General features: G+C 38.1%; 217 protein-coding genes, 1 tRNA gene, 3 pseudogenes, 3 riboswitches and 2 other annotated features (2 of these 226 running past the window's edge). Of the genes and pseudogenes, 188 read left to right on the top strand and 33 right to left on the bottom strand.

Features of this window, described 5'->3' with window-relative positions:
• The 11 genes from DOK79_RS02490 to DOK79_RS02440 all read left to right on the top strand — a co-directional run.
• A protein-coding gene (locus DOK79_RS02490; RefSeq protein ID WP_242543243.1) for a BppU family phage baseplate upper protein crosses the window boundary here: on the top strand, positions 1 to 1,080 show its final stretch. It extends 1,089 nt beyond the left edge of the window; only the last 1,080 of its 2,169 coding nucleotides appear in the window; its start codon lies beyond the left edge, outside the window; its stop codon occupies positions 1,078 to 1,080.
• A gap of 12 nt (positions 1,081 to 1,092) precedes the next feature.
• A complete protein-coding gene (locus DOK79_RS02485) occupies positions 1,093 to 1,542 on the top strand; it encodes a hypothetical protein (protein ID WP_206854995.1) in 450 nt (149 codons plus the stop codon).
• On the top strand, positions 1,535 to 1,663 hold the full coding sequence (locus DOK79_RS02480; protein WP_206854993.1) for an XkdX family protein: 129 nt from the start codon (positions 1,535 to 1,537) through the stop codon (positions 1,661 to 1,663). The genes DOK79_RS02485 and DOK79_RS02480 overlap by 8 nt, the downstream gene beginning before the upstream one ends.
• A 61-nt stretch (positions 1,664 to 1,724) precedes the next feature.
• The gene (locus DOK79_RS02475) at positions 1,725 to 2,123 is read left to right on the top strand and encodes a phage holin family protein (protein ID WP_206854991.1); all 399 of its coding nucleotides are present in this window, start codon (positions 1,725 to 1,727) and stop codon (positions 2,121 to 2,123) included.
• Positions 2,113 to 2,367 (top strand): hypothetical protein, encoded by a 255-nt coding sequence (locus tag DOK79_RS02470; protein ID WP_206854989.1) that lies wholly within the window; start codon positions 2,113 to 2,115, stop codon positions 2,365 to 2,367. Before DOK79_RS02475 ends, DOK79_RS02470 begins: the two co-directional genes overlap by 11 nt.
• Complete coding sequence (locus DOK79_RS02465; protein WP_206854988.1) at positions 2,367 to 3,359, top strand: N-acetylmuramoyl-L-alanine amidase; 993 nt, start codon at positions 2,367 to 2,369, stop codon at positions 3,357 to 3,359. The genes DOK79_RS02470 and DOK79_RS02465 overlap by 1 nt, the downstream gene beginning before the upstream one ends.
• 219 nt (positions 3,360 to 3,578) lie before the next feature.
• Positions 3,579 to 4,376 carry a HipA family kinase gene (locus tag DOK79_RS02460; protein WP_206854986.1) on the top strand — a complete coding sequence of 266 codons (798 nt, stop codon included), beginning with the start codon at positions 3,579 to 3,581 and terminating at the stop codon, positions 4,374 to 4,376.
• 5 nt (positions 4,377 to 4,381) lie between these two features.
• A complete protein-coding gene (locus tag DOK79_RS02455; RefSeq protein WP_071866055.1) occupies positions 4,382 to 5,200 on the top strand; it encodes a DUF3037 domain-containing protein in 819 nt (272 codons plus the stop codon).
• 245 nt (positions 5,201 to 5,445) lie between these two features.
• Complete coding sequence (locus DOK79_RS02450; RefSeq protein WP_071866056.1) at positions 5,446 to 6,027, top strand: hypothetical protein; 582 nt, start codon at positions 5,446 to 5,448, stop codon at positions 6,025 to 6,027.
• A gap of 352 nt (positions 6,028 to 6,379) precedes the next feature.
• Positions 6,380 to 6,526, top strand: a complete 147-nt coding sequence (locus DOK79_RS02445) for a hypothetical protein (RefSeq protein ID WP_023520189.1) — start codon at positions 6,380 to 6,382, stop codon at positions 6,524 to 6,526.
• A 1,259-nt stretch (positions 6,527 to 7,785) separates the two neighbouring features.
• Positions 7,786 to 8,118 (top strand): hypothetical protein, encoded by a 333-nt coding sequence (locus DOK79_RS02440; protein ID WP_023520188.1) that lies wholly within the window; start codon positions 7,786 to 7,788, stop codon positions 8,116 to 8,118.
• Positions 8,119 to 8,245: 127 nt separating this feature from the next.
• Here DOK79_RS02440 and DOK79_RS02435 read toward each other — a convergent pair whose 3' ends face one another.
• From DOK79_RS02435 to DOK79_RS02425, 3 genes are all read right to left on the bottom strand, one after another.
• On the bottom strand, positions 8,246 to 9,538 hold the full coding sequence (locus DOK79_RS02435) for a D-serine ammonia-lyase (protein WP_206854983.1): 1,293 nt from the start codon (positions 9,536 to 9,538) through the stop codon (positions 8,246 to 8,248).
• Between the two features lie 47 nt (positions 9,539 to 9,585).
• Positions 9,586 to 9,960, bottom strand: a complete 375-nt coding sequence (locus DOK79_RS02430; protein ID WP_339092817.1) for a hypothetical protein — start codon at positions 9,958 to 9,960, stop codon at positions 9,586 to 9,588.
• 467 nt (positions 9,961 to 10,427) lie between these two features.
• Entirely contained in the window at positions 10,428 to 10,733 is a 306-nt protein-coding gene (locus tag DOK79_RS02425) for a DUF5960 family protein (protein ID WP_206855178.1), read from the bottom strand.
• A 1,096-nt stretch (positions 10,734 to 11,829) separates the two neighbouring features.
• Between DOK79_RS02425 and DOK79_RS02420 the strand changes: the two genes are divergently transcribed.
• The 6 genes from DOK79_RS02420 (at position 11,830) to DOK79_RS02395 (ending at position 18,692) form a co-directional block, all read left to right on the top strand.
• Positions 11,830 to 12,798, top strand: coding sequence for an Abi family protein (locus DOK79_RS02420; RefSeq protein ID WP_206855176.1), 969 nt, complete (start codon positions 11,830 to 11,832; stop codon positions 12,796 to 12,798).
• A gap of 318 nt (positions 12,799 to 13,116) precedes the next feature.
• On the top strand, positions 13,117 to 13,827 hold the full coding sequence (locus DOK79_RS02415; RefSeq protein WP_206855174.1) for a glucosamine-6-phosphate deaminase: 711 nt from the start codon (positions 13,117 to 13,119) through the stop codon (positions 13,825 to 13,827).
• Positions 13,828 to 13,986: 159 nt separating this feature from the next.
• Positions 13,987 to 14,778, top strand: coding sequence for a MurR/RpiR family transcriptional regulator (locus DOK79_RS02410; protein WP_206855170.1), 792 nt, complete (start codon positions 13,987 to 13,989; stop codon positions 14,776 to 14,778).
• Between the two features lie 91 nt (positions 14,779 to 14,869).
• Positions 14,870 to 16,438, top strand: coding sequence for a maltose/glucose-specific PTS transporter subunit IIBC (gene malX, locus DOK79_RS02405; protein ID WP_206855167.1), 1,569 nt, complete (start codon positions 14,870 to 14,872; stop codon positions 16,436 to 16,438).
• A gap of 19 nt (positions 16,439 to 16,457) precedes the next feature.
• Entirely contained in the window at positions 16,458 to 17,618 is a 1,161-nt protein-coding gene (locus tag DOK79_RS02400) for a MalY/PatB family protein (RefSeq protein WP_206855164.1), read from the top strand.
• Positions 17,619 to 18,149: 531 nt separating this feature from the next.
• Positions 18,150 to 18,692, top strand: coding sequence for a hypothetical protein (locus DOK79_RS02395; protein ID WP_206855161.1), 543 nt, complete (start codon positions 18,150 to 18,152; stop codon positions 18,690 to 18,692).
• A gap of 163 nt (positions 18,693 to 18,855) precedes the next feature.
• Here DOK79_RS02395 and DOK79_RS02390 read toward each other — a convergent pair whose 3' ends face one another.
• Positions 18,856 to 19,809, bottom strand: coding sequence for a glycosyltransferase family 2 protein (locus DOK79_RS02390; protein WP_206855159.1), 954 nt, complete (start codon positions 19,807 to 19,809; stop codon positions 18,856 to 18,858).
• 218 nt (positions 19,810 to 20,027) lie between these two features.
• On the opposite strand from DOK79_RS02390, the gene DOK79_RS02385 reads away from it, so the two are divergent.
• Positions 20,028 to 20,492 carry a methylated-DNA--[protein]-cysteine S-methyltransferase gene (locus DOK79_RS02385; RefSeq protein ID WP_206855157.1) on the top strand — a complete coding sequence of 155 codons (465 nt, stop codon included), beginning with the start codon at positions 20,028 to 20,030 and terminating at the stop codon, positions 20,490 to 20,492.
• Between the two features lie 77 nt (positions 20,493 to 20,569).
• Here the strand turns inward: DOK79_RS02385 and DOK79_RS02380 are convergent, their stop codons facing one another.
• Complete coding sequence (locus DOK79_RS02380) at positions 20,570 to 21,613, bottom strand: YeiH family protein (RefSeq protein ID WP_206855155.1); 1,044 nt, start codon at positions 21,611 to 21,613, stop codon at positions 20,570 to 20,572.
• A 121-nt stretch (positions 21,614 to 21,734) separates the two neighbouring features.
• Positions 21,735 to 22,703 (bottom strand): TDT family transporter, encoded by a 969-nt coding sequence (locus DOK79_RS02375; protein WP_206855153.1) that lies wholly within the window; start codon positions 22,701 to 22,703, stop codon positions 21,735 to 21,737.
• 291 nt (positions 22,704 to 22,994) lie between these two features.
• On the opposite strand from DOK79_RS02375, the gene DOK79_RS02370 reads away from it, so the two are divergent.
• The 12 genes from DOK79_RS02370 to sufB all read left to right on the top strand — a co-directional run bounded on the left by DOK79_RS02370 (position 22,995) and on the right by sufB (position 34,227).
• Positions 22,995 to 23,822, top strand: coding sequence for a LysR family transcriptional regulator (locus DOK79_RS02370; RefSeq protein WP_206855151.1), 828 nt, complete (start codon positions 22,995 to 22,997; stop codon positions 23,820 to 23,822).
• A 169-nt stretch (positions 23,823 to 23,991) separates the two neighbouring features.
• A complete protein-coding gene (locus DOK79_RS02365; RefSeq protein WP_206855148.1) occupies positions 23,992 to 25,179 on the top strand; it encodes an FtsW/RodA/SpoVE family cell cycle protein in 1,188 nt (395 codons plus the stop codon).
• Between the two features lie 6 nt (positions 25,180 to 25,185).
• Positions 25,186 to 25,542 carry an arsenate reductase family protein gene (locus DOK79_RS02360; RefSeq protein ID WP_206855145.1) on the top strand — a complete coding sequence of 119 codons (357 nt, stop codon included), beginning with the start codon at positions 25,186 to 25,188 and terminating at the stop codon, positions 25,540 to 25,542.
• A 1-nt stretch (position 25,543) separates the two neighbouring features.
• Positions 25,544 to 25,882, top strand: coding sequence for a glycine cleavage system protein H (locus DOK79_RS02355; protein ID WP_206855143.1), 339 nt, complete (start codon positions 25,544 to 25,546; stop codon positions 25,880 to 25,882).
• A gap of 384 nt (positions 25,883 to 26,266) precedes the next feature.
• The gene (locus DOK79_RS02350; RefSeq protein WP_206855184.1) at positions 26,267 to 27,301 is read left to right on the top strand and encodes a methionine ABC transporter ATP-binding protein; all 1,035 of its coding nucleotides are present in this window, start codon (positions 26,267 to 26,269) and stop codon (positions 27,299 to 27,301) included.
• Positions 27,294 to 27,980 (top strand): methionine ABC transporter permease, encoded by a 687-nt coding sequence (locus DOK79_RS02345; RefSeq protein WP_206855141.1) that lies wholly within the window; start codon positions 27,294 to 27,296, stop codon positions 27,978 to 27,980. Before DOK79_RS02350 ends, DOK79_RS02345 begins: the two co-directional genes overlap by 8 nt.
• A 23-nt stretch (positions 27,981 to 28,003) precedes the next feature.
• A complete protein-coding gene (locus DOK79_RS02340) occupies positions 28,004 to 28,852 on the top strand; it encodes a MetQ/NlpA family ABC transporter substrate-binding protein (protein WP_206855139.1) in 849 nt (282 codons plus the stop codon).
• A 212-nt stretch (positions 28,853 to 29,064) separates the two neighbouring features.
• Positions 29,065 to 29,838: a Fe-S cluster assembly ATPase SufC gene (gene sufC, locus DOK79_RS02335; RefSeq protein WP_195339005.1), complete on the top strand. Its 774-nt coding sequence runs from the start codon at positions 29,065 to 29,067 to the stop codon at positions 29,836 to 29,838.
• Positions 29,839 to 29,852: 14 nt separating this feature from the next.
• Positions 29,853 to 31,142 (top strand): Fe-S cluster assembly protein SufD, encoded by a 1,290-nt coding sequence (gene sufD, locus DOK79_RS02330; RefSeq protein WP_206855137.1) that lies wholly within the window; start codon positions 29,853 to 29,855, stop codon positions 31,140 to 31,142.
• Positions 31,139 to 32,374, top strand: a complete 1,236-nt coding sequence (locus DOK79_RS02325) for a cysteine desulfurase (RefSeq protein ID WP_206855135.1) — start codon at positions 31,139 to 31,141, stop codon at positions 32,372 to 32,374. Before sufD ends, DOK79_RS02325 begins: the two co-directional genes overlap by 4 nt.
• Entirely contained in the window at positions 32,361 to 32,831 is a 471-nt protein-coding gene (sufU, locus tag DOK79_RS02320; RefSeq protein ID WP_206855133.1) for a Fe-S cluster assembly sulfur transfer protein SufU, read from the top strand. The genes DOK79_RS02325 and sufU overlap by 14 nt, the downstream gene beginning before the upstream one ends.
• Before the next feature lie 4 nt (positions 32,832 to 32,835).
• On the top strand, positions 32,836 to 34,227 hold the full coding sequence (gene sufB, locus DOK79_RS02315; protein ID WP_206855131.1) for a Fe-S cluster assembly protein SufB: 1,392 nt from the start codon (positions 32,836 to 32,838) through the stop codon (positions 34,225 to 34,227).
• 85 nt (positions 34,228 to 34,312) lie between these two features.
• On the opposite strand, the gene DOK79_RS02310 is transcribed toward sufB, so the two are convergent.
• Genes DOK79_RS02310 through DOK79_RS02295 form a run of 4 tightly spaced genes read right to left on the bottom strand, consistent with a single transcriptional unit; the run spans position 34,313 to position 36,513 of the window.
• A complete protein-coding gene (locus tag DOK79_RS02310) occupies positions 34,313 to 35,485 on the bottom strand; it encodes a site-specific integrase (RefSeq protein ID WP_086335101.1) in 1,173 nt (390 codons plus the stop codon).
• A gap of 51 nt (positions 35,486 to 35,536) precedes the next feature.
• Positions 35,537 to 35,710 (bottom strand): hypothetical protein, encoded by a 174-nt coding sequence (locus DOK79_RS02305; protein ID WP_206855130.1) that lies wholly within the window; start codon positions 35,708 to 35,710, stop codon positions 35,537 to 35,539.
• 53 nt (positions 35,711 to 35,763) lie between these two features.
• Positions 35,764 to 36,168 carry an ImmA/IrrE family metallo-endopeptidase gene (locus DOK79_RS02300; RefSeq protein ID WP_206855127.1) on the bottom strand — a complete coding sequence of 135 codons (405 nt, stop codon included), beginning with the start codon at positions 36,166 to 36,168 and terminating at the stop codon, positions 35,764 to 35,766.
• A gap of 9 nt (positions 36,169 to 36,177) precedes the next feature.
• A complete protein-coding gene (locus DOK79_RS02295) occupies positions 36,178 to 36,513 on the bottom strand; it encodes a helix-turn-helix domain-containing protein (protein WP_126134307.1) in 336 nt (111 codons plus the stop codon).
• Positions 36,514 to 36,818: 305 nt separating this feature from the next.
• Here DOK79_RS02295 and DOK79_RS02290 point away from each other — a divergent pair, with 305 nt between their 5' ends.
• The 4 genes from DOK79_RS02290 to DOK79_RS02275 are packed head-to-tail and all read left to right on the top strand — an operon-like array spanning position 36,819 to position 38,538.
• The gene (locus DOK79_RS02290) at positions 36,819 to 37,022 is read left to right on the top strand and encodes a hypothetical protein (protein WP_169058977.1); all 204 of its coding nucleotides are present in this window, start codon (positions 36,819 to 36,821) and stop codon (positions 37,020 to 37,022) included.
• 3 nt (positions 37,023 to 37,025) lie between these two features.
• Positions 37,026 to 37,334 (top strand): DUF771 domain-containing protein, encoded by a 309-nt coding sequence (locus DOK79_RS02285; protein ID WP_206855124.1) that lies wholly within the window; start codon positions 37,026 to 37,028, stop codon positions 37,332 to 37,334.
• A gap of 17 nt (positions 37,335 to 37,351) precedes the next feature.
• Positions 37,352 to 38,128, top strand: a complete 777-nt coding sequence (locus DOK79_RS02280; protein ID WP_096081727.1) for a phage antirepressor — start codon at positions 37,352 to 37,354, stop codon at positions 38,126 to 38,128.
• A gap of 11 nt (positions 38,129 to 38,139) precedes the next feature.
• On the top strand, positions 38,140 to 38,538 hold the full coding sequence (locus tag DOK79_RS02275) for a hypothetical protein (RefSeq protein ID WP_096081726.1): 399 nt from the start codon (positions 38,140 to 38,142) through the stop codon (positions 38,536 to 38,538).
• On the opposite strand, the gene DOK79_RS02270 is transcribed toward DOK79_RS02275, so the two are convergent.
• Positions 38,535 to 38,804, bottom strand: coding sequence for a hypothetical protein (locus DOK79_RS02270; protein ID WP_023520241.1), 270 nt, complete (start codon positions 38,802 to 38,804; stop codon positions 38,535 to 38,537). The genes DOK79_RS02275 and DOK79_RS02270 overlap by 4 nt on opposite strands.
• A 188-nt stretch (positions 38,805 to 38,992) precedes the next feature.
• Between DOK79_RS02270 and DOK79_RS02265 the strand changes: the two genes are divergently transcribed.
• On the top strand, positions 38,993 to 39,181 hold the full coding sequence (locus tag DOK79_RS02265; RefSeq protein ID WP_010733950.1) for a hypothetical protein: 189 nt from the start codon (positions 38,993 to 38,995) through the stop codon (positions 39,179 to 39,181).
• Positions 39,182 to 39,441: 260 nt separating this feature from the next.
• Complete coding sequence (locus DOK79_RS02260; RefSeq protein WP_206855121.1) at positions 39,442 to 39,618, top strand: hypothetical protein; 177 nt, start codon at positions 39,442 to 39,444, stop codon at positions 39,616 to 39,618.
• On the opposite strand, the gene DOK79_RS02255 is transcribed toward DOK79_RS02260, so the two are convergent.
• Complete coding sequence (locus tag DOK79_RS02255; RefSeq protein WP_206855118.1) at positions 39,615 to 39,941, bottom strand: hypothetical protein; 327 nt, start codon at positions 39,939 to 39,941, stop codon at positions 39,615 to 39,617. The two genes, DOK79_RS02260 and DOK79_RS02255, sit on opposite strands and share 4 nt — an antisense overlap.
• A 165-nt stretch (positions 39,942 to 40,106) precedes the next feature.
• On the opposite strand from DOK79_RS02255, the gene DOK79_RS02250 reads away from it, so the two are divergent.
• From DOK79_RS02250 to DOK79_RS02190, 13 genes are all read left to right on the top strand, one after another.
• Positions 40,107 to 40,448 (top strand): hypothetical protein, encoded by a 342-nt coding sequence (locus DOK79_RS02250; RefSeq protein WP_206855115.1) that lies wholly within the window; start codon positions 40,107 to 40,109, stop codon positions 40,446 to 40,448.
• Positions 40,441 to 41,115 carry a DUF1071 domain-containing protein gene (locus DOK79_RS02245; protein ID WP_206855112.1) on the top strand — a complete coding sequence of 225 codons (675 nt, stop codon included), beginning with the start codon at positions 40,441 to 40,443 and terminating at the stop codon, positions 41,113 to 41,115. The genes DOK79_RS02250 and DOK79_RS02245 overlap by 8 nt, the downstream gene beginning before the upstream one ends.
• Before the next feature lie 5 nt (positions 41,116 to 41,120).
• Positions 41,121 to 41,807: a putative HNHc nuclease gene (locus DOK79_RS02240; RefSeq protein WP_206855110.1), complete on the top strand. Its 687-nt coding sequence runs from the start codon at positions 41,121 to 41,123 to the stop codon at positions 41,805 to 41,807.
• A 3-nt stretch (positions 41,808 to 41,810) separates the two neighbouring features.
• Positions 41,811 to 42,557 carry a helix-turn-helix domain-containing protein gene (locus DOK79_RS02235; RefSeq protein ID WP_206855107.1) on the top strand — a complete coding sequence of 249 codons (747 nt, stop codon included), beginning with the start codon at positions 41,811 to 41,813 and terminating at the stop codon, positions 42,555 to 42,557.
• 12 nt (positions 42,558 to 42,569) lie between these two features.
• The gene (locus DOK79_RS02230) at positions 42,570 to 42,842 is read left to right on the top strand and encodes a hypothetical protein (RefSeq protein WP_242543248.1); all 273 of its coding nucleotides are present in this window, start codon (positions 42,570 to 42,572) and stop codon (positions 42,840 to 42,842) included.
• A 10-nt stretch (positions 42,843 to 42,852) separates the two neighbouring features.
• Positions 42,853 to 43,017 (top strand): hypothetical protein, encoded by a 165-nt coding sequence (locus DOK79_RS02225; protein ID WP_206855104.1) that lies wholly within the window; start codon positions 42,853 to 42,855, stop codon positions 43,015 to 43,017.
• Complete coding sequence (locus DOK79_RS02220) at positions 43,010 to 43,312, top strand: hypothetical protein (RefSeq protein WP_206855180.1); 303 nt, start codon at positions 43,010 to 43,012, stop codon at positions 43,310 to 43,312. The genes DOK79_RS02225 and DOK79_RS02220 overlap by 8 nt, the downstream gene beginning before the upstream one ends.
• A complete protein-coding gene (locus tag DOK79_RS02215) occupies positions 43,309 to 43,620 on the top strand; it encodes a MazG-like family protein (RefSeq protein ID WP_206855101.1) in 312 nt (103 codons plus the stop codon). The genes DOK79_RS02220 and DOK79_RS02215 overlap by 4 nt, the downstream gene beginning before the upstream one ends.
• The gene (locus DOK79_RS02210; protein WP_034687964.1) at positions 43,617 to 44,003 is read left to right on the top strand and encodes a hypothetical protein; all 387 of its coding nucleotides are present in this window, start codon (positions 43,617 to 43,619) and stop codon (positions 44,001 to 44,003) included. The genes DOK79_RS02215 and DOK79_RS02210 overlap by 4 nt, the downstream gene beginning before the upstream one ends.
• A 12-nt stretch (positions 44,004 to 44,015) precedes the next feature.
• The gene (locus tag DOK79_RS02205) at positions 44,016 to 44,189 is read left to right on the top strand and encodes a hypothetical protein (protein ID WP_179099921.1); all 174 of its coding nucleotides are present in this window, start codon (positions 44,016 to 44,018) and stop codon (positions 44,187 to 44,189) included.
• On the top strand, positions 44,186 to 44,467 hold the full coding sequence (locus tag DOK79_RS02200) for a hypothetical protein (protein ID WP_206855098.1): 282 nt from the start codon (positions 44,186 to 44,188) through the stop codon (positions 44,465 to 44,467). The genes DOK79_RS02205 and DOK79_RS02200 overlap by 4 nt, the downstream gene beginning before the upstream one ends.
• Positions 44,468 to 44,505: 38 nt before the next feature.
• Positions 44,506 to 44,865 carry a YopX family protein gene (locus DOK79_RS02195; protein ID WP_242543250.1) on the top strand — a complete coding sequence of 120 codons (360 nt, stop codon included), beginning with the start codon at positions 44,506 to 44,508 and terminating at the stop codon, positions 44,863 to 44,865.
• 425 nt (positions 44,866 to 45,290) lie between these two features.
• A complete protein-coding gene (locus tag DOK79_RS02190; RefSeq protein WP_206855094.1) occupies positions 45,291 to 45,449 on the top strand; it encodes a hypothetical protein in 159 nt (52 codons plus the stop codon).
• A gap of 59 nt (positions 45,450 to 45,508) precedes the next feature.
• On the opposite strand, the gene DOK79_RS02185 is transcribed toward DOK79_RS02190, so the two are convergent.
• Positions 45,509 to 45,928, bottom strand: a complete 420-nt coding sequence (locus DOK79_RS02185) for a GNAT family N-acetyltransferase (RefSeq protein ID WP_206855091.1) — start codon at positions 45,926 to 45,928, stop codon at positions 45,509 to 45,511.
• Positions 45,929 to 46,271: 343 nt separating this feature from the next.
• On the opposite strand from DOK79_RS02185, the gene DOK79_RS02180 reads away from it, so the two are divergent.
• From DOK79_RS02180 to DOK79_RS02035, 30 genes and pseudogenes are all read left to right on the top strand, one after another.
• Positions 46,272 to 47,969, top strand: a complete 1,698-nt coding sequence (locus DOK79_RS02180) for a right-handed parallel beta-helix repeat-containing protein (RefSeq protein ID WP_206855088.1) — start codon at positions 46,272 to 46,274, stop codon at positions 47,967 to 47,969.
• Between the two features lie 150 nt (positions 47,970 to 48,119).
• On the top strand, positions 48,120 to 48,587 hold the full coding sequence (locus tag DOK79_RS02175) for an ArpU family phage packaging/lysis transcriptional regulator (protein WP_206855084.1): 468 nt from the start codon (positions 48,120 to 48,122) through the stop codon (positions 48,585 to 48,587).
• A gap of 555 nt (positions 48,588 to 49,142) precedes the next feature.
• Positions 49,143 to 49,325, top strand: coding sequence for a hypothetical protein (locus tag DOK79_RS02170; RefSeq protein ID WP_206855082.1), 183 nt, complete (start codon positions 49,143 to 49,145; stop codon positions 49,323 to 49,325).
• 1,020 nt (positions 49,326 to 50,345) lie between these two features.
• Positions 50,346 to 50,846, top strand: coding sequence for a peptidoglycan recognition protein family protein (locus tag DOK79_RS02165; RefSeq protein WP_206855079.1), 501 nt, complete (start codon positions 50,346 to 50,348; stop codon positions 50,844 to 50,846).
• Between the two features lie 95 nt (positions 50,847 to 50,941).
• Positions 50,942 to 51,121, top strand: a pseudogene (locus tag DOK79_RS02160) (hypothetical protein).
• Positions 51,121 to 51,348 carry a hypothetical protein gene (locus tag DOK79_RS02155; RefSeq protein ID WP_084812820.1) on the top strand — a complete coding sequence of 76 codons (228 nt, stop codon included), beginning with the start codon at positions 51,121 to 51,123 and terminating at the stop codon, positions 51,346 to 51,348. Before DOK79_RS02160 ends, DOK79_RS02155 begins: the two are co-directional and overlap by 1 nt.
• Before the next feature lie 125 nt (positions 51,349 to 51,473).
• Positions 51,474 to 52,367 carry a terminase small subunit gene (locus DOK79_RS02150; protein WP_206855077.1) on the top strand — a complete coding sequence of 298 codons (894 nt, stop codon included), beginning with the start codon at positions 51,474 to 51,476 and terminating at the stop codon, positions 52,365 to 52,367.
• Positions 52,342 to 53,637, top strand: a complete 1,296-nt coding sequence (locus tag DOK79_RS02145) for a PBSX family phage terminase large subunit (RefSeq protein ID WP_206855075.1) — start codon at positions 52,342 to 52,344, stop codon at positions 53,635 to 53,637. Before DOK79_RS02150 ends, DOK79_RS02145 begins: the two co-directional genes overlap by 26 nt.
• Before the next feature lie 14 nt (positions 53,638 to 53,651).
• Entirely contained in the window at positions 53,652 to 55,190 is a 1,539-nt protein-coding gene (locus DOK79_RS02140; RefSeq protein ID WP_206855073.1) for a phage portal protein, read from the top strand.
• Between the two features lie 4 nt (positions 55,191 to 55,194).
• Positions 55,195 to 56,343, top strand: a complete 1,149-nt coding sequence (locus tag DOK79_RS02135) for a phage minor capsid protein (RefSeq protein ID WP_206855071.1) — start codon at positions 55,195 to 55,197, stop codon at positions 56,341 to 56,343.
• A gap of 233 nt (positions 56,344 to 56,576) precedes the next feature.
• Complete coding sequence (locus tag DOK79_RS02130; protein WP_010733985.1) at positions 56,577 to 57,167, top strand: phage scaffolding protein; 591 nt, start codon at positions 56,577 to 56,579, stop codon at positions 57,165 to 57,167.
• A gap of 13 nt (positions 57,168 to 57,180) precedes the next feature.
• Positions 57,181 to 58,068: a capsid protein gene (locus DOK79_RS02125; protein ID WP_206855069.1), complete on the top strand. Its 888-nt coding sequence runs from the start codon at positions 57,181 to 57,183 to the stop codon at positions 58,066 to 58,068.
• Entirely contained in the window at positions 58,065 to 58,229 is a 165-nt protein-coding gene (locus tag DOK79_RS02120; protein WP_206855068.1) for a HeH/LEM domain-containing protein, read from the top strand. The genes DOK79_RS02125 and DOK79_RS02120 overlap by 4 nt, the downstream gene beginning before the upstream one ends.
• 29 nt (positions 58,230 to 58,258) lie before the next feature.
• Complete coding sequence (locus tag DOK79_RS02115) at positions 58,259 to 58,714, top strand: hypothetical protein (RefSeq protein WP_206855064.1); 456 nt, start codon at positions 58,259 to 58,261, stop codon at positions 58,712 to 58,714.
• Positions 58,711 to 59,046 carry a putative minor capsid protein gene (locus tag DOK79_RS02110; protein WP_206855061.1) on the top strand — a complete coding sequence of 112 codons (336 nt, stop codon included), beginning with the start codon at positions 58,711 to 58,713 and terminating at the stop codon, positions 59,044 to 59,046. The genes DOK79_RS02115 and DOK79_RS02110 overlap by 4 nt, the downstream gene beginning before the upstream one ends.
• Positions 59,046 to 59,411 carry a minor capsid protein gene (locus tag DOK79_RS02105; protein WP_206855059.1) on the top strand — a complete coding sequence of 122 codons (366 nt, stop codon included), beginning with the start codon at positions 59,046 to 59,048 and terminating at the stop codon, positions 59,409 to 59,411. The genes DOK79_RS02110 and DOK79_RS02105 overlap by 1 nt, the downstream gene beginning before the upstream one ends.
• A complete protein-coding gene (locus DOK79_RS02100; RefSeq protein ID WP_206855055.1) occupies positions 59,411 to 59,809 on the top strand; it encodes a minor capsid protein in 399 nt (132 codons plus the stop codon). Before DOK79_RS02105 ends, DOK79_RS02100 begins: the two co-directional genes overlap by 1 nt.
• The gene (locus tag DOK79_RS02095) at positions 59,810 to 60,328 is read left to right on the top strand and encodes a phage tail tube protein (protein WP_023520360.1); all 519 of its coding nucleotides are present in this window, start codon (positions 59,810 to 59,812) and stop codon (positions 60,326 to 60,328) included.
• Between the two features lie 54 nt (positions 60,329 to 60,382).
• Positions 60,383 to 60,763 (top strand): hypothetical protein, encoded by a 381-nt coding sequence (locus tag DOK79_RS02090; RefSeq protein ID WP_242543245.1) that lies wholly within the window; start codon positions 60,383 to 60,385, stop codon positions 60,761 to 60,763.
• A 4-nt stretch (positions 60,764 to 60,767) separates the two neighbouring features.
• The gene (locus DOK79_RS02085; RefSeq protein WP_206855051.1) at positions 60,768 to 61,349 is read left to right on the top strand and encodes a Gp15 family bacteriophage protein; all 582 of its coding nucleotides are present in this window, start codon (positions 60,768 to 60,770) and stop codon (positions 61,347 to 61,349) included.
• Positions 61,336 to 66,138 (top strand): tape measure protein, encoded by a 4,803-nt coding sequence (locus tag DOK79_RS02080; protein ID WP_339092776.1) that lies wholly within the window; start codon positions 61,336 to 61,338, stop codon positions 66,136 to 66,138. Before DOK79_RS02085 ends, DOK79_RS02080 begins: the two co-directional genes overlap by 14 nt.
• On the top strand, positions 66,131 to 66,886 hold the full coding sequence (locus tag DOK79_RS02075; protein ID WP_206859445.1) for a phage tail protein: 756 nt from the start codon (positions 66,131 to 66,133) through the stop codon (positions 66,884 to 66,886). Before DOK79_RS02080 ends, DOK79_RS02075 begins: the two co-directional genes overlap by 8 nt.
• A complete protein-coding gene (locus tag DOK79_RS02070; RefSeq protein ID WP_206859444.1) occupies positions 66,883 to 69,210 on the top strand; it encodes a phage tail spike protein in 2,328 nt (775 codons plus the stop codon). The genes DOK79_RS02075 and DOK79_RS02070 overlap by 4 nt, the downstream gene beginning before the upstream one ends.
• 3 nt (positions 69,211 to 69,213) lie before the next feature.
• Positions 69,214 to 71,013, top strand: coding sequence for a BppU family phage baseplate upper protein (locus tag DOK79_RS02065; RefSeq protein ID WP_206859443.1), 1,800 nt, complete (start codon positions 69,214 to 69,216; stop codon positions 71,011 to 71,013).
• A 60-nt stretch (positions 71,014 to 71,073) separates the two neighbouring features.
• A complete protein-coding gene (locus DOK79_RS02060; RefSeq protein ID WP_206859442.1) occupies positions 71,074 to 72,693 on the top strand; it encodes a BppU family phage baseplate upper protein in 1,620 nt (539 codons plus the stop codon).
• Between the two features lie 32 nt (positions 72,694 to 72,725).
• Entirely contained in the window at positions 72,726 to 72,959 is a 234-nt protein-coding gene (locus DOK79_RS02055) for a hypothetical protein (protein ID WP_206859441.1), read from the top strand.
• 1 nt (position 72,960) lies between these two features.
• Positions 72,961 to 73,218: a holin gene (locus DOK79_RS02050; RefSeq protein ID WP_023520194.1), complete on the top strand. Its 258-nt coding sequence runs from the start codon at positions 72,961 to 72,963 to the stop codon at positions 73,216 to 73,218.
• A gap of 69 nt (positions 73,219 to 73,287) precedes the next feature.
• Complete coding sequence (locus DOK79_RS02045) at positions 73,288 to 74,181, top strand: peptidoglycan recognition protein family protein (protein WP_206859439.1); 894 nt, start codon at positions 73,288 to 73,290, stop codon at positions 74,179 to 74,181.
• Positions 74,182 to 74,299: 118 nt separating this feature from the next.
• The gene (locus DOK79_RS02040; RefSeq protein ID WP_206859438.1) at positions 74,300 to 74,992 is read left to right on the top strand and encodes a DUF3800 domain-containing protein; all 693 of its coding nucleotides are present in this window, start codon (positions 74,300 to 74,302) and stop codon (positions 74,990 to 74,992) included.
• Positions 74,993 to 75,266: 274 nt separating this feature from the next.
• Entirely contained in the window at positions 75,267 to 76,460 is a 1,194-nt protein-coding gene (locus DOK79_RS02035; RefSeq protein WP_206859436.1) for a Shedu immune nuclease family protein, read from the top strand.
• A gap of 450 nt (positions 76,461 to 76,910) precedes the next feature.
• Here DOK79_RS02035 and DOK79_RS02030 read toward each other — a convergent pair whose 3' ends face one another.
• Both DOK79_RS02030 and DOK79_RS02025 read right to left on the bottom strand, forming a co-directional pair.
• Positions 76,911 to 78,206 (bottom strand): ISL3 family transposase, encoded by a 1,296-nt coding sequence (locus DOK79_RS02030; RefSeq protein WP_206859623.1) that lies wholly within the window; start codon positions 78,204 to 78,206, stop codon positions 76,911 to 76,913.
• 173 nt (positions 78,207 to 78,379) lie between these two features.
• Positions 78,380 to 79,675 (bottom strand): ISL3 family transposase, encoded by a 1,296-nt coding sequence (locus DOK79_RS02025; RefSeq protein WP_206859623.1) that lies wholly within the window; start codon positions 79,673 to 79,675, stop codon positions 78,380 to 78,382.
• A gap of 1,311 nt (positions 79,676 to 80,986) precedes the next feature.
• Between DOK79_RS02025 and DOK79_RS02020 the strand changes: the two genes are divergently transcribed.
• Positions 80,987 to 81,064: transfer RNA gene (locus DOK79_RS02020), tRNA-Ile, on the top strand.
• Between the two features lie 72 nt (positions 81,065 to 81,136).
• Here DOK79_RS02020 and DOK79_RS02015 read toward each other — a convergent pair.
• Positions 81,137 to 81,727, bottom strand: coding sequence for a hypothetical protein (locus tag DOK79_RS02015; RefSeq protein ID WP_206859621.1), 591 nt, complete (start codon positions 81,725 to 81,727; stop codon positions 81,137 to 81,139).
• Between the two features lie 590 nt (positions 81,728 to 82,317).
• Here DOK79_RS02015 and DOK79_RS02010 point away from each other — a divergent pair.
• Both DOK79_RS02010 and DOK79_RS02005 read left to right on the top strand, forming a co-directional pair.
• Entirely contained in the window at positions 82,318 to 82,464 is a 147-nt protein-coding gene (locus DOK79_RS02010; protein WP_206859619.1) for a hypothetical protein, read from the top strand.
• 384 nt (positions 82,465 to 82,848) lie between these two features.
• Positions 82,849 to 83,271 carry a hypothetical protein gene (locus DOK79_RS02005; protein WP_206859618.1) on the top strand — a complete coding sequence of 141 codons (423 nt, stop codon included), beginning with the start codon at positions 82,849 to 82,851 and terminating at the stop codon, positions 83,269 to 83,271.
• A 175-nt stretch (positions 83,272 to 83,446) separates the two neighbouring features.
• Here the strand turns inward: DOK79_RS02005 and DOK79_RS02000 are convergent, their stop codons facing one another.
• Both DOK79_RS02000 and DOK79_RS01995 read right to left on the bottom strand, forming a co-directional pair.
• The gene (locus DOK79_RS02000; protein WP_206859617.1) at positions 83,447 to 83,926 is read right to left on the bottom strand and encodes a hypothetical protein; all 480 of its coding nucleotides are present in this window, start codon (positions 83,924 to 83,926) and stop codon (positions 83,447 to 83,449) included.
• A gap of 755 nt (positions 83,927 to 84,681) precedes the next feature.
• Positions 84,682 to 84,975: a hypothetical protein gene (locus tag DOK79_RS01995; RefSeq protein ID WP_206859615.1), complete on the bottom strand. Its 294-nt coding sequence runs from the start codon at positions 84,973 to 84,975 to the stop codon at positions 84,682 to 84,684.
• A 324-nt stretch (positions 84,976 to 85,299) separates the two neighbouring features.
• Between DOK79_RS01995 and DOK79_RS01990 the strand changes: the two genes are divergently transcribed.
• On the top strand, positions 85,300 to 85,632 hold the full coding sequence (locus tag DOK79_RS01990) for a hypothetical protein (protein ID WP_096081696.1): 333 nt from the start codon (positions 85,300 to 85,302) through the stop codon (positions 85,630 to 85,632).
• A gap of 127 nt (positions 85,633 to 85,759) precedes the next feature.
• On the opposite strand, the gene DOK79_RS01985 is transcribed toward DOK79_RS01990, so the two are convergent.
• A complete protein-coding gene (locus DOK79_RS01985; RefSeq protein WP_206859614.1) occupies positions 85,760 to 87,052 on the bottom strand; it encodes a D-serine ammonia-lyase in 1,293 nt (430 codons plus the stop codon).
• Between the two features lie 47 nt (positions 87,053 to 87,099).
• Positions 87,100 to 87,474 (bottom strand): hypothetical protein, encoded by a 375-nt coding sequence (locus DOK79_RS01980; protein ID WP_062804789.1) that lies wholly within the window; start codon positions 87,472 to 87,474, stop codon positions 87,100 to 87,102.
• Between the two features lie 2,001 nt (positions 87,475 to 89,475).
• On the opposite strand from DOK79_RS01980, the gene DOK79_RS01975 reads away from it, so the two are divergent.
• The 5 genes from DOK79_RS01975 to DOK79_RS01955 all read left to right on the top strand — a co-directional run bounded on the left by DOK79_RS01975 (position 89,476) and on the right by DOK79_RS01955 (position 97,264).
• The gene (locus DOK79_RS01975) at positions 89,476 to 92,163 is read left to right on the top strand and encodes an AAA domain-containing protein (protein WP_206858560.1); all 2,688 of its coding nucleotides are present in this window, start codon (positions 89,476 to 89,478) and stop codon (positions 92,161 to 92,163) included.
• Between the two features lie 420 nt (positions 92,164 to 92,583).
• Positions 92,584 to 92,787 (top strand): hypothetical protein, encoded by a 204-nt coding sequence (locus DOK79_RS01970; RefSeq protein ID WP_206858562.1) that lies wholly within the window; start codon positions 92,584 to 92,586, stop codon positions 92,785 to 92,787.
• Between the two features lie 376 nt (positions 92,788 to 93,163).
• A complete protein-coding gene (locus DOK79_RS01965; RefSeq protein ID WP_206858575.1) occupies positions 93,164 to 94,015 on the top strand; it encodes a PRD domain-containing protein in 852 nt (283 codons plus the stop codon).
• The gene (locus DOK79_RS01960; protein ID WP_206858577.1) at positions 94,005 to 95,840 is read left to right on the top strand and encodes a beta-glucoside-specific PTS transporter subunit IIABC; all 1,836 of its coding nucleotides are present in this window, start codon (positions 94,005 to 94,007) and stop codon (positions 95,838 to 95,840) included. Before DOK79_RS01965 ends, DOK79_RS01960 begins: the two co-directional genes overlap by 11 nt.
• 11 nt (positions 95,841 to 95,851) lie before the next feature.
• Complete coding sequence (locus DOK79_RS01955; protein WP_206858579.1) at positions 95,852 to 97,264, top strand: family 1 glycosylhydrolase; 1,413 nt, start codon at positions 95,852 to 95,854, stop codon at positions 97,262 to 97,264.
• A gap of 86 nt (positions 97,265 to 97,350) precedes the next feature.
• On the opposite strand, the gene DOK79_RS01950 is transcribed toward DOK79_RS01955, so the two are convergent.
• Complete coding sequence (locus DOK79_RS01950) at positions 97,351 to 97,986, bottom strand: VanZ family protein (protein ID WP_206858591.1); 636 nt, start codon at positions 97,984 to 97,986, stop codon at positions 97,351 to 97,353.
• 461 nt (positions 97,987 to 98,447) lie between these two features.
• On the opposite strand from DOK79_RS01950, the gene DOK79_RS01945 reads away from it, so the two are divergent.
• From DOK79_RS01945 to DOK79_RS01900, 10 genes and pseudogenes are all read left to right on the top strand, one after another.
• A complete protein-coding gene (locus tag DOK79_RS01945; RefSeq protein ID WP_206858593.1) occupies positions 98,448 to 99,077 on the top strand; it encodes a DUF443 family protein in 630 nt (209 codons plus the stop codon).
• A 54-nt stretch (positions 99,078 to 99,131) separates the two neighbouring features.
• Positions 99,132 to 100,040, top strand: coding sequence for a hypothetical protein (locus tag DOK79_RS01940; protein ID WP_339092762.1), 909 nt, complete (start codon positions 99,132 to 99,134; stop codon positions 100,038 to 100,040).
• A 441-nt stretch (positions 100,041 to 100,481) separates the two neighbouring features.
• A riboswitch (cobalamin riboswitch) is annotated at positions 100,482 to 100,642 on the top strand.
• A 189-nt stretch (positions 100,643 to 100,831) separates the two neighbouring features.
• Positions 100,832 to 101,800, top strand: coding sequence for an ABC transporter substrate-binding protein (locus tag DOK79_RS01935; RefSeq protein ID WP_206858614.1), 969 nt, complete (start codon positions 100,832 to 100,834; stop codon positions 101,798 to 101,800).
• A complete protein-coding gene (locus DOK79_RS01930) occupies positions 101,793 to 102,791 on the top strand; it encodes a FecCD family ABC transporter permease (RefSeq protein WP_066026575.1) in 999 nt (332 codons plus the stop codon). Before DOK79_RS01935 ends, DOK79_RS01930 begins: the two co-directional genes overlap by 8 nt.
• A gap of 12 nt (positions 102,792 to 102,803) precedes the next feature.
• A complete protein-coding gene (locus DOK79_RS01925; RefSeq protein WP_206858595.1) occupies positions 102,804 to 103,328 on the top strand; it encodes an ATP:cob(I)alamin adenosyltransferase in 525 nt (174 codons plus the stop codon).
• A gap of 13 nt (positions 103,329 to 103,341) precedes the next feature.
• Complete coding sequence (locus tag DOK79_RS01920; protein WP_206858605.1) at positions 103,342 to 104,112, top strand: ABC transporter ATP-binding protein; 771 nt, start codon at positions 103,342 to 103,344, stop codon at positions 104,110 to 104,112.
• A gap of 278 nt (positions 104,113 to 104,390) precedes the next feature.
• A pseudogene (gene rhuM / locus DOK79_RS01915) lies at positions 104,391 to 105,382 on the top strand (RhuM family protein).
• Positions 105,383 to 106,203: 821 nt separating this feature from the next.
• On the top strand, positions 106,204 to 109,191 hold the full coding sequence (locus DOK79_RS01910; protein ID WP_206858608.1) for a DEAD/DEAH box helicase family protein: 2,988 nt from the start codon (positions 106,204 to 106,206) through the stop codon (positions 109,189 to 109,191).
• Positions 109,192 to 109,226: 35 nt separating this feature from the next.
• Complete coding sequence (locus DOK79_RS01905) at positions 109,227 to 110,816, top strand: type I restriction-modification system subunit M (protein WP_206858610.1); 1,590 nt, start codon at positions 109,227 to 109,229, stop codon at positions 110,814 to 110,816.
• On the top strand, positions 110,816 to 111,991 hold the full coding sequence (locus DOK79_RS01900) for a restriction endonuclease subunit S (protein WP_339092757.1): 1,176 nt from the start codon (positions 110,816 to 110,818) through the stop codon (positions 111,989 to 111,991). Before DOK79_RS01905 ends, DOK79_RS01900 begins: the two co-directional genes overlap by 1 nt.
• Positions 111,992 to 112,013: 22 nt before the next feature.
• Here the strand turns inward: DOK79_RS01900 and DOK79_RS01895 are convergent, their stop codons facing one another.
• Together DOK79_RS01895 and DOK79_RS01890 are read right to left on the bottom strand one after the other, a co-directional pair.
• Complete coding sequence (locus DOK79_RS01895; protein WP_206859637.1) at positions 112,014 to 112,922, bottom strand: site-specific integrase; 909 nt, start codon at positions 112,920 to 112,922, stop codon at positions 112,014 to 112,016.
• A 90-nt stretch (positions 112,923 to 113,012) separates the two neighbouring features.
• Positions 113,013 to 114,134: a restriction endonuclease subunit S gene (locus DOK79_RS01890; protein WP_339092755.1), complete on the bottom strand. Its 1,122-nt coding sequence runs from the start codon at positions 114,132 to 114,134 to the stop codon at positions 113,013 to 113,015.
• Between the two features lie 121 nt (positions 114,135 to 114,255).
• Here DOK79_RS01890 and DOK79_RS01885 point away from each other — a divergent pair, with 121 nt between their 5' ends.
• The gene (locus DOK79_RS01885) at positions 114,256 to 115,272 is read left to right on the top strand and encodes a hypothetical protein (RefSeq protein ID WP_206855949.1); all 1,017 of its coding nucleotides are present in this window, start codon (positions 114,256 to 114,258) and stop codon (positions 115,270 to 115,272) included.
• A complete protein-coding gene (locus DOK79_RS01880; RefSeq protein WP_206855946.1) occupies positions 115,244 to 115,432 on the top strand; it encodes a hypothetical protein in 189 nt (62 codons plus the stop codon). The genes DOK79_RS01885 and DOK79_RS01880 overlap by 29 nt, the downstream gene beginning before the upstream one ends.
• A gap of 284 nt (positions 115,433 to 115,716) precedes the next feature.
• Here the strand turns inward: DOK79_RS01880 and DOK79_RS01875 are convergent, their stop codons facing one another.
• On the bottom strand, positions 115,717 to 116,709 hold the full coding sequence (locus tag DOK79_RS01875) for a LacI family DNA-binding transcriptional regulator (protein WP_206855942.1): 993 nt from the start codon (positions 116,707 to 116,709) through the stop codon (positions 115,717 to 115,719).
• 182 nt (positions 116,710 to 116,891) lie between these two features.
• Between DOK79_RS01875 and DOK79_RS01870 the strand changes: the two genes are divergently transcribed.
• From DOK79_RS01870 to DOK79_RS01820, 11 genes are all read left to right on the top strand, one after another.
• Positions 116,892 to 118,211 (top strand): ABC transporter substrate-binding protein, encoded by a 1,320-nt coding sequence (locus DOK79_RS01870; RefSeq protein WP_206855939.1) that lies wholly within the window; start codon positions 116,892 to 116,894, stop codon positions 118,209 to 118,211.
• Positions 118,211 to 119,086 carry a carbohydrate ABC transporter permease gene (locus DOK79_RS01865; RefSeq protein ID WP_242542537.1) on the top strand — a complete coding sequence of 292 codons (876 nt, stop codon included), beginning with the start codon at positions 118,211 to 118,213 and terminating at the stop codon, positions 119,084 to 119,086. Before DOK79_RS01870 ends, DOK79_RS01865 begins: the two co-directional genes overlap by 1 nt.
• Positions 119,073 to 119,909 (top strand): carbohydrate ABC transporter permease, encoded by an 837-nt coding sequence (locus tag DOK79_RS01860; RefSeq protein ID WP_206855933.1) that lies wholly within the window; start codon positions 119,073 to 119,075, stop codon positions 119,907 to 119,909. The genes DOK79_RS01865 and DOK79_RS01860 overlap by 14 nt, the downstream gene beginning before the upstream one ends.
• Positions 119,910 to 119,921: 12 nt before the next feature.
• The gene (locus tag DOK79_RS01855; protein ID WP_206855931.1) at positions 119,922 to 121,433 is read left to right on the top strand and encodes an alpha-amylase family glycosyl hydrolase; all 1,512 of its coding nucleotides are present in this window, start codon (positions 119,922 to 119,924) and stop codon (positions 121,431 to 121,433) included.
• On the top strand, positions 121,430 to 122,257 hold the full coding sequence (locus DOK79_RS01850; protein ID WP_242543275.1) for a DUF1861 family protein: 828 nt from the start codon (positions 121,430 to 121,432) through the stop codon (positions 122,255 to 122,257). Before DOK79_RS01855 ends, DOK79_RS01850 begins: the two co-directional genes overlap by 4 nt.
• 85 nt (positions 122,258 to 122,342) lie before the next feature.
• Positions 122,343 to 123,410 (top strand): glycoside hydrolase family 130 protein, encoded by a 1,068-nt coding sequence (locus tag DOK79_RS01845; RefSeq protein ID WP_206855929.1) that lies wholly within the window; start codon positions 122,343 to 122,345, stop codon positions 123,408 to 123,410.
• Positions 123,407 to 125,125, top strand: coding sequence for a phospho-sugar mutase (locus tag DOK79_RS01840; RefSeq protein ID WP_206855927.1), 1,719 nt, complete (start codon positions 123,407 to 123,409; stop codon positions 125,123 to 125,125). Before DOK79_RS01845 ends, DOK79_RS01840 begins: the two co-directional genes overlap by 4 nt.
• A gap of 865 nt (positions 125,126 to 125,990) precedes the next feature.
• The gene (locus DOK79_RS01835; RefSeq protein ID WP_206855925.1) at positions 125,991 to 130,265 is read left to right on the top strand and encodes an isopeptide-forming domain-containing fimbrial protein; all 4,275 of its coding nucleotides are present in this window, start codon (positions 125,991 to 125,993) and stop codon (positions 130,263 to 130,265) included.
• Positions 130,157 to 133,642 carry an isopeptide-forming domain-containing fimbrial protein gene (locus DOK79_RS01830; protein WP_206855924.1) on the top strand — a complete coding sequence of 1,162 codons (3,486 nt, stop codon included), beginning with the start codon at positions 130,157 to 130,159 and terminating at the stop codon, positions 133,640 to 133,642. Before DOK79_RS01835 ends, DOK79_RS01830 begins: the two co-directional genes overlap by 109 nt.
• Before the next feature lie 476 nt (positions 133,643 to 134,118).
• Positions 134,119 to 135,621, top strand: coding sequence for a peptidoglycan DD-metalloendopeptidase family protein (locus DOK79_RS01825; protein WP_206855923.1), 1,503 nt, complete (start codon positions 134,119 to 134,121; stop codon positions 135,619 to 135,621).
• A 266-nt stretch (positions 135,622 to 135,887) separates the two neighbouring features.
• Positions 135,888 to 138,980 carry a hypothetical protein gene (locus DOK79_RS01820; RefSeq protein ID WP_206855921.1) on the top strand — a complete coding sequence of 1,031 codons (3,093 nt, stop codon included), beginning with the start codon at positions 135,888 to 135,890 and terminating at the stop codon, positions 138,978 to 138,980.
• A gap of 155 nt (positions 138,981 to 139,135) precedes the next feature.
• On the opposite strand, the gene DOK79_RS01815 is transcribed toward DOK79_RS01820, so the two are convergent.
• Entirely contained in the window at positions 139,136 to 139,852 is a 717-nt protein-coding gene (locus DOK79_RS01815) for a UTRA domain-containing protein (protein ID WP_206855918.1), read from the bottom strand.
• A 288-nt stretch (positions 139,853 to 140,140) separates the two neighbouring features.
• On the opposite strand from DOK79_RS01815, the pseudogene DOK79_RS01810 reads away from it, so the two are divergent.
• Together DOK79_RS01810 and DOK79_RS01805 are read left to right on the top strand one after the other, a co-directional pair.
• A pseudogene (locus tag DOK79_RS01810) lies at positions 140,141 to 141,410 on the top strand (PTS sugar transporter subunit IIC).
• 12 nt (positions 141,411 to 141,422) lie between these two features.
• Complete coding sequence (locus tag DOK79_RS01805) at positions 141,423 to 142,325, top strand: haloacid dehalogenase-like hydrolase (protein WP_206855916.1); 903 nt, start codon at positions 141,423 to 141,425, stop codon at positions 142,323 to 142,325.
• A 121-nt stretch (positions 142,326 to 142,446) separates the two neighbouring features.
• Here DOK79_RS01805 and DOK79_RS01800 read toward each other — a convergent pair whose 3' ends face one another.
• Positions 142,447 to 143,640, bottom strand: a complete 1,194-nt coding sequence (locus DOK79_RS01800) for an ATP-binding protein (RefSeq protein ID WP_206855914.1) — start codon at positions 143,638 to 143,640, stop codon at positions 142,447 to 142,449.
• 296 nt (positions 143,641 to 143,936) lie between these two features.
• On the opposite strand from DOK79_RS01800, the gene DOK79_RS01795 reads away from it, so the two are divergent.
• The 26 genes from DOK79_RS01795 to DOK79_RS01670 all read left to right on the top strand — a co-directional run bounded on the left by DOK79_RS01795 (position 143,937) and on the right by DOK79_RS01670 (position 165,793).
• A complete protein-coding gene (locus DOK79_RS01795; protein WP_206855911.1) occupies positions 143,937 to 144,374 on the top strand; it encodes a EutP/PduV family microcompartment system protein in 438 nt (145 codons plus the stop codon).
• Positions 144,371 to 144,952, top strand: a complete 582-nt coding sequence (locus DOK79_RS01790; protein WP_206855908.1) for a cob(I)yrinic acid a,c-diamide adenosyltransferase — start codon at positions 144,371 to 144,373, stop codon at positions 144,950 to 144,952. Before DOK79_RS01795 ends, DOK79_RS01790 begins: the two co-directional genes overlap by 4 nt.
• 49 nt (positions 144,953 to 145,001) lie before the next feature.
• Positions 145,002 to 145,151, top strand: a riboswitch (adenosylcobalamin (AdoCbl) riboswitch).
• A gap of 285 nt (positions 145,152 to 145,436) precedes the next feature.
• Positions 145,437 to 146,561, top strand: a complete 1,125-nt coding sequence (locus DOK79_RS01785) for an iron-containing alcohol dehydrogenase (protein ID WP_206855906.1) — start codon at positions 145,437 to 145,439, stop codon at positions 146,559 to 146,561.
• 159 nt (positions 146,562 to 146,720) lie between these two features.
• Entirely contained in the window at positions 146,721 to 147,068 is a 348-nt protein-coding gene (gene eutS / locus DOK79_RS01780; RefSeq protein WP_242543273.1) for an ethanolamine utilization microcompartment protein EutS, read from the top strand.
• A gap of 26 nt (positions 147,069 to 147,094) precedes the next feature.
• Positions 147,095 to 147,667, top strand: a complete 573-nt coding sequence (locus tag DOK79_RS01775; protein WP_206855903.1) for an ANTAR domain-containing response regulator — start codon at positions 147,095 to 147,097, stop codon at positions 147,665 to 147,667.
• On the top strand, positions 147,667 to 149,094 hold the full coding sequence (locus tag DOK79_RS01770) for a sensor histidine kinase (RefSeq protein WP_206855900.1): 1,428 nt from the start codon (positions 147,667 to 147,669) through the stop codon (positions 149,092 to 149,094). The genes DOK79_RS01775 and DOK79_RS01770 overlap by 1 nt, the downstream gene beginning before the upstream one ends.
• Positions 149,095 to 149,177: 83 nt before the next feature.
• Positions 149,178 to 150,602 (top strand): ethanolamine ammonia-lyase reactivating factor EutA, encoded by a 1,425-nt coding sequence (gene eutA, locus DOK79_RS01765; RefSeq protein ID WP_206855897.1) that lies wholly within the window; start codon positions 149,178 to 149,180, stop codon positions 150,600 to 150,602.
• 16 nt (positions 150,603 to 150,618) lie between these two features.
• Positions 150,619 to 151,983 (top strand): ethanolamine ammonia-lyase subunit EutB, encoded by a 1,365-nt coding sequence (locus DOK79_RS01760; RefSeq protein ID WP_206855894.1) that lies wholly within the window; start codon positions 150,619 to 150,621, stop codon positions 151,981 to 151,983.
• A 17-nt stretch (positions 151,984 to 152,000) separates the two neighbouring features.
• On the top strand, positions 152,001 to 152,906 hold the full coding sequence (gene eutC / locus DOK79_RS01755; RefSeq protein WP_206855892.1) for an ethanolamine ammonia-lyase subunit EutC: 906 nt from the start codon (positions 152,001 to 152,003) through the stop codon (positions 152,904 to 152,906).
• Between the two features lie 14 nt (positions 152,907 to 152,920).
• Complete coding sequence (gene eutL, locus DOK79_RS01750; protein ID WP_206855889.1) at positions 152,921 to 153,574, top strand: ethanolamine utilization microcompartment protein EutL; 654 nt, start codon at positions 152,921 to 152,923, stop codon at positions 153,572 to 153,574.
• Between the two features lie 13 nt (positions 153,575 to 153,587).
• Positions 153,588 to 154,121, top strand: a complete 534-nt coding sequence (locus DOK79_RS01745; RefSeq protein WP_206855887.1) for a BMC domain-containing protein — start codon at positions 153,588 to 153,590, stop codon at positions 154,119 to 154,121.
• Positions 154,118 to 155,593: an acetaldehyde dehydrogenase (acetylating) gene (locus tag DOK79_RS01740; protein WP_206855952.1), complete on the top strand. Its 1,476-nt coding sequence runs from the start codon at positions 154,118 to 154,120 to the stop codon at positions 155,591 to 155,593. Before DOK79_RS01745 ends, DOK79_RS01740 begins: the two co-directional genes overlap by 4 nt.
• Before the next feature lie 48 nt (positions 155,594 to 155,641).
• Positions 155,642 to 155,926, top strand: coding sequence for a BMC domain-containing protein (locus tag DOK79_RS01735; protein WP_010734677.1), 285 nt, complete (start codon positions 155,642 to 155,644; stop codon positions 155,924 to 155,926).
• A 136-nt stretch (positions 155,927 to 156,062) separates the two neighbouring features.
• A complete protein-coding gene (locus tag DOK79_RS01730) occupies positions 156,063 to 156,641 on the top strand; it encodes a hypothetical protein (protein ID WP_206855885.1) in 579 nt (192 codons plus the stop codon).
• Positions 156,642 to 156,644: 3 nt separating this feature from the next.
• Positions 156,645 to 157,277, top strand: coding sequence for an ethanolamine utilization phosphate acetyltransferase EutD (eutD, locus tag DOK79_RS01725; RefSeq protein WP_206855883.1), 633 nt, complete (start codon positions 156,645 to 156,647; stop codon positions 157,275 to 157,277).
• A 12-nt stretch (positions 157,278 to 157,289) separates the two neighbouring features.
• Entirely contained in the window at positions 157,290 to 157,898 is a 609-nt protein-coding gene (locus DOK79_RS01720; protein ID WP_206855880.1) for a hypothetical protein, read from the top strand.
• A 13-nt stretch (positions 157,899 to 157,911) separates the two neighbouring features.
• A complete protein-coding gene (locus tag DOK79_RS01715) occupies positions 157,912 to 158,172 on the top strand; it encodes a EutN/CcmL family microcompartment protein (RefSeq protein ID WP_071867208.1) in 261 nt (86 codons plus the stop codon).
• 12 nt (positions 158,173 to 158,184) lie between these two features.
• Positions 158,185 to 159,324 (top strand): ethanolamine utilization protein EutH, encoded by a 1,140-nt coding sequence (gene eutH, locus DOK79_RS01710; RefSeq protein WP_206855879.1) that lies wholly within the window; start codon positions 158,185 to 158,187, stop codon positions 159,322 to 159,324.
• A gap of 13 nt (positions 159,325 to 159,337) precedes the next feature.
• Positions 159,338 to 159,781, top strand: a complete 444-nt coding sequence (locus DOK79_RS01705; protein ID WP_071867206.1) for a cupin domain-containing protein — start codon at positions 159,338 to 159,340, stop codon at positions 159,779 to 159,781.
• Positions 159,782 to 160,169: 388 nt separating this feature from the next.
• A complete protein-coding gene (locus tag DOK79_RS01700; protein ID WP_206855877.1) occupies positions 160,170 to 161,054 on the top strand; it encodes a diacylglycerol/lipid kinase family protein in 885 nt (294 codons plus the stop codon).
• Positions 161,055 to 161,416: 362 nt separating this feature from the next.
• Positions 161,417 to 162,439, top strand: a complete 1,023-nt coding sequence (locus tag DOK79_RS01695; RefSeq protein ID WP_206855875.1) for a phosphate/phosphite/phosphonate ABC transporter substrate-binding protein — start codon at positions 161,417 to 161,419, stop codon at positions 162,437 to 162,439.
• 19 nt (positions 162,440 to 162,458) lie between these two features.
• Complete coding sequence (gene phnC, locus DOK79_RS01690; protein ID WP_206855871.1) at positions 162,459 to 163,211, top strand: phosphonate ABC transporter ATP-binding protein; 753 nt, start codon at positions 162,459 to 162,461, stop codon at positions 163,209 to 163,211.
• Between the two features lie 11 nt (positions 163,212 to 163,222).
• Entirely contained in the window at positions 163,223 to 164,020 is a 798-nt protein-coding gene (locus DOK79_RS01685; RefSeq protein ID WP_206855868.1) for an ABC transporter permease subunit, read from the top strand.
• A 1-nt stretch (position 164,021) separates the two neighbouring features.
• Positions 164,022 to 164,594 carry a PhnE/PtxC family ABC transporter permease gene (locus DOK79_RS01680; protein ID WP_242543272.1) on the top strand — a complete coding sequence of 191 codons (573 nt, stop codon included), beginning with the start codon at positions 164,022 to 164,024 and terminating at the stop codon, positions 164,592 to 164,594.
• A 12-nt stretch (positions 164,595 to 164,606) separates the two neighbouring features.
• Entirely contained in the window at positions 164,607 to 164,912 is a 306-nt protein-coding gene (locus DOK79_RS01675) for an ABC transporter permease subunit (protein ID WP_339092727.1), read from the top strand.
• A 44-nt stretch (positions 164,913 to 164,956) separates the two neighbouring features.
• Positions 164,957 to 165,793, top strand: coding sequence for a PHP domain-containing protein (locus DOK79_RS01670; RefSeq protein WP_206855866.1), 837 nt, complete (start codon positions 164,957 to 164,959; stop codon positions 165,791 to 165,793).
• A gap of 235 nt (positions 165,794 to 166,028) precedes the next feature.
• On the opposite strand, the gene DOK79_RS01665 is transcribed toward DOK79_RS01670, so the two are convergent.
• A complete protein-coding gene (locus DOK79_RS01665) occupies positions 166,029 to 166,718 on the bottom strand; it encodes an N-acetylmannosamine-6-phosphate 2-epimerase (RefSeq protein WP_206855865.1) in 690 nt (229 codons plus the stop codon).
• A gap of 240 nt (positions 166,719 to 166,958) precedes the next feature.
• Between DOK79_RS01665 and DOK79_RS01660 the strand changes: the two genes are divergently transcribed.
• The 4 genes from DOK79_RS01660 (at position 166,959) to licT (ending at position 170,610) form a co-directional block, all read left to right on the top strand.
• Positions 166,959 to 168,152, top strand: coding sequence for an MFS transporter (locus tag DOK79_RS01660; RefSeq protein ID WP_206855863.1), 1,194 nt, complete (start codon positions 166,959 to 166,961; stop codon positions 168,150 to 168,152).
• 226 nt (positions 168,153 to 168,378) lie between these two features.
• Entirely contained in the window at positions 168,379 to 168,711 is a 333-nt protein-coding gene (locus tag DOK79_RS01655) for a nucleotide pyrophosphohydrolase (RefSeq protein ID WP_206855861.1), read from the top strand.
• Between the two features lie 25 nt (positions 168,712 to 168,736).
• Positions 168,737 to 169,450 carry a class A sortase gene (locus DOK79_RS01650; protein WP_206855859.1) on the top strand — a complete coding sequence of 238 codons (714 nt, stop codon included), beginning with the start codon at positions 168,737 to 168,739 and terminating at the stop codon, positions 169,448 to 169,450.
• Positions 169,451 to 169,761: 311 nt separating this feature from the next.
• Positions 169,762 to 170,610 (top strand): BglG family transcription antiterminator LicT, encoded by an 849-nt coding sequence (gene licT, locus DOK79_RS01645; RefSeq protein ID WP_206855857.1) that lies wholly within the window; start codon positions 169,762 to 169,764, stop codon positions 170,608 to 170,610.
• 157 nt (positions 170,611 to 170,767) lie between these two features.
• Here licT and DOK79_RS01640 read toward each other — a convergent pair whose 3' ends face one another.
• Positions 170,768 to 172,063 (bottom strand): ISL3 family transposase, encoded by a 1,296-nt coding sequence (locus DOK79_RS01640; RefSeq protein WP_206859623.1) that lies wholly within the window; start codon positions 172,061 to 172,063, stop codon positions 170,768 to 170,770.
• 191 nt (positions 172,064 to 172,254) lie between these two features.
• On the opposite strand from DOK79_RS01640, the gene DOK79_RS01635 reads away from it, so the two are divergent.
• The 12 genes from DOK79_RS01635 (at position 172,255) to DOK79_RS01580 (ending at position 185,864) form a co-directional block, all read left to right on the top strand.
• On the top strand, positions 172,255 to 174,126 hold the full coding sequence (locus tag DOK79_RS01635) for a beta-glucoside-specific PTS transporter subunit IIABC (RefSeq protein WP_206859530.1): 1,872 nt from the start codon (positions 172,255 to 172,257) through the stop codon (positions 174,124 to 174,126).
• Positions 174,127 to 174,142: 16 nt separating this feature from the next.
• A complete protein-coding gene (locus DOK79_RS01630) occupies positions 174,143 to 175,585 on the top strand; it encodes a glycoside hydrolase family 1 protein (protein WP_206859528.1) in 1,443 nt (480 codons plus the stop codon).
• A gap of 292 nt (positions 175,586 to 175,877) precedes the next feature.
• The gene (locus DOK79_RS01625; RefSeq protein ID WP_206859526.1) at positions 175,878 to 176,579 is read left to right on the top strand and encodes a GntR family transcriptional regulator; all 702 of its coding nucleotides are present in this window, start codon (positions 175,878 to 175,880) and stop codon (positions 176,577 to 176,579) included.
• A gap of 288 nt (positions 176,580 to 176,867) precedes the next feature.
• Positions 176,868 to 178,202 carry a PTS sugar transporter subunit IIC gene (locus DOK79_RS01620; RefSeq protein ID WP_206859525.1) on the top strand — a complete coding sequence of 445 codons (1,335 nt, stop codon included), beginning with the start codon at positions 176,868 to 176,870 and terminating at the stop codon, positions 178,200 to 178,202.
• Positions 178,203 to 178,226: 24 nt separating this feature from the next.
• On the top strand, positions 178,227 to 179,315 hold the full coding sequence (locus tag DOK79_RS01615) for a DUF871 domain-containing protein (protein WP_206859524.1): 1,089 nt from the start codon (positions 178,227 to 178,229) through the stop codon (positions 179,313 to 179,315).
• 9 nt (positions 179,316 to 179,324) lie between these two features.
• Complete coding sequence (locus DOK79_RS01610; RefSeq protein WP_206859523.1) at positions 179,325 to 180,437, top strand: amidohydrolase/deacetylase family metallohydrolase; 1,113 nt, start codon at positions 179,325 to 179,327, stop codon at positions 180,435 to 180,437.
• Positions 180,421 to 181,521, top strand: coding sequence for a DgaE family pyridoxal phosphate-dependent ammonia lyase (locus DOK79_RS01605; protein ID WP_206859522.1), 1,101 nt, complete (start codon positions 180,421 to 180,423; stop codon positions 181,519 to 181,521). Before DOK79_RS01610 ends, DOK79_RS01605 begins: the two co-directional genes overlap by 17 nt.
• A 5-nt stretch (positions 181,522 to 181,526) precedes the next feature.
• A complete protein-coding gene (dagF, locus tag DOK79_RS01600; protein WP_206859521.1) occupies positions 181,527 to 182,276 on the top strand; it encodes a 2-dehydro-3-deoxy-phosphogluconate aldolase in 750 nt (249 codons plus the stop codon).
• A 2-nt stretch (positions 182,277 to 182,278) separates the two neighbouring features.
• The gene (locus DOK79_RS01595; RefSeq protein WP_206859520.1) at positions 182,279 to 183,286 is read left to right on the top strand and encodes a sugar kinase; all 1,008 of its coding nucleotides are present in this window, start codon (positions 182,279 to 182,281) and stop codon (positions 183,284 to 183,286) included.
• Between the two features lie 844 nt (positions 183,287 to 184,130).
• Positions 184,131 to 184,706: a TIGR00730 family Rossman fold protein gene (locus DOK79_RS01590; RefSeq protein ID WP_206859519.1), complete on the top strand. Its 576-nt coding sequence runs from the start codon at positions 184,131 to 184,133 to the stop codon at positions 184,704 to 184,706.
• Complete coding sequence (locus DOK79_RS01585; protein ID WP_206859517.1) at positions 184,706 to 185,146, top strand: nucleoside 2-deoxyribosyltransferase; 441 nt, start codon at positions 184,706 to 184,708, stop codon at positions 185,144 to 185,146. Before DOK79_RS01590 ends, DOK79_RS01585 begins: the two co-directional genes overlap by 1 nt.
• Before the next feature lie 16 nt (positions 185,147 to 185,162).
• Positions 185,163 to 185,864, top strand: coding sequence for a deoxynucleoside kinase (locus DOK79_RS01580; protein WP_206859515.1), 702 nt, complete (start codon positions 185,163 to 185,165; stop codon positions 185,862 to 185,864).
• A gap of 61 nt (positions 185,865 to 185,925) precedes the next feature.
• On the opposite strand, the gene DOK79_RS01575 is transcribed toward DOK79_RS01580, so the two are convergent.
• The gene (locus DOK79_RS01575; RefSeq protein ID WP_206859513.1) at positions 185,926 to 186,108 is read right to left on the bottom strand and encodes a hypothetical protein; all 183 of its coding nucleotides are present in this window, start codon (positions 186,106 to 186,108) and stop codon (positions 185,926 to 185,928) included.
• A 193-nt stretch (positions 186,109 to 186,301) separates the two neighbouring features.
• The gene (locus tag DOK79_RS01570; RefSeq protein ID WP_206859512.1) at positions 186,302 to 186,718 is read right to left on the bottom strand and encodes a hypothetical protein; all 417 of its coding nucleotides are present in this window, start codon (positions 186,716 to 186,718) and stop codon (positions 186,302 to 186,304) included.
• A 342-nt stretch (positions 186,719 to 187,060) separates the two neighbouring features.
• Between DOK79_RS01570 and DOK79_RS01565 the strand changes: the two genes are divergently transcribed.
• The 4 genes from DOK79_RS01565 (at position 187,061) to DOK79_RS01550 (ending at position 192,805) form a co-directional block, all read left to right on the top strand.
• Positions 187,061 to 188,455, top strand: coding sequence for a glycoside hydrolase family 1 protein (locus DOK79_RS01565; RefSeq protein ID WP_206859510.1), 1,395 nt, complete (start codon positions 187,061 to 187,063; stop codon positions 188,453 to 188,455).
• Between the two features lie 193 nt (positions 188,456 to 188,648).
• Positions 188,649 to 189,200: a hypothetical protein gene (locus tag DOK79_RS01560; protein ID WP_206859508.1), complete on the top strand. Its 552-nt coding sequence runs from the start codon at positions 188,649 to 188,651 to the stop codon at positions 189,198 to 189,200.
• 290 nt (positions 189,201 to 189,490) lie between these two features.
• Positions 189,491 to 191,569, top strand: a complete 2,079-nt coding sequence (locus DOK79_RS01555; RefSeq protein ID WP_206854066.1) for an LTA synthase family protein — start codon at positions 189,491 to 189,493, stop codon at positions 191,567 to 191,569.
• Positions 191,570 to 191,938: 369 nt separating this feature from the next.
• Positions 191,939 to 192,805 (top strand): helix-turn-helix domain-containing protein, encoded by an 867-nt coding sequence (locus DOK79_RS01550; RefSeq protein WP_206854064.1) that lies wholly within the window; start codon positions 191,939 to 191,941, stop codon positions 192,803 to 192,805.
• A 174-nt stretch (positions 192,806 to 192,979) separates the two neighbouring features.
• On the opposite strand, the gene ndk is transcribed toward DOK79_RS01550, so the two are convergent.
• Positions 192,980 to 193,414 (bottom strand): nucleoside-diphosphate kinase, encoded by a 435-nt coding sequence (gene ndk, locus DOK79_RS01545; RefSeq protein ID WP_206854059.1) that lies wholly within the window; start codon positions 193,412 to 193,414, stop codon positions 192,980 to 192,982.
• Positions 193,415 to 193,560: 146 nt separating this feature from the next.
• Positions 193,561 to 193,733, top strand: a riboswitch (M-box (ykoK) riboswitch).
• A gap of 467 nt (positions 193,734 to 194,200) precedes the next feature.
• On the opposite strand from ndk, the gene mgtA reads away from it, so the two are divergent.
• The 15 genes from mgtA (at position 194,201) to nhaC (ending at position 216,417) form a co-directional block, all read left to right on the top strand.
• Complete coding sequence (gene mgtA / locus DOK79_RS01540) at positions 194,201 to 196,849, top strand: magnesium-translocating P-type ATPase (protein WP_206854057.1); 2,649 nt, start codon at positions 194,201 to 194,203, stop codon at positions 196,847 to 196,849.
• 1,472 nt (positions 196,850 to 198,321) lie between these two features.
• Positions 198,322 to 203,181: a hypothetical protein gene (locus DOK79_RS01535; protein ID WP_206854054.1), complete on the top strand. Its 4,860-nt coding sequence runs from the start codon at positions 198,322 to 198,324 to the stop codon at positions 203,179 to 203,181.
• 35 nt (positions 203,182 to 203,216) lie between these two features.
• Positions 203,217 to 203,603 (top strand): LPXTG cell wall anchor domain-containing protein, encoded by a 387-nt coding sequence (locus DOK79_RS01530; RefSeq protein WP_206854052.1) that lies wholly within the window; start codon positions 203,217 to 203,219, stop codon positions 203,601 to 203,603.
• A complete protein-coding gene (locus DOK79_RS01525; RefSeq protein ID WP_206854048.1) occupies positions 203,600 to 204,325 on the top strand; it encodes a WxL domain-containing protein in 726 nt (241 codons plus the stop codon). The genes DOK79_RS01530 and DOK79_RS01525 overlap by 4 nt, the downstream gene beginning before the upstream one ends.
• 39 nt (positions 204,326 to 204,364) lie before the next feature.
• The gene (locus DOK79_RS01520) at positions 204,365 to 205,153 is read left to right on the top strand and encodes a WxL domain-containing protein (protein ID WP_206854046.1); all 789 of its coding nucleotides are present in this window, start codon (positions 204,365 to 204,367) and stop codon (positions 205,151 to 205,153) included.
• 17 nt (positions 205,154 to 205,170) lie between these two features.
• Positions 205,171 to 205,908 (top strand): WxL domain-containing protein, encoded by a 738-nt coding sequence (locus DOK79_RS01515; protein WP_206854044.1) that lies wholly within the window; start codon positions 205,171 to 205,173, stop codon positions 205,906 to 205,908.
• A gap of 152 nt (positions 205,909 to 206,060) precedes the next feature.
• Complete coding sequence (locus DOK79_RS01510) at positions 206,061 to 207,152, top strand: DUF916 and DUF3324 domain-containing protein (protein WP_206854042.1); 1,092 nt, start codon at positions 206,061 to 206,063, stop codon at positions 207,150 to 207,152.
• Between the two features lie 120 nt (positions 207,153 to 207,272).
• Positions 207,273 to 207,836, top strand: coding sequence for a hypothetical protein (locus DOK79_RS01505; protein ID WP_206854040.1), 564 nt, complete (start codon positions 207,273 to 207,275; stop codon positions 207,834 to 207,836).
• Positions 207,814 to 209,286 carry a helix-turn-helix domain-containing protein gene (locus DOK79_RS01500; protein WP_206854039.1) on the top strand — a complete coding sequence of 491 codons (1,473 nt, stop codon included), beginning with the start codon at positions 207,814 to 207,816 and terminating at the stop codon, positions 209,284 to 209,286. The genes DOK79_RS01505 and DOK79_RS01500 overlap by 23 nt, the downstream gene beginning before the upstream one ends.
• 112 nt (positions 209,287 to 209,398) lie before the next feature.
• Positions 209,399 to 210,073: an HAD family hydrolase gene (locus DOK79_RS01495; protein ID WP_206854037.1), complete on the top strand. Its 675-nt coding sequence runs from the start codon at positions 209,399 to 209,401 to the stop codon at positions 210,071 to 210,073.
• 122 nt (positions 210,074 to 210,195) lie between these two features.
• Positions 210,196 to 210,430: a binding site (T-box leader), on the top strand.
• Positions 210,431 to 210,471: 41 nt separating this feature from the next.
• Positions 210,472 to 210,711, top strand: a binding site (T-box leader).
• 62 nt (positions 210,712 to 210,773) lie between these two features.
• The gene (locus tag DOK79_RS01490; protein ID WP_206854035.1) at positions 210,774 to 211,847 is read left to right on the top strand and encodes a methionine ABC transporter ATP-binding protein; all 1,074 of its coding nucleotides are present in this window, start codon (positions 210,774 to 210,776) and stop codon (positions 211,845 to 211,847) included.
• A gap of 1 nt (position 211,848) precedes the next feature.
• Positions 211,849 to 212,529: a methionine ABC transporter permease gene (locus tag DOK79_RS01485; RefSeq protein WP_206854032.1), complete on the top strand. Its 681-nt coding sequence runs from the start codon at positions 211,849 to 211,851 to the stop codon at positions 212,527 to 212,529.
• Between the two features lie 15 nt (positions 212,530 to 212,544).
• A complete protein-coding gene (locus DOK79_RS01480; RefSeq protein WP_206854029.1) occupies positions 212,545 to 213,384 on the top strand; it encodes a MetQ/NlpA family ABC transporter substrate-binding protein in 840 nt (279 codons plus the stop codon).
• 24 nt (positions 213,385 to 213,408) lie between these two features.
• Positions 213,409 to 214,614: a M20 family metallopeptidase gene (locus DOK79_RS01475; protein ID WP_206854026.1), complete on the top strand. Its 1,206-nt coding sequence runs from the start codon at positions 213,409 to 213,411 to the stop codon at positions 214,612 to 214,614.
• A 390-nt stretch (positions 214,615 to 215,004) separates the two neighbouring features.
• Entirely contained in the window at positions 215,005 to 216,417 is a 1,413-nt protein-coding gene (nhaC, locus tag DOK79_RS01470; RefSeq protein ID WP_206854024.1) for a Na+/H+ antiporter NhaC, read from the top strand.
• A 72-nt stretch (positions 216,418 to 216,489) separates the two neighbouring features.
• Here nhaC and DOK79_RS01465 read toward each other — a convergent pair whose 3' ends face one another.
• Complete coding sequence (locus DOK79_RS01465; protein ID WP_206854022.1) at positions 216,490 to 216,933, bottom strand: DUF305 domain-containing protein; 444 nt, start codon at positions 216,931 to 216,933, stop codon at positions 216,490 to 216,492.
• A gap of 200 nt (positions 216,934 to 217,133) precedes the next feature.
• Complete coding sequence (locus tag DOK79_RS01460) at positions 217,134 to 218,498, bottom strand: amino acid permease (protein WP_206854020.1); 1,365 nt, start codon at positions 218,496 to 218,498, stop codon at positions 217,134 to 217,136.
• Between the two features lie 294 nt (positions 218,499 to 218,792).
• On the opposite strand from DOK79_RS01460, the gene DOK79_RS01455 reads away from it, so the two are divergent.
• The 14 genes from DOK79_RS01455 to DOK79_RS01390 all read left to right on the top strand — a co-directional run.
• A complete protein-coding gene (locus tag DOK79_RS01455) occupies positions 218,793 to 219,683 on the top strand; it encodes an oligosaccharide biosynthesis protein Alg14 (RefSeq protein WP_206854018.1) in 891 nt (296 codons plus the stop codon).
• A 58-nt stretch (positions 219,684 to 219,741) separates the two neighbouring features.
• Positions 219,742 to 220,842 carry a glycerate kinase gene (locus tag DOK79_RS01450; protein ID WP_206854016.1) on the top strand — a complete coding sequence of 367 codons (1,101 nt, stop codon included), beginning with the start codon at positions 219,742 to 219,744 and terminating at the stop codon, positions 220,840 to 220,842.
• A 252-nt stretch (positions 220,843 to 221,094) separates the two neighbouring features.
• Complete coding sequence (locus DOK79_RS01445; RefSeq protein ID WP_206854014.1) at positions 221,095 to 222,600, top strand: Lsa family ABC-F type ribosomal protection protein; 1,506 nt, start codon at positions 221,095 to 221,097, stop codon at positions 222,598 to 222,600.
• A gap of 117 nt (positions 222,601 to 222,717) precedes the next feature.
• Positions 222,718 to 223,245: a histidine phosphatase family protein gene (locus tag DOK79_RS01440; RefSeq protein ID WP_206854011.1), complete on the top strand. Its 528-nt coding sequence runs from the start codon at positions 222,718 to 222,720 to the stop codon at positions 223,243 to 223,245.
• A 157-nt stretch (positions 223,246 to 223,402) separates the two neighbouring features.
• On the top strand, positions 223,403 to 223,984 hold the full coding sequence (locus DOK79_RS01435; protein WP_206854009.1) for a polymer-forming cytoskeletal protein: 582 nt from the start codon (positions 223,403 to 223,405) through the stop codon (positions 223,982 to 223,984).
• A gap of 223 nt (positions 223,985 to 224,207) precedes the next feature.
• Positions 224,208 to 224,723, top strand: a complete 516-nt coding sequence (locus DOK79_RS01430; protein ID WP_206854005.1) for a hypothetical protein — start codon at positions 224,208 to 224,210, stop codon at positions 224,721 to 224,723.
• Positions 224,723 to 224,896 carry a hypothetical protein gene (locus tag DOK79_RS01425; RefSeq protein WP_206854002.1) on the top strand — a complete coding sequence of 58 codons (174 nt, stop codon included), beginning with the start codon at positions 224,723 to 224,725 and terminating at the stop codon, positions 224,894 to 224,896. Before DOK79_RS01430 ends, DOK79_RS01425 begins: the two co-directional genes overlap by 1 nt.
• Before the next feature lie 336 nt (positions 224,897 to 225,232).
• A complete protein-coding gene (locus tag DOK79_RS01420; RefSeq protein WP_206854000.1) occupies positions 225,233 to 225,745 on the top strand; it encodes a hypothetical protein in 513 nt (170 codons plus the stop codon).
• Positions 225,745 to 227,106: a lipase family protein gene (locus DOK79_RS01415; RefSeq protein ID WP_206853997.1), complete on the top strand. Its 1,362-nt coding sequence runs from the start codon at positions 225,745 to 225,747 to the stop codon at positions 227,104 to 227,106. Before DOK79_RS01420 ends, DOK79_RS01415 begins: the two co-directional genes overlap by 1 nt.
• Positions 227,107 to 227,122: 16 nt before the next feature.
• Complete coding sequence (locus DOK79_RS01410; RefSeq protein ID WP_206853995.1) at positions 227,123 to 227,428, top strand: hypothetical protein; 306 nt, start codon at positions 227,123 to 227,125, stop codon at positions 227,426 to 227,428.
• Between the two features lie 18 nt (positions 227,429 to 227,446).
• Positions 227,447 to 227,710, top strand: coding sequence for a hypothetical protein (locus tag DOK79_RS01405; RefSeq protein WP_206853993.1), 264 nt, complete (start codon positions 227,447 to 227,449; stop codon positions 227,708 to 227,710).
• Positions 227,711 to 228,123: 413 nt separating this feature from the next.
• On the top strand, positions 228,124 to 229,191 hold the full coding sequence (locus DOK79_RS01400) for a DUF871 domain-containing protein (RefSeq protein WP_206853991.1): 1,068 nt from the start codon (positions 228,124 to 228,126) through the stop codon (positions 229,189 to 229,191).
• Entirely contained in the window at positions 229,188 to 230,081 is an 894-nt protein-coding gene (gene murQ, locus DOK79_RS01395; protein ID WP_206853989.1) for an N-acetylmuramic acid 6-phosphate etherase, read from the top strand. The genes DOK79_RS01400 and murQ overlap by 4 nt, the downstream gene beginning before the upstream one ends.
• 14 nt (positions 230,082 to 230,095) lie before the next feature.
• Positions 230,096 to 230,686, top strand: partial view of a glucose PTS transporter subunit IIA gene (locus tag DOK79_RS01390; protein WP_206853987.1) — the beginning only. The gene runs 1,383 nt beyond the window's last position; 591 of the gene's 1,974 nt are visible here — the first part of the coding sequence; it begins with the start codon at positions 230,096 to 230,098; the stop codon falls past the right edge of the window.

Genomic DNA, 230,686 nt, shown 5'->3' with positions numbered 1-230,686 from the left:
GAAGAAGGATCGGTTGTTACGCCGTATCAACCTAATCTATTATTTGCACCTTACCAGATTTCTAGGATAGCCTTGAACGAAAATTTAGCAAATAAAGAACAAGCTTTCCCGATAAGTAGTCGACAGTATTTAATTTACTCTGCTGAAATGATTGAACCATTTATTGCTAACCAAACATATACATTAACTTTGAAAGGAACCAAGCTAGGTACACAATCATTTAGAGTATATACAACTGGTCCCAATAGTACCTGTAATATCGGGGACATGGAAATAGTAGAAGGTTTAGCAGATACATGGAGACTGACATTCACTCCTTCAGAAGCAAACTTAAGCGGGAGTGTTTCTCCTAACACGTTACAAATCTACCAATTTCCTCAAGCAACAATGGGGCAAGTAACGATTGACTCATTAAAAATAGAAAAAGGAGGGATAGCTACTCCCGATATTTCTGAGCACAAGTACTTTGGTGAAGGTTTGAAAGACAGTAATAATCCATACGACTATAGCTGGGATATTACACCAGAGCACACAGAAAAAGGATTGAAAGACAAAGTAAGTCTGACAGAGCCACAAGCTATTGAAGGAACAAAGGATTTTCTTGAACAGCCTTATATTGAAGGTGAACGTATAGCAACTGAAAAGTTTGGAATATCCTTAACTGGTGGACTTTTGTCAGGTGTCCCAATCGCTGAATGGACTGCACTAAACTGGGGAAGTATCTTTGCTTATGACAACGAGCGCTCTAAAACAAATGATGTATTTACGATATCACAAGACACTAAAACATTAACTATATTAAAAAACTGTACCTTGCAACTTGCGGGTACTTTTACTTGTCAAACCGACAATTCTAATTTCTATGCCTATTTAATTATCTTGGTGAATGGAGCCAATAGATATCGGTTGGCTGGTGTTGCAGGTGGATTGAATTGGCGTAATGATATCGGATGGATTGCAACGAGGCAATTTAAAGCTGGTGATGTTTTAACACTTGTAACATCAACAAATGTCAAGAGTGAGTCAATTTCGGCTTGGGGTGTTGACCAAGTATATATCAGAGAAGTTATTACAGCATAAAGGGAGGAAACTATGAAAAAAATTTGGCAATATGGGCGAACAGGTGGCGTAGAACTTGAAGTCTCGGATAATTTTTTAGTACAAGTACCATTTACGGAAGTTCCACCATTAGAAGGAGAAAGACCAGACGGTGAACCACTATCGATTAACGATCAAATGTTTGATCCTACAGAAAGCCGATGGATCGTTCTAGCGAATGTGTTAGATCACAATGATTTAAATAATCTAAAAGTAATGTATCAAAAGTTAAAGCAAGAAAATAGTGATTTGAAACAGCTCAATTCTAAATTAATGCTAAATGATGTAGCAATCAAACAAGAGAATGCTTCTTTAAAACAAAAAGCAGATAGTTTAGCTCAAATCAACTCAAAGACGATGCTAGTGTCGCTCCAGAACAGTCAAGAGATTGCAAAAATTAAAGAAGAGTTTACTGTGAATGAAGGAGGGGAAGAGAATGTTTAGTTTTTATGATGTAAAAATGATGTACGATTGGGGTTATTTCACCGATGAGCAAGTCCGGCAGTTCGTTCCACTGTGTATTACAGATGAAGAAGCAGACAGAATTGTAAATACAGAAAGTTAGAAAACCGTACTCAAACGAGTGCGCTTTTTGTGTGTCCAAAAATAGAAAGAAGGGTGGAAACATGGTGATTATCGACAACTTAGTTTTGTTATCAGAGTTCAAAAACCTTGTAAGCAATATTTACATTCAGATTTTTGTTTGGATTGTTATTGCTGACATTGTAACAGGAGTATGTAAAGGGCTTGCTGGAAAAGAAGCGAACAGCACAAAGGGATTAATGGGTGTAGTGAAGCACTTATTAGTGGTTGGGCTTGTTCTGGTGGCTTATCCATATCTAAAAATAATGAATTTCGAAGGTGTCGCAACAGCATTCGTTCTATCTTATATAGCTGTTTATGGTATTTCGGTCATTGAAAATTTGGGGCAGTTAGGAATTCCAGTTCCTGACTTTGTAAAAGATCGATTCAGTAAATTAAAAGATTCTACTGAACAACAAGGAGGAAACGACGATGCGGAATAAAGAAAAATTTATTTCTGACTACAACGAAGTAGTTAAACCAGAGTTACAGAATAACGAAACAGCGGTCGAAGATGCAGCGCATACGTTGAACCATTCGACTGAGCCAGTCTACACAGTGCCGATTGAATTTACGAATACAGGTAAAGACGAAAAATTTGTTTTCGAGCAAAGGGAACGAGAAAAAACAGATGATCCGAAAGAGAGTTTACTTGACTGGTTTTATATTGGAAGAGGTGATCAATAATGACTATTCGTTCAAATGGCGGCGGACACGGCGGACGACAAAGTGGAAGCGGAAGCAACTGGATGGACCCAGGAGCAGTTGGAAATGGTAGACGTGAAGCGGATGTAGTTCGTACGATTACACAAAAAATGCAAGCAATAGCATCTGTAGCTAGTACTAGTGACCAATCAGCAACTACTGTGAATCAAAATTTACAGAATCAAGTGAATGCAATGAATTCAGCCGGTAATGGGTGGGCGATCACAAATCATTTAAATGCGTTCAATGGACAAGCAACTGGTGCAGAAGTTTGGTATTGGGCAGGCAATGAAGAAGCTCGCAAGAAAGCCGCAGAAGTATCCGCAGCAATTGCCAAAGCGTTAGGCATTGTGGACAGAGGAGCGAAAGCAACGACTAGCTTATTTGTCCACAGGAACACGAATAGCGGTGTCAATGTACTATTAATCGAGTGGTGCTTTATCGATAATGCGAATGACATGCGCCGATTAGATCAGAACATGGACCAAGCAATTCATGCGGTGATGAATGTGCTTGGCTACAACACAAGCGGAAGTATTCAAGCGACACCACAGACACATGATCAAATTATTTTAGCGAGCCCACCAAAAACGAGCGGGAACTATGTAGGTAAGTTAGAAGTGTTTAACGAGCTAGTCTTAGGTACATTTCGGATTGCTGGATGGTTGGTTCCGCAAAATGGTGCAGCGTATTTAAATCAAGGATACATCTTCTGGATGGATGCCGACAATCCGGATGTAGAAATTGGACGTTGTAAATCAGCCGGCATTATCAGAGATGATGTGAATGCAACATACGGATTACCTAGTGGCCTGCGATTTGGTTTGGATGGCACACTAGATATCCGAAAATTTGCAGGTAAAAGAGTATTTCCAATGTTACGACGAACAAACGATCCCAACGGAAATACAATCAATGGACAAACAGTCGATATTCGATTTCCTGAGTATGTACTGACGATTCCTAAGCGATGAAAAAATAGCCTCTCAACTGATGAACATCATTTTAAATTAGAATTTAATTCTAATTTTTGGGATGTATATCAATTGAGGGGTGGTACATAGAAAATATAAATTATCTAAATGCTTATTCAAGCTAGAAAATCTATGTTGAGTTTAAACATATGTTCCGTATTGTTAATAATGTTAAACAATATTATAATTTTTAATATAATATTGACAAGATGAAATCGGGTGAGTACAATACGAAAAGTTACGAATTATTTAGGCCGGATTCCAAATGGAGTAACACAACCTGTTAGAGTACAGGCTGATGATGGAAAAGTTTATGTAATGAAATATTTACATGACTTTTGCAGTGCTAAAATTTTATATAATGAGTTGATCGCTTACAGGCTTGGGAAATTGCTTGAAATTCCAATGCCTGATTGTACGGTTGCTGAATTATCTGAAGCAGTCATTTCTAAAACACCGCATTTGTTAGAAACGAATGCCCTTGCTTGTACTTGCTTTCTAAGCGAATATAGAGCTGGTACTCCAAAAATTTCACCTATTTTAGCACGAAACACTATTAATGGAACAGATATTTCTAAGATTTTAGTTTTTGATCAAATAATTTTGAATAATGATAGAGCTAAAAATGATGGGAATTTGTATTATGATAAAAAAGAGAAAAAAGTTTTGGCAATTGATCATTCTCACATATTTATTAACGGAGAGATTTGGTCTGCAAACGAGCTTAGACAGTTAAAAGGAAAAAGTCCTATGGTGGTAGATAATTTACTTGGGAGAAATTATCGGGCATTTTCTTCACAGCTTACAGGTTACAACTGCTATAATAATACTAAAGATAAAATAAAAAATTTAAATAAAACAGATGTTCAATCTGTATTTCAAGATATTCCCGATGATTGGGGAATAAAACTAGAAGAAATAGAGAGTTCATTTGAGTTAATATGGGAACAAATGAAACAAATTGAAGGTATTACGATCCAGTTACAGAATGCGTACTCAAAAAGAAAAGGAGGGTAATAATTATGAATGACGCAATAAAAATAAATTATTCTATATGTAATTATATTCCCAGTATAATTCGACAAGAATCCGTAATTTTTGGTATTGTTATTCACTGCCCTTCTGAAGAGTATTCTAAATTTCATAGGACTAAGAATATTAATAGGCTTAAATCTTTTGATGACGAATTTGATAAAGATTATATGGAATTAATGAGTGAGACATTCTCTTACTACTTTGATTATCCTTCTTTGGAGTTAGAAGATTATGATGAGGAACGATTCGATAATATACATTCTGATAATTTTATTTCTAATATAACAAAATATTATGTTAATGAATTTAAATTTTCAGAAGTGAGAGAACTCGTTTCCTCTCGGGCTGCTTTATTAGAAGATATTAATGATTTAATAAGGACTTATCTGTATTACGATAGACCTAAGTCAGAGAGGATTACGACACCAGAAGTTAAACGATTATTGAGTAAAGAACTTAGAAACTTGAATTTAAAAGAGCATGTTAAAGTACCGAAGATACACGATTTGGCAGAACGAGAAGTAGTTGATTTTGAGTATAACACTACTTTAGTTAAGGTATTGAGCTTCGATTATAAAAGGAAAACTGATATAATTGATCAAATTAATAAATTTCAAATTGATATGTTAGAAAATCACGATTACTTTTATAAAAAAAACATCAAAGTTGTTATGGGGAATTCTGAATTTTATGATGAAGATTTTATGGACTCTGTTAAAAAAAAATTATGCTGTTTGGCCCCTAATATAGAAATTATTTCAATTGGGGAATATACTAATAATTTAATTTTTCAAGGATTAAATTAGAAATAAAATGTAAATTTGAGACTGTAAAAACTCAAAAATCGTTCTTGGTGTTGATTTTTACGTTATACAATTAATTGTATCAACTCGCCCATATTTCCATTCAAAACCTAACCAATGATAAGGATTTAATCATTTGCCCACTTTTCGAAGTGGGTCTTTTTTTATGTAATAAAAAGTCGGTATATAAAAATAAAAATGATCGTCTTTAATCATATTATTGCTTATAATAATATGGAGGTGATGTTGTGGATAAAATAGTTAGTCTTTTTAAAAATAATAATTTTCAATCTTTTTTATGTGGTATTTTGGGGAGTTTCATAGTTTTTATTCTATTTGGTATTGATTTTAGTCTGTCAGGGTTGCTTGCAGAATGGTTAAGTGCTGTTGGGACAATAGGTGCTGTATGGGTTTCGTTATGGATTGTTTTTGATGAAAAAAAGGTAAAAGTTGCAATAGTAGTTAAAAAATTACGTAAAGAAACAGTATCTCCAGAAGGAATTAATATGTATGGCCAATTTAGTAGTATTGAAGTATATGCGTATAATCATAGCGCAAAACCAATTGCGATTTCGTTTATGGGGATTAGACCTCAAGGTGCTGATAAAGATGATTATATTGAGGAAATTAGCCAACTTGTTGAAAATCCAAAACTTGAATTTATTCAACCTGGGATGGTAGGAAAAAAGTATTGTGAAGATATTAAGTATTTATCTGATGTAAGTAAAAGATATATAAGAGAGGATGGAACTTTACATCTTGAAGCAGTTTTTGTTGATATCAATGGTAAAGAACATTTAAAAGATATCGTAATAACTGATATTTTATAGATAGTAAAAACCTCAACCAATCATTCTTGGTTGAGGTTTTTTTTACGTTCTTCAATTAATTGTAGCAACTCGTTTTATTCCGAATCAAAGCCTAATATTAATAGCGAAAATAGTATACAACACATCGTGAATGCGCTTCAATTCGATTGATCAACATCAAGTTTTTTCTGATGAATTATCCAATCGGTTGTAAACCTCGTGAAACTTAAAAAGTATAGAATAAAAATCAAGAAAAAAATCAACTCAAATCATATAACAATATTTTACAACTTATGGTTAAATTATCTCAAATTTCATATAAAATTCTTAAATCTATCATATTATTTGAATGTATAAGAGGAGGTGCGTGCTATTGAGTATTCTAAAATCGGCAGTGAAATATAAAGTTGCAAAAAAAGCTACAGATAAAGTAATGGGTGACGGTTTGTTATCAAGTGTTGTTGCTGCAAAAGCAGTGAAGAAAAGTAATCAGCGTAGTAAGCAAAGAACAAAAAAATAAAAATACTAGAAGTCCTGTCCTTAGTTAAACAGGGGATTTTTGTTTTTTAATCGATTGTAGTAACTCGCTCAAATCCTCAATCGGCACCTAACCATTATACGAGAACAAGCGACAAAAAAAACACATGACTTGAAAAATAAATAAAATCATAGTAATCTAAAAGTGTCCTTGAAACCATTGATTAGGATATTATCATTTGCCCACTTTTCGGAGTGGGTCTTTTTTATGTTTCATAATCTAGCAAAACGCTTGTATTATCATTAGGTTAACCTTAAACTAACTGTAGGCGTGATTATGAAAAGAGAGTATCGATAGCTAAAACTTTTGGGGAAGTCTTTAGCGTGCATATCGATACTCTCTTTACTTATTATAACATACGTAATTTAGACAACAAAGGAATTATACAATTCTAACCATACGGTTTTTTTTAATTGCCTACTCTGCGAAGTAGGTCTTTTTTCTATAATAATATAGTTAGTTTTACAGAATATATAATGTCAATTTGACTATACGTATATTTTGGATTAGCTTTCTCACTCACATTTGCCAACGGAAATTGACCATTCATTTAAAGAAAAAATAGTAGATAAATGATTGGAAGTGAAAAATTAGATTTAATAGGAGTAAAAATATTGAATCTGATTTCAAGTTATTTTGTTTAATATTTATTAAGAGCATAACAACTGGAAGCGTGATTGTAAGAACAATTAGAACCAAATATATTTGATTGGCTGTAAAAAATAAAAGATTAGCAGCATATACTGATAAGATATGATAAAAGTTATAGACATGTATTGGCATCGATGGTTCCAATATTCCTACATTAAAAACTAGAAAATCAGCTAGATTGAAAAAAGAAAACAGTGTACCTAATCCGCTGATAAAAAATAAGATGATCGGTGTAGACGAAGTATTTAATCGATTAGCGTTCAATACAATAACCTCCTAATTTTTCTTTATAAAAGTTTAGAGCTAATGAATCATTTCGGATAGCAAAAAAACTAAATTTAGCGAAACTGTTTAAAACAAAAAAATTTCATAAAAAGTTCATATTTTGTAAAGAGATGAATTTGTTTACTTCTGCAAAGTGCTAAATAGAAATATTCTTAATTATTTAAACATATCTATGGATGTTTAAAAAGTAATGTGACAGTAATGTAAGCGTTTCTTATTAATGGTTTAAGCAAATAGGCATCGTTTAATTTATTCTTTTTTATACACTCTAAGTGTACCAAAAAAAAATAATAGGAGTGGTCAATATGAAGAAATTTTTATTAGCATGTTTAGGAATTTTAGCGACAGTTAGTTTTGCAGCGTGTGGTCCTAAAGTGTCAGAAAAGCCAAAGAGCCATTCGCCAAAGCAATCACAACAGATCCCTAGAAAAAAACAAAGTAGTGACACAAATGGTACTAAGAAAAAAGAAAAATCTAATAACAAGAGAAATGAACAGGAAAATAAACAGTCGAGTGATAGTAAAGAAAAGAAGAGCCAAAAAGTAAAACCCAAAAATGAAAGCAATTCTCAAAATAGAAAAAAACCAAATATTACGAACAAAGAATCAAATCATAATAATCTAGCAAATGTAAGCTAGATTAGCCTGCGATGATCTAGTAACCCAGCATTGCCAAAAAAAAAAGAACATCGATAACTGAGTATTTTTGTTATCGATGTTCTTTTAGCGAGATTAATGACTTGAACTTGCTGTTATTGTTACATAATTAGAAATTAAGTAAAGACAATCCTTTTTTGTAATATTGAGCCATTTCTTCTTCTGGGACCATATTACCACCCGTTCCCCAAATTATGTGTGTGCCAGAGTTTATCCAAGGTTTTTTCGATGCGAATGCTCGATTTATATTCACAAATGATGCAATCCCAGCAGTGGATGAAGGTTCCACATAGATGTTTTCACTATCCGCAAGCAATGTTAAATATTGATATAATCTTTCATCTTGAACAGTCGAAGTAGCATATAAAATCGGTTCTATGATTTTGCCGACTAAACGCGATGGGCGGCCGACGGCTAATCCATCAGCAGCTGTCTTACCATCGATTGCAATATCTTGCACTGAAATGTTGTCGTGTAATCCTGTATACAGGCCAAGTAACATGGATGGAGCGTGAGTAGGCTCTACAAAAAATATTTTTACAGCATCACCAAAAATGCAGGACAATCCAAAGGCAATTCCACCTGGACTACCACCTACACCACAAGGAAGATGGACATATAGAGGATGATCTTCGGAGACTTCAATATTTTTTTCTTTTAATTGAGTTTGTAGTCTTAGTGCAGCTACAGAGTATCCTAGAAATAAATCTTTTGAAGCTTCATCATCGATGAAATAACTGTTGGGTTTCTTTACTGTTTCTGCTCGCCCTAAAGCTACAGCTTTGCTAAAATTACCTTCGTACTCTTTGACAACAACACCCATTTCTCTCAACAAACGCTTTTTCCAGCTTTTTGCTTCATTAGACATGTGGACAGTCGTCTGAAACCCTAACTTTGCTCCCATGATTCCGACACTAAGTCCTAAATTCCCTGTAGAACCCACAATGATTGAATAATTAGAAAAAATATTTTTGAATTCATCATTTGCTAGAATAGCATAATTACTATCAATTGTTAGTTTTCCAGAATCCAGCGCAACTTTTTCAGCAAACGTCAAAACTTCATAGATTCCACCTCTGGCTTTAATTGAACCAGATACAGGGAGATTATTGTCACATTTAAAATATAGTTTACTGTTTGTTTCGAAGTGTTCTTTTTCTTTTATTTTATCCAACATGTTAGGAATCTCAACTAATTCTGACTCGATGATACCACCAGTAGCTTTAGTCTCAGGAAAAACTTTAGCAATGTATGGAGCAAACCTTTGTAGCCGTTTAGAAGCGTCTATCACATCATTTATGGTAAAACATGAAGTTTTTCTTTCTCCAAAATTTGGATTTATCCAGCAAACTTCTTGATATGATTGCAATGCTCTTAATAAACGATCTATTTTATTAGTCATTTTTGAACCCTCTTTCTATTTCTTAATTTGTGCATACAATGGAAGAATTACTGATTCATCCCCCATGCAACGAAGAAATAAAAGAGTGTAGGGAGAGAAAAAAGTAAATTTATTCCTAAAATCCAAATGGAAATCAATTTATTATTATTAGTGAAGATATTGAAAAATAATCCAATAATTGAAAAAATGATAAATAACGAGAGAGATGATAAATAAAGATTGTCGGAAGAAATGTGAAGGATAGATGAAGTAGCAGAAGCAAATTTTTCAAAAAATCCAAACAGAGGGATGTTCGGATCTGCAACACCCATATGAAAGATATAGATACAAGTGATGTGCAATACCGATATAGCTGTGCCAAGAGCACCGATTAGTAATAAAGAGATTGTTTTTAAAGGATTAGCAGATTTGAGTATTGGCATATAAATACCTCCTAGTTTTGATACATTTAATTATCTATAAAAAATTTTTTTCAAACCATTTTTTTGTCCGATTTATTCATTACATTTTCGTAAGTAATTAAAAGATAAAAAGGTCTGTATGATTGGAAAGCTTCATTTGAGAGTCACTAGAATTGTTATAGCTTAAGACAATTTACTTATTTCGAAGGTCTTGGTTTTTAATAGGACAGCTACTTTTCAGAGTGATTGCTTTTAAAAAATAGATACAACTACTGAAAACCAAAACTGTTGAATAATAAATAAAATGATAGTAATGTTATTTTATCACCCTAACAACATTTTTTACATCCTGCTCATTGGAGCGGGGTACATAAACGAACATATTTAAAATGATAGTAAAGTTTAAGTATCCACATTCAGAACATTCTTTATCCTAAGTTAGCCTGCTCTTTTCGAGTGGGTGTTTTTTTAATCGAACAGGCAGCTACTCATGCCAAATCAACCTGCCCAGGATTTATAAACAAACGTTTCTTAAAATCATACCTTCGATGCTGCAATCTTGTATTAGGAACATCTGTGACAATATCGAATAAAAAATATACTTTCATATTATTTTTCGTCTTAGAAGCAGGTAGCATAAAATAGTTTTTATTTGATTCGTATAAGTGGATTAACAGCTTATTTTCTACAAGTTTGAAATCAATTTCGGAATTCCAGTATTTATATAGTTCTTTTTCGAATTTTTTCTTTGGATCATGAAAGAACCAGAGCATTACATTTTTATGGATTATCATTTCTCTCCCCCTTGTTCGAATTATACAAACTTACGTTCGTTTTGTGAAGCATAAATAACAAGGGTAATTAGATTATCATGGGCAGAGATGTGGGCATACTCTGTATAAAGTTAGATAAACCCTATAAATATCATGTTTACTAATTGCGCTATATCAATATTATCAATTATAAAATAATCATTTTATCTAACTCGTAACGCGTAGGTCGTAGGTTCGATCCCTATAGCTGGCATACTAGATAAACGCCGTCATATCAAGGTTTACACCGAGATGTTGACGGCGTTTTTTTTGCTTTTTTTCGGTTTGTGGTCAGAGATAAGTTAAATGAAGTGAATCAAATAATCTTCAATTAGTGTTTGATTTCTAAGAATAAGCTCGTAATTTATATACCATTGTTTCAATCCATTGTAGCTAGTTTGAATACATTTGATTAGGATTTATAAAAATACTTTGAATAGATAGAACCATGAATAACCCAATAAATTATTAGATTTTTGCTACTATTTCTAGCTTCATTCGATCGGGATTTTCAAAAAAAGAATGCGTAGTGATTGGATCCACTGGAATAAGGATTATAATTATGTTACTCCTATTTTAAGCAATTTATTCCTTAACGAATCAACCTTAGATTCACTTGGAATAGAGAAGGAGAGGAGATTATTTCAAGTTACTGGCGTTAATTTCTATATGGTATATGATAAAATCCCCCCTTTGTAGTTTTTATTGTATTTAATAATAGGGAAGAAAGTGCCAAAAAATGAGTTGAAATATTTTCTGACTTATACATAGATGTTCATACAATAAGGTCAGTTCCTGTTTTTTTATATAGATTTGCTTGGATACTAAAACATAAGGAAGTATCTATTTACTGGAATTGTTACACTAAAAAAACACTGTTATATCAGTAATTATGTTAATTTGTTGACGGTGTTTTTGCAATTTAAATAAAATTATAAATGAACGATAATATATTGAAAGTAGTTTTTTTAAGTGATAAAATTTAGGTAATCATAAAGAAGAGCTGCTGTGCGGCTAACCGAAAGAGTCTGTCATTTATTTGATAGACTCTTTTGTGATATAAAAGAAGGTGAATTCCATGAAGTCATTCAAAACATTAGATGAACAACTAGAGATTTTGAAATCGAGGGGACTTTTGTTTTCAGATGAAGATTCTGCAAAAAAGCAATTATCTTTTTATGGGTACTATGAAATAATAAATGGCTATAAAGATTTTTTGTTAGAGAAGCCTGTACTAAAAACTGAAGAAGAAAAATTTATCAAAAATAGTACATTTGATCATATTTACTCACTATTTGTAATGGACAAGACATTGATTTCAGCTGTAATTGATGCTACTTGTGACATAGAGATGTTTATGAGAGCTGTAACAGCATATGTAATTAGTAAGAATATTAGTGAGGATGATAAAATCTATTTAAGTCGTAGACATTATGCATCTGGAAAGAAAAATAAAAATGGAAAAGGAGCTAAAATCGATCAGTTAATTACCAAATTCCACAAGATAATCAATGATGATATTGAACCAATGAAACATTATCGGGAGTCTCATCAGAATGTTCCACCATGGATTATGTTAAAAGGGAGTTCTTTTGGTAATTTAGTGAATTTCTACAAATTACAAAAGCCTAAAAATAAAGCTGAGATTGTATCTATGATGCTAGGAATACCTAAAGAAATGGTAACAAACGAAGAAGTTAGTATGTTTACTGATATGATATTCTTGTGTCATAGTTATAGAAATCGTGCTGCCCATGGAGGTCGTATGTATAACTATCGTTCGATAAAATCTTCAATCAGATTCAATAGAAATTTTCATTTAAGAGCGAACGTTACGGAGGCAGATTATAGAAATGGAAAAGGACAGTCTTGTTTGGGAACGCTATACCAATCACTAACTTGGTTTGATAATCAGGTAGCTATGAACCAGCTAAGGGCAGGAATCTACGTAGCTCTGAACAACCATCTAAAAATTTATCCAGAAGACTATGACTTGATTATTTCAGAAACAAATTTAGATCCAAATATATTTATAGAAAAAATTTGATTAGTTTACTACATATACAACAGAATAGAAACAAAAAATGGATAGCGATTACGTAATTTGATATAACCATTATTCTCTAAATAATTAAGACTCATAGTCGTAATAAAAAGCTACTAGTTTTCTTTGGTTGATGTGGTCATAGTTTGAGATCTTTGCCATATAATAGTACACGATCACATAAGTATTGATTATTATTTTTATGGGATGTTATTATATTTTTCCAAGAAAATCCCTACTAAAATAAGAAAACGCTACCAAAAACGCCCTCACACTGTTAAACTTTAACTAAATGATTGATTGAAAGGAAGTGTGACAGCAATGGATTTAGTGATTGCAAAAGATTATGAAACACTTAGTGAAGTAACAGCAGGGATCGTCTTAGAGAAGATGTTGAAGCATAGAAGAGTGAACTTGTCTTTGACAACAGGAAATTCGCCTAAGATGGCTTATGAGATTTTGGTTGATAAGCTTAGTAAATTACAGATGGATACATCTATGATCCATTATTATAATTTTGATGAAGTGGCGCTGAAGGATAAGCAGTATGGTTTGACTATGTCAGGACTAAAAAAAGCTCTTTATGAGCCTATCGGAGTCGCTCCTGAGAATATTCACGAACTGACTATTGAGAATTATCAGGAGATTGACAAAAAAATTGCTCAAGTAGGTGGCTTGGATTTAGTTTTGATGGGGCTTGGTGAGGATGGTCATTTTTGCGGGAATATGCCAGGATACACGGATTTTAGCAAGGAAACATACAGTATTCCAGTCATTCCTGGAGATCAGATGTACGAATCGTTGCAAGAACATCTGGGAGAAGAACCTGGGGATTACTTCGTGACATTTGGACCAAAGACGGTCATGGCAGCGAAACATCTAGTGTTGATCGTTAATGGGGAACATAAAGCAGAAATCATTAAACAAGTCATTGAAGGACCGGTAACAGAGAAAATCCCTGCATCCATTTTGATGACTCATCCAAATATCACAGTGATTTTAGATGAAGCTGCAGCAAAATCATTAAAATAATAGACAAGAATCCACGAAAATCATGTTTAGATTTCGTGGATTTTTTATTTCTAGAACGTTTATTTTGAACACTCGTTTTTTATTGGTTTCTTGGGTACAATAATAAGAAAACAGAACCTATAGTGAATAGGCGAGCTACTGCCGGAATGGGAGAAAACGATGAACCAATTTTATAAGAGGATCCAATATAAATTTTCTGAATTGAATCAAGTGGAAAAAAATATCTTAGATTATTGTTTACATCAATCAAAAAAAGTTTCCTCAATGACAGCCGAAGAATTAGCGACCGAGACATTTACGAGTCAATCGACTATTACGCGGATGGCAAAAAAACTTGGCTTCAAAGGCTTTCAAGAATTTAAATTCGCACTAAAAAGTTATCGATCTTTAGAAGAAACGAGTGATCCAACTGATTCATCAAATGAATTTAAACCGTTGATCAATGAGATTCTTCGCCAGTTTACGGAGACTTTAGATAAAATCGAGCCAAAACAAATCGATCAGGCAATCAACATGATTAGACAAGCACGACGCATTGAACTGTTTGCCTTGGGACAAAGCATACCTGTCGCTGTTTCGCTTAATCGAAAATTGCATTTTCTTGGTAAAAATGTGGGGCATTCAACCGATTGGGACGAGTTGCGGGCAGTGAGTAAACAGCTAGGAAAAGAAGATCTTGCGATTTTTATTAGTCATAGTGGTGAAACATTAGGAATGCTCGATTATGCCAAACGATTAAAGGAGCGAAAGGTTCCGTTACTTTCCTTTATTGGTCAACCCACAAGTTCATTAGAAGAATTATCGACGGTTGCGTTTATTGCGGAAATGTTGACGATCTATCATCAAAATATTGATTTAAGTCCAAGAGTTTCATTGGACATTTTATTAGATATTTTGATGATCCACTATGCGAAACAAGTGGCCTCGCAGAATGAAGATTCTAATTTATGAATGCTCATTCTACATGGAGAGGAACTATTGCAACCGCCTTTGTCATCGCTTACATTTTAAGGGTAAGAAATAGAGTAAGGGGGTCAAAGGAATGCAAAAAGGAAAGAAAGCAAGTTGGATGGAGATTTTTCAAGGGTTAGGAAAAACGTTTATGTTGCCCGTCGCACTGTTAGCCTTCATGGGATTGTTCCTCGGAATCGGGAGTGCTTTTTCCGCTGAATCAGCAATCACTGCTTTTCCATTTTTAGGTGCTGGTTGGTTACAGGTGATCTTTCGGTTTATGTCCACGATCGGCGGGTTTGCGTTTAGCTATTTACCTGTGATGTTTGCGATGGCGATACCATTAGGCTTAGCACGTAAAGAAAAAGGTGTGGCTGCTTTTTCAGGTTTTGTCGGGTATGTAGTGATGCAATTATCGATCAATTTTTATTTGCAAGAAACGAATCAATTGGCAGCGAGTGAACAATTACGTGAAGCAGGTCAAGAAATGGTTTTTGGCATCCAAACTTTATCCATGGGTGTATTGGGTGGGATCATTGTCGGGCTGATCGTTTATCAGCTGCATACGCGATTCTACCAATTTCAATTACCAGATAGTTTTGCCTTTTTCTCAGGAACACGTTTCGTGCCTATCATTACCTCAGTAACTTTAGCAATCGTTGGTGTGTTGATTCCAATGGTTTGGCCAATTTTTGCCATGTTGATCACTGGGATCGGAAATTTGATCCAACGTTCTGGGGCTTTTGGACCATTCTTATTCGGTTCAGGAGAACGGCTATTGTTGCCATTTGGCTTACATCATATTTTAGTATCGATGATCCGATTTACAGAAGCTGGCGGAAGTCAGGTCATTAACGGACAAGAAGTCTTTGGCGCGCTAAATATTTTTTATAATGAATTGCAACAAGGACTAGCGATCTCGCCTAGTGCCACTGCTTTTCTTTCACAAGGGAAAATGCCAACATTTATGTTTGGGCTGCCTGCCGCGGCTCTTGCGATGTATCAAACGGCAAGGCCAGAGAATCGTTCGAAAATCAAAGGCTTGCTGATTTCAGGTGTGATCGCTACCTTTGTAACAGGGATCACCGAACCGATCGAATTCTTATTTCTATTTATTAGTCCGCTTCTATGGGGCTTCCACGTATTGATGACTGGTGCCGGGTTTATGGTCATGAGTCTATTAGGGGTAACGATTGGTAATACCGATGGTGGCATCTTAGACTTTATTATTTTCGGAGTTATGCAGGGCTCTTATACCAAATGGTGGCTGGTTTTACTTGTGGGGGCTTGTTGGTTTGGGATTTATTATTTTACGTTCAAAACAGTGATTTTACGCAAAAACTTGAAAACACCAGGACGTGAAGAAGCGACTGCTGAGACAGAATATACGGAGGAAGAAGTCTCCTACAAAGGAAAAGGCATAGTTGATGCGCATGGGGTCTTGGCTGCTTTAGGCGGTGCTGAGAATATTACTTCTTTAGATAATTGTATTACGCGTCTACGGTTAGTGGTGAATGACGGATCGATCGTTGACGATGACCGACTGAAAAAATTAGGCGCATTAGGTGTGGTCCACTTGGATGATACGAATGTGCAAGTCATTATAGGAACAAAAGTGACGACCGTAAGAAATCAATTGGATGACATCTTGTCGTTCTAAGGTCAGGAGAGTGTAGAAGATGTCATTCAATGAACAGATCGATCGGAAAGGGACGTATTGTACGCAGTGGGATTATATTGAAGACCGCTTCGGTAAAAATGATCTCTTGCCGTTTACGATTTCTGATACCGATTTTAAAGTACCAACAGGCGTTGAAGTTGCGCTCCAAGAAAGGTTACGACATCCAATTTTTGGTTATACTCGTTGGAATCACTCAGATTTCAAAGCAGCGGTTGCTCACTGGTACAAAGAGCATTTTGGACACCAGATCGACGAAGACTGGTTGGTGTATAGTCCTTCCGTTATCTATAGTATCAAACAACTGATCTGCTTATTAAGTGAACCTGGCGAAGGCGTCATTATACAGACACCGGCTTATGATGCCTTTTATAAACTGATTGCTGGAAATGATCGTAAACTAGTAATGAATGAATTGATCTATCAAAACGGCACTTACCAATTGGATTTTGAAAATTTGTCCCAGTTACTTGAGCGACCTGAGAATAAAATTTTGTTATTGTGTAGTCCCCATAATCCAACAGGTAGAGTGTGGACAAAAAAGGAATTAGTGAACATCATCGAGCTTGCCAAAAAAAACGAGGTATTCATTATTTCGGATGAGATCCACATGGACATTCTAAGAAAAGGACAACAGCATCGACCATTGACAGAATTCATCCAAAAAAATGTCGCAGTCGTCACATCAGGAAGTAAAACCTTTAATTTTCCTGGGTTGATTTTTTCTTACGGATTGATCCCAGATCCATCTTTACGTCAACGATTTTTGCATCAGATGAAAGAAGCTGATGGACTCAGCTCAACGAGTATTTTTGGATTAGTTGCGACGATTTCAGCATATGAAAAGGAAGGCAGTTGGGTCACTGAACTCAATCAGTACATTGATGACAATATTGCTTTTGTCACTACGTACCTCAAACAACATCATCCAGAAATCATCGTGACAAAAAGCGAAGCCACCTACTTGATGTGGCTCGATTGTTCGCAAGTACCATTCAATATGGAACAGCTTCAACAACGCATGATCGAACGTGGAAAGGTAGCAATCATGTCTGGTGAAGTGTATGGAGAAACCAGTCATAATTTTTTACGATTGAATGTGGGATGTCCACGGAAGAAATTGGAAGAAGGATTGCGGCGATTGACAGAAAGTTTAGGATAAAGGGTGAACTGCAATCGATAGGGAGTTACAAGTCAAAATCACTTTCTTTATAAATATGAGATAAAAGGCAAAAATAGGAACATATATTTTTGCCTTTTGTCATGCATGATTCTAAATTCTTGTTTCATATCACATGTACATAAAAGTAGATAACTTGAGCAGAAATGAACAGAAAGTATGTAAATATTAAATAACTAATATTACATATTTATATTTATGTAAATGTACATAATAAGAAGATGGCACCCATTTTTATGCTCTATTATTTTGGTGAAGAGAGTTTCTGAAATCAAGGATAAAAAATTGGCAGTGAATTAATTGAAGGGTAGTAGTCAAAGGGGCTAGTAAAAATTTAGCACACGTTCTAACTTTTAAAGCATGAATTGATAAAGCAATTAGAGTAGTTTTAAAAATATTGCTGTACGTACAACTGATTTTTCAAAGTTGGATTATAGCAATTAACTATTTGAATAGGTTATGAATAATTCAACTGCTTTACTGTTTGAAACGAAAGGAGAATAATCAAATAGAATGAAGAAGCGAATAATATCCACTTTACTATTTCTATTACTAATGGTCGGTTGCAGTAGTGAAACAAATACAAAACAATCTGAAATGAGTGACAACATTCCAGAAACAAAAGAAAGCACTCAATCACAGGAAATAGCTGATTCAGAAGATCTAACATTCGAGGAATACAAAAAAGCTTTTCCTGGCCCTGGACAAGTCGATGAAGCATATCAGAAATTAAAAATAAAAAGTGATATCTCCCATGATCAGTTACAAGATCTCTTGATCAAGTATTCCTGGAAACTGGAGGGTGGAGGTATCTTGATCTTCAATGAATCTGGCGAAGTAAAGCGAATCAATCTGTCTGGGCTGCTAGAGTATGCTAGAATATATTCAGTTAATCAAGATAACTTCTATTTAGAACCAGATCCAACAAGTGTGAACTATGCAAATGTGATCAAAGATCATAAGTACAGGATCGAAGCAGATAAATTGTTTTTATTCAGTGAGGAAGACAAAGAATATCAAGTGACTATGTATCCTATGAAAAAAATAATCGCATAAATAAGTATTTTTGTACTAAAACTATTTACAAGTCAATGAATAAGCGATTTAAAGTATTTGTTTCTTTATATTAATAGATTAGACGTATATAAATACGCCAAAATTTAAAGAGGAGAGTAAAAAAAGCTACCCTCTAATTTTAAAGGATAGCTTTCTTCATTAATTATTTGTCTGTTTGTTCACCAATTTGGTGGGCTTTTTGTTTTTCAGTTTCCCGTACGATATAAACCGGACGTTTTTTTGTTTCAAGGAAGATTTTCCCGATGTATTTCCCGATGATACCAAGGCAAAGTAGTTGGATCCCGCCGATGAATAAAACGATCGATACGAGTGAAGGCCAACCGGATGTTGGATCGCCAAATAATAATGCTCGTAGAATAATAAAGAAGATAGCGATTCCTGAACCGATACATGACAATGCGCCAACAAATGAGGCAATCGTCAATGGAGTGTCAGAAAAATTGACGATGCCGTCGATTGAATAATTGAATAATTTCCAAAAAGACCAAGAAGTTTCGCCGGCTACTCGTTCACGATTTTCAAATGATAGATATTCCGTTTTAAAGCCTACCCAACTGAATAGTCCTTTTGAAAAGCGATTGTATTCAGCTAATTCTAAGACGGCATCCACCATTTGGCGAGTCATCATGCGGTAATCTCTTGCCCCATCGACCATCTCTGTGTCACTGATGCGATTGATCAGTTGGTAAAATTTTTTCGCAAAGAAACTACGGATTGCTGGTTCACCTTCTCGAGTGGAACGGCGTGTACCGATACAATCGATATCGGAGTGGATGACTTTATCGATCATTACTGGTAACAATTCCGGAGGATCTTGTAAATCGACGTCCATGACAGTGACTAGATCTCCTGTGGAAGCTTGAAGTCCGGCATATAGTGCGGCTTCTTTTCCAAAGTTTCGTGAAAAAGCGACAAAACGAACGGATTCATGTGCGTTTGCTAATTCTTTAATGGCTGCCAATGTACCGTCGCTTGACCCATCATCGATGAACAAGTACTCGAATTCATAGTCGCCACGAAATTTTTCGACTTCATCAAAAAAAAGTGGGACAGTTTTTTCTTCATTAAAACAAGGGATGACAATTGATATTTTCATATTTTCGTTCCTTTCAAGCATGTTTTTCTCATATATCTTATATAAACAAAAGTATGCTTAAATAACAAAGATAATAGATGTTATAAGTGCCTTATTCAGTGTACCATCTCTGTGGCATTAAATAAACTTTTAGGTTGCTTTTTTTTTACGAATCATAGATGATTAGGGAAATAACCGATGAGGAGGAACGCCCAACTTATGAGGATGGGCGGACAGAGATGAGAATCGAAACTATGATCGGCCCTTTGTGGCTGGATGCAGATCAAAAAGGGTTAACTGCTGTCTCTTTTGAATGGATTCCCGAAAATGAAGAAGCAGATGCTGAAATCCTATCTTTAGCAAAACAACAGCTTGAAGAATATTTTTCAGGTGAAAGACAAGTGTTCACTGTACCTTTATCTTTCAAGAGAGGGACAGCTTTTCAACAAAAGGTTTGGCGAGTCCTCACAACGATTCCTTATGGACAAAGTCGAACGTATAAACAAGTAGCAGAAGCCATCGGCCAACCAAAAGCGGCTCGTGCCATTGGGCAAGCCAATCGTTTAAATCCTCTTCCAGTCGTCATTCCTTGTCACCGAGTGATCGGACAAAATGGTCAATTGACTGGGTATATGGGAAAAGCTGAGAACGGGTTAGTGATCAAACGGCAACTATTAGTACTGGAAAATGTATTACTTCATTGATTGTGACGGAAACGTATAACTAAAAAACATCAACACGCTGAACTTATTTTACTTCAGCGTGTTGATGTTTTTTCGTCTTATAGTTTGATCAACCAAATAAAGAATAACGCCATGATCGTTTGCAAGAGTCCAACAGTTAAGCCATACGTCAAGAAACGCGTGCCTTCTTTCATGAATTTTGAGAAATCCAAACGCAAACCAATGGCTGCTAATGCAGTGACTTCGAACCATCCGCTAATAAAACTAGCGCTTTGATCGATCGCATGGGGAATGGTGAAAAAGCTGTTGATCAAGCAAACGATCAAGAAGCCTAAGACATACCATGGTAGTGGTAGTTTTCGTCTGTTGTTTTTCGGCGTATACGCAGAAGGGGCAACTGGTTGTTTTTTTGTCATAAATTTTTCAAAGAGATAGACCACGACAACGAGCATCATGATCCGCATGATCTTAAACAGCATCGCAAATTGCACGACTGAAGCATCCAATAAACTTGCACCAGCAACAACTTGTCCGACCGATTGCAAAGTTCCACCAAGAAGGGCACTTTTTTCAATCAAATTACCACCGAATAATTGTAGGCCTAAGAAAGGAAGTGTTAACATCATCACTGTTCCGAGCAGATTGACTAATGTGATGACTTGACCTTTTTCTTCATCATCGGCATGGATTACGGGAGCAATCGAGGCAATGGCTGAAGAACCACAAATGGCGTTTCCGCCAGCCATCATCAAGGAGAAGGTGTCACTAAACAATAATTTCTTACCGATAAAATAAGCACCGATAATCGTAACGGTCATTTGTAGAAGTACAAAAGTAACACCTTTGATACCAATTTGTGCGATGGTTTGGATCGTGACAGTCGCACCAAGTAAGAAAACGGAACATTCCAATAGTTTACTTTCCGCAAATTTTGTCCCAACCGCAAGTTTAGGTTGCTTGAAAAGTGTGTTTCCTAAAATGATACCAAGTAAAATCGCAACTGTCCCGGCACCGAGATGAGGGACGAAGGGCGCTAGTAGCCGACTGATGACGGCGACAGAAAAGGCGAGTAGGAGGCCAGGTAGAATTTTCCGGGCACCAAATTTTTTCAACGTTTTTATATAAGTTAATAAAGCATTCATCTGATTGTTTCCTTTCATGTAAGAAGAAGTCTGTCTAAAATATAGTATCATTTAATCCTTTCTTAGTGAATGTAAAAAAACTTCTGCCTTTTTACCGAACGAAAAAGACAGAAGGGGAGGTTTATTCTATCAATCCCTTTGAAAGGTGATGTTTATGTTGACTATGTTCTTTTATTAAATAGATGGTATAGTGTCCTAAAACGTAAACGATCATACCGCAAGCAATCAAGCATTCGATGACTTTCAATCCGTCCAAGATCCCTGTCGCAAAGCCTAATTGATGGAAATAAGCTGTCGCAGTAAATATTGCTGTTGCAGAGATCACCAGTGGAAAAGTAAATGCTGCGTAACTTGGATAAAAATCGAGTAATAATAAACGTGGCAGCATAGCTAAAACGATAAAGTAAAGAACTTGAGAAACAAGGAACAGTGTGACCACTAAGGCAAGATTTGGATCTGCAAAGTTTTTTAAGTAACCAGTGAGGCACAATGAACCGGGTGCTGCGAGAATCGCAATCAATGGCAAGGTTGGCTGTGCCATTTTTTTAATAAAGAAAATCCGGTGGATGATCACTGGTAACAAGATGACATAACAAGCTAAAGAAAGCCAAAAGAAAATCTTACCAATCATAGGAGAAAAGTTTCCTGCGGTTACTGTGATGACACCAAAACCAACATACACGATAAACCAGCTTGGATAAATAGCTTCCAATGACAAATCAGCTTTTACCACATGATGATAATTAAAGTAAAGAACCAAAACGATTTGGAAAATCACTGCGGCTAACCAAATCAACTTCACAATAGGCGCAATTGATTTGAAAGAAATAAAATAGGTGCAGATGACCATCAAAGACATCGTAAAGGTTGGCGAAACAGAAGCGACGATTGGGTCATATAAATGTTGCCTTGTGTGTTCAAACAAAAGGATCAGTTTGCCGATGATCAACAGCATCAATAGCATACCGATCGCGCCAACGAAATTCCCTACATGCGTCAGATGATAGTCTTTTAAAAGATTCCCTAAAGAAGTTAATCCAAGGATCAACCCACAGATCGGGATCGGAACAATCTTCAAGAAATGCTTCATACATTACTCTCCTTTTCGCTAAAAAATAAAAGACAAGCTCGTTGCAACGATAAGTAGCCAACGATGAAAACTGCTTGTTACGAAGAATAGTAAAGTTTTTCAATGGGAAAAAACAAATCGCATGGATACTTCTCCTTATCGTTGCAGTAAGCTGTCTGGAAGGTTGTGCGGTGTGTGTAACTGAAGGTCTCACAACCGTTTCCTTACACTGTTCATTATAGAGTCTTTTTGATATATTTAAATCAAATAGTTATTATAGTTACTATAAAAAAAGATAATGGAAGTGGTTAGATGTTTAAATTATTAACAACTTTTCGTGTCGTCTATGAAACAAGAAATTTTTCTCGAACCGCTGAATTGCTCTATTTGTCTCAACCTGCTGTGTCAAATCAGATCAAACAATTGGAACGAGATTTAGGGGTGGAGCTTTTCCAACGCAATGGGCGACAGGAAATGAAGCCGACAAAGCAAGCTGATTTACTGTATGAACGGACACTGGTCTTATTAGAAGAATGGGAGAAGACGCAGCAACAATTAGCGGATGAAAAAAATGAGGAGGAAATGTGCCGAATCGTTGCTTCCCATACGTTTGCTGTTTATGTATTGCCTCAATTGATGAAAGAATTGCTCGTGCGTTTTCCAAAAATCAACTTTTCGATTGCTTTTGCAAATTCTCATGAAAGTTTGGATCAAGTGGCAAAACATGAAGCTGATTTTGGTTTTATCGAAAAACCTTTAGAAACAACAGGCGTCCAACGATTTTCCTTGCTTGAAGATGAATTAGTCGTCGCAGGTGATCCTAAGAGCGAACTGTGGTTAGTTAGAGAAACGTCTTCAGGCGTGTTTCATTACACCCAACGTTATTTTGAAGAAAAGAATATCCAAGGAAAGAAAATGCTCGTAAAAAGCAATGAAGTGATTGTGGCAATGTTGAAAGAAGGCATTGGTCGTTCTTTGTTATCTAAACGAGCAGTGCCAGCAGGAGTACACGTTGAACCGTTAGCTGAATCTCGGCAGTTTTATTTGATCCAGCGGACCCATCTGACTTCGGAACGCCTATTAGAAGTAGGGAATGAGATCCTGAACTTTTATGAAAAGGAAAAGATAATCCAAAAATAAAGAGAACTTAGTCCTTCATTTTTGTGCTTCTCTCGCTTTTATCTTAAGAAAGAATAAAGAGAAATGAATAAGTTTAATTTTTCGCAAATCTCATTTGCTTTGGCTTTCATTTATAGAAGGAGACAGCTATAATATAGGGCAGTATGGTTTTTAGGAAAAGGGATGAAAAATGGAAAAAAAAATAAAAACTTCAAATGATAACCGTATCGATTACGGAGTCATTCTACCGGTATTTTTATTATGTTTGATTGGGATTTTATCCTTATATGTTGCATTGACACACGATCCAAACGGGCCTTCAGTGGCTAGAGGTGTGGGCATGCAAATCATTTGGTACATCGTTGGCGCAATCGCGATTGCCGTCGTCATGCGGATCAACTCGAAATGGATCTGGAAATTAACGCCTTATCTGTATGGGGCAGGGTTACTGGTCATGGGTTTGCTTTTGAAGTTTTACGATCAGAACTTAGCAGCAAGTACCGGTTCAAAAAACTGGTTCCGCTTCGGTAATGTCACTTTCCAACCAGCCGAGCTGATGAAAATCGCCTATATTTTGATGTTGGCATTGATCGTAACGAAGCACAACACGCAAGTCAAAGTTCGGACACTCAAATCTGATTTTTGGCTGATTGCGAAACTGATGATCATTTCGATCCCTGTGATCACCTTAGTCATGGCACAACGAGACTTCGGAACGATGCTTGTCTTTCTAGCAATTTTTGGTGGCGTCTTTTTGATGTCTGGGATTTCTTGGAAAATCATCGGACCGGTTTTTGCTTTTGCATTTATTGTCGGTGCTGGCACGATTTTTCTTGTAACGACAGAATCAGGAAGAGAGTTTCTTTATACTGTAGGGTTTAAGTCTTACCAATTTGCTCGGATCGATTCATGGCTTGATCCATTTCATGATACGTCAGGCTTTAGTTTCCAACCGGCCCAAGGGATTTTAGCGATTGGAACAGGTGGGATGTTCGGAAAAGGCTTCAACGTCAGCAACATCTATGTGCCAGTCAGAGAATCAGATATGATTTTTACTGTCATCGGTGAGAATTTTGGGTTTATCGGTGGCGCGTTTGTCATTTTCTTGTATTTTATTTTGATTTATCGTATGATACGTGTCTGTTTCGATACCAATAACGAGTTTTATGCGTATATCGCAAGTGGTTTGATCATGATGCTCTTATTCCATGTTTTTGAAAATATTGGCGCAAATATTGGTTTACTACCATTAACAGGGATTCCATTACCATTTATCAGTCAAGGTGGTTCATCGATCTTAGGAAATATGATCGGGATCGGATTGATTTTATCCATGCGTTATCAAAACGAAGCACCGGTAAAAAAATCTAGGAGGTAACGCAAGTTGTTTACTTTTTATGAGTACCCAAAGTGTTCGACTTGTCGAAAAGCTAAGGCTTGGCTCGACAATCATCAAGTGGCGTATCAAGCGATCGATATGGTCAAAGATACCCCGACAGCAGAAACGATCGAATCATGGTTGAAGCATTCAGATGTGGCGCTTCGCCGTGTCTTTAATACAAGCGGGATGAAGTATCGTGAACTTGGTCTAAAAGATCAAATCGACGAACTATCGATCGCAGAAGCAAGTCAGTTGTTAGCGACAGATGGCATGTTGATCAAACGACCATTGATCGTCAAAGACAATCAATTAGTCACAATCGGTTTTAACGAAAAAATATATGAAGGAGCATTTAATTAAAATGGCTGGGAAACACTTAAAGAAGAAAGATAACCTTTGGATTTTATTTAATGGAAAAGAATACTGCGTAGGTTTGACAAAAGAAGCGCAAGAAGATCTAGGCGAGATCACATTTGCTAACTTACCGAAAATCGGCAAATCCTATCAAGCAGGCGATGCACTAGTTGAAGTAGAAGCAGAAAAAGCAGTGACTGAATTTGCAAGCCCATTGTCAGGAACAGTTTCATCTGTCAATGAAAAAATCAGCGAGAATATCGCAGTTTTAAATGATGAAGATGAAATGACTGCTTGGTTATTGAGTTTTAAAGATGTCGATGCAGCAGAATTCGACGCATTATAAGAACGAAAGTGTTCAAATAAACGTTTGACACCGATTCTTGTAACTGCTATAATCATAAACAATCATAACGAAAGCTTTGATAAGAAGAGTACATGTCACAGATGTTTCAAGAGAGCCCGGTTTGCTGTGAAAGGGTAACGGAAATGAGATGGAAGATGGTCTTAGAGCAGAGTGAGTGAGCGCAAGCAAACTGACTACGGGAGTGCCCGTTATAGCACAGCAGTATGCGACTAGAGTCAAGTACTGATCGAGGTTGTTATTGTGAAATAGCAGCGAATCAAGGTGGTCACACGGAAGTCTAAACTTTCGTCCTTTTGCTAAGCGCAAAGGACGGAAGTTTTTTTGTTGCCTAAGAGAAAATCAGAAAAGAAAGATGTGAACGATATGTCATTGATCCAATTGACGAATGTCAAGAAAACATTTGGCGGAAAACATGGTACGATCCACGCTATCAACGACGTTTCACTACAAGTGGAACAAGGTGACATTTACGGTATCGTCGGTTATTCCGGTGCGGGTAAGAGTACTTTAGTCCGTTTGTTGAATGGCTTGGAATTACCTACAGATGGTCAAGTAATTGTCAACGACCAGGACATTACCAAATTAAAAAATAAAGAATTACGAGTTTTTCGTAAAAAAATCGGCATGATTTTTCAACATTTCAACTTGTTGTGGTCACGTACCGTATTAGAAAATATCCAGTTACCGCTAGAATTAGCTGGTGTACCGAAACAACAACGGAAAGAAAGAGCAGAAGAATTGCTCCGTTTAGTCGGTTTAGAAGGACGAGGCCAAGCTTATCCTGCACAATTATCCGGTGGACAAAAACAAAGAGTCGGGATTGCACGTGCGTTAGCAAATGACCCGGAAATCTTACTTTGTGATGAAGCCACTAGTGCGTTAGACCCGCAAACAACAGAAGAAGTTTTAGATCTATTGTTGGCAATCAACAAAAAATTGAATTTAACGATCGTGTTGATCACGCATGAAATGAATGTTATCCGTAAAATCTGTAACAAGGTAGCAGTAATGGAACGTGGGCAAGTCGTTGAAGAAGGCGATGCGCTATCCGTCTTTCGTCATCCACAACAAGAAGTGACGAAACGCTTCGTCCAACAAGACATCGAACCAGAAGCTGAATCTACGGAATTATTGGCAGAGTTGATCAAAGAAAATCCTGATGGACGTTTAGTGACATTGACTTTCAATGAAACGAATGCCAACGAACCAGTGATTTCTCAAGCGATCCGTCGCTACAATGTCGATATCAACGTCGTTTATGGGAAAATCAAACAAACGAAAGAAGGCTCGTTTGGTTCACTGACTACCTTGATGATCGGAGAGGAAAAAGAATTGGACCAAGCAGAAACTTTCATTAAAGAACAAGGCGTCGGAGTGGAGGTGATCCATCATGGATAAAAGCTTCACAGAAACGTACCTTGATTTCAGCCAAATCAACATGGAAACGATGCAACAAGCCATCATGGACACGTTATACATGACGTTGATCTCCATGTTTTTAGTAACACTTATCGGGTTGATCCTCGGCTTGATCCTTTATTCGATCGGTCGTAAAAACAAACCTTATGCACGGATCATTTACGGAATCGTTTCGATCATCAGTAATATTTTCCGTTCGACACCATTCATGATCTTGATGGTCTTGATCATTCCCTTTACGAAAGCCATCGTGGGAACGATGCTAGGCGCACAAGCAGCGATTCCAGCGTTAGTCTTATCCGCTGCACCTTTTTATGCTCGGCTTGTAGAAATTGCCTTTCGAGAAGTCAGTCCTGGCGTGTTAGAAGCTGCGGATGCGATGGGCGCGAGCTATTGGGAAATCATTTGGAAAGTCTTGATCCCTGAAAGTGTGCCAGCTTTGATCTCAGGCTTGACTGTTACCACGATCTCAATGATCGGTTTTACTGCTATGGCAGGAGCAATCGGTGCCGGCGGTCTAGGTGGCTTGGCTTGGCAAGAAGGTTACCAACGTGGTAATTTAACAGTGACTTTTGTCGCTACTTTGATTATTTTAGTCATCGTATTTATTGTTCAAGGAATCGGGGATTTCTTAACGAAGAAAACAGATAAAAGATAGTAGGAAATAGGAGGATATAGGATATGAAAAAGAAAATTTTGGGATTTGCAGCAACACTTTTACTGACAGTCGGATTAGCCGCATGTGGAAACGGCGGAAGCAGTAGTGATTCATCAAACGCATCAGACGATACAACCTTGAAAATCGGCGCATCACCAACGCCACATGCGGAAATCTTAGAGCATGTGAAGCCGATCTTGAAAGACGAAGGCATTGATTTAGAGATCGTCAAATTTGACGACTATGTCTTGCCAAACCAAGCATTATCAGAAGGCGATATCGATGCGAACTATTTCCAACACATTCCTTACTTGAACAAAGAAATTGAAGAAAAAGGGTACGATTTTGTCAATGCAGGTGCTGTCCACATCGAACCAATGGGCTTGTACTCACAAAAAATCAAAGACATTTCTGAATTAGAAGATGGCGCAACGATCATCACATCAAACTCAGAATCTGACTGGGGCCGTATCATCACGATCTTGAAAGACGCTGGTTTAGTCACAGTCAAAGACGGTGTTGATTTAGAAACAGCAACATTCGATGATATTGATGATAATCCTAAAAACTTGAAATTCAATCATACGATCGATCCAGCATTATTGGCTTCTACTTACCAAAATGACGAAGGCGATCTAGTGGCTATCAACGCAAACTTTGCTTACGGTGCAGGATTGAATCCGTTAGAAGATGCGGTATTACTAGAAAAAGACAACTCACCATATGTCAACATCATTGCGACACGTAAAGGCGACGAAGACAGCGACAAGATCAAAAAATTGATCGAAGTGCTACACCAAGAAGACGTTCGTCAATGGATCGAAGAACAATGGGAAGGCTCCGTGAAATCTGTCGATGCGGATGCGAAATAAAACAGGTAAAGTCTGGGAATTTTTCCCAGACTTTTTTTGAGAAAAAACGAACAGAAATTATTTTATTTAGTTTATAAAGATTATCAATTAAAAACGATGATTTATTTGAAATAAATCGAAATTATGACATTTTTAACTGGTTGAGGCGTTGCGCTTCATTCTCAATTAGTCTAAAATAAGTGAGAACGAATCAGAATATGGAGGGAATTTGCATGTCTGTCTTAGAAATAAAAAACCTACATGTGTCGATTGAGGACAAGAAGATCCTTAAAGGCGTGAATTTAACAATGAAAACAGGGGAAATCCATGCCATCATGGGTCCGAACGGAACAGGTAAATCGACCTTGTCTGCTGCGATCATGGGAAATCCGAATTATGAAGTAACTGAAGGCGAGATCCTTTTTGATGGACAAAATGTCTTAGAGCTAGAAGTAGACGAACGTGCGCGTTTAGGACTGTTTTTAGCCATGCAATACCCAAGTGAGATCCCAGGAATCACCAATGCCGAATTTATGCGTGCAGCCATCAATGCGACACGTCCAGAAGACGACAAGATTTCTGTCATGTCATTTTTGAAAAAATTAGATGAAAAAATGGCACTTTTGAATATGCCAGAAGAAATGGCTGAACGTTATTTGAACGAAGGCTTTTCTGGTGGGGAGAAAAAACGAAATGAGATCTTACAATTATTGATGTTAGAACCAACATTTGCGATTTTAGATGAAATCGATTCTGGTTTAGATATCGATGCACTGAAAGTCGTAGCAAAAGGTGTGAACGAAATGCGTGGCGACAACTTTGGCGCGTTGATCATCACGCACTACCAACGCTTGTTAAACTACATCACACCTGACGTGGTCCACATCATGATGGAAGGTCGTGTCGTGATGACTGGCAGTGCAGATCTAGCAAAACGCTTAGAAGCCGAAGGATATGCGGGCATCAGTAAAGAATTAGGAATCGACTACAAAGAAGAAGAAGCGTAAGGAGGAGCACATCTATGAAAGACAATAAATGGCTCGATCATCTTGACGCTGTCACAGATTTTTCATTCAGTAAAGGCGAACCAGAATGGATGACGACGCTTCGTCAAGAGGCATTGAAAAAAGCAGATGAACTACCCTTGCCACAAATCGAGCGTGTGAAATTCCATCGTTGGCCATTGTTTTCAATCAATGAGTTGACTGACAAGATACCTGAAACAGGGAATGTTGCTGCATTCGATGCGATGAAAGACAACCCCTTAGTCGTGCAACAAGGTACCCTGACTGTCTTTGAACAATTATCTGCCGAACTTGCGGAACAAGGAGTGATCTTCACAGATCTATTCACTGCGATGCAAGAATACCCTGAATTAGTCCAAGAGTATTACATGACAAAAGCTGTGGAAATGGATGAAGACCAATTAACTGCGCTTCATGCGGCATTCATGAACAGTGGCTTGTTCTTATATGTACCAAAAAACGTAGTGATCAAAGAACCGATCGAATCCTTGTTTATCCAAGAAGGCACAGTAGCGCAACACTTCTTTAAACACGTATTGATCGTCGCAGATGAACATAGTGAATTCTCTTACTTGGAACGTTTCCAAACAACTGGAGAAGAATTACAAAAAATCTCTGGGAACATCATCGTTGAAGTCATTGCCAAAGCTGGCGCAAAAGTCAAATATGCAGCAGTCGATCAATTAGGCGTAAACGTCACGGCTTATATGAACCGTCGTGGCCACATTTTACGTGATGCCTTTGTAGACTGGGCGATCGGAGTCATGAATGACGGCAATATCGTCGCCGATTTTGATTCAGATCTAGTCGGTGAAGGCGGACATGCTGAAGTCAAGATCGTTGCGATCAGCTCAGGAAAACAAACGCAAGGAATCGATACCCGTGTGACAAACAAAGCACCACATACGATCGGTCATATCTTGCAACATGGCGTGATTCGAGAACGCGGAACGTTGACGTTCAATGGAATCGGTCATATCTTGAAAAAAGCCAAAGGCGCCGATGCCCAACAAGAAAGCCGTGTCTTGATGCTTTCAGACAAAGCACGAGGCGATGCCAATCCGATCTTGTTGATCGATGAACACGAAGTCACAGCAGGACATGCCGCAAGTGTCGGTCGTGTCGATCCAGAAGAAATGTATTATTTGATGAGTCGCGGCTTACGAAAAGAAGAAGCAGAACGTTTGGTCATTCGTGGTTTCTTAGGCTCTGTCCTAACTGCGATCCCAGTAGAAGCGGTGCGAAAAGAACTAGTGGCAGTTATTGAAGGGAAGTTAAATGTATGATTTCTCCAGAACAAATCCGTCAAGATTTCCCAATTTTATTTCAGGAAGTCAATGACGAACCCTTGGTGTATTTAGACAATGCAGCGACTACGCAAAAACCAAAACAAGTGTTAGCGACCATGACTCATTATTACTCCGCCAACAATGCCAACGTCCATCGTGGCGTGCATACGTTAGCCGAGCGAGCAACCCATGATTATGAAGCTGCCAGAGAAAAAGTTCGCCGTTTTTTGAATGCCCAAGAGACTGCCGAGATCATTTTCACACGTGGAACGACCACCAGTTTGAACTGGGTAGCGCAAAGCTACGGTGACACCTTTGTCAAAGCCGGTGATGAGATCGTGATCTCTTATATGGAGCATCATTCCAACATCATCCCTTGGCAACAACTGGCAAAACGAACTGGCGCCATTTTGAAATACATGGAATTGACCGAAGAAGGATTTCTTGACCTTGAACATGCTGCATCGATCATCACAGAAAAAACAAAGATCGTATCTGTCGCCCATGCATCCAATGTATTAGGTGTCATCAATCCGATCCAAGAGTTGGCAACGATCGTTCATGAAAAAGGCGGGATTTTGGTTGTCGATGGTGCGCAATCTGCCCCACATATCAAAATCGACGTCCAATCTTTAGACTGTGATTTCTTTGCCTTTAGCGGACATAAGATGTGCGCAACGACCGGAACAGGTGTATTATATGGAAAACGGAAATGGTTGGAACAAATGGAACCCGTTGAATTCGGTGGAGAAATGATCGACTTTGTGGGCCTACAAGACAGCACATGGAAAGAACTTCCATGGAAATTTGAAGCAGGTACACCAAACATTGCCGGTGTGATCGCACTCGGCGCAGCCATCGATTATCTTGAATCCATTGGTTTAGCAGGCATCCATCAATATGAAGCCGAACTAGTTGGGTATGTCTTACCAAAACTACAAGCAATCGAAGGCTTGACGATCTACGGACCCAAAGACCCAGCGCATCGTACAGGCGTGATTTCCTTTAATTTAGAAAATCTACATCCCCATGATGTAGCGACAGCCCTTGATATGGAAGGCGTCGCTGTTCGTGCCGGTCATCATTGCGCCCAACCATTATTGAAGTATCTAGGCGTTGCTGCGACAGCTCGTGCTAGCTTTTACCTTTATAACACAAAAGCAGATGCCGATCGTTTAGTCCAAGCAATCCTTGCAACAAAGGAGTTTTTCCAACATGGCGCTATCTAAATTAGACAATCTTTACCGTCACGTGATTTTAGATCATTCATCCCATCCACATCATCGTGGCAAATTGACGGAGTCTACGAACACGATCGAAATGAATAATCCCACCTGTGGAGATGTCATTGAATTACATGTCGAAATCAAAGACGGCAAAATCAACAATATCGCCTTTGACGGTAGTGGTTGTTCCATCAGTACAGCCAGTGCTTCGATGATGACAGACGCTGTCATTGGCAAAACAATTGCAGAAGCAGAGCAATTGACGGACGACTTTTTACTACTCGTCCAAGGAAAAGAAGTCGCAGACCTTGAACCACTAGGGGACGCCGCCATGTTAAGTGGCGTCGCAAAATTCCCCGCTCGCATCAAATGCGCGACACTTGCCTGGAAAGCACTAGGCAAAGCAATGGAAGAAGACGGTACTGCAACCGTCCATCATGAGCACAAGGAAAAGGAGTGAGCAAATGGGCGTACCAGAATTAGAAGAATATAAATTTGGTTTCCATGACGACGTGGAACCCGTTTTTAGTACAGGAGAAGGCTTGACCGAAGAAGTCGTTAGGGAAATGTCACGAATCAAAGAAGAACCAGAATGGATGTTAGAGTTCCGTTTGAAATCCCTAGAAGCATTCAACAAAATGCCCATGCAAGAGTGGGGCCCAGACTTATCTGACATTGATTTCAATGCAATCAAATACTATCAAAAACCAAGTGACCGACCAGCCCGCGATTGGGATGACGTACCAGAAAAAATCAAAGAAACCTTTGAACGAATCGGTATCCCAGAAGCCGAACGTGCTTACTTAGCCGGCGCTTCTGCCCAATACGAATCAGAAGTCGTGTACCACAACATGAAAGACGAATTCGAAAAACTCGGCATCGTCTTTACCGATACAGATTCTGCACTAAAAGAGTATCCTGAACTATTCAAAGAATACTTTTCAAAACTTGTGCCACCAACAGACAACAAACTAGCCGCATTAAACTCAGCTGTTTGGTCAGGCGGTACCTTTATCTATGTACCAAAAGGCGTCAAAGTCGATGTCCCATTACAAACTTACTTCCGAATCAACGCCGAAAACACCGGCCAATTCGAACGTACGTTGATCATCGTTGACGAAGGCGCAAGCATCCACTATGTCGAAGGCTGTACTGCACCAACCTATTCAAGCAACAGCCTACATGCAGCCATCGTGGAAATCTTTACCCGTAAAGACGGCTACTGCCGCTATACAACGATCCAAAACTGGTCCGACAACGTCTATAACCTCGTAACCAAACGAGCAAAAGCCTACGAAGGCGCAACCGTTGAATGGATCGACGGCAACTTAGGAGCCAAAACAACCATGAAATACCCAAGTGTCTACTTAGACGGACGAGGCGCACGAGGCACCATGCTATCCATCGCATTTGCCGGAGCCAACCAAATCCAAGACACAGGCGCAAAAATGATCCACAACGCACCAAACACTTCAAGCTCAATCGTCTCAAAATCAATTTCAAAAGACGGCGGCGAAGTAAACTACCGAGGCCAAGTCACCTTTGCAAAAGACAGTGCCGGCTCGATCTCTCACATCGAATGCGATACCATCATCATGGACGAATGGTCCAAATCGGATACCATCCCATTCAACGAGATCCACAACAGCCAAGTCTCGTTGGAACACGAAGCAAAAGTCTCCAAAATCTCAGAAGAACAACTCTACTACCTCATGAGCCGCGGCTTGACTGAATCCGAAGCCACAGAAATGATCGTCATGGGCTTCGTCGAACCATTCACAAAAGAACTACCGATGGAATATGCGGTAGAGTTGAACCGGTTGATTAGTTATGAGATGGAAGGCAGCGTTGGTTAAGGTTAAATTACCAATGATTTCAAGCTTTTCATGGGGTGGGTGATTGACATTTGCCACAAATTTGCCACAAAAATAATAAAAAAATTTAGGAGTGCTCTTTGAGTGCTCCTTTTTCGTTCATATAGTTTTGGTAGAGTTTTAAAGAATCATCTTCGATTTTTTCTGTAATGTGCATATAAATGTCAGCAGTCACACTTATAGTGCTGTGCCCAAGTCGAGTACTGACATACTTTATGTTTGCCCCGGATTCTAGTAAATGAACTGCATGGCTATGCCGCAAAGCATGAGGGGAAAGTACAGGGACATTCGCACGTTCACATGTTTTATAGAAAAATTCTCTAACAACTGAATGGCGCAAATAGTTGCCGTTTTCGTTTGAAAATACCATAGATTCATTTATTGGGCTATCGTATGATCGATACCTCAAAATACATTCATTCTTGTTTATTTTATGTTTCTTTAGCAGGTGAACAAGACGATCATCAATTTTGATCGTACGAATACTTGTTTTTGATTTAGGTGGCGTAATTATGGAATTGTTATGATCATCGTAAGATAGTGATTTGTTTACTGATAATTTATCTCCGTCAATATCTGACCACTCTAACGCCAAAGCTTCGCCTAATCGGAGACCAGTACTCGCTAACAGGTAGAATAAGACGTAATATTGAATAGAATGAGCGTATTTACCTAATTTATAAGAGGATAAGTATTCTAACATTTGAGCAAGCTCATTTTTAGAATAGAATTTCAATTTCTGTTCTTCTTTAGCGGTTGGGAGTTTTATTTTTTTGGCAACATTTTTTTCAAGATAGTTGAGTTCATAGACTGCAGTCTCTAATGCATCGTGTAACACATTTAGATTTGATCGAATTGTGTTTCTTGTTTGTTGCTTTGTTGTGTCTAGGTCATTTACCCACTTAACAATATCTGTACGGGTTATTTCCTTTAAACTCATCATTCCAAACGTAGGTAATATATGAAGTCTTATGGAACGTTCTAACCTAAGATAAGTTGATTGTTTTATATTTGGTTTTTTGTAAACTTCGAGCCAGTCCTCCAAATAGTCGGCCATCAATATGTTATTAGCTCCAATCTGAATACCGTTATTATATTGTCTTTCAAGTTCATTTGCCGCAGCTTGTGCATCCCTCTTTGTTCTAAACCCACTTTTCGAAACTTCTCTAAATTTTCCGTTATCTTTATATCGAATACGAAAACGCCACTTTCCGTTTTCTTGTTGCTTGATACTAGCCATGATAATCAACACCTTTCTTAGACATTCTAGGACTCTAACACTGCTAACTCTCTATCTTAAAAGTCTGTTGTTTTTTACTAACGCAATATCTCCTTCGGATATTTCTATTTGAGACAAAACATCATTTGTTAGTATTAAATTTAAGTAGTTATCCATGTCAATATTAAATTTTGCTTCATTCTGTAGTAAAAAACCGTTTGGTATAATCAAATTTTTTTCGGACATAATGAATCCCTTCTCAAGAATGTATGTTCGTTTTTCGGGCAAAAAAATAATAATTAAACTGCAACTTCGTTTCTTACCATTTCTAAAATAAGATTTCTGATAGTAGATTCGCAATTGTAATCTAGTTCATAGTAGTCCATAAATGAAAAAATGTTTATTTGATATGGATCGATATGACATTCAGATAAAAAATCGTAGAGTAAATTCTCAATCATAAATCGATCAGCTTCATATTCCATTTTAGTTCTGAAATAAAATATCTTGTAGAGCTCAATAAATTCTTTGTGATCTACAACATGCTTTATTTCATGATAAATTGTTCTTCTTCTGTCTTCTTGCGAGAGGCTGCAGTTAACGAAGATAATATGCTCTTCTTCGATATAGCAGCCATCTGATTCCATTTCAACATAAGCAATACCTACGCCACATTCATTAAGTACCGTTTCTAATAACTGCATACACTCACCTCACTTCGAACTTTGTCTACCTTCTATATAAGCGCGAATTGCCGCTCTATCTATCTCGGTTAGTGGTTTACCACCAAAAGTCATAGCGTTGTCGAGCATCTTGTCTAAATCGTCAGGCACACGTTCCTGTATCGGATTAGGGTTGTCTGTGCGTCCTAATAGGTAGTCAGTTGTTACGCCGAAGTAGTCAGCGATAACTTTTAGATTATTGCCACTAGGTACTTTTTTCTTCCAAGAATACAAGTAATTTTTACTGAATCCAGTTCGTTCTTCTAAAGTATTTATAGAAATTCCTTGTTTATCAGCTAGTTTTTTTACTCTATCAAATACCGTCATCTCAAGATTCTCCTCAATAGAGAACACAGGCGATTAAACTTTTGATTAAAATTAATTTGACGATTAATCTATAGTCTAATATACTGTATTCATAAGCTAGTTATTTAGCTAGAAACAAAACTAAATAGTACCAATAAAAATCAAAAAATTTCGAGGTCGGCAAACTTAGAAATACTGATTTATAGGCTTTTTTTCAGTCTTATTTAGCTATGGTTTTATTTTACACTATAGTTTAAAAATGTCAATAATTAGTTTAATTTCTAGCTATATTTCTAGCTTAAATATATGAGAAATGAGGTGACGTTATGGTCATTGAAGATTTTCATGAAATGGTCCTGATTCAAATGAAACGTCAAGATAAAACCTGGAAATACCTTGGCGAATTAATCGGAACTTCACCGACATACGCCAAGCAAATTGTAGAAGGTGTTCAAAAAGGCCCTAAAGCCCAGGAATACAAACGTAAAATTGCCAACGATTTACAGATTGCAATAGTAAAGGGGGCGTAATCTATGTTTCCACAACAAAAACAGTCAGTGACGGTGGATATTCAGGTTAATGACGCTTACTGGAAAGAATATGCAGACACATACCTCAAAGAATTGTTCGAACAGTATTTACGACCACAGTTTTTAACTATTGCTGACATGGAAAAAATTACTCGTAGAAAACGAGCGTGGATAATGGAATACATCGTCGATGACCCATATGTTCGGAAAAACAAGTTAGCTAAAAAAGACACAGATGGTAAATGGCTTTTCGATGCCGAGAATATCCGCCCGTTTTTAAAACGATTATTTGATGATTTACCAGATTATTAGAGAATAGAGGCAACACAATGAATCAACCACAAATTTTTAATTTCGAACAAAACGAGGTTCGAACGGTTTTAGCAAATGATGAACCATACTTTGTAGGGAAAGATGTTGCAACAGCGTTAGGGTTTAAAGATTCGAATAACGCTTTAAAACAACACGTTGAAAATGAAGACAAAATCATAGGGTGCCAAAACACCACCCCATCTTTTAAAGATAAATTAGGAAGGAACCAGTATCCAACTTTAATAAACGAAAGTGGAGTTTATGATTTGATTTTTGGTAGCAACTTGCCGTCAGCAAAAAAGTTCAAACGCTGGGTGACAAGCGAAGTCCTACCAGCAATCCGTAAACACGGTATTTATGCAACAGATGAGTTGCTAAATAACCCAGATTTACTTATCGGAGTAGCAACCAAACTTAAAGAGGAACGTGCTTTACGATTAGTCGCTGAACAACGGGTAAATGAGTTACAACCCAAAGCGGAGTACTATGACAACATTTTAAAAAACAAAAGCCTTATGACAATCAGTATCATAGCTAAAAATTACGGCATGAGCGCAACCAAGATGAACAATCTATTGCATGATTTAGGTGTTCAGTACCGTCAAGGTAATGCTTGGTTACTTTATCGCAAACACCAAGACAAGGGCTACACACATACCGAGATGATCCCAGTACAAGGTAGCGAGAATTTGAAACCTAGTACTAAGTGGACACAACAAGGTCATATTTTTATCTATCAACTTTTGAAGGATAACGGAATACTTCCTTTAATCGAACAAAAACAACTCGCATAGGAGGTAACAGAATGAAAATCAATAAAAAATTAGAGAAAAAATGGCAAGTGTGGGAAACGATGATGGAAGGCGCTGAGATGTTTCTAAATGCTGCAAGAGATTTGGGTTCAACTGTCATAAACGAGGATGATGCTGTTGTTTGCCTAACTAGTGAAAAAATCCAATTAACCATAGAGCAATTGAAAGATGCAAAGGAATTAGTTGAAAAGCTAGAGTTTGCAGAAGAAATAGTAAAAACGCTCCCTACTATTAGAGGCAGTAAGGAGCATCATGAATTGAATGTTGAAAAAGTAACAGATTCTGATGAACAGTCATCTATTTTTTCAGGAATGACTTTTGAAAGGCCGCCAATTTCAAAAAAAGAATACATCGCTCTGTACGAAGATTATGTTAGGCGAGCGAGATTCTAGTAGTTACGGGATTCAAGTTCACTCATAAAACCATCGTTTATGAAAATCTTATCAAATTGTGCAATTGAAAGTCGTACATTTTTTAGCTCTGATGATAGATACGAGTATATTTCTTCAATATTTTTTTCAGATTGAACTAACAATTGATTTTCCAAAACGTGAATCCATGTATCGGGTGACAAAGACTCAATCTTTGCGCGAATCTTGATAGCTAGCTCTGGGTCAGCGACTTCAAGATAACGAAAGCTTATTATATATTTTTTCAATTAGTATTCTCCTTTCGATTATTTCAGCATTGCAGTGCTGATAATTAAATTATACCAAAAAGAAGAATCTCATAGGCACAACAATAACGAGAACCTGCACAAGCAGGGATGAGGAGGAATCAAATTTGATGTCGTAGATAGAATTGCGAATTTTCGACACTGAATACGGATATATAGGAGGTAATTTGATGGCATACACAGTACAACAAGAACACCAAATTCTCAATCTTATAAGGCTACGTAGAAAAGAATTACAGGATGATCGTGCAGCACTCAGAAAAGCCGATGAGCTTTCAGATAGACAAGCAGAGCTGATTGCGAATGAGCTTGAAGATTTACGCAAGTTAGAAATTAAAAATAGGGAGATAAGACTATGAAAAAGACAGACACGCTTTTTATCGGAGTCATTTTAGGTTTACTCGTACTAGTAGCGCACTACAGCGTAGTGGGAGGGAGTATTTTCGCAAGTTTAATGGTTTTGATGAACCTATTAGATTCGAAAGAAAGGAGAACGTATGGATCGAAAAGAAGTTTTGAAGAAAGGAAAAATGATTGCTGATAGATGGTGGTGTGGCAATAAACCAACTTTCTTAAGCCAACAATACATTGACAAGCAAAAAGCATGGAGGAGATAAAAATGAACGAAAAAATGTTAAAACAAATTTTATTTGAACTAAAGAAAACAAATGATTTGCTCCAAGTTATCGCAAGTAACTCAGAGCAAAAAACAACAAATATATCATCGTACAGGCCTGTCACCGTGGAAGAAAAATTTGATAATTGGGAATTATATGAAGAAGAGTACAAAAATTAAAACGGTAAAGAGTCGTCTTCTATAGAAATGAGAGTATTTTCAGAATTATTATTGACTGAAGACATGTCTGTCCATCTAGTTTGCTTACATCTTTTTCGTTCGGCCTCTTGCTCTAATTTTTTCTGTTTCATAATAGCTAAGTTGTTTTTTTGAAAGGCTAACTCAGAAGCACCAAGAATAACTTGTCCATATGAATAGTTATCGTGTTCACTATTTTGAACGATAGACAGAATTCGCCAACCATCTTTTAATAACTCATTTATTACTTTCTTATCTTTGTCGTGGACACTAAAAGTTTCGATATGAAATATATTATCATACATGTATTTTTACCTCTTTCTCTAAAATTATCAAATTGTTTACTTCTAAAGTATATCAAAAAAGGGGAAATATATTAATGCGAGAATTGACCATACTAAAAAAAGACACGATCGCCGGCAAGCAAAATCGTGTCCAAAAATAAATCATAACTAAGGAGATTTTAACATATGGAAAACGAACTTTCCACTCTAGATCAATATTTGACTAACCCCGTTTGGGGAAAAGTGAATATTAAAGAAACAAACAACCAGAAAATCAGACGAAATCTTTTGACGGATGAAGAACTAGCATGTGATCAAGATGATCTGGGAAACTTTATGAGTCTTTGGGATCATATCTATCTTATCCATCTATCAAAACATTCAAATAAACCAGAATATATCTACGTCATCGAAGATGGCTTGATTGATGCGCTTGAAGAGTACGAGAGAGGAAATTTGATCGATATCTCATACTACGGGCAAGGAAAAAAATATATCGCTGATATGGAGGCGAAGTTTTATGAGTGAAGCAAAAAATATCACGAATTTTGAAAAACTATCAAGTAAAAAGTTAGATAAAGTTTTAAAAAAGAAAGGACAGTTTGATTATTTATCGTGGGCACGCGCTTGGGAGATCATGAAAAAAAGTGATCCAAAATCAAGAGTAACGATTAACGAATATAAACACTTTAGTGTTGTTTCAGGAACCCATCAAGATTTTCTTGTGGAAGAGTTTAAACCCTATTTATTAGATGAAACGGGTGTCTATGTTTCGGTGTCTGTAACGATCCATGGAATCACAGAAACTGAGCTTTTTCCAGTAACTGATTATACGAACAAAGCGGTCATAAAACCAAATGCTACTCAGATAAATAATGCACTTAAACGATGTTTTGTTAAGGCCTTAGCGTTACATGGTTTAGGATTGTATGTCTATCAAGGCGAGGATATACCTGCACCACAGAGAATCGACATAAAAAAATTAAATATGTTGGAAGAAATCCTAGGGATATTCAACGAAGAAATGGGAGAAGATATGACTCCGATGTTAATTGATTTTGTAAACGAGCAGACTGCGAAACTAGGGCTGATTGCTGACAATGTGGAAAGTCTTGAACAGTTATCTTATGAACAATGTGGGCTGTTGGAAAGAGCAATTGCTAAAAAACGAAATGAATTAAACAAGAAGAAGTGATGTAAGTGTTTAATTCATTAATCGATTCCTATTCAGCAGTTCTTAGAAAGTTCAATAGAAAAGACATTGCCGCAACAATCAACGAAGAAGTAAACATTGAACGACTTAAAACGATGTACGAAGGCTATGAAGGTGATCGGATCATTGAAATTCGCTTTATTGATCCACGTCGCTTCACGATCCAACAAAGAAATTTCATCTATGTGCTCATAGGGGATATATTCATCGATACGGGCACACCAACGGACTTCTGGAAGGAATTCTTCTATTTCCGTTTTGAAGGTGTCACAGGGCGCAAAATAAGCCTGAAAGATGATTCTAGTACAACCGTGAGCGATGCGAATATCTTAGCGAACATCATTATAGATTTTATTTTTGAACATCATATTCCATTCAAAGAAGGCTATGAAATCTTACCAGCGAATCAAGAATACTACTTCTACAAGTGTATTACGAAAAGAGTCTGTTGTATTTGTGGAAGAACAGGAGCTGACATTGATCACTTCGATAAAGCATTGGGTAGACGAAAACGTAAAAAAATTGATCATTCAGAATACACTTACGCAGGACTTTGCAGAATACACCACACAGAAAAACATCAAATCGGTGTAACTAATTTTAAAAATAAGTACCAAATCAAAGGGATTAAGTTAAATCAAGAAACGATCAAAAAGTTAAATATTGGAGGATAAAAAGTGGATCACAGAGGATATTACGCTATCATACCTGCAAATGTTAGATATGACGATTCATTGATACCTAGTGCAAAACTTCTTTATGGAGAAATCACAGCTTTGTGTAATGAAAAAGGTTATTGCTGGGCTAGTAATGAATACTTTGCCAATCAATACAAAGTAAGTAAGCCAACAATTCAGAATTGGCTAAAGTCACTTGAAGAAAAAGGCTATATCTACCGAGAAGTTAAGTACAAAGAGGGTAGTAAAGAAATCGAGGCTAGGTATATAAGAATTCTTGGTGGGGGTCACCAAGAAAATTTGGCGGGGGGTCATCAAGAAATCTATCAAGATAATAATACATCTATTAATAATACATTTAATAATACAAAAGAATATATAAGAGAGTTACCGCCTTCGAAAAAATCGAAGGCTAAGCCCATCCGTCATAAATACGGGGAATATAAAAATGTTCTCTTGTCAGATGACCAAATGGAGAAACTCAAAACAGAATTCCCTAATGATTATCAAGAAAAGATTGAACGGTTATCCGAGTATTGTGAATCAGCTGGTAAAACTTATAAAAATTACTTGGCCACTATTCGAAGCTGGGCAAGGAAAGAAAAAAGTGAGCCTAAGAAGATTAATAGTAGCTACAAGCGCACAGGAAGACGAGAGACACTTCCTGAATGGGCAATCGACCAAGAAGCCTATCAAAAGAAAAAAGCGCTAGAACGATCAAATAAGCCCCGATGGGATGAAGCGTAAGGGGGAGAAGATTTGGATATTAATTTTGACTACTTAGGATTAATTAAAGAAATCGCTAAGTACAAAAAAGATGAGGAGTATGACATTTTAGGAATCGTACATGATCAACTGGCAGCAGTTAATCTCGAACAGATCAAAAATGATCGTAGATGTTGGGCGAAATTACGTCATTATTATGCTTTTTACATTGATCGTACAAAACTAAGGGAAACAGCTTATATGAAATTGCTTTTTTGGGAATGTATCAAAGGACTAAAAGCACATTTAAGAGAACTCGAAAGATAAGGGTACTGTCATGGAAATTAATGAGTTGAAAGCCCAAGTGGAGCTAATGCACAAAGAAGCGATGAGGCAAAGCGCTTCGTATGAAGACAAATGGTTAAATACATTTCACGGCGGACGTGAGAGCGCACTTGATCAAGTACTCAAATTATTGAAAGGAGACTGTCAGGATCGATAAGAAAGCAGCAATGAAACGAATTGCTGAATTAACCAGTACGGAATTTTGGCAAGAAGATGAAAAAATCATCGTAGAAGTACAAAAGCTTGGTAAAAAGATATGGACTGAGAAGCTTAGAAGAAAAACGCCGAGGAAAATTGCAATTTGGCATGGCGACAGAATTCTAGTTACAGGCACAGCTGAACAGTTAACAGAAATTACTGGGCTGTCAAAAAATATCATATGGAGTAGAGCGAAGCATATGGATATTGATTCTAAGGGGCGGCAATTTAAATACATGGAGGAAGAAAAATGAACGAGCTGACAATGAATATTGAGAAATGGGCTAAAAATAAAGGTTTGGATCAGGCACAACCAGAGAAACAGATGTTGAAGGTAATTGAGGAACTTGGAGAGGTCGGCGCTAGCATGGCTCGTGGCAATTTAGAAGCCGTAAAAGATGGTATCGGAGACACGCTTGTTACTCTTATCATTTTAGCTATGCAACATGGGTTGACTGCTGAAGAGTGCTTAGAACAGGCATGGGGAGAAATCAAAGGACGTACTGGGCAAATGATTGATGGGGTGTTTGTGAAGTCTAGTGATCTGGAGGACAGCAAATGAAAAAACTAATTATGCTCATTGTGACTATAGGAATGGTTTTTAGTTTATCGGCATGTCGTCAAGCTACGAAAGTGTCTCATAATGTAAGCCAAGAAGCAGATAACTTCAATGTAATTCGTCGTGTCGCTGTTATGAACACATTATCTAACACGGTAGAGTTTGAGGTTATTGGAAGAATTTCGGTAAACACTAGTAATTCTGAAAAGCTTGAGATACTAGTCGAAACGGAAGAAGGAGTTTACAAAAAGCATTTAATCAATATGACGCAGTTCAATATGTACGTGATAGAAGATCTCGCTGGCGCTGAAGTGAACCAATACAAATATGAAGTCAACTATATGCCTGAGAGCATTGTACCTTTCACCATGACAGAAAATAAGTAGGAGGAACAATAAATGGATGCACCAAAAGAATTATATTCAGATGCATTAAGAGGTGCTCGAAATCACCTAAAGGGTGCAAAAAGAGCATATAAAATACAACCTACGCTCGAAAATGAACGCAGAGTAAAAGCAATTCGTCGTAGATGTTCCATTTATGGTGAGTTACAGAAAGAGGACAGCAAATGAGTGATTTGGCTGAATACTGGAGAGACATAAAACCCTATCTTAAAGAACGTCGAAAACAGCATGTTAAAAGAATGGGGGATTCAGCTACAAAAAATATTAAAGCGCTGGGATTCGAGTTTACCCATTACCAAAGCAATCACCAATTTTCAATCAATACACATAAGGGGACCATTGACTACTGGGGAACAACAGGAACATGGATTGAACGTAAAACGAAAAAACGTGGAAAAGGGCTTCGTAGTTTAAGAAAGTATCTTGAGTTGGAGGACAGCAAATGATACCAAAGTTTAGAGCATGATTGAAAGATGAACAGGAAATGCAAGATGTTTTAGCATTTGATACACGAGGGCATAGTTTCCTAGGGATTGAAGGTCCTCATGTTACCGTGGACGACTGGTGCGATGTTTTTGAGGTTGGTGAACAAGCTGAACTCATGCAATCCACAGGACTAAAAGACAAGAACGGTGTAGAGACTTTTGAGAGGGATATTATAAAAAACTCAAATGGATTAACCGGCTATGTAACTTATCTGCAACAAGAAGCTGGCTTTGTAGTTGTATTAAAGAAAAGTGATTACAGATTAGGTCATAGAAATACTGGGGAATCATATGCAGAAGCAACTAACCACGAAGTTATCGGAAATATATACGAGAATGGTGAATTATCGAAGCAATAGACTAAGAAACCAGCCATAAAGACTGGTTTAGTTGTTACTTTTTAAAGCGATAGATTAGATATGCGATAAAAGTAACAACTGCGAGAAATAGGCCAATCAAATATCTAATAAAAACAGATAACGATTGATCAAGTCCATAGTTAAATATTTTAATTATAAAATAAAAAATCGGACATGCAAAAAGAAACATTGTGTAACATTGAGCATTACATTTTGCAAATCTACAAATAACTAGGACGAAAAGAATAACTATCACCCAAAAGATAACTTTTGCAGTTATAAACAAATGAGCCACCCCCTAAATCCCCCACAAATTAACGCTAACACGTTAGAGATTTAGAGACGAATAATAAGATTGAAACTCTGATATATTCAAGCAAGTGAACAAAAACACATTGGTTAGTTTTTATGAAGGAGGAACATCGATGAAAAAAATACGTATCGATATAGAGACTTGCTGGGCTGGCGTTGGGGCGGTGGAGTATTTCGAAGTAGAAGACGATGCGACAGAAGAAAAAATTGTAGAAGAGGCAAAAGAAATTTTTTACAATTACTGCAATTACGGGTATGAGGAAGTGCAGTAAGTAATCGATCAGGAGAAACTATAAAAGACCAACTGAAAGTTGATCTTAATTGTCAATGATCATATATAAATATCTTTTTTATAGAAAAATCTAATCTGGTTTTCCATAGGTGAATTAACAATTTTGCCAACTACTTCATAACCATGTTTTTCATAAAATTTTGGTGCATTAAAACTCATTGTTTCTAAGAAAATATAAGATTTGTTCTGTTGCTTAGCGATAGACTCCACATGATTTAGTAGTTTTGTACCTATCCCTTGCCCTTGAGTATTATTGGAAACATAGAAAAGTTCAATTTGTAGATGATCCCAGTGGATAAAACCAACAATTCTACCCAAAACAACACCTTCTGATTCGTAAACAAAGCTAATTTGTTGATATTCTTGCTCTAATTCAGGGACAATTTTCTTTGTATATGACTCTAATTCAGATAAAGTTAATTCTTTGTTTTTTGTATACTCCATTTGTTTAATTGACATAGCTTCACATCCTTTTTCTGATTAACAACTGAGAACCACTTATTATAGCGTCTAACTTTAGAATGTCAATAATAGCTTTATACAATAAATCAAAATATTGGTAAATATCACTAGTTTAGGATGAAATAAGATAAACGCTTGTTATCGTTTACATCGAGGGTGGACTTGCTAGGTCAATTTACAAAATAATCTAGATGAAGAGGGGAAAATTTATGAAAATAAATAAGCGTGAAGTAAATTTTATTTATGTAATCAGAATCCGCGATCCTAGTATATAAAGATTGAAAATACAAATGATTTTTATATAAATAAAAAAATATCATAAAATTAGGAGTGAACAATTATGAGTTCAAATATTAATAAAGCAAATGAAATAATCTATCTATCCCCTTCTGAAATGAAACCAACTGACCTAGATACGAGAACACCATCGGCAGATGCTGAAAATTTACAGAATTTGTTAAATGATTTAGGAATGCAAGGTGGAGGAACTCTTCGACTAGGAGCAGGAACTTTTATTATAAATCAAACCTTGTTTGTTCCATCAAACGTAACAATTGAAGGTGTTGGTGATAGAACAATCTTAGATGGTCGTGGGTTAGCACATGGAGACATTAATCAACGTCCTTTTCTATTGAGAGCTTCAGGAAATCAGGTAGGAAACTTAAAAGTATCTACTGATTTGGGTGAAGGGCAAACGAAACTTTCAGTTACTGGAGATATTTTTGAAGCGAGAACTGGACGAATGGTACAAATTATCAGTAATGAAAGACAGGGTGAAACAGAAGTTGGACTTCTTCCATTCAAAGAAGAGATTCAAAAAATTGTAAATGTTGATATTCAGGATGGAACAATTGAGATAGATGGTGGGCTACTCTTTGATTATATGCATGATGATAATCTTCGAGCAGAAATATATGAGCCAGTTAGTAATGTGGAAATTAAAAAGCTAAAAATTATATTAGGTGGTGTCGGTAGTGTGCATTCAGGTATTAATATCAACTATGGCCTGAACACAAAAATTGATCAAGTAACTATCGATGGTGCGGAGCACATTGGTATACAGATGACTCGAACATATTTATTTTCCATTATGAATAGCTACTTGCTTAATAGCACAAGTCCCTTATTTGATAACTTTAATAGTGGTTATGGTATAGCTGTGATTTCTTCGTCATGCTATGGACGAATTGAGAAAAACTTTTTTGACAATTGTAGACATGGAGTAACAGGAGGAAATCATGCACCGCATCATATTAGTGTTAGTTCTAATATATGTACCAATTGCCGAGTGGGCTATGCACTGGGGTGCCATGAACCTTGTATGTACTGGAACTTTAATGGGAATACTATTCAAGGGTGTGCTAGTGGGATAAATACTCGTGGAATGCATATGACTATTTCTGATAACTTTGTAAAGAATATCACGGGTGTAGGTATTTCAACAGGAGGAACTTCGGGAACTAACCTTCCAGTTGCTAAAGAATACGTTATTACAAACAATCGTATTACCAATACTAACGGAAGAGCAATAGAATTACGAGGTCATTTTGGACGTATAGAAGGTGCGATAATTGAAAAAAATACCTGTATCAAAACTTTAGGGATAGTCATTCGAAATGGTGAAAATTTAATTATTACGAACAACTTGATTGATCAAACTAACAATGTAGAAGATACAGTCTATGGAATTCAGCTTTCTTCGGCAGAGGGAATCACTCTGTTAGGAAACCACCTCATAGGTGCAAGAACTCACGGAGTATTTCTCGCAGAATGCATCGATGTGAATATCTCTAATAATATGTTCTATGTTAATAAAAGATTATGGGATACTGATAATGCTGTGATTCGTGTAGCAGTTGGCAGTAAAATTAGTATTAATAACAACCATTTTCAGTCTCTTACAAGAATTTCAGTATTCACAACAAACGCAAATGATATCATTTTCGTGAGCAACATCATAAGTTCAAGTCGAAGTAGCAATACAAACTTTTCAGGGGCAAGCAACCTTATTAGTAAGGATAATATTGAAACCAACTAAAGATAGATAAATTATCTAATATCAGTTTCTTTTACCAAATACTATGCTCTTTAATGTAGTGTAGTATTTGGTATTAAAAAAGCCGGATTCCTCCGACCTTAAGTAATAATTCCGACACAGTTATTATATCATAAATGGAGGAATCAATGGATGGTACTTTTCGATGTAAAGAAATATGAGACACCAGAGGCAAAAGATGTGGATATGGATAACACAAAACATAATGTTGGTGTTTTTCTTTCAGCATATCTGTCAGCTAGATGTAGGATAGGTCAACCTCGGGAGCCTAAAGTAACAGCATCTTACTCCTTGGTTCCACCTTCTACAGCAAATAATACATTTGAAGCAGAACGAATGTTGATTGAAAAAGAGGAAGCGCAAGAAGAATTTGAATATTTGCATAAACTGTTCATTCGTGGTTATTCCGCGATTCAGCATCCGCATAAGCCTGATGTAACGGAAAGACGGAAAAAGATATTTTATGATCGCTATATCAACGGTATGTCTATTTATGTAACTGCTCAAAGAAATAATACGAGCGAGGAATCTGTAAAAGTAGAATCGAACAAAATCATCATTCAATTTGCTTCTTCCTTAGAGCTGGTTGCTTTTAAGTAGCCAGTTTTTACACTTTTTATACCCATTTACTACCCAAATGCTTTCCTTTTTATACCAATCAACTACCTAGAAAATGATTTATTATGATAGTGTCGAAAGATTAGGAAACAGGACATCGACAAAAACAATTTGAAGGGAGGAAATCTCCCTCATCGTTGTAATTAAGCTTTGATAGACAGCAACAAATAAACTAAAGTATGTGGGGTTTAGCTCCTGCGGATAGTTCATCTGTTGCTGTCTATTCTTATTATGTCGCTGTGGCGGAATTAGGAGACGCAACAGTCAATGGTGAATAACCTCGTGAGAACTTAGTAAGTTCTTGTGTGTGGTGCAATCCCACTCCAGCGACTTTGGGAGGACTTATTTAACACCGGTCAGTGTAATAAGTATCTGACCCATAACAATAGCAACTGAGAATGTGGTAAGGACGAGAAGCAGACGTCAGGCCTGTGTAAGGTTGTTTGATTTGTTTATATCTACAATGTGAATATACTTTACTAATTATCAAAAGTTGTTTATCCTGTATAAAAAATGTTCTCAGAGGTGTAACGATTTATGTTCGAAACTAGTGAATTGAAAAAAGATGGCATCTACATGGCTAAAGTAGTCGGAGAAAAAGAACTTTATAAAATCAAAATTCGTAATATTATAGAAAGAACAGCAGTCGTCGAGTTAGTGGACGACAGCAATAAGGTAGCAGTAGTTAAGTTAAAAGATATTAGAGAAGCTGTTCTATAAAGGATAGCTTTTTGTTTTGAGATAAAAATTTGCCGGTATCAAATCTGGCAGATTGTAGGGCCTATTTACTTATAATTCGAGTTTTGCAACAAAAGCTACAAAATAAAAATTCGTCTGAGGGTCTTTTTAAGCTAATAGAGAGAAGAGCATCATTATGTTCTGTATGATACCCGATAGCAGTGATTTCATCTTTCTGTTTAATACGAGGGCAAGTGCATTCGTGAATGACGAATCGATTATTCGATATTTTTAACTTTTTCTTTTTGATCACATAGTAAGGCATTTTACTTACCTCTCTTTTTTACTCTATTATACAGCGAAAGGATAAAAAGTCATGAAAAAGTTAAATCAGATGAATGATTAGAAGGTACAAGGTAAAGACTTGTAAGTAATACAATATATATTTTTTTACAACGCTTGATCAACTCATATCGTCTAGGAGAAAGTCCATCACTTAGAGTGTATGAGACAAACTTGGATGCTACAAAGTCTTTCTACCATTATCTTAGGAGGAAATTATGAAAACTAGGTAAATATTTTAGAGGTAGATTACACGCTAATCCAAGATGTGTCACAGGCCAAAAATCAAATTATATCAAAAAAGCATATACTAGTTTCTGCTAGTATAAGTAAATGATTATAGTAAAAAAATTACAAAAAACGGACATTAATAGCTAGTAAAATCATTATTGACACTCATAAGAAAATCAGCAACACTTCGCCAACTTAGTTACATAATGAGAAACTCCTGATACTGATAACTAATCAATAGATATTCATAGCCAAATGAAGATAATCCAACTAGAGTAGTTCAAATATTATAGATAAAAAATAGTATTCGAATAGTGAAATAATACGAGAATCAATAATGTAAATTAAACTTTCTTAAATTTCTACTAATATCTCACAGCAAAATAATAAATGTGACATTTTTGATAGTCTGTTCGATGGAAATTTAAAGTAAATAACTTTTATACTAGTTATGTAAGTGCTTACGAAAAAATCAAGGAGGATAGATTTATGACAACGATTATTAGTCCACTTGCTACACCTTATCAATTTGAAGAGTTTGTTAACGATGGCGAGGAAAGATGGAATAGTCGAAATGGCACTGAGATTACAACAGTTGTTATTCATCATATGGCTATGACTAATTATGATGGTGTACCTGAAGTTTGGCGTGAGCGAGAAGCATCAGCTCATTATGGTATAGGACCGGACGGAGAAATCAGAGCATATGTCGGAGAAGAAAAAAGAGCATGGCACGCTGGAAAAGCAAATTCTTACTCTATAGGTATTGAGAATTGTAATACTTCAACAGCACCAGATTGGAAAGTAAGTGACAAGACGGTAGACTCATTAGTTAAACTAATTAAAGATATTAATAAGCGGTATGGTAGAAAAATGAGGATCGTAGGTCACCAGTGTGCCGAAGGAAACTCTCCGTCATCGACAGAATGTCCAGGGCCATCATTGATTCCTCGTTTATCTGAGATAATTAAAAGAGTAAATGGAGAATAAACTATGTAGCCATCGTGATTCGGTGGCTTCTTTATTATATATTAGATCACTCGTTGAGTGGTCTTTTTATTATGCATTAAAGGAGGAATAAACTCATGAAACAATACACTGATAAAGATTTTGAGGAAATGTAACAATTAAAGAAGGGCTTTGAAGAAGTTGGTCAAGGTCAAGTATTTACGATTGGAACTATTCAACGGAGATTACGTGTTGGAAAGGAACGAGCTACTGCTCTTTACAATGATTTGATCTCAGATAGAGAGAAGGCCACGTGATGAGAAATTACTGGTACGTATCACTATCTAATAGGTATCCGCAACCTAGCCAAGATGATCCATCACGCATTGTCTTATCCATTCAGATTAAGAATAGATATTCCATTATCGAAATGACTAGAGAAGCTACACCTATCGAAATTGATGGTTGCAAGCTTCGCTATTGTGGTCATGGAGTCTGGAACGATGAAAACATTCAGAGGAACATAAGGAGATATGTAAGGTGAAAGAAAGCAATGATTACACTAAGTTGCTCAAACTAGGAAGCTATTAAGAAGTACAGATGCAGTATTGACCGTATAATTTTATGAAACAAAACTTAACCAGCAAAGAATGTGAGGTGGTGTGTAGTGTGAAAAAGTGGGAACTAGCATACATAGATTATCAAAGCGGCATGAAGTACAAAGACATAGCCGCTAAATACGATGTATCTATCAATACAGTTAAGTCTTGGAAGTCTAGAAAGTGGGATGGTTTTCCTGAAAAAAAGGGTGCAACAAAAAAAGAAAAGGTTGTACACAAAAAAGAGGTGCATCCAGTAATAGATAATAATGATCTGACAGAGCAGCAAAAACTGTTTTGTCTTTATTATCTACAAAGCTTCAACGCTACTAAGGCATATCAACAGGCTTATGGATGCGATTATAATTCCGCTAGGTCTAACAGCATAAGATTGATAGCAAAAGATAGCATAAAGATCGAGTTGAAAAGACTGAAGGCAGAACTGCAGCAAGATATGTTTCTTGATGTAAAAGATTTGATAAAAGAATATGCAAAGCAAGCGTTTGCTGATATCACTGATTTTGTTGAGTTCTCATCATCCGAACACAAACTATATACCTATGATGATAAGGGTGAAAAGCAAGAAGTTTATAACGAGTTCACTGGAGATTTGGAAACATACAAGTCATCTCAAGTTGCATTGAAAAATAGTGAAGAAGTAGATGGCACACTTATTCAAGAGGTCAAAAAAGGCAAAGATGGTGTTTCTGTCAAACTTTATGACAAACAAAAAGCTATGTCTGAACTACTGAAGTTCTTCACCGTTGATGAATTGAAACAAGCTCAGATTCGCAAAGTTCAATCTGAGGCTGATATTATCGAAAATAAAGCATCTAAGCTGGTGTTAAATGAAAAAGAACAGAGTAAAGTACAAGGCCTTATTGATATCGGCCAATCGCTTATTGGTCCAATAAAGAAAGATGAGGAGAGTGATGCAGATGAGCCAGTTGAAACTATCGACTAAGCAAAAAGAGAATATTTTCCAATCGCTCAAGGGAATTCGGATGGAATTGAACGAGGGAACGATTCGTTCTGGTAAGACGATGTCAGATGCTCAAAAGATGGCGTTAATATACGCAGGACATCCCGATACGAATCATCTTGTGCTTGCTTATAACCAAGAACAAGCCTACAGAATGTTTATGGATTGTGAAGGATTCGGACTGGAACATATCTTTGCCAGCTGTGCTGAAATTCGACACGATGAGCATGGAGATCATTTATGGATCAATCTACCAGAGGGAGAAAAGCGGATCTATTATAAAGGCGGCGGAAAAGTAAATGCTGTCGGTGCCATCACTGGTATGTCATTTGGAACTGTCACTTTTTTGGAATTCAATCTGCTTAACAAAGCAGTTATAGATGAGGCTTTTCGTCGGACTAAAGCTTCTAGTTTTCGTTATCATCTCGCTGAACAGAATCCGCCAGCACCAAATCATCCGAACATAGAAACTCTTAAACCCTTTATAGAAACTGGGTCTTTTAAGTTTCGTCATTGGCGACCACAAGATAATCCTATTTTAACGAAACAAGCTTTGAAAGAATGGGAAGCGGAATGTAAAGTCTCCGAGTATCTTTACAAACGAGATTGGCTAGGTGATCGTGTGATGCCTGAAGGTGTGATCTATTCAATGTTTAACGAAGATACTCATCTGTCGAAGGGAATCATCGGCAAGCCTGTAGAAGCATTCTTTAGTGCAGACGGCGGACAAAGTGATGCAACTACCTGTTCCTTAAATCTCGTTACATGGAAAGACGGAAAATATTATCTCTATCGGATGGCTAACTTCTACCATAGTGGTGCCGACACGGGTGTCACGAAAGCGATGAGTGAGTATGCCAAGGAAATTAGGCAGTTTAAAGAATGGTGTTATAAAGAGTGGTCATGGCTGCCTAAGCATTCAAAATTCTTTGTCGATCCAGCTTGTAAGTCATTGAGTGAGGAATTACGTGTGTTAGGAATCGTCACAACAAAAGCAGACAACAACTCAAAAGACAAAGTAACCAGCAATGGCACTAAAATTGAAATAGGTATCGAACGTATGCAAAGCGCCTTGTCAAAAGGACGCTTTTTTCTTTACGATCATGATGGCAAGTATGGTCACTATCATTTCATCAAGGAATTAGGAATGTACGTTCGGAATGATTCGGGCTACCCAGTGGATAAAAACAACCATGCATTAGACGAATGTCGTTATGCGATTAATTACTTTACGAAACGCTATGTTCTTTAGCAGGAGGTGATCGGGTGTCATTTTGGCAAGCAATAAAAAGAGTTTTTGGAAAGGGGGCGGTTGCAATAGGAGCGAAAAAAGAGCTTCAAAGTATTTTAGATCATCCAAAGATTCAAATGAGTCGTGAAGAATATGATCGTATTCAAAACAGCTTGCTCTATTACCAAGGGTACATGCATTGTAATTATGATCAGATAGCAAAGGCGAATATCAATATGGCCCGCAAGGTTGCTTCTGAATATGCGAAGGTAATGTTCAATGAACAGGCAGAAATCACGATCGGAAAAGATGATAAATCAAAAAAATATGATGAAGCAAGTGCTTGGATAGAGTCTGTGTTTCAGCATAACGACTTCAAGCGTAATCTCAGTAAGTATCTTGAACCAGCAATGGCTCTTGGTGGCTTAGTTGTGCGACCTTATTTCAATGACCAATCAGGACAAATTGAGTTCTCATGGGCACTGCCTGACGCATTTTACCCATTGGAGAGTAGCACCAATAAAATCAGTCAGTGTGCGATTGCGTTTAAAACCATCAAAACTGAAGGCTCCAAAACATTCTTTTACACGCTACTTGAGTTTCACCAGTGGATCGACGGAGAGTATTGGGTGCTCAATGAGCTTTATGAAAGTGAAAAATATAATGTTTTAGGAATGCAGGTATCGTTGGACACTTTGGAACAATATGCAGAGTTGGATCCAGCGAGGCATGGGGAAGAAATTGAACGCCCTATCTTCTCTTATTTCAAGACAGCTGGTTTTAACAATATCAACCCATACTCACCACTTGGTGTTGGTGTGTACGATAACTGTAAACGAACACTTGATCGACTAAACAAAGCGTTGGATGCGTTTGATCATGAAATTGATGTGGGAAAACGGCGAGTTGCTGTTCCTGAATCGATGCTGGATGGTGTACCCAACAAAGAGACTGGAAATATTGATTTGACCTTTGACCCAAACGATGATTTCTATGTGGTTATTCCCGGATCTAAACCAGATGATTTTAAGATTACGGATTTAACTCATGAAATTCGAACAGAACAATACATTGGAGCAATTAATCATCGCTTGCGACTTCTAGAAATGGAAGTGGGGCTGTCGACTGGTACGTTCGTTTTCGATGGTGCCGGGGTACGTACTACGAATAAGACGGCAACTGAGGTAATCAGCGAGAACTCGCAAACGTATCAATCAAGGAACCAACAAACAACCGAATTAGAGGAATTCATTCGGGATGTTGTGCTAGCGCTGTGTGAGCTAGGTCGAGCCACAGAAGTTGACGGGAAACCACTATTTAGTGGTGAATCTCCAAATCGTGAAGAGATCGGTGTGAACTTTGATGATGGCATCTTCTTAGATAAAAAGTCAGAATCTGATTATTATCGTGAACTGAAAAATGATGGGCTGATTCCCGGATGGTTAACTTTAGCCAAAATAATGAAGTTGCCTGAAAGTAAGGCAAAAGATCTTTACCGACAAGCGCAATTAGATGTAGTTGATGAGACTACTGGTAAAATACGAGATTCTGGATACGAAGACTTCGAGGAGTGATTGAATGGCCATTACACCTAACCAGTTAGATATTGAGGCTTCTTACATTCAAGATGCTTATATGGCGATGGAAGATGAGATCATGAGGATGCTTGTCAAGCATTTGAAAATGCCAACTCGAATGCCTTTGAATGAGGACAATGCTTTTCATTGGAAAATTGAAAAGATGCATCAATTAAACCTTTTGAATCCGCAATCGTTGCAGCAATTGGTCAATGAAACAAGTCAGTATTCTTATGATCAGCTACGTAAAATCATAGTGGATATGGGGTTTGAAGTCATTTCAGATCTTGACAAAAACTTATCTCAACAAACTGGAAAAGAACCGCCATCACGAACTGAGATTGACAATGTGATGGAGTCGTATCTCAATCAGCAATGGCGAGATCTTGACAATCATGTCAATCAAACGCTGATCGACACTAATTATCCGAATAATCCACTGGCTAAGATGTATCAACAAGTTTTAAACGATACTGCGGCCAAAATCATTGGCGGCACTAAAACGCCACAACTGGCGCTTAGAGAATCGATCTATGCGATGGTGGAAAAAGGGGTGATGACGACCTTTGTCGACAAGGCAGGGCGTGAATGGAGCCTTGAGCGCTACGTTCGGATGGTTTTGAAAACCACAACGCATCGAGTCTATCAGGATCTGCGACTTAAGCGAGGGTTAGAGCATGGAATTGTCACAGCGCTAATGAGTAGCCATATGGCTGCACGACCACACTGTGCCCATATCCAAGGCGGATGGGTCTTGCTTGTCCGTAAAGAGGATGCGCCGGAAGAATTACGTCATATTTCATCGATCTATGATTATGGATACGGTGAGCCTGACGGAACCCAAGGTATTAATTGTCGACATCGATTGTACATCCAAATCTATGATCCGGATCTTGATATTCACATGAAGCAATATGATCCAAAACAAGCGATTGACAATGCGGACTTAGTTGCAAAACAGCGCCGCATGGAAGTCGCTATTCGACGTGCTAAGCGGCAATTGAACGCAGCAACGACAATGGACAACAAAGAAGATGTTCTGCACTTCAAACAACTGGTCAGACGACGTCAAGCAGCACTGCGTACTTTTATCAATGAGCATGATCAATTGTTACGTCGGGATTATTCGAGAGAGCAAGTGTATTCATAGAAGGAGAAAGTATGGTGGAGGATTAAAGCAAATTGAGCTTATCTGAAATCTTACTAACATTTTATGAAATTGGTCTTGCTTTGAAGTTTGAGGATTTTGATTTGTTTAGTCTAGCTTGCTAGGCTTTTATTTTGTCCTGAATATGACATTAAACTGTTTATCTACCGAGTGAGCGGTATAACTCACACTCTAAACTGGTACCAACCAGAATAAAAAGGAACGGAGAATGAATCATGGAATGGATCAAAGAAATTTTATCAAAACACGTCGGAGAGGATGGGAAGTTTGATCTAGACGGAGCGACAAAAGAAATAAAATCAGAATTCCCGAAAAATGCTGTGCCTAAAGCTGATTTTAACGATAAGTCTCAAAAGCTAAAAACTGCAAACGAAGATTTAACCGCCGCAAATGCGCTTGTTGAGCAGTTGAAAGCATCAAACAGTGGAAATGAAGATCTGCAAAAACAAATTGATGACTATAAAAATCAGTTAGAAACCGTAACCGCTGAAAGACTAGCAGATCGTAAGAACGCTGCGATCGAATTAGCTTTAACACAAGCTGGAGCTAAGAACATTACAGCTGTGAAAGCTTTGTTGAAGGCAGATGAATTGGAAATGACTGACGAAGGGGTCAAGGGATTAGATGATAAAGTAGCCTCACTGAAAAAAGATGAAGGCTATTTGTTTCAATCAAGCGATCCTGCACCACAGCCAAAGAAAAAGCAGTTTGTGGCTGCTGGTAATACAGGTGGTGGTGAGCCACCTAAAGAAAAAAGCTGGAAAGATAATCTAGCAGAGAATATTGCAAGAACAAAAAATAATTAGGAGAGTGGTTTAAATGCCAGTAATTTTAGACAGTAAAGATTTAGCGAAAATCGACAAGGAATTTGCAGCTGAGTCGCAAGTATGGGAAGTATTGACCCAAGGGGCAAAAGATATCACGGAAGCTGATTTTGTGGGTACTCACGAAGTACGTGTAAATGAAATGCAAGGATTTACGGCTGCCGATTATAAGCGGAATAAAGAAAACGAACGGAACAATATCTCCGTTGAGAAATCAACTTTAAAATTGGAAAAGGAACGTTGGATGGGCTACGACATGGATCGCTTAGATCAATCGGAAAATGCAGCTTATCAAGTAGGTGCTGTCATTGAAGAGCACACTCGATTGGTTACGATTCCTGAGAAAGATCAAACCGCTGTTGCACGTTTACTTGAAGCCGGATTTGATACTTCTGATAATGTTTACAAAGGAAAAACGGTCAAAGAAACAATCACTAAATCTAATATTTTAGATAGCTTCGACGATGCTGAAGCGTACATGACTGACACAGAAGTCATTGGTCAGTTTGTGGCATTTATGTCTAGTGATGCCTACAAAGCATTGAAGAATGCAGATGGCGTTTCTAAAACTTTTACCACCAACACTGTTCAATTTAATGGTATCGATCGTCGTGTCGAGATGCTTGATGGCACGAACATCATCATCCAAAAGGTTGCTAAAAATCGGTTGCAGGTCGATGAAGACAAGCATATTAATTTCATTATGACACCTATCACCGTTGCTAAGCCAATCGAGAAGTACAATACGATTGATTTGGTCCCTGCTGACCAGGATCGTGGCGGTTACCGTGACACCATCAAAGGGTTGGATTATTACGATTGCTTGGTACTTAAGAAAGCACGTCCAGCAATCTATATCTCTTATGATGACCCAAAAGCATGACCCCGGAAGAACCGGGGAAGTCTGGGGTAGAAGGTAAATCATTTGTCATCGATGACATGAAAGTTGATGAGCTTAGAGCTGAGTTAGATCGTCTTGGCATTGAGTATCCATCAACTGCCAAGAAACCAGAATTAATTGAGCTGTTAAAAGAGAGTGAATAACCACTCTCTTTTTTCATGGAGGTGAAACCATGGAACGAATAAGACGTAAGCCGTTGAATGAAATCTTTGACGATCAGGAAAGCATCGAGCCATGTGGCTACTTGTCTCTTAAAGAGTATAAACGCTTGGTGGATAAAGAAACAGAACTGACTGAAAAAGATTTCCGAAAGTTTCTGAGAAAAGCTAGTGCATTGTTGGACATCCAAACGAGACGTTTTTATCAGAGGAATGATCTCGAGTCAGATATTCCGATGCGGCGCGATGCATTCAAGTTGGCTGTTGCTTATCAAATTGAGTACATGCATGAGGCTGAGGCCACTACAACGTTCGGCATGCAAGAGCCTGACAGCTGGTCCATTGGTCGGATGAGTGTTTCTAAAAGCAAAGGTGGTTCGTCATCGACAAACGAAGTATCCCTGCTTTCTGGGGACGCTATGCTGCAGTTATCTGGCACAGGCCTGTTATATCGTGGGGTGAGTCGATGAGAATGCCACCAAAACGTTTTTTCCCTCATGCAATGATCTATCGGAAGAAAATTGGTGTAACCCCAAGAGGTGAGCCTATTCTTGAGGATGAGCTTGTCATTGAGCATGTCCGCTTTGATGACACAGTCAAGTTTGAGCCGAGGGATGTCGATGGGAAAGTACAAACGCCCAATGCATTGATTTCTATGGTGAAGAAATACACTGGACCATTACCAGAATTTTCAGTTGCAGACCAAATTGAGATCTTTGGCAAACATTACACTATCGCAAAAGTTGTACCGCTGAATGCTGATTCACCTGATCCTTTCGGCTATGAAATTGAGGTGGTCTGATGAGTGGGATCAAGATTGACATTGATCTAGGTGGTGTCCGATCAAAGCTTAGTGAAGATAACTTGGGGCTTGGTCAGTTGAACATGGCCAACCGGATGCTACAAACCATGAACGAAAATGTGGTGCCATGGGACACGATGCATTTGCGTGACACTGGCCAAGTATCTGGTCGGGGAAGTCAGCTGATATTTGATGCGCCATATGCAGGTCCGCAGTATTATGGCGGCCGAAAGCATCCAGTAACTGGTGTATGGATCCCATTTGTCAATAAGCAGCCCGGAACCGGTCCATTTTGGGATGAAGCAGCGAAACCCTTATTCATGAGTGATTGGTTACAGGCATTTAAGATTGGAGCGAAACTATAATGGATTTTATAGATCGGCTACAGGAAGTAGCCAGTAAAATCGATGTGCCGGTGATTATCCAAGCCATCGATCAGGAGGAGTCAATTCGGTTGGTACCACTACCGGGAGGCCGAACAGTCAAATCGTACATGAATGGGGACAAGGTCAAGGAATTGCCGTTTGAATTTCGGTTCAAGACCCAAAACTTTTCTGGCGACCGTGTCATCTATCAGCTTTCTGAGATTTTAGAAAATGTGAAATCTATCCCATCTGAAGATGGTTCTTATCAATTCATGGCTTTGACAATTTCCAATGAACCCTTTTTGCTTGGTCAAGACGATAAAAAGTTCTTCTATTATCGATTAGTCGTCCAAGCAAAACTCTATTTTAAAAATAAACCACAGGAGAGTGAAGACTAAATGAAAAATGTAAACAGTGAACGTGGTCATTTTATTGCGCCATTTACGAATATCGCTACACCACCAACAGAAGCTGCGTGGGTAGAATTGGCAGATGGAATTGAAGACATTTCTGATGCGACAACGGAAACAACAGAGGAAAAAGCTTACTACAACGGCGTGAAAACAAACATGGTCAATAGTGTATCTGGAGCTTATAACGTATCTGGTGACTATGATTCTGAAGATAAAGCACAAAAAATTATTGCAGACATGAAGTATAAAACCGGCATTGGTCGTAAAGTTTGGCATCGTGTTGTCAGTGCTGACAAGACAAAACAATGGACTGGACATGCGACAGTGACGGACATTGTGGCTGGATCTGGTGCAGCGGATGCAACGGAAGATTTTTCTTGTACAATTACCTTCGATGCAACACCGACGGAAGGTGTTCCGGGATCCGGTGGTAATAACGCAGATGTGTCTTTGAATTCTGCACCAACAAACACTAAAGCAAACAAGAAAGAAGAGACTAAGTAAGAGGAGCGATTATCGCTTCTCTTTTTTACATACCAACGAATGGAGGAAACAAACATGGTAAAAATCCAAGTGAAAAAAACACAACTACCAATTGAGATTGGCGAACACACATTTTATATTGATACATCCGAAAAAGGAGCAGAAGCCTTTTGGAAATTAGTTTCAAATTATGCGACAAAGTCTGCAAAGATCACTGAAAAACTGGAAAAAGAGATGATCAAACCGGAAACAGCTGACAGGAAGGCGCATGAAGAATTAGAAAAAGTGATGGATCAGCTTTTAGGAGATGGCGCATTTAACAAGTTGTTTAAGCTTTCGCCTGACTACACATTGATCTCTGAGTACTACATGGAGATTTGTTCCGCAGTAGGAGAAGAGCTTGGCGGACGAAAAAAACAATTCTTCGATAAAATGCAGCGTTACTTAGAAGGATAGAGCAATGAAACTACAGTATCGATTAGAAGACACGGTGGAAATCGAAGGCGTTAGTTATCCGATCGATCTTTCTTTCGATACGGTGCTACGTCTTTTTGACTTGTTAAAGGATCCGATTTTGACGGAACCAGAAAAAATTGTTCTGGGTTTACAGCTTTTATTAGGTGTTTCGTTTTTGTATGACATTGAAACACAAAATACGATTTTTTTATCAATCTTGGAAACTTTTGATATTTGGGAAAAACCAAAGCCACGTTATGACAAGAAGGGCAACCAATTAAAACCAAAAATGAAAGAGATTGCGGACCAGCATTTTTCTTTTGATTATGATGCGCCAAATATTTACGCAGCATTTTATCAATCATACGGTATCGATCTATTTGAGGAACGAGGGAAGATGCGATGGGAGAAGTTTATTGCCTTGTTTGGAGGATTACCAGATGAAACTAGGTTTAGACAGATCGTGTCGATAAGGACGAGGAAAATGCCAACAGGAAAAGGAAATAAAGAAGCAAAAGATGAACTAAGAAAATTGAAGAAACTCTATGCACTACCGAAAGAAGGTGAAGAAGATGAGTCGAAGTGATGGTAAGGTAACGATCGACATAATCGTCAACGGCAAACAGGTCACGAAAGAAATTGACACGGTCGAACAAGGCTTTTCCAGACTGGGTAAAAATGCCGATGATGTCATGAAAAAAGTCGGGTCTGACATGGGTGCGAATACTGAATCAGGAGCAAAATCGGCAAATCAAGCAGTAGATTCTGTCGAAAAGACCGTATCAGGTTTAGGAAAGACGACCGAATCTGCAACAGCTAAAGCTGGTAAGTCAATCGGTGATAACTTTGATACAGGTGCCAAGGATGCCAATCAGGCCAATGAAAGTGTCGTTAAATCAGTCACAAGCTTGGTTTCTTCTGTGGAATCTTCTGCACCAACAATGGGGCGTAGTATTAGTGAAACTTTTCTAAGTGCTGCTAAGGATTCTGAAACTTCTACAGATTCTATTACGAAATCTGTGAATCAAATGGTACCGCAAGTCGATTTATCAGCCACAAAAGCCGGGAAAAGCATTGCTGAAAATTTTGATTCCGGAGCGAAATCATCAATTGCAGCTCTTGATAGCGTTGGTAAATCAGGAAGTTCGTTACTAAATAGTGTGGAGAGTTTTTCTAACAAATCAGGTCGAGCAATTGCTGAATCGTTTGAATCTGGCGCTAAACAAGCCAATAATGCCACGGAAAGTATTGGGAAAACAGCTTCGAAAATGGTACCGCCTGTGGAACTGTCTGCTACCAAAGCCGGGAAAAGCATTTCAGAAAGTATTGAAGCCGGAGCCAAACATGGATCAAGTGCATTAGGATCTGCCGTTGATGCTATGAAGGGGCATTTATTGGCCCTACAAGAGTACGCAGATACCACTGGGAGTAAGTTAGGTGATTCTTTTGAGAAGCCTAATCCTAGTGCCAATCTGTTAACTGGTAGTGTTGGGAAATTAAGCGCAGCGATGTTGATCACAAAAGGAGCAACTACAGCACTAACGATGGCTAAAGGTTCATTAGATGGTGCATTTGGTCGTATTGATACTTTGAATAACTTTGAAAATACGATGACTCGATTAACTGGTAGCTCAGAAGAAGCCGCTGCAGGGATGGAAGGCGTTCGAGATGTCGTTGTTGGTACAAACTACATGCTTGATAGTGCGGCACAGACCGTTCAACGTTTAGTTATGCAAAATGGTTCATTAGAACAATCGACGAAAAGTTATCAAATCTGGGGTGATGCAGTTGCCATGTATGGTGATGGCGCTGCAGAAACAATGGATAATGTGATGGATGCCATGATCCAGATGCGAGCCACCGGTACCGTAAACATGGCTCAAATGGATCGGATGGTCCGTCGTGGTGTTGATCCTTGGAAAATCTATGAAGATGCAACTGGCATGAGTATGCAGAGTATTCGAGATGCGTTGCGTGATGGCGAAATTAGTGCCAATGAGTTTTTTGATACGGTTGAACAGGCGATGCGTGATGGTGGGAATGAATTCACCTCGGTTTCTGGGATGGCTCAACAAGCTGGGGATACTTGGGCAGGGTCGTTTGCCAATATGGCTACTGCAACAAGTCGAGGAACAGCAAACATTATCGCATCTATGGACGAGGCATTTGGCAAAACTCGCTTTGGCTCAATGAAAGAAAATATTCAAGGGTTTGGTAAAACTTTTGAAGGGGCGTTGAATAGTATCGCTGGTGTCATCCCTCCGGTTGTTTCGGCTATTGATATGATGGCTGGTGGGGTTATTGCTGTGAAAGACGCAGCTGTGACGGCAGCGCCTGTAATTATCGGATTAGGAACTGCATTTGGTGGACTACTGATTGTACAGAAAGCAGCAGTTGCTACAGCATCTTATGTTCAGATGTTGAAATACCTGACCGGTGCAACTTCTGGTGCGACGATGGCTAAAAAAGTTGATGCAGTTGCTACAAAACTGGGAATCAGTCTCAACTTACAGAACGCCACCACCACTAAAGCGGTTGTCGCAGCAAACATTTCCAATGCAGCTTCACTAAAAGGGGCAGCAGCTGCCCAAAAAACCTATGCGATTGCTGCTGGTGCTTCTGCAGTAGCGAAGAAAGCATTAGCGGCTGCTAGTATTCTGTTAAATCCTGTGGTCGCAGGCACTGCGGTTGCACTTGGTTTAGCTGGAGTTGCGGCCGCCAAAATGGGCATAGATTTCTTTGCAGCTCGTAAAAAAGCCAAAGAATTAGCTAGTGAATTAGATGGATTAAAAGGCGATCTTGATAGCGTAGAAAAGTCAACCCAGTCCAGTGCAAAAGAATTTGAATCACAAGCTAAAGTGATCGAGTCGAATACAGAAAGAAACAAGGATCTAGTAGCTGAATTACAAAGGCTTTCAGCAATTGAAGATAAATCGGCTGCGGATAAAAAATTGATGGCTGATACAGTTGATGAACTGAATAATTCAGTGACTGGTCTAAATCTCTCTTACGACGAAGAAACAGGCCTGCTTAATGCAACCACAGAAGAAATAAACAAACGAATTGAAGCTTCTAAAGGAATGGAAGAAGTCAATCGGCTAACCGAACGACAAAAGACGTTGAATCAAGAAGCTGCAGACATTGAATCCTCATTAACTGAAGTAGCCAAAGAACGTATGAGATTGGAGCAAGAAGCCTCAGAATCTGGCGTGGATGGAAAGAAAAAGGTTAAAGAATCACTGGAAGGACTCTCTCAGAAGGAAGATGAACTTCAAAGTTTACTTGTTGAAAATCAATCTGAACGAAATCAATTGTACACGGAGGAGCAAGAGAAAAGACGAGCAGTCGCAGAGACAGTCTCAGAAGCTAATTCACAGATGATTACCTCATGGAATGTTCTATCTGATGCACAACAAGCTGCCTTGGAATCTATGAATAGCATGTACAAAAAGCTGGTAGAAGAATCAGGGAATGCTTTTAAGCAGATTGAACAACAAGAAGCAATCAGCTTGGATCAAATGAAGGGAAATCTACAAAAAAATGCTGAAGCTATGAGAACTTGGTCGACCAATGTTGCCATTTTGGCGAAGGCCGGTGTAGATGATGGCATTATTATGCAACTTGAAAAGCTAGGCCCGGCGGGTGCGCTTCAAACACAGCAAATGGTTGATGAGATGGGACTGAATCTTGGTTCATTAGCGGAGTTAGGTGGAGAACATACAAAAAGCCTTCTGGAACAAATGGGTCTTCATATGGAGGACCTACCAAAAATGTCAGCTGAACAATCGGCGTGGTTTGTTGAAAATTTAGATCTTGAATTAGGTAAATTACCAGAAACAGCACAACAGCACATTAGTGATTTAAATGGGACTGCGGATGCAACGATGAAGCAAGCGATGGCGAGTATGGCAAATATTGTTGGTGAAGAAACGGAGACTGTTTCTGAAAAGTTTGGATTAGTTCCAGAAAAAAGTGAGGCATCTTTACGGAGAGGAACAGAGGGGCAATACTTTGCCCAGTGGGGACGTCAACCTGTCGAAGAAATTGGAGGTGGGATGGTAGAAGCAACCCCCAAAGTAGAGGAAGCAGCAAAGGAAGTTGCTCAAACGCCAGAGAGAGTGATGGGCCCTCACCTAGAACAAACAGACTACGCCTCAATGGGTGCAGCACCACCAACAAAATTTGGGCAAGGAATTTTAGATAATATTACTTCGGTAGAAGAAGCTTCTAAAGAAGTAGCTAATGTTCCGGAACAAACGATTAGAGAAACCGTGGGGATCGATAAATATATTTCTCTGGGGCATCCTGTTGGTGAAGGCACAAGTCAAGGTGTACGTGAAGGAAAACCACAAGTAGAATCTGCAGCAAAAGAGATTGCGATGGTTCCAGAAAATATTTTAAACAACGAAATGACTGCTAGTAACTACAATAAAAATGGTCAAAATGTTGGTGCCGGATCTGCCAAAGGAATAAAGGATAGTCAAGGGGCTGTCCAAAAAGCAGCGAAAGAAATTGCATTAGTACCAGGGAATGAAATTTCCACACACATGAATCAACAAGAATACCAAAAACATGGAGAAAAGGTAGGTAAAGGCACAAGCCAAGGTATCGCTGATACCGCCCCTCAGGCAGTTTCTGAAATCAATAAAATGACGGAAGCGATGGTCAAAACATCCAATGAGGGATCTAAAAAAATGCAGGAAGTTTTTGAAAAACTGACTAAGGAAATAGATAAAACTTTACAAAGTCTTCCTAAGATTGCCACAGCAATCATGCGTGAATCAAATCAAGCCTACAGTGATGGGATGCGAGATGCGAACGACACAATCCGTAATGGTGCGCAGCGCATGCCGGATCAGATGAGTCATTTGCCTGATCAATTTTATCGCATCGGTCAAAACTCTATGATCGGTTTAAACAATGGATTAATTGCCGGGCAAGCTCAAGTTCTTAGCAATGCAGCTTCCATCGCTAATCAAGTGGCACAAACGATGCAACGAGCTTTAGATATCAATTCACCATCCAAAGTGATGGAGATGGATGTGGGACGGTGGATCCCTGCCGGAGTTGGTGAAGGGATTGAGCGATTCAAGCATTTAGCGTTAGATGCCATTGAGGATTTAGGTGCCCAGCTTGTCTTGCCGAATATTCAAGCTGAGTCGGTGGCGATTGCAGGGAACGCTGATTTTGGTCGAGCTCTGCCAGTTTCTACAAATGAATCACGTACTACTAATCGAACGATCCATAACACTCCTCATATTGATATACATTTTGGCGAAATCACAATCGTTGATGATCGTGACATCGAGGAGTTAGCAAAAGATTTAGCTCAGAATACAACTGATGAATTAAGGAGGACGTTAAGAGATGTCTAACGAACCCTATTTTGAATTTAATGGACAGTCATCACTACAACACCGAATGACATTTTTGGATGACATTTATTTTGTTTCACCGGAAGCAGCACTTCAATTTGAAGAAGTTGACGCTCGACAAGGAAGCTTGGTTTATAGTGAGAACCGTTACAAAGATATCAAAAAAATATTTCCTGTTGAAATACAACGACAAAATGATCAATCACTTATGCAACAACTACAAACAATCAATCGTTGGGTAAAAGAGCCCAAAAATTATCAACCTTTCTTTCTATCATTAAATCCTAATTATATGTATCAAGCGATCTGTTATGAAGAAATAACTATTGCTGATCAGTCAAAAGATTGGATGGATATACGAATTCCTTTTCGCTTTGCACCTGTAATGTATAGCATAGCCGGATTGCAACCTAGAAGTATTCAAAGTGGTATTCAGCTTGAAAATCCAGAGCTAGAAATTGCATATCCCCTTATTCAATTCCACTATAACGCTACTTCAGATGCGACATTAAGTATAGGTGGGAGACAATACCGTATTTTGCGTTCCGCAGGAACAGGTTTAGTCACAATAGATAGTGAGAACGGATTAGCCTATCGAGAAGGAAATATCAATCTTTCAAGCAGTATCCTTATCCATACAGATGGCTACCATCCGCCCATATTAAACCCTGGGCTGACTACGATCACATTTACTAATCAGTTGACTAATGTGCGAATCACACCTAGATGGAGGGCGATAGCTATATGAGCATACCTATTTTATATAATAAGAACAATAATGACTATACAACATTAGGAATCGGACCTTTAATTCATGCAGGAAAAGTGTTGGTAACGAGGATTAGAAATGATTTTCCATTTTTGACTTTCACTTATCCAATGTTTTCTCCTTTGTTTAAAGAATTAGAACCAGGGAAAAAGGTTGTAGCAGATGTAGGTCCTGGAAAACGATCAAAAAGCCAACGATTTGAAATTGTAAGGGTAACTAAACCACAAAATGGTATTGTAACGATTTATGCTGAACATATCAGTGCAATCGTGGGTAAAACTGGCATTCTGAAAGGGAGCCAGTTTTCTGGAGTATCTGCTCAATTCGCTTTAAATCAATGGCTTAATTTATTAGTACCCCGACGAGATCTATCAGTATATAGTGATGTGGGAACAAACGCTTCAATAGATTTTTCGGAAATTGGCCATTTTCAAAATGCACAAGAAGTTTTAGGTGGAAAGCAGGGTTCAATCTTACAAAATTTCGGTGGAGAATATATCTTTGATAACAATGAAATTCGATTAATGAGTAGTGCTGGGAAAAACTCAGGAGTGGTCATTTCTTACGGAAAAAATCTGAAAGATTTGGTTCAAGAAAATAGTATTGCAAGCACATATACGTCGGTCTATCCCTATGCAAGAGATCCTGAAAAAGATGGAGAAGTATTACTACTTCCGGAAATTTATATTGATGGCCCTCATCTAGATAAATTTCCGGACAGGCTAATTCAAATGGTCGATTTCAGTGATAAAGAGCCTCAATCGGTCGCAGAATTAAGAACGTTAACAACGCAATTTATTCAAAATAATCAAGTTGGCGTGCCACATGTGAATCTTAAGCTAAAGTATGTCGATTTAGCTAAAGCGACAATGAATGAACAACATGCTTTATTAGAGGAATTAGAGCTTTGCGATATAGTAACAGTTGCATTTAATGAACTTGAGATTAATACCACAGCAAAAATAGTTGGCACAGTCTGGAACGTTCTTTTAGATGAGTATGATTCATTAGAAATAGGTGATATTAGAGGCACGATGAGTTCATCCATCAAAGAACAAGAAAAAGAGAGAGAACGATTAGAAAATGGAATAAAATGGCTGCAACAGGCACAAAAAGAAGCTTCCAATATTTTAAATAATCCACCAAAAGGACACGTGGTTATACATCCGTCCTTATCGGAACCGCAAGAGATACTTATCATGGATACGGAAAATATCAATACCGCACGTAATGTATGGCGATGGAATGCTGGTGGATTAGGATTTAGTTCAACAGGATACAATGGTAATTACGGTTTAGCAATGACCAATAATGGTGCGATTGTTGCAGATAGAATAACTACAGGAACGCTAAGGGCAATCAACATTATAGGGGTGGCAATTTCAGGAAGTACTTTTGAGACAACCGGCAGTTCTCGAAGACTGTTATTACAAAATGGAGAAATCACGTCATTTATTTCAAATGTTCGACAGATGTTGTTGTCAGGAAATTCGTTTACTTTTTATCATGCAAATAACAGAGAAGCAATGAGACTAGGTAGGGCTAGTATCACCTTTTTTAACGAATCAGGCGTCCAATCGGGTCTTTTAGCAGCAGGAACCAATGCCGGAACTGGTCAATGGCAGATGCATTTTTCTGCAGTCAATGGGAGTAATGTAGCTTTGGGTTCACAGTCAAGCAACAATAGTCTTTATACAAACCGTTTAATTGTTCACAGTGGTAGTAATGCGCGAATAGATCAAACAAGAACACTCTTTAATAACCATCACATTGAAACAGCACAATTGTTGAATTGTCGAGTTCGTGCTGGAAGCTTTACGGTTTCCAATAATGTGAATTATCAAGTGTATTCCAATATTCATATGAATGGTTTTTCTATTACAGGACAATCAGACATTCGATTGAAAAAAAATATTACCCCTTCAAAAGTAAATGGAATTAAAGAAACTAAAAAAATTAAAGTGATAGATTTTGAATGGAAAGAAGATTACAGGCCAAGTCAAAAGAGAGTAGTAGAAGAAATTGGTGTTGATGATAGTCCAGAAGTTTCCATTCAAAAAAATGTTGTAGCCAGAAAAAATCCTCAAGGAAAACAATTTGGTATTGCGGCACAAAGTTCTGCATTTTTACAAGAACAAAATGTAGAAGAAGGTTCACGTTATTTACTGATCAATCAAACAAAGCAGATCCATTTAAATACAAAAACTAATCAAGAATTGATTGAAATTGTCGAAGATCAAGAAAAACGTATAGAAAGCTTAGAAGAAAAATTGAATTTTATTATGGAAAGAGTGGAGGGGTGAATAATGAAATATGATCTATATTTAGACATCGCTAAAACGACAATTGACTATCGAGTAAACCCGATTATTTATGGACGCATAGGTGACAATGGAATGAATAATGTACGTGTCCATATCTTTAATAAGGGGCAACCTTTTAATTTAGCGAACACAACGATAAAGTTCGAAGGTATGACGCCCAGTGGTTCGAGGATCTCTAATACAGATGGCGTTTCTTCAATAGACGCTCCCTCAGGAAGATTTACCTACACATTTCCAAAAAATGGTTTTGATCATATTGGTTTTTATCATCTAGCTCATTTTTCTATCATTCAGCAGAATCAAAAAGCGACCACACAAGATTTTTCATTGCAAGTTTTAGGCACTGTTGACATGACAGCACCAGAAGCAGAATTAATTATCGTTGAATTCAATAAGTTGATTGAAGAAATCAGACAAATTCAAGAGAAAGAATTATCTTATGTAAGAGAAGCGTCCAAGGAAACGTTAGATGAGTTGAACACACAAGTCGAAGAGTTAATGAAGGAACCAGCTTGGGAACAACTGAAAGAAATATTAGATGATTTAGAAAAAATTCAACAAGAAATCCAGAGTTTGGAAATAGATAAAATCACAGAAGAAGTAGGAGATAGGATAAAAGATGATCTGATACAACGATTAGCGATAATCGACGCAGAAATAAATAATCTTGAAAAATTAATGCATTCCTATGAAAATAATATTCAACAAAAAGTAACACAAGCTGATCAAACAATAGATAAGAAAGTAACAGCTGCGAAAGAAGACTTAGCGAAAGAGTCAACTTCGATTAAAAATTCGTTAAATGATACGGCTACTAATGCAAAAAAAGAGATTGATGTAATAGCCAGTAATGCAGCAGACTCTTTAGAGAAAGTTCAAGACCAACTAGATGAGATTGAGAAAACAGCCTCTCAATTTCAGCGAGTAAAATTGACAGCTGATAATGGTCGATCATTAAGTCTAAATAATTTAACGCCGACGCCGACATCATATCTAATATTATCGAAATTTAGTGGAACGTTTTCCTTAAGTATAGAGGAATCTAAGTTGATGACAGACTATGACCAATTACCCGAAAACTTGAAAGAGAGTGGAATTATTGTTACTTCAGTTCCAGGTAAAGAAGCGGGACAACAATCGGCGGATAGTATTCAATTTGTTTATTCGGACAAAGATATGCAGTTTGCAGCACGCAGATTGACATTAAAAGATGGAACAATTTCGCCTTGGATAGAGGAAATGAGGGCGGAGAATTATGTGAATACAGCGGAACCTCAAGAAATTAAAGGGAGGAAGAACTTCCTTGAACGCCCTTTACACAATGGTAATAGCTTAGCCCAAGAAACCTTTGGTATTACGTTAAATGGTGGACGATTAGCAGGAGTGCCTGTTTCAAATGGCACTGTTTTAAATTGGGGTAGACCGTATGCTTATGATAATAATCGTTCCAAAAATAATAATTTTTTTTCATTATCTGAAGATACTAAAACCTTAACGATTTTAAAAGATTGTACACTCCAATTCACAGGGAAATTTACATGCCAAACGAACAATGCCAGCTATTATGCTTATCTTGGAATGCGTGTGAACGGAGCTAGTGACTGGCGTGTAGCTGGTATAGCAGGAACGTTAAATTGGCGGAATGATGTTGGATGGTTCATGGCAAGAAAATTTAATGCCGGCGATCGAGTAACGCTTGTGACAGAAACTAATTTTACGACCAGCTCAGTGAATGCATGGGGCGTTGATCAAGTATATATTAAAGAAGTTCTAACAGCATAAGGATAAATGTTGAGAAAGAATAATAGGTTTTACAAAATAAGATTTGAAAGGAGATGTAAGATGGAAGAACTCTATATAACGAGTGAGATTACTCTAAATAAAACGACTGACGAACGTGTTTCTCCAATACCAACCAATACGGAATTTTTCACTTATGATCAACACGTGGCAAAAAAAGTGATCAACTTCCAATTAGAAGGAGAACCGCTGGACCTGTCTGAAACAAATGTTATTTTAGGCTTTTACTTTGTGAACGCTGATTGTTCATTTTTGTTAGAAAGTGCCGACGGATCGGTCGCAATTGAAGACGCTAAACAAGGTAAGGTAAGTGTAATGTTGCCCAACTATATGTACGCCTATTCTGGTCAGGTCTTGGTTTATGTTTATGTAGAATTTCATAATGGACAATCGCTGGATTACCCAGTGTTTAGCACTCAGTTTCAAGAATCATGGATTGATCAAAAGCTTGATGAGATGGCGTCGTTTTACGTGAAAAGATTTGAGGATCTACGCGAAGCTGTGAAAGAAGTTATCGATAAATCAAATGAACAATTATTTCAATTACAGCAAAAAGTAGAAAAAATTGAAGATAAAGTAAATGAGACAAATCAAAAAATTGGTGAACTCGGAAAACTTAAAAAGATGTACTCAAACAGTATTGATTTTGGGAATTATGACTATTCAGGGAATGCCAATTTATTACCAAAGATTACAGCTGCTCATTTTACATCGGGAAATGGAGCTACAGTTGAAGATGGACCAGATGGCGAGATCATTTTCATATTGGACGGATCTGCGCAACTAACTAAATTTAATACAAGCATGCGCTTACCTGCTCTTCAAAATGGAAAGAGATACACAATTAGCGCCGAGATTATGCTGCACGAAGGTATAGAGGGAGATGCCTCTAATATTCGATTAACTACTAATTATTTGCCTGGGGGACAGGTTATGTTGGCTACAGATAGACCAACACCTACCTCTACTAATAGCTGGCAGACAATCAAGGGTACGCAAATAGCAACTTATGCTACGACACTGCCTCAACAATGGTATGTAGTCTTACAAGATGTTACAGCCTCGAGTCGAATTAAAGGGAAAATCTCTCTTCGAAATATAAAGGTAGAAGAAGGATCGATTGCTACACCTTATCAACCCAATCTACTTGTTGAACCGTATCAGATGTCGAAGATTTCCTTGAACGAAAATCTAGCAAACAAAGAACAAAATTTCCCGATAAGTAGTCGACAGTATTTAGTTTATTCTGCTGAAATGATTGAACCATTTATTGCTGACCAAACATATACCTTAACTTTGAAAGGGACCAAATTAGGTCCGCAATCATTTAGGGTATACACGACTGGTCCGAATAGTACCTCTAATATTGGGGACATGGAAATAGTAGAAGGAGTTGCGGATACTTGGCGACTGGCATTCACTCCTTCAGAAGTGAACTTGAATGGGAGTGTTTCCCCTAGTACGTTACAAATTTATCAGTTTCCTCAGGCTACAATGGGGCAAGCAACGATTGAATCATTAAAAATAGAAAAAGGTGATATAGCCACTCCAAATATTTCGGAATATAAATATTTTGGTGAAGGTTTGAAAGATAGTAGTAACCCAAATGATTATAGCTGGGATGTCACACCGGAATATATTAACGAACGTATTTCTGACTAATTTATTAGTTAAAAAAGAATAGGAGGGTACTTATGGAGGGGATTACAATCGGAGAATGGATCGCGATCCTAACACTCGGTGGATCGTTGATGGTGGGCGTGGCGAAATTTTATGCGATGTTCACGAAACTTGATCACACGTTAGGAAAATTAGAAAATACGATCATCCGGGTAGAAAAAAGCCAGGCTGAGTATGGCAATCGGCTTTCAATTATCGAAGAACAAATCAGATCTATTTTTAAGCAAATTGGAAAGGAGAGAAAATAAAATGACAGAAATCTTAGCTGCTGCAAGTATTATTACACCGCTAGTCGTCGGTGTCACGGGGTTAATTAAAACACAAATGAAGGATTACAAACTCTTGCCCGTGATCAATGTGATTGCGGGTATTTTGTTAGGTGTTTTATACGCAGTGACCCTAGCACCACAAGATTTAGCGATTTACGCATGGGCCGGAGCTGTTTCAGGATTAGCCGCTGGTGGATTATTTGATTTAGGAAACAGTGTTATTCAGTCGGAAGAATGACAAATTAGCAAAGGAAAAACACAGCCAAAGGGCTGTTTTTTTTATATAAAAAATTAGGAGGAATTGATTATGACAAAAATCCAAGATTTAAGAGGCGATTCAAGAATTTTAGGACCAACCAATGCCAAAAGAAATGTTTCTCAAGTAACTAAAATTGCTCGTCACCATTCCGCAACACCTACTGGAGACGTTTGGGCATTTCAGAATCATTGGAATGGCACATTAGGCTGGGGGACAGGTGGGTATCATGAAATCATTTTACGCGATGGTACCGTTCAATGGTGTTACTTCGATAATGATGTGACAAATGGTGTGGGCGGACATAATACACCAACTTACCATATTTGCCTTGTTGGGAATAGTTCATTTACAGCTGAACAAGAAAAAGCATTTGAAGAACGAGCAAAGGCGGCGATGCAACGTTTTGGTTTATCCGTCAATGATGTATTAGGTCATAACGAATTCAGCGGTCATGCCTCGAATATCTGTCCGGGTATCAATATGAATACGGTTCGTGAACGATTACGAGCGGGGAATAACTTAACACATGATCAAATTATTTTAGCGAGCCCACCAAAAACCGTTGGTAATTATGTAGGTAAGTTAGAAGTGTTTAATGAGCTATCTCTTGGTATTTTTCGAATTGGTGCTTGGTTAGTGCCTATCAACGGTGCAGCTCATTTAAATCAAGGATATGTCTTCTGGATGGAAGCCGACAATCCGGATGTTGAAATTGGACGTTGTCGCTCAGCCGGTATTATTAGAGATGATGTGAATGCAGCCTATGGATTACCTAGCGGCCTGCGATTTGGTTTGGATGGCACACTAGATATCCGTAAATTTGCAGGGAAAAGAGTCTTTCCGATGTTACGACGAACAAATGATTCGAACGGAAATACGATCAATGGACAAACAGTGGATATTCGTTTTCCAGAGTATGTTTTGACTATTCCTAAGCGATAAAAAAATATCCCCTCGTTTTGAGGGGGATACATAATTAGTATATAGCAACTGTTAGGTTGTGTAATTTTTATAAAGATTGTAAAATGATATTATGACAATTTGATCGGAGACTAGGTCCATGCAAGAAGTATATTTGTTTTTTGATGATTCAGGAGTTTTACATAGGAAAGCACCTAACAGATTTTTTGTATATGCGGGGTATGCTTTCTTTAATAAAGAGAGCAAAGAAATTGCGAAAAGAAAATACAAGGGCGTGGTTAAAAGGATAAAAAAACAAAAAATGATAAACGGAGAATTGAAAGCTTGCGTATTAGAGAGAAAAGATAAGTATGAGTTATACCGAGTTTTAAAAAATGAACATAGTATGGGCCTAAGTGTGGATATAAGCAGAGTACAAGATAGTATTTTGGATAATAAGAAATCAATACATAGATATAAGGACTATGTACTGAAAAGGTTAGTCAAGGAAAAAATAAACTTATTTATTAATAAAGGTTTATTAGATCCTGAGGGAAATTTAAAGTTATTTATATGTGTTGATGAACAAGCAACAGCAAGCAATGGTTACTACAATTTTGAAGAATCTGTTTATGAAGAATTGAAGAATGGAATACACAATTTTAATTATGGAGTATTTTATGAACCAATTTGGCATGGAGCTCTTGAAGTGGAAGTTAGTTATTGTGATTCTAAATGTAACTACTTAATTCAAGCTAGCGATATTTTGGCAAATAGATTATGGACATCCTTTAAAATTAATGATCCTGGGATGAGAAATATGCCTCAGCATTCATGTTTAAGATTGCCATAAAAGTTATATTTTTATTTGTAATATACTTGCATTTATTTGTTGACTGATTTATGATATGGTTACAGATAGAACTATTCTATACTGCCGACACGGGAGATACGATAATAGCTATTAAGCGTAATGGAAGTACGCCGTACTCTGTGGGCCACTCTTATCAGAGTGGTTTTTTTATTGAATATATATTTTTATTAGTTTAATAAAGATAGTGGACAATCTTAGGAATCTTACTTTAAAAATTATAATGTATAAAATACATTGAAAAGAAGTGAAGATAGTGGCAAATGTGTTGAAAGTAGCGAAAAATCATGAAAATTTGATTTGTGAATATACCCCATACGCAGAGAATACATCCTTTATTTTTGAAAAAATAAATCAGGATGGCTCTTATACTGTAAAAAGAACGTTTACCATCTCAAATAATGAGATATTAGAAGATAAGGAAAATTCTATTGAATTTGAAATTGGAAAAAAAGATGGAGACTATTATCATTTAAATAATAAAGTATTAGGAATAGAACACAATATTTTTATTTATGAAGATATGAAGACGGATATATCTTATTTCGTAGCGCATGAAAATATATCTATAATGAAAAAAATAGATGATATACTCGATGAAGATTTATTTATAGGTGGTAAAAACGGAAATTTACCTGAAAATATTTTTGAAGAATTAATAAAAAAATTTCCAAATAAACATGAATTGTATCTATATTCTTATATGAGAATTGGGGTTCTAATACAAGATTATTTATTAACTAAAAAAGAAAATCATATTGTCTACGAAAATTATATGTCAAAGAAAAATAAGAACACTTTTATTACAGATCATAAAGATATAATAACAGAAAAAGAAATAGCAGAAAACGAATACTTAAAGTATCTATATATAAAAAATAAACTGGTAAAAATGTTAGAAAATGAAACTATTTATTCAGAAAAAGATTGGCAAAATGAAATTGCAAAGATTCTTACTCTTATTTTTCCAATGTATCAATCAGTTGTTGAAGAACCAGTCATAAAAACTGATGAGGGTGATAAAAGACCTGATTTTATTTTTATTGATGTAAACGGAAATATAGACATAGCTGAAATAAAAAAATCATATAATATTCCTATAATGACAAAAACTCAATATAGAAATAACTATTATGCTTCTAAAGAACTAACAGGCACATTAATGCAGATAGAAAAATATATTTATCACCTATGTAGAACTGCAAAAAATTCTGAGAAACTAATAAAGAACAAAATATTTAATCAAACTCAAGAGGAACTTGACATTTATATAAGAAATCCTAGGGGAATAATTATTTTAGGGAGATCAAACAAATTAAATGCAGATCAACTAAGAGATTTTGAAATTTTAAGAAGAAAGTATAAACATATTGCTGATATTATTTCTTATGATGATTTAGTTCATCGACTAGACTCTTTATTAAAGAAATTTGAATATAAAACAATATAGATTGTTGCGTATCTAAATTAAACTACAAAAATATTTTAAATTCTAAAAAGGACTTATCCATCTAATTATGAATAGGTCCTTTTTTACGTTCGTCAATTAATTTTAGCAACTCGTTTATATTTCGAATCAAGGCCTAACCATTGATAATATAGCGAGTTTTTCTCTGATCAAAAAAGCACATGACTTGAACAATAAATAAAATCATAGTACCCTTAATTTATCCTCAGTACTAAGAATTCGTTTTTTAATACCCGCCCACTCTTCGGAGTGGGTCTTTTTTGATTAGAATTAATCAAAGTTTAAGAATTCTGGCTCTTTGTCAATAAGGACTGATGAGTGCAATCAAGTGAAATCCGGAAGAAGAAGGGCTCTTTGTCAATAAGGACTGATGAGTGCAATCAAGTGAAATCCGGAAGAAGAAGTGAACACTTCTTCTCCGGATTTTCTTCGTTATTTGACGTGAATGACTTGATTCGTCAAAAAGATTCGGATGCGCATGTTCTCAAATGATTTAAAGCCATAAGACACTCGTTTGAGTGTTTTGATGTGGGTGTTTTTTGCTTCAATTTTCCCATTAGAGTAAGGATAAATCAAAGAATGACGAATCCCTTCTTCATAGCTCAGAAGATTTTGTAGTTTTAGCCGAAATTCTTTATCTAATGTTTCTGGTAACTGATGCAAGAGAGTGAAAAATGACTCGTGGTCTTTGTCACGAAAGGCATCCGCTAGTTCATGGAACGCTTGATAGGCGACTTTCAAGGCAGTTGAAGCACTTAATAAACGGTCAAGCACCATGGCTTCTGTCAGGTAAGGATACTTTGGGGCACGAAAGCTACGCCAAGTTTTATATTCTGTGTGGTTGATATTCTTCCGATTTTTGGTGAGTAAGCGCCAATGGCTTTTTAATTTCCTTGGCATTGTCCGATTGCCCGAAGCAATCAGGCGTTTCATTTCACGGACACGAAAATCTTGGAACGCTTGATTCATGTGTTTGATCACATGAAAACGATCAATGACCAGTTTGGCATGAGGAAATACTTTTTTTGTTAGTTGAAAATACGCCGCATTCATATCAGTAACTAAATAGTCGACGTCAGATGGATTCACACATGTCTGGAAATAAGTGGTCAACCGAGACAATTTTCGAGTGGGTAAGATATCAACTAATTGCCCGGTTTCCCCATCGGCACAAATAAAACTCATCTTATCTTCTGAGGATACATGGGAACGAAATTCATCGACCATCAATACTTTGGGCAGGTGGCGCTTGGCTTGTTTTGGTAAATAGGTTTTTAACGACTTCAAAATACGCGTCACCGTTGGAATAGACACCTGGCAATGCTTTGCGATAAAAGATAAGGAGACCTTTTCGGTGAGTAAAGCAATGATTTTCATTTTTACATGCTCGGCAATCGAATGATTTGGCCGAACAAAATAGCTTTGGGCTGTCCAATGGGTATGGCAGTTTCTACAGTGATAACGTTGTTTCTTCAGCCGCATGATTAGCGGTAAATGGTTGAATTGATCGAAACGAATGCAGGTCATTTTCTTGCCATTTTTGACAATGACCGTTTTCCCCTTCGAATCTCTCACGGCAGAGCCACAAGTCAAACAAGCAGAAGTAGGAGGAGCTAACACTGCGTCAATAACTAAAGTATTGGTTTGATGGAACGTTTCGTAAGAAACATCTTGGATGGTTAAATATTTATCTGTTAATCGGAGCATTTTTTTGATAGAATTTTCCATAGAGCATATCGTCCTCTCAGTTGTTTATTTTGTGGTGATTTAATCATACTAGAGAACGATATGTTTTTTAATACCCAAAAAGAAAAAGTGGACTGACGAATCAGAATTGATTCATCAGTCCACTTTATTATAGAGCCAGAAGAAGTGAACACTTCTTCTCCGGATTTTCTTCGTTATTTGACGTGAATGACTTGATTCGTCAAAAAGATTCGGATGCGCATGTTCTCAAATGATTTAAAGCCATAAGACACTCGTTTGAGTGTTTTGATGTGGGTGTTTTTTGCTTCAATTTTCCCATTAGAGTAAGGATAAATCAAAGAATGACGAATCCCTTCTTCATAGCTCAGAAGATTTTGTAGTTTTAGCCGAAATTCTTTATCTAATGTTTCTGGTAACTGATGCAAGAGAGTGAAAAATGACTCGTGGTCTTTGTCACGAAAGGCATCCGCTAGTTCATGGAACGCTTGATAGGCGACTTTCAAGGCAGTTGAAGCACTTAATAAACGGTCAAGCACCATGGCTTCTGTCAGGTAAGGATACTTTGGGGCACGAAAGCTACGCCAAGTTTTATATTCTGTGTGGTTGATATTCTTCCGATTTTTGGTGAGTAAGCGCCAATGGCTTTTTAATTTCCTTGGCATTGTCCGATTGCCCGAAGCAATCAGGCGTTTCATTTCACGGACACGAAAATCTTGGAACGCTTGATTCATGTGTTTGATCACATGAAAACGATCAATGACCAGTTTGGCATGAGGAAATACTTTTTTTGTTAGTTGAAAATACGCCGCATTCATATCAGTAACTAAATAGTCGACGTCAGATGGATTCACACATGTCTGGAAATAAGTGGTCAACCGAGACAATTTTCGAGTGGGTAAGATATCAACTAATTGCCCGGTTTCCCCATCGGCACAAATAAAACTCATCTTATCTTCTGAGGATACATGGGAACGAAATTCATCGACCATCAATACTTTGGGCAGGTGGCGCTTGGCTTGTTTTGGTAAATAGGTTTTTAACGACTTCAAAATACGCGTCACCGTTGGAATAGACACCTGGCAATGCTTTGCGATAAAAGATAAGGAGACCTTTTCGGTGAGTAAAGCAATGATTTTCATTTTTACATGCTCGGCAATCGAATGATTTGGCCGAACAAAATAGCTTTGGGCTGTCCAATGGGTATGGCAGTTTCTACAGTGATAACGTTGTTTCTTCAGCCGCATGATTAGCGGTAAATGGTTGAATTGATCGAAACGAATGCAGGTCATTTTCTTGCCATTTTTGACAATGACCGTTTTCCCCTTCGAATCTCTCACGGCAGAGCCACAAGTCAAACAAGCAGAAGTAGGAGGAGCTAACACTGCGTCAATAACTAAAGTATTGGTTTGATGGAACGTTTCGTAAGAAACATCTTGGATGGTTAAATATTTATCTGTTAATCGGAGCATTTTTTTGATAGAATTTTCCATAGAGCATATCGTCCTCTCAGTTGTTTATTTTGTGGTGATTTAATCATACTAGAGAACGATATGTTTTTTAATACCCAAAAAGAAAAAGTGGACTGACGAATCAGAATTGATTCATCAGTCCACTTTATTATAGAGCCAGAATTCTTAAACAAAAGAAAAGCGCTTGCAATAATTTTAGACCAGGCTTAAACTACCCGTAGGCGCCATCATAAAAAGAGAGTATCGACAACTAAAAACTTCTTGGGGGAAGTGTATAGTGGGTATATCGATACTCTCTTTAATAATTATATCATACGTATTTTAGGCAGCAAAATGATTATATCAGTTGAATAATAGATAAAAAGATAGTAATCTTATTGTATCACCCTAACAACATTGCTTTTTTTACATCCCGCTCTTTGGAGCGGGGTCCATAAAAGAACATATTATTTGAACATAGCCTGAAATGGTAGTAAGCTTTACTTAGCTTCACTAATGCGGATTGAATCCTTTAGTGGCCCGCTCTTTATGAGCGGGTATTTTTTTGTTTAAAATAAGATTCGATCAAAGTTTAAGAATTCTCAGATTAAGACAAGGTACTTGCAATAATCACTGGTTACCCATAAGGTGTGAATAGGAATCATTCTAAAAAAAGAGTACCAATGGACAAAGTTTTAAAAACTTGGGGAAGTTTTCAGCGTGCGCATTGGTACTCTTTTTATGATTCTATCACATGTGTTTTAAACAGCAAGGAAAGCGTATTACTTGAATGCGGGGTCAAACTCTAGTAATGTGAACTTGACCATATATATTCATATGTTAACGTCCGTGCCACTCTTCTGAGTGGTATACATAAAAAAACATATTATTTGAACCTAAAGTAAAATGATAGTAAGATTTAAGTATCCACATCAGACATTCTTTATCCTAAGGTAGCCCGCTCTTATATGAGCGGGTGTTTTTTTGTCTAAGTGAATCTGATTCGATTTAAATAATCTAAAGTGAATAAGCAACAGCTTATACTAAATCGACATCTCTAGGATTGATAAATAATCGTTTTTTTTATTATATCTACATGAACTCCCGTTTGCTTCTCACTACTATTGGGATGTAATAAGAATGAAGAATGTATGAGTGTTTGTAAATTTAGATTAAGGAATAATCTGTGACATTGACAATAACAAAAATTATTCGATACAATTTGGCTATAACTATTTCATTATTTATATTTACGATTATATATATTGAAGTAATAGTGGCAAGAAGCTTGTTACCACAATAAATAAATTATCTACCAGATAATAGTTTTGACGACTCTTTTGACAATAATTTGTACCCTTAGCTCAGTTAGGCAGAGCATATGGCGAGTTAATAACTGTCCGGTCGTAGGTTCGAGTCCTACAGGGTACATATAAAAAACCTCGCTCATTTATCGTGAGCGAGGTTTTATGTTCTATAATATAAATTTTATTATTGGACGATTTATTGAATACCGTACTCTATAAATCCTCTTTGTATTTCTCCAGAGGATTTCATATCATTTGGTGTGCTTTGTAAAGCTTCTTCTTCGCTCATGCCTTCATATTGCATTTTATAGGCAACTGGAGACATCCCATATTTATTGATGAATTCTGTCAAAGTTGATGGTTCTGCAGATTGAGCTGCTTGTGTTGCAGTAGCCTGTTGTTCAGCTTCAGCTTGAGTAATGATGTTGCCAGCATCGTCTAAAGCTAATCCATTTTCGTACAATGCCATTCCAAAAGCTTCCCATTCTTCATCGCTCCAACTCGCTCTTTCAGCATGCGTAGAATTTAGCGTACGTTGTTTCATTTCTTCATAACTTTCTTCTTGCACGACAGTAGTCGAAGTAGTTGTATTTTGGACAGTAGTTTGAACTGGTTCAGTAGAAGTTGTTTCTTCAATGCTTGTTGTCTCAGTAGTTTGTGTATTTTCAGAGGTTGTTGAACTTAAAGTAGAAGATGTTTCAGAGCTGTCGTCTTTCTTATTAGTTGAACAACTCGACAACATCAGTAGAAATACCCCAGATAAAACTAACCAACTAAACTTTTTCATTTTTATTCCTCATTCCATAATAATTTCCGTTACAAAATTATCATATCAAATGAAATGGTAGCAAGGAAGAATAAATATTGAACAAAAAGAAACTCGCCCATCAATCGTGGAAGAGGTCTTTTTTACGTTCTTCAATTAATTGTAGCAACTCGTTTGTATTCCGAATCAAAACCTAGCCATTGATAATATAGCTAGTTTTTCTCTGATCAAAAAGTACATGACTTGAACAATAAATAAAAACAATACTTCCAAATAGTCATCGTCAATTTTTGAAGATTCATAAATATAAGGAAGTGCAGGTATTAACCAAGTACCCATGATTGCAAAGTCTAATATTAATAGCGAAAATAGTATACAACACATCGTGAATACGCTTCAATTCGATTGATCAACATCAAGTTTTTTCTGATGAATTATCCAATCGGTTGTAAACCTCGTGAAACTTAAAAAAGTATAGAATAAAAATCAAGAAAAAATCAACTCAAATCATATAACAATATTTTACAACTTATGGTTAAATTATCTCAAATTTCATATAAAATTCTTAAATCTATCATATTATTTGAATGTATAAGAGGAGGTGCGTGCTATTGAGTATTCTAAAATCGGCAGTGAAGTACAAAGTTACCAAAAAGGCTACAGATAAAGTAATGGGTGACGGTTTGTTATCAAGCGTTGTTGCTGCAAAAGCAGTGAAGAAAAGTAATCAGCGTAGTAAGCAAAGAACAAAAAAATAAAAATACTAGAAGTCCTGTCCTTAGTTAGATAGGAAATTTTTGTTTTTTAATCGATTGTAGTAACTCGCTCAAATCTTCAATCGGCACCTAACCATTATAAGAGAACAAGCGATAAGAAAAGCACATGACTTGAACAATAAATAAAATCATAGTAATCTAAAAGTGTCCTTGAAACCATTGATTAGTTTTTTTTTATATCCACCCGCTCTCCGGAGTGGGTCTTTTTTTTGATTAGAATTAATCAAAGATTAAGAATTCTTAAATAAACAGTAAGCGTTTGCAATAATTTTAGGCCACCCTTAAACTAACAGTGGGTATTGTTATAAAAAAGTATCGATACTAAAAAAATGATGTCAGCAAAAAATAAAGATAGGAGAGGTTTATATGAAAAAATATTTATTTATTTTCCTGGGTTTAAGCGTTTTCTTAGGTGGTAGTCTTTTCGAGAGCGTTAATAAGGTAGAAGCGCAAACTCAAACACCAACTAGTTACGAAGAAGTACGAGATGTTGAACCGTTTATAATCACAGGTTCTATGAAAATAGAAGGTAATACTTATAAATGGATGGAAGCATCTTTTGGTGGAACAAACAGGGGATACGAAATTAATCCGGGGAAGCATAGATATCAACTAAGTCCGAATCCCCACAATGATCCGTGGTATAACAAAAACCAAGCAAAATTTTATGGTCAGGGCGCAGCACAAATAGAAAAACAAGCAAATAGCGGAAAGTGGAATAGTAAAGGATGGCCAAGTACGATTAGAAATGTTACTATCCATGGGATCAATTATACCTTAACTAAGTAAGACTATGGGAGAAAACTTATACGATCACTAAATCAATAATGTTTTTTTACAGCCCATTCTCCGGAGTGGGTCTTTTTTCTGTATTATTCAGTAACTCGCTTATTAGTAAAAATGAACTTAAAAAATCTTAAAAAATTAACACACCGCCTCTATGAGATGGTGTGCTAAAGTATCGCTAATTAATTCGAAAAGTCATTGAAGCTTCTCTTCTCTGATTCCATAGAGCATCTCTGTACGATACATCTATTCTGAAATATTCAAAATCTCTAAAATTAGGAATTGTAACTTGATGAACAACATCAAATACTATAGAACCTCCCTCAATTTGACCATTATTAAGTAATACATGATCTCCTCGAGAAGTGACACCAGTTAAGGTGTTTCTATCAAAATGATGGATCCCAGGATTTATAGGATTAATCCCATATCTAAAGTCAAATCTATTAGTTACTTGGTTAAAATTTATAATATTAGGTTGGAAGGCGTCTGAAAAAGGACTAAATCCTTGTTGAGATTCAATAGAAATCATACTTCTTATATTCAAATTATAGTTGTTTTCATAATTATTTTCTGCTGCATTAGCATGAGTAGCATTGAATACAAGAAAAGAAGATAGAGCAAGTGCTGATAAACTTAAAGAAATAAATTTTTTCATTGTAATCTACCTTTCGTAATATAATTTAGAGAAGCGCTTCTCTATTATTAGGGTAGACCAAACTACAATAATTATCTAATGATAACAAAAATAATGAATGTATTTTAATTTTATATAACGTTTACATATGATTTATATAGGGTGATTCCATATATAATATACTGATTTTACAGATTCACAAAGCTTTTTGTTCTTTATTTAATAAATTAAAATTTGATTATACAATAATAGAATAAAAGATATAAATTAGAAGAATGTGTATACCTTTTTATATTAATCACAGCATATATATGCTGTGATTAAGGTAATTTTTGTTATCAAATAAAAATGTTCATCAGAACCTAATCTTCGTGATTAGAATTATTTTCTAACGCGAGATTAGTTAAATGTTAAGAATTTCTAAACACGTATCAAGCGTTTGCATTTTTATTAGGTTAGCCTTAAAATACATGTAGGTGCCATTATAAAAAGAGAGTATCAATAGCTAAAAACTTTTGGGGGAAGTGGGATAGCATGCATATCAATACTCTCTTTACTAATTATATTATACGTATTTTAGACAACAAAAGAATTATACAATCCTAACCATACGGTTTTTTTAATACCTACTCTTTGGAGTAGGTATTTTTTTTATAATAATATAGTTAGTTTTACAGAAAATATAATGTCAATTGGACCACTTATTTAAAGAAAAATAGTAGGTAAATAATTAGAAGTGAAAAAATTAGATTTAATAGGAGTAAAAATATTGAATCTTATTTTAAATTATTTTGTTTAATATTTATTAAGAGCATAATAACTGGAATCGTGATTGTAAGAACAATTAGGGCTAAATATATTTGATTGGCTGAAAAAAATAAAAGGTTAGAAGCAGATACGGATAAGATATGATAAAAATTATAGACATATATTGGTATCGATGGTTCTAATATTCCTACATCAAAAACTAGAAAATCAGCTAGATTAAAAAAAGAAAACAGAGTACCTAATCCACCGATAAAAAATAAGATGATCGGTGTAGACGAAGTATTTAATCGATTAGCGTTCAATACAATAACCTCCTCATTTTTCTTTGTAAAAGTTTAGAGCGAATAAATCATTTTGGTTAGAAAAAACCAAATTTAGGAAAATTGTTTAAAACTAAAAAAAGCTCATAAAAAGTTCATGTTTTGTAAAAATGTTAATTTTTTTTTACTCTACAGCGTACTAAATTGAAATAATCTTAATCATTTAAACGTATCTATGGATGATTAAAAAATGTTGTGACAATACTGTAAGCGCTTCTTATTGATGACTTAAGCAAATAGACATCGTTTAATTTATTCTTTTTAATACACTCTAAGTGTACCAAAAAAATGATAGGAGTGGTCAATATGAAGAAATTTTTATTAGCATGTCTAGGAATTTTAGCAACAGTTAGTTTTGCAGCGTGTGGTCCTAAAGCGTCGGAAAAGCCAAAGAGCCATTCGCCAAAGCAATCACAACAGATCCCTAGAAAAAAACAAAGTAGTGACACAAATGGTACTAAGAAAAAAGAAAAATCTAATAACAAGAGAAATGAACAGGAGAATAAACAGTCAAGTGATAGTAAAGAAAAGAAGAGCCAAAAAGTAAAACCAAAAAATGAAAGCAATTCTCAAAATAGAAAAAAACCAAATATTACGAACAAAGAATCAAATCATAATAATCTAGCAAATGTAAGCTAGATTAGCCTGCGATGATCTAGTAACCCAGCATTGCCGTAAAAAAAAGAACATCGATAACTGAGTATTTTTGTTATCGATGTTCTTTTAGCGAGATTAATGACTTGAACTTGCTGTTATTGTTACATAATTAGAAATTAAGTAAAGACAATCCTTTTTTGTAATATTGAGCCATTTCTTCTTCTGGAACCATATTACCACCCGTTCCCCAAATTATGTGTGTGCCAGACTTTATCCAAGTTTTTTTCAATGCGAATGCTCGATTTATATTCACAAATGATGCAATCCCAGCAGCGGATGAAGGTTCCACATAGATGTTTTCACTATCCGCAAGCAATGTTAGATATTGATATAATCTTTCATCTTGAACAGTAGAACTAGCATATAAAATCGGTTCTATGATCTTGCCGACTAAATGTGAGGGGCGCCCGACGGCTAATCCATCAGCAGCTGTCTTACCATCGATTGCAATATCTTGCACTGAAATTTTGTCGTGTAATCCTGTGTACAGGCCAAGTAACATTGACGGAGCGTGAGTAGGTTCTACAAAAAATATTTTTACAGCATCACCAAAAATGCAGGACAATCCAAAGGCAATTCCACCTGGACTACCACCTACACCACAAGGAAGATGGACATATAGAGGATGATCTTCAGATACTTCAATATTTTTTTCTTTTAATTGAGTTTGTAGTCTCAGTGCAGCTACAGAGTATCCTAGAAATAAATCTTTTGAAGCTTCATCATCGATGAAATAACTGTGGAATTTGTTTACTGTTTCTGCTCGCCCTAAAGCTACAGCTTTGCTAAAATCACCTTCGTACTCTTTGACAACAACGCCTATTTCTCTCAACAAACGCTTTTTCCAGCTTTTTGCTTCATTAGACATGTGGACAGTCGTCTGAAACCCTAACTTTGCTCCCATGATTCCGACACTAAGACCTAAATTCCCTGTAGAACCCACAGCGATTGAATAATTAGAAAAAATATTTTTGAATTCATCATTTGCTAGAATAGCATAATTACTATCAATTGTTAGTTTTCCAGAATCCAGCGCAACTTTTTCAGCAAACGTCAAAACTTCATAGATTCCACCTCTGGCTTTAATTGAACCAGATACAGGGAGATTATTGTCACATTTAAAATATAGTTTACTGTTTGTTTCGAAATGTTCTTTTTCTTTTATTTTATCCAACATGTTAGGAATCTCAACTAATTCTGACTCGATGATACCACCAGTAGCTTTAGTCTCAGGAAAAACTTTAGCAATGTATGGAGCAAACCTTTGTAGCCTTTTAGAAGCGTCTATCACATCATTTATGGTAAAACATGAAGTTTTTCTTTCTCCAAAATTTGGATTTATCCAGCAAACTTCTTGATATGACTGCAATGCAATTAATAAACGATCTGTTTTATTAGTCATTTTGGAACCCTCTTTCTATTTCTTAATTTGTGCTAACAATGGAAGAATTACTGATTCATCCCCCATGCAACGAAGAAATAAAAGAGTGTAGGGAGAGAAAAAAGTAAATTTATTCCTAAAATCCAAATGGAAATCAATTTATTATTATTAGTGAAGATATTGAAAAATAATCCAATAATTGAAAAAATGATAAATAACGAGAGAGATGATAAATAAAGATTGTCGGAAGAAATGTGAAGGATAGATGAAGTAGCAGAAGCAAATTTTTCAAAAAATCTAAACAGAGGGATGTTCGGATCTGCAACACCCATATGAAAGATATAGATACAAGTGATGTGCAATACCGATATAGCTGTGCCAAGAGCACCGATTACTAATAAAGAGATTGCTTTTAAAGGATTAGCAGATTTGAGTATTGGCATATAAATACCTCCTAATTTTGATACATTTAATTATCTATAAAAAATTTTTTTCTAACCATTTTTTTGTCCGATTTATTCATTACATTTTCGTAAGGAATTAAAAGATAAAGAGGTATGTATGATTGGAAAGCTTCATTTGAGAGTCACTAGAATTGTTATAGCTTAAGACAATTTACTTATTTCGAAGGTCTTAATTTTCAATGAGATAGCTACTTTTCAGAGTGATTGTCTTTTAAAAAATAGATACAACCACTGAAAACCAAAACAGTTGAATAATAATTAAAATGATAGTAACCTTATTGTATCACCTAACAACATTGCTTTTTCACAACCCGCTCTTTGGAGCGGATTACATAAACGAACATATTATTTGAATCTAAATTTAAAAAGATAGTAAAATGTAAGTATCCACATTCAGAACATTCTTTATCCTAAGGTAGCCCGCTCTTTTCGAGCGGGTATTTTTGTTGGACTAAAACAGCCACCAATGTTTCTTGACTACGGCAAAGGCATGTAGTCATAGTGACTTAAAATGAAATCAATAACATTATTTTTGCCACAAATTTGCCACAAAAAAATATAAAAGCAAGTAAATTCAGGGGAACGTATTTTCTGTTTTGGCATAAAAAATACTGTTAAATAGGGACTTTTATTAAATTGAAATCAATTGACACTACCTATATATATTTAGTTATGAGATGGAAGGGTCAGTTGGGTAAGTAAATGAATTATCCGGTCTCTTTGTCAATAAGGACTGCGGATACGTTCAATCAAGTGAAAGAGTGTGGAACGATTATCAGAAAATATCTGATGATTGTCCCACTTTTTTCCATTTTTTTAAATTTAAGGAACGAAAATTTTTAAAACTCATGATAAAGTTAAGAAAGAATGATATCAGTTGATGTCAGTTAAATATATGGGAAAAAATTTTTTCTGAAAATATTAAAAGGTTTATTCTTTTTATCAAAAAACTAATGCAGAACCTTGTGTATAAGAGTTTAAGCAACTCGTCAAGGAACGTTTGGGAATAAGTCGTTGTTGATGTCGTAATGGGATACTGTTGCGTATCAAGTGAGTATTCTTGGTAACAAGAGGAAAGCCAGTGTAAAAGCATTGGAACGCAAAGAACGTGTGCAAAGTGTGACCAAATGTAAGGTAGCGAACTTGTCGGGACGACAATAGAAAGCTAAGTTGACAAGACTTAGCCTCTCCGTGAAGAGATTTGCTAAGGGATTGGCATTTCACACTGATGGAAACATCCAAAGAAGTCCTTCGCCGTGAAGTGATTAGAAATAATCTATAAGACAAGAAACGCGTGAGAGTAGCAGAAGGCGGTATATGTTGATACTAATCATAATCAAAATATACCGAATGCCCCTGTGGAATTTGTAGGCTGTCATGCCTGACCACATCTCGTAAAGCTGCAATATGCCAGCGGTCGCTCCGCCTGGTACGGTATTGCAGAATGTGTGACTGAACAACATTGCAATCGCATGGCGTAGAGAGAAACACTCCGCATAGTTTTTTGGTAAAGGGCGTAAGCCTTTTTCTTTTGCATTTTTTTACATAAGAGCTATCCCAACATTTTGGCTTTTTGTTAATAAGGATGGATGAGTTCAAGCAAGTGAAAAACGGAAGAAGAAGAAAATTCTATTCCGAATTTTTTTATCTTGTATTTAAAAGAACAAATACAAGGAATTAAACGATTATGATATCAAAACTATATTTTATGATGTTATTAATATATTGTTTGATACTTCTGATAAACTTTGGTAAAGAAATTGTTCTGTATAAGGATGAATAGTTATAAATGTAAAATTTAATGTATCTTATATTTTTAAGTATAGAATCTAGTGCTTATTTTCATTTTAGACTTACACATAAATAGATTGGTATAATCAAATTTTTCGCAATTATCACGATATTAGATAGAATTTGAATTTTATTATCTATCGTTCTTTTTATTCGATAATATATAAATTAAAATTGAGGCGGTATGGAATGTTTTCAATATATATGAACGGGCAAGATAAAACGAATCAAATAACAGACTGGAGATTATGGAATAAAGGGAATAAATTGATGGTAACTGTGGATTTTCCATCAGGGAAGTCTTTTACAAAACCTTTAGATATATGTAAAATCACCCCTATAAAGGAGATCCAATCCGGACTTTTATCTAGAGAAAAAGATATTTACCAAACAATAGATCACGCTACTACATATGGTGGGAAATATGTGGTTGTAAACTATCCGAATGATCAAAAAAAATATATTATGAAGTTGGATAATGTAAGTATTATTGATCGTTCTGATTTAAAAAATGAAAATATATTTTCTTATTTTACTGATATTGTAAAAGAGCGCGTTCGACTTGCAAGTTCAGAAGACCTGCTTATGTATGAAAATATCGAGAGACAATTGAATAAAATTACACCCTATAAAGGAACAGCTTTGCATGCTTATTGTTATGGTAAGAACGAGATTAGGGAATCTTTGGAGAAATTTATTTTCCCGTTTGGAATCAATGAGAGCCAATTGGAAGCCATTGAAAATGCATTTTCTTCTCAAATTAGTGTGATTGAAGGCCCTCCCGGTACAGGAAAAACACAAACAATTTTGAATATAATTGCGAATATTTTAATAAATAAAAAATCAGTTGCAATTGTTTCAAATAATAATACAGCTGTTGAAAATGTTTATGAAAAGTTAGCGAAAAAAGATCTGGATTATCTGATTGCAAAACTAGGAAGATCCACAAAAAAAGTAGAGTTCTTTGAAGAAATGACAGATGTACCATCTTTTGATTTGAATTCAGACAGTGTTTCTTTGGAGGAAATTGCGACTATATTAGCAAAAGTAAAAAAAAGTTTAGCTGTACAAAATAAAGTAGCGCAGTTGACTGCAGAAATCAGCGAGTTACTTATTGAAAAAAAATACCTTGAAGAATGGCATGAGGAAAATGTACATGTCGATTTAGTTGATGTTCATAAATACAAATTAAGTCCAGAAAAGAGTTCTGATTTACTTGCTTATATGAATTACCTCTCTCAAAAAAAATTCTCTTTCAAAGAAAGATTTCGTTTATTGCTAGAATTTAAAATCTTTAGAACTAAATTTATCGAAACTTCCTCTGAACGAGTAAATTTTACATACTCCTTACAGTTCTACTATTATGAAAAAATGCTACATGAAAAAGAACAACAATTACAAAAATATAAGAATGAATTGAAAAAAGATCATTTTAAGCAATTACTAGACGATTTAACGAATAAATCAATGCAGTACCTCAAACAACAATTGTCAAAATCAATTCCAATGAATTCAAATTTTACTATGGATAATTATAGAAAAAATTTCAGTAAATTTCTTAAACGATTTCCTATTATTGGAAGTAGTAGCCATTCGATTATCAACTCGATAGCAGAAGGAGCAATATTGGACTATATCATTATTGACGAGGCCTCACAGCAAGATATAGTTCCGGGAATTTTAAGTTTAGGCTGTGCAAAAAATATTATCGTGGTGGGAGATCGCAAGCAACTTCCACATATTCCTGCAAAAACGGAGATTGTTTGCCCGTCACAATATTATGATTGTAGTAAATATAGTTTACTAGATTCATTTATTCAATTGTTTAAGGAAGAAGTTCCTATAACCTTATTGAAAGAACATTATCGTTGTCATCCTAAGGTTATCCAGTTCTGTAATCAACAATTTTATAATAATCAATTAATTCCCATGACGCTAGATAAGGGAGAAGCTTCGATTTCGCTGATTATTACTTCAAAAGGAAATCACACACGTAATTTTGCTAATTTGCGAGAAATTGAATCTTTAATGGAGATTGGTTGGTCTGATGAAAAAGATATAGGATTTATTACTCCCTATAACGACCAAGTTGATTTAGCTGGAAAATATTTACCAACTGAGTTTGCCAGAGCAACTATTCATAAATTTCAGGGTAGAGAATGTAAAGAAGTTATTTTTTCAACAGTGCTAGACAAGAAAAAGAAGAATCAGAAATTTATAGAATTTGTCGAGGATCCCCACTTGGTGAATGTGGCTGTCTCAAGGGCAATAAATAAGTTTACTTTAGTTACTGGAAATGAGGTATTTACACGGAATAATAGTAGCTTGGCAGCTTTAATTAGATATATGAAGTACTATGCCTCTGATGAATATTTCTATGAAAGTCCAGTAATTTCAGCATTTGATTTATTGTATAACGAATACGATCGTTCTCTAGAGAAATTAAATAACCGATTGAATTTAAAAGATTCAAATTTTAAGTCTGAGCAAATAATGGCTGCTATACTAAGGGATTTACTTAAAGAAAGTGAATTTACTTCTTTGTCACATCATAGACAGATTGATGTGAGACAACTTGTTTCTATTAAAAACAACACCTTTACTGAAAGAGAAATAGAATTTATGAATCAAAAAGCGAGTTGTGATTTTGTACTTTACTATAAGGTTGGTAAGTATCCGATAGGCGTGATTGAAGTTGATGGTGGGAAGCATGATAATTCAGTTCAGCGAGAACGTGATACACTTAAAAATAATATTTTAGTAAAAGCTGGTATTTCTTTGCTTAGATTGAAGACAATCGAGGGGAATATTGAGAGAAAAACAAGAATATTTTTAAATGAATGTATGATTAATAGTAGCGTTCAGAATAATGAATGAATTTATTCTATGAGGAGATGTCTAAGAAAAGATGTTTCCTCTTTATTTTAACAAAATTTTTAAATCGATTTTCAGAAATGATTAAAAAAGTATAACTCTTAAATTAATAATAAAGATAATAAGAGGAAATTATTACAACATAGAATTATGAGGATTAAATCAAAGCTATTTGGTTTTGTAGAATTGCTTTAATAGTAACGATTATGAGGCTAAACATACATTTTATGATGGTTTTATTATACAAGATTATTTCTCTGATAATCTATCATATAGAACGTTTATTATGCAAGGTTTCGAAACGAGGAAATAAACTTTTTAGAATGAACTTATGTAAATTTGAATTTAAGTAGTTTCCAATTAGTTAGGAAATAAATGGCTTGCTACTTATTTATAGAATAAATGAGAAAGATGGGGATGTATATGCCAGAATTTATTAATTTACCAAACTTTTATTATGACAGTGAAATTTTAAATAATGTTGATTTACCTGAAGAAAATCAATCTTTACAAATCCAAAGAACTTTAAAAGAAACAGAAAAAATCAAAAAATCTGTTTCTTCTTTGGAAGATAGTGAAGAAAAAAGAAAAAGGAGAAAACCATCTACTTTTCAAAAAGAACAGTGAGAAATTCCGAAGCGATATATTGTCATAAAAAAGAGCAAAATCCTGACGAAAGTGCTTATAGATGAGGACTTGCTGCAGTTGTTTTAATGAAATAAATCAAATAATAGATGGGTGAAACAACCAATGGTGTAATAGAAAAAAATGGCTGATAATCATTCCTTTTTGTTATGCACCAGTAAAGAAAGCGTTGACATTTCTGCGAAACACATTTATTATTAATTATATATCATCAATAAAAAGAAGAACCCATTTAATACGCGGCAGTATTAAATGCGAGTATGTTACTGCAATGCAGGCAGAACTCAAAAAAGATTTTAAGGCAGCGGCCCTTAAATCTTTTTTGAGTTCTTTTTTTTAGGAAAGGAGAATAGGGCAAGTGAAAATAATACAGATAATCAACAACAATGTGGCATTGGTCAAGAAGGGCGGACATGAGGTCTTTATTGTTTCCAAAGGTATCGGCTTTCGAAAGAAAAAAGGCCAACAGGTTTCAGAAGACGAGATCGAAAAAATGTATATTTTGGATTCTTATGAAATGTTGGAGCATTTTAGTTACTTGCTTTCAAAGTCTGATTCAAATGACATTCTTTTGATTAGTCGGATCATTGAAAATGCAGAGGAAAAACTTGGCATCAAAGTGAGTGATTACTTAACACTAACATTACTGGATCATTTAGAGTTTCTTTTGGAACGAGCTGAAAAGAATCAGTTTATTGCAAGTCCATTGATTTGGGATATTCGCAGGTTTTATCCTCGTCATTTTGAGCTCGCACTGGAGAGTCTTCAGATGATCGAGAAAGAAAAAAATCTCAGTATTCCAAGTGATGAAGCGGCTTCTATCGCTTTGCATTTCATCAACTTTTGGGACAATAAGAAATCTGACCGGTTACTGGAGATGCAGACATTGAGTGATATTGTCTCTATTATTGAAAAACACTACACATTTAAAATCGATGAATCTTCGACGAATTTTATGCGGTTCTCAACACATTTGCAATACTTTATCCAGCGGATCATCAAAAGTGAATTGGCACAGTCAGAAGGAAATATCTCTTTATTGTATCAACAAATCAGTCAGTTATATCCAGAAGCGTTCAAAGCAGTCCAAAAAATCAAAATCTATATCAAGCACCAGTTTAAAGCAGATATTTCCATGAATGAAGAAACGTATTTGATGATGCACATCAATCGACTAACAGAAAGGATTGGAAAAACAGATGAAATATGAAAAATTAAATAAAGCTATCATTGAACTGGTCGGCGGAAAAGAAAATATTGTAGCTGCTGCCCATTGCGTCACACGTTTACGTTTGACGTTAAATAATCGCGACTTAGCAAAAACAGAAGAAATCAAAGAACTAGACGGCGTGATTGACGTTGTATCTAATGATGTAGCGTACCAGGTCATTATCGGTACGCATGTCACAGAAGTCTACAATGAATTTATGTCATTGGTAGGCTTAGGGAGTGGAAGTGAGGTGACTCCTGAGAAAGAAAAATTATCATGGAAGAAAATTCCAACAGCAGTGTTGTCGGTCGTTTCTGAATCAATGACTTCAATTATCGAAGTGTTGATTGCGGCAGGGATGATTGCTGGGATTTTGAGTTTGCTTTCTTTGACGGGCATCGTTTCGGCGGAAAGTCCAACGTATCAAATTTTCCAGACATTACAAACGTCGATTTTCACCTTCTTACCGATCTTTTTTGCTTTTTCATCAGCTAGAAGATTGAACGTCAATCCGTATGTCGCTACTGTTTTAGCGACGACTGTAATGTCTTCAAATATTACTGGTGCGGAAGGGTTAAGTTTGTTTGGCTATCAATTACCTGTGATTGACTATTCTCATACATTCATTCCGATTTTATTAGCGATCGCCTTGTTGAAATTTGTGACTACTCAGTTAGAAAAAGTAGTGCCGAAAGCGATTCAGCTGTTTTTTGTTCCCGCTGTTTCTTTGATGATCGTATTGCCCGTTCTCTTGACCGTTTTTGGGCCGGTCGGTATGTGGATCGGTTCAGGGATTTCTTGGGTGTTCACATTGTTGTCTGAAAATATCGGCTATTGGATCGTTGTGATGCTTTATGCAGCTTTCCAACCGTTCTTGATCGTCTTAGGTGCTGCGAATTTCTTATTCCCAATCGGATTGACTTTCTTTGCGGAACTAGGCTATGACCCTGTGATCACTGGAGCTGCTACCATTTCAGATATTGCCGTGGCTGGAGCGATGATTGGTTATTTCTTGAAGACGAAAAAAGAGAAAGAAAAAGCGACATTTGGAACGATTGGTTTTTCAGCGGTCATGGGAATCACAGAACCAGCTATTTTTGGTGTTTTCTTGAAATACCGCCGTCCGTTTATCGCCGTGATTGTTGGTGGTGGAATTGGCGGTTTGATTGCAGGATTAGCCGGTGTCAAAGCGTGGACCATGGCTTGGGGGTTAGCGGGATTGCCCGCTTTCTTGATTGGTGGAACAGCAAACTTTGTTTGGATGATCATTTCATGCGTCACAGCATTTCTTCTAGCTGGAGCTGTTGCTTATGGGCTGGGGATGCCACAAGAAGATAAAGCAACTGAAAAAGAAAAATCCCTGACGAAAGCTGGTCAAATCGCACTGGAAAATGTTAGTTCAGGTGAGGTCATCCAGTTGAGTCAAGTTTCAGACAGTGCGTTTGCTTCAGGCGCTTTAGGTAAGGGTTTTGCAGTGATTCCAGATGAAGAAAATGGCGAAATTTTTGCACCGATCGCAGGAGAAGTCACCGTAGTTTTCCCCACAAAACATGCGTATGGAATCAAGACAGAAGATGGAGTAGAAGTATTGATCCATGTGGGCGTCGATACAGTGAACCTTGAAGGTAAAGGATTTACTAGTTATGTAAAAGTCGGCGATCAGGTAAAGACTGGCGATGTGTTGGCAACAGTTGATTTTTCTGCCATCCAAGCAGCTGGTTTTGATCCAACAGTGATGGTCGTTGTCACGAATAGCGCAGACTTTTTAGATGTCGTACCGTTGGCTGATGAAAGTACGAATCAAGTGTTAGCAGTGATTATTTAGGAGGTAAAAGGATGAAAACAGATTTTTTATGGGGCGGTAGTATCGCAGCCCATCAAAGCGAAGGTGGATGGGATCAAGGTGGAAAAGGAATTTCCAATATGGATCTCGTGACGAAAGGCACTCGTGACACACCACGAGAAATCCACAAAGAACTGAAAGAAGGATTCATTTATCCTTCTCATACGGGGATTGATTTTTATCACCGTTACAAAGAAGATATTCAACTATTTGCGGAAATGGGATTTACAGCACTAAGAATCTCAATCGATTGGACACGGATTTTTCCGAACGGTGATGATCCTGAACCAAATGAACAAGGCTTGAACTTTTATGAAAATGTAGTAGACACTTTACTTGCACATGGTATTGAACCGATCATCACATTCTTTCATTTTGAATTACCAGCTAACTTGATCGAAAAATACCAAGGTTGGACGAGTCGCAAACTAGTTGCTTTATTTGAAAAGTATGCTAAAACACTGTTTGAACGTCTGAACGGTAAAGTGACATATTGGGCAACATTCAATGAAATCAATCATTTGGACCCGAACTCAAAAGCTGCGGAATTTTTTACGTACTACATTTCTGGTCTTAAGTTTGAAGAACTTGAAAATCCAAAACAAGCAATCGCACAAATTGCTTACAATACGGCACTTGCTAGTGCAAAAGTCGTTAAGCTGGGACATCAAATCAATCCCGAGTTCAAAATTGGGTGTGTCTTTGGTATCAATCCGCAATATCCAGAAACGTGTAAACCAGAAACGATGTTAAACAACTTGTTGGAAAATGAAAAAGAATTGTATCAAATGGATGTAATGTGTCGTGGCAAATTTCCACAATACAAATTAAAAGAGTTTTCAGCACAAGGTATCGTGATCGAACAACAAGAAACGGATGCGAAAGATTTTCAACAAGGAACGATCGATTATATTGGGTTGAATTATTATATGTCCAGTGTCACTCCGAATGAACAAAAAGAGAACGAAGCATTCTTTGGTGGCATCCAAAATCAGTATCTCGAACTGTCAGACTGGGGCTGGGCCATTGACTCCGTTGGCTTACGTTATACGATGAACTGGTTGTACAGAAGATACCAATTGCCGCTAATGATCACTGAAAACGGGCTAGGTGCTGAAGACGTATTAGAGCCAGGAAATATTGTTAATGATGACTATCGGATCGATTATCTCAACCTCCATATTTCTGAAATGAAAAAAGCAATCACCGAAGATTATGTCGAATGTCTCGGTTATCTCTCTTGGGGACCAATCGACCTAGTTAGCGCTTCTACCGGCGAAATGTCGAAACGGTATGGATTTATCTATGTTGACTTGGATGATGAAGGAAAAGGCACCGGCAACAGATACAAAAAGAAATCGTTTGACTGGTATAAAAGAGTGATTGAAACAAACGGAACAGAATGATAAATAGAAAAAGCCCCAAAAATTGGAAGAATAATTTTTGGGGATCTTATCTTTTTATAGAGATGTTGCTTCTAAGGTATTAAGCATTAACTAAAAAATGTATTAATAAAAGCGATAAAAACGACGAATACAGGTATTGACCATGAAATATCAGTCGTTTTATCAAGGATTTTATTTGACGAATGGTTGAACATTTTTAAAATTACTTGAATTAGACAATAACCTAAAATCATCCCTAGTACATTTGAAGTTAAATCATCGATATCTGTTGCTCTAGCTACCGTAAACAGTTGACTCAGTTCAATCAATAAAGAAGTGCAAAAGCCAAATAAAAGAGAATAGCTGAATTTTCTATACGTGGGACTAATTAACGGACATAAAAATCCGATTGGTATAAAACAAATAATATTGAGGATATATCCTGTATTTATTCCATCGATGAAAGGAACAAGATTGATATTCGGATTGAAAATATTTTCCCCGAAGCCACTGATCCTGTTTAATCCATAAAGCGTAGGAACACCGAACACATTGAAGAATGTCACACACATATAATAAAATAATAAAAGTGCTGATAGAATACTTACCAATTTAAAAGAACCTTTGTTTTTTTTGGTGAACCAAAATAAAAAACTTGCCAAAATTAATAGGCCTACCAAGAATACAGGTTTTAAAGTCAAGATATCTATGATAGATTCCCAGAATCCGATTTGTTGTATCATCTTTTTCGCCTTCTTTCCTTAAGTGAATGATTATTTAGTCTGTATAATCATCTCATAGAAGGAGATGCTAGCCATCAGCCTGTAGACTTATTTTAGGAGTCATATGAGTGTACTGATAAACTGGTAAATGATACAAGATGAAGCCAGTTGGTACTAAATGATAATTATGATACGTAGAAACGATTGATAAAAAATGATTAAATAGCAAAATATAGCCCTAGATACTTATTGAATTCCAGTATATTAGGGCTGTTTTTGTGTGCGTATAAGACTGAAAGTGTTCGTATACGACGTAGATGATTCTTATCCAAACGATTTTCGGTAAAATAAATGGAATTTGCGTATAGTAATAATGAGTGAAGTCGAAAAAGGACATTGAGTATTAGGCTAGCTAATCGGGAAATAAAGGTAGGGAGAATTTACCTCTTGCCATAATTAAAAGAAGGAGTATCAGCTTAACTATGATATCAGAAATAAAAAATATTATTCATAACGATCGTTACAAAGTTTTGATTACTGAAGAGAATGAGTTTTACTTGATAGATGCAGACAGCCAATTAAAGACGTTGCTGTTTGCCCCACTCGGTTGGTTGGGAAAGTATGAGGGTGTCAAGATAACACAGAGAGACTACGATGATTTGATTGTTCAAAAAGTAAATGAAAAAAATAGCAACAATTCCTCGTTTTTATATACGTTGATCTTATTTCTTTTCGTCCTTTTCTTACGAATGTTTATTCCAGAAGATTCGAAATATAGCATGATCACTTTCCTTATCATTTTACTGGGTGCATTATTCATTAAATTCTATTTATCATACAGAGAAAAGCAACTTTTACATAAGAAAATTTTTTTAGAAACATATGAAAAGGTAAAAATCAGAGTAGTGCCTTTAATAAGAGTGGACCGTTTGTTGAAAATGATTTTAATAAACTTATTACTGGACGGTACCTCAATCGCTTTCTCATTACTGTATATAAAAAGGTTTAATTTGTTATATATGCCTTTTTTAATAATCAATTTTATTTTCTTGTTACTACTAATTGGTCGTGCTGCACTGACAGAACAAAAATATAAAGTTTCTTTCAACTGAAAAACAATAAGAAAGGTGCTATCTCCAGTAGAAAACTATTAGAGGATAGCTTTAGTGAAGAAAATCATGAAGCAACTATTCAATGCAACATTCGAAGAAAGTTTAAATCTAAGTGATGACACATTTGTTACTTTTATGAATAAAGATGTTAATCGATTGCCGGATCCAACAGGTGGTAAAAAGGTCGTTGCTAGAGTTGTAGGAGTACTATTACTTGCCTTTTTAATAGGAATCAATTATTTGATCGCCGTTATATCCACGAAAATTAGTGCAGGAGAACTAGGACCTAGTCCACTTCCTACACCAGATATCAATTTTTTACCAATGTGGTTGTTTTATTTATTATTTTTTGTGTGGGTAACTTTAGTTTTCATTTTTAGGGATAGAGGAGAGTATTACTTTACAAGGATACGAGGTCAATTCAACTTAAACTTATATATTATCTGGTTAGTGATAGAGATAAATCTTTTATTCATCACAGTATTTCTTAAACCACTAACCATTTTAGGTATGCTATTCCTGCTAGGATTGATCGGAGTAGTAGGCTACCTCGTGTTTAGGACTAAAAAACGTACGATTGAGTATGTGTTATATGAAGTTGAAAGAAAAAAAGATAAGGGAGATATGTTGATAGATCAAGTAATGAAATTAGCAATGAAATATGGTTGGGGAATTGTGACCGTAGGTATATTATGGAAGTTCGTCTTCCCAAACAGCGGTGAAGTAAGAACAGATTTTGTTGGATTCATCAGTATGTTAGGTATGTGGATAGCGATGGATATTGTCATCATTTTTGCAGAATCTTATCTATACTTCCCTTATCTATTACAAGGGTACTATAAGCGAAAATACGCAGAACAATACCGCGATTTGGAAGGGAAAACACAAATAGAATGGTATGGAGAGAAATATTTCAACAAGCATATCAAAGGAACAGCCAAAGAAATAAAAGAGAAGAACTAGCCAAAAATCTTTGGTATCAACGTCTATCTAAATGTAAATTTTGGCTTGAATATTAAAATAAATAGCCTTAATCTGATAAATCTTTTCTTATTCTAATGAATAACATATGAAATTTTTGCATGGTTTTTAACAAATTCTTGTCCTTTTACCTTACACTTACATGATAGGAATGCCTATCAAGAGCTTTGTTTTATTAAAATAAAAAACGTTAGATAAATCAACGAATGTTACAGTGTCATCAGTTTTTTATAATATAAATGAATGGCATTTTAAAAAACAGAAAATAATATATTTTTGTTGAAAGTAAGATGTTTTGTAGGTCTTTTCGCTTGATTTTCGTATATCTTTTATGAAATCCATATGTTAAAGTATTGGCGGAGATACTTTTGTTGGTATAGCTAAAAATTTCCAAAAGATAAATGATTGAATAAAAGTAAATTTAAAAATAAATAGCCGATTAGATGTCAGGGAAAGAGGTGAAAGTCCTCTACAGACCTACCTACTGTAAGGGGGATGAAACCAACATGACCACAGAGCATTCTGGAAGGGTTGGGAGTAAAAAGAAGCCAAGTCAGGAGACCGGTCTAACGGCAATGATGTTCTTTTGTAGGAGAAAGATCAAGCGTTTTGTTGTGCGATGGATCAAACTGTCTTCTCCTGTAAAAGGAAAGGCAGTTTTTTATTACTTTTAAAAGAGTTTGCTTGATAAGGGTATGGAAATGTAAGGGCTATCGTAAACAAAGTGATCACTGGGAAAAGTAAAAATGAGTCAAGGAAAGTGGGAATAGATGATGAAAAAATTATCGAAATTAGTTGCTGTGTTGGGATTGAGCGTAGTCTTTGGTTTAAGTGCTTGTTCAAATAATAATGATCAAACAAGCGGAACAGCAGAAACAACAACAGCTTCAGAAGTTGCTCTACCAACAAAAGATCGTGGTGGCGAAGAAATTGAGATTCCAGAAGAAGTGGATAAGATGGTTTCTCTAGTACCTTCAGTTACACAAGTGATCGATGATCTAGGAAGTAAAGATCAATTAGTAGCTGTTGACACACAAAGCCCAGCAATGACGAAAGATATCGATGAGTTGCCACAAATCGATATGATGGCTGTGGATGCAGAAACATTGATTTCATTGAACCCACAAGTGATCTATGTTTCAGATATTAGTCTGCATGGCTCTGAAAACGTTTGGTCACAAGTAAAAGATGCAGGAATTACTGTCGTGAATATCCCAACTAGTAATACCATTGAAGATATTGCTTTAGATGTCCAATTTATCGCTGACACTTTAAAAGAGCATGAAAAAGGACAAGAATTAGTCGATACAATGAACAAAGAGATCGATGAGATCAAAGAAATTGGCGAAACGATTACAGATAAGAAAAAAGTATTATTTGAAATCAGTGCATTACCTGAAATTTATAGCTTTGGTAAAGGCGTTTACTTGAATGAAATGATCGAACTTGTCGGTGCAGAAAATGTATTTGCAGATCAAGAAAGCTGGATTCCAGTAACAGAAGAAGCTGCGATTGCTAGCAAGCCAGACGTGATTTTGACAAACGTGAATTACTTGGATGATGCAGTGCAAGAAATCTTGGATCGTGAAAGTTGGAAAGACGTGCCAGCGGTGAAAAATGAAGCGGTATACTACATCGATAACGCTGCGAGTTCTTTACCTAACCATCATATGACAAAAGCCCTAAAAGAAATGGCTTTAGCAATCTACCCTGATGAATATAAATCGTTGGAAAATGAATAAACAAAGTCGGTTGCTGATAGCAGTTGTCTTGAGTATCATCGTAGTATTCTTTGGGATCAAAATCGGGAGTGTATCCATTCCTTTTGATACCTTGATCCAAGCATTATTTTCAAGAGGAGACAAACAGCTAGATGCAACGATCGTCACCATTCTTTGGCAGGTTCGCCTACCGAGAGTGGTTTTGGCGTTTCTTGTAGGTGCTGCGTTGGCTGTGAGTGGAACAGTCATGCAATCCCTTTTAGGCAATCCATTAGCTTCTGCCTATACGCTAGGTGTGTCATCAGGGGCATCACTTGGCGCTGCGTTGATCATTGTCTCAGGGATCACTTTACCGTTGTTCCCGAATTTTACATTACCTCTGACAGGCTTTATTTTTGGTTTAGCAACTGTTTTTATTGTTTTGATGATGAGCCAAAGATTGGATCAGCAATTATCGAATCAAACAGTGATTTTAGTGGGAATGGTCATGACCTTATTTGTGGGCGCGATGTTGACGATCGTCACGGCATTATTCAAAGATCATTTACAGCAATTAGTCTTCTGGCAAATGGGGAGCTTTTCAGGAAGTACTTGGGCAAAAATCCAAATCTTTTTACCCATTTTACTGATCGGGACTCTCGCTCTTTGGTTTTCTGCTAGTAGCTTAGATGTGTTATCTTTAGGTGAAGAAGAAGCAATGATTTCTGGTGTAGATGTCCGAACGATCAAGTTATGGGTCATGGTGCTTGCAGCATTGCTTGCAGGAAGTGCGGTTTCATTTGTCGGCGTGATTGGATTCGTTGACTTGATTGCACCTCACGTCATCCGCCGCTATTTCGGTGCCAGCCATCGCTGGGTCATTCCAGGAGCAGCACTGTTAGGTGGTAGTATGATGGTCGTCGGGGATACGATTTCTCGAACGCTATTATCTCCCCAAGAAATCCCGATCGGCGCTGTCACCGCATTGATCGGTGCGCCATTTTTTGCCTATGTTTATTTCAAACGAAAGTGAGTGTTTACAACTATGAAAGATATTTATCGAAGCCCATATGAGGCTTATCCATTTTTAGCAGACGATGCAGATGATTTACGCTGCGATTATGAATTACACACCGATCGCTTATCGTCAGAAATCGGCTTGTTGCGCGCAAAATGTGCAAATACCCCTTTTTACGAAGAGTTAGAGAAAATCGGTGAATTAGTTTACCATGCCAATGCATGCGTGCGTACAAAAATGACGATCACACAAGAAGAAATCGACTGGTTAAAGAGTCGTGTCGATGAATTGAATGCAGAAAGAACAAATCAAAGCGGACCATTCTTCTTACCTCAAGGAAGCGAACGAGGCGCATTAGCTCATATCTTACGTGTCGATTGTAAAGTGATCGTTCGTTTGTTGTACCGCCATCTTTATCAAGGGAAAAAAGTCGATTCAGGTTTATTAGACTTTTTCAATTTGTTGTCTGGTTATTTCTTCATGATTGCGATGAAATTCAACCGAGAAGACGACGTAACGGAAATTCCTTTTGTCAGCAGAAATTACCGCTAAAGGAGGAAAAGTGATGACCTTGAAGCTATCGCAAGTCACAGCTGGCTATGGCTCAGTAAAAATCATCAAAGAAGTCTCCTTCGAGCTGAACAAAGGTGAGAACCTATGTATCCTAGGACCTAACGGCTGTGGCAAGACGACCGTATTGAAATCAATTGCAGGCATCCTTTCCTACGAAGGATCGATCACGATCGATGGAAAAGAAGTCCGAACGATGAAGCGTAAAGAAGCCGCACGAAAAGTCGCTTTACTCAGCCAGTTTTCAACTACTGCCTTTGATTACACCGTCTATGAAACCGTCATGATGGGGCGTTATACGCACATCAAACAAGGACTATGGTCAGTCACGACAGCAGAAGACCGAGAAAAAGTCATGGAATGTCTGGAACTAACCAATCTGTTAGAATTGAAAGACCACCCAGTCAACCAACTTTCCGGTGGCCAAAAGCAACGCGTCTTCCTTGCCAAAGTATTAGCCCAAGACCCAGATATTCTATTATTGGACGAACCCAATAATCATCTAGATATCAAACACCAGCTCGAACTCATCGGCTATTTAAAAGACTGGGGCAAGAACCAAGACAAAACAATCATTGGAGTCTTCCACGACATCCGCTTAGCTCTGTCATTAAGCGATCAAGTCCTATTCATGAAAGCAGGCCAAGTGATCAAACAAGGCCCATTTCTGGAAACAGCTTCAAGGAAACTACTCAAAGATATCTTTGATGTGGATCTAGTGAAACATTTTAAGGAGCAGAGCGAGATTTGGGAGAAGTTGGGGTAAGGGTAAGTACAAAAGTTGATATGTAAAAAACTAAGACTTTGAGCGAAGTCTTAGTTTTTTTATACATAATCGTTTTATCGCATTATTTGGCGTATATATAAGTGACACGATTATTTGCTATAATACAAATAAATCAGTTGAAGATAATATTTTTGGGGAGTTGCCAAGTAAGAACAATGTTCGATCGAGTTACATATGATCTGAATTAAGTATCGTGACAATTTTAGCAACTATTTTTATAAAATACAGGTGGAATCAAGAAGGGAGAATAAGTCAAATTGAATGAAATCCAATTTTTGATGTATGAAGACAGTGAGAAAGTGGAAGTAGTGGTGCAAGAGGAAACCATTTGGGCAACACAAAAGACAATTTCGAAGCTTTTTGATGTTGGCATTCCAACAATTAGTAAACATCTGAAAAATATATTTGATTCTGGTGAATTGATAGAAGATCGAACTATTTCCAAAATGGAAATAGTTCAAAATGAGGGTGGAAGGTCAGTAAAAAGGGCGACCACATTTTATAATCTTGATGTCATTATTTCTATTGGCTACCGAGTCAACTCGCAAAAAGCAACGAAATTTCGTATTTGGGCAACGGATGTCTTAAAAGACTATATTCGAAAAGGATTTAAAATTGATGTCGAACGAATGAAACAAGGTGAACATACGTTTAGTAAAGACTACTTCCGAGTGCTACTCGAAACGGTTCGTTCAATTCGTGCAAGTGAGCGCCGTATCTGGCAACAAATCACTGATGTTTTTGCAGAAATTTCTTATGATTATGATAAAAATGCAGAGGTAACAAAGCAATTTTATGCAACTGTACAAAACAAATTCCACTATGCGATTACAGGAAGAACAGCCGCAGAAATCGTTTATGATAGAGCGGATAAAACGAAAGAAAATATGGGCTTACCACTTGGAAACATTCACCAGATGGGCGGATACTACAATCGGATGTCGCAATAGCTAAAAACTATTTGACTGAAAAACAAATTCGTAGTTTGGAGCGAAATGTTTCCTCTTACTTTGATTACGTAGAACGCCTCTTAGAAGATGAGATATTACTTAGCATGGAAGATTTTGCCAAAAGTATTGATGAATTTTTAACTTTCAATCGTTATCAGATCCTTGAAGGAAATGGAAAAATTAGTAGTAATATAGCCAAGAACAAAGCAATTAATGAGTATAAGGAGTTCAATAAGCATCAAAAAATCGTTTCTGATTTTGACAAAGAAATGATGAAAATTAGGGGAGAAATGGAATAGTTGAAAATATGGAAATTTGAAGAAATAAATACTTTAATAACTGTCAACTAGAAGTAATAGTTATATTATAGTAATCAATGTGGTTGGTGTTTTTTAATGATTGAATTTGTAAAGATAAATAGTATGGCGTAAACCAGATCTATATACATGAAATACATTTAATTAAATACTTGACCAGTCAACATTTGGAGTGATACCCTTATTTTAGATGAAATACCCCTTCCGGAAGGGTAGATAGTAACGGGTAAAAGCGAAACTATTTTTAGGATTAATGATGTTAGAACTAAGTATTGTCTTTTGTACTTAGTTTTAACATCATTTTTTTTAAAAAATTTATTAGTGCGTATAAATTGTGATGGTCGATTTAAGCAGAAACAAGCTTAGATTGACTAGTGTAACTTCTTTTCAAAGGATGTTGATTAAGAGGAATCTCAGAATGGTTCTTTCATATTCTTTCTTTTTATGTTTTAGAGAAATAAAAACTTGTTAAACAAGATAATAAAGTAACGATTCAAATAAAAAGATAGATTTATTACAACGATTTCACGAAGCGAACGTTAACAAGATAATAAAAGTTAACTATAAGTATTAAGTGTTCTTTAAATGGTCGATTTTTCAAAGATAAACAGCATGGCATAAACCAGATCTACCTGTATATAGGTTTTTCTGGTTTTTTATTTTCATTATTTTAAAACCTATGTTTTGTATAAGCATGGTATAATAAAATTGTGTATTCTAACTCTCGCACCATTACAGCGTAAGTTAAAATAAGTTGAAAATCACTAGAAAATTGAATAATAAGAATAGAAAGGAACGATGAAATGGCAGAGGCAAAGTTTGAGGCGGCTTTGATTAAAAAGCTAGAAGCTGAAGGTTGGACTTATCGAAAGGATTTGTCTAATACCAGTATAAAAACAATTGAACATCATTGGCGTGAAGTTTTAAATCAAATAAATGCACACAAATTAAATGGTGTACCTTTATCTGATATCGAATTTGGTCTGATTCTGCAAGAATTACAACGAATCAAGACACCTTATGATGCTCAACTGTTGTTAATTGGCGCAGGTGGTGTAGGATCGATTCCTATCACACGTGACGATGGTTCAAGTTTGGAAGTTGAGATTTTCTATGAGGACGATGTAGCAGGGGGGCGTTCTCGTTATGAAGTTGTGAGTCAAGTAAGTTTCACAGAATTGCCGAAAGGTTTATCAACTAAGCGTATCATTGACATTGCGTTGTTAATAAATGGTATACCAGTTTGTCATATTGAAGAAAAGGACGAACATCTACAAAATCAATGGCGAGCTTTTGAACAGTTAAAAGGCTATCATGGAGATGGATTATATCAAGGATTATTTGCTTTTGTTCAAGTACAATTTATTTTGAGTCAACATTCAGCTCATTATTTTGCAAGACCGAATGCTTTTGAAAATTATAATAAAACATTTGTATTTGGGTGGCGAGATGAAAATAATAGAGATATCACTGATGCATTTGAATTTGTGCATCAAGTGATGGGGATTCCTGCATTACACCGATTGATTACTGTTAATATGATACCTGATGCCTCAAGTGATAATTTAATGGTAATGAGAAGTTACCAAATTCAAGCAACACGTCAAATATTGCAACGTATGAAAGATATGGAAGCAAGCGGACTCATTCAAAAAGAAGGTGGATATATTTGGCATACCACTGGTTCAGGTAAGACGGTGACATCCTTTAAGGTGGCTCAATTATTAGCCTCATCACCAAGAATTCGAAATGTATTATTTATCGTCGACCGAGTCGATCTTATAGATCAAACACTGGAAAACTTTAAAGATTTTGCATATATCCATTTTAAAAAGCGCATCAAAAAAGTTAATGGGCATGAACTTAAACGTGAATTGCAACATAAAGGTGCTTCACAAATTTTATTGATTTCTGTTCAAGGATTAACAAAAGCAGTAAAAAAAGGATTGGAAAATGATGATTGGAACGTGATTATCATGGACGAAGCCCATCGAAGTGCAAGTGGTGATTCGGTTAAGTTGATAAAAAAAGCATTTAAAAAAACAACCTGGTTTGGTTTTACTGGCACACCAAATTTTTATAGCGATGAGATAAATGATATAAAAACAAGCAGGGAAATATCGACGCATGACATTTTTGGCAAAAGATTGCACACATATTCTATAAAAGATGCTATTGGAGATGGCAATGTTTTAGGATTCGATGTAACTTACTTCAAGCCGCATTGGGTGATTGAAAACCCAGTTGAGGAGTTCTCTGAAAGAGACTATGAAAAAGAAATTTATCAAAGTGATGTCTATAGGCAAGAAGTAGTCCAAGATATTCTTGAGAATTGGAAGAAGACTTCAAGTGGTGCTTTAATCGCTGGAAGACGTGAAGAAAATGCGTTTCAAGCAATGCTTGCTGTCTCAGGAAAACAAGCAGTCATACATTATTACAATATTTTTAAAGCTAAAGCACCATATCTTAATGTTGCAATGACTTTCTCACGGGATGAGTCCAATGAACACGGTACAAAGGAACAGAATGAAGCTCTAAAAAAAGCAATCAAAGAATATACTGAAAAGTACAATGTTCCTAGTATTCTGGATGCAAAAGATCCCGCCCGTGCATATATGTTGGATATCACCAAAAGACTTGCTCGAAAAAAGCCATACAATCAAGGGAATTATCTAGATCGGTTAGATTTAGTAATCGTTTCAGACCAACTATTAACTGGGTTTGATTCTAAGTATATCAACATGATCTACATGGATAAAATGCTTAAAGAAGGAATGCTCATTCAAGCCATGTCTCGAACAAATCGAACGCTTGATCGTAATAGTAAGCCGCATGGAAAAGTGCGCTTCTATCGACAAGGGGATGAAATGCAAGGATTTGTTGAGAATGCTTTACGCATCTATACAAAAGGTGGTAATGATACTTTAGAAGAGGCAGAAAAAGAATCCGCTGATGAAGAAGGAAAAGATTTACGAAATGACGATATATTAGCTAAACCACAGAGTCATCAAATTCTTGAACTAGAAGAATTTATTGCAAGATTGAAAGAACTTTCTGGTAATGATTTTAGCCAAATTCCCCGTGGATTCAATGACTTAAAAGAGTTTGTAAATCTAGGGCTGTCTACTCAAAATAAGGTTCAAAGATTGATACAACAAGGGTATGAATTAGGCAGTGAAATCGAAGAATTAGATGCAAATAACAATCCAACTGGTAACATGGTTCGTCTAAATATATCTAGTATTGAAGAGTTTGGTGCGTTGCAAGCTCGTCTAAATGATGCGAGAGAACGGTTGCCCGAAAAAGAGCGCCCAGATTTAACTGAAATAAAAGTTGGTATTGAACTGTATAGCCACCAAATTATTGATTATGACATGTTAGTTGAACTACTTAATACATTTATGGATGATAAAAGCACGACGAATAAAGAAGCAATTGAAAAACATATTACACCGATGGATGAAGAAAGTCGTCAAGAAATCAATGAAATTGTTGATGACATTGAATCAGGTGAAATTACAAAACATTTTACAACCGAAACGCTCCAAAGTACAAGAATGAAAAAGCGTAATGAGCGTCGAGAACTGGAGATTCGTCGATGGGCTGCAAATAACGATATTAATAGTAATCTTATTTTAGAAGCATATGAGGCGTATATGCCTGGACACACACTAATTGAAAATCCCGAGCTTGCAGATATTGTTCATCGAATTGAACAGGTTGAGAATATCGGGTTCTTCGAGGCGTCGGAGTTTGAAGATTCTTTACTGAATTTTTTTGAAAGATTTTAAATAAAATAATGGAATAGAAAGAGGTCAAAAGAATCATGGCTTTATCTACAGAACAACAAAATAAGATGTGGGCGATGCTCAATCAAACACGAGGACAAATTGGTTTAACAGCATATAAGGATTATATTTTTGGACTTCTATTTTATAAATATCTTTCTGAGAAAGCTAAAAATTGGCTAAAGGATGTTTTACGTGGAGAAACATGGGAAAGTATTTATGCACAAGATCCAGTTAAAAGTTTGGACTACATGAAAAAAAATCTTGGTTACGCGATACAACCAGGTAATTTCTTTTCTGATTGGAAAAAAGCGATTGATGAAGATCAGTTTAGTATCGGACTAATGACAGAGACATTTGGGCATTTTAATCAGCAAATTGCTTTTGCTGCAAAAGGTGACTTTGAAGGTATTTTTGACGGAATGCGTTTTGACAGTGCAGACTTAGGTGCCAATGCGCAAGCTAGAGCAAGTGTAATGATTTCAATGATTGAATTGTTATCTTCTCCTGAATTTGATTTATCAGGTGGCGATGATGCGATGTCCGATATATATGAATATTTGGTAAAACAATTTGCTACAGTCTTAGCATCTGATATGGGGCAATATTATACACCAAAAGAAATATCTGAAATCATGGCTCGGATTTTAACGTATGGTAGAGAAAATGAAGAACGTTTCTCTATATATGATCCAACAGTCGGGTCAGCTTCTTTACTTTTGACGACTGCTAGTTATATGAAAAATTCACATAAACGTGGCATGATCAAATACTATGGTCAAGAAAAAGATGCAACACCTTACCGTTTAGCTAGAATGAACTTGATGATGCATGGGGTCGAATATAATGATATCAGTATAAATCATGCAGACACACTAGAAAGTGACTGGCCAGATGGTGTGGTTGAGGGAAAGGATAATCCTCGAATGTTTGATGCAGTGATGGCTAATCCACCGTATTCAGCTCACTGGAACAGTAAAGACCGTGAAGATGATCCTCGTTGGCGTGAGTACGGAGTTGCGCCAAAAACAAAGGCAGATTATGCCTTCTTACTACACTGTTTATATCATTTAGAAGATAATGGACGAATGGCAATCATTTTACCGCATGGTGTTTTATTTAGAGGTGCAGCCGAAGGTAGAATTCGTAAAGCGCTAATTGATAAACATCAAATTGAAGCGGTTATCGGATTTCCTGATAAGCTATTTTTAAATACCTCTATTCCCGTTTGTGTTTTAATCTTGAGAAAAAATCGTACGGAGTCAGATGTATTGTTTATAGATGCAAGTAAAGAATTTGAGAAGTTGAAAAATCAAAAACGATTACGTTCAGAAGATGTGGATAAAATTGTTGACACAGTAGTTCATCGCAAAGAAATTGAAAAGTATTCGCACTTAGCTACGCTAGATGAAATCAAAGAGAATGAGTACAACCTGAATATCCCACGTTATGTCGATACTTTTGAAGAAGAAGAGCCAATCGATATTGTTGAAGTTAGTAAAGAGATCATTAAATTAAACGCTGAAATAAACCAAGTAGAATCAGAATTTTTATCGATGTTGAATGAATTAGCAGTTACTCCTGATACGAAAGATTTGATTGAAGCAGCAAAAGGAGTGTTTGAATAATGAGTAAGAAAAATGTTCCAATGCTTCGGTTTGAAGGGTTTAGTGATGCTTGGGAACAGCGTAAGTTTGAGTCTCTACTAGATAAAAATGATGGGATTCGTAGAGGGCCCTTTGGTAGTGCCTTAAAAAAAGAGTTTTTTGTTTCTAAAAGTGAATACGTTGTTTATGAACAACAGAATGCAATATATGATAGCTATGAAACCAGATACAATATCAGTAAAAAAAAATTTGAAGAGTTAAATAAATTTGAGTTAAAGCCAGAAGATTTTATAATGAGTGGTGCTGGAACTATTGGCCGAATATCTAGGGTACCAAATGGGATAAATAAAGGTGTATTTAATCAAGCCTTAATTAGATTTAGAATAAACAAGTCAATTACAGATTCTGAATATTTTATTCAATTTATTCGAGCTGACTTTATGCAAAAAAAATTAACTGGAGCTAATCCAGGTTCAGCAATTACAAACCTTGTACCAATGGCAGAAGTAAAAAATTGGATAATAAAATTCCCGAAAATAAAAGAACAACAAAAAATCGGTTCATTCTTTCAGCAACTAGACGACACTATCGCTCTTCATCAACGTAAGTTAGAGCAATTGAAGCGATTAAAGCAAGGGTTTTTACAGGTTTTATTTGCGAATGACACAACTGTTCCGAAAGTGCGTTTTGCTGGTTTTACCGAGGAATGGCAACAGCGTAAGTTTTCTGAAGTACTTAAAGTTAACTCTGGTCGTGACTACAAACATCTTGAAGAAGGAGATATTCCTGTTTATGGAACTGGCGGATACATGTTAAGTGTTAACGATAAACTATCTGATATCGATGGTATTGGAATTGGACGAAAAGGAACCATTAATAAGCCACAATACCTTAAGGCACCATATTGGACAGTAGACACACTATTTTATATCACTGCAAAGAAAGGATATAATCTTAATTACCTATATTCAATGGTTCAGCGTATTAATTGGAAACGTATGGATGAGTCAACTGGTGTGCCCAGTTTATCTAAAAATGTCATCGAAAAAGTCCACAAAGAATTCCCAAGTTACGACGAGCAAGCAAAAATTGGTTTCTTCTTCAAACAGCTTGACGACGCTCTCGCTCTTCATCAAAAGAAACTCTCTCAACTAAAAAACCTAAAAAAAGCATTCCTACAAAAAATGTTTATATAAAAAGGCGCCCAGCGCCTTTTTATCATATAAGAGAAGATAAATGTCGCATAATCTTATCATTGTCTTGGTTTTCTAATTCTTGAATAATATGCAAATAGGTTTCTTGGGTTGTGGTCATGCTAGAATGTCCTAATCTTTTAGCTACACTTGCGATCGAAACACCTGCAAATAATAATAGAGAGGCATGTGTATGTCTTAGAGAATGAATAGTAATCACAGGAATGTTTGCATTTGTACATAATATCTTTAGTCGGTTATTTATCGTTGAATTAAATACACGTTTCTTAACAAAAATTGGTTTCTCTGGGTCTAAGTCTTTTACTAATTGTGAAAATTGCATAGCTAATTGCCAATCCATCTGTATTTTTCGAATGGAAGAACTATTTTTAGTTGGTTGGAATTCTCCTGTAGACTTGCGATAATTCCAAGTTTTAGTAATAAGTATCTTCTGATTAAAAAAATCAAAATCCTCAGGTGTAAGAGCCAATGCTTCAGAAAATCGTAAACCCGTTTTTGTCACCAATAAGATAAACCAATCCCAATTTAATTCTTGTCTTAAATCTAATTCTCTCAACAATAACTGAATCTCATGTTGGTTTAAAAACTTTGGCTTCTTCTCTTTAGGTGCTTTGCCTTTTATGATAATTTTCCGAGTAGGATTTTGGGATAATATACCTTCATCCACTGCATCTAAAATAGCCCCTTTGACTTGATGATGAAAATCCATCGTAGTTTGCTTTTCATGATCTTCTGCATATGCATTTAATAGACTTTGATAGCTTCTTCTATCCAAGTCACAAACTCGCATATCCGGAGCTAATTTAGTGACCCATTGCAAACTCATATAGTATTTTTCTAAGGTAATTGAACGAATTGAGCCAACTTTATATAATTCAATCCATTCTTCAAAATATTTGTAAAACAACTGCATTTTTCTTTTTTTCAATAGAAAAACCTCCTAATAATTTTGATGTTACTCGTTAATTATTAGGATGTTTAGTATATTTGTGAAGATAATTTTTTATATAAACATTGATTGAAGGAATGATTTTTTTAGTTTTTTTAGTTGAGCTAGTTTGTTTTGGTGAAGTGTGATAATGCTATCAAGTTGTTGGAAGAAAGTACCGATTTTTTGTTGTTCTACAAAAGTAGGGTGAACAATATCTAACTTCATCATTACATCAGCATTTAATTTTGCCCGCCCACCTCCAACTAAAAAAGGTTCAAAGTTTATATTTTTCATAGCATTCATTAAAAATTTGTTATCTGTAAATCCAGTATATCCTTTTAAAACGTGAGCATGATTATTTACCCATGCCTTTCCATTAACATATTGTACAGGATATTTTTTTAAGTCATTAGCACCATCTTCTGCAACTAAAATAAATTCACCATCATGAGTGTGTCCTTCAACATAGTCCTGAATTCCATTCGCCCCGTAATAAGGTATATGGCCTGAAATACGCTCTGATGCTGTAATAGGAACTCTTAAATTGTCTTGTCTTTCAGCTATTTCTCCCAACTTATGCTCTTCCCATACTTCGTTAAAATCAGCAAATCTAACATTAGGTACTCTCTGTGCTTTCGCTGGAAATAGTTGCTGTAATAATCCCTGTTTCATTCTTTGCAGAGCTTCTAACTTACGTTGATGAAGAGCGATAGTGTCGTCAACTATTTTAAAGAAACATCCAATCGTGTTTTGTTCCTCATAGTTTGGAATCATAATTTTAAAATTGGAATACTCTTCAGCGTTAACTCCTGGTTGACCGGAACGTTGCGAAGTAATCTTAATAAACTGGTTATAGCTATCAGTAAAAGTTGTTTGAAATACGAATTCTGAGCTAATTTTAGATTTTATTCTAGCTCGAATGAGAAATCCTGCATAGTAAACTAATCCATCACTTTCTCTATAGATGTATGTTTTTCCAACACTTGCTCCAGTTCTCGCAAAAAGGATATCACCTTTTTTAAGTTTGTAATTATCAGCATTTGCAAAATCAATATCTGGGGAAGTTACTTCATTTTGATTAAACTTGTGATTGATATCATCAATATCAGTAATACGAATATACTTATTACTTCCATCAAATTTTTTAGCAGATGCATTTAGCCCATACTCAAAACTTTCAGCTAACTCCCCCAACTTACGCTGTTCCCAATCATCCTATACCAACAAAACACCCCACTTTCTCAAAAAAAATTCCTTAGATCATGCTACAATATAACTAAGTATATTTATAATCATAAGGCGGTGAAATTAACTAGTGAATGATTTTGAAATCAATCTGCCCACAACTACTGAGTTATCAATTAATGTAACAAATAAAGAATTATACAATTATGATTTTAGTTCGTATTCACTTCTTCCTCTACAAGAGGCTGTTGGTTTATCTATTATTAAGAGTATTAAAAATGAACTATTTAGCCATGTATCAGAAGCTAAGCTACTAAAGCAACTTTTAGATAAGGGAGAGACAGAATATGTGGCGAACTTTTCTGATTTAGCAAAGAAAAAATTGGCTTCAGGAGAATGGTCATTAGGAGTACGTAAAAAAACCGGAGAAACATATGCTGTCATCAAGGATACTTTGACGGGGAGAACGAAGAGTACGGTAACATTGGATGAACGGACGGTAAGAAAGCTAGGAAATTTACCTGAGCTTTCTGCGATTCAAGGGCAATTAGCAGCTATAACAGAGAAGATTGAGGATTTAAATAGGCTCGTTGAGCGTGTGGAGCAAGGGCAATATAATGATCGATTCTCAGGATTCCATAGTGCTAGGCAACTTGTGATTGAAGGGCTTGCTTCGCACGATAGCGAGTTGAAGAAGGAGCTTTTGATTTCTGCGATTAAAACCAATAACGATACAATCGCAAAATTAATGTTTGCTATTTATCAAGATGCGCATGATTTTACTGATATCAAAATAAGATCCAAAGACGCGAAAAGAATTGAACGATTGCTTCAACAATCTATTGGCTATTTAAACTCGGCTGTGCAACTGAATTTAGTTGCGTATAGTGCTGTGGCAGAGGATCAGGCATTATTAGCGACATTGTCAAATTACCATTCATTCATCGATCAGACCCTATTAAATAAACTTGATGATTCGGGGCATACATTAGCATGGAAAATTGATAATGCGCATCAAGGTGATTCAGGATGTGTAAATGAAATCATGACGGATATTTCAACTAAGATAGATGTATTGGTTCATGAGATTCAAGGATATAAAATTGGAGGAAAGAGTAATGAAAAACTCACAACTGAAACTTTGTAAAGTACCTGGATGCAAAAAAGAAATATATGTAAATAAATCTTTATTTTGTGGAGAGCATGAACGGAAATTTAGAGAATATCGCAAGACAGCAGAGAAAAGTGCTTTAGGATTGAGTGTAATCGTGTTAGGTTTTATTGCTAATGTTAAGAAAAAAAGTTAAAAAAAGATAACTATGGCAAGAATTATAGTTTGTTTCTAATTACGGGGTGTTTATAAAAGAAAAAGAATCACATTCATTCGTTTAGCTATAAATAATGATTAATTTACAGTTTATCTCAATTAAGTCATAGCGGATAAAGTAAGTATGACGATTTGTTGAATAAATAATAAATGGGTAAGGATAATAGTTAGAAGATAGTGATTAAAAAGATGTAACATATCTTATTTAATGATGAAAGAATGAAAAAGCACTGGGACACCTCGTTGGCGTTCCAGTGCTTTTTTCTACTCCCCATCAACCCTCACCGACCCCCAAATATTCAACTCCGGTACGATCTGTTGATGGATGATCGGTTCGTCTGGATGATTGATGCGGTGTAACAAGGTTCGGATGGCGAGTTGGCCCATGAATTCCAAGTTGGTGGCAACGTTGGTCAATCGTGGGATCGCCATGCGTGTGAATTCTGTTTCGTCAAAACAAATGATACTGATGTCTTCTGGTATGGTATAGCCAGCGGATTGGAGATAGCTGTTGAGCATGAAGGCTAATCCTGAATTGACACAAAACCAAGCGTCGGGCATTTGCTCGATGCTTTTTAAGCGACTGAACAAAGCGCCTTGGGATTCTTCGATTTCGGTGATCTCGATTTCTGGCTCTTGTGAAATGCCGTGTTCTGCTAAGGCGCGATGGTAGCCGCGGTGGCGTTCGAGATAGCTTGGCGAAAAGGAGGTATCTCCGATGAAGCCGATTCGTTTCATGCCGTTAGCAATGAGTAATGAAATAGCCTGAAACGTGCCGTCGGTATTTTTGGACAATATGGCATCCGCGAGTAATTCGGGATCGTGATGATCGATCAGCGTGACGGGGATTCCTGTAGCAATCACTTGTTTTATGTAGTCATTGTTACTATGAGAAAGTACTAAAATACCGTCATATTCATTGATGTGTTCTGGTAGGATCATTTGTTTTAGCGTTTCATCGGTTAAGGTATACGTGTCTAATTTGATATGTGCTTGTTGTGCGGCAGATTCTGCGCTTTTTACGATTTCGCCGAAGAAACTTGTTTGAGAAAATGCAAATTCGGTTGCCATCAAAAGAAACCTCATCGTGGTGTCTTCTGTGACGGTTTGGTAACGATAGCCTAGTTCGTTGGCTTTATTTTTTACTAATTGTTTGGTTTGTTGGCTGACACCTGGTTTGTTTCGGAGTGCTTGCGAAACGGAATTTTTAGAGATTCCTAGTGCATCAGCGATGTCTTGCATCGAAGCTTTTTTCATAAGTTCACCTAATTTCTCGTAATGTTTATATTGATTATAACATAGTACATCTAAAATAATCACCTAAAAAGATTACAAATGTAACTTTGTAATGTTAATTACGTAATGTTGACAATTGTAATTACAGATGGTATGATTGTCGCAGTTATAAGAAACCGTTTACAAACCAAGGAGGAAGATTCATGAAGATGAAGAAAATATTTTTGGGACTTACGACTGTATTAGCAGGAACTGTTTTACTTGCAGGCTGTGGCAATCAAACGACGAGTGGGGATTCTGGCTCAGAGGATGGGAAAACAAAAATTACTTTTTGGGCGGCACCTAATCCGACTCAGCTGAGATATTGGCAAGAAATGGCGACAGAATTTGAGGCGCAAAATGATGAAATCACTGTTGAAGTGACTCAGATGAAAGAAAGTCCATCTTCTGAAGCGACGATCCAAAGTGCGATTGCATCGAATACGGCGCCAACATTGTCTGAAAATGTGAATCGTAGTTTTGCGGCGCAATTGGCTGCTAGTGAAGCGATTTTACCGTTGAATCAACATAGTGAATTTGATTCGATCGTGGAAGCGAGACACATGGGTAAGACGATTGAAAGCTGGAAGTTTTCTGATGATAGTCAATATGTATTGCCAGTGTATTCAAACCCGATTTTATTTGGTTGGCGAATCGATTTATTAGAAGAACTTGGCTTTTCTGAGGTTCCAAAAACGTATTCTGAGTTGTTAGAGGTTGTAGAGAAGGTTCAGGAAACAGATAAAGCTTTATGGGCGAAAAGAGACTTGGCTGATCCGACAGCTTGGATGCGTTGGTTTGACTTCTTCCCGTTGTACAATGCGGCAAGTGAAGGTGGTAGTTTTGTAGAGGATGGGAAGTTTTCTGCGGATGAGGCTGCAATGACGGATGTGTTTGAGTTGATGAGTGAATTAGCAGATGCGAATGTTTTGCGAAAAGGTGAAGCGACGGATCCGTTTGAAAATGGGGATAGTATCATGACTGACTTAGGTCCATGGACGTTCCCGAATTGGGAAGAGAAGTATCCTGAGTTGACGTTTGGTGAAAACTACACGGTGACTACGCCGGTTGTGCCGGATGCGTTAGCAGATGTTGAAGAGGTGTCAACGTATGCAGATGCGAAAGGGATCGTAATGTACGCGCAAGCAACTGAAGAAGAACAAGCAGCTGCGATGGCTTTCTTAGAATTTGTTTATTCTGATGATAATCATGACATGAAGCTACTAGAGATGACGTCATTGATTCCGGCGAGAGATGATGCGAAAGAAAATGAAATATTTGCTGCATACTTTGAAGAAAATCCAGCGATGAAAGTATACGCAGAAAATGTACCGTTTGCTGTACCGGCAATGGATAATGAAAAATTCAATGAAATCCAACAATCGTTTGGGGAACAAGCTTGGGTGCCAGTAATTCGTGGAGAAAAGGATGCGAAGACTGCAACAGAAGACGCCAAATCAGCGGTTGAAGGGGCGCTTCAATAATGAACAAAAATACAAAGTTGGGCTGGTTATTTACCAGCCCATACCTGATTTTTACCGTGATCTTCTTTTTATTGCCGCTTTTTTGGTCGTTTTGGCTGGCACTGACGAGTTGGAATATGATTTCGCCAACGGTTGAATTTGTTGGGTTCAAAAATTTTATCGATGCGTTTCATAGTCCGGCGATTCGAGCGGCATTTGTGGTGACCTATAAATTTCTACTTGTGTTTGTTCCGATGGCATTGATTTTATCGATGATGATCGCGTTGTTAGTGAATAGTTTGCCTAAGTTTAAAGGCTTGTACATGGTTGCCTTCTTTTTACCTTATCTTTCGAGTGGGGTCGTGACTTCATTGATCGTGAAAGGATTGCTTTCATATAATGGTCCTTTCAATACGTTTTTACGTACGAGAATGGGCTGGGATATTGATTGGTTAGGGAATCCTCAGACGTCGATTTTTATTGTTTCACTGATGATTGCTTGGAAGATGTCTGGCTATTATGGATTGATTTTGATTTCTGGTTTGGGAAATATCAATAAAGAAGTCTATGAGGCTGCGGCGATCGATGGAGCAAGTGCGTGGACGCGTTTTTGGAAGATCACGTTCCCGATGCTTTATCCGGCATTTTTCACGGTGACCGTTCTTGCTGTGGGAATTAGTTTTGGGATCTTTACGGAAGTGTATCAACTGACTGGCGGGGGGCCGAATTTTGCTACGAATACGTGGCAAATGGAGATCTACAATCAAGCGTTTGTCAATCTACGTTCAGGGTATGCTTCAGCGGTTGCGTTGATGGCTTCTGTCGTGACATTTGCTTCGATCGGTGTGATTCGTAAACTATTAGAAAAGTGGGGGGAGAAAAATGGTTGGTCATAAACGGACAAAAGGTAAAAATGCGGTTCTTTATGTTGTAACGACGCTCGTGATGTTGATCATGACGTTTCCTTTTGTGTACTTAGTCATGCATTCTTTTGCAGCTTGGGATCAAGTGGATCGTCGCATTTTCCCGACAGAGTATAGTTTACGTTCTTGGACTTGGCTCTTCGGTGGTTCACCGACTTCTGCGGATGTTCCGTGGTTTGGGGCGTTTATCAATACGACGATCGTGGCGACAATAGCGACTGTTTTAATGATGTTGTTTGCATTGATGGTCGGTTATGCGTTGGCAAAGATCGAGTTTAAAGGAAAAAAATTAGTGAACAATTTTATTCTTTTCCAAATGTTTTTTCCGGCAATCATTTTATTGATCCCGCAGTTTTTAATGGTGACGAGAGTGGGCTTGCTGGATTCTTATGCGGGAATGATCATTCCTACAGCAATCAGTTTATGGGCGATTTTTATGTATACAAACTTTTTCAAGGCGATTCCTAATACACTGATCGAAGCGGCAAAGCTGGATGGTGCCACGGAGATGCAAGTTTTGTTCAAAGTCGTTTTACCGATGTCTAAATCGATTACGACAGTGATTTTCTTGTTCTTGTTTACCGACCGTTGGACGAATTTATTGTGGGATATAATCGTGTCGAAAAGTGATAGCACAGTGACACTGAATGTTTTGATTTCGCAAATGTTTGGCCCTTATGGCACGTTTCCGGGACCGATGTATGCGGCGTCAGTATTGTTGACTTTACCATTGATCGTTTTGTTTTTGATTTTTTCAAAACGATTCCAAGATGGTATGCAATTTACATTGAAGTAAGAGGGCTAAACGATGTGGTGGAAAAATGCAGTTTTTTACGAAATCTATCTCGCTTCTTTTGCGGATAGTAATGGCGACGGGATCGGGGATATTGATGGTGTCCGAGAGAAGTTGCCTTATTTAAAAGAAGCGGGCATCGATGCTTTGTGGCTCACGCCGTTTTATCCTTCGCCAAGGGTCGATAATGGGTATGACGTTTCAGATTATTGTGCAGTTGATCCGCAATATGGATGTTTGGAAAATTTTCAATCGCTTTTGGAAGAAGCGCATGCGTTATCGATCAAAGTGATTATTGATGTGGTTTTCAATCACACATCAACGGCACATCCGTGGTTTATTGAATCCAGTGCGAGTCTGGAGAGTGCGAAACGTGATTGGTATATTTGGCGGGATCAACCGACTAATTGGGAAAGTTTTTTTGGTGGCAGTGCTTGGAAACTGGATCAACGGACGAATCAGTATTATTATCACAGTTTTGCAGAAGAACAGGCAGACCTGAACTGGCGGAATCCTGAAGTGAAGCAGGCGATTTATGATGTCTTGTCTTTTTGGTTGGCAATCGGTGTGGATGGGTTTCGTTTTGATGTGATCAATAATCTAACGGTGAGTGATACCTTTGTGGATAATCCGATCGGTGCAGATGGCAAACAGGTGCATCTTTATGATGTCAATCAACCTGGCGTGATGGCAGTGCTTAAAGAAATGAATCAATGGCTCAAAACAGTCGATCCAGATATTTTTACTGTGGCTGAGATCAGTTCGGATCAATTATCAGTGATTTCTAGTTATGTGGAAGAGGCAGGATTTGATACGGCATTCAACTTTAATTTAGGGAGTATTGAAGATTTGGATTTGAAGCTATTGACGCATGAATTCCAAGAGATGAATGCACGCAACTATCTCCCTACTTTATTTTTCAATAGTCACGATATGAGCCGGTCATGGAATCGATTGGCACGAGAAGATCGTGGGACGTATGAATTGTTGTCCGTCTTTTTGTTGATCAATCGTGGCGTGCCCTTCTTATTCCAAGGGGAGGAACAAGGCGTCGGGGATTATCTTCCATCGCATATTTCAGAGATTCGTGATATCCAAGCGAAGAATAAATATTATGAACAATGTCTATTTGTAGAGACGCAACAGGCACTTTTATTTGCTAACGAAGTGAATCGCGACCGTTCACGAGGGATGATTCCTTGGGGAGCGAGTCAACAAACTGGATGGATCGGGTCGAGTCCGATAAATCCAGAAGGGGAATTGATTTCTTCTGTCTATCAAGAATTGATTCGGTTGCGTAAAGCGGAGGGGCCTTTTCAAGTAGTAACGAATATTCAGTTGGAAAATGGATGTATCCGCTATCAAGTCGAGCATTTATCTGTAGTGCTGAATTTTAGCGATTTGTCTGTAAAACAGAATATCTCAAAAAAAGTTCAAACGATTTATGGCAAAGGTGTGCTGAGCGAAGATCGTCAATGGGTCCAAGTGCCGCCAAAAAGCTGTTGGATTGGAAAGGAAGAGCAATGATCAAAATAAAAAACTTAATTGAAGACTATCGAAAAAGTAAATTTGAGCAAATGAAAAAAGCAGAATTTTTGACATTTACTGGTGTGGGGACGAAGGATGTCTACAACATTACCGCTCCATTTGAGTTAGCAGGAGAAGTGGTGCTAGCTGGGCGTGTAGAAGCTAGAGAGAGCGAGGATTCAACTGTTTACTTGTTTAGAGAAACGGCTAAAAATACGTGGGCAAAGATTTCTGATGGCATCGAATTGCCGCTACAAGATCCTTTTTATACGGTGATTGATGGGCAAGTGATTTTAGGCGGAGTGGAAGTCATTTTCTTGCCAGAAGGTCAGGCACGATGGCGGACTATTTTTTATCGTTTAGAAGATACAGCAACTGCCCACCAATTGTTTGAAGGTCCGTGGGGAATGAAAGACTTACGGTTGAAGCAATTGGCTACTGGCGAAATCTTGGTCATGACACGTCCACAAGGAGAAAAAGGCGGTCGTGGCAAGATTGGTGCTTGTGTGATCGATCATTTGGCTGATTTATCGATCCAAAAAATCGAAGAAGCGCCATTATTAGCAAACCAATTTTCTGATGAAGAATGGGGTGGTGCGAATGAAATTTTTGAGATCGATGGCAAGATTTGGGTCTTAGGTCATATTGCCAATTTTGATGAGCAAGGCGATCGTCATTATTATGCGCTGCGTTTTTCTTTTGATCGCAGGACTCATGAGATGAAGCATGTGCGCATCATTGCCGAAAGAAAAGATTTTGCTAAAGGGCCAACGAAACGACCGGATCTTGTGGATGTGGTCTTTAGTTTTACACCTGACTTCTGAGCAGGCGGTTTTATATGCTGGGATCAGTGATGCTGGCGCACAAAAATTAGAAATTGAAAATCCATTTAAGTAGAGGTAAGTGAAGATGAAAATAGAACGTTTTAAAGAAAATCCATTGATTACACCTGAAGATATCAAACCGTTACATGACGGATATGAAGTGATTGGTGCGTTCAATGGGGGAGTTGCTTATTACCAAGGGGAAGTCTTACTCTTGTTGAGAGTTGCAGAAAGACCAATCTCGGAAGATCCAAAGGTGATCAAAGCGCCTGTTTATGATCCAGTGACCCAAACGATGGAGATCTTATCTTTTGATCGTGAAGATGACAGCTATGACTTTGAAGACCCACGAATGATCCGTAAAAAAGATCAGTTAGATCGTTTTGAATATTTAACTTCTTTGTCTTACATTCGGATTGCGCGCAGTAAAGATGGTCATCATTTTACGATCGACGAAGATGCGTTTTTGTATCCGTTTAATGAATACCAAACTTACGGTATAGAAGATGCACGTTGTACACAAATTGGTGATACCTACTACGTCAATTTTAGTTCGGTTTCTCCGATGGGTGTTTGTGATTCTTTAGTTTCAACAAAAGATTTCAGATCCTATCAAGATCTAGGGAATATTTTTGCACCAGAAAATAAAGATGTGTTGATTTTTCCCGAACAAATCAATGGAAAGTACTATGCGTTGCATCGCCCATCCTTAAAAAGTATTGGAAATTATGACATCTGGATTGCTTCTTCACCCGATTTATTGAGTTGGGGAAATCATCATCATTTATTAGGTGTTCGAGAAAATACATGGGACAGCGGTCGGATCGGTGGCGGGCTAGTACCTATCAAAACAGAGCAAGGTTGGTTGATCATCTATCATGGAGCGACTGCGCAACATCGCTACTGTATGGGAGCTGCGCTCTTGGATTTAGAAGATCCAACGAAAGTGCTTGCCAGAAGTCATCAGCCGATAATGGAGCCAGAAGCAGAGTATGAAAAGAATGGTTTCTTTGGAGATGTGGTCTTTGGTTGTGGGGCATTACTTGATGGCGATCAATTGACGATGTATTACGGTGTCGCAGATACGTCAATGGCTGGTTGCACACTTTCGATCAAGGAGATTTTAGATCAAATGAAAGAGGAACATGCATGACTTGGCAACAAAAATACCAAGAATGGCTCAATGAACCCTCTTTAGATGAAGCGATGAAAGAGCAGTTGGCTGCTCTTTCTGATCCGCTAGAAATCGAAGATCGCTTTTATCAGTACTTGACCTTTGGCACAGGTGGGATGCGAGGGGAACTCGGAGTCGGCACGAATCGGCTGAATGTTTATACGATCAAGCGAGTTGCTTTTGGTTTAGCTACTTACATTCTTGAAACAAATGCGGCGAATCAAGGAGTAGTGATTGCATTTGATAATCGTCATGGTTCAAAGGAATTTGCGGAATGGACGGCGCGTGTATTGGCAAGCCAAGGGATCAAAGTTTACTTATCCGATTGCTTACGACCGACGCCACAATTGTCTTTTCTTGTACGCGATTATCAGGCGTATGCTGGAGTGATGATCACGGCTAGCCACAATCCGAAACAATACAATGGCTTCAAAGTTTATGGGCCAGATGGTGGACAAATCACTTTAGAAACAGCAGAGAGACTGACGGAACTTTTAGAAAATGGGCCTAATGAATTAGTGATTGAAGCAGATTCCTTAGCTGTATATAGAGAGGATCAGCTGATACAGCTTTTTGGCGAAGAAGTTGATACTCTTTACTTGGAACAGTTGACAGCAGTCGTTCAAAGTAAAGAAAAGATCCAACGATTTGGTTCTCAGCTTAACTTGATCTACACGCCGTTACATGGGGCAGGCAATCGCCTTATGCAAAAAGCATTTAAGCAAATTGGTTTCTCTAACTTGCAGGTCATCAAAGAGCAAGCTTTGCCAGATCCGGATTTTTCAACGGTAGCGTCGCCTAATCCAGAAGACAAAGAGGCGTTTGCGTTGGCACTCACTGAAGCAAAAAAACAGGATGCACAGGTGATATTAGCAACGGACCCAGATGCAGATCGTTTAGGTGTCGTTGTCTTGAAAGACGGAGAACCGTATTTTCTTACAGGCAATCAAATCGGGGCACTCTTGTTGGATTACTTGATTCGAATGAAACAGCAAAATCAAGAATCGTTGGTGAACTACTTTATCGCTAAAACGATCGTCACTTCAGAATTAGGTTCAAAAATTGCGCAAGTACATGGAATAGAAACACGAAATACGTTGACAGGATTCAAATTCATCGGGGAACAGATCCAGCAATCAGAAGAACAGCACGGGAAAAAATTTCTGTTTGGATATGAAGAGAGCTATGGCTATTTGATCGCACCTTTTGTGAGAGACAAAGATGCGATCCAAGCAGCAATACTATTAGCAGAAGCCGCACTTGATCAGCAACTATCGGGACAAGATCTAATCGACCGCTTGAATGAGCTTTATGAGGAATACGGTTACTATCAAGAGTATTTGGAAACACAAGTTTTTTCTGGAAAAGATGGTATTACACAGATGAATCAACGATTGGATCGTCTGAGGGAGCAATCCTTCTCACATTTTGGGGAGTTTAAGCTAGCATGTACAGAAGATTATGCTCGTTCACTGAGAACCACGCCAGATCAACAGTCGACCCTCATTGAGCTACCTACTTCTAACGTGTTGAAATATATATTTACCGATGGTTCATGGCTATGTCTACGACCATCAGGCACAGAACCGAAGTTTAAGATCTACTACTCAGTGAAAGATACAAACCAAGCTTCTGCACAAGCAAAATTGCTTCGATTACAGAAAGAATTTCAGCAACTAGTGGATATTTTATAAATAATACGAAAAGCCAGGTTACACTTCTGAACGGAAGAGTCGCTTGGTTTTTTTGTAGAAAGAATGAACATACTAAAACATAACGTTATCAGCATGGAAACCTAACGTTTATAAAATTAATGGAAAATTAGAAAAGAGAGAGGTTTTCTTATTTATTATAAATTGTTATCTAATGACTAGACATTTCAGTCCTGTTTATTTTTTATTTTGTTATTGTAAATCAAAATTAAATGTGTATATATTTGTTTTTTTATCTTTATATCCAATAATATAATCCTTTTTTTGAATAGTAATACAAAATGGATTGATTGATGGAGAATAATACTATTAATAACTTATCTAATAATTTTAGCTAGACAGATGCTTCGGTTTGTCTAAAATCAAGACGAATCTAATTCTTTGTTTTGTCTGACATAACAATCTATCGTTTTATTCATAACGTTATGAGGTGATAAAATTGGAGATTCGATTGGTTAAATCGGAAAAATTACCATTTTTTCCTATAAAATAGGCGTTTTTGAACGTTTTATATTTAGAAATTTCTGACTTTTTTCTTTCTTCAAGCAAATGATTGCACTCTTTCTTTTACTAAAAAAAAGTGGTGTTAGCAAAAAGTCGTTCGCTTATTAGGCAGTTTGTACAGTAGCTTTTTTATATATATATATAGGAAGAAAGTTCTATTTTTAAAACATAAAATAGCATATTAGTTGTTAACTACTCTCTTTTTTTTACTAAATTATTTGTTTATTGCCATATAAATAAGGTTCGTAATTTTATATATGAGAAAATACTCATCTTCCAAACCGTTTCTTTTGTGTTATTGAAACAACGATTATATAGTGGGTGGAAGGAGGTTATTTTAAAAATGAAAAAAGTGTATAGAGTTCCATTGAATTATTTAGCTGTTGTTATGTTGTTGGTAGCTAATCTGTTGCCTGTTACGAGTGTGTTTGCAGAAGGCGTAGCACCGCCTAAAGAAAATGTGTTTGACTCTGAAAGGCTTTATGTCAAAGCAGATACTGAAACAAATGCAGAAAATCAGCAATTAGTAGATGTTCATTATGAGGTGACGAACACAAGTACGACACCCATCAACCAGTTGATCATTCATCAAAAAAATGAAAACGATACACCTGTTAAATTTGATGAGCAAACACTAAAAAATGAACAGAAGGTAGTTGAATCGACTGATCCAATCGTATCGTTTGAAAAGATGGAAAAAGAAAAGGGGACGCAATTACGAATTGCTACGCTTCAACCAAATGAAACAAGAAAACTTTCCATTACCGGGGAACAAACGAATCGATCTGAGACTCAACTATTGGCGGAAATCAAAGAAGCAGAAAACAAATTAGGTGAGGTCAAGCTCAACTTTCCCAGAAAAGAACTTGCCACAACGAGTAGTACCTCTATACCCATACAAGAATCTACCGCACAATCAGAACCATCAAAATCATCAATATCCAATCAACCGATCCAAGAATCAACCAAAGAAACCACGTCAGAATCAGAATCGATTGTGCAAACAGAAGAAACACAAACAGAAGAATCACAGTCAACAAGTGAAGAAGCAGAGGACCCCGATCCTGGATTACCTCAGGCAGCTATGCCTCAAGGCCCTCGACTTGCACCAACACCAGGACGAGGCTTCGATAAACCAATCTATAATAGCGTGCACAAAGGAGAACTTTTTTCTACAGGAAATACTAATTTAAAAATTCTTGATGAAAAAGAGTATCGAGCTAATATTTTTTTGAATACTAAAGCGCCTAGCAGTGGCTATGCAATCAATAACTTTGTTTTAGAATTTGCTGATGTAGATGGCGACCCGACAACTTATAATTCTAGTCGCGCATATATCGATCTAGATGGTGCGAAAGAGATTGCTTGGGCGGGGTTATTTTGGAGTTCTTCTCGTTATAAAGGCCCTGCATTTGGCACCAATCTTTCGGATGAAGAAATCAGTGCCCCAGTCAAATTTACTACGCCAAATGGCACATCACAAAGAGTTGCACCCCAGTATTATCATCGAATTGACCAAGATAAAACTGATCCTGGACAATACTTTGGCTATAACAATACAGGTTTTTCGAATTATGCAGATGTCACATCGATCATTCAAGGCGATGGCAGTGGAACTGGTGGCTATACCTTAGCTGATATCCCTATGACAAAAAACCTAAACCAGAAATCTCAATACTACAATTTCAGTGGTTGGAGTCTATTCGTCGTAACAAAAGATCAAGCAAAACATTCTCGAGCATTCAATGTATACTACGGTGCTAGAGGAAATAAAGCGAATACCAACAATGAGTTTGTTATGAAAGACTTTATTACAGCCAAACAAGGAAAACTAGACCCTATTGTCACCTGGTTCACTGTACAAGGGGATAAATTTTTTACTGGTGACAACGCGCAAATCAAAAACAGCGCAGGTGACTATATCAATATCATCAACACAATCAATCCAGTAGGAAATGTCATGAATGCCACAGTGTCGGATAATGATAAGCATATGGTTGACAAGTATCCCGGTCAATTCAATCCAGGACATCCGAACTTTTTAGATATCGATATCGATCGTCTTTCTCTACCCGAAGGACTGATCAAAAATGGCCAAAATCAAATCAGTTTCCGAACGACTAGTGTGGGGGATGACTTCTCCACGAATGCTGTCGGTTTCTCTGTGAATGCTGAAATTCCTGAGCTAGAAGTCAAAAAAGAAATCATGAATCCTAAAGAGACCTACAAAATCGGCGATACAGTTACGTATCGTGTGCATGTGAAAAACACAAAGGAAAATTCAGAAGCTGTCAATACATTGTCTAAAGACGTGTTAGATAGCCGTTTGGATTATGTTCCTGGCTCTTTGTCAGTCGTTAGTGGGCCAAATGCTGGTAAAAAAACAGATGCCTCTGGCGATGATCAAGCGGAATATACGTCAGCTAACCGAACAATGACTGTTCGTGTTGGTGAAGGCGCTAATGCAACCAACGGCGGTAGCTACAAAGGAACGACTGCTGAAACAGTGTATGAATTCCAAGCGAAAATCAATAATACAGCCGTTGCCGAGCAATTGATCCCTAATCGCGCAACTGTGCAAGGAACAGATGCAGCAACGAATACAGCACTTGAGAATCAATCAAATGTTGTTGAAGTAAAAGTAGAAAAAGAAGAGTTGCCAGGAAAGCTTGAAAGTACAAAAACAGTCAATAATCAATCACCGAAAATTGGCGAAGAAATTGACTATACGATCAACTTTAAGAATACGGTAGAAAATGGTGTTCTGAATCAAGTCACGATCACGGATAGTTTACCTAAAGGCTTGACGTATGTGGAAAATAGCATCGCAAGTAGCGGCAATGAACCTAAACCAACGTCACTGACTGTTGAAAATGGAAAAATAACTGCTGTATATCCAAGAATCGCTGATACAGCTACACGATCCATTACGTTTAAAGTACGTGTAAATGAAGAAGCTGTTGCAGGACAAGCAATCATCAATAAAGCAATCGTTGACGATGGTGTAAATCCACCGATTGAACCAGAAGTTCCTGTCACACCTGTAGAAACACCAGGAGAATTAGAAAGTACGAAAATAGTGAATAACCAATCGCCAAAACTTGGCGAGGAAATCGAATACCGCATCACGTTCCGCAATAAAATAACTAACGGCGTTTTAAACAAAGTGACGGTAACGGATACTTTACCAAAAGGCTTGACGTATGTAGAAGGCAGCTTAACGAGTCAAGGGGACGATCCCCAGCCAACAAATCTAACTGCTAAAGACGGTACAATCACCGCTGAATATGGCAAGATCAGCGATATGAAAACCCGCACGATCATCTTTAGAGTAAAGGTCAATGAGCAAGCGAAAGTTGGCGAAACGATCGTCAATAAAGCGACGATCGATGATGGCACGAATCCGCCAGATGAACCAGAAACGCCAGTGACACCGGAAGAAACACCAGGTGTATTGGAAAGCAACAAGTCAGTGAATGATCAATCACCAAAACTAGGAGATGAGATCGAATATCGTATTACGTTCCGTAATAAAGTCACAAATGGTGTCTTGAAACAAGTCACGATCAAAGATACTTTACCAAAAGGTTTAACGTATATCGAAGGTAGTTTGACCAGTGAGGGCGATGATCCGAAACCGACAAATCTAAGTTATGAAGACGGTACGATCACTGCTGAATATGGCAAAATCAGTGATACGAAAACCCGTACGATCGTCTTTAGAGTAAAAGTCAATGAGCAAGCGAAGGTTGGCGAAACGATCGTCAATAAAGCAACGATCGATGACGGTACGAATCCGCCAGATGAACCAGAAACGCCGGTGACACCGGAAGAAACACCAGGTGTATTGGAAAGCACGAAAATAGTGAATCATCAATCACCAAGAATCGGTGAGGAGATCGAATACCGTATCACGTTCCGCAATAAAATCCAAAATGGCGTCTTGAAGCAAGTCACGGTAACCGATAACTTACCAAAAGGCTTGACGTATGTCGAAGGTAGTTTGACCAGCGAAGGGGACGATCCGCAACCGACGAAGTTAGTGATAGAAAACGGAAAATTGACAGCAGAGTATGGCAAGATTTCTGATACGAAGTCTCGTACGATCATGTTTAGAGTAAAAGTAAACGAAGAAGCGAAGGTCGGTGAAACGATCGTCAATAAAGCAACGATCGATGATGGCACGAACCCACCGGATGAGCCGGAAATCCCTGTCACACCGGAAGAAACACCAGGAGAATTAGAAAGTACGAAAACAGTCAATAACCAATCGCCAAAAATCGGTGATGAAATCGAGTACCGTATCACCTTCCGTAATAAGATCCAAAACGGCGTCTTGAAGAAAGTCGCAGTGACAGATAACTTGCCTAAGGGATTGACGTATGTTGAAGGTAGCTTAAAAAATGAAGGCGACGATCCGCAACCGACGAGTCTAGAGTATAAAGACGGGAGATCACGGCAAAATATGGCAAGATCAGTGATACAAAAATCCGCACGATCATCTTTAGAGTGTCAGTCAATGAGCAAGCAAAAGTTGGTGAAACAATCATCAATAAAGCAACACTCGATGATGGTACGAATCCGCCAGACGAACCAGAAACGCCAGTCACACCAGTAGTAACACCTGGACAATTAGAAGTAACGAAAACAGTCAATCATCAATCGCCAAAAATTGGTGACGAAATCGAATACCGTATCAGTTTCCGTAACAAAGTCACTAACGGAGTGATCGACCGAGTGACGATTACTGATACGTTGCCAAAAGGCTTGACGTATGTCGAAGGTAGTTTGACAAGTGAAGGTGCGGATCCGCAACCAACGAGTTTAGGTATAGAAAATGGAGTAATAACCGCGGAATATAGTAAGATCTCAGACACTACTGTGCGTTCGCTTGTCTTTAGAGTCAAAGTCAATGAAGAAGCGAAAGTTGGCGAGCCAATCGTCAATAAAGCAACAATCGATGATCATATCAATCCGCCCGACGAACCAGAAACACCAGTGACTCCAGTGGAAACGCCAGGTGAGTTAGAAAGTACGAAATCGGTCAATCACCAATCACCAAAAATCGGTGACGAAATCGAGTATCGGATCAACTTCCGTAATAAAGTAACGAACGGTGTGCTGAAACAAGTGACGGTAACGGATAACTTGCCGAAAGGGTTAACGTATGTCGAAGGTAGTTTGACTAGCGAAGGGGACGATCCACAACCGACAAATCTAAGTTACAAAGACGGTACGATCATCGCAGAATATGGCAAGATCAGTGATACAAAAATTCGTTCGATCGCCTTTCGAGTGAAAGTCAATGAAGAAGCAAAAACAGGTGAAACGATCGTCAATAAAGCAACGCTCGATGATGGCACGAATCCGCCAGATGAACCAGAAACACCAGTGACCCCAGTGGAAACGCCAGGTGTCTTAGAAAGTACAAAAGTAGTGAATGACCAATCACCGAAGCTGGGGGATGAAATCGAATACCGTATCAGTTTCCGTAACAAAGTAACGAACGGTGTCCTAAAACAAGTGACGGTGACAGACGAATTACCAAAAGGCTTGACCTATGTTGAAGGCAGTCTGAAAAGTGAAGGGGATGACCCACAACCAACAAGCTTATCTATGGAAAATGGCCAAATGGTTGCTGAATACAAAGGAATTACCGATACAAAAGTTCGCTCGATCGTCTTTCGAGTGAAAGTCAACGAAGAAGCAAAAGTTGGTGAACCAATCATCAATAAAGCGAAAATCGATGATCATATCAATCCGCCCGACGAACCAGAGATTCCAGTGACCCCAGAAGAAACACCAGGAGAACTGGAAACAACGAAAATAGTGAACAACCAAGCACCAAAACTAGGTGAGGAAATCGAATACCGCATCACGTTCCGTAATAAAGTGACGAACGGTGTCTTGAATCAAGTAACAGTAACCGATAACTTGCCAAAAGGCTTGACGTATGTCGAAGGTAGCTTGACGAGTGAAGGTGATGATCCACAACCTACAAGTTTAGACTACAAAGACGGTACGGTCACCGCTGTATATGGCAAGATCAATGATACGAAAACTCGTACGATCGTGTTTAAAGTGAAAGTCAACGAAGAAGCAATAGTCGGCGAAACAATCGTCAATAAAGCGAAAATCGATGATCATATCAATCCGCCAGATGAACCAGAGATTCCAGTGACCCCAGAAGAAACACCAGGAGAACTGGAAACAACCAAAATAGTGAACAACCAAGCACCAAAAATTGGTGAAGAAATCGAATACCGCATCACGTTCCGTAATAAAGTGACGAACGGTGTCTTGAATCAAGTAACAATATCCGATAACTTACCAAAAGGTCTGACGTATGTCGAAGGTAGCTTGACGAGTGAAGGTGATGATCCAAAACCAACCAGTCTAGACTACAAAGACGGTACGATCACTGCCGAATATGGCAAGATCAGCGATACAAAAGTTCGCACAATCGTCTTTCGAGTGAAAGTCAACGAAGAAGCGAAAGTTGGTGAACCAATCATCAATAAAGCGAAGATCGATGACCATATCAATCCACCGGATGAACCAGAAGTGCCAGTGATCCCAGAAGAAACACCGGGCGAACTGGAAACAACGAAAATAGTGAATAACCAGGCACCAAAAATTGGTGAAGAAATCGAATACCGCATCACGTTCCGTAATAAAGTGACGAACGGTGTCTTGAATCAAGTAACAGTAATCGATAACTTGCCAAAAGGCTTGACGTATGTCGAAGGTAGCTTGACGAGTGAAGGTGACGATCCAAAACCAACCAGTCTAGACTACAAAGACGGTACGATCACTGCCGAATATGGCAAGATCAGCGATACAAAAGTTCGCACGATCGTCTTTCGAGTGAAAGTCAACGAAGAAGCGAAAGTCGGCGAAACAATCGTCAATAAAGCGAAAATCGATGACCATATCAATCCGCCAGATGAACCAGAAGTGCCAGTGATTCCAGAAGAAACACCAGGGAAATTAGAAAGCACAAAAACGGTCAGCAATCAAAAAACAAAAGTCGGCGAGGAAATCGAATACCGCATCACGTTCCGTAATAAAGTGACGAATGGTGTCTTGAACCAAGTGACAGTAACCGATAAGTTGCCTAAAGGGTTAACCTATGTGGAAGGCAGCCTGAAAAGCGAGGGAGACCAGCCGGAACCGACAAGTCTAACTTACAAAGATGGCACGATCACTGCCGAATATGGCAAGATCAACGATACAAAAGTTCGCACGATCATCTTTAAAGTCAAAGTGAATAACGAAGCTGTGTCAGGAAAAGAAATCTTGAACATCGCGACAGTGGATGATCATGTGACGCCGCCAGATGAACCGGAAGTGCCAGTTATTCCGGAAGATCCAGATAAACCACAAACTTTAGATGGTAAACTTGTAAGTGAAAAAACAGTCAACAAGAAAACAGTCAAAATCGGTGAAGAGCTAGAATACCGCATCAGTTTCCACAACACGATAGAAAACGGCGTCTTGAACCGAGTGACAGTGACCGATAAGCTACCAAAAGGTTTGACGTATGTCGAAGGAAGTTTGACTAGCGAAGGGGACGATCCAAAACCAACAAGTTTAGACTACAAAGATGGCACGATCACCGCCGAATATGGTAAGATCAACGACACAAAAGTTCGCACGATCGTCTTTAAAGTCAAAGTAAATAACGAAGCTGTATCAGGAAAAGAGATCTTGAACATCGCGACAGTGGATGATCATGTGACACCGCCAGATGAACCAGAAGTACCAGTCATTCCGGAAGATCCAGATAAACCGAATAAGCCAGACGTGCCAGTTGTACCAGGAAAAGACGTGCCTGATCGACCAGAGCCGAGAAAACCTACTCCAAAGGAAAAGGAGACAAGAAAGTCATTCCTACCTAAAACGGGAGAAGTTGTTTCTTATACACTGATTGCTCTAGGGGGGATCTTGGTAGTAGTTGTACTGGTCATAGCAGTAAAGAAAAGAAAACAATAATATCGCTGAATGATAAAAACTGAATAACTAAACTGTATTTAATTTGTAGTAGACGAACTTAGATTATTTGTTTCACTATCTTTTATCGATCACAAATTTAGTAGAGATAGTCCTCCAAATCGTTGTAAAGCATTATTTGGAGGGCTATTTTTGCTAGATATCTCGAGGCTATCAGAGTTTAAAAGAAAGAAGGGGTACCGATGTCAAGTTCAAAAATTGCGCTAAATTATGAAAAAATATGGACTGCGTAATCCTTCTTATTCCTGCTAAAATGAACTATAATAAAGTTAATGTCTATTCGTATTATCTCAATGATTGATAAAATATTTTCACTTAACGCTAGTTATTAAAAGCTGTCAAATGTCAAATATGAGATAAATAATCGTTATTACTTTATAAAAATTATTATTTTTTTAACAAAAAATTCATAACTTCCATGTATCTTAAAACTAACTAAAGAAAAGGATGAAAAAAAATTGAAAAAAAAGTCTACGTATAAGTTAGTTTCATTTGTATTTCTTTCACAAATGCTACTGACTACGCCTTTACAAGTATTAGCAGATGAACAAGTTTTCTCTGCAGAGCAACCAGCAACAACTGAAAACCATGAATCATTTACTTCAAATGATCAAACGGAAACAACAACTGACTCGTCTGATACGACAGGTGAAGATAACACAACAGATACAACAACCGATGGTTCAGAAGAAACAACTCCGCCATCTACTGGCGACTCTAGTGAACCAACAACACCTGATACTTCAGAACCGACTGAACCGAGTACGCCACCGGAAGAAACAAAACCAACGGAACCGACGAAGCCAACAGAACCAACGCAGCCGAGTCAACCGGAAAAACCAACAACACCACCAACTGGCGGCTCTACAGGTGAAACACAACCAACGCCACAACCAAGTCAGCCAACTCCACCAGTGACAGCTCCGGCTACACCTGTGGAAACAACGCCTGCTCCTGCGGCACCAGTTGTTCAAGAGGTACGTCAACCTTCTGCAACAACACCGATCCAAGATCTTGTGCCATCAAGTCAAGAAACGGATGAAGGATCGATCCATTTTGAAAAAGATGAATCAGTTGAGAGCTTCATTCGCAAAATCGGTGAATCTTCTCGAGAAATCGGGCAAGAAAATGATTTGTACGCATCAGTGATGATCGCCCAAGCAATTTTAGAATCTGCTAGTGGTCAAAGCCAATTGGCACAATCACCGAACTACAATCTTTTTGGAATCAAAGGTACACATAATGGCAATGGTGTGACTTTTGCGACACAAGAAGATGCTGGGGATGGTACATTGTATACGATCCAAGCAACATTCAGAAGATACGAAAATTATGAGGAAAGCCTAGAAGATTACGCGAAATTAATGCGAGAAGGCTTGACTGGCGACAGCGAATTCTATTCTGGCGTTTGGAAATCTAATGCAGAAACTTACAAAGAAGCAACAGAATTCTTAACAGGTCGTTATGCGACAGATACAAGATATAACGAAAAACTAAATGGTTTGATTGAAACCTATGACTTAGAACAATATGACAAAGAAGTTGCTGGACCAGAGATCAATGAAGAAGGATATATCGTACCATTAAGAAACTTTACGATCTCTAGCCCATTCGGTCCTCGTGGCGGTGAATTCCACCGTGGGTTAGACTTTGCAGCACCTCAAGGGGAGCCGATCTATGCCAGCAAAGCGGGTACTGTCATCAGAGCAGAATTCCATCCTTCATGGGGGAACTATGTAGCGATCGAACATGAAGATGGCACGACTGCACTTTATGCGCACCAACAAGAATACATCGTGAAAGTTGGCGATGAGATCGAACAAGGACAAATCATTGGGTTTGTCGGTTCTACCGGAAACAGTACAGGTAGCCATCTGCACTTTGAAATCAGTCGTGACAACAGCTTAGCACAAGCGCAATTGATTGATCCTGCTTTAGTATTGTTCGGAAATAATAACTAAAGAAACAAGCGTTTTAGATTAAAATTTTACAAAGAAAAGATATTGATGGATTCAACAAGGTAAGTATTTGATTGTCTTACGTTGCTTGAGTTTTAGATATCTTTTCTTTTTTTATTGGTAAATCCATTTTAAAATCAATCTGGAAGAATCAAGATATTCTTTGAGTTCTAATTTTCAAACCTTTATACTTTAATTGAAAAGTAAAGGGGAGGAGGTTCAACTTCTGTTTAAAATGTATGCGTTTTCTTAGAGTGTGGGAATGGTGATTGAAGAATGTCTTTGTCGGTGTCTATTCGACTGTCAATTGCATGTTACTGTGGCGAATCAAAGAAATGGGGAAACGAATGTTAGAGCAGACTTTTTTAGTAAATAATCAAAAAACTAGCGTAACACAAGCACCAGGTCCTAAAGTACCAGTAGATGAAATTGTTTTGGAGGATTTTACCCAAGATCGAGGTTGGGCGCTGACGAATGCAGAAATTGCGTACAGCTCTGTTGGGGCTAAGATCACATTAACTGATACAACTGCACGTTTAACGAAAGTGTTTACTTATTCTACTTGGCAATATTCTGACTTGATGGTTCAGATTCGTTCGGTGACGGAAGGATTGACGTGGGCATTATCTGTTCAAGATGTGGAAAACGAAAGTCAAGAGATCCTATTACAAGAGGAATCCTCTGCAGCAAATAGTCGTTTTCTAGAAAAGTTCAATTATTCAATCAAAGGGATAGCTGGGGCAGAAGCATTGTCTGATTGGAATGATCCAATCGGCATTGAAAAAACGTTCATGCTTATTTTTACTTTCCGAGGAAATGTTGGAGAATCAATTGATTTAGGCACGATTATCAGAAGTCAGCCAAGTTACGACATCCCATTAGCGCTACCGTCGCAAGTGACAGGAACGATTGCGGGAGTTGATTTTGGCGGAGATCCAACAATCAACGTGGATGAGTTGAGAAATGATGATCCAGTAAATTCAGCAACGATGAAGGAACATCGGAATTTGACCTTGCCATTTAGTCGCCTAGTGACGAATCCAGAATACAACTTTGATAATCAAGCGATCACACCAGTGGAAATCTCTTTTGACTTACGATTTGGCGCTTATTACGGCATTCGCGGGAATGCAAACAAGACAATGATAAATGGTGAGTATATAAGAGAAAAGAAATCCGGGTTTCAGGACTCTTCGTTGAATGCCCTTTTGAGTATTGACGGTGTCCAAGTAAGTGAGGAGAGTCTACGATCTGCGTGGTATCCTCACAAAGTGATGCTATTGGGTGAAGTACCAGGTGGCGGGCAAATCGCCACAACTGATTTCTTTATTGACGAATCAACACTTGGTCGCATCATCACACTCAGTCAGGTTTCTGGTGATTTTTTTGAGATCGAAATGAGAGATTCGACGACTTCAGCGACCGATTATCAAACGAATAATTTGAAATGTACTTGGGAATCCTCGAATCAAGTTGTCGTAAAAAATGATACACAATTTGCTGATTGGCATCAGAATTTATTCCAAACGGCGATCAAAGTCGTTGCCTTAACAGAAAGTGGACAAATCGATGCGGATGCGACAGCACAAATCATCCCACCAACATTTATAGAAGGTCGTGGGAAATATCAAATACCTACGACGATTTCTTCGATTGGTTTAGTTATCGGCTATGCCACAAAAGAAGAAGGTGTAACGATGGCAATCACACGAGCATTGCGTGGGGTCGGAATCGGAACGGGTGCGTTGTCGATCCAAGAACACTATGCTGCTCGAAAAACGTATTGGGATCAGTTATTAGCAAGTGTACCGGCTCCACAAACATGGGGTGTTTCAGATCCATCTGTTTATCATCATGAAGTAGTGACAATTGAAAAACATCGGGTACTGTACTATGCCGGCTGGACACATTTGATTGGGAATATTTTGGCACCTACTGAAGAAACAGGGTATGCTTTCACGCAACAATCACTTGGAAAACCGAGTAGACAATGCGCGGGCGCTTCGATGACACCTGCGAACAATTGTTGGGAAGGACTTCTTCAAATCCAAGACTTGATGTATATCAATCCGTCGATTGCTTGGAGTGGGATGGAAGGGTTCATGTCCATGGTCGATGCCAATGGCTTTCTTTCTGGGGAAGTATTGCCTGTTCGAATGGCGCAAACGATTTGGATGATCCATTCACTTTCACCTGATGCAGCCAGGCTTGCCGCAATGTATCCCGCTCTAAAACGTCATCTGGAGTGGAAGCTTGATAATCCAAGATGGGTCTACGAAACAATCAATGTAGCAAATGAAGTTGATTCAGAGTTTATGATTTCTGCTATCTATGATACGAAGTTTATCATTGAAATCTGTCAGGAATTAGGCGGTTTGTATGCAGATGAAGTTGCGTATTGGGAAGTGCGTCACGAAGAAAGTCTGACGAATTATTCCTATTGGATGTTTTGTGATCCGTTGTCACATGAGGCGTTGTATTCTTATCCTCAAAATAGTACAAACAGTGACACGAATCGCAAAGTTTTGCGCAACGGAGCAAATCTTCCAGATGCCAACTATCAGCGTGGTATTTGGCAATATTTCTTTATTGGTTGTGTCGATATTGATCCAGACAACTTGGATGAGCGGAAATTCATCCATGGAAATAATGGACATCTTTCTGAACCGCCAGTTTCAGGAGCAACGACTGAGTTACCACATATGATCGGTAGTGGGCTAGTATTGCCAGACTTACCTTCAGCACAAGCTACCCAATTGACTCAGTTTGTGGTGGATATTATTGATCCGTCCTTAGCCTTGTGTGGTTTTCCTGTATTGAAATGGGCACCAAGTTCCTTGTTGACGTATGGGGTGATCAATCGAGGCTTCTATGACGAAGCGAAAGCTCTGATTGGCAGTTCACTTGTAAGGGCTATTGAGATTTGGCAGTTTTGTGAAAATTATTTTTGGAATGCGGCGGGGCCTAAAGGAACATATCCGACTTCCTTTGGTGCGAGTCAAATCGTGGATAATACATGGATGATGAATGGCGTGATCAATGATGGCAGTGGCGTTCGTGAAATCCCAAATTGGCAAACAGGACAGAATAAGCCACCGAATCTTCCGCTAGAAATCACAACGGACCAGCCGATCGATCTTAATGACCCTGAAGGAACGCTTGAGCGCTTAGACTTGCCGCAAGAAATCCGTCAAACGTATGAACTCGTTAATGGAGCAGGAGAACCTTATCAAATCGGTAAAATTGCCGCCGTCACTTGGGATGCGGGTTCATTACAACAAGAAAGTACGAATAGCTATACGATTACTGGTGAAACAGAAGCGCACAATCCAGTTGAAGCACATATCACGAGTACGTCATAGTGAGACATTTACTGTGGTTGACCGTCTCAAACTGAGCCAAGTAGTACTTGAGATCGTAAGGACTTCGATAAAATAAACACATGCGACCAAATCAAGAAATCTTTCTTGAACTGGTCGCATGTTTGCGGTTTTAGAGCTGATCATCCAAGCAAGAGTCAATTAGTGGGGCGATCAGCCAATAATACGAATTTGAATGAATCAACTTGATGCCAGCTTTCTGTATATTGAAAGTGAGTATAATCGGTCAAATAGGCCCAATTCCTGACAACAAAGATATTTTTGTCATGTTTTCCTAAATCTAAATGCTGTGCAACAGGTGCGGTGATATTCTCAACGGAAATTTCCTTTTTTGAACAATTCAATTTCAAATGTAGTTGATTTTCAAGATAGCGATACAACGATTGGTTGATGATTTCTTTTGTTAGATCAGCAACGACAGCGGTACGCAGATAATCCACTTCTAAAATCAGTGCCCGACCATTCAACAGCCGGCGACGAAGCAAATACCAGACGGATTCCCCTAAGGTAAAACCTGAATTATCTCTAAGCTGCTCATCCACGATGATTTTTTTTAGGGACAAGATCTCTGTATCGAATGAATGATTTTCGGAATGATATTTTTCTGAAGTTCCTGACAGATCACTAACAAAAAAATCAATTTTATCATGTGCGACCACTTTACTGCCTCGTGCAGGGATTTTTTCGATATACCCTGTGGCTTCTAAACTCTTTAGTGCTGTACGAATCGTATCACGCGTCACCTTAAACTCAGTCATCAATTTTCTTTCACTTGGCAAGAAAGATTCGGGAGGATATTCTCCGTGATGGATCCGTTCGAGAATCAAGTTCGCTAGTTGTTCATATTTACTCAAATATAGTTCCTTGCCTTTCTATCGGGATTCATGAGGAAAAATTTATTCTGTGCTATTTGGTATGTATTATACCATACCAGTTTCTCAGAAGTAGCTGGATAAGTGGCTTATTTTAAGGTAAAAACTAACTTATTATCCCTTTTTATTAGAAAAAGATGATAAAAACTAATTTTTCTTTCATTTTGCGATTTGTAAGGGCTTTATTTTTCCGCTATAGTACGGGGTGTGAAGAGCTATTTTGGTTACTCAATCGTAGCGTCACAATCGTTAAGATAGGAGAAGATAAAGATGAACGAATTTATAAATAATAAGATGTTGCCAATTGCTGCTAAAGTTTCGAATAATAAGATTTTGATTGCGATTCGAAATGGGATCACCCTTGCTTTACCATTGATTATTACCGGGTCATTATTTTTGATTATTTCTTCATTTCCAGTCGATGCTTGGACGGATTTTTTAAGTGCAAATGGAATTGATGCTTATTTGAATAAAGGGGTCACTGCTAGTTTTGGGATCATGGGTCTAGTTGCGGCTTTTGGGATTGCGAATGCGTTGGCTGTTCAGTATGAAAAAGACGGAGTATCCGCAGGTATCATTTCGATTTCTTCTTTCTTACTAGTGACGCCTAACCTTGTATCAGATGACGGTGTTGGTATTCCAACTGCATTTATGGGGGCACAAGGTCTTTTTGTGGCAATGGTGATTGCAATTATTTCAACATTGATCTTCAAATGGTTCATTGATCACAATATCCAAGTCCGCTTACCGGATTCTGTTCCACCAGCGGTTGCGAAAAGTTTTTCTGCTTTGATCCCAGGTGCATCGATCCTGACTTTTTGGTTGGTTATCTATGCGATCTTCCAAATGACTGATTGGGGTTCAATTATTGATGGAAATCTTCGGTGGACCTCTAGGGTTACTTGGCGGAACATTAGGTGGTACGTTAGTGTCGATCTTCTTAGTTTCATTGTTTTGGTTCATGGGTATCCATGGTGCCAATGTCGTGAATTCTGTGATCATGCCGATCTGGTTGATGAATACAGATGCGAACCGTGTCGCTGTAGAAGCAGGGGAAAAATTACCCCATATCATTACGCAACCATTTATGGAAAACTTTGTGTATATGGGTGGCGGCGGAGCTACGCTAGGTTTAGTGATTGCCGCAGCAATCGTTGGTTTGAGAAAAAATTCATCAAAAATGACAAAAACAATGGTTCCTTTGACATTGACTCCAGGTATTTTCAATATCAATGAACCAGCAATGTTTGGGATGCCGATCGTATTGAATGTAACATTGTTGATTCCGTTTATTTTGGCACCGATGGTCAATGCAGTCGTGACATATTTTGCAATGTCACTTGGTTTCGTTCACGGTACGGTAGGAATTGCTGTTCCTTGGACCATGCCACCTGTGATTTCAGGCTTCTTAGCTACTGGAGGTCATATCTCAGGTTCGATCATCCAAATCATTTGCTTGATTTTAAATATTTTGATTTATCTACCGTTCTTCGGTGTAATGGAAAAACAAAATCGCATGAATGAAATGCAAGACATATAAGGAGTGGAAAAAATGGTAAAACGATTTATTAGTGCGCAAGCATCAGAGATCATGGCGATGACTGGCGCAGAGTTGAAACAATCGATCAAAGCAAGTGAGGGACGTGTCATTTGTTCTGAAAACGTAGTGATCCGTGACAGCAATATTGAAGATGTCACGAACTCTGAAATTGCCCGTGCGTATGGTGCAGATTTGATTTTATTGAATGCTTTTGATGCGTTAGAACCAGTTGTTTCAGGTTTGAAAGGCAAAGACGGTGAGCCAATCATCCAAACGTTACGAGAAGTAGTTGGTCGACCAATTGGGGCGAATCTTGAGCCTGTTGATTTAGAGGCGAAGATGGCAGAAGACCGCCCGGATATTCCAGCTGGTCGTCAAGCCACTCGTGAAACAATGGAAGCTGCTAAGAAACAAGGACTGGATTTCATCTGTTTGACAGGAAATCCAGGAAGTGGTGTGACGAATGATGCCATTACAAAAGCCATCTCAATGGCAAAAGAATACTTCGGTGGTATGATCATTGCTGGGAAAATGCACGGTGCTGGTGTGGATGAACCGGTAGCGGACCTAGAGGCAATCAAGTCCTTTATCGAAGCAGGTGCAGATGTGATCTTAGTTCCTGCAGTAGGAACAGTTCCTGGGTTTGATGATAGTGAATTAAAAGCGGCTGTCAAAGTGATCCATGCCGCTGGCGCGTTAGTGATGTCAGCAATTGGTACGAGCCAAGAGTCAAGTGATTCTGACACGATCAAACAAATTGCGATCCAAAATAAAATTTGCGGTGTTGATATCCAACACATCGGCGATGCCGGCTATTCAGGAATCGCTCCTGTAGAAAATATCATGGCGATGAGCCGTGCGATCCGTGGGAATCGTCACACGATCGCGATGATGTCACGTTCGATCGTGCGTTAGGAAAAAGTTAGAAGCTCGAACATTAAGTTCATAAGTAAAAAATACGCCTAGAAAAGTAATTATTAGTGGTTACGTTTCTAGGCGTTCGTCTATTTAGTTGAATCGAGCCTGTGTACGACAATTATTTATCAAGTAGCCAATCAACGATGTATCGAATCGGTATCCCGTCTACTTGGTGGGTTTCATAATATTTACCGGTAATCACTATCTTTTTGTGATTATCTTTGATATGAAGTAAGTTGTCAGTTTCACGATTACTGTTGGGAAGTTCATAGGTTACTTGGATATAGAGTGTTTCATCCAATTTTTTTGCAACAAAATCGATTTCTTGATTATCAATACGCCCAACGTCTACTAGATAACCTCGTCTTAGTAATTCGATATATACAATATTTTCTAAGCGATTACTATAATTACCGTCTTTTCTTCCTACCGCATTTCTGCGTAGTCCAGCATCGATAATGAAATATTTTCCATTTGTTCTTAAATATTCTCGCCCTCTAATATCATACTGTTGCGCACGATAAAAGAGATAACCATGTTCTAATAGGTCCAAGTAGCGATTGACAGTGTGCGTGCTCGTTGAGATGCCTTCACTTTTTAATGTATTCGCAATTCTTGACGCATTGACGAGTTGTCCAACATTATCTGACAAAAAACGAATCAATAATTTCAATACAGTTGCATCTTTTACGCCGGCACGCAAGGCAACATCGTTCAGAACGATCGTATCAAAGATCCCTGACAAAATCGTATCTTTGATTCTTTCATCTGCTAACACCACACTGGGGAAACCACCATATTTTTCATATTCTTGATATGCTTGATCGACGAACCGAGAATCTTTTGCAATGTCTTTTACAGACAAAAATTCTTCAAAGGATAACGGATAAATGGGAATCTCAATGTATCGGCCACTAAGTAAAGTTGCAAGTTCCCCAGACAACATATTTGCATTGGAACCAGTGATGACTAGCTCACAATCAAAGCTAGTTTTTATGCCATTGACGACACGTTGCCATCCGTCGACAAGTTGGATCTCGTCAAATAAAAAATAAATTTTTTTATCATCTTGAGGAATCAATGGTGTTAGCACGTTCCTAAATTTCTCTGCATCTGTGACTACTTGATAATTGAATGATTCAAAATTGATATAAATAATGTGGTTTGATTCAACACCTTGCTCCAATAGATAGCGTTGATAAAGCATAAGTAATACCGATTTACCTGAACGCCTAACGCCAGTAATAATTTTGATGAAATCAGTGTTTTGTAAGTGAATCAGTTGATTTAAATAGTGAGGTCGCTGAAACAAAGTGATCCCTCCTTCGATAAGATATTCTTAATATAATTATAGCATATTTGAAGTTAACTTCAAAAAAATAATCATTTCTGATAAATTTGAAGTTAACTTCAAATTTTGGTAAGAGGCGATGGATCTCCAAACGTTTTTTCATCGCTGTAGCCCAAGATTTATTTTGACAAACCTGAGAGAAGCGATTACACTGGTGAAAAGAAACACACAACGATGTGTGCGGATAAATATGGCAATGGCGCCTAAAAAAGTAGAGTTTATTCTGCTTTTTTAGGCTTTTTTTATGGAGGGAATCAATGAAGAGAATCATTTTGATGGGCGCGATCGGCTGTGGGAAGACCACTCTTTGTCAAGCCTTACGTGGAGAAGCAATTGTTTACGATAAAACTCAAGCAGTAGAATTTCATCCTGAGATGATCGATACGCCGGGTGAATTTATTCTACATCGCCAATACTACTCTGCGTTGACTGTGACGGCGACAGAAGCGGAAGTGATCGGTTTGGTCCAAAGTGCATTAGACCAAGAACAGATTTTTTCACCTGGTTTTGGGCATATCTTTCCAAAAGAAGTGATCGGGATCATGACTAAAGTGGATCTAGTCACAGACGAGAAAGAGTTGGCACGTGTACGTGAACAATTGGTTGCAGCTGGAGCAACGAAACTATTTGAAGTATCATCAGTAGAAAAAACAGGACTCGAAGAATTGGTTCAATATTTAGGAGGACAAACATGAAAATCTACACAAAAACAGGCGACAAAGGAATGACGAAATTAGTTGGTGGACATAGTGTATCCAAAGATTCAGATCGTGTGGAAAGTTATGGAACGATCGATGAGTTGAACTCATGGTTAGGCTATACGATCAGTCAATTGTCAAAAGAACAAGACGTTTTTAAGCAAGAGTTAGAAGAATTGCAACAACTATTATTCGATGTAGGAACGGATCTATCTACGGTGTTAGAAGATGGACGACCACTTAAAGTCCAGCAAGAAAGTGTGACTTGGCTGGAAGAACGGATCGATTTCTATACCCAACAATCACCGGATATTGAGCGATTTATCTTACCTGGTGGTTGTCAAGGCGCGAGTATGATCCATGTAGCGCGGACGATTGCTCGCCGTGGGGAACGTCATATCGTTCGTTTAAGTGCAACTGCGGCAATCAATCCCGAAGTGATCGTGTTCGTGAATCGTTTGTCTGATTATTTCTATGCGTTGGCGCGTTATATGAACGTGCAAATGGGGCAAGAAGATGTTTTTTACACTAGAGGAGAGAAAGTCTTCCACAAGATAAAAGAAGATGGTTTATAAAAAAAGTGTTTGATTTTTCACAAACAGTGTGATAAAGTGCATGTAGATTAATCAAATGTTTATGAAAGATACGAATGGAAGCCAGTGAGATGCTGGCACGGTCCCGCCACTGTGATAAAGCGTTAGAGCTTTTAAGTCAGGTCTTTTCTTATTTTTCATTATTGGGCAAACTGTTTCGAGGCAAAACAGGGTGTTGCTAAAAAATGACGTTTTTTGAAAGTCAGCCCAAGAATATTTGATTCAATCCCACACATAGCACGATGATGTGTATGGGAATATTGGGCTGGTCTTTCAATGGGGAAAGAGATTTCAAGTACAATGGCGTACTGCTGATTCCCGGCGCATGTGTTAATCGATTGTTACAGAATAGACACCATACACTGTTGTATGGATTGTAAAAGAAGCAAAGGGGCTTCAAACAAATGGATGTTTTATTTCCATTGGTTTGAAGTCTCTTTTATTTTGGTTTCAAGGAGGAATGTTCGTGGAAAATATACAATTCTCGACACAGATCATTGTGGGCGAAGATGCGTTACAAAGTCTTGAAAATGTGAAAGAAAAGCGTGTGTTCATCGTTACTGATCCATTTATGGCAGAAAACGGCATGGTGGAGCAAGTAACGACTTATTTAAACCAGTACCATGTATTTAGTGATATTGTTCCTGATCTACCACTTGATAAGATCGTTTCAGGAATCAAAGAAATGGAAAGCTTCCAAAGTGAAGTGATCGTAGCAATCGGTGGCGGCTCCGCAATCGATGCAGCGAAAGCAATGAAGTATTTTGGACAAAAGACAATGGATCTTTTGACGGAACAATTTATTGCGATCCCAACGACAAGTGGGACAGGGTCTGAGGTAACAAATTTCTCTGTGATCACGATCAGTGAATTAGGCTTGAAAATCCCGTTAGTAACGGATAAAATTCAACCAGATGTTGCGATTTTAGATACAGGATTAGTCATGAGTGTTCCACCGAAAATCACTGCGGATACAGGAATAGATGTACTGACACATGTCATTGAATCCTACGTTTCAACAGAAGCAAATGGCGTAGCAGATGCCTTATGTGAAAAAGTGGTTGCTTTAGTTTTTGAATACTTAGAGCGAGCATACAAAAATGGTCAAGACAAAGAAGCCAGAGAACAAATGCACTTAGCTTCTTGTATGGCAGGCATGGCGTTCAATTCGACTTCACTAGGTTTGAACCATGGGATCGCTCATGCGGCTGGCGCTCGTTTACATGTGCCACATGGTCGCATCAATGGCATCTTACTTCCAGAAGTGATTGCCTATAATAGTGGTTTAGGCAATGGTCAAGTGACAGAAGTAGAAGTAGCTGAAAGATATGCGGCATTAGCGAACTGTATCAGTAACACACAAACGAAGAATCCTCGCTTAGGGGTACAAAACTTGATTCGTCTGATCAAACAGTTGCGAGAAAAATTAGACATGCCAGCGACATTGAGTGAGTATGGTTTGTCTTCAAAAGAAGTGTTGTCACATGAAGAAGCAATTGCGACTTCTGCCTTAGCAGATGGCTGTACGAGAACCAATCCTCGTCAAGCAGATGAAAAAGGCGTTAGAGCAATATTAAAAGCAATCTTATAAAATTTGACATCGTGAAATGGCTAACATATAATGAATGAGCACAACGGAGTGCTTCAAAATTTAAGAGCAATGATGCCCTTAATAACGAGCGTAAAGTAAATACTTTATCGCTTATTATTGAGGATTTTTTATTGCTTAAAATGAAGGAGCGAGTCTTGCTTGGAAGAAAAACAACGAATGATCCAAGAATACGTCCCAGGAAAACAAGTTACTTTAGCCCACATCATTGCAAGTCCCGACAAGGAAGTCTATACGAAATTAGGATTACCAGCAGGCACAAGCAATGCTTTAGGGATCTTAACGATCACGCCAAGTGAAGCTGCAATCATCGCTGTTGATATTGCAACGAAAAGTGGCGATATCACGATCGGCTTTATCGATCGTTTCTCTGGTTCAGTAGTTATCTCTGGCGACGTGAGTTCTGTTGAAGCAGCATTACATGCTGTACTGCATGGACTCAAACAGATTTTGCAATTCTCTGTGACGTGTGAAATTACAAGAACTTAGTTCGGGGGAGACAAAGCGTATTGAATATGAAGGGCAGAATTGTGATAGTAGATGATGAGCCAATCACACGATTGGATACTCGAGATATTCTACTGGAAGCTGGTTATGAAGTTGTTGGGGAAGCCGCAGATGGATTTGAAGCAATCGAAGTTTGTAAAGAGACTAAGCCGGATCTCGTATTGATGGATATCCAAATGCCAATTTTAGATGGTCTGAAATCTGGTAAAAAAATCATCCAAGATCAGTTAGCAGGTAGTATCGTGTTTCTTTCTGCTTACAGTGATCAAGAGAATACGGAGAAAGCAAAGAAATTAGGCGCAATCGGTTATCTTGTAAAACCATTAGATTCAAAATCTTTGATCCCAACTATCGAGATGGGGATCGCTAGAGGAAAAGAAACTCAAAACCTGCTACAACAGATCGACAAACTACAATTGAAATTGGAAGAGCGAAAAGTTGTGGAAAAGGCAAAAGGGATCTTAGCAAAAGAAAATAATATTTCTGAAGAAGAAGCTTATCAAATGTTGCGTACATTAAGTATGAACAAACGCGCACGTATGAGTGAAATCGCAGAATTGATTATTATGGATGATGAATAATGGAACGAATCAATACATTATGTCAGCGTTATACAAATCTAACCCAATCAGATATTCAAGAGCTTTGTCGGACGAGTGCTTATTTAACAGAGTCTAAGCATTATGAGACGGCAGATGTGTTCATCGATGTCTTTAATGAAATGACGAAAGAAGCATTAGTTGTCTATCATAAGAAACCAAAATGTATTCCCTCATTATATAAACATGAAGTTGTCGGAAAAGAAGCGTTATTAAAAAATGAACCTGGTGTTTTACGTACCATGGAAACAAGCTTGAACAGTATTGGCTTGTTAGCAGTCACACAAGAAAATCGCTTGATCAAGCAAAATATTTTTCCGATTCGAAATGAACAACGAACAATCGGTGTGATCATCGTAGAAGAGGGAGTCGAGCAACCGATTGGGGCAGTTGAACGACAGGAATCACAGTCAAAAGAACAAGGAACACTTGCGATCGAATCTACATTCGATCCGTTGATCATGGACCAGTTAGCTGAAGCGGTCTTGATTTTTGATACGGCCACTGGAAACTTAGTCTTAGCGAATCATCGCGCAAAAGAACTATACCGAAAACTAGGCTATCGTGAAATGATCAATGATTTGCACTATGACAATCTTTCTCTTGATTACACAACGTTCGAATATGTTCTTTATCAGATGAATGATCAAACCGAAAATCGGTTGATCGAATTAGATACAGCGTATTTAAATTATTACTTTAATATTCGAAAAGTTTGGATTGATGCAGGATCGAGAGTAGCAATGATTATTCAAGATAATACAGAAGTGAAAAAGAAAGAAGATGAAATCGTATCAAAATCGGTGGCGATCCGAGAGATTCATCACCGCGTCAAAAACAATTTACAGTCTGTCGTTTCGTTATTGCGGATCCAAGCACGCCGTACCACTAGCAAAGAGGCTAGTAAAGTACTGAAAGAAAGTGTGAACCGGATCATGGCGATTGCGACGACACATGAATTATTGTCCAAGCAAGTAGAGGATAATGTTTCCTTGCGACAAATGCTTGAGGCAGTGATGTACAATTTCCGCCATATTTTTAATCCGGAAAAAGTGCAGTTGAATTTGACAGTTGATCCGACGATCACTGTTTCCAGTGACCAAATGGTTTCCATTTCGCTCGTCGTCAATGAGTTACTCCAAAATATCTTTGATCATGCCTTTGAGCCAGATCAAAGTGGAATGGTTGAGGTCAGCGGAGAAATCGAAAATAAAGTCATTACGATCACTGTTACAGATGATGGCAATGGCTATGATGTCAACCGAAACAAAGAAACAAGTTTAGGGTTGATGATCGTGAATAGCTATATCAAAGATAAGCTAAAAGGGAAAGTGAAAATTGAATCATCCAACAAAGGAACAAAAACTTGTTTCTATTTTGAACAGAACACCAAAGATGTTGTTCGGTGAAAAAGCAACGATGCTTAAAGATGCGTAGAAGAGATTCTAGGCTGTCTTTAAGCATTTTTTGTTTGCAGAAAGGAGAAAAAACGATGGCAAAAGAAAAAATTCTAACTGTAGGGATCGATTTAGGTACCTCGACGACGCAACTTGTTTTATCAGAGCTGACGATCGAAAATTTTGCCTCTGCATTTTCTGTTCCAAGGATCACGATCTCAGAAAAAGAAGTGATCTATCGCAGTGAAATCATCTTCACTCCTTTGATCAATCAGACAATGATTGATGATGAAGCAATCAAAGCGTTTGTTTCCCGACAATATCAACAAGCGGGGATCGAGAAACAACAAATCCAAATGGGTGCAGTTATCATCACTGGTGAAACAGCTCGTAAAGCCAATGCCAGTAAAGTATTACAAGCCTTGAGTGGCTTTGCTGGAGATTTCGTGGTCGCTACGGCTGGTCCAGATCTTGAAAGCATCATTGCTGGTAAAGGAGCAGGCGCCCAAGAGTATTCGAAAAAGCGTCATACTTCGGTCGTCAATATCGATATCGGAGGCGGAACGAGTAATTTAGTCGTCTTCACTGATGATGAAATCAATGATACTGCTTGTTTTGATATCGGTGGTCGACTGATCAAGGTCGATCAAGCAGGAAATATTTCTTACATCTCACCAAAGATCACAGACATGATCGGGCAGTTGGGACTACCATTAAAAATTGGTACGAAAGCTTCTGTCACAGCAATCAAACCAGTGATCGATGAGCTAGTAAAAGTCTTAGAAAATAGTGTGGGGATCGGTGAACGAAGTCGTTTTTATGACCTGTTTATCACCAATCGAGGGTTACGTTTAGATGAAGAAATCCCGATCGTCACCTTTTCTGGTGGCGTAGCGGATTGCTTGGTCGAAGACGTGACCGATACGTTCAAGTATGGCGATATTGGACTGTTATTAGGGGCAGCGTTACGAAAATCCCAGATTTTCACAGAAAAAGAAGTGTTACAAAGTAATGAAACCATTCGGGCAACGGTTGTTGGCGCAGGATCGCACACTGCAGATATTAGCGGAAGCACGATCGCTTATCATGAGCAGATCTTGCCAATCAAAAATATTCCGATTTTAAAAGTTTCCCAAGAAGATGAGTCTTTAGAGGCTGAGAAAATGGGGGAACGAATCGATGAAAAGCTTGCTTGGCATCGACTGGAAGAAACGCCGCAGATCGCTTTAGCGATGAAGGGGATCGTGAACCCGACATTTGCCGATGTCCAACGATATGCGGATGGGATCGTTCAAGGATTATCTGCCTTGATCACAGAAAATATTCCACTGGTCATCATGGTGGACGAAGACATGGCGAAAGCTTTAGGGCATGCATTACATGCATATTTACCAGGAAATTATCCTTTCATCTGCATTGATTCCGTCAAAGTAGAAAATGGGGATTATATCGATATCGGACAACCTGTAGCTGAAGGCGCAGTGTTACCGGTAGTTGTCAAAACACTAGTATTTAATTAAGGGAGCGACAAGAAAAATGATTTTAAAAACAAAATTATTTGGCAAAACCTATCAGTTTTCTTCAGTCAAAGAAGTGTTGGCTAAAGCAAATGAAGAAAAATCAGGAGATAAATTAGCTGGTGTTGCAGCAACTTCTGCGGAAGAACGAGTAGCAGCAAAAGTTGTATTATCTCATCTGACATTAAATGACTTATTCAACAATCCAGTAGTTGATTATGATGAAGATGAAGTGACACGCATCATTATCGACCAAGTCAACATGCGCATTTTCGGCATGATCAAACATTGGACAGTTTCAGAATTAAGAGAATATATCCTTTCTGATAAAACAGGAGATTTTGAAATCAAACATATCTCTCGCGGATTGACTTCTGAAATGATCGCGGCAGTCTGCAAATTGATGTCAAATATGGACTTGATCGTGGGAGCTAAAAAAATCCACATCGAAAAAACAGCGAATACAACAATCGGTCGCGCCGGTACTTTTTCAAATCGTCTACAACCGAATCATCCAACAGATGATGTGGATGGTATCATGGCTTCTGTCATGGAAGGCTTATCTTACGGCGCCGGTGATGCACTGATCGGTTTGAATCCAGTTGATGACTCCACAGAAAGTGTGAAACGTTGCTTAGATAAATTTGAAGAATTCCGTAGTGAATGGGATATTCCAACACAAACCTGTGTCTTAGCTCATGTGACGACACAAATGGAAGCAATGCGTCAAGGCGCACCGACGGGTTTAGTGTTCCAATCGATTGCTGGCTCAGAAAAAGGGAATACAGCATTTGGTTTAAACGCAGAAATGTTAGCTGAAGCACAAGCATTAGCATTGAGCAGTGGACAAGCAGCTGGTCCGAACGTGATGTATTTTGAAACAGGTCAAGGATCTGAACTTTCATCTGAAGCGCATTTTGGGGCAGACCAAGTGACGATGGAAGCACGTTGTTATGGTTTAGCGAAGAAATTTGATCCATTCCTTGTGAATACAGTTGTCGGTTTTATTGGACCAGAATACTTGTATGATTCAAAACAAGTCATTCGTGCAGGTTTAGAAGATCACTTCATGGGTAAACTAACTGGTTTATCAATGGGTTGTGACGTATGTTATACGAACCATATGAAAGCAGATCAAAATGATATGGAAAACTTATCTGTGTTATTAACATCAGCTGGATGTACGTATATCATGGGCATCCCTCACGGTGACGATGTGATGTTGAACTACCAAACAACTGGTTTCCATGAAACAGCTACAGTCCGTGAATTGTTCGGTTTACGTCCAATCAAAGAATTTGAAGGTTGGATGGAGAAAATGGGCTTGATGGAAAATGGTAAATTAACAAGCCTAGCCGGCGATGCTTCAGTATTTATCAAATAAGTGGGGTGCAAGAAAAAATGAACGAACAACAATTGAAAGAAATGATCACTTCAATGCTAAGTGAAATGGTAGCCGGTGAAAAACCAACGGAACAACCAAAAGCGCCAGTCGCTACAACAACTACGATGACGACAACAGCACCAGTAGTAGAAGAAGGCATGATCGATGACATCACAGAAGTAGATCTACGTAAACAGCTTTTAGTCAAAGATGCAAAAGATGAAGCAGGCTACTTACGCATGAAGGCATTCACGCCTGCTCGTATTGGTGTAGGACGTACAGGAACTCGTTATCTGACTTCTTCAACCTTACGTTTCCGTGCGGACCATGCCGCAGCACAAGATGCGGTATTCTCTGATGTTGATCCACAGTTAGTGGAAGAAATGGGCTTTATTTCGACACAAACAATTTGTAAAACAAAAGACGAATACTTGACTCGCCCAGATTTTGGCCGTCAATTTGATGAAGAAAACAGCGCAAAAATCAAACAACAAACAACACCAAAAGCAAAAGTGCAGATCGTTGTTGGGGATGGGTTAAGTTCTGCGGCTATCGGGGCAAATATCAAAGAAGTATTACCTGCAATCAAACAAGGGTTAAAAATGTATGGTTTAGATTTTGATCAAGTCGTCTTCGTCAAATATTGCCGTGTGCCGTCAATGGATCAAATCGGTGAAATCACTGATGCCGAAGTAGTATGTCTATTAGTTGGCGAACGTCCGGGACTTGTAACAGCAGAATCGATGAGTGCGTATGTTGCCTACCGTCCAACAGTAGGAATGCCAGAAGCTCGTCGTACCGTGATCTCAAACATCCATAAAGGTGGAACACCAGCGGTTGAGGCCGGTGCATATCTCGCGGAATTGATCAAAAAAATGCTAGATAAGAAAAAATCTGGTATCGAGTTGAAAGAAGCCGAATAGGAGGAGAATAATCGATGAAAAATGATCGTTTAGGCGCAAACGTCTTAAGTGTTCAAGTTATTCCAAATGTAGATGCTGCATTAGCAGAGCAATTTGGCCTGACACCAGGGATGCGCTCATTAGGTATCGTGACATCAGATTGTGATGATGTGACTTATGTGGCTTTAGATGAAGCAACAAAGGCTGCGGAAGTACAAGTTGTCTATGCAAAAAGTATGTATGCAGGAGCGGCGAATGCCTCTACGAAACTAGCAGGTGAAGTGATTGGGATCATCGCTGGACCAAGTCCGGCAGAGATCACAAGCGGACTATCCGTAGTGACACAAGTCATCGAACAAGAAGCAAGCTTTATCAGCGCAAATGACGATGATAGTATCGTGTACTTTGCCCATGTGGTTTCTCGTTCTGGAAGATATTTATCAAAAGAAGCCAACATTCGTGAAGGCGAAGCAATTGCTTACTTGATCGCGCCGCCTTTAGAAGCAATGGTTGCACTAGATGCAGCACTGAAAGCAGCGGATGTTGAAATCTGTAGTTTCTTCGGACCACCATCTGAAACAAACTTTGGTGGGGCACTTTTAACTGGTAGTCAATCAGCATGTAAAGCAGCTTGTACTGCTTTTGAACAAGTTGTTCAACGGATCGCAGAAAATCCGTTGAGTTACTAAGGGAGTGTCACGAATGAATGCGATTGGAATGATTGAAGTTCGCGGATTTTTAGGCGCAGTCAGTGTCAGCGATGCGGCTTTGAAATCAGCAGATGTGAATTTGTTGAATGCGGAGATCATCAAAGGCGGCCTAACAACCGTCCAACTAAGCGGGGATGTTGCAGCTGTCAATGCAGCGGTCGATGCCGGTATGGTTATAGCGAAACAATTAAACTGCTTGATCTCACATCATGTGATCTCACGTGTTGATGAACAGACACAAATTCTTTTTCAAAAACCACAAGCAGAAGAAAGTGTCACAGAAGTAACGCCTGAACACTTGGTAGAACCCGTAGCGCCAGTACAAGTTGAAGCTCCGGTCGAACCAGAGAAGGTCAGTGAAACAAAAGATCGTCGAGCAGAATTACAAGCAAAGCGTGTCGCTGAGTTACGAAAAGAAGCCTACAAATTGAATGTCAAACAATTAAAACCATCAGAAATCAAATCTGCAAGCAAACAAGCATTAGTAGAGGCGATCATGGCAGAAATTAAAGGAGTGACCCTATAGTGGATAAAGATTTACGCTCGATTCAAGAAACGAGAGATTTGATCGCAGCTGCTAAGAATGCACAAAAAGTATTAGAAACTTTTTCGCAAACGCAAATCGACCAAATCGTCAAAGCAGTTTCAGACGCAACATTCGCACAGCGTGAGCGTCTAGCAAAAATGGCGAATGAAGAAACTGGCTTCGGGATCTATGAAGACAAAATCATCAAAAATGCTTTTGCTTCAAAAATCGTTTATGAAGAATTCAAAAATACGAAGACAGTAGGTGTCATCAATGATGACCCACAGAAAAAGGTAACGGAGATTGCCGTACCTGTTGGGGTGGTTGCTGGATTGATCCCATCGACAAATCCGACTTCAACAGTGATCTATAAAGCCTTGATCGCATTGAAAGCGGCGAATAGTATCGTTTTCTCGCCACATCCAAACGCCTTACAATCGATCCAAGCGACAGTTGAGATCATCCGTTCAGCGGTTGAATCTGCGGGTGGACCAAAAGAGAGCGTGTCAGTGATCACGACACCAACGATGCAAGCAACAAAAGAATTGATGACGCATAAAGATACGAACTTGATCTTAGCTACTGGTGGTAACGCCATGGTCAAAGCGGCGTATTCTTCAGGAACGCCAGCCATCGGCGTAGGTCCAGGAAATGGCCCTGCGTATATCGAACGCAGCGCATTGATCCCAATGGCGGTGAAGCGCATCATGGATTCTAAAACATTTGATAATGGCACGATCTGTGCATCGGAACAGTCGATCATCGTGGAAAAAGTCAATCGTGAAGCAGTTAAAGCTGAATTGATCAAACAAGGTGCTTACTTCTTGAGTCCAGACGAAGCGGATAAATTATCTCGTTTCATCTTACGACCAAATGGCACGATGAATCCGCAAATCGTTGGCCGTTCTGTTCGCCATATTGCTTCATTAGTTGGCTTGAATATCCCATTCGATCGTCGTCTGATCGTGGCAGAAGAAAGCAATGTTGGGATCAAGTATCCATTCTCAAGAGAAAAATTAGCACCGATCATCGCCTTTTACACGGTTGAAAACTGGCAAGAAGCTTGCGATCTATCCGTTGAGATCTTAAAAGGTGAAGGTGCAGGACACACAATGTGTATCCATACTGAAAACAAAGAAGTCGTCCGTGAATTCGGCTTAAGAAAACCAGTTTCTCGTCTGTTGATCAATACAGCAGGTTCATTAGGAGGAATTGGGGCTTCAACTGGCTTAGTGCCAGCATTAACGCTAGGCTGTGGCGCAGTTGGTGGCAGTTCTACCTCTGACAACATCGGCGTAGAAAATCTATTCAATGTTCGACGTGTCGCTTACGGTGTCACTGATTTAGCAGATATCCGTCAAGAATTTGGCGCTGGCGCTCAAATGCCAACACAAGAAACAAACAACCAAGCGGGCAACAAAGATGAGTTGATCGATACACTCGTTGCCCAAGTATTAGCTCGATTACAATAATATGTAATATATATATTAATGATAAACATACCATAGGAGGAATTTATAATGTCAAGTACAAACGCTTTAGGAATGATCGAAACTCGTGGATTAGTAGGTGCTGTTGAAGCAGCAGATGCAATGGTGAAAGCAGCAAACGTAACATTGATCGGTAAAGAACAAGTTGGTGGCGGATTAGTAACAATCATGGTTCGTGGCGATGTTGGCGCTGTAAAAGCAGCAACTGATGCTGGTGCTGCCGCTGCTGAACGTGTTGGTGAATTATTATCTGTTCATGTGATCCCACGTCCTCACACTGAAGTAGATGCGATTTTACCAAAAGTTGCTGAATAATCATCGTAAGAGACGTCTAAAATGAAACAAGAGCCAAATGAACCGAAAATACTCCTTATATTTTTGGCTCATTTGGCTTGTTTCCAAGACGAGATCAATGCTTTGAAATAATCCATTGGAGAAAGGAGAGCGTCATATGGGTGTGATCACAGAAGACCAGTTACGGCACATGTTTCGGAAGAAAGAAATCCAATCAGGAAGCACTTTCGTCGTTTCAAAAGATTGTCTTTTGACTCCCGCAGCTTCTAGCTATTTACGTGAACATCATATTCCGCTCATGCGAGAAAATCTCGTTTCTTCTCCAATGGGGCAATCGAAGCAACCTCTTTTTGAACAAGAAACGTTGCTGCCAAGTGTGCAACGAAAAATCTGTTTAGAAATAAAGAAGCTGAAAAATCTGCTGTTCTTTCATCTATTGGAAGAAAACGATATGTATGCTGAAGGTTGGTTGTATTTAGAATATCAGCAAGAGTGGTTAGCAAACTTTAGTCGATTCGATGGGAAAACGCTCTCAGCTCATCCACCTCGACTTTCAGGAATGATCTATCGTTCCCCCTTGCAACGAAGAATCTTGCGCTATTCAATCAATGAGATCGAGTATCAAGTAGAAAAAGTCAGTCAATTGTTGGAAGCAGAACTTCCAGCATACTTAGCTATTTTTATGTTATGGGCAGAAGAATTGCAAAGTATTATTCAACTGCCGAAAAACGAGTAGGAGATGAACCGATTGGATCATTTAAATGAAATTATCAATGAAGTAGTCCAACGTATCCAGTCACAGCAAAATTCTTTTGAAGTAGAAGCTTCAGGAAGACACGTGCATTTGAGCCGTAAAGATATCGATGCATTATTTGGTCCTGGATACCAATTAACGAAAGTAAAAGAATTGTCTCAACCCGGTCAGTATGTCTGCAAAGAGCGGATCACTGTCGCAGGTCCAAAAGGCTTATTCCAAAATGTCGTTATTTTAGGACCTGAACGCGCCGAGTCACAAGTCGAAGTATCGATGACGGATACACGTATTTTAGGTAGTCGCGTGCCCGTCAGAGAAAGTGGCAAAATCGAAGGAACACCAGGTGTTGTCTTAATGAACGGTGAGTCAGCTGTTCAACTAGAAAAAGGATTGATCGTAGCAAAACGACATATCCACATGACACCAGAAGATGCAGATAAAAATCAAGTAGTCAATGGTCAAACAGTGAAAGTACGTGTGGAAGCAAGTCGTCCACTGATCTTTGATGATGTCGTGGTTCGCGTCAGTCCAGATTTTGCAACGTATATGCACATTGATTACGATGAAGCAAATGCTTGTGGATTGAACAAAGGAGATCGTGGCTATATTTGTAAATAGGGAGGGGATTTCGTGAAGGTAACGGAGATTGAAAAAGTGATTCAGCAAGTCACAGAAATGCTGATGAAACGATTGCCTCCAGCTGACTATCAGTTAGCGTTGACAGAGGCAAAAGCAGGTTATCCTCAAACGTTATTCGCTGATCTATCAATGGTCGATTGGATAGAAGGGCAAGATCCAACAAAATGTGATGGCTTAGTTGTCCCACACGTCAGTCTTTCTCAGTTGGCTGCTATCGCTCAATTACTTCCGACAGATCATCAAACGACGAGTATTCTTTCTTTTTTGTTCGCAGGAAAGCCTGTACTAGTTTTGCAAGCTGAGTCAGCGAATGATTCGAGCAAAATGAAGTATCACTTAAAAAAGAAAGTCAATGAACTAGCAAAGCAATGCGAACGCTACGGGATGTACTTTTTCGAACAGGAAAACACAGGCTACAACGCATTTTTAGCGAGTTGTCGGAAAAAGCCGTTAGCGAAGGAGTTGCCTAGCCGGAAATATGTGACGGAGAAGCAATTGATCCAGCGGTTGCAACAAACAAATAGAATAGATTTAACGAGTCAAGAACGGTTGACACCCTTAGCAGAGGAATATGCGCTAAGAAATCGTTTATTCAAATGAGGAGGGATCACGTATGCTATTAGGGAAAGTGACTGGAAGTCTATGGTCGACCAGAAAAGATGAAAAACTAAATGGTTGGAAATTACTGATGGTCGATGTATTAGATGAGAAAGAAACGAAAATAGGATTTATTGTCGCAGCAGACAATGCCGGTGCCGGTGTCGGTGACAAGGTATTGATCAGCAAAGGGCAAGCTGCCAGAATTTCAGCTGGTGATCCAGATACACCTATTGATGCAATGATTGTCGGTGTAATTGATTCAATTGAAGAATAAAGGAGATTTACGATGAGTATCAATGAAATCATTATGTATATCATGGTTCTTTTTATGGTTATCGGCGGGATCGATAAATGTATCGGGAACAAATTAGGATTAGGGGAACAATTTGAAGAAGGTTTGATGGCGATGGGTTCATTAGCCTTATCAATGGTCGGGATCATCACATTAGCACCTGTTCTTGCAACGGTTCTTAGCCCAATCGTTGTACCGGTATATGAATTTTTAGGGGCTGACCCTTCCATGTTTGCGACGACTTTGTTAGCAAACGATATGGGCGGATTCGCTTTGGCACAACAAATGGCACATGATCCACAAGCTGGCTTGTTTGCCGGTGCGATCTTAGGCGCAATGATGGGACCAACTTTAGTGTTCACGATCCCTGTTGCTTTAGGAATCATTGAAAAAGAAGATCAACAATACTTAGCAACAGGTGTATTGAGCGGAATCATCACAATTCCACTAGGCTTGTTAGCGGGTGGTTTAGTTGCGGGTATGCCATTGAGCATGATTTTACCAAACTTATTACCGATCGTGATCGTTGCAGCTTTGATCATTGTAGGTCTATGGTTAGCGCCACAAGGAATGATCAAAGGGTTCAATGTCTTTGGTAAAGGTGTAGTGATCGTTGCAATCGCTGGCTTGATCGTTGGTGCGATCCAACAATTGATCGATATCACATTGATTCCAGGAATTGCTCCAGTTACAGAAGGGATTGAAGTAGTTGGTGATATTGCATTGACATTAGCCGGTGCATTCTGTTTAGTCGCTGTGATCACGCGAGTATTCAATAAACCATTGATGAAATTAGGAAAAGTGTTAGGCATGAATGAAATTGCAGCTGCCGGCATGGTGGCTACATTAGCAAACAACATCCCAATGTTCCAAATGTTGAAAGATATGGATCGCCGTGGAAAAATCATCAACGTGGCATTTGCAGTGTCTGCTTCATTCATCTTAGGCGATCACTTAGGCTTCACTGCCGGTGTGGCAAAAGAAATGATTTTCCCGATGATGGTCGGAAAAATCGTTGGCGGGATCACTGCGATCTTTGTGGCAGTGTTCATGGCGAATCGTTTATTAGGGAAAGAAAAAGAAGTAACTGTAAAAGAAAAAACGACTGCAAAAGAGCAAACGATCGTAGAATAGGAGCGTAACGAAAATGGCAGAATTGGATCGTCAAATGATCGAAAACTTAGTACGACAATTAGTGATGGAAAAATTGATGCCGGCAAAACAGGTCGATCCTAGTGGAGTGGCTTCAATTAGACTAGCAGAAATGACTGTCTCTGAAGAAGATCGTCTTGATACAGGAAACCCTGCGGATCGAGTATACACGAAAGATCTCTTTTCATTACAAGAAAGTCCACGCCTTGGTTGCGGCATCATGGAAATGACGGATACGACTTTTGACTGGACATTGGAATATGACGAAATCGATTACGTGATTTCTGGTCAGCTAGATATATTGATCGACGGGCGTAAAGTCTCTGCAAAAGCTGGCGAACTGATCTTGATTCCGAAAAGTACGAGTATCCAGTTCTCAGTAACTGGGGAAGCACGTTTTATCTACGTGACTTATCCAGCAGACTGGCAATCACAATAAGCTAAGTGTTTCGGAAGCACCGCTTATTTGGTTTTATGAGTGATCGAACGTCATGACCTCAACAAAAAATGGATAGGTGCAATAATCAATTTAAGTGAGTGTTTATTTTTTATTTCAAGTATCGATACAAGAGATCATGAAAGTAGATCAACGAGATGTTAAAGCCGAATAAGCCGTGCTTCCGAATGCCTTTTCTTAGTGAGTCATGTGGTGCATTTCGCGCGACAGTACTTGTTACATCAAATCAATCATAACTATTGAAAAGCTGTGGATGCTGTATTCAGGATCTACGGCTTTTTTAGCGTGTTCTCTTGTAGCATCATCACTTAGAATTTTCTTGTTTTATGTTATTGTAATAGAAAGAACAAACAAGAAAGGAAGAAATCGTATGAAAAAAGCATTGCTGATCGTTAACCCTAGTTCTGGAGGAGAAAAAGCAAAAGAATATGAAGAAATGGCAGAAAACAAATTGCGTACTCTTTTTGATGAAGTGACAGTTTTGCATACGGAAAAAAGTGGGGATGCGACGAAGTTTGCGCAAGAAGCTGCCGCCGATCAAATCCATAGTGTCTTTGCGATGGGCGGGGATGGTACGGTGAATGAAGCTATCAGCGGCTTGGCAGAACAAGCGCATCGCCCCAATTTTGGCTTCTTTCCATTGGGCACAGTGAATGACTTAGCCCGAGCGTTGGACATTCCTTTAGAACCTGAAGAAGCGCTGGAACATCTTTCAATCGAATCAACCAAGTCGTTAGATATTGGTAAGATCAATGATCAATATTTTATGAACGTTGTTGCGATCGGAACGATTCCAGAAGCCATCAATGATGTTGATCCTGAAAAGAAAACCAAACTAGGCAAAATGGCTTATTTTGTTTCAGGTTTCAAGCAACTGACGAATACGCAATCCTATACGTTCCGTGTAGAAGTTGACGGTGTAGATGAAGAAATCGAAAGTAGTACACTGTTGATCGGTTTGACGAACTCAGTCGGTGGCTTTGAAACACTTTTACCAAAAGCCGAAATCAATGATGGTAAGCTGCACTTCGTATATTTGAAAGATCGTTCATTTATGGATACCTTAAAAGCCGTTCCTGATCTGATCAAAGGCGTCGATGCGACGACTGAAAATCTTGCTTATCAGACAGCAGAGAAGTTAGTGATCTCTTTAGTAGATGAAGAAGAGTTAGCAACAAATATCGATGGCGATGAAGGAACAAAGCTTCCGGTAACGATCCAAGTATTACCGTCTCATTTATCCGTTTATTGCTAAAAGTAAAAGCGAGTAAACTGTGTCTCAATCGCAACTAGACCAACGGTGTAAAATCAAGAAGAGGACGATCGAAAATCGAAAAAGAACGATTTAGTGAGTGAACAAATTCACTGGATCGTTCTTTATTTTTGCGTTTTTTTGTAAATGTTCGATGAATTTGTTAAGAGGATCGCTTGAAGTTTTTCACTGATTTTTTTAAAAGAACAGACGTACCAATGTGTCAGCTTATCAAAGAAAAGAACCCTTGTTTTACAAATGATTTACAATCTTCATTTACTCCTATCGTGAAGTCCATTAGAAATTTACATTGAATCCATAAAATAAGAGATGTACCAAATAAAAAACAAGGGAGTTTACCACACATGTTTTGGAATAAAAGACGATTGAAAGTTATTAGTGCGATGTTTTTCATGACCGGTTTATTTTTATTAGCTGGGTGCAATTCCAATGCTCAAGCAGATGGCGAAAGTCAGAATTCTTCCGAACCAATCAAGATTGCTTTTTATCCAAATGAATCAGCAAGTGAATTTGAACAATCAAGAAATGAGATCCAAACGATCGTATCAGAAGCAACAGGTAGAGATGTCGAGATCGTCATTAGTACAGATTATAATATCGTGATCGAATCGATTGCGAACGGACAAGTAGATTTAGCGTATATGGGACCAGATGGTTATATTGAAGCCAATCGTAAAAATGAAAATGTTCAAGCGTTTCTAACAAATTCAGGTGCGAGTGGCACGCTGGAAGATGCCGTGTATTACAGTTTTATCGTAGTTAACGAAGAAGATACGGAAGAGTACCAAGAAGATGGTGAATATACACTTGAACCAATCGAGGGCAAAACTTTTTCATTTGTATCTAATTCTTCCACTTCTGGTTTTAGAGTACCAAGTCAAGCAATCGTTGATCAGTTTGGACTTGGCAGCTCAGATGAGTTGATCATTGATGGCGACTTCTTCAATAAAGTACTTTTCGGTGGTTCACACCAAGGTTCTGCGGTGAACTTGCTTAAAGGTGATGCCGACGTAGCAGCATTTATGAACATGGCTCAATATTTTGATGTCGTGGAAGGCGAAGCAAATCAAGCGGGTGTCGTTTACCAAGTCAAAGCAGATGCAGAGGCACCATTTGATACAGTGAGAGGGAAAAAAGCACGTGTGATCCATTCGATCCCTGTGTTGAACGGTCCACTCGTTGCCAACAGAGATAATTTGGATGAAGAAACTGTCGATAAAATCACTCAAGCAATGATGAGTGAGGAAGTGACAAACAATGAAGCAATCTTTTCACCGAAAGACTCTGAATCAGTTGGGCTATTCCAGAAAGAAGCCGATGAACAGTTCGTTGAAGTCACTGACAGTTTCTATGACCCACTTCGCTAAGAAGTAGAAAGGACGAGCCATGCTATTACAAGTAGACTCGATTTCAAAAACGTATAGTAACGGAAAACAAGCGCTAAAAGATATTTCCTTTCAACTAGAAAAAGGAGAATTTGTTTCGATCATCGGACCTTCTGGTGCAGGAAAATCCACGATTTTGCGTTGTATCAATCAGTTGATTTCTGCGAATGAAGGAGCCGTTTACTTTGAAGAAGAAGATATGCAGCATCTAAAGAAGAAGCCGTTACGCTTGAAACGTAGAAGGATCGGTATGATTTTCCAACATTACAATTTAGTCAGTCGCCTCACAGCCGTTGAAAATGTCCTTCATGGCAGACTTGGATATAAGTCTGTCGTGAAAGGATCGATTGGGGTGTATAACGAAGCAGAAAAACAGGAAGCTTTCGATTTATTAGAAAAAGTCGGCTTGTCAGAGTTTGCGTATACGCGTTGTGATGAATTGAGTGGTGGACAAAAACAACGTGTCGGAATTGCTCGCGCATTGATGCAACGTCCTGCATTGATCTTATGTGACGAACCGATTGCCTCTTTAGACCCTAAATCCTCAAAAGTCGTGATGGATTATTTGCAACAAGTGACAAAAGAATTGGCGATTGCTTGTTTAGTCAATCTCCACCAAGTAGAAGTCGCAATTGATTATTCTGATCGAATCATTGGTGTGAACAGTGGCAATGTCGTGTTCTCAGGAAAACCAGAAGAACTGACAACAACAGAGATCAATCAGATTTATCAGTCAGACGAATTGTTAGTATAGGAGGGGTGTCGATGGATAAGGCGCTGAATCAAGATCTTTTTCGAAAAAAGAAGCAGTTGTTATTTGTGACACTCTTCAGCTTTGTTGTCGTGTACGTTGTCTTTTCGCAATTTGTTGGTTTTCAATTTGGGACGGCGGCTGTAGCTATTCCTCAGAGTTTTGTCTGGCTGTTCACCAATTTTATCCCGACAGAAAATTCGATCCAATCATTGCCATTGATTTTATCTAAATTAGTAGAAACGGTCTTGCTGTCGATCACAGCGACGATGACTGCTACAGTGCTCTCATTGATCACCGCAATCATCGGCTCGGAAACGACTGGTCTGAATAAAGCGACAAAAACAATTGCAAGGGTATTTGCTAGCTTTTTCAGGAATATCCCGATCGTCGTATGGGCAATGGTCTTACTATTGAGCTTCAAGCAAAATGAATTTACCGGCTATTTAGCGATCACCTTTACGACATACGGTTACTTGACACGCTCGTTTATGGAAACGATCGATGAGGTCGCTGGCAGTATCACGGAAGCAATGACAGCGACTGGTGCTTCTTACTTTGCGATCATTTTCCAAGGTGTCTTACCCATGGTCTTTGGTCAGCTGATCAGTTGGATATTATTCATGATCGAAAACAATATCCGTGATGCGACATTAGTCGGCATACTAACAGGAACAGGGATTGGTTTTCTATTTGATCTCTATTATAAGAAATTTCGCTACGATATGGCAGGAATGGTCATCTTGACGATCGTCATCATCGTGATCGCATTGGAACTTTCGTCCAATAAAATTAGGAGGATGATTCACTGATATGGTCCAACGACAAAGTGAGCTTGAATTGGCGGTGACAGAAACCGTCTTGACACAACCAACGAAAATTAGACGAAACTCAAAAAAGAAAATCCGGATTCGTGTATGGAAAACGTATCGGGTCGTACCTTGGGTCTTGTTTACTCTACTGACCAGTGTATCGATCTATACGTTATTAACGATGGATTATGGAGAGGTTGTATTACTAGATGCGACGAGACAATTTTTTACAGACTTGCAACGGATTTTTCTCCAGCCAAGACTTTCTGGTCGTTTCTCATTGGAAACCTTGTTGCAAGCTTTAGGGGTGACAGTCGGTCTAGCAGTGATCACCACATTGCTCGGGGGAGTAACAGCTTTCTTGATGGCATTGTTCACAGCAAGGAATATCAGCCATTCGGGCATTTCAAACGCAATCCGAACAGTGATGTCCTTCATTCGGGCGGTGCCGACGATCTTATGGGTCATGATTTTCTCGATTTTGATCGGTTTAGGCGCCAATGCGGCAATCATTGGGATGTCTTTCCATACGATTGCTTATCTAACGAAAGTCTTTTCTGAGAGTATCGAATAAATCGATGCTGGCGTGATCGAAGCGTTACGTGCGTGTGGCGCAAGTTGGTGGCACATTGTTTTCCAAGCGATCGTTCCTTCTTGTATGACAGCCTTGCTTTCTTGGTTGTTTATCCGCTTCGAGATCAACTTTACGAATGCAATCGCTGTTGGTGCCGCCGCTGGAGCGGGTGGATTAGGCTTCCAACTCGCGATGACAAGTAGTTTTTATTTTGATTTTCATGAGATTGGTGTATTGGTGTATATGATTTTAGCAGTGGTAGCGATCTTGGAAGTCGTGGCGATCAGACTACGGAAAAAATATATCATCCATGCTTGATTGAGAACAAAAAATTGATTGGGAAAAGGAGAGGAGAAAGTCGAGTGAAAGCAGATTTACACATTCATAGCTATTTTTCAGATGGCAGTAGTTCGCCAGAAGAATTACTCAAATTAGCGTTAAAGCATCAAATAAATATCCTGTCCGTCGTGGATCAAGACACTTCGGCAGGATTAGCTCAAATCAGACAGGTCTTCGCTCCTTCTCCAATCAATTTTATTGAAGGTATCGAAGTGACTGCTTACGATTTCAAACGCCATCAACAGGTACATATCTTAGGATATAACTTGACGAATTATCAGTACATCGAGCAGCTGTGTGAACCTTTGCGTGCGGCACGCACGAGAAACACACTGCGCCAATTGAAACGAATCCAAACTGAAGGATTTCGTATCAAAGAAGAACAGGTGCGACAGTTTGCAAAACAGGCGCCTGCTCTTTACAAACAACACATTGTCTCTGCACTGATCAAAGCAGGATATGATACATCAATCAACGGGCATCTTTACCGCAAGTTATTCAAACAAAATGATTTTGGTCAAGAAGAGACCGAAATGATCGATGTCTATGAAGTCATCCAAGCCATCAAGCTAGGTGGAGGCATGTCAGTTGTCGCTCATCCAGGAAAATTGGATAGTTTTGATCTGATTCCTGAACTCGCTTCATTTGGCATCCATGGCATCGAAAAATACCATCCAGAACATAGCCTGAAAGATCAAAGAAGGGTACAGGAGCTGATTGAACGCTTCCAGATTCGTTGCTTCGGCGGTTCTGATTTTAAAGGGAAAAACGGTCCAGATTATTTTGGCGAATGTATGATGTCCAATGTGCGTGAATTTCCTGATGAGCTATTATTAGATGCTCAGATGCAAGCAAACTAGATTTTTATCTTCTATTTTTATCCGATACTTAGCCCCCCAGCTAAAAAGACGGTTCTTTCATTGGCGCGATTACCTTAGCGCTTTTGGAAGAGCGTTTTTTTATGTACATAAAAATTTCTGAGGTATGGATCATTTTTTCGACTGCTTAAAAAAAGATGTTGGCAGATTTTACCAACATCAAAATTGCAACGGTTAGCTGTGACTGAAAGACAGCAGTATATTTTTATAGTGTTGATCAATCTAGCGCATCAACAAATCGCTGCGTGATTTCTTGGGGGCGGGTAATGGCACCACCAACCACGATTCCAGCTACGCCTAAAGTTTGGATCTCCTTGGCTTGTTGTGGAGTATGGATTTTTCCTTCTGCAATCACAGACACATCTGCTTCTAGGAGGCGTTTGATCAAGACCATATCAGGACCGTCTGTTTCTTCACTTTCTTCGGTATAACCGCTTAATGTCGTTCCGACAAAATCGATCCCGGCTTTATGTGCATTGATTCCTTCTTCAAATGTAGCAATGTCTGCCATGAACAATTGATCAGGATATTTTGTTTTGATTTGTTCAATGAATTCGTTGATCGATAAGCCGTCATGTCGCTTGCGCAACGTGCAATCAAGTGCGATCACTTCGACACCAGTTGCTACTAACTCATCCACTTCTTTCATCGTTGCGGTGATAAACGGTTTTTCAGGAGGATAGTCTCGTTTGATGATGCCAATCATCGGCAAATCAACTGTCGCTTTGATCTCTAAAATATCTCTGACTGAATTTGCCCGAATGCCAACTGCTCCAGCTTTTTTTGCGGCTAATGCAAAATAAGGCATCAAACCACCTTCTTCTGAATAAAAAACTTCGCCAGGTAATGCTTGGCAAGAAACGATCAATCCCTGATTGATTGTTTCTAAAAATTCTTGTTTATCCATTTGTCAAAAACTCCAATCTGAAAACAATAATAACCCATTTCTACCAAAAATATAGCATCCGCTTTCATAAGTGTAAAGGGAAAGGGCTTTAGTAAAATCGCCACTTATTGAAAAAAACAATAGTTTACAAAAGAAGAAATAACCTTTTTTCGTATATACTGAAAAAGTTCTTGATTTTTTCTTAAATTTTAGATATGATTTTAACAATTTAGGGTTATTTAAAAGAAAAGGGGAAGAAAAATGACGAAGTATCAACGAAAGGTATTATTATCAACATCGGCGGGTATTGCTTTAGAAAATATGGATATTATGTTTTTAGCTTTTTCATTATCTTCAATGATTGCAACTTTTAATATTAGTGGAACGCAAGCAGGTTTGATTGCAACGATCACTAATTTAGGGATGCTCGTTGGAGGTATTTTTTTTGGATTGATGGCAGACAAATACGGTAGAGTCAAAGTGTTTTCACAAACCGTCATTTTGTTCTCAATTGCTTCATTATTAATGTATTTTGCATCGAATATTTATCTTGTCTATCTCTTTCGCTTCATCGCAGGGATCGGCGCTGGTGGGGAATACGGCGCATGTATGTCTCTGATTTCTGAAAGCTTTTCAAAGAAACAAATCGGCCGTGCGTCTTCTGTTGCCGCTATTGGTGCACAAGTTGGGGCAGCTCTGGCAGCAATCTTAGCAGCGGTGATCATTCCTTTATTTGGATGGAAAATGCTTTACGTCATCGGTGTATTACCGGTCTTGATGGTTTTGTTTATTCGAAAAGGGTTAAAAGAACCAGAAGCATTTGAGGAAACAAAAGAAACTGGTAAAAAGACAAAGCTTAGTCATTTGTTCCAAACGAAGCAATTGGCGTGGCAAACAACAGGTTTAAGCTTAATGGTTACTGTACAGATCGCCGGCTACTTTGGGTTGATGAATTGGCTGCCTTCGATCATGCAAGCACAACTTGGTCTATCGGTATCTGGCTCCTCTTTATGGATGATCAGCACGATTTTAGGTATGTCATTAGGAATGATGACATTCGGGATCATCATGGATAAAGTTGGTCCAACATTAGCGTTTGGCTTATTCTTGATTTGTTCCTCTCTGTCTGTCTTTTTACTTGTCCTTGCGCATAGTCAATGGAGTTTAGTTGCAGCAGCAGTAGTCGTGGGCTACTTCATCAATGGTATGTATGGTGGTTATGGTGCAATCATCAGTAGTTTGTATCCAACCGAGATCCGTGCAACAGCGAATAACTTTATCATGAACTTAGGCCGTGCAGTTGGTGGTTTCTCATCGATCGTGATCGGATTTCTAATGGATCATTATAGTTTGACGGCGGTGATTCTATTTTTAAGTGGTATTTATTTAATCAGTTTGGTTGTCTTGATGACTTTATCAGGAGTGAGAGATCTAAAAACGAGCTTACAACAATAGGAGATCGATCTAAACATAAGAACAGATTGAGGTTGTATCAGAAGCATTAAAAAGGGGCGAAATCAGCCCCCAACTTACATAACAAACATATTTACTATTTTAAAGCTACTATATGATGTTTCTTTTTTTATAAAAAATAGAATAGATTATTAAAATAAGTCTAAACTATTTTTTCTCTAAACATGGTATGATTGAAGTAACTCGATTTAAAAGTAGGAGAAGATCAATGGAAAAAAGTATGGCAAACATCAACCGCTTTAGAGATGATCGGAATTGGCGTCAATTTCATAATGAAAAAGATTTGGCGATTTCGATTTCTTTAGAAGCATCAGAACTATTGGAATTATTCCAATGGAAGCAACCAGAAGAAGTCACAACGGCTCAACTTGAGCGAATCAAAGAAGAACTAGCAGATGTGCTGATCTACTCTTATATGATGGCGGACAATCTAAATTTAGATATCGACACGATCATTGAAGAGAAGTTACAAAAGAATGCACGTAAATATCCAGTAGAAAAAAGTAAAGATAAAAAAGAAAAATATACGGAGCTATCATAGGTAGAGCATGATTGGAGGAAAAGAGATGAATAAAAAGGGAAGAGTCAAAAAGTGGCTCGTCAATTTCCTGTTGTTTCTACTATTATTAGTAGGATTAGCTTTGATTTTTAATGAACAGATCAAAGACTTTTTTGTTAAAAACACCGGAGATGCGTACGCCATCGCTAACGTATCTCGTGAAGATATCGTAAAAAACAATCAAAAAGACGCAAACTTTGACTTTGATTCGGTCGAGTCAATGAGTTCAGAAGCGGTATTGAGAGCCCAATTGAATCGACCAGATCTACCGGTCATCGGAAGTATCGCTGTACCATCCGTTTCGATCAACTTACCGATTTTTAGAGGATTGGATAATGCGAACTTATTATACGGAGCAGGAACTTTAGATCCGGATCAAGAAATGGGGAAAGGGAACTACGCCTTAGCCAGTCACCGTGCTAACAATCCAGAACTACTTTTTACCCCATTAGAAAATCTAAATTTAGGGGATAAAATCTATATCGTCGATTTAGAAAATGTCTATACGTACAAAGCGACATTTAAAGAAAAAGTCGATCCTTCGGCAACAGAATTATTGAATATCGAAGAAGGAAAAGAATTGATCACCTTAATCACTTGTGGTGACATGGATGCCATCACACGCTTAGTCGTCCAAGGAGAACTCGAAAGCATCACACCAATGAAAGAAGCAACCCAAGAAATGAAAAACGCCTTTGATATGCCAACGAGAACGTTTTAAGAGAGGTTGTGAGAAAGCCGTTCACCTCCAACTAATAAGGCAACTTTTGAGAAAATAGTTTTTTTATTTTTTCAAAAGTTGCCTTATTTTATTCGTATGTTGCCAAGATTGTTTTTACAGGATGCTGAAAAGTTATTCCTTTCTAAAAAAATAAAAATTATGAAAAGGGTTGCATAACTAATGTAATAGTGATATAGTAAATGTAGTTAATCGATGGATTGTTACTGTTCGGCAGGCAAAACCAGAATTCAGCTAGTACTTACGGGCGGATTCTAGGTTTTTTTTATTTTTTAGTTGGGAGGGCGATGTAGATGGTCATAGAAAAAGTCTTGAATAATAATGTCGTCATTTCAAAAAATGAATTAGGCGAAGAAATCATCTGCATGGGGAAAGGCATTGCTTTTCAAAAAAAATCAGGCGATACGATCCCTAATGAATCGATCCAAAAAGAATTTGTGTTAAAAGATTCTTTTACCACGCATCAGTTCCAACAATTGATGGCGGATGTCCCGCTAGAAGAAATCGAGCTTGTGAAACAGATCGTGGATCTCGCGGAAGAACAACTAAAAATACAATTGTCGCCAAACATCTATTTAACACTGACAGATCACATCCATTATGCGATCAGTCGGGCAAAGGAAAACATCGAATTACCTAACCCTTTACTATTTGAAACCAAAAAGTTTTATCCAAAAGAATATCAAGCAGCTAAACAAGCCCTTCAACTAGTTGAAGCAAAGCTTGGTGTGAGTTTGCCAGCGGATGAAGCAGGTTTCATTGCCTTTCATTTCGTCAATAGTGAACAAGGGAATGGGGATATGCAAGTAACGATGGCGGCAACGAAAATGGTGCGAGATATCTTAAGCATCATCAGTAAATTTTTCGGTATCGTCTTCGATGAAGATTCCTTGAATTATCAACGAATCATCACACATTTACAATTTTTCACGCAACGGTATTTAAAAGATGAAACATCGGACGAGAAAGACGAATTTCTTTATGCACTCGTCCAAGGAAAGTACCCAAAAGCGTTTCGCTGTGTGGAACGTATCAATGAATATCTTGTACAAACGCAACAAAAAGAGATGGGACCAGGAGAACAAATCTATCTGACGATCCACATCCAACGCGTAGTAACAGAAAAACAAACCCAATCATAAGGATTGTTACTGGATCAGGCAGGCAAAACCTAGATTGAAAATATGGACACGTCTAGACACGTGACCGTTTTTTGGCTCTTTGTCAATAAGGACTGATGAGTGCAATCAAGTGAAATCCGGAAGAAGAAGTGAACACTTCTTCTCCGGATTTTCTTCGTTATTTGACGTGAATGACTTGATTCGTCAAAAAGATTCGGATGCGCATGTTCTCAAATGATTTAAAGCCATAAGACACTCGTTTGAGTGTTTTGATGTGGGTGTTTTTTGCTTCAATTTTCCCATTAGAGTAAGGATAAATCAAAGAATGACGAATCCCTTCTTCATAGCTCAGAAGATTTTGTAGTTTTAGCCGAAATTCTTTATCTAATGTTTCTGGTAACTGATGCAAGAGAGTGAAAAATGACTCGTGGTCTTTGTCACGAAAGGCATCCGCTAGTTCATGGAACGCTTGATAGGCGACTTTCAAGGCAGTTGAAGCACTTAATAAACGGTCAAGCACCATGGCTTCTGTCAGGTAAGGATACTTTGGGGCACGAAAGCTACGCCAAGTTTTATATTCTGTGTGGTTGATATTCTTCCGATTTTTGGTGAGTAAGCGCCAATGGCTTTTTAATTTCCTTGGCATTGTCCGATTGCCCGAAGCAATCAGGCGTTTCATTTCACGGACACGAAAATCTTGGAACGCTTGATTCATGTGTTTGATCACATGAAAACGATCAATGACCAGTTTGGCATGAGGAAATACTTTTTTTGTTAGTTGAAAATACGCCGCATTCATATCAGTAACTAAATAGTCGACGTCAGATGGATTCACACATGTCTGGAAATAAGTGGTCAACCGAGACAATTTTCGAGTGGGTAAGATATCAACTAATTGCCCGGTTTCCCCATCGGCACAAATAAAACTCATCTTATCTTCTGAGGATACATGGGAACGAAATTCATCGACCATCAATACTTTGGGCAGGTGGCGCTTGGCTTGTTTTGGTAAATAGGTTTTTAACGACTTCAAAATACGCGTCACCGTTGGAATAGACACCTGGCAATGCTTTGCGATAAAAGATAAGGAGACCTTTTCGGTGAGTAAAGCAATGATTTTCATTTTTACATGCTCGGCAATCGAATGATTTGGCCGAACAAAATAGCTTTGGGCTGTCCAATGGGTATGGCAGTTTCTACAGTGATAACGTTGTTTCTTCAGCCGCATGATTAGCGGTAAATGGTTGAATTGATCGAAACGAATGCAGGTCATTTTCTTGCCATTTTTGACAATGACCGTTTTCCCCTTCGAATCTCTCACGGCAGAGCCACAAGTCAAACAAGCAGAAGTAGGAGGAGCTAACACTGCGTCAATAACTAAAGTATTGGTTTGATGGAACGTTTCGTAAGAAACATCTTGGATGGTTAAATATTTATCTGTTAATCGGAGCATTTTTTTGATAGAATTTTCCATAGAGCATATCGTCCTCTCAGTTGTTTATTTTGTGGTGATTTAATCATACTAGAGAACGATATGTTTTTTAATACCCAAAAAGAAAAAGTGGACTGACGAATCAGAATTGATTCATCAGTCCACTTTATTATAGAGCCCGTTTTTTCAATCTAGGTTTTTTATTTTTTATCAAAAAGAAAGAAGGAACGAATATGGATAATCAAGCAGTAGGACGGAGAGTCTGGGAAGCCGTAGGCGGAGAAAAAAATGTAAATAGTTTAGTGCATTGTGCGACAAGATTACGTTTCAAATTAAAAGATGAATCAATGGCAGACACACAGAAATTAAAAAATGATCCAGATGTGATCCAAGTCGTGCAAAGTGGCGGCCAGTATCAAGTCGTGATCGGCAGTAATGTGTCGGATGTCTACCAAGCAATCGTTGATGAACAAGGTTTAGGTGAAGGCGTAAATTCAGATAGTGAAGATACAAGTAAAAATCCGTTGAATCGATTGATCGATATTATTTCAAGTATCTTTACACCGTTTTTAGGTGCAATGGCAGCAGCGGGGATATTGAAAGGTTTCTTATCACTTGCGACAGTATTAGGTTGGTTGGCAGCTGATAGCGGCGCTTATCAAATCTTGTTTGCAGCAGCAGACGGAGTCTTTACTTTCCTACCAGTGATGTTAGCTTTTACGGCTGCAAAGAAATTCAAGACCAATCAGTTTTTATCGGTAGCGATTGCTATGGCGTTAGTCTATCCAGCAATCACACAGTTAGCAGGTTCAGGGACGGCAGTTGACTTTTTCGGTCTACCAGTGATCTTGTCTCAATCTGGTTATACTTCTTCTGTTATTCCGATTATTTTAGCTGTATGGGTACAAAGTAAGTTTGAACCACTTGTGAAGAAAGTCATTCCACAATTTTTACAAATGATTTTTGTACCAATGATCGTCTTGTTAGTGATGGTTCCTTTAACATTTTTAGTATTAGGACCAATTGGAACCGTTATCGGTAATGCGTTAGGTGGCTTATTCAACTCGATCTACAGCTTCAGTCCATTAGTTGCTGGGGTCATCATGGGTAGTATGTGGCAAGTGTTAGTTATGTTCGGGATGCACTGGGGCTTTGTGCCAATCATCTTCTTGAATATTGAACAATATGGGTTTGATGTCTTGATGCCAATGCTTTTACCAGCAATCTTGGCTCAAGGTGGTGCAGCACTAGGTGTCGCTTTACGCACGAAAGATTCAAAATTGCGTTCATTAGGGATCTCTTCTATGATCACTTCATTTTTCGGTATCACTGAACCAACTGTTTATGGTGTTACTTTACCATTGAAAAAACCGTTTATCGTTGCTTGTATTTCAGGCGGTATCGGCGGAGGAATCATTGGTTTTGCCGGAGTTAAAGCATTCTCTAGTGGCTTGATCAGTTTACTAACGATCCCAACATTTATCAGTACTGATCCAGCACTTGAATCAAGTGTCACAATGGCAGTTATCGGTACGGCTGTTGCCTTTGTTCTTGGCTTTATCGGTACTTACTTGATTGGCTTTGATGAGGAAGTACAGGACCAAAAATTAGAAAAAACAGAAACAACGACTGGTGATACGATCAGTACCGCACGTCATAACTTGAAAAGCCCATTGACTGGAAAAGTTTTACCATTAACAGAAGTACCGGATAAAGTTTTTTCTTCTGGCGCAATGGGAAAAGGGATCGCTATTGATCCTGAAAAAGGCGAATTAGTTGCTCCAGCAGAAGGGGAGATCACGACGATTTTTCCAACAGGTCATGCAGTTGGTTTGACAACGACAGATGGAGTTGAGATTTTGATGCACATCGGGATGGATACTGTGGAATTGAACGGTGAAGGATTCGAAACGTTCGTCAAACAAGGAGATAAAGTAAAAGCAGGGGACTTGCTTGTCCGCTTTGATATTGAGAAAATAAAAGCAGCAGGCTATAGCGTCATCACCCCTGTTGTCGTAACAAATACTGATCACTTTGCAGATGTGTTAGAACTTGATCAACAAGAAATTATTGCTAATGAAGATTTTCTGGCAATTGTAAAATAAAAGGAGGAAAACAACAATGGTAGCACGATTCAAAAAAGACTTTTTATGGGGTGGCGCAACAGCCGCAAATCAATTAGAAGGTGCTTTTGACCGCGATGGCAAAGGCTTATCAGTAGCAGATGCAATGCCTGGAGGGAAACAACGTTTTGCGGTTATCGGCAGTGAAGAATTTGATTGGACGATCAATGAGGAGAAATACCTTTATCCAAACCATCGTGGGATCGAACACTATGATCGCTTCAAAGAAGATATCGCGTTATTTGCGGAAATGGGTTTTAAAAGTTATCGCTTTTCGATTGCTTGGACACGTATTTTTCCACAAGGGGATGAACAAACACCGAATGAAGCTGGCTTAGCTTTTTACGATGAGTTGATCGATACTTGCTTGAGCTATGATATCGAGCCAGTCATTACGATCTCTCATTATGAAATGCCGTTACACTTGGCAAAAGAATATGGTGGGTGGAAAAATCGACAATTGATCGAGTTTTATGAACGTTTTGCTCGTACCGTATTAGAACGTTACAGCAGTAAAGTGAAATATTGGATGACGTTCAACGAAATCAACTCTGCTTTTCATTTCCCAGCATTGAGTCAAGGGTTAGTTAAAAGTAATGGGGCAAGTGACTACCAAAATATTTTCCAAGCATGGCACAATCAGTTTGTCGCTAGCAGTAAAGCGGTGAAAATCGCACATGAGTTGCGTCCTGACATCCAAGTAGGCTGCATGATCATCTATGCAACGACTTATAGTATCGATGCAAACCCGATCAATCAAGTCGCAACATTGATCCAAAACCAAGAGTTCAACTTCTTCTGTACAGATGTGCAAGTACGTGGAGAATATCCAGCTTATACAGCACGTACGTATAAAAAATATGGAGTAGACGTTGACAAATTAGAGCAAACGGAAGAAGATTTCCAATTACTAAAAGAGTATCCAGTCGACTATATCGGCTTTAGTTACTATATGTCATCAGCCATCGATGAAACGAATCCAGATGCGGACACATCGAATGGGAACTTACTAGGTGGGGTGAAAAATCCATTCCTTGAAGCAAGTGAGTGGGGATGGCAAATCGATCCTGAAGGCTTACGTGTGGCATTGAATGAATTATACAACCGCTATGAAAAACCATTGTTTATTGTCGAAAATGGTTTGGGAGCCATCGATAAAGTGGAAGAAGATGGAACAATCAATGATGACTATCGTATCGATTACTTACGTCGTCATATTGAAGCGATGGCCGACGCAGTTGCCGATGGCGTCGATTTGATGGGCTACACGCCATGGGGCTGTATTGATTTAGTTAGTGCATCGACAGGTGAAATGAGCAAACGTTACGGATTTATCTATGTTGATCTCGATGATGAAGGAAATGGCACTTTAGCGCGTTCAAAGAAAAAATCTTTTGATTGGTACAAAGCAGTCATAAAAACGAACGGTGAAGAATTATAAAAAATAACGACTGGGCCATTTATGATGGAAAGCGTTTTAAGAAATGAATCCTTGTGTATTTAGTAATCAGATGAAAATGCGAATAAAATTCTATTCGTTTTTATAAATGATGTTTATGTTATTAAATCAAGGATATAACAAAGGTACTAAAAAAGTATAAGAATAAGCTTGGATGTTTTGTTATGTCTAAGCTTATTTTTTGTGCTTAGGTAGACCAATTATCAATATTTCTATTTTTTTTTTCGTTTATTTATGTTATTCTTTTACTAACATAAAGGTGAAAGGTGAAGCCATGAAAAGAACGCGTGTACTATATCTAGAAGTAGCAGACAAGATAAAAGAGGATATTTTTTCAGGAAAATATCCGGTGGGGAGTATGTTACCGACTGAAAATGAATTAGAAGAATTGTTCCAAGTGAGTAAAATCACTGTTCGCAAAGCGATCGAGTTATTAGCAACGGATGAATATGTCGAAAAGAAAAGTGGTCGAGGCACAACGGTATTAAGCAATCGTCCATATAATCGATTATCCAAAGCGGAAAGTTTTACACAGATCTTAAAGGATTCTCAATATGAAGTCTGTAAGGAAACGATTGGTTTAGAAAAGATCAGCATCAAAAAAGATGATCCGTTGTATTCGATGTTCGGTTCAGCTGCCGTCTGCTTCAAGCGTTTGTACTACTTGAATGATCAACCGTATATCTATTTTGTTCACTATTTGCCAAAAGATATGAATAAAATGAAACAAAAAGAATTTGATAAAGAATCATTATATCGGTTGTTAACGCAAAATAACCATATCATCGACTCTTTTTCAGATGATTTTTCTGCTACGTTTTTAACAGATGAAGAAAAAGAATTGTTGAAGACAGATTCAGAGATCGCAATCAAGCGAACACGTCGCTCAACGACGGAAGATAAAGAAGTGGTCGAGTATTCAGAAGCGATCTATCATACAGATCTCCATCCTTATCATATCAATTATGAAACATAGACAATAGTAATGAGGTTGTGACAGAAGTGTCCAGCTCCGAGAAATAAGCCGAGACACCCGAAAATTGTTCTTCAAATTTTTGGGAGTCTCGGCTTATTTCTGAAGGAGTTGCTTCTGGCAGACTGTTTATTCATTTTTAAGGTTAAAATCAAAATGAATTTTATTTTTATCCCCGACGCTTTTTTGTCAGAATAATCATATATTTCAATGAAAATGTTTACATTACATCGTTAATATGTTATCTTTTATTTAAACATTATAATGTTTTGATAAAAGGGGGAGTAACACATGGATAAATTTGTAGGGTTGATTGAACAAAAAATTATGCCGGTGGCGAATCGGATCGGTACACAACGTCATATGACAGCGATTCGAAAAGGGATCATCGCGACGATGCCATTAACGATTGTCGGGTCATTCTTTACGATCTTATTGAATATTCCGATCGAGTCAGTCGCTTCGGTCATTGAACCATATCGTGCAATTTTAGATATTCCGTTTCGTTATACAGTGGGGATCTTAGCTTTATATGCTACCTTCGGGATTGCCTCTTCATTAGCCAAGAGTTATCGTTTAGATTCATTAACTGCTGGGATCTTAGCTTTGATGTCGTTTTTGATCGTCGCTGCGCCGCCAACTCAAGTGTTGGAGGACCTTGAAGGAATCTCAGCCGGTCGCTACATCAATATTGCTAATCTTGGTTCAGGTTCTTTATTTGGGGCCATCGTAACAGCTATATTATCCGTAGAAATCTATCGCTTCTTTATTGAAAAGAAAATAACGATAAAAATGCCAGATGGCGTACCGCCAGAAGTAACCAATTCATTTGTCGCATTGATCCCAGGAGCCGTGATCTTGATTTTCTTTTGGGTCATCCGTCATTTACTTGGTTTTGATTTAAATGGTTTCTTGAGTCAATTATTGATGCCGCTTAAAGGGGTATTAGCAGGAAATAGTTTATTTGGTGGACTACTTACAGTCTTCTTGATTTGTTTCTTCTGGGTGTTAGGGATCCATGGACCAGCGATCATGGGACCAGTGATCCGTCCGTTTTGGGATATCTCGATCGCTGAAAATATCGATGCATTCAATGCAGGCACGAATGCCCATGACATGCCCAATATTTTTACAGAACAATTTTTACAATGGTTTGTTTGGATCGGTGGAGCGGGTACGACCCTTGCATTAGTCGTCTTGTTCATGTTTTCCAAATCCAAATATTTGAAGAGTTTAGGTCGGTTATCGATCTTACCTGGTTTATTCAATATCAATGAACCGATGATTTTCGGAGCGCCAATCGTTATGAATCCAGTCTTAGGGATTCCGTTTATCATAGCACCATTAGTAACAACGACCTTATCTTATATCCTGACGGTAAGTGGATTAGTACCAATGATGGTCGCCCGATTGCCTTTTGCGATGCCAGCGCCTATTGCGGCTTGGATGAGTACGAATTGGAGTGTGGCCGCGGGTCTATTAGTGGTACTCAACTTCTTCATCACGCTTGCGATCTACTATCCATTTTTCAAAGTCTTTGAGAAACAACAGTTGGCACGAGAACAAGAAGAAGAAAAAGCAGAACAAGACTCGATCCAGATCACAAATGGTATCACAAACGAGTAAATAGACAAGAAAGCAGGAATAAATATGAAACGTTCACTAGGAATCTCTCTTTACCCGGATCATAGCGATCCCCAAGAAGATCATGCGTATCTTAAAATGGCACACAAATACGGTTTTACTCGAATTTTTATGAGCATGTTAGAAATAACTGAAGATACAGAACAAGTCAAACAAAAATTTCAACAATTGATCGAATATGCTGCTTCGCTTGGTTTTGAAACGATTTTAGATGTGGCACCCTCGATTTTTGAACAGTTGAATATTTCTTATGACGATATGAGTTTTTTTCATGAGTTAGGGGCAGACGGCATTCGTCTGGATCTAGGGTTTGATGGCAGAAAAGAAGCATTGCTGACTTACAATCCATACCAGTTAGCGATTGAGTTGAACATGAGTAATGATGTGGCTTATTTAGAAAATATTTTGAGTCACCAAGCAAATACACCATTTTTATACGGCTGCCATAACTTTTATCCGCAAGCAGGAACAGGACTTCCATATGAATTTTTTGAATCGTGCAGTCTTCGTTTTAAACGCCAAGGCATCCGCACTGCTGCGTTTATCACTTCTCAAACCGGAACGATCGGTCCTTGGGATGTGAATGATGGATTACCGACATTGGAAATGCACCGCCAGTTAGGCGTTGTTCCAGCTGCCAAGCATTTATTTGCGACCAATCTCATCGATGATGTCATTATCGGCAATGCCTATGCTTCAGAAGAAGAGTTGCAAGCTCTAGGTGCAATCGATCGATATCAGACTGTTTTGGCGATTGATTTTCTTCCTCAGATCAATGAAGTTGAGCGAACGATCGTTTTGGACGAGCAACACGTGCGTAGAGGTGATATTACGGAACAAGTGATCCGTTCAACTGAAGTAAGAAAAACGTATCAAGCGGATGCCAATCCTCCGCATGACAATGAACAGCTGTTTCAACCAGGTGACGTAGTTATTGGAAATGATCACTTTGGGAAATACAAAAATGAGTTACAGATCGTATTAACGCCACATCACGATCCAAGAAAAAATAAAGTTGGTTCCATAGTTGCGGATGAACAAGTGTTATTATCTTTCGTCCATCCTTGGTCAAAATTCAAATTTAAAGAAAAGTAGGCGTTTGCGATGTTTGATTTAATCATAAGAAATGGCAGAGAGTTAGGAAAAGAACCAGTGGACATCGGTGTGAAGAATGGCAAGATCGCGCTGATCAGTCAGCAGATCGAAGAGTCGGCAAAACAAGAACTAGTACTGTCAGCTGAACAGTATTTATCCGCAGGTTGGATCGATGACCATGTCCATTGTTTTGAGGAAATGACTTTATACTATGATTATCCAGATGAAATCGGGATAGAAAAAGGCGTTGCGACGGTTATCGATGCTGGGACAACGGGTGCAGAAAACATCCATACCTTTTATGAACACGCGAAACAAGCAAAAACAAATGTTTTCGCTTTACTGAATATTTCCAAATGGGGTATTGTTGAACAAGATGAATTAGCAGATTTGTCAAAAATCCAAAATGAACTGGTTCATCAAAAACTAGAAGAATTGCCTGATTTTATTGTAGGGCTTAAAGCACGGATGAGTAAAACGGTCGTGGGTGAAAATGGCATCACACCTTTAAAATTAGCAAAGAAAATCCAAAGCCAAAATGATGGCTTGCCTTTAATGGTCCATATTGGTTCTGCTCCGCCGAACTTAGAAGAAATCTTAGCGAATCTGGAGAAAAATGATGTGATGACTCATTGCTTCAATGGGAAATCTAACGGCATCATCGATCAGTCGACCAACGAAATCAAACCGTTTGTCAAAAAAGCGATTACTGATGGGATCGTGTTTGATATCGGGCATGGCACGGATAGTTTCAATTTTGATGTCGCTGAAGCTGCACTTAAAGCAGGGATCAAAGCCGATTCGATCAGTACAGATATTTACATTAGAAATCGCAAAAATGGACCGGTGTATGATTTAGCGACGACTATGGAAAAACTGTTTGTCGTTGGTTATTCTTGGGAAGAAATCCTTGAAAAAGTAACAAGTGCGCCGGCGAAGCAGTTCAATTTGACAACGAAAGGTCACATCAAAGAAGGCTTTGATGCAGATTTTACGATCTATACTTTCCATGACCAAGAAAAGCAATTGACAGATTCGAATGGCAATACACGTACGACCATACAGCAAATCATCCCTGTAAATGTGATTGTAGGAGGCATCAACTATGACTGTAACTTATGAAAAATTTGGTTTGAATGAAGTGATCAATGCTTCTGGTCGGATGACGATCTTAGGTGTCTCCACTTTGACCGAATCGGTGTTAGAAGCCCAACGTTTTGGGGGCGAACACTTTTTTGAAATGGCCGACCTGATGAAGAAAACCGGTGCCTATTTGGCGCAGCAATTAGAAGTGGACGATGTACAAATCGTTTCTTCAGCTTCTGCTGGCATCGCTCAATCGGTAGCTGCTGTTATCGGTCAAGGTTCGTTGTATCATGTGCATCATCCTTACGATGAAACAATCAAACGTAGAGAAATCATCTTACCAAAGGGACATAATGTCGATTACGGTGTGCCAGTAGAGTTGATGATCCAACAAGGTGGCGGGCATGTCATCGAGGCGGGGTATGCGAACCAATGTACACCTGAACATATCGAACAAATGATCACTGAACAAACAGCGGCTATTTTGTACATCAAAAGTCATCATACGGTACAAAAAAGTATGCTGAGTGTGGCGGAAGCCGTTGCTGTCGCTAATAAGTACGAGTTACCATTAATCGTTGATGCAGCAGCTGAAGAAGACTTGCTGAAATATACTGCACTAGGCGCTGATCTAGTGATCTATTCAGGTGCCAAAGCCATTGAAGGTCCAAGTGCCGGCATGGTGATCGGCAAAGAGCCGCTTGTTTCTTGGGTACGTCTTCAGTCGCAAGGGATTGGTCGCTCAATGAAAATCGGTAAAGAAAATGTTCTAGGATTTGTCCAAGCAGTCGATGATTATTTAACAAATGGCAGTGAGTCAGGCGAATCGATGAAAAAAAGAGTTCAACCATTTGTTGAAGCACTCGAAAAACTTCCGGGTATCGAGGCTAAGATCGTTCAAGATCCAGCTGGTCGGGAAATCTATCGTGCGAGTATCCAAGTCATTAAGGGCTCAGCAATGGATATCATTAAGCAGCTAAAAGAAAAAGCACCAGTAATTTATACAAGAGACTACCAAGCGAACAATGGAATCATCGAGTTCGATATTCGCTCTGTGACACAAAAAGAGATGGATAAAATCATCTACCGACTAAAAGAAATCTTACAATCAAAGGAGTAATCATGATGTCATTGACCCCAAATTATCTTGAAGATAGAATTTGTTTAAATGTATTGGCTAATTCTGTCGAAAATGCGAAAGAATGTTACGAGGCAGCGGAAGGGCATATCCTATTAGGTGTCTTATCTAAAAATTATCCGAGTGATGACGAAGCAATCGCAGATATGAAAAAATACCAAGAAGCAACTAATAATGCTTTATCGATTGGTTTAGGTGCTGGTGATCCAAACCAAAGCCAAATGGTGACTCGCTTAGCACAAGTACTACAACCTCAACATGTCAATCAAGTATTTACAGGTGTGGGCGCTTCTCGGGCGGTCTTAGGGCAATCTGAGACGATCGTCAATGGTTTAGTTTCCCCGACTGGAAAAGAAGGCTACGTCAATCTTGCGACGGGTCCTTTGAGTAGCCAAGGTCCTGCCGCAATGGTTCCGATCGAAACAGCCATTCGTTTGTTACAGGACATGGGCGGCAGCTCGATCAAATACTTTCCAATGAAAGGCTTAGCGCATAAGAAAGAATATGAAGCAGTTGCAGCAGCTTGCGCAGCATTTGATTTTTATTTGGAACCAACAGGTGGAATCGATCTCACAAACTTTGAAGAAATCGTTCAGATCGCAGTCGATGCAGGAGTCAAAAAAATCATCCCTCATGTGTATAGTTCGATCATTGATCCAGAAACAGGTGATACCCGACCACAAGAAGTTCGTCAACTGTTGGATATGATGAAAAATTTAGTGAAAACAGGTGAGTGATCATGAAAATCGGCGCATTTGGTGAAGTGATGTTGAGGCTGACACCACCTGAAGCTCTCCTGTTAGAACAGACGCACACCTTGCGGATGGCGTATACAGGAACAGGTGTGAATCTAGTCGGAAATTTAGCACACTTCGGAGTAGAAAGTTACTTATTGACGGCATTGCCAGATAATCGTTTGGGAGATGCTGCATTGGCCAACTTGAAGAGTTTGGGTATCAATACAAGGTATGTGATCCAAAAAGAGCAACATATCGGTACTTATTTTGCTGAGATGGGATACGGAGTCAGACCAACAGAAATCACCTATCAAAATCGTAAAAATAGTTCTTTTGGTTTGGCAATGATCACCGATTATGCGATTGCGGACTTTGTCGAAACAATTGATCTGGTCCATATCTGTGGCATCAGTTTGAGCCTAAATGAACATTCAGCGGAAGTAGCGATCGCTGTGGCAAAAACTGCACATGAGCAAGGAAAAAAAGTCTGTTTTGATTTTAATTTTCGCCCTAGTCTAAACCAAGAGCCAGATAAAAAACGAGTGATGAAAGAACGCTATCAAGAAATACTTCCCTATTGCAATGTCATCTTTGGCTCCGTTCGTGATCTATCTGAATTGTTAGAGTGGTCGATGGATGTGTCCAGTCAATCGGCTAAAATTCGCTCATTCCAAGCATTCTTGAGCCATTATCAAATCGAGTGGTTTGCTGGAACGACGCGACACACAACCGACGAGAAAAAACAACTTAGTGGATATCTGTTGAGTCCAACAGAATGGATCGAAACAGAGAGGTATACACTCGATAGCTTAGATCGTATCGGGGCAGGTGACGCATTTGCTGCGGGGATTTTATTAGGCTATAGTGAAAATTGGTCATTGGATCGATCTGTTGAGTTTGCTTTAGGAAATTCCCGTTTAGCTCATACGATCCAAGGGGATGTGCCGTTGACGACTAGGAAGCAAGTCGACCAGTTATTGTCTCACCCAACGATCGATTTGAATCGATAATGAAAGTTATACAAAAAACTGGGAGAAAAACGGTACAGTTTTTCGTAGCTTTTCAGATTCGCTTGACTCTCTATCTGGGAATCAGTATCATAAGTGGCAGATAGAAACAGTTAAATAAAAAAAGGCCCCCCAATTTTTAGTGGCAGCTAAAAATTGAGGGCTTGAGTAGTCAACGCATTGACCAATCAAGTTTGCCATAGTCAATGGAAACCATCGACCGAGTTCATTGTATCGAATCTTAAAAGAGATTGCTAGCTTTTTTGTCGACAAAATGAATAAAATGTATGGGCTTTTATTTACTGTGCCAAAAAGAAGAGGGACAATCGTTCGCTCTTCTTTTTTTGTCCAACACGTATACCCAAGGACGATTGATCTTTGAGCGCAGTGGTGAAAAGTAAGAATTTGAATGACGCCATTCGCGTAATCTCTTATTGATTTTTCCAGACAGTTCTCAAGGATCAAGGCAAGTCGTGCGTCTGACTTCATCAATCATTTAGCTGTTTTCTATCCTTTGTAGAACCATCCTAGAAAAACTTGGTGAACGATAAAAATGAAAGATAACAAAAGAAAAAAAGAGCATTCGCTTTTTGTAAAGAAGTGAAATGTTATCCATAAGAAAGTCGAAAGAAAGAAAATAGTACGAAGTAAGTCATTACATATTTATTATTTTTAGTTATTTTAAAAAAGCCGTTCAACATAATCAGAATAAAAATCATTTGAAGTTAAAACACTATATATAGTGTTTTTTGTTTTATATAACACTAAATGATAACAAAATCTAGTCTTTTCTTTTAAAAAAACAAGAGTAGAATAAAGGTAGTTCTACAAGTGAGGATGTGTTTTTTTGAAGTTAACAATTTTTTGTGGTTCCCGTTTCGGACACGATCAGAAGTATCTTCTTTTGGCTGAAACGATTGGAAAATATATGGTAGAAAAACAAATCGAATTAGTATATGGTGGCTCAAACTCCGGTATTATGGGTGTATTTAGTCGCACGATTTTAGAAAATGGCGGACAAGTAACGGGGATCTATCCTGTGGGGCTGTTTTCTGACGAATTACCTAAAACAGATGTAACGACGTTTATTCCAACGGAAACGATCGATAAGCGTAAAGAATTACTATTTGAACAAGGTGATGCAGTGTTGGTTTATCCTGGTGGGCTGGGCACACTGGAAGAATTCTCACAATTGCTTTCATGGATGGCCATCGGTTTGATTCCAGAAAAGCCGATCGGTATCTTGGATGTTCAGGGGTATTATTCAAATTTGAAAGATTTGCTTGGGCACTTTGTGAGTGAAGGATTCATGTCAGAAAAATGGCTAGATCAACTTTATTTTTCAAATGATCCTTTTAAGTTGATCGATCAATTATGTGCAGTAGAAGAACAAACAAAATCAATGATGCAGGAGATTAAATAATGAGTTATATTTATTTAGCAGGACCTTTTTTTTCAGAAGAACAAACCGAGCGCATTGCTCGTGTTGAAAAGGCATTGACTGCCAATCCTACAATGGATAGTTTTTATTCACCAAGGCACCATCAACATAGTAATTATGAGATGTTCAGTGAAGGATGGGCACAAGAGGTCTACGAAAGAGATATGAAAGAGTTACAGGCAGCAGATTTGGTTGTGGGGATATTAGATTTTGAACATCAGACGATCGATCCAGGTACTGCTTATGAATTAGGCGTTGCCACGATGATGGATAAACCGATCATCATTTTCCAAGAAGAAAGTGTACCGACTAATTTGATGATCACACAAAGTTTGCATTCATATGTAAAATCGATCGAAGCAATCGAAACATATGATTTCAAGATGTTGCCAAAAAGCGTCTATAAAGGCGAATACTTATAGAATGAGAAGGGATTAGATGTCAGTGATATTGATTTCAGGAACAATTGGTGCAGGAAAGAGCAGTTTGACCGACATGCTTGCCAAAAAGATTGATTCAAAACCATTTTATGAAAATGTAGAGGACAACGAGGTACTACCTTTGTTTTACTCAAATCCAGAACAATATGCGTTTTTATTGCAAATTTTCTTTTTAAATAAACGTTTTTTAGCAATGAAAAATGCCTTGAACCATGACGACAACGTATTGGATCGTTCGATCTATGAAGACAGTTTATTGTTTCATCTAAATGCTGATCTAGGACGTGTATCAGACATTGAAGTTCAACAATACGATAACTTATTGGACACGATGCTTCATGAATTAGATGATGTTGCTCCTAAAAAAAGACCAGATTTACTCGTGCATATCAAAGTTTCTCTTGATACGATGCTGGAACGAATCAAAAAACGTGGACGTGAGTATGAACAATTGGAAAGTGATGAAACACTTTATCAGTATTACCGATCATTAAATGAACGATATGATCAATGGTATGAAGACTTCGATGTTTGTCCTAAGATCCAAATCGATGGAGATGCCTTCGATTTTGTCGAAAGACCTGAAGATGCACAAGTGGTGATTGAACAGATCGAAGCGAAGTTAGCTGAATTAGAAGAGCAACAAGCTGGAAGTTACTACACCGACAATCAACACGCAAAAGGTCAAAAGTTAGACTAGTGAATACTATGTAAGAGAAAAGTCGCCACTGTGGTCAGTGACGACTTTTTTTGATGCTTGTCTATTTTCTCGTTTCTTTATGCGCTTCTTCTTCCTTTATAGAAAAGTCAAAAGGTTGATTTGAGCCTTCGATCATTTTGTGACAATGGTCACAAAAATTGGCTCTTCCTTGGTCGTTGATTTCTGTATGTACGTTTTGGGGTGTCGTACAAGCACAGTAATCTTGAGTATTTGCTGTATGCATATTTTTTCTCCTTAATATATCAAGTGCTTCTTTACTATAGCAGAAACACAGAATAGAAACAAAATAAATTAAGAAAACTTAGAATTTTTTATAAATGATATTCGTCTATTATAGAAGAATGTAAAACGATAAAAGAAGCAGATAGACCGACTAATAAACTGTCAGTCTGCTGCTTCTTTATTGTGCAATGGTTCTATAAAGTATAGATATTGCCTTCCTCGTCTTCTATACGGAAGTTTCCGATTTTTCTAAAATGAAAAGTTTGGTTCTTATCATCTTTTTTACCAACGATCGTATACTGTTCATCTTCAGTCGTGATCTTGACATCGGTTAGAACGATTTTCTCTTGAGAAGAATTTGCCGTATCAGTTGCAGATTCTGCATACGTACGGGTCCATTCCATCGTATCGTCCTTAAAGATGATTTCCGCATTGGCTAAGTCCATATTTTTTCGGACCTTCAGCGTATAGGTACTATTTTTTATATCAGATTCATCCGCCTGAAAAGTGGTGGTATTCGTTGTTTCTTCAGTTGATTGATTTGCTTGGCTACACCCAGAAAAAGTGAACAAAGCAAAAATCAACGTAAAGCAAATCAGTGTTTTTTTCAAAATAATGCCCCCAGTAGATTGGATAAAGTGATTATACCATTGAATCCAGTAATATGAAATAAAGGGGACAAGATACGCCGTGCTATTTGGCAAGGGCGATTGGCTTTACCGGTAGCTCTAGAAAATGATTCTTGTATTTCAACGTTGGAGAAAAAAGCCATTATGCTCGACTTGTCAAATGAAAAAAGTGAGAAGGTCACTTCGTACATTTTTTCTTTGAATTGGTCTAGTCTTTTTATAGAAAACGGTTTATAATAATGGTTGTAAACTGAGAAAACGTTTGCTATATTGAAAGTGCGCAACATAAAAAAACATAAATGAAAAAAACAATGAGGTGCAAAGATGACAACTTATCAATTTCCAGAAAAATTTTGGTGGGGTTCCGCAGCTAGTGGACCACAAACAGAAGGACGCATACTTGGCGATGATAAAGGCGACAATATTTTTGATTATTGGTTTTCAAAAGAGCCAGAAAAATTCTTTGATCAAGTAGGTCCAGGAAAAGCGTCTCAAGTTTATACGAAATATAAAGAAGATGTGCAGTTGATGAAACAGACTGGTCATAATTCTTTTCGAACATCTATTCAATGGAGTCGCTTGATTCCAGATGAAACAGGTAACGTAAATCCACAAGCAGTCGCATTTTATAACAGCTATTTTGATGAACTGATTGCTCATGGCATCGAGCCATTTGTCAATTTGTATCATTTTGATATGCCGATGTACCTTCAGGAAAAAGGTGGTTGGTTGGCTCGTGAAACTGTCGAAGCCTATGAGACATATGCTAAAACTTGTTTTGAATTATTCGGGACAAAGATAAAAAAATGGTTCACGCACAATGAGCCGATCGTTCCTGTTGAGGCTGGCTATTTATATCGTTGGCATTATCCTGAAGAATCAGATATGAAAAAGGCAGTCCAAGTTGGCTATCATGAGGCGTTATCTTCTGCTTTAGCTATCAAAGCCTATCATGAGTCTGAGCAAGATGGAAAAATCGGGATCATTTTGAATTTGACGCCTAGTTATCCAAGAGATGAAAACAATCCTGAAGATGTGAAAGCAGCGAAAATTGCTGATGCCTTTTTCAATCGTTCCTTTTTAGATCCTGCGGTCAAAGGGGATTTTCCACAAGAATTGATTGAAATCGTGACAGACCTCGCGATTCTTCCTGAGATGGAAGAAGGAGATTTAGCGATCATCAAAAATAATACTGTCGATCTATTAGGTATCAATTATTATCAACCACGGCGAGTAAAAGCAAAAGAATCAGCAGTTGATCACAAGAACGGTCCAATGCCAGAAGATTACTTTGATAACTATGAAATGCCGGGACGTAAAATGAATCCTTATCGCGGTTGGGAAATCTATGAACAAGGCATTTACGACATTTTGATCAATGTTCGTGATAACTATGGTAATATCGACTGCTTTATCTCAGAAAATGGCATGGGTGTTGAAAATGAAGCACGTTTTATTGAAGAAGATGGGATGATCCATGATGATTACCGCATCGAATTTGTTCAAGAACATTTAAAATATGTCCATCAAGCAATCGAAGAAGGAGCGAACTGCTTAGGTTATCATATGTGGACGTGTATGGACAATTGGTCATGGACGAATGCTTATAAGAATCGCTATGGTTTTATTTCAGTTGACCTAGCAGATGGCAAACGAACGATCAAAAAATCTGGATACTGGTTCAAAGAAGTATCTGAACAAAATGGATTCTCTGTTTGATTAGAAATTTGTTCTTTTTTGATATTTTTTAATTTAAAAATATCATCCCGAGATTGACGATGATCTCGGGATTTTTTTCTTTTCAAAAAATAATTTTTCGTTATTTTTTATCTTTTTCTTTAATTTCTACGCTTAATGTTTCATTTTTTGTATATAATAGATTAGGTAAATTTGAATGGGAGTGGAAGAAGGTATGCGAAAAAAAAGGCCTTTTCTTCTCTTTTGGTTAGTTGGCTTTTTTATAATACTTATATTATCCGCAGTAATTTCTGGTAAATTGACCGCTGATCTCGCTCATGAAGAACCAGAAAAAACCATTGCAAATAAAGCTTCAGTAGATGAATTCAAAAAAGAATTTTCAACCTATTGGTGGGCAGACTACGAAGTCGTAGCAAACTACGAAAAGGGTGAATTAGAGATTTATCTGCCAAAAGACAAGGAAAAAAATCAATTCATCAATGTGAATGATGTCTTAAGTGCCATTTCAATCAGACAAGTCCAACACGGGGATAAGCACTTGACCGTTTTGCTGTTGACTGATGATAAGCAAAAAGTCGCTCGGCTAAAAAACGGGAAGGTATCATCGAGTTATTCTGAAAAAGTAGACCCAGAGATGGTCGATCAACGTTTAGCTGAATGGCAGAAAACGACAGAAGAAATCCAAGAAATATCGGAAACGACATCAGATTCTGTTTCTGACGAGACGACCAGTACGACCAGTTCTGTCACAGTGACTGAACCTTAGCAGTGAGAACGGTGTAGCTACGTGAAAAAAGTTCAAAGGGCTATTGAGATCAGCCATTTGAAGAGCTTGTAATAGAGGGATTCATTACTAAGAAACAAGGTGGTATCTACAAAAATTTTGTAGATACCACCTTGTTTTAGAAGAAGTGGCTTTTTAAACGAGAAAAATCTAGCTAGAAAACGCAAGTTATTAATTTATAAAAAAGAGTAAAAAATCAAACTTTTTTAGCAAAAATCGAATTTTTAGGAGCAAAATAGACAGGAATAATAATTTAGAGAGAAGTGGTGACTTTGACACAGCTAAAAAAAATTGGCCAACATCAAGTACTCGTGGTTTTGATTGCTGGCTTTTTCTTTTGGATGAAAACGATTTTTGCTTACTACACCGATTTTTCTTTAGGGGTAGAAGGTAGTATCCAATCTTTTATTTTATGGATCAATCCGATTGCAACAACGCTATTATTCTTTGGGATTTCTTTGTATTTTAAAAAGATCAGAACAAGTTTGATCGTATTATTTATCATCGATTTTTTAAATACGTTATTGCTGTATTTGAATATTATTTTTTATCGTGAATTTACAGATTTTATCACCGTTAAATCAGCTCTAGGTTTCTCTAAGGTGTCTCAAGGGTTATCTGGTAGCTCTTTTTCTTTGATGAAACCACATGACATCCTTTATTGGGTGGATATCGCAGTCTTTGCTTTTCTGTTGATTCGTGTATTGGTAAAAAAAGTACCTCTTAAAGCACAGCCGATACGCAAGCCAGTTGCAATCGCGGTCACTTGTTTGTCCGCCTTGATTTTTTCTGGCAATCTTGCAATGAGTGAAGCAAATCGTCCGCAATTATTGCAACGAACCTTTGACCGTTCTTATATCGTGAAATATCTTGGACTTGATGCGTATACGATCTATGACGGGATAAAAACGGGAATCACTAGTAGTGTCAGAGCACATGCAAGTAGTAATGGACTAGATGAAGTCCTTGATTACACGAAATCGCATTATGCTGCCCCTGATCCAGAGATGTTTGGACTGGCAAAAGGAAGAAATGTGATCGTGTTGCATCTAGAAAGTTTTCAACAATTTTTGATCAATATGAAAGTCGATGGACAAGAAGTCACTCCTTTTTTGAATAGTCTTTTCACCGACCAAGGAACGATCAGTTTTGATAATTTCTTCCATGAAGTTGGGCAAGGAAAAACCAGTGATGCTGAGAATATGTTGGAAACCGGAACGTTTGGTTTACCTCAAGGTTCGCTGTTTACAGAATTAGGATCTGATAATGTGTTTCAAGCTGCTCCAGCGATCTTGGACCAAACCCAAGGGTATACTAGCGCAGTTTTTCACGGGAATGTTGGTAGTTTCTGGAATCGTGACCATGTGTATAAAAATTTAGGCTATGAAAATTTCTTTGACCGGTCATATTTTGATGATTCAGATGAAATGCTTGGGTATGGGATTTTAGACAAAGATCTATTTCGGGAATCAGCAAACTATTTAGAACATTTGCAACAACCATTTTATGCGAAGTTTCTTTCAGTGACGAACCACACACCATATTATACAGATGACAAAAATTTTGACTTTCCTTCATTGGATACGGGAAATAGCACGGTGGATAACTATGTGCGGACAGCCCATTATTTGGATCAATCACTCGAACAATTCTTTACGTATTTGAAAGCTTCGGGGATTTATGATCACTCGATGTTTGTGATTTACGGAGATCACTTTGGTATCTCAAACACAGATAATAAAGACCTTGCTTCAGCACTGGGGAAAGATCCAGAAACATGGGGTGATTTCGACAATGCCCAAATGCAAAGAGTACCGTTGATGTTCCATATCCCAGGTTACACAAAAGGAACAGTTAACCATGAGTATGGTGGCGAGATCGACGTTCTACCAACTTTACTCCACTTACTAGGAGTCGAAGACAATAATTACATCCATTTTGGTACAGATCTACTTTCACCGCAACATGATCAAGTCGTAGCATTTAGAAATGGGAATTTTGTTGCTCCAGATTACACAGTACTAGGTGGGAAAATCTACGATACGAAAACAGGACAGCTGCTTGAAGCGAATCAAACAGCCGAACAAAAGGTAGAAAAAGAACAAAACCAAGTAAAAACAGCTTTGAGTCTTTCGGATAAACTCAACCAAGAAAATCTCTTGCGCTTCTATGTGCCAAATGGGTTTAAAACAATCGATCCTACACAGTATGACTATAAGAACCAAGTAGAACGAAATAAACAAATCGAAAAAGAAAAGGGTTCCGCTTCAACGAGTGTCTATTCTAAAAATCATGATCAGACGACAACGAACCTATACCCAGCAGATAATGGGGCAGTGGATAATCCTTAGACTCGGATAAATACCGCTACTTTCACAACCTATGATAAACGGTGCTCAAGGAGCTGACCTTCAACACTAAGCTAGAAAAACAAAAAATATGAAAAGCTATTTTCTGTTTTTCTATCTTACTGCTCAGGTCAAACCGCTCCTTTCACAACCTATGATAAACGGCTTTCTCACAACCTTAACAAACTTCTAAAAAGTTGAGTTTTCTCACTTTTTAGAAGTTTTTTTATTGATATTCAAATATTTTTTCATTTATGCGTACTTAATTAGTGAATGCAATAAATATTTCGATAGTTCTTTTCTTTTTACGATCGTTGATCTTACTAAGAGAATCTTATTGAAAAATGCACACACAAAAGGAGGCATCATCTTATGCACGATGGAGAATTAATCAAAAAATTACGGGTGAGTCGGAAGCTGACACAGTCACAATTGGCAGAGGGGATCTGTTCAAAAACTTCACTAGTTGGCATCGAGAGTCGGACGATCAAAAAAATTTCTTTTTTAACGCTAATGGCTTTTCTTGATCGATTGAATATTACGCTGACAGAATATGAATCTCTAAGAAACCAATTGGAAGAACCACGTAAAACGAGAAAAACACGCAATTTGTTGAACAAGGTACAGGAGGAAGATTTTGATCCTTACAAAGAAATCGCAGATAATCGCAAGCAATTCAAACGGACAGCTGATCTGTATTATCTCGTACTGAATATACATATGTATTGGAAATCACATGTGAAGCCAGATATCCAAGTGGAGTTTTTAGGATATGAGATACGGATGATCGAAGATTATTTTATGAAAATGAAAGAATTTGGTCGATATGAACTCGACTTGTTAGCAGAATTTCCGTTTATTTTCAGTGATTCATTTATTGAAAACAATTACTTGAAAATCAAAAAAAGAATGCGTAAAGCCATGAAGTCAGGATATGATCAGTGTTTGTTCCTTTTTTTGAAGAATTTGACTGTTTATTATATCGACAAAAAAAGATACAAAAAAGCTCGAAGTATCAACGAGGATATGTATCGTTGCTTAGCTTTAAAACCCAAAAGAGCAGCTATTTATGAGAGTTTGATGTCTGATTACTATCGGCATTTGATCGCAACTGCATTGGGGGAACCGACGGAAGAAGGGGAATGTCAGTCATTGTTTGCGGTGATCGAATATACATTAGGAAAAGAAGAACGAGAAGAGTTGGAAAAGAAATTATTGTCGATCCAAACCAAACGATAGGACGTTAGAGAGAGTAGATCCAAGTGGATATTTGGCTTAATGCAAAAGGAAAACCAGTACCTCTAGTATTAAGTCAAAGCTCTCACTGAACGTGTTAAGCGTGACCTATCTCAGAAGTACTGGTAAAAAACAAAAATAAATTTCACGAAATCAAGCAGTCAACGGCCAAAGACTTCATTTTTTTGGCTCTTCTACTTTTTTCGTATCGAATGGTGGAAAGAAACGCGTGATCTCAGTATTCGCTGCATCTCGTGAATCCGAAGCATGGATGATATTTTCTGTACCAGGTAAGGCAAAATCGCCCCGGATCGTCCCAGGAACGGCATCTGCTGCTTTTGTTGCACCGACCATTTTACGCACGAGATCGATCACATCTTCACCTGTTAATACCAGAAAAACGACTGGTCCAGAAGTCATGTAGTCGATCAAGTCCTCGAAAAAGCTTCGACCAGAGAGATGTTGATAGTGTTCTTTCGCTAGTTTTTCAGTCATCGTAGCGAATTTCATTTCAGCTATGGCGAATCCTTTTTCTTCAAATCGCTGGATGATTCGACCGACCAGATGACGTCTTACCCCATCAGGTTTGATAATAACAAGTGTACGTTCCATATCCTTCACTCCTAACTGTTGTGATATGCTCATTATACCTAGAGAAAGAAAGCATGACAAACGAATCCCTTATACTTTCATTTATTTTTTTGAAAATGTGTTTGACATTCCGTCAAATAGTTGTTACATTAGGTGAGGAAAAACTGAATAAGATTTGTTAGGTGAGGCTCCTATACAAACATAGGCTACTGCCCAAAAATGTCGAGAGACGCCAATGGGTAGAACAGGAATTGTCGAGATAAGGCTTTTCATAAGGTAGCTAAAAGCTCTTTTGCTTTTTACGTTGTATAGTGCCAAAACTCAACGAGTAGATCGACCACGCTTTTTTTTGTGCACTTTTTTGACCTTTCGCTGAGTTTTGGCGAAAGGTTTTTTGTTTGTCACCGACCAGTTTTTCAAATAAAGAAGTGTTTGAGGGTGATCTAGTTGGGAAGTTGAAGTATCAAGTAATCAGACAAGGAAGTAAAGTTAGTAAACGAAAGGAGATGAGAACAAATGGATGACAGTCAGGAGTACAAGGAGACAAAGCGTTGGTCTGTTGAGACTATTATCTATCTGTTCTCAGCGCCTTTGAAACACTCTGTCTCCGTTGATTAAGTAAAAATGGTTCAGGGGCATCAGTCTTGTTTGTCTCTTAAAACCAAATAAACGGTGTTTGGAAGTCAGTTCTTTCAATATCAAGTCAAAAAGTGAAAAAATGCGAGCAGCTATTTTTCTCAATTCCTGCCTTAATACTTGGAACTGAACGGCTTTCTCACAACCTAAAGATCAAAGGAGAATCACAAGATGGAAAAAAAGAAAGAAACAAGAAAAGTCTATGCTGGCTTTGCTAGTAAAAACAAGCAACAGTTATTCGACTTATTTCATACAACACAAAAAGGCTTGTCTACAGAACAAGTCGAAAGTCTAAGAGAAACTTATGGAAATAATAGTATTTCATATGGAAAGAAAACGCCTTTTATTGTAGAAGCGATCAAAGCGTTTATCACCCCTTTTACGTTAGTATTGATTGCATTAGGAATTATTTCTTATATCACCGAGTATGTATTAGCCGCTCCAGCAGATAAAGATTTGTTTGGTGTGATCATCATTTTCGCGATGGTGCTAGTCAGCGGCACGATGACTTTGATCCAATCCGTCCGTTCAAACCAAGCTGCTGAAAAGTTGAAATCATTAGTCAAGGTAACAGCGGCAGTTAAACGAGATGGTGGATACAAAGAAATTCCCATGGAAGAAATCGTTTGTGGGGATCAAGTACGTTTATCTGCAGGGGATATGATCCCAGCGGATATGCGGTTACTTTCTGCCAAAGATTTATTTATCTCACAAGCTGCATTGACTGGGGAAAGCTATCCGGTTGAAAAGCATGCAACTGTTTGCTCTGGAAGAACACAAAGTGAAACAAGTTATGAAAATATTGCATTTATGGGAAGTAATGTAATCAGTGGTAGTGCAGAAGGCATTATCATCTCTGTTGGAAACGATACGATGTTTGGTCATGTGGCGCAAAACTTATCACAAAAACCTGTGAAAACAAGCTTTGAACTAGGTATCCAAAAAACATCGATGTTGTTGATCAAATTTATGGCGTTGATGGCACCAACTGTCATTGTGATCAATGGTTTTACAAAAGGAGATTGGTTAGAAGCATTCTTGTTTGGTTTGTCAGTCGCTGTTGGCTTAACACCAGAAATGTTGCCGATGATCGTTACGACAAACCTTGTGAAAGGTGCTAGTGCGATGGCGAAAAAAGGAACAGTCATCAAAAATCTGAATGCCATTCAAAACTTCGGTGCGATCGATGTACTTTGTACAGATAAAACTGGAACATTGACGCAAGACAAGATTATTTTAGAATATCACATGGATTGTGAAGGAAATGAAAATGAGCGCGTATTGCGCCACGCCTATTTGAATAGTTACTATCAAACGGGCTTAAAAAACCTTTTAGATGTTGCGATTATTGACGAAGCTGTTGAGTCGTTAGATACAGAGCAGATCCGTTACCAAAAAGTAGATGAGATCCCCTTTGATTTTGAACGCAGAAGAATGAGTGTCGTGGTAGCAGATCCAGCTGGAAAAACCCAAATGATCACAAAAGGTGCGATCGAAGAAATGTTAAGCATCTCTTCTTATATCGACCTTGGTGGTGAAGTCAAACCATTGACCACAGAACAAAGAGAAACAGTTTTGGCAAAAGTTAGAGATTTAAATGAAGATGGCTTACGTGTCATCGGTGTTGCACAAAAAACGAATCCAAGTGTAGTTGGGGAATTTTCAGTGAAAGACGAATCAGAGATGGTCTTGATTGGCTATCTTGCTTTCCTAGATCCGCCAAAAGAAACAACTAAGCAAGCGTTGAAAGCGTTGAAAGATCATGGCGTTGCTGTCAAAGTACTAACAGGTGATAACGAATTAGTCACCCGCTCTGTTTGTCGTCAAGTAGGCTTGCAAATCAATGAATTGATCACTGGTGAGAAAATTGCTGAGATGTCTGACAAGCAATTAGGAAAAGTAGCTGAAGCGCATGATGTCTTTGTTAAATTGAATCCTCAACAAAAAGCTCGGTTAACGACAGCGTTGCGTAATAATGGGCATACAGTAGGTTTCTTAGGAGATGGTATCAATGATGCGCCAGCGATGAAAGTTGCGGATATTGGAATTTCAGTAGACACAGCAGTAGATATTGCCAAAGAATCAGCGGATGTCATCTTGTTAGAAAAAGATTTGATGATCTTAGAAAAAGGGTTACTGTCTGGTAGAGAAACGTTTGGTAATATTATGAAATATATCAAAGCGACAGCTAGTTCAAATTTTGGAAATATGTTTTCTGTCTTAGTTGCGAGCACATTCCTTCCATTTTTACCTATGCTCCCACTACAAATCCTATTTTTGAATTTGATATATGATGTTTCTTGTATCTCATTACCGTGGGATAGAATGGACAAAGAGTATTTGCATGAACCTAAAAAATGGGAAGCATCAAGTATTGGAAAATTCATGGTATACTTTGGACCGACGAGTTCTATTTTTGACATCACGACGTATCTATTGATGTACTTTGTGATTTGTCCAGCGGTCGTTGGTGGCAGTTACCATACATTGACAGGTTCACAACAAGTCCTATTTATCGCATTGTTCCATGCGGGCTGGTTCGTTGAGTCTTTATGGACTCAAACCCTTGTATTGCATGCGTTACGTACACCTAAAGTGCCATTCTTACAAAGTAATGCTACTTTTATCATGTTTTCAATCACCACACTAGGTATTCTAGTCGGTTCTGTTTTACCGTTTACTAATTTTGGTCAAGGACTAGGTTTACTACCATTACCAGCAAACTATTGGATTTGGTTGATCGTGACCGTCATCGCTTACTTAGGATTAGTTACATTCATCAAAAAAATCTATATCAATAAATTTGGCGAATTACTATAAAAAAGCATATTCTATGCTTTTGTCCAAAAAAAGAGAATTTTTTAGATGTATTTCTAGTAAAAAGACGATTCTCATTTAGATTATCTCACTTATTATATAGAGAGTTTCGTGGAATGTGATAGGATAACTTCAAAATAAAAAGCTGATAGATTAGGCATTTTAGATGCCTAATCTATTTTTTTATCCGCCTTATTATAAAAGTCAAGCGTTTTCAATAGTTATATTTAAATGATTTTTAAAAAAATTGATAAATTATATTTAAATATAATGGAAACATGCGTTATACAATATGTTTGAGCGATTGTATAAACACAATCAATTATTACCCGTTGCCAGCTATTGCTAAGTTGGATAAACAATCTATTATGCGATGAATGATCAAATTGCTTAATTTAAAAAAACGCTAGATAACCATAAACCATTGATATCAGCAACTAGATCAACCATTGTATTACATAGATCATTTGTCTCATGTCTCTACTCGCAACGGGACAAGGAGGTGAAGGGCGGATAAAACGAAGAAATCCATTGGGGAAATGCTCTTGGAAGATACAATAGCAAGAGTACGCTTGAAATCGGTTATTCGGCAAAGGCGGGAATGGTGTATCGATTAGAATAGATGCTATTAGTGAATGTATTTGGGGATACGGACACAAATAGTTTTAATAGGTTTTACTGATTACGTCTGTTTGTTTAGATAGCAGAGAAACGTTCTGCAACATGTGGGTGAAAAGGTATTTACAAATATTTGAGTAAAGAACGTCAGAGATTAAAGGTTGAGCATATGAGCTTGACGTTGAAGTATCCAAACGGAATAAGCTATCATTCATGAAAAATTGTGTGTTACAAATTTTTATGAATGATGGCTTATTTCTGAAATCCTTGTTTCTGAAATGGTGTATTGTGTTTAAAGATAGGGGCTGATGGATGATTTTTAGAAAAATAGCAATCAACCGAAGAAAAATGCTGAAAGTGATTTGGCTGTCTCCTTATGTTTATTTGAGTGAATCTCTAGATTCTTAGAAGAGGTATCATGGTTATTTTTAAATTATTGATAAAAAAGAGTAACATAACAATGCTGAAATTGAATAAAAAAACAACAGAAACTTATCAAAAAAATCTGTGGTTAAAAAATTCATTTGTAAATTAATCCTTCATTATTCATGAAACTATCATTTTGTTTTCATGAATATAAATTAAATAAGAAGGAAATTAAAAATATAGCATATTCACCATATTCGGTAAATATTGATATATCAGCTTTTTTTATATTTTTTTACCCTTTTGAAAATCACTTGTTATTTTTAAAAGTCAAATAATATGCTCAAAGAAAAATTAATCGTTTTTCTGAAACAGAGAAATTTTTTTTAAAAATAACCAGATCCAACAGTATACAATACAAAAAGAATCAAGCAAGCAATAATAATTATCAACAAGTTGATCTTGTTGTGTGAAGCAGAAGGGAAGATAAAATGAAAAAAAATATTGTTATGTGTGTTGCCGCAATGCTTCTCTTTGCAGGGGTAACTTCTCCATTGCCGGCAGTCGTACAGGCAGTGGATACTGAAAATACTCAACTTACTCAATCACCCACAACTCAAACAGATGAGTCAGTTGATTCGACTATGCAAAGTGAAGAGACAGTCACACAGACAACAGAAACAGTAAAAGAGGAGGTGAAACAGTCAGAGACGTCACCTTCTTCAGAGGAACAGACACAAGAATCTACGACTGAAGAAAAAAGTTTTACTTTAACATTCACAACAGACAGCAATCATTTATTCGAATCAGGTGATGAAGTCAAAGAACTGACAGTTAAGGAAAACGAAAAAATTTCAAGTAGTGATATACCAAGTTTGTCAGCAGAACAATCATTCAGTGGTTGGGAAATGGATGGCAAGCTTTACACAAATGAAGAACTTAGCCAAGTAACGGTGACGAAGGATCTCCAACTAAAAGCGATATTCAAACAGCAAGCAATCCGTGCATTGACAAGTACAGATGCTTCAATCAAAGATACGATTGCAACAGCAGATAAGACAAAAGTACTCGTTGTACCAAGTCCGACAGATGCTACTCAGCCGTACCAAACCTATGCAGCATCAGATGCTGGAGTGAAAACGGCGTTAAATGATTTGTATCAGGCAGGCAATATGCAAGATTATGTCATGTATGTCGGGGCAAACGTCACTTTAACAGCTGGTACAGTTGCGAACACGATTCCAAGTACAGTTGATGCAACAAATGCTACATTTGCTTCATTAAAAGATAAAGTGAACAACTTAGTGATCACTGGACATTCAGACGATCCGATCACACAAGATTTAACCGTGCCATCTGGCGCAAAAACACTTGCTTTTACTGCGAATGCTTACTTTGGTTCAACAATCACTTTACGAAATATCAATTATACCGGCACTTACTTCTATATGAACGGGCATAGCTTGAATCTAAACGGCGGATCAGTCGGTAACGGTATTTCAATTTATGGTGGAGCAAACTCAGGGGATGTCGTAGGAAATCCGGTCATTACGGTCAATACGACAGGTTCAGGTACGTGGAATATCTTTGGTGGAAACCAAAATGGTGGAACGCTGAAAGGAAACACGAGCATCATCATCAACAACACGAACAGTGGTATCGCTACACTGGCTGGGGGAGCGAACATCGGGACCGTTGATGGTAACGTCTCTACTGTGATCAATAATGCTGGCGGACGGATCACGAATCTATACGGTGGTGGAAATGGAACAAGTACAACGAATACAGCGAATGTTACTGGAAATGTATCCACGAATATTGCTATCAAAAATAGTGGGACAGCCTTTCAACTAAGTACTTATTATGGCGGTGTCATCTATGGGGACATTGGTGGAAAAGTAACGAACAACATTTCTGGTTATGGTCGCTGGTATGGAAATGGCGAGCGATTTATCGGTGGATCTTCTCGAGGAAATATCGGTACCAATCGTTCAACTGACGGAATCGAAACGAATTTAGATAGCAGCTCATATAGTGCTGGACGGGCAGAATTTGAAGGTGGCAATCGTTACAGCGGTACGGTCACTGGGAATATCACGAATACGATCAAAGCAGGCACCTCATCTGCCGGTGGAATCAATGATTTTAACGGAGGAGCGGGAAACAATGTCGAAAAGTTTAATAAAAGCGGTATTGGAGCATCGAATGAGGCAACCTATGACGCCTACACACCGGATCAAAGAGCCAATCTAGCAAAAGCTGCGGCTACATTTAAAGTATTTGGAAATATTACTTCAAAATTAGTTAGTGGTTCGTTTAATAATTCTTCTATCTATTCAACAGCAGCTGGGCGTGGTGGTTATATAGAAGGAAACACAACGATTGAAGTAGGTACAGCGAATGCGGATGGTTCTGCCGGAGGAGATGGCTTAGCTTATTCTGGTTCTAGACCAACTAGCTTTGATTATTCGACAACAAATAAAAGTCGAGGAAATAACTCTGGCTGGGATATTGTAGGTGGCGGTGGCTACCCTGCTACGAACAATACGTGGGACATCTACATCAAAGGAGATACCAAAACAGTTTTGAATAATACGATCGCACGTTGGACGTATGGGGGATCTTATTCTGGAGTTATCGAAGGAAATAGTTCTAATACGCTGAATGGCGGGATCACAGATACATTGGAAGGTACTGGATATAACGGAGCTCGTGTATACGGCAACGGACAAACGACTGTTTATAATGGGCAAGTAGACTGGTTCTTATCCGGCGGTGGTTGGAATGATGCCAAAGATATAGGGAATGTTGGTGTCACAGTCTATGAAGGAGTCATCAATGCATCGATGGGTGCTTCATATGGAGCTAGTGGTGATCATACGATTACTGGGAATTCAGATAATCGAATCTATGGTGGTAACTTCTCTGGTACTCCGCGGACGGGTTCTAATGGATTTTCCGGCGGTATTACGAACTCTGGTACACTACTTGGAAATGCAAGTCTACTCATTGATTTACGAAACTATGATGGTGAATTCAAATTACCGGGTAACACCTATATTACAGGTGGGCGACCTTATGGACAAAACACGACCTTGGGAACCAATACCGATAATACGATTACCTTGAATATTTTTACCAAACCAGGTGTTGATTCATTAAACGGTGCGAGCATTTATGGTGATGGCGGAACGAACGCTACTTACACTAAAAATGGGTCGATCAAGATGAATATCCAAGCGGACGGTTCTAGTATCGGTAATCTCTATGCTACACAATATTCAAACATCAGCAGTGGAAAAATTTTGAGAAATGTTACGGCAAATGTTCAAGGTGCTGCTAGCATCAATGGTTTATCTGGTGGTTCAGCAAGTGATAACTTTACAAATACGATTGCTAGTGCCAGCACAAACAAAGTAGTGTTCAATTTTGGTGAAAATGTGGACGGTACGGGCAAATATCAAACAGATCCACTCAATCTTACTGGCTTAGGAATCGTCAATTTTACTGAACTAAACGTCACGAACGGATTGAAATTGATGGCAAACGGCGGAAATATCAAAAATGGGTTATCTGCTACGGCAGCCAATCATGCAACGACCTATCATTCATTTGGGGATATCCATCTTTCAAAAAATGCAGGGATCGGCGTGTCAAATTCTAGTAATTTAGTTTCAGCAGCTAAATTGACTATTGAAGATGAAGCTACTTTAGAAACGATTCCGGGAACAGGAAAAGTCAATATTTCAGATATCGAATTTCCTGATCCAGCAAAAGATGAATTAGTCTGGATCAAACCAACTACTGGAGATTCAGCAACACAAGTAGATAGTACCGGTACATGGTTCGGTGCAAATAAAGCGTATCAAGTCTTGACGATCAATCCAACGATTGCGAATGCCACGAAACTTACACCTTTGAATTTTAGAGGGACGGAAAAAGCAACTGGAAAAAGCTTCATCGGGGATAACGATGTTTCGAAAACGGGTAGTGGTTATGGTATCGCGATTCCTGGTTCAATCATCGATTATGAAGTAGAAAATCCAGGAATTGCGCAAGGTGAAGGAAGCATTTTCCACAATGTCAGTGAAGTGAAAGAAGGAAATGCACCGTTAGTCTTGAATGCTTGGGGAACCGAAACGGCGGGTACGAAAGTTCAAAAAGGACGTTTGCTGATTCCCTCAGGAAAGGGTATTACGCCAAAATTGAGCTTTGAGCCTGAAACACAAGCAACTGGTTCATGGTTGTACCAAGCTGAGATCACTAGTTCAAAAAATGGTGAGGCGCCTACAAAGATTGCGGAACAAAAAGATTCTTCAACGATTGATTGGCAATCGCCAGATAGCGAATACAGCTATGAAGTCAAAGTAAAATATTCAAATGAAGCAGAGCTTTCAGCTAGAAATGTGATCATTTCTGAAAAAGAAGCAGCCGATTTAGTTGATAAACAATCCATCTTATCACTAATGGAAGCCAAAGGGCGTCCGTTCTTTACCGATTCAATCACAGCTGATGTGATGGATGAAATCAAACAGCCATTAGCGACAGATGAAGTTTCAAGAAAACATGTCATTGATTACAAAGTCGGCACGACTGGAAATGAAAAGGAACAACAAGCAAACTTGATCGTTGTGAAAAATGAAGCAGAGATTTCAAGCGATCGCTATTTTGCAGTCTATGCAAAGGATGTTCGTATGAGCTTAGCAGATGCCAATGCTTTGTCGGCACAACAAGATTTGGCTCAACGAACCATGGCGCAAGTCATTTTAGCAGACGGTAGTGCCAATCAAGTGCCAACGTTAGCGGACGCGACGTTTTCAGCGATCAAGAATACGACCGAAGCAGAAGTCTTAAAAAATGTTTCAACGACGTATAGCTATCAATTAAATGGCATAACGGCTGAAAAAACAGTCAATGTAGCAATTACCGGCACTTTGGAATTAAAAGAAGTACCAAAAACGATGAATTTCGAAACGCAAAAAGTCAAGTCAACGACTCAAACCTATTGGCCACTGATCGAAGGTGATTTGATTGTAAAAGATACAAGAGGTTCCGAACGAGACAACTGGCAATTGACAGTCACTGAAAAACAACCTTTGACTTCTGGAAACACCCAACTTTCTAACGCACTTTCATTCACAGATGGGACAACAAATACAGTGCTTGGACCAAATGCAGTGATTGTGGAAGAAAAGACATTAACGACAAATGGCGAATATCTTGTGAATCAAGAATGGGATCAAGCGAAAAACAAAGGGATCAAGTTAACTGTTCCTCCGGAAAAACAAAAAGTCGGAAGTTACCAAGGAACATTATCATGGTCGTTAGTTTCAGCACCAGGTAATCCATAGGAAAAAGCATAACGTTAGAGAAAAAGGTGGGTAAAATGAAGAAAAAAAGGTGGAAGATCCTCTTGATGTTAGGACTACTTTTCAGTCTGACACCAATTGGTTTCGCAGAAGAGGATCAATCAATCAAAAGTGAAGGTGTTACAGGTTTTTATGGCACTTACGAATATCCAGAGGACGAAAGCAGTTCAAGTTCTGAAGAAGGAGTAGGTGATGTTACTTCGCCTAGTTCTTCCCAAGAAAATCAATCACCTTCTGGAGAAAATGAAATAAATGCGAATCCAAATGAAGTGTCGCAAGGAGATAGCAAACAGTTACCAAAAACTGGGGATTATGTGAGTAAACAATTTACGATGATTGGAAGCTTCCTTCTATTGATCGTATTGCTAATTATTGTTATGAAAAGGAGAAAAAGAGAAAAATGAAAAAGACAACGATGTTAACAGCGGGGATTATTTTATTCAGTACATTATTAGGAACAAGCACAGTGTTTGCTGCAGATGAAACTGCAAGCTATGAAACAAACGGTGTGATCGCATTTGAAGCAGATACAGATCCAACTGATCCAGTTGACCCAACTGATCCAACAAATCCGGTAGAGCCAGTTGATCCAACTGATCCAACTGGACCAAAGCCAGGTACAAATGGACCTCTATCAATTGATTTTGCTTCAAGCTTCCAATTTGGGAAACAAAAAATCACTACTGTTACTAAAGACTACTATGCACAGATCCAAACATTTAAAGATGGTACTGACGGTCCAAACTACGTGCAAGTAACAGACAAACGTGGAACACAAGAAGGTTGGACATTATCTGTGACTCAAGACAGCCAATTCAAAACTGCCGCAGACGAAGAATTATCTGGCGCGGTTCTATCATTAAGTAATGGCGCAAGCGCATCGATCATGGATGATCAATACAAACCAGACCTAGTGACTCAAAACACATTGACACCTGGTAGCGAATCAGTTTTGATGACTGCGGATGCAGGTAAAGGAATGGGGACTTGGATCTACAAATTTGGTGCAGATTCTACAGAAGGTGCAAGTGCTGTAAAACTTAACGTACCAGGTAAAACAGTCAAATTGGCGAAAGAATATAGCACAACGTTGACATGGAGCCTTAAATCTACTCCTGCACCATAAACCAAAAGACTTAGGAAATAAATCACTTTGGAGGATCGCATGAAAAAAACAGTAAGTGGTTTAATGATCATTAGTCTTTTGACAGGAGTAACGACTACCGTCCAAGCGGTCGATCAGGCGAAGTACGAAAGTAATGGTACCGTTAATTTTGTACCGGATACTGATCCAACTGAGCCAGTCAATCCGATAGACCCAGATCCAGATAAACCGGTTCATCCAACCAATCCAGATGGAACGGATCCAGAACCAGGAACCAAAGGCCCTCTATCGATTGACTTTGCTTCAAGCTTTGATTTCGGTATGAATAAGATCTCGAACAAAACAGAAACGTATTATGCCAAAGCACAAACGTATGTAAATGACGACGGCTCACTTTCTGATCTAGTGACACCGGATTATGTTCAAGTGTCTGATCACCGAGGCAACAATGCCGGTTGGACATTGAAAGTATGTCAAAACGGTCAATTCCAGAATGATGAAACATTAAACAAAACTTTGACTGGTGCAGTGATCCAATTACTGGATCCAGTCGTTAAATCAAATGCAGAAGGTGTAGCTGCACCAACTGCTACCACTGAAATCGCCTTAGATCCAAATGGGGCAGAATCGATCGTACTAAGTGCAGAATCAGATGCTGGTTCAGGGACATGGATCGAAGCATGGGGTGACAAAGTGGAGACAGTCACAACAAAAGACCAAAGAAATAAAGATGTGTCCTCAGTGATCACAAAAAGTGTGTCATTGACCATCCCAGGTAAAACACCAAAAGATGCGGTCACATATTCAACAATATTAACCTGGAATCTATCTGATACACCAGGAAATTAAGAATGGAGAAAATCAAAATGAAAAAATCACAAATGATCTTATTATCAACAATGTTATTAGGCGGAGTATTCAGCACAGTTAGCGTAGCAGCAGCTGATGGTGGGGAATATACATCAAACGGTGTCATCAATTATGTACCAAATACAGATACAACTGATCCAGTTGATCCACTTGATCCTGAACAACCGGTGACACCTGTTGACCCAACAACACCAGACGGTAAACCAGAACCAGGTACAAACGGTCCATTGTCAATCGACTTTGCTTCAAGTCTAGCATTTGGGGAACAAAAAATCACATCTACAACACAAACATACTATGCTGCAGCACAAAAATATAAAGATGCAAGTGATATTGAAAAAGAAGGACCAAACTTTGTTCAAGTATCTGACAACCGCGGAACTGAAACAGGTTGGACATTGAAAGTGAAACAAAATGCACAATTCAAAACAGCAGAAGATCAAGAATTGACTGGTGCAAAAATCACATTATCAAACGGTAATGTCGTGACTGGTTCACAATCAGCAAAACCAACAGGCGTTGCAACTTTCAGCTTAGACCCAAGCGGTAGTGAATCATTAGTTATGAGCGCAAAAGACGGTGAAGGTGCCGGAACGTATTTGATGGACTGGGGAAATTCAGTTGATACTGCAAAAAACAGTATTGCATTAGAAGTGCCAGGTTCAACAACAAAATACGCGAAAGCTTACAAAACAACTTTCACTTGGACTTTAACAGACGCACCAGGAAACTAAAAGAAATAATCGTGGTCAAAACAAGTGTAAAAGACTTGTTTTGACCTTAATCACGGCGAGAGGAAGAAGTGCCAGAAGTTGCCGTTCTCGGAGCTAGACACTTCTTCTATACCCTCACCTAACATCTAATTTATCAGGGAGTTAAAAAAATTATGAAAAAAAGATTTATCCTTATTGTCAGTCTCTTTGTTGCCATGATAAGTGTGTTACCAGGTCAATCAGCTTTTGCCTCAGAATTTAATTTTGCCGTGACGCCAGTCATTCCGGAAAACCAGATCGATAAAGAAAAAACCTATTTTGATTTATTGATGGAGCCAGATAAGCAGCAAACAATCGAAGTCCAATTACGCAATGATACAGACAAAGATTTAACGATCGAAACGACCATCAATAGTGCAACGACCAACTTGAATGGTGTGGTGGAGTATGGTGAAAATAAAATTGAACCCGATGACAGTTTAGTTTATAATTTAAAGGATTATGCGAAAGCTGAACCTGAAGTAACTTTACCAAAACATGCAGAGGTGACAGTGCCAATCACTGTGACTATGCCAGCAGAAAAATTTGATGGCGTTATGGCAGGCGGGATCACTTTTAAAGAAAAGTCTGATGATACCCAAGATTCTTCGTCAGAAGATAAGGGATTAGCGATCAAAAATGAATACTCTTATGTGGTGGCGTTATTGATTCGTCAAACGATGACAGCAGTCCAACCTGACCTGAAAGCAACGAAAGTGGAACCAGCACAAGTCAATGCTAGAAATGTGATCAATGTTCATTTGCAAAATCCTGAAGCAGCTTATTTGAATCAATTGAATGTAGCAACAACGATCACGAAACAAGGATCAGATGAAACGCTATATGAGAGTCAAACGGAAAGCATGCAAATGGCACCTAATTCTCACTTTGATTATCCGATTTCATTGAACGGTGAAAAGTTGGAAGCGGGTAAGTATACGATGAAGATGACTGCATACGGTGAAAAAGCAGAAGACGGGGAGTATAAAGTTAAAACTTCTAGCGGAACTGAGGAAACCTATAAATATAAATGGGAATTTGAAAAAGACTTTGAAATAAAAGGCGAAGTGGCTAGAGAGTTAAATGAAAAAGATGTGACGATCGAACAAGACAATACGTGGATGTATGTATTATTCGGTATCTTATTATTATTGCTTCTTTTACTGATTTTTATTATTTGGAAAAGAAAAAAACAAAAAGATGAAGAGAAATCTGAAAATAAATAATATCAATCCCTGATAAAAAAACGTCTGACTGATCAAATTGACAAGATCAGTCAGACAATTTTTGCTTGAATCACATAATTTTATTTATTTAAGACGACTGATCAAAAAAGAGGAGAAAAAATGAAAAGACAAAAAATCGCGATATTAGGAACACTTTTATTTGCTGTCGTCTACTTCGAATCTTCAGTATACACACATGCAGAAACGATCATTTATGATCCATTGAATCCGACAGAACATATCCAAATTGAACCATTCACTCCCGAATTACCTGTAACAGGCGAGGAAGAGACGGAAGTTGAACAAACTGAACAATCACAAGATATTGCAATTATAAATAACGATAAGCAAGAAGTGAAAAAAAAAGAAGAAAATGAATTGTTCTATCCAAATCTTTCAATCCCTAAAGAAAAAAAATCACCTAGACCAAAATTATTGGATAACCAGAATAATATTATTAGCCAAATAGCTAGTACATCACGTAAAATAACCTTAGATGATGATTTTTTTTCTGATAATCACCCACATAATCAAGTGATGTTACCGCAGTCAAGTGGGGCTGGTTCCGCTAATTCAGAGAATGGTCAATTGGCAGCAATGAGTTATTTATTTTCAGGTACGATACTCTATGGAGAAAAACCAGAAGGTAGAGGAAATCAAAATGTTCAAACTATTTTTAGATAAGTCAGCACAACGCAAGTTAGAGTTGCTACGTTATTTGGAAACAAAGCCGCTTTTAGTTGAAAATCATGAAAAAGTGTTAGAAGAATTGGATATCTCTTATTTTTTGCTGAATAAGTCAATGGAAGAATTGTCGCATGATTTCGTGGATTATGGGCTAACGGATGAATTTCAATTATTTTTTGAAGGAAATAATGTGAGACTGATCGAGAGTGGTCGAGGAAATTCGACGATTCTAGGTGAAATGTATGTTCGTCATTCCTTCGGTTTTTTGATGCTGCAAGAAATCTTTTTTGAGACGTTCGAATCTGTGAACGACTATGCGATCAAAAATTATATCAGTCATCCGCTCGTCTATCAAAAATTGAAAGACATGCGCACACGACTAGACGCTAAAGATTTAACGGTCACAAAGAAATTTTTGTTAAGTGGAGAAGAAGGGGCTGTACGTGGATTAGTGACGTTTTATTTCACTAAATTATACGGACGGTCTTATTCTCAATACCCAGCAGAAATCACGAAACAAGTAGAAGAATTGATTCGGGCACTAGAGCCGAAATTTGCCGCTTCATTTACTGGGTTTAGTGAATCCAAACTTCAGCATTTTCTTTCAGTGAGTTTGATTCGCATAAAGAATGGCTGGCGAATGTCCGATAATAAAAAAGCTCGATTGACGTTCAATAAAAAAACGTTACAAAAAAATGATTTCTTTGGGATCATTTATTCTTGGCTGGAAAAAGAGGCGAAGATCGACACGGAAAAAGAGCGGTTGATTGAAGCACAACAAATTTTTGCTTATCTTGTTGTCGAAGGAGCCATCAATGATCCTGAACTTATTGAGGGAGTAGCGCAAAAGGAAATACTCGCGTTGAACGAGTTATTTCTTGAAGAACTTGGGCAATCATTTATTCTATCAGAAAATCAGTTAAAGGAAATCAGAAGACAGTTGACGGTCTTACATTTGAAAATCAAATATTTCAAAGAGGAAAATGTGGATGACAATAACAATTTGGACGTCACTTATTTTTATGAAATGTATCCAGAGTACTTTTTGTTTTGTCGAGAGTATATTCAAAAACATAAAGCGAATAAGCAAATCTGGGCGGCAAAAGAATTTCTGTTTTTCCACTATGTGCTAGTCATGATGGATACATTACCGATCGATCAACAACTGAAACCACTTCGGATTTGTATTGATTTTTCTTTTGGTCCCCAGTTCAATGCGTTGATCAAAGGCAACATCCAGAAAATCTCGGATTTGAATATCATCTATCAAACGAAAGCAGATGAAGAAACTGACCTTCTTTTAACAGATAAAGAAATCTGCTCTTCTGGGGATTTGTTCCAGATCATTTGGTTAGTTCCTCCGCGAGCAGTCGATTGGGCTAATTTTACGAATCAATTATTAAGGATACGTAGAAATAAAATAACTAAAATGAATCTGAATAACTGATTTTCTTGACTGGCGTAATGATCGACCATAACAAAAATGCTACGAAGTCCATTGGTTTGGATGTGAAAACATGATACACTAGATGTATTGTTTTTTGAAAGGATCAGTGGATATGAAGGGTGCAATATTTGATTTAGATGGATTATTAGTTGATACAGAAAAGACTTACCGCGACGGATGGTTATGGGGGTTCAAGCAATTTGACATTGAAATACCTAAAGCAGTCGTTGATTCGTGGGGCGGAAAAAATTGGAAACAAAGCTATGATCTGTTGATAAAAATGGCGGGAACACCAGAGATGGTGCAAAACGTTCGTGAAAAAAGAGAAGAGTATTTTTATCAACAACTGCATAGTGGCGCAATCCAGCTAAAACCTTATGCAAAAGAAGTACTAAAAGAATTGAGGGAACAAAAACTTATCCTTGGTTTAGCAACCACAACAGTTACAAAACGAGCAACAAATATTTTGGATCAATTTTCTTTGAAGCCTTATTTTCATACATATACCTTTGGGGATGAAGTGTCTGAAAATAAACCTTCACCAATTCCTTACCTAACTGCTTTAGAGCGGTCTGGATTAATAGCGTCAGAAGCATTTGCAGTCGAAGATTCATTAGTTGGCGCAACCTCAGCATCACGAGCAGGAATGGGTGTCGTTTTGATTCCAGATTCAAGCTTTGATCGAGCCTATACTGAAAGTGAAAAGGCAGATTTGTCTATTTTAGCGGAAGGCAAGGATCTATTGACAGTGTTGGAGATGTTAGAGAAGCAAAAAGAAAAAAATTAAAATGCTGGAAATGTAGTATTATCAAGGATTTTATCCATTTATAGATCAAGCAAATGATTTTTTTTAAATTTCTTGCTTGACTTTTTGTTTTTACTTAGATAAAGTGTTCTCAACAACAAAATATAGATTCGTTGATAAGGAAAGTAAGCTTGGAAACTTCAAAGAGAGACTCTGGTTGGTGTAAAGAGTCAAGTAAGAAAAGTTGAAAAATGGCCTTGGAGAATAACTTGTCGATAAGTAGGCAAGTTCGGAAATGTTCGACCGTTAAAACGAACAGCCAATCTCTCGTTAAGAGATGTTGGATTGAGGGAAGGAAACTTCCGAATAAAGGTGGTACCACGATACGTCGTCCTTTTATCAGCAGATATATCTGCTGATAAAAGGATTTTTTTTATATATTTTTTGCGTTGAAATAGTAAGTACAGATACAAAAACCTTTAACAGAGAGCTTCGGTAGCTGAAAAGAAGCAAGGTGGAAGATTTGGAAAATGGCTATTGAGCAATTCATCCCGAGCAACTTTGTAAGGCGGTGACGGTCGCAACCGTTAGCTTGCTAGAGTATGTTTGTACTTGAAAAGGAGTTACATGTGAGTGTAACTTGAACATGAGGTGGTAACACGCAAAAAGGCGTCCTCAAGAAAGTGATGAGTCATTTTCTTGAGGATGCCTTTTTTATCGTCAAATCGAAGGAGGAGTAAAAATGATTGAATTACAAGAAATAAATGTTTCTTTCCAACAAAAAGAAAAGACGATCCAAGCAGTGAAAAACGTGGATCTTTCGATTGCGAAAGGAGATGTCTACGGCATCGTTGGGTATTCAGGTGCAGGGAAAAGTACGTTGGTCCGGGTCATGAATCTTTTGCAAAAACCCACAAGCGGCAAAGTTATTATCAATGGCACAGAGTTAGGGAAACTATCTCCGAAAGAATTACGAAAAGAACGAAAATCGATCGGGATGATTTTTCAACACTTTCACCTAATGGAAAGTCGTACGATTTTTGACAACGTCGATTTCTCGTTGAAATACACGAAAAAATCGAAACAGGAGCGTCGTCAAAAAGTCAATGAACTCTTGGCATTGGTCGGACTTGAAGAAAAAGCGACGGCTTATCCAAAACAACTTTCAGGAGGACAAAAACAACGAGTCGCCATTGCTCGAGCATTAGCCAGCGATCCACAAGTGTTGCTTTGTGATGAAGCAACGAGTGCCTTAGACCCAAAAACGACTCACCAGATTTTAGCTTTATTGAAAAAATTGAATCAGAAATTAGGCTTGACGATCGTTTTGATCACACATGAAATGCAAGTGGTTAAAGAAATCTGCAACAAAGTCGCTGTGATGGAAAATGGCGAAGTGATTGAACAAGGAAGTAGTGTTCAAATTTTCAGCGCACCAAAAGAAGTCTTGACGAAAGAGTTTATTCGAACAGCTACTCACGTTGATCAAGCATTAGAAACGATTCGCTCACACAGTGCTTTCGCAGATCAGTTGACCAATAAATGGTTAGTCGAATTAAACTATGTCGGTACACAGACAAATGAACCGTTGATCGCGCAACTTTATAGCAAATATCAAGTCAGTGCGAATATTTTATATGGAAATGTCGAACTGTTACAAGAAACGCCATTAGGACGTTTGATCGTCACCTTATCAGGAGAAGTCCATCAACGAGAAAAAGCATTGACTTATCTCATAGATTCAGGAGTACAAGCGACGATCCTGCAAAAAAATGGTGCAAGTAAAGAAATGAAAGTTATCCAAGGAGGCCGCTGATATGACTAATTTTTTTGAAACTTATTTACCGAATGTCTACTCAATACCGGATGAATTTATTGAAGCGACGAAACAGACGTTGTATATGTCTTTTTGGACCGCTTTGATCGGAGGCGTGATTGGTCTTGGCTTTGGGATCGTCCTAGTCGTGACACGCCCCAAAGGACTGCTTGAAAATCGGCTGCTTTATGAGCTTTTAGACAAAGTCATCAATGTTGTCCGCTCGATCCCTTTTATCATCTTACTTTCCTTACTAGCATTGACGACCCGCTTTTTAGTTGGTACGACGATCGGTGCTAAGGCTGCTTTAGTCCCCTTGATCTTTGGGGTTGTCCCATTTTTTGCTCGCCAAGTGGAAAATGCATTACTTGAAGTGGACCCTGGAGTCATCGAAGCCGCAGAAGCGATGGGAACAAGTCCTTTAGGGATCGTTTTTAGAGTCTACTTGATCGAAGGATTACCGGGAATCATTCGTGTCTCTGCGTTGACGATCATCAACGTCATTGGTTTGACAGCCATGGCAGGTGCAGTGGGTGCTGGTGGTTTAGGGAACTTAGCTATCTCTCGAGGGTATAATCGTTTTCAAACCGACGTGACCATCGTTGCGACGTTGCTGATCTTGATCCTTGTTTTTTTAAGTCAGTGGATCAGCAATTTATTGATCAAAAAAATATCACATTAAACTGGAGGAATCATCATGAAAAAAATCATTCGTTATACAGTACTCGCTTTTGTTGCACTTATTTGGTTGGCGGGATGTAGCCAAGGAAATGCCGAAACAGATACAACTAAACAAACCACAGTTAAGCTTGGAGTCATCGGAGAAGATACCGATGTTTGGGATGATGTCAAAGAACGGTTAGCAAAAGAAGACATTGAACTCGAGTATGTGAAGTTCACGGATTATAATCAACCAAATGCCGCATTAGCAGATGGCTCGATCGATCTCAATGCTTTTCAGCATCAGTTCTTTTTAGATAACTATAATACAGAACACGGAACAGATCTCGTTTCGATCGGTAATACAGTGAATGCACCTTTAGGGATTTATTCAAACACGATCCAATCGATCGATGATATAAAGGATGGTGCAAAAGTAGCTATTCCTAACGATGTAACAAACGGAGGACGTGCGTTGCTATTGCTACAAACAGCTGGTTTGATCAAAGTAGATCCAGCAAAAGAACAAACGCCGACCACTTCAGATATTACTGAAAATACCAAGAACTTAGATATTTCTGAATTAGATGCGTCACAGACAGCTCGTGCCTTGAACGACGTTGATCTTTCAGTGATCAATAGTGGTGTCGCAGTAGATTCAGGTTTGACACCAACAAGTGATGCAATCTTTTTAGAACCAGTAGATGACAGTGCTAGACCATATGTCAATATCATTGTGGCAAGAAAAGAAGATGAAAATAACGAAATCTATCAGAAGATCGTTGACACTTATCAAACCGAAGAAACAGCTAAAGTCATCGAAGAAACATCAAAAGGGTCGAGCGTACCCGCTTGGGAAACATTTGGTAAAAAATAAAAAATCGAACTGGAGGAAGTTACTATGACAACATCTACATTAACCACACATTCATTTAAGGAAGCAATCAATCAACGATTAGCTGAATATCAAGCATTAGCTTTAGATATCCATGACCATCCTGAAGTAAGCAACTACGAGTTTTATTCTTCAGACGCTTTGATCAAACAACTGGAAAAAGAAGGATTTTCTGTTACAAAAGATGTTGCTGGTCATCGAACAGGGTTTGATGCTCGATACAGTTCAGGAAAACCAGGACCGACGATTGCTTTTTTAGCAGAGTTTGACGCGTTACCAGGGATCGGTCATGCTTGTGGGCATAACTTATTTGGCACCTATTCTGTATTAGCCGCAAGTGTTTTACGGGACCGAATCGCTGAGATCGGTGGAGAGATCCGTGTCTATGGCACACCTGGAGAAGAGGGTGGCGAAAACGGCTCTGCAAAAGGAAGTTTTGTTCGAGAAGGCTTTTTTGAAGATGTAGATGCGGCTCTATGTGTCCATCCAGCTTACCGTTATGGTAAAACGACTGAATCATTAGCTAATGATCCGGTGGATATCAAGTTTCATGGCGTAGCTTCCCATGCTGCTGCAGCACCGGAAAAAGGAGTGAATGCTTTGGAAGCGTTGATCCAAGTCTTTAATGGCATCAATGCATTGCGCTTGCAACTGCCAAAAGACGTCAATATCCATGGCATCATCACCGATGGTGGTGTTGCTGCGAATGTGATCCCCGAATATGCCGCAGGGCGATTTTACTTGCGAGCAAAAAATCGTCAGACATTGAATGAAGTGTATCAAAAAGTCGAAAATATTGTGAAAGGTGCGGCATTAAGTACGGGAACAAGCTATGAATTTGGTTTATTCCAAAATTCTGTGGATGATGTGATCGTGACACCATCCTTTGATGAACTGTTTTTCAGTCATGCCAATGCAGCGGACGTACCTGATAAAGAAATCGAAACGAAAGAACAGACAAGTCTTGGTTCTTCTGATGTTGGGAACGTGAGCCATGTGATTCCGACGATCCAACCAACCGTGTCGATTTCTGATGAATATATCGCCGGTCACTCCGAAGAATTCAAAGCGGCTGCTCGCAGTAAAAAAGGGTTAGCTTCCATTGCGATTGCTGCTGAATTGTTGGCAAACACTGCTTTGGATCTATTTGAAAAGCCAGAATTGCTAGAGAAAATCAAACAGGAACATCAAGCAATCCTTGCAACGAAATAAGAGAAGATAGCTATTGGATGAACGTGAATCAAAACATTTGTAAAAAAACATTTAGATTGACAAATTGCAAAGATACATGTAAACTTCATGAAAGTTCACTTTTCATCCAGTAGTAGGTTTGGTGTTTTGTTCAGAAAGTCGGTGGTTGCTGCGAACCGATCAAGCCAAATTTATGAATTACAGGAAAAGTTTTAACAATTAAATCATTCAAATCAAAGTGAAAAACAGATCTGTTTTTAATTAAGGTGGTACCGCGGAGAAATTCGTCCTTAGTTGAAAACAGATCTTTTTGTATTTTTATTAGGGAGGAAACGCAAAATGAATTGTGGCGGAGTCATTCGATATCTACTCTTTTTTAAGACTTAAGTAACTTAAAAAAGGAGAATGGATATGGAAAAAATAAGAAAACCTAGCTTTATTGAAGCAGTAAGTGTATTAATAATTATCGTAGCAACGATTGCAATTGGAGTAGTAGGATTTAAGATTTCACCGAATATCGCGATTTTGATTGCCATTGGTATGGTGATGGTGTATGCAGTAGTGAAAAAGCATCCAACAGATATGTTGCATGAAGGAATCATCAACGGACTAAAACCGGGTATCATTCCGATCTTTATCTTTATTTTAGTCGGCGCATTGATCGCTGTTTGGATCCAAGCTGGTATCATTCCAACATTGATGGTCTATGGGTTTAAAATCATTAGCGTTCCTTGGTTTGTGCCATCAGTTTTTGTTGTGTGTGCGATCGTCGGAAGTGCAGTTGGGAGTGCCTTTACAGTCATGTCAACGATCGGGATCGCCTTTTTCGGAATCGGTACAACTTTGGGATTGAATCCAGCATTAGTAGTGGGTGCCATCGTGTCTGGGGCAGTTTTTGGAGATAAAATGTCGCCATTATCTGAATCGACCAATCTGGCAGCAGCAATCGTTGATGCCGACCTTTTCAAACATATTAAACATATGATGTGGTCAACGCTTCCCGCATTTTTTGTTTCTTTGGTTCTGTTTGCATTTCTAGGGCACACAGATAAAGGTGCGAGTTTGGCGGAAATCCAAAATGTGACCACGATTTTAGAAAACAACTTTACGATTTCAGTCTGGTCATTACTACCTTTATTCTTGATGCTGATTTGTGCATGGAAAAAAGTGCCAGCAATCTTAACGATCCTATTGAATGTAGCTGTCGCCGTTGGAATGATCTTTATCCAGACACCAAGCACTTCATTTACACGCTTAGCAACAGTTCTTGAATCTGGTTTTCTTTCGGAGACTGGAAACGCACAAATCGATGCGTTACTTAGTCGTGGGGGGATCGAAAGTATGATGCCGACTGTTTCGTTGATTATTCTTACGCTTTCATTGGGTGGACTATTGATTGAATTCGGCTTGATCTCTACGGTGATGGAGGTCGTATCGAAAAAAATGACAACGACTCCTCGATTGATTTTTACGACACTGATGACAAGTATCGGTGTGAATTTATTTATCGGCGAACAATTTTTATCGGTGATTCTACCAGGAAATGCCTTTAAAGAAACGTACAAGAAAGCAGGCCTTGATTCAACTGTTTTGAGTCGTACGTTAGAAGATGGAGGAACAGTCATCAACTACCTCATTCCTTGGGGCATTGCCGGCAGTTTTGTCGCCAGCACGTTTGGTATCCCAACCATGACTTACTTACCATTCGTCTTCTTCAGCTTGCTTTCTCCAGTCTTTTCAATGGTTAGTGCAATGACTGGACTAGGGATTGCTAAAAAGAAAGAAGAAAAGGGAAACTTGAGCGATGTGAAGGATACGATGTAAAAAAATAAAATAAAAAACAGTCACCAGTATGATCAGGTGGCTGTTTTTTTGACAGGAATAATTATTTTTATATCAATCCAAGCGATCAATCAATTCCTTCATTTCATCGATTTCTTTTTCTTGTGCTTCGATGATTTTTTCTGCTAACTTTTTGACCTCAGGATCTTCTAGATTGGCACGCTTACTTGTTAAAATAGCAATAGAGTGATGAGGGATCATTGCTTTCATCCATGCCACATCATCAACCGTCGTTTGACTACGGACCATGAATAACGAACCACCAAACACCAACAAGCTGATCGTTAAGATCATGATATTCAGCTTCTTATGTTCATACATTTTCCACATGAAAAGTAACATGATGATTGCCATGACAGCACCCATCATCAATGCCATAAAGACCCTTGTCCGACTAAAGAAGAGATGGTCGATCGAATAAACATTTAGATACATCATCCCAAACATAATAACTGTTGAAACAATGATCATTAACAAAAATTTCCCGTACTTTTTCATAAATAAAACCCCTTTTTACTTTTTACAAGACTATCATCTCAGCAATAAATGCACAAAGCAAATGAAGTGCACACAAAAAATGAGCGAGCATTTTTTTTGTTGATTTGCCTATAAAGAAGTCAGGACTATCAAAAGTCAAGTGACTGACTTTTGATAGTCCTGGCTCGTTCAAGGGGAAGTTTTAATCATGATCCAGCTATTCAAATAGAAGAGAAGGGTTCATTATCTATGACAAAGACATCCTTTTTCTTTTGATAGCTAAAGAAAATACCAGCATATAGTAGAGCAGTTAGTACGGTCACACCGATTGAATTTGTCATTAGGATCCCTATCAAAATCAAGGTCAATGCAACTAAAGCAAATAGGTTGAAGCCTTTTGCTTTCCAAGTGCCTTTCTTTAAAGCCAAACGAAAGGCGGCTGCACTGATCATCAACCAGATCACCAGTACCGTATAAGAAAGGGAACCAGCTAAATAACTAAAGAGTTTATCACCAACGAAATAAGAAAGGATAACGCCAAGGTATAAAACACTTGTACAAAATAGTACAGCACGCTGCGGAACCGAATGCTTATTCAATTTTGCCAGCTTTTTAGCTGATCCTTTATTGTCTTTCAAACGGAAAAACAATAGCCGAGAAGAGGCGTAAACACCAGAATTGATTGATGAAAATAGTGCCAAGACAATGACAAAATTCACGATATCACTAGCAAAAGGAATATTCATCTGTTCAAAAACTAAGACAAAAGGACTAACCGATGAACCAGCTAAAGTATTCCAAGGAAAAAGAATCAGTAATAAGAAAAGTGGAATAATATAGAAGGAAACGATTCGGCCCATAACGCCTTTGATTGCTTTAGGTATCGCTTTTTTAGGATCGTCTGCTTCACTGACTGTGATTGCGATCAATTCTGATCCACCATATGAATAGATGACTACAAGTAAAGAACTGACAACACCTTTTAATCCGTGGGGAGTGAAACCACCGTGATCAGTCAGCTGGCTTAATGTAGGAAAAATTCCAGTTCCCAGCATTTGTTGTCCAACGAGATAAAGACCAAAAAGAATCATTAAAACAATGACACTGATCTTCGCAAAAGCTAACCAATACTCTGTTTCAGCAAACAAACGAACGGAGTAAAGATTGATCAAAGTTGTTAAAATCGCCAAAAGTAAAATGAAAAACCAAGCGGGGACATGCGGAAACCATAATTGTAAAAATGATGCCGCCGCTACAGCTTCAGCGATGATATTGATCATCCACATCGAGTAATAGACCCAGTCAACGAAGTCTGCGGAATGATTGCCCAAGTAAGGACGGATCAAACCAGATAAACCATGTTGCGTATCGCCACCGTCTAAAACCAACTTACCTAGGCCACTCATGACAATAAATAAAATGCCGCCACCAATCAAAAAAGCAAATAAAACAGCAGGACCAGCGATACCAATGGCTTCTCCACTTCCTTTAAATAAACCAGCACCAATCGCGCCACCAAGAGCAAGCATGGTGATATGTCTGGAACTAAGTTGTTTTTTTAACTTTGTTTGTTCTGTACTTTCCATAAACATCCTCTTTTCTAAAACATGAATGAAAAAAATCAATCGGTCGTAAAATAATATTGTCTATCATAACAAATTATCTGACAATTACAACTATTCTGAAAACTTTTTTGTATCTTTTAATGAAAAAATCATAGAACTCTTATTTGTTTAGATAATTATTGTTATATTTCTATGGAAAATCACTTAAAACGAAAGCGTTTCATTCGCTTTTTCCTTTCATACAGGGCTATTATTAGAGGAAACCCATACTTAATCGGTTTGATTCAAGTAAGTATAAATAAGGAGTTGATGACTATGACCCAACACGAACGATTACTTGTAGCGAAAAATAAAGCATTATATTTTTTCCCATCTTTGCAAACGATGGATGTCATCTCAGCGAAAGATTTAATGGATGATTCATTTATGTCATCGTTCCAACAGCAACTCAAGCAATATAAACTAATTATCTTTTTAGATTATGGGTTTGATGTCGCATTTGCTTCTCGTATTCGGCCATACACACAGGCGAAGATCATTCTATTCTTTTGGAACCATTTTAAAGAAGAGCATCATCACTTATTGAAGAAAGCGGAAGCAGAAACAGCAATTGATGATATTTTCCATTTCGATATTTTAGAAGCCAAAGAATTGGGGATCAAGCATAACAGTTCTTTTTATTCAAAAGACATGCCTTTGCCAAAAGCTGAAGTCACGACTGATTTATTTTTTGGAGCAACTGATAACGGCAGAAAACAACGAGCAGATGATTACCGAACAGCATTTGAACAGTTAGGTATCTCAACTAATTTTTATATTTTACCAAGTCGTGGAAATGATCAAGAGGGATATTTGACCTATACAGAATATTTGCAAAAGACGAATGGTTCTAAAGGGATTTTGGAATTATTGCGGGAAGGTCAGAGCGGTGTAACTTTAAGAACATTCGAATCAATTTTCTTCAATAAAAAATTAGTTACTGATAACAAAGCGATTTCTGGTTATCGTTTCTATAACGCACAAAATATCTTCTTATTGGGAGAAAGAAACTTGGAAGAACTTCCGGCGTTTTTAAATAGCCCTTATCAAACCGTCGATCGTGAAATCATTGAATTTTTTGATGCGGAAAATTGGGTAGAGCGCTTTGTCGATTTTGATCCTGAAGTATTTTCAATCTATGAGTACTGTGGTATTGAAGCACGTTAGATATGATATAGTAAAAGAAAACACTTCGTTCAATAATCACGAAAAAAGGAGTTTCAGAATGAAATTACTTGCGGCGATCGATTCATTCAAAGGCAGTGCAACTTCAAAAGAACTCAACCAAGCAGTATTGGAAGGTTGGGGTGAGGCAGAACAAAAAATCAATCAACCAATTGCTGATGGCGGTGAAGGAACTGCTGAAGCCATTTACGCTACATTAGGTGGTGAGTGGCGAACACTTTCTTGTCCAGATTTACTTTTTCGGAAAAAAGAATGCCGCTACTTGTTGACACAAAAAGAGAACCGTAAATTAGCGATCATCGAATCCACAGAAGTGATTGGCTTAGACTTGCTGACCAGACCCACCGATCAAACGATCCGACTAGCCTCTAGTTTTGGGTTAGGAGAGCTGATCAAAGATGCCTTGAATCAGTTCGTCGATGAGATCATTGTTACACTAGGCGGAAGTGGGTGTTCTGACGGGGGCTTAGGTCTGTTACAGTCTTTAGGAGCCAAATTAAATGGTGTCACAGAAGGAAATCCTCTATTAACGATCAAAGAACTCGACTTGTCGCAATTAATGAAAATCGATCAAACTGTGACGATTGCGGCAGATGTAACGAATCCTTATACTGGCGAACAAGGCGCTACCCAAATGTTTGGCAAACAAAAGGGCGGATCACCAGAGACATTAGCTTGTTTAGAAGAACAAGCAGAAAAAATCGTTGAACAAATCAAAACAAAGACAGCAATCGATTTGAATCAGCTAGCTGGCAGTGGTGCCGCTGGTGGGATCGGTGGCGCTTTAGCGATTGTCGGAGCCGAGATGAAATCGGGCTTCACGCTTGTTTCTGAATTAGTCGACTTAGAAGCTAAAATCAAAGAGTCAGAACTCATAGTTACAGGAGAAGGCCGAATCGATCAACAAACGATCCATGGAAAAGTGCCATATGGGGTAGCATTGCTCGCTAAAAAACACGGCAAAAAAATCGTGGCGATCTGCGGAAGCCGTGAGAAAGAATTAGGTGAACTAGCGTCGGTTCTTCCCAGTGTATTTAGTATTCAGACAGGCCCAATCTCTCTTGAAAAAGCATTGGATCATCAGGAAACATTAGAAAGCGCCAGATTACTCTCACAAGCAATCAGCGGAATATTTCGATGATCTACCAGTTGACAGTCTTAAATCGTCTGTGGTAATCTAATGGCAAATAAAGACAAAGTGAGGGATCCGCGCATTGAAAAACTAAGTCAATTGTTTGAAGCTGCATTTTAACTATACCTTGTTCGATCAAGGGCATAGTATGCAGATTTTCAGAATTGGCTAGTTTCAATGAGTGGGTCTCTTTTTTGTACTCATCTTCTTTGACCAGTTCTGAAAATAGGACTGGTCTTTTTTATAACGAGGTGAAGATAAATGTCTAAAATCGAAATAAAACAATTAACATTTGGCTATGATAGCCAAGAAAATATGCTATTCGATCAAGCTGAGCTAAATATTGATACGACATGGAAACTAGGGCTGATTGGTCGAAACGGTCGAGGAAAAACAACCTTACTGAACATTTTACAAAACAAATTACCCTATCAGGGACAAGTGATCCATCAACAAGAATTTGTTTATTTTCCGCAACAGGTAAAGGAAACGAACCAACTGACCTATGATGTCTTGTTAGAACTCTCAAACTGTGAGCTGTGGGAGATCGAACGTGAATTGATGTTGATGCAAACTGATCCCGAAATACTCTGGCGGCCGTATGCGTCCTTATCTGGTGGAGAAAAAACAAAAGTATTACTTGCGCTCTTGTTTACGGATGATCAACATTTCCCACTGATCGATGAACCAACGAATCATCTCGACGTCCTTGGTCGCCGTCAAGTAGCAGAATACTTGCACAAGAAAAAACAAGGCTTTATCGTTGTCAGTCATGATCGCCAGTTTATCGACGAAGTTGTCGATCATATTTTGGTCATCGAAAAAAGTCAGTTAGAAATCTATCAAGGAAACTATTCGATCTATGAAGAACAAAAGCGTAGAAAAGACGAATTTGAATTAGCTCAAAATCAAAAAATCAAAAAAGAAGTCACTCGCTTGAAGAAAACGGCAGCTGAAAAAGCTGAGTGGTCACGTTCACGTGAAGGAGATAAAACAAAAAAACGTGTCGGTTTTATTGATACCGAAGCACGGCGAGTCGACCGTGGCTCAATCGGAGCGGATGCTGCACGGACAATGAAACGATCCAAGGCGATCGTGAATCGTATGGAGAACCAAATTAGCGAGAAAGAAAAATTATTAAAAGATTTAGAGTATATCGATCCATTGAATATGTTTCCGAATCAGTCTCATCATAAACGCTTATTGACCGTGGAAAATCTACAGCTTGGTTATGAAGAGATGCTTTTTGAACCCGTCAGCTTTAGTATCGAGCAACAACAATGTGTCGCAATAACTGGACCTAATGGCAGTGGAAAATCGTCGATCATCCAGTATTTATTAGGAGACTTTAGCGGCCAAGCTAAGGGAGAAGTCCTGCGTCCAGCGACAGTTAGTATCAGTTACGTTCGTCAAAACTATGAAGACAACATGGGTACATTAACAAGCTTTGCACAAAGCCATCAGCTAGACCTTGAACTCTTTTTAAATAATCTTCGTAAATTAGGAATGGAAAGAGACGTATTCCATACGCGCATTGAAAACATGAGTATGGGTCAAAGAAAAAAAGTCGAATTAGCCAAATCATTTGCGCAATCCGCTGATCTTTACATTTGGGATGAGCCATTGAATTATTTAGATGTCTTCAATCAAGAACAAATCGAACAACTATTGTTGCAAGTCAAACCAGCGATGTTGATCGTCGACCATGATCAGCGATTTTTAGAAAAAGTTGCTACGCAAAGGATCGACTTACAAAGAATAAAATAAAGATACTATTAAGTAACTGGTACTAGCTTAACCGAGACCGATTCTAAGCGGATGGTTCATTTCAATCGGGATTGTATGATAGAATTGAATGAGCTTAAAACAAAGGAGAGTTATTTAATGTTATATATCACTAGACACGGAGAAACAACTTGGAATGCTCAAGGGTTAGTTTGTGGTCATGCAGATATCGAATTAACTGAAAAAGGCAAACAACAAGCAGAAAAACTTGCTGAGAAAGTGGCAGGATTGGAAGTGCCGATCACAAAAATCATTCATTCCCCTTTACAACGCGCGCGCGATACTGCGCAAGCGGTAGCAAAAAAAGTCAATCTACCAATGACAGTGGATGATCGTTTGATCGAGATGGACTTTGGCGATTACGACGGACGTCCTAGCGAAGACAAAGACTTTCAAGAAGCTCGCCAAAATTTTGCAGTACGGTTCCCAAACGGGGAATCGGTTTTAGATGTATATGCACGGATCACACCGTTACTAAAAGAGTGCTTAGAAGACGAGGAAAATGTTTACTTGCTTGTCTGCCATAATGCACTGATCCGAATCATCAATGCGTATTTTCACCCTATGCCGAATGATACATTCTTTGACTTTTTTGTTGATAATACGGAACTGGTTACATTTGAATAGCTGTAATTTATCAGGGATGTAACAAAATAACTAGAGGATGTTATCGTAAAACTTTTTTCTAAAATAATTTATTTTTTCTTTCCATGAAGATTATTTCACATAAGTACGCTTTCATGGTATAATTCCATAGGAATACAAAAAGAGAGGAAGAAATTTCATGCTATCAAAAAAATTATCTTTATTAGGTTTAACTGCAACAGCACTTTTGGCTTTAGGAGCGTGTGGTGCTGACAACAATGATTCATCTAATTCTAGCTCAGCTTCATCAACAACAGAAGTAAGTACAACAGAAAGCTCAGCAGATGTTGTATCAACTGCTTCAATCAGTGATGACCCAACTGTTTTAGAAAAAGCAATGTCAGCTGACGGCAACTGGATCGTTGCAGCAACAGGTGATGTGACATTCTCAAACGATGTAACAATCGCAGGTGAATTCCATGACAAAGACGATGCAAGTGCAGACATCTACCGTAAAATCGCATTATACTCACAAGACGATGACCGTAACGTAACAGCTGAATACACAGTGACTGTTCCAACATTGATCGTTGAATCAGAAAACACAAATATCGTTCACGGAACAATCAAAGGTGACGTACTAGTTAAAGCAAATGGCTTTGTATTAGACGGAGCAAAAGTTGAAGGTAACGTAACATTTGAAAAACAAGAATACCAAGATTCAGCAAAACTTGACGAAAACGACGCATCAGTAACAGGCGACGTAACAGTTAGCGAATAATCGTATTGTAATAAAGACATCTAAAGCAGAAATCCTTCTGTTTTAGATGTCTTTTTTTATTAAAAAACATTTGATATCAATCCCTAGCAACACGAACTTATGAATCGTGAGAAAGATTACATAAAAACGATTCAGCAGAAAAGACGTACATAACTAAAAAGAGGATAACTCGATGCTAGAAAATAATATGGAGTAAAAGATGCTTTTAAATAAAGGAGGATATATGAAGAAACGGTATTGGCTAGGTGTGTTAGTGGTCATAATCTTAGGAGGAATCGGAGGAAAGATCTATATGGATAAAAGAAAAGAAGATCTTCAAGAATTGCTGGAAATACAGAAAGATTTGGCGAATTATGTGTACAATAACTATCGAATTTATACGAGAGATAGTGAGAAACAAGAGGAAATCGTAGAGGAATATCAAAAAGAAGGAGGAATAACGACGGAAGAATATTTAGAAAAAATGTTGAGTATCAGAGAGTATTCAGATATTGAAAAGATAGAATTTACTGGATATTCTATTGACCCAATGAATTCATTAATTATCTATTTCACAGTAAATGATGTCTATCGAGAAGAAGTATGGTTAGATACGAAATCGGCAGAAACAGATAATTTTATTTACAGAATAACTAGTAGCAGAGGTAAAGGACCGTATTTTATTGATGAAAGAAAGGAAGAAAAAAAACTAGATATCTCAGATGATCAAATTGTTTATTATACAGGAGGAATAAATTAATGGATCAAAATAGATACTTATCTAAATTTATATATCAATTAGAAAGTGGCAATGTACATTATGGCGATAGACCTCTTGGAACAAACCATATCGTTATAGGAACTTTAAATACAGATAAAGACAAAATCGGTAATGAATCTCGACCAAAGAAAACAGTACGCAGGGAATGGTAGTATCAGAAATTTAAGATGAATACAAAAAACTTAATGATAATGAATTAAGAAAATTATCTGGCTTCCCTGACTCCGTCGTTACCCAAAGTTAGAGTATTATACGATTTCATCGACAGGGTACTCAGTAGGTAGAGCTAAGCACACTTCTTGTCGCAACAATCAAAGGCAATGACAAAGTACTTACTGAAATAATTAATTTTTATCGTGGACATACATAACTATCAAAATCAGAGCGTTCAATAAAAAAGATTATATCTAACATAAAAAAATTCCAGAATAAGTAAGAAGTTTATTCTGATCATATAAAAAACTAAATGAAGTCTGAAAGGAGGATATATGAAAAAACGGCTTATGCTAGGTGTGTTAGTAATCATAATCTTAGGAGGAATCGGAGGAAAGATTTATATGGATAAAAGAGAAAAAGATCTTCAAGAATTGCTGGAGATACAGAAAGATCTGGCGAATTATGTGTACAATAATTATCGGTTATATACGACGAATGATAAGGAAACTGATAGATTTACACAACAATATAGTAATGGAGAGTTGACAACAGAAGAATATGTAGAAAAAGTTGTAAGTGTTAGGAAATATATAGATATAAACAAAATAACATTTACTGGATATTCTATTGACCCAATGAATTCATTAATTATCTATTTCACAGTAAATGATGTCTATCGAGAAGAAGTATGGTTAGATACGAGATCTGCAGAAACAGATAAGTTTATTTACAGAATAACTAGTAGCAGAGGTAAAGGACCGTATTTTATTGATGAAAGAAAGGAAGAAAAAAAAATAGATATCTCAGATGATCAAATTGTTTATTATACAGGAGGAATAAATTAATGGATCAAAATAGATACTTATCTAAATTTATATATCAATTAGAAAGTGGCAAGGTAAATTATGGCGATAAACCTCTTGGAACAAACCATATCGTTATAGAAACTTTAAATACAGATAAAGACAAAATCGGTAATGAATCTCGACCAAAGAAAAATAGTACGCAGGCAATGGTAGTAGCAGAAATTAAAGATGAATTCAAAAAATTTAATGATAATGAATTAAGAAAAGTACCTGGTTTCCCCGACTCCGTCATCACCAAAAATCTTACGATTGCCTATGCTGGCACGACTTCGGCCAAAGATTGGCAAACAAACATTGTGGAAATTGGTCTAAGTATAAAACATCCAGATGGAGCATTTGTCTCCGCTCTGAACTATGCCCGTGAAATTGAAAAGCAGTATCCCAAATCGGATGGCTATACAATCTCAACGACGGGGCACTCGTTAGGTGGAGCAAAAGCACTTTTTGTCGCAGCGCTCAATGGTTATGACAGCGTGACGTACGGTGCGGCAGGACCAGGGGTTGCTATAGTAGTAGCATTATTGGATAATCATCCCGGTACCTTGATCAATATCTACGACACTTCGGATGCCGTCACGAATGAATTTTTTACTGGTGGGAAAGGGATGATTCCAATCAATAGTTTTGGAATCGATAATTCGGGCTGGGAAGATTTTGGCCATTCGCTGGATCAATTCAAAACTGATGAAAAGGGAAATTACATCGATAAGCATGGCCAGATCATCGTATACGCCGATGGCAATGGGGGTATCTTATTAGCCCCAACTTTGTGGCAACAAACACTTTTGAAAAACGAAGCAAGGATCAAACTACTAGCAGTCAGTGGTGAGCATACGCTAGATGAAATCAAGCGTTTGAAAGAAGAAAATGAGTGGCTCAAAGTTCAAATCAAAGAATTCTTGACATTACAAGAGTTACGGCAGAAGCTGACTGGAAGTGGCGGCGGGCTTTCTCAATCAGAAAAAATTTATTTAGAGGATAGTCAAGCGTTGGCTGTAGTGCGGACCGCAGCAAGTAAATTTGATGAGGCGATGGTTAATGTTCGCGTGATTTACCAAAACGGGATCACGGAGTTGGAAGAGTTGTGGAATGACTGGTTGGGAAGAATACGCAATTATACGCCCCATTTGACGTATAACGAGGTAATTGAAACATTAGCCGAAGTTGATTGTACAAAATGGGAGATCGTCGATGAGCCAACCCAGGAATTTAGGGATAAAATCCGCCAGATCGATCAGCTGTCGGAACAGTTTCAATCGCTTGCTGATGAAATTACCCAAAAAATCAATGAGATGGTGGCACGTGACAAAGAATTAGCGAATCAATTGTTTGGCGTATAAAAGGAGGAGAGGAAAATTGAGTAAGGAAATACAGCTTTATGAAACATATCAAGCAACGAAACGAGGATTATCAGAGCAAGAAGAAGTATTGATTACAACAGAAAGAAAAGTCCATGAGCTAGCAGAAGTGACTTATAAAGATCTCCGATTGCTTTTACAATCTTTTTCTGAACCACAAGAGGCGCTAAATTATGGTCGTATCATGATTTCTCGTTTAGAAGAGGATCTGGCGACGGAATTGATCCATCAGCGAAAAAAAATCCAGCTTGATTTAGAAGATAATGAGCAGAGCTATCGTAAGAAACTGGCGCAATTGAATTAAAAGAATGGAGGTCTTGAGATGTTTGAAATGATTGATCAATGGTGGGAGAATTATCAGAAAGATATGGAGAAATACCTAACTCGTTCACTTGGAATCGCGCTGAAAAGTGAGAAGGCGGGCAAAAGAAGAAGGGTAAATCAATCTGGGAAGAACGAAACCAATAGAGCAAAACGCACGATTTCTTCAGCAAATAAAGGATTGAAGGAGGCGCTTAAAGGGCAATTCGGCGACAAAGTGTCGTTAGCTTTGGATGAACAAGAAAAAGCGTTAGACAAGGGTTAGTCAAAGAAATACAATCATCTTATAATTACATAAACTGATAAAAGGATTCTATTAGAAATAATCAACTGAATAATCGATCAAAGAGGTTGTGACAGAAGTCTCGAACTCTGAGAAATAAGCCGAGAAACCCGAAAATTGTTCTTCAAATTTTTGGGTTTCTCGGCTTATTTCTGAAGGAGTTGCTTCTGGAAAACCATTTATTCGTTTTTAAGGTTAGAATCAAAAATGAATTTTATTTTTGTTCCAGACACTTTTTTTGTGTGGAATTCTTATAGGATCTCGTTGGATAGTCTTTATTTTTTATACTCGAAAGAAATAAAATTTAACATATTTTATATTTATGTTGAAAAATCATTTCACAAGAAGTATAATCAGTTTATAAATGAATGCGGATACATGAATGGGGGGAGTACATGTTTGGATTTTCTGTATTTATGAATCAAGAAATGTCTGATGAAACGAAAGTGTATATCCATGAGATGGCGGAGAAAGGATTTCTCGGTATTTTTACCTCGATGCATATTCCAGAAGATGATGCTTCAGCATATAAAAGGCGTTTGACGGAACTTGGAAAAGTAGCGAAATCACACGGATTGGAATTGATGGTCGATATATCGGGGAAGGCATTAGAGTTGGCAGGTTTCTCCTTAGAAAATCTTGCGCCACTAAAAGAGATTGGTGTGACAGGTCTGCGGATGGATTATCATCTATCGAATGAGCAGATTGCGAAGTGGTCGCATCAATTAAAAATCAGTTTGAATGCAAGTACGATCACTGAACAAGATGTGCAAGAGTTAAAAGAAGCGGGTGCTGATTTTAATCAGATGGAAGCTTGGCACAATTATTATCCACGTCCGGAAACAGGTTTGGACAAATCTTGGTACAAGCGAAAAAATCAATGGTTAGTAGAGCAAGGATTTACAGTCCAAGGCTTTGTACCTGGTGATGAGGTGTTGAGAGGACCGCTATACAAAGGACTTCCGACGTTAGAAGAGCATCGTAATCAACATCCTTTAGCAGCCGCACTAGACTTGGCTTCATGCGGAACAGATCTGATCTATATTGGGGATGGCGGACTTTCACTGACTGCGCGCGAACAATTTGACTATTACCAAGAAACAGGCGGTATCTTATTGCATGTCGCATTGCTAGATACACAATTTGGACCAACCATTTTAGGCACACATACGAATCGACAAGATGAAGCTAAATCAGTCGTGCGTAGCGCGGATGCTCGATTTAAGGAAATTCCTCATATTCCTGTTCGTCAAACTGATGAGCGGATAAAGGGGACGATCACGTTAGATAATGAAAGGTATCTGCGCTACATGGGAGAAATCCAATTGATGAAAGAAGATTTACCAGCAGATGAAAAGGTCAATTGTGTGGCACGAGTGATCTCGGCTGATTTACCGTTGATCCAACATATCCACGCAGGGACGATCTATAAATTTATATGTAAAGAAGGAATTGAGAAATGAATATCGATTTAGATAAATTAACAACAGAATGTAGAAATCAAAAAACATTTGGCTTAGATGAAATGAGTGTTGCAGAAGCGGCTCGTTTAATGAATCAAGAAGACCACGAAGTTGCTAAGGCAGTCGCAAAAGAATTACCAAGTATTGAACCAGTGATTGAAGCAGCGATTGCTTCTTTTAAAAAAGAGGGGCGCTTGATTTATATGGGTGCTGGGACAAGCGGTCGATTAGGCGTATTGGATGCTGCGGAGTGTGTACCAACGTTTGGCGTTTCACCTGAAATGGTCGTTGGTTTGATTGCAGGTGGCGAAGCGGCTATGACGGTCGCAGTTGAAGGCGCTGAAGATTCACTTGAATTAGGGAAAGAAGATTTGATCCGGTTGAACTTGACAGAAAATGATTTGGTCGTAGGTATCGCTGCTAGTGGTCGTACGCCTTATGTGATTGGCGGGCTAGATTATGCCCGTTCGATTGGTGCAAAAACAGCGACGATTTCTTGTAACAAAGAGGCTGAAATCAGTCAACATGCTGATTTTCCGATTGAAGTGGATGCCGGACCAGAATTTTTAACAGGTTCGACACGTTTGAAATCTGGAACTGCTCAGAAATTGATTTTGAATATGATTTCTACAATCAGTATGATCGGTATCGGAAAAGTATTCAATAATCTCATGGTCGACGTTAAGCCAACAAATGAAAAATTAGTCGAACGTTCGAAACGGATCATCATGGAAGCGACAGAAGCGGATTATGAAACAGCGGAAAAATACTTTCATGAAGCGGAACAAAATGTTAAACTAGCCATCGTTATGTTATTGACGAATAGTGACAAAGAAACAGCAAAAAGAAAACTAGCTGAGGCAGACGGCTTTGTAAAACGAACGTTGTAAGGGGGAAAGTGGAAATGGGAAAAAATGAATTGACTTTAGCAGAACTGGCAAAACAAATTTATGCTGGAGCAGGTGGGATGGACAATGTAGACAGCGTTGTCCATTGTATGACCCGAGTTCGAATGAAGATCATCGATGAATCGCTTGTTGATGTGTCAAGGTTGAAAGCGATACCAGGTGTGCTGGGAGTGGTAGAGGATGAACAGTTACAAGTGATCATCGGACCGGGAAAGGTGAACAAAGTCGCACAAGAAATGGTGGATCAAGCTGGTGTAAAATTAGGAGAAAAAATCCCTGGAACCCCTGATTCTTCTGTTGGCTTATCAGGGAAAGACAAAGTCAATGAACGGGCGCAAGCGATGAAAAATGCGCAAAAATCAAAACAGAAGCCATCGAAAATCAAATCAGTTTTAAAAGATATCTCTAATATATTTGTCCCAATGATCCCAGCTTTCGTTGGTACAGGGATCGTTGCGGGGATTGCTGCGGTATTGACCAACCTCGTAACAGCTGGAACAATTGATGGTGCGACTTGGCAACAGTACATCGACATCATGAACATTCTTAAAAACGGGATGTTTAGTTATCTTGTCATTTACACTGGG

Origin of the sequence: Enterococcus sp. DIV1094, assembly GCF_017316305.2 — a bacterium.
Classification (GTDB): Bacteria; Bacillota; Bacilli; order Lactobacillales; family Enterococcaceae; genus Enterococcus_B; species Enterococcus_B mangumiae.
This window is presented reverse-complemented; position numbering and strand designations above follow the sequence as displayed.

Bases quoted from the DNA above. Each gene is read 5' to 3' on its own strand.
- eutH (WP_206855879.1), top strand. From the start codon at position 158,185: ATGAGTATCAATGAAATCATTATGTATATCATGGTTCTTTTTATGGTT.
- DOK79_RS02015 (WP_206859621.1), bottom strand. From the start codon at position 81,727: ATGAAAAAGTTTAGTTGGTTAGTTTTATCTGGGGTATTTCTACTGATG.
- DOK79_RS01625 (WP_206859526.1), top strand. From the start codon at position 175,878: ATGAAAAGAACGCGTGTACTATATCTAGAAGTAGCAGACAAGATAAAA.
- sufB (WP_206855131.1), top strand. From the start codon at position 32,836: ATGGGCGTACCAGAATTAGAAGAATATAAATTTGGTTTCCATGACGAC.
- DOK79_RS02245 (WP_206855112.1), top strand. From the start codon at position 40,441: ATGAGTGAAGCAAAAAATATCACGAATTTTGAAAAACTATCAAGTAAA.
- DOK79_RS02145 (WP_206855075.1), top strand. From the start codon at position 52,342: ATGAGCCAGTTGAAACTATCGACTAAGCAAAAAGAGAATATTTTCCAA.
- DOK79_RS01805 (WP_206855916.1), top strand. From the start codon at position 141,423: ATGGTAAAACGATTTATTAGTGCGCAAGCATCAGAGATCATGGCGATG.
- DOK79_RS01630 (WP_206859528.1), top strand. From the start codon at position 174,143: ATGGTAGCACGATTCAAAAAAGACTTTTTATGGGGTGGCGCAACAGCC.
- DOK79_RS02225 (WP_206855104.1), top strand. From the start codon at position 42,853: ATGGAAATTAATGAGTTGAAAGCCCAAGTGGAGCTAATGCACAAAGAA.
- DOK79_RS02090 (WP_242543245.1), top strand. From the start codon at position 60,383: ATGGTAAAAATCCAAGTGAAAAAAACACAACTACCAATTGAGATTGGC.
- DOK79_RS01495 (WP_206854037.1), top strand. From the start codon at position 209,399: ATGAAGGGTGCAATATTTGATTTAGATGGATTATTAGTTGATACAGAA.
- DOK79_RS01560 (WP_206859508.1), top strand. From the start codon at position 188,649: ATGCGAAAAAAAAGGCCTTTTCTTCTCTTTTGGTTAGTTGGCTTTTTT.
- DOK79_RS02045 (WP_206859439.1), top strand. From the start codon at position 73,288: ATGACAAAAATCCAAGATTTAAGAGGCGATTCAAGAATTTTAGGACCA.
- DOK79_RS01795 (WP_206855911.1), top strand. From the start codon at position 143,937: ATGAAGAGAATCATTTTGATGGGCGCGATCGGCTGTGGGAAGACCACT.
- DOK79_RS01405 (WP_206853993.1), top strand. From the start codon at position 227,447: ATGTTTGAAATGATTGATCAATGGTGGGAGAATTATCAGAAAGATATG.
- DOK79_RS02480 (WP_206854993.1), top strand. From the start codon at position 1,535: ATGTTTAGTTTTTATGATGTAAAAATGATGTACGATTGGGGTTATTTC.
- DOK79_RS02310 (WP_086335101.1), bottom strand. From the start codon at position 35,485: ATGGCTAGTATCAAGCAACAAGAAAACGGAAAGTGGCGTTTTCGTATT.
- DOK79_RS02005 (WP_206859618.1), top strand. From the start codon at position 82,849: ATGAAAAAATATTTATTTATTTTCCTGGGTTTAAGCGTTTTCTTAGGT.
- DOK79_RS02350 (WP_206855184.1), top strand. From the start codon at position 26,267: ATGTCATTGATCCAATTGACGAATGTCAAGAAAACATTTGGCGGAAAA.
- DOK79_RS02380 (WP_206855155.1), bottom strand. From the start codon at position 21,613: ATGAATGCTTTATTAACTTATATAAAAACGTTGAAAAAATTTGGTGCC.
- DOK79_RS02130 (WP_010733985.1), top strand. From the start codon at position 56,577: ATGGAATGGATCAAAGAAATTTTATCAAAACACGTCGGAGAGGATGGG.
- DOK79_RS01735 (WP_010734677.1), top strand. From the start codon at position 155,642: ATGTCAAGTACAAACGCTTTAGGAATGATCGAAACTCGTGGATTAGTA.
- DOK79_RS01835 (WP_206855925.1), top strand. From the start codon at position 125,991: ATGAAAAAAGTGTATAGAGTTCCATTGAATTATTTAGCTGTTGTTATG.
- DOK79_RS01865 (WP_242542537.1), top strand. From the start codon at position 118,211: ATGAACAAAAATACAAAGTTGGGCTGGTTATTTACCAGCCCATACCTG.
- DOK79_RS02295 (WP_126134307.1), bottom strand. From the start codon at position 36,513: ATGACGGTATTTGATAGAGTAAAAAAACTAGCTGATAAACAAGGAATT.
- DOK79_RS02345 (WP_206855141.1), top strand. From the start codon at position 27,294: ATGGATAAAAGCTTCACAGAAACGTACCTTGATTTCAGCCAAATCAAC.
- DOK79_RS01910 (WP_206858608.1), top strand. From the start codon at position 106,204: ATGGCAGAGGCAAAGTTTGAGGCGGCTTTGATTAAAAAGCTAGAAGCT.
- DOK79_RS01400 (WP_206853991.1), top strand. From the start codon at position 228,124: ATGTTTGGATTTTCTGTATTTATGAATCAAGAAATGTCTGATGAAACG.
- mgtA (WP_206854057.1), top strand. From the start codon at position 194,201: ATGGAAAAAAAGAAAGAAACAAGAAAAGTCTATGCTGGCTTTGCTAGT.
- DOK79_RS01930 (WP_066026575.1), top strand. From the start codon at position 101,793: ATGAATAAACAAAGTCGGTTGCTGATAGCAGTTGTCTTGAGTATCATC.
- DOK79_RS01900 (WP_339092757.1), top strand. From the start codon at position 110,816: ATGAGTAAGAAAAATGTTCCAATGCTTCGGTTTGAAGGGTTTAGTGAT.
- DOK79_RS01905 (WP_206858610.1), top strand. From the start codon at position 109,227: ATGGCTTTATCTACAGAACAACAAAATAAGATGTGGGCGATGCTCAAT.
- DOK79_RS01475 (WP_206854026.1), top strand. From the start codon at position 213,409: ATGACAACATCTACATTAACCACACATTCATTTAAGGAAGCAATCAAT.
- DOK79_RS02430 (WP_339092817.1), bottom strand. From the start codon at position 9,960: ATGCCAATACTCAAATCTGCTAATCCTTTAAAAACAATCTCTTTATTA.
- DOK79_RS01855 (WP_206855931.1), top strand. From the start codon at position 119,922: ATGTGGTGGAAAAATGCAGTTTTTTACGAAATCTATCTCGCTTCTTTT.
- DOK79_RS02060 (WP_206859442.1), top strand. From the start codon at position 71,074: ATGGAAGAACTCTATATAACGAGTGAGATTACTCTAAATAAAACGACT.
- DOK79_RS02300 (WP_206855127.1), bottom strand. From the start codon at position 36,168: ATGCAGTTATTAGAAACGGTACTTAATGAATGTGGCGTAGGTATTGCT.
- DOK79_RS01510 (WP_206854042.1), top strand. From the start codon at position 206,061: ATGAAAAAAAGATTTATCCTTATTGTCAGTCTCTTTGTTGCCATGATA.
- DOK79_RS02365 (WP_206855148.1), top strand. From the start codon at position 23,992: ATGGAAAAAAAAATAAAAACTTCAAATGATAACCGTATCGATTACGGA.
- DOK79_RS01640 (WP_206859623.1), bottom strand. From the start codon at position 172,063: ATGGAAAATTCTATCAAAAAAATGCTCCGATTAACAGATAAATATTTA.
- DOK79_RS01980 (WP_062804789.1), bottom strand. From the start codon at position 87,474: ATGCCAATACTCAAATCTGCTAATCCTTTAAAAGCAATCTCTTTATTA.
- DOK79_RS02165 (WP_206855079.1), top strand. From the start codon at position 50,346: ATGACAACGATTATTAGTCCACTTGCTACACCTTATCAATTTGAAGAG.
- DOK79_RS02030 (WP_206859623.1), bottom strand. From the start codon at position 78,206: ATGGAAAATTCTATCAAAAAAATGCTCCGATTAACAGATAAATATTTA.
- ndk (WP_206854059.1), bottom strand. From the start codon at position 193,414: ATGGAACGTACACTTGTTATTATCAAACCTGATGGGGTAAGACGTCAT.
- DOK79_RS02260 (WP_206855121.1), top strand. From the start codon at position 39,442: ATGAACGAAAAAATGTTAAAACAAATTTTATTTGAACTAAAGAAAACA.
- DOK79_RS01505 (WP_206854040.1), top strand. From the start codon at position 207,273: ATGAAAAGACAAAAAATCGCGATATTAGGAACACTTTTATTTGCTGTC.
- DOK79_RS01485 (WP_206854032.1), top strand. From the start codon at position 211,849: ATGACTAATTTTTTTGAAACTTATTTACCGAATGTCTACTCAATACCG.
- DOK79_RS01665 (WP_206855865.1), bottom strand. From the start codon at position 166,718: ATGGATAAACAAGAATTTTTAGAAACAATCAATCAGGGATTGATCGTT.
- DOK79_RS02040 (WP_206859438.1), top strand. From the start codon at position 74,300: ATGCAAGAAGTATATTTGTTTTTTGATGATTCAGGAGTTTTACATAGG.
- DOK79_RS01955 (WP_206858579.1), top strand. From the start codon at position 95,852: ATGAAAACAGATTTTTTATGGGGCGGTAGTATCGCAGCCCATCAAAGC.
- DOK79_RS01845 (WP_206855929.1), top strand. From the start codon at position 122,343: ATGAAAATAGAACGTTTTAAAGAAAATCCATTGATTACACCTGAAGAT.
- DOK79_RS02195 (WP_242543250.1), top strand. From the start codon at position 44,506: ATGCAAGATGTTTTAGCATTTGATACACGAGGGCATAGTTTCCTAGGG.
- DOK79_RS01880 (WP_206855946.1), top strand. From the start codon at position 115,244: ATGAAAAACTCACAACTGAAACTTTGTAAAGTACCTGGATGCAAAAAA.
- DOK79_RS01515 (WP_206854044.1), top strand. From the start codon at position 205,171: ATGAAAAAATCACAAATGATCTTATTATCAACAATGTTATTAGGCGGA.
- DOK79_RS02125 (WP_206855069.1), top strand. From the start codon at position 57,181: ATGCCAGTAATTTTAGACAGTAAAGATTTAGCGAAAATCGACAAGGAA.
- DOK79_RS02390 (WP_206855159.1), bottom strand. From the start codon at position 19,809: ATGAAAATATCAATTGTCATCCCTTGTTTTAATGAAGAAAAAACTGTC.
- DOK79_RS01440 (WP_206854011.1), top strand. From the start codon at position 222,718: ATGTTATATATCACTAGACACGGAGAAACAACTTGGAATGCTCAAGGG.
- DOK79_RS01745 (WP_206855887.1), top strand. From the start codon at position 153,588: ATGAATGCGATTGGAATGATTGAAGTTCGCGGATTTTTAGGCGCAGTC.
- DOK79_RS01480 (WP_206854029.1), top strand. From the start codon at position 212,545: ATGAAAAAAATCATTCGTTATACAGTACTCGCTTTTGTTGCACTTATT.
- DOK79_RS02455 (WP_071866055.1), top strand. From the start codon at position 4,382: ATGAATGACGCAATAAAAATAAATTATTCTATATGTAATTATATTCCC.
- DOK79_RS02180 (WP_206855088.1), top strand. From the start codon at position 46,272: ATGAGTTCAAATATTAATAAAGCAAATGAAATAATCTATCTATCCCCT.
- DOK79_RS02275 (WP_096081726.1), top strand. From the start codon at position 38,140: ATGAAAATCAATAAAAAATTAGAGAAAAAATGGCAAGTGTGGGAAACG.
- DOK79_RS01415 (WP_206853997.1), top strand. From the start codon at position 225,745: ATGGATCAAAATAGATACTTATCTAAATTTATATATCAATTAGAAAGT.
- eutD (WP_206855883.1), top strand. From the start codon at position 156,645: ATGAACCGATTGGATCATTTAAATGAAATTATCAATGAAGTAGTCCAA.
- DOK79_RS01580 (WP_206859515.1), top strand. From the start codon at position 185,163: ATGTCAGTGATATTGATTTCAGGAACAATTGGTGCAGGAAAGAGCAGT.
- DOK79_RS01985 (WP_206859614.1), bottom strand. From the start codon at position 87,052: ATGACTAATAAAACAGATCGTTTATTAATTGCATTGCAGTCATATCAA.
- DOK79_RS01550 (WP_206854064.1), top strand. From the start codon at position 191,939: ATGCACGATGGAGAATTAATCAAAAAATTACGGGTGAGTCGGAAGCTG.
- DOK79_RS02205 (WP_179099921.1), top strand. From the start codon at position 44,016: ATGGATGCACCAAAAGAATTATATTCAGATGCATTAAGAGGTGCTCGA.
- DOK79_RS02085 (WP_206855051.1), top strand. From the start codon at position 60,768: ATGAAACTACAGTATCGATTAGAAGACACGGTGGAAATCGAAGGCGTT.
- DOK79_RS02485 (WP_206854995.1), top strand. From the start codon at position 1,093: ATGAAAAAAATTTGGCAATATGGGCGAACAGGTGGCGTAGAACTTGAA.
- DOK79_RS01490 (WP_206854035.1), top strand. From the start codon at position 210,774: ATGATTGAATTACAAGAAATAAATGTTTCTTTCCAACAAAAAGAAAAG.
- DOK79_RS02420 (WP_206855176.1), top strand. From the start codon at position 11,830: ATGAAGTCATTCAAAACATTAGATGAACAACTAGAGATTTTGAAATCG.
- DOK79_RS02200 (WP_206855098.1), top strand. From the start codon at position 44,186: ATGAGTGATTTGGCTGAATACTGGAGAGACATAAAACCCTATCTTAAA.
- DOK79_RS02410 (WP_206855170.1), top strand. From the start codon at position 13,987: ATGAACCAATTTTATAAGAGGATCCAATATAAATTTTCTGAATTGAAT.
- DOK79_RS02115 (WP_206855064.1), top strand. From the start codon at position 58,259: ATGGAACGAATAAGACGTAAGCCGTTGAATGAAATCTTTGACGATCAG.
- DOK79_RS02080 (WP_339092776.1), top strand. From the start codon at position 61,336: ATGAGTCGAAGTGATGGTAAGGTAACGATCGACATAATCGTCAACGGC.
- DOK79_RS01775 (WP_206855903.1), top strand. From the start codon at position 147,095: ATGAAGGGCAGAATTGTGATAGTAGATGATGAGCCAATCACACGATTG.
- DOK79_RS01565 (WP_206859510.1), top strand. From the start codon at position 187,061: ATGACAACTTATCAATTTCCAGAAAAATTTTGGTGGGGTTCCGCAGCT.
- DOK79_RS01950 (WP_206858591.1), bottom strand. From the start codon at position 97,986: ATGATACAACAAATCGGATTCTGGGAATCTATCATAGATATCTTGACT.
- DOK79_RS01790 (WP_206855908.1), top strand. From the start codon at position 144,371: ATGAAAATCTACACAAAAACAGGCGACAAAGGAATGACGAAATTAGTT.
- murQ (WP_206853989.1), top strand. From the start codon at position 229,188: ATGAATATCGATTTAGATAAATTAACAACAGAATGTAGAAATCAAAAA.
- DOK79_RS01960 (WP_206858577.1), top strand. From the start codon at position 94,005: ATGAAATATGAAAAATTAAATAAAGCTATCATTGAACTGGTCGGCGGA.
- DOK79_RS01520 (WP_206854046.1), top strand. From the start codon at position 204,365: ATGAAAAAAACAGTAAGTGGTTTAATGATCATTAGTCTTTTGACAGGA.
- eutA (WP_206855897.1), top strand. From the start codon at position 149,178: ATGGCAAAAGAAAAAATTCTAACTGTAGGGATCGATTTAGGTACCTCG.
- DOK79_RS01525 (WP_206854048.1), top strand. From the start codon at position 203,600: ATGAAAAAGACAACGATGTTAACAGCGGGGATTATTTTATTCAGTACA.
- DOK79_RS01610 (WP_206859523.1), top strand. From the start codon at position 179,325: ATGTTTGATTTAATCATAAGAAATGGCAGAGAGTTAGGAAAAGAACCA.
- DOK79_RS01460 (WP_206854020.1), bottom strand. From the start codon at position 218,498: ATGGAAAGTACAGAACAAACAAAGTTAAAAAAACAACTTAGTTCCAGA.
- dagF (WP_206859521.1), top strand. From the start codon at position 181,527: ATGTCATTGACCCCAAATTATCTTGAAGATAGAATTTGTTTAAATGTA.
- DOK79_RS01575 (WP_206859513.1), bottom strand. From the start codon at position 186,108: ATGCATACAGCAAATACTCAAGATTACTGTGCTTGTACGACACCCCAA.
- DOK79_RS02075 (WP_206859445.1), top strand. From the start codon at position 66,131: ATGTCTAACGAACCCTATTTTGAATTTAATGGACAGTCATCACTACAA.
- DOK79_RS02465 (WP_206854988.1), top strand. From the start codon at position 2,367: ATGACTATTCGTTCAAATGGCGGCGGACACGGCGGACGACAAAGTGGA.
- DOK79_RS01615 (WP_206859524.1), top strand. From the start codon at position 178,227: ATGAAACGTTCACTAGGAATCTCTCTTTACCCGGATCATAGCGATCCC.
- DOK79_RS01700 (WP_206855877.1), top strand. From the start codon at position 160,170: ATGAAAAAAGCATTGCTGATCGTTAACCCTAGTTCTGGAGGAGAAAAA.
- DOK79_RS01650 (WP_206855859.1), top strand. From the start codon at position 168,737: ATGAATAAAAAGGGAAGAGTCAAAAAGTGGCTCGTCAATTTCCTGTTG.
- DOK79_RS02155 (WP_084812820.1), top strand. From the start codon at position 51,121: ATGAGAAATTACTGGTACGTATCACTATCTAATAGGTATCCGCAACCT.
- DOK79_RS01770 (WP_206855900.1), top strand. From the start codon at position 147,667: ATGGAACGAATCAATACATTATGTCAGCGTTATACAAATCTAACCCAA.
- DOK79_RS01635 (WP_206859530.1), top strand. From the start codon at position 172,255: ATGGATAATCAAGCAGTAGGACGGAGAGTCTGGGAAGCCGTAGGCGGA.
- DOK79_RS01680 (WP_242543272.1), top strand. From the start codon at position 164,022: ATGGTCCAACGACAAAGTGAGCTTGAATTGGCGGTGACAGAAACCGTC.
- DOK79_RS02475 (WP_206854991.1), top strand. From the start codon at position 1,725: ATGGTGATTATCGACAACTTAGTTTTGTTATCAGAGTTCAAAAACCTT.
- DOK79_RS01620 (WP_206859525.1), top strand. From the start codon at position 176,868: ATGGATAAATTTGTAGGGTTGATTGAACAAAAAATTATGCCGGTGGCG.
- DOK79_RS02285 (WP_206855124.1), top strand. From the start codon at position 37,026: ATGTTTCCACAACAAAAACAGTCAGTGACGGTGGATATTCAGGTTAAT.
- DOK79_RS02280 (WP_096081727.1), top strand. From the start codon at position 37,352: ATGAATCAACCACAAATTTTTAATTTCGAACAAAACGAGGTTCGAACG.
- DOK79_RS01420 (WP_206854000.1), top strand. From the start codon at position 225,233: ATGAAAAAACGGCTTATGCTAGGTGTGTTAGTAATCATAATCTTAGGA.
- DOK79_RS02370 (WP_206855151.1), top strand. From the start codon at position 22,995: ATGTTTAAATTATTAACAACTTTTCGTGTCGTCTATGAAACAAGAAAT.
- DOK79_RS01655 (WP_206855861.1), top strand. From the start codon at position 168,379: ATGGAAAAAAGTATGGCAAACATCAACCGCTTTAGAGATGATCGGAAT.
- DOK79_RS02250 (WP_206855115.1), top strand. From the start codon at position 40,107: ATGGAAAACGAACTTTCCACTCTAGATCAATATTTGACTAACCCCGTT.
- sufU (WP_206855133.1), top strand. From the start codon at position 32,361: ATGGCGCTATCTAAATTAGACAATCTTTACCGTCACGTGATTTTAGAT.
- DOK79_RS02425 (WP_206855178.1), bottom strand. From the start codon at position 10,733: ATGATAATCCATAAAAATGTAATGCTCTGGTTCTTTCATGATCCAAAG.
- DOK79_RS02120 (WP_206855068.1), top strand. From the start codon at position 58,065: ATGACCCCGGAAGAACCGGGGAAGTCTGGGGTAGAAGGTAAATCATTT.
- DOK79_RS01990 (WP_096081696.1), top strand. From the start codon at position 85,300: ATGAAGAAATTTTTATTAGCATGTCTAGGAATTTTAGCAACAGTTAGT.
- DOK79_RS01530 (WP_206854052.1), top strand. From the start codon at position 203,217: ATGAAGAAAAAAAGGTGGAAGATCCTCTTGATGTTAGGACTACTTTTC.
- DOK79_RS02435 (WP_206854983.1), bottom strand. From the start codon at position 9,538: ATGACTAATAAAATAGATCGTTTATTAAGAGCATTGCAATCATATCAA.
- DOK79_RS02170 (WP_206855082.1), top strand. From the start codon at position 49,143: ATGTTCGAAACTAGTGAATTGAAAAAAGATGGCATCTACATGGCTAAA.
- DOK79_RS01445 (WP_206854014.1), top strand. From the start codon at position 221,095: ATGTCTAAAATCGAAATAAAACAATTAACATTTGGCTATGATAGCCAA.
- DOK79_RS02290 (WP_169058977.1), top strand. From the start codon at position 36,819: ATGGTCATTGAAGATTTTCATGAAATGGTCCTGATTCAAATGAAACGT.
- DOK79_RS02440 (WP_023520188.1), top strand. From the start codon at position 7,786: ATGAAGAAATTTTTATTAGCATGTTTAGGAATTTTAGCGACAGTTAGT.
- DOK79_RS01455 (WP_206854018.1), top strand. From the start codon at position 218,793: ATGACCCAACACGAACGATTACTTGTAGCGAAAAATAAAGCATTATAT.
- DOK79_RS01605 (WP_206859522.1), top strand. From the start codon at position 180,421: ATGACTGTAACTTATGAAAAATTTGGTTTGAATGAAGTGATCAATGCT.
- DOK79_RS02135 (WP_206855071.1), top strand. From the start codon at position 55,195: ATGGCCATTACACCTAACCAGTTAGATATTGAGGCTTCTTACATTCAA.
- DOK79_RS01975 (WP_206858560.1), top strand. From the start codon at position 89,476: ATGTTTTCAATATATATGAACGGGCAAGATAAAACGAATCAAATAACA.
- DOK79_RS01895 (WP_206859637.1), bottom strand. From the start codon at position 112,922: ATGCAGTTGTTTTACAAATATTTTGAAGAATGGATTGAATTATATAAA.
- DOK79_RS02185 (WP_206855091.1), bottom strand. From the start codon at position 45,928: ATGTCAATTAAACAAATGGAGTATACAAAAAACAAAGAATTAACTTTA.
- DOK79_RS01970 (WP_206858562.1), top strand. From the start codon at position 92,584: ATGCCAGAATTTATTAATTTACCAAACTTTTATTATGACAGTGAAATT.
- DOK79_RS02385 (WP_206855157.1), top strand. From the start codon at position 20,028: ATGAGAATCGAAACTATGATCGGCCCTTTGTGGCTGGATGCAGATCAA.
- DOK79_RS01875 (WP_206855942.1), bottom strand. From the start codon at position 116,709: ATGAAAAAAGCTTCGATGCAAGACATCGCTGATGCACTAGGAATCTCT.
- DOK79_RS01760 (WP_206855894.1), top strand. From the start codon at position 150,619: ATGATTTTAAAAACAAAATTATTTGGCAAAACCTATCAGTTTTCTTCA.
- DOK79_RS01425 (WP_206854002.1), top strand. From the start codon at position 224,723: ATGGATCAAAATAGATACTTATCTAAATTTATATATCAATTAGAAAGT.
- sufC (WP_195339005.1), top strand. From the start codon at position 29,065: ATGTCTGTCTTAGAAATAAAAAACCTACATGTGTCGATTGAGGACAAG.
- DOK79_RS01535 (WP_206854054.1), top strand. From the start codon at position 198,322: ATGAAAAAAAATATTGTTATGTGTGTTGCCGCAATGCTTCTCTTTGCA.
- DOK79_RS02100 (WP_206855055.1), top strand. From the start codon at position 59,411: ATGGATTTTATAGATCGGCTACAGGAAGTAGCCAGTAAAATCGATGTG.
- DOK79_RS01430 (WP_206854005.1), top strand. From the start codon at position 224,208: ATGAAGAAACGGTATTGGCTAGGTGTGTTAGTGGTCATAATCTTAGGA.
- DOK79_RS02175 (WP_206855084.1), top strand. From the start codon at position 48,120: ATGGTACTTTTCGATGTAAAGAAATATGAGACACCAGAGGCAAAAGAT.
- licT (WP_206855857.1), top strand. From the start codon at position 169,762: ATGGTCATAGAAAAAGTCTTGAATAATAATGTCGTCATTTCAAAAAAT.
- DOK79_RS02415 (WP_206855174.1), top strand. From the start codon at position 13,117: ATGGATTTAGTGATTGCAAAAGATTATGAAACACTTAGTGAAGTAACA.
- DOK79_RS02265 (WP_010733950.1), top strand. From the start codon at position 38,993: ATGGCATACACAGTACAACAAGAACACCAAATTCTCAATCTTATAAGG.
- DOK79_RS01850 (WP_242543275.1), top strand. From the start codon at position 121,430: ATGATCAAAATAAAAAACTTAATTGAAGACTATCGAAAAAGTAAATTT.
- DOK79_RS01585 (WP_206859517.1), top strand. From the start codon at position 184,706: ATGAGTTATATTTATTTAGCAGGACCTTTTTTTTCAGAAGAACAAACC.
- DOK79_RS01870 (WP_206855939.1), top strand. From the start codon at position 116,892: ATGAAGATGAAGAAAATATTTTTGGGACTTACGACTGTATTAGCAGGA.
- DOK79_RS01925 (WP_206858595.1), top strand. From the start codon at position 102,804: ATGAAAGATATTTATCGAAGCCCATATGAGGCTTATCCATTTTTAGCA.
- DOK79_RS01715 (WP_071867208.1), top strand. From the start codon at position 157,912: ATGCTATTAGGGAAAGTGACTGGAAGTCTATGGTCGACCAGAAAAGAT.
- DOK79_RS01500 (WP_206854039.1), top strand. From the start codon at position 207,814: ATGTTCAAACTATTTTTAGATAAGTCAGCACAACGCAAGTTAGAGTTG.
- DOK79_RS01685 (WP_206855868.1), top strand. From the start codon at position 163,223: ATGGATAAGGCGCTGAATCAAGATCTTTTTCGAAAAAAGAAGCAGTTG.
- phnC (WP_206855871.1), top strand. From the start codon at position 162,459: ATGCTATTACAAGTAGACTCGATTTCAAAAACGTATAGTAACGGAAAA.
- DOK79_RS01595 (WP_206859520.1), top strand. From the start codon at position 182,279: ATGAAAATCGGCGCATTTGGTGAAGTGATGTTGAGGCTGACACCACCT.
- DOK79_RS02210 (WP_034687964.1), top strand. From the start codon at position 43,617: ATGAAAAAACTAATTATGCTCATTGTGACTATAGGAATGGTTTTTAGT.
- DOK79_RS02065 (WP_206859443.1), top strand. From the start codon at position 69,214: ATGAAATATGATCTATATTTAGACATCGCTAAAACGACAATTGACTAT.
- nhaC (WP_206854024.1), top strand. From the start codon at position 215,005: ATGGAAAAAATAAGAAAACCTAGCTTTATTGAAGCAGTAAGTGTATTA.
- DOK79_RS02470 (WP_206854989.1), top strand. From the start codon at position 2,113: ATGCGGAATAAAGAAAAATTTATTTCTGACTACAACGAAGTAGTTAAA.
- DOK79_RS02050 (WP_023520194.1), top strand. From the start codon at position 72,961: ATGACAGAAATCTTAGCTGCTGCAAGTATTATTACACCGCTAGTCGTC.
- DOK79_RS02215 (WP_206855101.1), top strand. From the start codon at position 43,309: ATGAACGAGCTGACAATGAATATTGAGAAATGGGCTAAAAATAAAGGT.
- DOK79_RS02190 (WP_206855094.1), top strand. From the start codon at position 45,291: ATGAAAAAAATACGTATCGATATAGAGACTTGCTGGGCTGGCGTTGGG.
- DOK79_RS02025 (WP_206859623.1), bottom strand. From the start codon at position 79,675: ATGGAAAATTCTATCAAAAAAATGCTCCGATTAACAGATAAATATTTA.
- DOK79_RS02355 (WP_206855143.1), top strand. From the start codon at position 25,544: ATGGCTGGGAAACACTTAAAGAAGAAAGATAACCTTTGGATTTTATTT.
- DOK79_RS02340 (WP_206855139.1), top strand. From the start codon at position 28,004: ATGAAAAAGAAAATTTTGGGATTTGCAGCAACACTTTTACTGACAGTC.
- DOK79_RS02305 (WP_206855130.1), bottom strand. From the start codon at position 35,710: ATGTCCGAAAAAAATTTGATTATACCAAACGGTTTTTTACTACAGAAT.
- DOK79_RS01860 (WP_206855933.1), top strand. From the start codon at position 119,073: ATGGTTGGTCATAAACGGACAAAAGGTAAAAATGCGGTTCTTTATGTT.
- DOK79_RS01450 (WP_206854016.1), top strand. From the start codon at position 219,742: ATGAAATTACTTGCGGCGATCGATTCATTCAAAGGCAGTGCAACTTCA.
- DOK79_RS01660 (WP_206855863.1), top strand. From the start codon at position 166,959: ATGACGAAGTATCAACGAAAGGTATTATTATCAACATCGGCGGGTATT.
- DOK79_RS02000 (WP_206859617.1), bottom strand. From the start codon at position 83,926: ATGAAAAAATTTATTTCTTTAAGTTTATCAGCACTTGCTCTATCTTCT.
- sufD (WP_206855137.1), top strand. From the start codon at position 29,853: ATGAAAGACAATAAATGGCTCGATCATCTTGACGCTGTCACAGATTTT.
- DOK79_RS01945 (WP_206858593.1), top strand. From the start codon at position 98,448: ATGATATCAGAAATAAAAAATATTATTCATAACGATCGTTACAAAGTT.
- DOK79_RS01920 (WP_206858605.1), top strand. From the start codon at position 103,342: ATGACCTTGAAGCTATCGCAAGTCACAGCTGGCTATGGCTCAGTAAAA.
- DOK79_RS01840 (WP_206855927.1), top strand. From the start codon at position 123,407: ATGACTTGGCAACAAAAATACCAAGAATGGCTCAATGAACCCTCTTTA.
- DOK79_RS01435 (WP_206854009.1), top strand. From the start codon at position 223,403: ATGCTATCAAAAAAATTATCTTTATTAGGTTTAACTGCAACAGCACTT.
- DOK79_RS01695 (WP_206855875.1), top strand. From the start codon at position 161,417: ATGTTTTGGAATAAAAGACGATTGAAAGTTATTAGTGCGATGTTTTTC.
- DOK79_RS02325 (WP_206855135.1), top strand. From the start codon at position 31,139: ATGATTTCTCCAGAACAAATCCGTCAAGATTTCCCAATTTTATTTCAG.
- DOK79_RS01935 (WP_206858614.1), top strand. From the start codon at position 100,832: ATGAAAAAATTATCGAAATTAGTTGCTGTGTTGGGATTGAGCGTAGTC.
- DOK79_RS01705 (WP_071867206.1), top strand. From the start codon at position 159,338: ATGGCAGAATTGGATCGTCAAATGATCGAAAACTTAGTACGACAATTA.
- DOK79_RS02055 (WP_206859441.1), top strand. From the start codon at position 72,726: ATGGAGGGGATTACAATCGGAGAATGGATCGCGATCCTAACACTCGGT.
- DOK79_RS02255 (WP_206855118.1), bottom strand. From the start codon at position 39,941: ATGTATGATAATATATTTCATATCGAAACTTTTAGTGTCCACGACAAA.
- DOK79_RS01730 (WP_206855885.1), top strand. From the start codon at position 156,063: ATGGGTGTGATCACAGAAGACCAGTTACGGCACATGTTTCGGAAGAAA.
- DOK79_RS02070 (WP_206859444.1), top strand. From the start codon at position 66,883: ATGAGCATACCTATTTTATATAATAAGAACAATAATGACTATACAACA.
- DOK79_RS02110 (WP_206855061.1), top strand. From the start codon at position 58,711: ATGAGAATGCCACCAAAACGTTTTTTCCCTCATGCAATGATCTATCGG.
- malX (WP_206855167.1), top strand. From the start codon at position 14,870: ATGCAAAAAGGAAAGAAAGCAAGTTGGATGGAGATTTTTCAAGGGTTA.
- eutC (WP_206855892.1), top strand. From the start codon at position 152,001: ATGAACGAACAACAATTGAAAGAAATGATCACTTCAATGCTAAGTGAA.
- DOK79_RS02095 (WP_023520360.1), top strand. From the start codon at position 59,810: ATGAAAAATGTAAACAGTGAACGTGGTCATTTTATTGCGCCATTTACG.
- eutL (WP_206855889.1), top strand. From the start codon at position 152,921: ATGAAAAATGATCGTTTAGGCGCAAACGTCTTAAGTGTTCAAGTTATT.
- DOK79_RS02105 (WP_206855059.1), top strand. From the start codon at position 59,046: ATGAGTGGGATCAAGATTGACATTGATCTAGGTGGTGTCCGATCAAAG.
- DOK79_RS02375 (WP_206855153.1), bottom strand. From the start codon at position 22,703: ATGAAGCATTTCTTGAAGATTGTTCCGATCCCGATCTGTGGGTTGATC.
- DOK79_RS02400 (WP_206855164.1), top strand. From the start codon at position 16,458: ATGTCATTCAATGAACAGATCGATCGGAAAGGGACGTATTGTACGCAG.
- DOK79_RS02395 (WP_206855161.1), top strand. From the start codon at position 18,150: ATGAAGAAGCGAATAATATCCACTTTACTATTTCTATTACTAATGGTC.
- DOK79_RS01465 (WP_206854022.1), bottom strand. From the start codon at position 216,933: ATGAAAAAGTACGGGAAATTTTTGTTAATGATCATTGTTTCAACAGTT.